The 228091-nt window shown below is 63.8% G+C and carries 205 protein-coding genes, 10 tRNA genes, 1 other RNA gene and 6 pseudogenes (1 of these 222 cut by a window edge); 100 read left to right on the forward strand and 122 right to left on the reverse strand.

Features of this window, described 5'->3' with window-relative positions; translation table 11 throughout:
- Window positions 1-53: 53 nt before the first annotated feature.
- The 5 genes from EP867_RS01135 (at window position 54) to EP867_RS01155 (ending at window position 5692) form a co-directional block, all read left to right on the forward strand.
- Window positions 54-524, forward strand: coding sequence for a glycosyltransferase (locus tag EP867_RS01135; RefSeq protein ID WP_128486383.1), 471 nt, complete (start codon window positions 54-56; stop codon window positions 522-524).
- 29 nt (window positions 525-553) lie between these two features.
- Window positions 554-1582 carry a polysaccharide biosynthesis protein gene (locus tag EP867_RS01140; RefSeq protein ID WP_128486384.1) on the forward strand — a complete coding sequence of 343 codons (1029 nt, stop codon included), beginning with the start codon at window positions 554-556 and terminating at the stop codon, window positions 1580-1582.
- Between the two features lie 194 nt (window positions 1583-1776).
- Window positions 1777-2874: an ABC transporter ATP-binding protein gene (locus EP867_RS01145; protein ID WP_128486385.1), complete on the forward strand. Its 1098-nt coding sequence runs from the start codon at window positions 1777-1779 to the stop codon at window positions 2872-2874.
- Window positions 2875-2955: 81 nt separating this feature from the next.
- On the forward strand, window positions 2956-3981 hold the full coding sequence (locus EP867_RS01150; protein ID WP_128486386.1) for a Fe(3+) ABC transporter substrate-binding protein: 1026 nt from the start codon (window positions 2956-2958) through the stop codon (window positions 3979-3981).
- Window positions 3982-4066: 85 nt separating this feature from the next.
- Window positions 4067-5692 carry an ABC transporter permease gene (locus EP867_RS01155; protein WP_241656782.1) on the forward strand — a complete coding sequence of 542 codons (1626 nt, stop codon included), beginning with the start codon at window positions 4067-4069 and terminating at the stop codon, window positions 5690-5692.
- On the opposite strand, the gene EP867_RS01160 is transcribed toward EP867_RS01155, so the two are convergent.
- A complete protein-coding gene (locus EP867_RS01160) occupies window positions 5677-6867 on the reverse strand; it encodes an MFS transporter (protein ID WP_128486387.1) in 1191 nt (396 codons plus the stop codon). The genes EP867_RS01155 and EP867_RS01160 overlap by 16 nt on opposite strands.
- A 186-nt stretch (window positions 6868-7053) precedes the next feature.
- Window positions 7054-7746 (reverse strand): spermidine synthase, encoded by a 693-nt coding sequence (locus tag EP867_RS01165; protein ID WP_128486388.1) that lies wholly within the window; start codon window positions 7744-7746, stop codon window positions 7054-7056.
- 637 nt (window positions 7747-8383) lie between these two features.
- Here EP867_RS01165 and EP867_RS01170 point away from each other — a divergent pair.
- Window positions 8384-9805 carry an alanine/glycine:cation symporter family protein gene (locus EP867_RS01170; RefSeq protein ID WP_128486389.1) on the forward strand — a complete coding sequence of 474 codons (1422 nt, stop codon included), beginning with the start codon at window positions 8384-8386 and terminating at the stop codon, window positions 9803-9805.
- Between the two features lie 6 nt (window positions 9806-9811).
- Here the strand turns inward: EP867_RS01170 and EP867_RS01175 are convergent, their stop codons facing one another.
- Window positions 9812-10417 (reverse strand): ImuA family protein, encoded by a 606-nt coding sequence (locus EP867_RS01175; protein WP_128486390.1) that lies wholly within the window; start codon window positions 10415-10417, stop codon window positions 9812-9814.
- A 293-nt stretch (window positions 10418-10710) separates the two neighbouring features.
- Here EP867_RS01175 and EP867_RS01180 point away from each other — a divergent pair, with 293 nt between their 5' ends.
- Window positions 10711-12324 carry an ABC1 kinase family protein gene (locus EP867_RS01180; protein WP_164888731.1) on the forward strand — a complete coding sequence of 538 codons (1614 nt, stop codon included), beginning with the start codon at window positions 10711-10713 and terminating at the stop codon, window positions 12322-12324.
- A 120-nt stretch (window positions 12325-12444) separates the two neighbouring features.
- Complete coding sequence (locus EP867_RS01185; RefSeq protein WP_128486392.1) at window positions 12445-12882, forward strand: PACE efflux transporter; 438 nt, start codon at window positions 12445-12447, stop codon at window positions 12880-12882.
- A 41-nt stretch (window positions 12883-12923) separates the two neighbouring features.
- Here EP867_RS01185 and EP867_RS01190 read toward each other — a convergent pair whose 3' ends face one another.
- Window positions 12924-13364: a hypothetical protein gene (locus EP867_RS01190; RefSeq protein ID WP_128486393.1), complete on the reverse strand. Its 441-nt coding sequence runs from the start codon at window positions 13362-13364 to the stop codon at window positions 12924-12926.
- Window positions 13365-13506: 142 nt separating this feature from the next.
- Here EP867_RS01190 and EP867_RS01195 point away from each other — a divergent pair, with 142 nt between their 5' ends.
- Window positions 13507-14817, forward strand: a complete 1311-nt coding sequence (locus EP867_RS01195; protein WP_128486394.1) for an ATP-binding protein — start codon at window positions 13507-13509, stop codon at window positions 14815-14817.
- 362 nt (window positions 14818-15179) lie between these two features.
- On the opposite strand, the gene EP867_RS01200 is transcribed toward EP867_RS01195, so the two are convergent.
- A complete protein-coding gene (locus tag EP867_RS01200; RefSeq protein ID WP_128486395.1) occupies window positions 15180-16994 on the reverse strand; it encodes an aminopeptidase P family protein in 1815 nt (604 codons plus the stop codon).
- Between the two features lie 112 nt (window positions 16995-17106).
- Here EP867_RS01200 and EP867_RS01205 point away from each other — a divergent pair, with 112 nt between their 5' ends.
- Window positions 17107-17535, forward strand: coding sequence for a tellurite resistance TerB family protein (locus tag EP867_RS01205; RefSeq protein WP_164888732.1), 429 nt, complete (start codon window positions 17107-17109; stop codon window positions 17533-17535).
- 81 nt (window positions 17536-17616) lie between these two features.
- Here the strand turns inward: EP867_RS01205 and cobT are convergent, their stop codons facing one another.
- Window positions 17617-19497, reverse strand: a complete 1881-nt coding sequence (gene cobT, locus EP867_RS01210; RefSeq protein WP_128486397.1) for a cobaltochelatase subunit CobT — start codon at window positions 19495-19497, stop codon at window positions 17617-17619.
- A 241-nt stretch (window positions 19498-19738) separates the two neighbouring features.
- Between cobT and EP867_RS01215 the strand changes: the two genes are divergently transcribed.
- On the forward strand, window positions 19739-20323 hold the full coding sequence (locus EP867_RS01215; RefSeq protein ID WP_128486398.1) for an NADPH-dependent FMN reductase: 585 nt from the start codon (window positions 19739-19741) through the stop codon (window positions 20321-20323).
- A gap of 198 nt (window positions 20324-20521) precedes the next feature.
- On the opposite strand, the gene cobS is transcribed toward EP867_RS01215, so the two are convergent.
- From cobS to EP867_RS01230, 3 genes are all read right to left on the reverse strand, one after another.
- Window positions 20522-21496, reverse strand: coding sequence for a cobaltochelatase subunit CobS (gene cobS, locus EP867_RS01220; protein ID WP_380049891.1), 975 nt, complete (start codon window positions 21494-21496; stop codon window positions 20522-20524).
- Between the two features lie 97 nt (window positions 21497-21593).
- The gene (gene pssA, locus EP867_RS01225) at window positions 21594-22313 is read right to left on the reverse strand and encodes a CDP-diacylglycerol--serine O-phosphatidyltransferase (protein ID WP_128486400.1); all 720 of its coding nucleotides are present in this window, start codon (window positions 22311-22313) and stop codon (window positions 21594-21596) included.
- A gap of 3 nt (window positions 22314-22316) precedes the next feature.
- On the reverse strand, window positions 22317-23021 hold the full coding sequence (locus EP867_RS01230; protein WP_380049887.1) for a phosphatidylserine decarboxylase: 705 nt from the start codon (window positions 23019-23021) through the stop codon (window positions 22317-22319).
- 405 nt (window positions 23022-23426) lie between these two features.
- Here EP867_RS01230 and EP867_RS01235 point away from each other — a divergent pair, with 405 nt between their 5' ends.
- From EP867_RS01235 to EP867_RS01270, 8 genes are all read left to right on the forward strand, one after another.
- Window positions 23427-24818 (forward strand): circularly permuted type 2 ATP-grasp protein, encoded by a 1392-nt coding sequence (locus EP867_RS01235; protein ID WP_164888740.1) that lies wholly within the window; start codon window positions 23427-23429, stop codon window positions 24816-24818.
- A gap of 100 nt (window positions 24819-24918) precedes the next feature.
- On the forward strand, window positions 24919-25872 hold the full coding sequence (locus EP867_RS01240) for an alpha-E domain-containing protein (RefSeq protein ID WP_128486402.1): 954 nt from the start codon (window positions 24919-24921) through the stop codon (window positions 25870-25872).
- Window positions 25869-26675 carry a transglutaminase family protein gene (locus tag EP867_RS01245; RefSeq protein WP_128486403.1) on the forward strand — a complete coding sequence of 269 codons (807 nt, stop codon included), beginning with the start codon at window positions 25869-25871 and terminating at the stop codon, window positions 26673-26675. The genes EP867_RS01240 and EP867_RS01245 overlap by 4 nt, the downstream gene beginning before the upstream one ends.
- A 108-nt stretch (window positions 26676-26783) precedes the next feature.
- Window positions 26784-27509 carry a peptidase gene (locus tag EP867_RS01250; protein WP_128486404.1) on the forward strand — a complete coding sequence of 242 codons (726 nt, stop codon included), beginning with the start codon at window positions 26784-26786 and terminating at the stop codon, window positions 27507-27509.
- 41 nt (window positions 27510-27550) lie between these two features.
- Window positions 27551-28201, forward strand: a complete 651-nt coding sequence (locus tag EP867_RS01255; protein ID WP_128486405.1) for a DUF1194 domain-containing protein — start codon at window positions 27551-27553, stop codon at window positions 28199-28201.
- A 97-nt stretch (window positions 28202-28298) separates the two neighbouring features.
- The gene (locus tag EP867_RS01260; RefSeq protein ID WP_128486406.1) at window positions 28299-28775 is read left to right on the forward strand and encodes an SspB family protein; all 477 of its coding nucleotides are present in this window, start codon (window positions 28299-28301) and stop codon (window positions 28773-28775) included.
- A gap of 121 nt (window positions 28776-28896) precedes the next feature.
- On the forward strand, window positions 28897-30291 hold the full coding sequence (gene fumC, locus EP867_RS01265) for a class II fumarate hydratase (RefSeq protein ID WP_128486407.1): 1395 nt from the start codon (window positions 28897-28899) through the stop codon (window positions 30289-30291).
- 7 nt (window positions 30292-30298) lie between these two features.
- Window positions 30299-30475 carry a DUF4169 family protein gene (locus EP867_RS01270; RefSeq protein ID WP_128486408.1) on the forward strand — a complete coding sequence of 59 codons (177 nt, stop codon included), beginning with the start codon at window positions 30299-30301 and terminating at the stop codon, window positions 30473-30475.
- Here EP867_RS01270 and EP867_RS01275 read toward each other — a convergent pair.
- Window positions 30472-31029: a hypothetical protein gene (locus EP867_RS01275; protein ID WP_128486409.1), complete on the reverse strand. Its 558-nt coding sequence runs from the start codon at window positions 31027-31029 to the stop codon at window positions 30472-30474. The genes EP867_RS01270 and EP867_RS01275 overlap by 4 nt on opposite strands.
- A gap of 81 nt (window positions 31030-31110) precedes the next feature.
- On the opposite strand from EP867_RS01275, the gene EP867_RS01280 reads away from it, so the two are divergent.
- The 10 genes and pseudogenes from EP867_RS01280 to EP867_RS01325 all read left to right on the forward strand — a co-directional run bounded on the left by EP867_RS01280 (window position 31111) and on the right by EP867_RS01325 (window position 40430).
- A complete protein-coding gene (locus EP867_RS01280) occupies window positions 31111-31356 on the forward strand; it encodes a ribbon-helix-helix domain-containing protein (RefSeq protein ID WP_128486410.1) in 246 nt (81 codons plus the stop codon).
- 154 nt (window positions 31357-31510) lie between these two features.
- Window positions 31511-32893 carry a type II and III secretion system protein family protein gene (locus EP867_RS01285; protein ID WP_128486411.1) on the forward strand — a complete coding sequence of 461 codons (1383 nt, stop codon included), beginning with the start codon at window positions 31511-31513 and terminating at the stop codon, window positions 32891-32893.
- A 4-nt stretch (window positions 32894-32897) separates the two neighbouring features.
- Window positions 32898-33530: an OmpA family protein gene (locus EP867_RS01290; RefSeq protein WP_128486412.1), complete on the forward strand. Its 633-nt coding sequence runs from the start codon at window positions 32898-32900 to the stop codon at window positions 33528-33530.
- 235 nt (window positions 33531-33765) lie between these two features.
- The gene (locus tag EP867_RS01295; RefSeq protein ID WP_128486413.1) at window positions 33766-35031 is read left to right on the forward strand and encodes an AAA family ATPase; all 1266 of its coding nucleotides are present in this window, start codon (window positions 33766-33768) and stop codon (window positions 35029-35031) included.
- An 11-nt stretch (window positions 35032-35042) separates the two neighbouring features.
- Window positions 35043-36518, forward strand: a pseudogene (locus EP867_RS01300) (CpaF family protein).
- A gap of 14 nt (window positions 36519-36532) precedes the next feature.
- Complete coding sequence (locus EP867_RS01305; protein ID WP_128486414.1) at window positions 36533-37501, forward strand: type II secretion system F family protein; 969 nt, start codon at window positions 36533-36535, stop codon at window positions 37499-37501.
- 4 nt (window positions 37502-37505) lie between these two features.
- On the forward strand, window positions 37506-38483 hold the full coding sequence (locus EP867_RS01310; RefSeq protein ID WP_128486415.1) for a type II secretion system F family protein: 978 nt from the start codon (window positions 37506-37508) through the stop codon (window positions 38481-38483).
- A 7-nt stretch (window positions 38484-38490) separates the two neighbouring features.
- Window positions 38491-39042 carry a tetratricopeptide repeat protein gene (locus EP867_RS01315; RefSeq protein WP_128486573.1) on the forward strand — a complete coding sequence of 184 codons (552 nt, stop codon included), beginning with the start codon at window positions 38491-38493 and terminating at the stop codon, window positions 39040-39042.
- Between the two features lie 42 nt (window positions 39043-39084).
- Window positions 39085-39939: a tetratricopeptide repeat protein gene (locus EP867_RS01320; RefSeq protein ID WP_128486416.1), complete on the forward strand. Its 855-nt coding sequence runs from the start codon at window positions 39085-39087 to the stop codon at window positions 39937-39939.
- Entirely contained in the window at window positions 39936-40430 is a 495-nt protein-coding gene (locus tag EP867_RS01325; protein WP_128486417.1) for a prepilin peptidase, read from the forward strand. Before EP867_RS01320 ends, EP867_RS01325 begins: the two co-directional genes overlap by 4 nt.
- A gap of 30 nt (window positions 40431-40460) precedes the next feature.
- On the opposite strand, the gene EP867_RS01330 is transcribed toward EP867_RS01325, so the two are convergent.
- The 3 genes from EP867_RS01330 to EP867_RS01340 all read right to left on the reverse strand — a co-directional run bounded on the left by EP867_RS01330 (window position 40461) and on the right by EP867_RS01340 (window position 43693).
- Window positions 40461-41462, reverse strand: a complete 1002-nt coding sequence (locus EP867_RS01330) for an HNH endonuclease (protein ID WP_128486418.1) — start codon at window positions 41460-41462, stop codon at window positions 40461-40463.
- A 2-nt stretch (window positions 41463-41464) separates the two neighbouring features.
- Entirely contained in the window at window positions 41465-43300 is a 1836-nt protein-coding gene (locus EP867_RS01335) for a M3 family oligoendopeptidase (protein WP_128486419.1), read from the reverse strand.
- Window positions 43301-43390: 90 nt separating this feature from the next.
- Complete coding sequence (locus tag EP867_RS01340; protein ID WP_128486420.1) at window positions 43391-43693, reverse strand: FtsB family cell division protein; 303 nt, start codon at window positions 43691-43693, stop codon at window positions 43391-43393.
- A 154-nt stretch (window positions 43694-43847) separates the two neighbouring features.
- On the opposite strand from EP867_RS01340, the gene EP867_RS01345 reads away from it, so the two are divergent.
- From EP867_RS01345 to EP867_RS01360, 4 genes are all read left to right on the forward strand, one after another.
- Window positions 43848-45464 carry an acyl-CoA dehydrogenase family protein gene (locus EP867_RS01345; protein ID WP_128486421.1) on the forward strand — a complete coding sequence of 539 codons (1617 nt, stop codon included), beginning with the start codon at window positions 43848-43850 and terminating at the stop codon, window positions 45462-45464.
- 191 nt (window positions 45465-45655) lie between these two features.
- Window positions 45656-46942: an O-acetylhomoserine aminocarboxypropyltransferase/cysteine synthase family protein gene (locus tag EP867_RS01350; RefSeq protein ID WP_128486422.1), complete on the forward strand. Its 1287-nt coding sequence runs from the start codon at window positions 45656-45658 to the stop codon at window positions 46940-46942.
- Window positions 46943-47107: 165 nt separating this feature from the next.
- A tRNA-Thr gene (locus tag EP867_RS01355) sits at window positions 47108-47182 on the forward strand.
- Window positions 47183-47198: 16 nt separating this feature from the next.
- A tRNA-Thr gene (locus EP867_RS01360) sits at window positions 47199-47273 on the forward strand.
- A 180-nt stretch (window positions 47274-47453) separates the two neighbouring features.
- Here the strand turns inward: EP867_RS01360 and rlmF are convergent.
- The 14 genes from rlmF to EP867_RS01430 all read right to left on the reverse strand — a co-directional run bounded on the left by rlmF (window position 47454) and on the right by EP867_RS01430 (window position 63629).
- Window positions 47454-48359, reverse strand: a complete 906-nt coding sequence (gene rlmF / locus EP867_RS01365; RefSeq protein WP_128486423.1) for a 23S rRNA (adenine(1618)-N(6))-methyltransferase RlmF — start codon at window positions 48357-48359, stop codon at window positions 47454-47456.
- 268 nt (window positions 48360-48627) lie between these two features.
- Window positions 48628-49662: a peptidoglycan-binding domain-containing protein gene (locus EP867_RS01370; RefSeq protein WP_128486424.1), complete on the reverse strand. Its 1035-nt coding sequence runs from the start codon at window positions 49660-49662 to the stop codon at window positions 48628-48630.
- Between the two features lie 110 nt (window positions 49663-49772).
- Entirely contained in the window at window positions 49773-50654 is an 882-nt protein-coding gene (locus EP867_RS01375) for a LysR family transcriptional regulator (protein ID WP_164888733.1), read from the reverse strand.
- A 207-nt stretch (window positions 50655-50861) separates the two neighbouring features.
- Window positions 50862-51089, reverse strand: a complete 228-nt coding sequence (locus EP867_RS01380) for a hypothetical protein (RefSeq protein WP_128486426.1) — start codon at window positions 51087-51089, stop codon at window positions 50862-50864.
- Window positions 51090-51277: 188 nt separating this feature from the next.
- Window positions 51278-52492 (reverse strand): OpgC family protein, encoded by a 1215-nt coding sequence (locus tag EP867_RS01385; RefSeq protein ID WP_277749352.1) that lies wholly within the window; start codon window positions 52490-52492, stop codon window positions 51278-51280.
- A gap of 256 nt (window positions 52493-52748) precedes the next feature.
- The gene (locus EP867_RS01390) at window positions 52749-53711 is read right to left on the reverse strand and encodes an ABC transporter ATP-binding protein (protein ID WP_128486428.1); all 963 of its coding nucleotides are present in this window, start codon (window positions 53709-53711) and stop codon (window positions 52749-52751) included.
- On the reverse strand, window positions 53708-54622 hold the full coding sequence (locus tag EP867_RS01395; protein WP_128486429.1) for an ABC transporter ATP-binding protein: 915 nt from the start codon (window positions 54620-54622) through the stop codon (window positions 53708-53710). The genes EP867_RS01390 and EP867_RS01395 overlap by 4 nt, the downstream gene beginning before the upstream one ends.
- Window positions 54619-55440 (reverse strand): ABC transporter permease, encoded by an 822-nt coding sequence (locus EP867_RS01400; protein ID WP_128486430.1) that lies wholly within the window; start codon window positions 55438-55440, stop codon window positions 54619-54621. The genes EP867_RS01395 and EP867_RS01400 overlap by 4 nt, the downstream gene beginning before the upstream one ends.
- Window positions 55441-55445: 5 nt before the next feature.
- Entirely contained in the window at window positions 55446-56381 is a 936-nt protein-coding gene (locus EP867_RS01405; protein WP_128486431.1) for an ABC transporter permease, read from the reverse strand.
- 138 nt (window positions 56382-56519) lie between these two features.
- Window positions 56520-58112: an ABC transporter substrate-binding protein gene (locus EP867_RS01410; RefSeq protein WP_128486432.1), complete on the reverse strand. Its 1593-nt coding sequence runs from the start codon at window positions 58110-58112 to the stop codon at window positions 56520-56522.
- 98 nt (window positions 58113-58210) lie between these two features.
- Entirely contained in the window at window positions 58211-59830 is a 1620-nt protein-coding gene (locus EP867_RS01415) for an amidohydrolase (RefSeq protein ID WP_128486433.1), read from the reverse strand.
- A 386-nt stretch (window positions 59831-60216) separates the two neighbouring features.
- Window positions 60217-61017: a M55 family metallopeptidase gene (locus tag EP867_RS01420; RefSeq protein ID WP_128486434.1), complete on the reverse strand. Its 801-nt coding sequence runs from the start codon at window positions 61015-61017 to the stop codon at window positions 60217-60219.
- Window positions 61014-62057 carry a DmpA family aminopeptidase gene (locus tag EP867_RS01425; protein WP_128486435.1) on the reverse strand — a complete coding sequence of 348 codons (1044 nt, stop codon included), beginning with the start codon at window positions 62055-62057 and terminating at the stop codon, window positions 61014-61016. Before EP867_RS01425 ends, EP867_RS01420 begins: the two co-directional genes overlap by 4 nt.
- 12 nt (window positions 62058-62069) lie before the next feature.
- Window positions 62070-63629 (reverse strand): D-aminopeptidase, encoded by a 1560-nt coding sequence (locus EP867_RS01430; protein WP_241656783.1) that lies wholly within the window; start codon window positions 63627-63629, stop codon window positions 62070-62072.
- 94 nt (window positions 63630-63723) lie between these two features.
- Here EP867_RS01430 and EP867_RS01435 point away from each other — a divergent pair, with 94 nt between their 5' ends.
- Window positions 63724-64083, forward strand: a complete 360-nt coding sequence (locus EP867_RS01435; RefSeq protein ID WP_128486574.1) for a YigZ family protein — start codon at window positions 63724-63726, stop codon at window positions 64081-64083.
- Between the two features lie 129 nt (window positions 64084-64212).
- Here the strand turns inward: EP867_RS01435 and EP867_RS01440 are convergent, their stop codons facing one another.
- Together EP867_RS01440 and EP867_RS01445 are read right to left on the reverse strand one after the other, a co-directional pair.
- Window positions 64213-68328, reverse strand: a complete 4116-nt coding sequence (locus EP867_RS01440) for a glycosyltransferase family 2 protein (RefSeq protein ID WP_128486437.1) — start codon at window positions 68326-68328, stop codon at window positions 64213-64215.
- A gap of 115 nt (window positions 68329-68443) precedes the next feature.
- Window positions 68444-69349, reverse strand: coding sequence for a LysR family transcriptional regulator ArgP (locus tag EP867_RS01445; RefSeq protein WP_128486438.1), 906 nt, complete (start codon window positions 69347-69349; stop codon window positions 68444-68446).
- An 84-nt stretch (window positions 69350-69433) separates the two neighbouring features.
- Here EP867_RS01445 and EP867_RS01450 point away from each other — a divergent pair, with 84 nt between their 5' ends.
- From EP867_RS01450 to EP867_RS01465, 4 genes are read left to right on the forward strand one after another with little or no spacing between them, the layout of a single operon-like run.
- On the forward strand, window positions 69434-70042 hold the full coding sequence (locus EP867_RS01450; protein WP_128486439.1) for a LysE/ArgO family amino acid transporter: 609 nt from the start codon (window positions 69434-69436) through the stop codon (window positions 70040-70042).
- A gap of 59 nt (window positions 70043-70101) precedes the next feature.
- Window positions 70102-70440 (forward strand): DUF952 domain-containing protein, encoded by a 339-nt coding sequence (locus tag EP867_RS01455; RefSeq protein ID WP_128486440.1) that lies wholly within the window; start codon window positions 70102-70104, stop codon window positions 70438-70440.
- Between the two features lie 5 nt (window positions 70441-70445).
- Entirely contained in the window at window positions 70446-71501 is a 1056-nt protein-coding gene (locus EP867_RS01460) for a quinone-dependent dihydroorotate dehydrogenase (protein WP_128486575.1), read from the forward strand.
- Complete coding sequence (locus EP867_RS01465; RefSeq protein WP_322098988.1) at window positions 71492-71809, forward strand: ArsC/Spx/MgsR family protein; 318 nt, start codon at window positions 71492-71494, stop codon at window positions 71807-71809. The genes EP867_RS01460 and EP867_RS01465 overlap by 10 nt, the downstream gene beginning before the upstream one ends.
- A gap of 207 nt (window positions 71810-72016) precedes the next feature.
- Here EP867_RS01465 and ychF read toward each other — a convergent pair whose 3' ends face one another.
- A complete protein-coding gene (gene ychF / locus EP867_RS01470; RefSeq protein ID WP_128486441.1) occupies window positions 72017-73114 on the reverse strand; it encodes a redox-regulated ATPase YchF in 1098 nt (365 codons plus the stop codon).
- A gap of 200 nt (window positions 73115-73314) precedes the next feature.
- Between ychF and trpA the strand changes: the two genes are divergently transcribed.
- Both trpA and EP867_RS01480 read left to right on the forward strand, forming a co-directional pair.
- Window positions 73315-74106, forward strand: coding sequence for a tryptophan synthase subunit alpha (gene trpA / locus EP867_RS01475; RefSeq protein ID WP_128486442.1), 792 nt, complete (start codon window positions 73315-73317; stop codon window positions 74104-74106).
- Window positions 74107-74222: 116 nt separating this feature from the next.
- Entirely contained in the window at window positions 74223-74588 is a 366-nt protein-coding gene (locus EP867_RS01480) for a hypothetical protein (protein ID WP_128486443.1), read from the forward strand.
- 223 nt (window positions 74589-74811) lie between these two features.
- Here the strand turns inward: EP867_RS01480 and EP867_RS01485 are convergent.
- The 3 genes and pseudogenes from EP867_RS01485 to EP867_RS20605 all read right to left on the reverse strand — a co-directional run.
- Window positions 74812-75537: pseudogene (locus tag EP867_RS01485) on the reverse strand (4Fe-4S dicluster-binding protein); the annotation flags it as partial.
- Window positions 75538-75635: 98 nt separating this feature from the next.
- Complete coding sequence (locus tag EP867_RS01490) at window positions 75636-76175, reverse strand: DedA family protein (RefSeq protein ID WP_128486444.1); 540 nt, start codon at window positions 76173-76175, stop codon at window positions 75636-75638.
- Between the two features lie 243 nt (window positions 76176-76418).
- Window positions 76419-77067, reverse strand: a pseudogene (locus EP867_RS20605) (dihydropyrimidine dehydrogenase); the annotation flags it as partial.
- A gap of 299 nt (window positions 77068-77366) precedes the next feature.
- Here EP867_RS20605 and accB point away from each other — a divergent pair.
- The 3 genes from accB to aat are packed head-to-tail and all read left to right on the forward strand — an operon-like array spanning window position 77367 to window position 79826.
- Window positions 77367-77861: an acetyl-CoA carboxylase biotin carboxyl carrier protein gene (accB, locus tag EP867_RS01500; protein WP_128486445.1), complete on the forward strand. Its 495-nt coding sequence runs from the start codon at window positions 77367-77369 to the stop codon at window positions 77859-77861.
- Between the two features lie 10 nt (window positions 77862-77871).
- Window positions 77872-79218, forward strand: a complete 1347-nt coding sequence (gene accC, locus EP867_RS01505; RefSeq protein ID WP_128486446.1) for an acetyl-CoA carboxylase biotin carboxylase subunit — start codon at window positions 77872-77874, stop codon at window positions 79216-79218.
- Window positions 79209-79826, forward strand: a complete 618-nt coding sequence (aat, locus tag EP867_RS01510) for a leucyl/phenylalanyl-tRNA--protein transferase (protein WP_128486577.1) — start codon at window positions 79209-79211, stop codon at window positions 79824-79826. The genes accC and aat overlap by 10 nt, the downstream gene beginning before the upstream one ends.
- A 155-nt stretch (window positions 79827-79981) precedes the next feature.
- On the opposite strand, the gene EP867_RS01515 is transcribed toward aat, so the two are convergent.
- From EP867_RS01515 to EP867_RS01530, 4 genes are all read right to left on the reverse strand, one after another.
- Window positions 79982-80524 (reverse strand): GNAT family N-acetyltransferase, encoded by a 543-nt coding sequence (locus EP867_RS01515; RefSeq protein ID WP_128486447.1) that lies wholly within the window; start codon window positions 80522-80524, stop codon window positions 79982-79984.
- Window positions 80525-80679: 155 nt separating this feature from the next.
- Window positions 80680-80949 (reverse strand): 50S ribosomal protein L27, encoded by a 270-nt coding sequence (gene rpmA, locus EP867_RS01520; protein ID WP_128486448.1) that lies wholly within the window; start codon window positions 80947-80949, stop codon window positions 80680-80682.
- A gap of 13 nt (window positions 80950-80962) precedes the next feature.
- Window positions 80963-81349 carry a 50S ribosomal protein L21 gene (gene rplU / locus EP867_RS01525; protein ID WP_128486449.1) on the reverse strand — a complete coding sequence of 129 codons (387 nt, stop codon included), beginning with the start codon at window positions 81347-81349 and terminating at the stop codon, window positions 80963-80965.
- 225 nt (window positions 81350-81574) lie between these two features.
- Window positions 81575-82399 carry a hypothetical protein gene (locus tag EP867_RS01530; protein ID WP_128486450.1) on the reverse strand — a complete coding sequence of 275 codons (825 nt, stop codon included), beginning with the start codon at window positions 82397-82399 and terminating at the stop codon, window positions 81575-81577.
- A 153-nt stretch (window positions 82400-82552) separates the two neighbouring features.
- Here EP867_RS01530 and EP867_RS01535 point away from each other — a divergent pair.
- The 3 genes from EP867_RS01535 (at window position 82553) to EP867_RS01545 (ending at window position 86192) form a co-directional block, all read left to right on the forward strand.
- Window positions 82553-82642: transfer RNA gene (locus EP867_RS01535), tRNA-Ser, on the forward strand.
- 292 nt (window positions 82643-82934) lie between these two features.
- Window positions 82935-83024 (forward strand) — tRNA-Ser (locus EP867_RS01540).
- Window positions 83025-83162: 138 nt separating this feature from the next.
- Window positions 83163-86192: a bifunctional RecB family nuclease/DEAD/DEAH box helicase gene (locus EP867_RS01545; protein ID WP_164888734.1), complete on the forward strand. Its 3030-nt coding sequence runs from the start codon at window positions 83163-83165 to the stop codon at window positions 86190-86192.
- A 336-nt stretch (window positions 86193-86528) separates the two neighbouring features.
- On the opposite strand, the gene hslU is transcribed toward EP867_RS01545, so the two are convergent.
- The 4 genes from hslU to EP867_RS01565 form a co-directional block, all read right to left on the reverse strand.
- Entirely contained in the window at window positions 86529-87833 is a 1305-nt protein-coding gene (gene hslU / locus EP867_RS01550; protein ID WP_128486452.1) for an ATP-dependent protease ATPase subunit HslU, read from the reverse strand.
- Complete coding sequence (locus EP867_RS01555) at window positions 87830-88879, reverse strand: hypothetical protein (RefSeq protein WP_128486453.1); 1050 nt, start codon at window positions 88877-88879, stop codon at window positions 87830-87832. The genes hslU and EP867_RS01555 overlap by 4 nt, the downstream gene beginning before the upstream one ends.
- Entirely contained in the window at window positions 88876-89436 is a 561-nt protein-coding gene (gene hslV, locus EP867_RS01560) for an ATP-dependent protease subunit HslV (protein WP_128486454.1), read from the reverse strand. Before hslV ends, EP867_RS01555 begins: the two co-directional genes overlap by 4 nt.
- Window positions 89437-89505: 69 nt before the next feature.
- A complete protein-coding gene (locus tag EP867_RS01565) occupies window positions 89506-89982 on the reverse strand; it encodes an Lrp/AsnC family transcriptional regulator (protein ID WP_128486455.1) in 477 nt (158 codons plus the stop codon).
- A 293-nt stretch (window positions 89983-90275) separates the two neighbouring features.
- Between EP867_RS01565 and EP867_RS01570 the strand changes: the two genes are divergently transcribed.
- The 5 genes from EP867_RS01570 to EP867_RS01590 all read left to right on the forward strand — a co-directional run bounded on the left by EP867_RS01570 (window position 90276) and on the right by EP867_RS01590 (window position 94866).
- A complete protein-coding gene (locus EP867_RS01570) occupies window positions 90276-91094 on the forward strand; it encodes a ferredoxin--NADP reductase (protein WP_128486456.1) in 819 nt (272 codons plus the stop codon).
- A 610-nt stretch (window positions 91095-91704) separates the two neighbouring features.
- Window positions 91705-92043, forward strand: a complete 339-nt coding sequence (locus EP867_RS01575; RefSeq protein ID WP_128486457.1) for a P-II family nitrogen regulator — start codon at window positions 91705-91707, stop codon at window positions 92041-92043.
- 48 nt (window positions 92044-92091) lie between these two features.
- Complete coding sequence (gene glnA / locus EP867_RS01580) at window positions 92092-93501, forward strand: type I glutamate--ammonia ligase (RefSeq protein WP_128486458.1); 1410 nt, start codon at window positions 92092-92094, stop codon at window positions 93499-93501.
- A 119-nt stretch (window positions 93502-93620) separates the two neighbouring features.
- The gene (locus EP867_RS01585; RefSeq protein WP_128486459.1) at window positions 93621-94316 is read left to right on the forward strand and encodes a glutathione S-transferase N-terminal domain-containing protein; all 696 of its coding nucleotides are present in this window, start codon (window positions 93621-93623) and stop codon (window positions 94314-94316) included.
- A gap of 94 nt (window positions 94317-94410) precedes the next feature.
- Window positions 94411-94866, forward strand: a complete 456-nt coding sequence (locus tag EP867_RS01590; RefSeq protein ID WP_128486460.1) for a universal stress protein — start codon at window positions 94411-94413, stop codon at window positions 94864-94866.
- A 3-nt stretch (window positions 94867-94869) separates the two neighbouring features.
- Here the strand turns inward: EP867_RS01590 and EP867_RS01595 are convergent, their stop codons facing one another.
- The 6 genes from EP867_RS01595 to EP867_RS01620 form a co-directional block, all read right to left on the reverse strand.
- Entirely contained in the window at window positions 94870-95634 is a 765-nt protein-coding gene (locus EP867_RS01595; RefSeq protein WP_128486461.1) for a TIGR02186 family protein, read from the reverse strand.
- Window positions 95631-96548 carry a sulfite exporter TauE/SafE family protein gene (locus tag EP867_RS01600; RefSeq protein WP_128486462.1) on the reverse strand — a complete coding sequence of 306 codons (918 nt, stop codon included), beginning with the start codon at window positions 96546-96548 and terminating at the stop codon, window positions 95631-95633. The genes EP867_RS01595 and EP867_RS01600 overlap by 4 nt, the downstream gene beginning before the upstream one ends.
- A 105-nt stretch (window positions 96549-96653) precedes the next feature.
- A complete protein-coding gene (locus EP867_RS01605) occupies window positions 96654-97070 on the reverse strand; it encodes a GNAT family N-acetyltransferase (protein ID WP_128486463.1) in 417 nt (138 codons plus the stop codon).
- Entirely contained in the window at window positions 97063-97785 is a 723-nt protein-coding gene (gene tsaB, locus EP867_RS01610; RefSeq protein WP_128486464.1) for a tRNA (adenosine(37)-N6)-threonylcarbamoyltransferase complex dimerization subunit type 1 TsaB, read from the reverse strand. Before tsaB ends, EP867_RS01605 begins: the two co-directional genes overlap by 8 nt.
- 1 nt (window position 97786) lies before the next feature.
- A complete protein-coding gene (locus tag EP867_RS01615; RefSeq protein ID WP_128486465.1) occupies window positions 97787-98344 on the reverse strand; it encodes a NifU family protein in 558 nt (185 codons plus the stop codon).
- A gap of 81 nt (window positions 98345-98425) precedes the next feature.
- Window positions 98426-98989, reverse strand: coding sequence for a 5-formyltetrahydrofolate cyclo-ligase (locus tag EP867_RS01620; RefSeq protein ID WP_128486466.1), 564 nt, complete (start codon window positions 98987-98989; stop codon window positions 98426-98428).
- Window positions 98990-99073: 84 nt separating this feature from the next.
- Between EP867_RS01620 and EP867_RS01625 the strand changes: the two genes are divergently transcribed.
- Window positions 99074-99370 (forward strand): hypothetical protein, encoded by a 297-nt coding sequence (locus EP867_RS01625; RefSeq protein ID WP_128486467.1) that lies wholly within the window; start codon window positions 99074-99076, stop codon window positions 99368-99370.
- Between the two features lie 6 nt (window positions 99371-99376).
- Here EP867_RS01625 and mgtE read toward each other — a convergent pair whose 3' ends face one another.
- On the reverse strand, window positions 99377-100747 hold the full coding sequence (gene mgtE / locus EP867_RS01630) for a magnesium transporter (RefSeq protein ID WP_128486468.1): 1371 nt from the start codon (window positions 100745-100747) through the stop codon (window positions 99377-99379).
- 129 nt (window positions 100748-100876) lie between these two features.
- On the opposite strand from mgtE, the gene guaD reads away from it, so the two are divergent.
- From guaD to EP867_RS01645, 3 genes are all read left to right on the forward strand, one after another.
- Window positions 100877-102160 carry a guanine deaminase gene (gene guaD / locus EP867_RS01635; RefSeq protein WP_128486469.1) on the forward strand — a complete coding sequence of 428 codons (1284 nt, stop codon included), beginning with the start codon at window positions 100877-100879 and terminating at the stop codon, window positions 102158-102160.
- Window positions 102153-103379 (forward strand): MFS transporter, encoded by a 1227-nt coding sequence (locus EP867_RS01640; RefSeq protein ID WP_206616302.1) that lies wholly within the window; start codon window positions 102153-102155, stop codon window positions 103377-103379. The genes guaD and EP867_RS01640 overlap by 8 nt, the downstream gene beginning before the upstream one ends.
- Window positions 103380-103523: 144 nt before the next feature.
- The gene (locus EP867_RS01645) at window positions 103524-105572 is read left to right on the forward strand and encodes a catalase (protein WP_128486470.1); all 2049 of its coding nucleotides are present in this window, start codon (window positions 103524-103526) and stop codon (window positions 105570-105572) included.
- Window positions 105573-105608: 36 nt separating this feature from the next.
- Here EP867_RS01645 and EP867_RS01650 read toward each other — a convergent pair whose 3' ends face one another.
- Window positions 105609-106583 (reverse strand): TerC family protein, encoded by a 975-nt coding sequence (locus EP867_RS01650; protein ID WP_164888735.1) that lies wholly within the window; start codon window positions 106581-106583, stop codon window positions 105609-105611.
- Between the two features lie 282 nt (window positions 106584-106865).
- Here EP867_RS01650 and EP867_RS01655 point away from each other — a divergent pair.
- From EP867_RS01655 to pdeM, 9 genes are all read left to right on the forward strand, one after another.
- Window positions 106866-106940: transfer RNA gene (locus tag EP867_RS01655), tRNA-Gly, on the forward strand.
- Window positions 106941-107086: 146 nt separating this feature from the next.
- Window positions 107087-107161 (forward strand) — tRNA-Gly (locus EP867_RS01660).
- Window positions 107162-107307: 146 nt separating this feature from the next.
- Window positions 107308-107382, forward strand: a tRNA-Gly gene (locus EP867_RS01665).
- A gap of 146 nt (window positions 107383-107528) precedes the next feature.
- Window positions 107529-107603, forward strand: a tRNA-Gly gene (locus EP867_RS01670).
- Between the two features lie 146 nt (window positions 107604-107749).
- A tRNA-Gly gene (locus EP867_RS01675) sits at window positions 107750-107824 on the forward strand.
- A 96-nt stretch (window positions 107825-107920) separates the two neighbouring features.
- Window positions 107921-108925, forward strand: coding sequence for a ligase-associated DNA damage response exonuclease (locus EP867_RS01680; protein ID WP_128486580.1), 1005 nt, complete (start codon window positions 107921-107923; stop codon window positions 108923-108925).
- Complete coding sequence (locus EP867_RS01685) at window positions 108922-110466, forward strand: cisplatin damage response ATP-dependent DNA ligase (RefSeq protein ID WP_128486471.1); 1545 nt, start codon at window positions 108922-108924, stop codon at window positions 110464-110466. The genes EP867_RS01680 and EP867_RS01685 overlap by 4 nt, the downstream gene beginning before the upstream one ends.
- Window positions 110463-112910 (forward strand): ligase-associated DNA damage response DEXH box helicase, encoded by a 2448-nt coding sequence (locus EP867_RS01690; protein WP_128486472.1) that lies wholly within the window; start codon window positions 110463-110465, stop codon window positions 112908-112910. The genes EP867_RS01685 and EP867_RS01690 overlap by 4 nt, the downstream gene beginning before the upstream one ends.
- The gene (pdeM, locus tag EP867_RS01695; protein WP_128486473.1) at window positions 112907-113560 is read left to right on the forward strand and encodes a ligase-associated DNA damage response endonuclease PdeM; all 654 of its coding nucleotides are present in this window, start codon (window positions 112907-112909) and stop codon (window positions 113558-113560) included. Before EP867_RS01690 ends, pdeM begins: the two co-directional genes overlap by 4 nt.
- Before the next feature lie 3 nt (window positions 113561-113563).
- On the opposite strand, the gene EP867_RS01700 is transcribed toward pdeM, so the two are convergent.
- The 5 genes from EP867_RS01700 to EP867_RS01720 form a co-directional block, all read right to left on the reverse strand.
- A complete protein-coding gene (locus EP867_RS01700) occupies window positions 113564-114055 on the reverse strand; it encodes a copper chaperone PCu(A)C (protein WP_128486474.1) in 492 nt (163 codons plus the stop codon).
- Window positions 114056-114112: 57 nt separating this feature from the next.
- Window positions 114113-114478 carry a hypothetical protein gene (locus tag EP867_RS01705; protein WP_128486475.1) on the reverse strand — a complete coding sequence of 122 codons (366 nt, stop codon included), beginning with the start codon at window positions 114476-114478 and terminating at the stop codon, window positions 114113-114115.
- A gap of 81 nt (window positions 114479-114559) precedes the next feature.
- Entirely contained in the window at window positions 114560-115012 is a 453-nt protein-coding gene (locus EP867_RS01710; RefSeq protein ID WP_128486476.1) for an RrF2 family transcriptional regulator, read from the reverse strand.
- A gap of 139 nt (window positions 115013-115151) precedes the next feature.
- Entirely contained in the window at window positions 115152-116306 is a 1155-nt protein-coding gene (locus tag EP867_RS01715; protein WP_128486477.1) for an acyl-CoA dehydrogenase family protein, read from the reverse strand.
- Window positions 116307-116364: 58 nt separating this feature from the next.
- Window positions 116365-116877, reverse strand: coding sequence for a methylated-DNA--[protein]-cysteine S-methyltransferase (locus tag EP867_RS01720; RefSeq protein ID WP_128486478.1), 513 nt, complete (start codon window positions 116875-116877; stop codon window positions 116365-116367).
- 99 nt (window positions 116878-116976) lie between these two features.
- Here EP867_RS01720 and EP867_RS01725 point away from each other — a divergent pair, with 99 nt between their 5' ends.
- Entirely contained in the window at window positions 116977-118038 is a 1062-nt protein-coding gene (locus EP867_RS01725) for a hypothetical protein (RefSeq protein WP_128486479.1), read from the forward strand.
- A gap of 37 nt (window positions 118039-118075) precedes the next feature.
- Here the strand turns inward: EP867_RS01725 and ispG are convergent, their stop codons facing one another.
- The 4 genes from ispG to EP867_RS01745 form a co-directional block, all read right to left on the reverse strand.
- A complete protein-coding gene (gene ispG, locus EP867_RS01730; RefSeq protein ID WP_128486480.1) occupies window positions 118076-119206 on the reverse strand; it encodes a flavodoxin-dependent (E)-4-hydroxy-3-methylbut-2-enyl-diphosphate synthase in 1131 nt (376 codons plus the stop codon).
- Between the two features lie 102 nt (window positions 119207-119308).
- Complete coding sequence (locus tag EP867_RS01735) at window positions 119309-120505, reverse strand: helix-turn-helix domain-containing protein (RefSeq protein ID WP_128486481.1); 1197 nt, start codon at window positions 120503-120505, stop codon at window positions 119309-119311.
- 121 nt (window positions 120506-120626) lie between these two features.
- Window positions 120627-121856: a 5-aminolevulinate synthase gene (gene hemA / locus EP867_RS01740; RefSeq protein ID WP_128486482.1), complete on the reverse strand. Its 1230-nt coding sequence runs from the start codon at window positions 121854-121856 to the stop codon at window positions 120627-120629.
- A 154-nt stretch (window positions 121857-122010) separates the two neighbouring features.
- Window positions 122011-122409, reverse strand: coding sequence for a hypothetical protein (locus tag EP867_RS01745; RefSeq protein ID WP_128486483.1), 399 nt, complete (start codon window positions 122407-122409; stop codon window positions 122011-122013).
- A 119-nt stretch (window positions 122410-122528) separates the two neighbouring features.
- On the opposite strand from EP867_RS01745, the gene EP867_RS01750 reads away from it, so the two are divergent.
- Window positions 122529-123911 carry a dipeptidase gene (locus tag EP867_RS01750; protein ID WP_128486484.1) on the forward strand — a complete coding sequence of 461 codons (1383 nt, stop codon included), beginning with the start codon at window positions 122529-122531 and terminating at the stop codon, window positions 123909-123911.
- A 29-nt stretch (window positions 123912-123940) separates the two neighbouring features.
- Here EP867_RS01750 and EP867_RS01755 read toward each other — a convergent pair whose 3' ends face one another.
- The 26 genes and pseudogenes from EP867_RS01755 to EP867_RS01870 all read right to left on the reverse strand — a co-directional run bounded on the left by EP867_RS01755 (window position 123941) and on the right by EP867_RS01870 (window position 144545).
- Window positions 123941-124669, reverse strand: a complete 729-nt coding sequence (locus tag EP867_RS01755; RefSeq protein WP_128486485.1) for a hypothetical protein — start codon at window positions 124667-124669, stop codon at window positions 123941-123943.
- Window positions 124670-125193: 524 nt separating this feature from the next.
- A complete protein-coding gene (gene rpmG, locus EP867_RS01760; RefSeq protein ID WP_101752137.1) occupies window positions 125194-125361 on the reverse strand; it encodes a 50S ribosomal protein L33 in 168 nt (55 codons plus the stop codon).
- Between the two features lie 114 nt (window positions 125362-125475).
- Window positions 125476-126111: a DUF533 domain-containing protein gene (locus EP867_RS01765; protein WP_128486486.1), complete on the reverse strand. Its 636-nt coding sequence runs from the start codon at window positions 126109-126111 to the stop codon at window positions 125476-125478.
- A 238-nt stretch (window positions 126112-126349) separates the two neighbouring features.
- Window positions 126350-126766: RNase P RNA component class A (rnpB, locus tag EP867_RS01770), an RNA gene on the reverse strand.
- A gap of 160 nt (window positions 126767-126926) precedes the next feature.
- Entirely contained in the window at window positions 126927-127736 is an 810-nt protein-coding gene (gene cysE / locus EP867_RS01775) for a serine O-acetyltransferase (RefSeq protein ID WP_128486487.1), read from the reverse strand.
- Between the two features lie 147 nt (window positions 127737-127883).
- Window positions 127884-131779: pseudogene (locus tag EP867_RS01780) on the reverse strand (baseplate multidomain protein megatron).
- A gap of 24 nt (window positions 131780-131803) precedes the next feature.
- Entirely contained in the window at window positions 131804-132235 is a 432-nt protein-coding gene (locus EP867_RS01785; protein ID WP_128486488.1) for a C40 family peptidase, read from the reverse strand.
- Window positions 132232-133080: a DUF2163 domain-containing protein gene (locus tag EP867_RS01790; protein WP_128486489.1), complete on the reverse strand. Its 849-nt coding sequence runs from the start codon at window positions 133078-133080 to the stop codon at window positions 132232-132234. The genes EP867_RS01785 and EP867_RS01790 overlap by 4 nt, the downstream gene beginning before the upstream one ends.
- Complete coding sequence (locus EP867_RS01795) at window positions 133077-133721, reverse strand: DUF2460 domain-containing protein (RefSeq protein ID WP_128486490.1); 645 nt, start codon at window positions 133719-133721, stop codon at window positions 133077-133079. Before EP867_RS01795 ends, EP867_RS01790 begins: the two co-directional genes overlap by 4 nt.
- Window positions 133722-133726: 5 nt before the next feature.
- Window positions 133727-134386 carry a phage tail tape measure protein gene (locus tag EP867_RS01800; protein WP_128486491.1) on the reverse strand — a complete coding sequence of 220 codons (660 nt, stop codon included), beginning with the start codon at window positions 134384-134386 and terminating at the stop codon, window positions 133727-133729.
- Complete coding sequence (locus EP867_RS01805; RefSeq protein ID WP_128486492.1) at window positions 134361-134600, reverse strand: rcc01693 family protein; 240 nt, start codon at window positions 134598-134600, stop codon at window positions 134361-134363. The genes EP867_RS01800 and EP867_RS01805 overlap by 26 nt, the downstream gene beginning before the upstream one ends.
- The gene (locus EP867_RS01810) at window positions 134581-134910 is read right to left on the reverse strand and encodes a gene transfer agent family protein (protein ID WP_128486493.1); all 330 of its coding nucleotides are present in this window, start codon (window positions 134908-134910) and stop codon (window positions 134581-134583) included. Before EP867_RS01810 ends, EP867_RS01805 begins: the two co-directional genes overlap by 20 nt.
- Entirely contained in the window at window positions 134910-135323 is a 414-nt protein-coding gene (locus EP867_RS01815; protein ID WP_128486494.1) for a phage major tail protein, TP901-1 family, read from the reverse strand. Before EP867_RS01815 ends, EP867_RS01810 begins: the two co-directional genes overlap by 1 nt.
- Before the next feature lie 9 nt (window positions 135324-135332).
- Entirely contained in the window at window positions 135333-135740 is a 408-nt protein-coding gene (locus EP867_RS01820; protein WP_128486495.1) for a DUF3168 domain-containing protein, read from the reverse strand.
- Window positions 135737-136075 (reverse strand): head-tail adaptor protein, encoded by a 339-nt coding sequence (locus tag EP867_RS01825; RefSeq protein WP_128486496.1) that lies wholly within the window; start codon window positions 136073-136075, stop codon window positions 135737-135739. Before EP867_RS01825 ends, EP867_RS01820 begins: the two co-directional genes overlap by 4 nt.
- Window positions 136072-136335: a head-tail connector protein gene (locus tag EP867_RS20495; RefSeq protein ID WP_322098991.1), complete on the reverse strand. Its 264-nt coding sequence runs from the start codon at window positions 136333-136335 to the stop codon at window positions 136072-136074. The genes EP867_RS01825 and EP867_RS20495 overlap by 4 nt, the downstream gene beginning before the upstream one ends.
- Window positions 136313-136735: a head-tail connector protein gene (locus tag EP867_RS20500; RefSeq protein WP_322098992.1), complete on the reverse strand. Its 423-nt coding sequence runs from the start codon at window positions 136733-136735 to the stop codon at window positions 136313-136315. Before EP867_RS20500 ends, EP867_RS20495 begins: the two co-directional genes overlap by 23 nt.
- Before the next feature lie 46 nt (window positions 136736-136781).
- Window positions 136782-137929: pseudogene (locus tag EP867_RS01835) on the reverse strand (phage major capsid protein).
- Window positions 137930-137953: 24 nt separating this feature from the next.
- Window positions 137954-138517: pseudogene (locus EP867_RS01840) on the reverse strand (HK97 family phage prohead protease).
- A 14-nt stretch (window positions 138518-138531) separates the two neighbouring features.
- On the reverse strand, window positions 138532-138759 hold the full coding sequence (locus tag EP867_RS01845) for a GTA head formation protein, RCAP_rcc01685 family (protein WP_128486497.1): 228 nt from the start codon (window positions 138757-138759) through the stop codon (window positions 138532-138534).
- Between the two features lies 1 nt (window position 138760).
- Window positions 138761-139948 (reverse strand): phage portal protein, encoded by a 1188-nt coding sequence (locus tag EP867_RS01850; protein ID WP_128486498.1) that lies wholly within the window; start codon window positions 139946-139948, stop codon window positions 138761-138763.
- 22 nt (window positions 139949-139970) lie between these two features.
- The gene (locus EP867_RS01855) at window positions 139971-141314 is read right to left on the reverse strand and encodes a DNA-packaging protein (RefSeq protein WP_164888736.1); all 1344 of its coding nucleotides are present in this window, start codon (window positions 141312-141314) and stop codon (window positions 139971-139973) included.
- Window positions 141265-141594, reverse strand: coding sequence for a hypothetical protein (locus tag EP867_RS01860; RefSeq protein WP_128486499.1), 330 nt, complete (start codon window positions 141592-141594; stop codon window positions 141265-141267). Before EP867_RS01860 ends, EP867_RS01855 begins: the two co-directional genes overlap by 50 nt.
- A gap of 251 nt (window positions 141595-141845) precedes the next feature.
- On the reverse strand, window positions 141846-143030 hold the full coding sequence (locus EP867_RS01865) for a vWA domain-containing protein (protein WP_128486500.1): 1185 nt from the start codon (window positions 143028-143030) through the stop codon (window positions 141846-141848).
- 13 nt (window positions 143031-143043) lie between these two features.
- Window positions 143044-143208, reverse strand: a complete 165-nt coding sequence (locus EP867_RS19740) for a hypothetical protein (protein ID WP_164888737.1) — start codon at window positions 143206-143208, stop codon at window positions 143044-143046.
- Between the two features lie 20 nt (window positions 143209-143228).
- Window positions 143229-144545: a DUF2927 domain-containing protein gene (locus EP867_RS01870; RefSeq protein ID WP_128486501.1), complete on the reverse strand. Its 1317-nt coding sequence runs from the start codon at window positions 144543-144545 to the stop codon at window positions 143229-143231.
- A 160-nt stretch (window positions 144546-144705) separates the two neighbouring features.
- On the opposite strand from EP867_RS01870, the gene xth reads away from it, so the two are divergent.
- Window positions 144706-145488 (forward strand): exodeoxyribonuclease III, encoded by a 783-nt coding sequence (xth, locus tag EP867_RS01875; protein ID WP_128486502.1) that lies wholly within the window; start codon window positions 144706-144708, stop codon window positions 145486-145488.
- A 39-nt stretch (window positions 145489-145527) separates the two neighbouring features.
- On the opposite strand, the gene EP867_RS01880 is transcribed toward xth, so the two are convergent.
- From EP867_RS01880 to EP867_RS01900, 5 genes are all read right to left on the reverse strand, one after another.
- Window positions 145528-146451, reverse strand: a complete 924-nt coding sequence (locus tag EP867_RS01880; protein ID WP_128486503.1) for a homoserine O-succinyltransferase — start codon at window positions 146449-146451, stop codon at window positions 145528-145530.
- A gap of 86 nt (window positions 146452-146537) precedes the next feature.
- On the reverse strand, window positions 146538-147398 hold the full coding sequence (locus EP867_RS01885; RefSeq protein ID WP_128486582.1) for an ATPase: 861 nt from the start codon (window positions 147396-147398) through the stop codon (window positions 146538-146540).
- Between the two features lie 43 nt (window positions 147399-147441).
- Window positions 147442-148356, reverse strand: coding sequence for a DMT family transporter (locus EP867_RS01890; RefSeq protein ID WP_128486504.1), 915 nt, complete (start codon window positions 148354-148356; stop codon window positions 147442-147444).
- Window positions 148357-148615: 259 nt separating this feature from the next.
- Entirely contained in the window at window positions 148616-149377 is a 762-nt protein-coding gene (locus EP867_RS01895; RefSeq protein WP_128486505.1) for an EcsC family protein, read from the reverse strand.
- A gap of 81 nt (window positions 149378-149458) precedes the next feature.
- Window positions 149459-149977 (reverse strand): GNAT family N-acetyltransferase, encoded by a 519-nt coding sequence (locus EP867_RS01900; protein ID WP_128486506.1) that lies wholly within the window; start codon window positions 149975-149977, stop codon window positions 149459-149461.
- Between the two features lie 211 nt (window positions 149978-150188).
- Here EP867_RS01900 and EP867_RS01905 point away from each other — a divergent pair, with 211 nt between their 5' ends.
- From EP867_RS01905 to ptsP, 3 genes are all read left to right on the forward strand, one after another.
- On the forward strand, window positions 150189-151448 hold the full coding sequence (locus EP867_RS01905; RefSeq protein ID WP_128486507.1) for an aspartate kinase: 1260 nt from the start codon (window positions 150189-150191) through the stop codon (window positions 151446-151448).
- Between the two features lie 111 nt (window positions 151449-151559).
- A complete protein-coding gene (locus EP867_RS01910) occupies window positions 151560-153170 on the forward strand; it encodes a glucan biosynthesis protein (RefSeq protein WP_128486508.1) in 1611 nt (536 codons plus the stop codon).
- A gap of 128 nt (window positions 153171-153298) precedes the next feature.
- Window positions 153299-155536, forward strand: a complete 2238-nt coding sequence (gene ptsP / locus EP867_RS01915; protein ID WP_128486509.1) for a phosphoenolpyruvate--protein phosphotransferase — start codon at window positions 153299-153301, stop codon at window positions 155534-155536.
- Between the two features lie 3 nt (window positions 155537-155539).
- Here the strand turns inward: ptsP and hisI are convergent, their stop codons facing one another.
- Window positions 155540-155899, reverse strand: a complete 360-nt coding sequence (hisI, locus tag EP867_RS01920; RefSeq protein WP_128486510.1) for a phosphoribosyl-AMP cyclohydrolase — start codon at window positions 155897-155899, stop codon at window positions 155540-155542.
- Between the two features lie 81 nt (window positions 155900-155980).
- On the opposite strand from hisI, the gene EP867_RS01925 reads away from it, so the two are divergent.
- Window positions 155981-156421 (forward strand): iron-sulfur cluster assembly scaffold protein, encoded by a 441-nt coding sequence (locus EP867_RS01925; RefSeq protein ID WP_128486511.1) that lies wholly within the window; start codon window positions 155981-155983, stop codon window positions 156419-156421.
- A 488-nt stretch (window positions 156422-156909) separates the two neighbouring features.
- Here the strand turns inward: EP867_RS01925 and EP867_RS01930 are convergent, their stop codons facing one another.
- From EP867_RS01930 to EP867_RS01940, 3 genes are all read right to left on the reverse strand, one after another.
- Window positions 156910-157176 carry a sulfurtransferase TusA family protein gene (locus EP867_RS01930; protein WP_241656786.1) on the reverse strand — a complete coding sequence of 89 codons (267 nt, stop codon included), beginning with the start codon at window positions 157174-157176 and terminating at the stop codon, window positions 156910-156912.
- Between the two features lie 45 nt (window positions 157177-157221).
- Complete coding sequence (gene argF, locus EP867_RS01935; RefSeq protein WP_128486512.1) at window positions 157222-158148, reverse strand: ornithine carbamoyltransferase; 927 nt, start codon at window positions 158146-158148, stop codon at window positions 157222-157224.
- A gap of 79 nt (window positions 158149-158227) precedes the next feature.
- Complete coding sequence (locus EP867_RS01940) at window positions 158228-159400, reverse strand: aspartate aminotransferase family protein (protein WP_128486513.1); 1173 nt, start codon at window positions 159398-159400, stop codon at window positions 158228-158230.
- Between the two features lie 384 nt (window positions 159401-159784).
- On the opposite strand from EP867_RS01940, the gene EP867_RS01945 reads away from it, so the two are divergent.
- Window positions 159785-160426 (forward strand): GcrA family cell cycle regulator, encoded by a 642-nt coding sequence (locus EP867_RS01945; protein WP_128486514.1) that lies wholly within the window; start codon window positions 159785-159787, stop codon window positions 160424-160426.
- 165 nt (window positions 160427-160591) lie between these two features.
- Here EP867_RS01945 and EP867_RS01950 read toward each other — a convergent pair whose 3' ends face one another.
- Genes EP867_RS01950 through EP867_RS01970 form a run of 5 tightly spaced genes read right to left on the reverse strand, consistent with a single transcriptional unit; the run spans window position 160592 to window position 165823 of the window.
- Entirely contained in the window at window positions 160592-161347 is a 756-nt protein-coding gene (locus tag EP867_RS01950) for an ABC transporter ATP-binding protein (RefSeq protein ID WP_128486515.1), read from the reverse strand.
- 2 nt (window positions 161348-161349) lie between these two features.
- Window positions 161350-162183, reverse strand: coding sequence for an ABC transporter ATP-binding protein (locus tag EP867_RS01955; RefSeq protein WP_128486516.1), 834 nt, complete (start codon window positions 162181-162183; stop codon window positions 161350-161352).
- The gene (gene nikC, locus EP867_RS01960) at window positions 162180-163085 is read right to left on the reverse strand and encodes a nickel transporter permease (protein WP_128486517.1); all 906 of its coding nucleotides are present in this window, start codon (window positions 163083-163085) and stop codon (window positions 162180-162182) included. Before nikC ends, EP867_RS01955 begins: the two co-directional genes overlap by 4 nt.
- A gap of 12 nt (window positions 163086-163097) precedes the next feature.
- Window positions 163098-164165 carry an ABC transporter permease gene (locus tag EP867_RS01965; RefSeq protein WP_128486518.1) on the reverse strand — a complete coding sequence of 356 codons (1068 nt, stop codon included), beginning with the start codon at window positions 164163-164165 and terminating at the stop codon, window positions 163098-163100.
- A gap of 50 nt (window positions 164166-164215) precedes the next feature.
- Entirely contained in the window at window positions 164216-165823 is a 1608-nt protein-coding gene (locus tag EP867_RS01970; protein ID WP_128486519.1) for an ABC transporter substrate-binding protein, read from the reverse strand.
- Window positions 165824-166004: 181 nt separating this feature from the next.
- On the opposite strand from EP867_RS01970, the gene EP867_RS01975 reads away from it, so the two are divergent.
- Window positions 166005-167024, forward strand: a complete 1020-nt coding sequence (locus EP867_RS01975; RefSeq protein ID WP_128486520.1) for a dipeptidase — start codon at window positions 166005-166007, stop codon at window positions 167022-167024.
- Window positions 167025-167248: 224 nt separating this feature from the next.
- On the opposite strand, the gene hemP is transcribed toward EP867_RS01975, so the two are convergent.
- Window positions 167249-167401, reverse strand: a complete 153-nt coding sequence (hemP, locus tag EP867_RS01980) for a hemin uptake protein HemP (RefSeq protein WP_128486584.1) — start codon at window positions 167399-167401, stop codon at window positions 167249-167251.
- A 172-nt stretch (window positions 167402-167573) separates the two neighbouring features.
- Window positions 167574-168278: an SIMPL domain-containing protein gene (locus EP867_RS01985; RefSeq protein ID WP_164888738.1), complete on the reverse strand. Its 705-nt coding sequence runs from the start codon at window positions 168276-168278 to the stop codon at window positions 167574-167576.
- Window positions 168279-168434: 156 nt separating this feature from the next.
- Here EP867_RS01985 and EP867_RS01990 point away from each other — a divergent pair, with 156 nt between their 5' ends.
- Window positions 168435-171506 carry a hypothetical protein gene (locus EP867_RS01990; RefSeq protein WP_128486522.1) on the forward strand — a complete coding sequence of 1024 codons (3072 nt, stop codon included), beginning with the start codon at window positions 168435-168437 and terminating at the stop codon, window positions 171504-171506.
- A gap of 62 nt (window positions 171507-171568) precedes the next feature.
- Here the strand turns inward: EP867_RS01990 and EP867_RS01995 are convergent, their stop codons facing one another.
- From EP867_RS01995 to EP867_RS02060, 14 genes are all read right to left on the reverse strand, one after another.
- Window positions 171569-172282, reverse strand: a complete 714-nt coding sequence (locus EP867_RS01995) for an alpha/beta fold hydrolase (protein WP_128486523.1) — start codon at window positions 172280-172282, stop codon at window positions 171569-171571.
- A gap of 59 nt (window positions 172283-172341) precedes the next feature.
- The gene (gene pcaD, locus EP867_RS02000) at window positions 172342-173268 is read right to left on the reverse strand and encodes a 3-oxoadipate enol-lactonase (RefSeq protein ID WP_128486524.1); all 927 of its coding nucleotides are present in this window, start codon (window positions 173266-173268) and stop codon (window positions 172342-172344) included.
- Complete coding sequence (locus EP867_RS02005; RefSeq protein WP_128486525.1) at window positions 173268-174245, reverse strand: threonine ammonia-lyase; 978 nt, start codon at window positions 174243-174245, stop codon at window positions 173268-173270. Before EP867_RS02005 ends, pcaD begins: the two co-directional genes overlap by 1 nt.
- Window positions 174246-174306: 61 nt before the next feature.
- Window positions 174307-175968, reverse strand: coding sequence for a DNA repair protein RecN (gene recN / locus EP867_RS02010; protein ID WP_128486526.1), 1662 nt, complete (start codon window positions 175966-175968; stop codon window positions 174307-174309).
- Between the two features lie 65 nt (window positions 175969-176033).
- Window positions 176034-176876 (reverse strand): outer membrane protein assembly factor BamD, encoded by an 843-nt coding sequence (locus EP867_RS02015; protein ID WP_128486527.1) that lies wholly within the window; start codon window positions 176874-176876, stop codon window positions 176034-176036.
- Between the two features lie 134 nt (window positions 176877-177010).
- Window positions 177011-177946: a UDP-3-O-acyl-N-acetylglucosamine deacetylase gene (gene lpxC, locus EP867_RS02020; RefSeq protein ID WP_128486528.1), complete on the reverse strand. Its 936-nt coding sequence runs from the start codon at window positions 177944-177946 to the stop codon at window positions 177011-177013.
- 251 nt (window positions 177947-178197) lie between these two features.
- Window positions 178198-179928, reverse strand: coding sequence for a cell division protein FtsZ (gene ftsZ / locus EP867_RS02025; RefSeq protein WP_128486529.1), 1731 nt, complete (start codon window positions 179926-179928; stop codon window positions 178198-178200).
- Window positions 179929-180106: 178 nt separating this feature from the next.
- Complete coding sequence (ftsA, locus tag EP867_RS02030) at window positions 180107-181441, reverse strand: cell division protein FtsA (protein WP_128486530.1); 1335 nt, start codon at window positions 181439-181441, stop codon at window positions 180107-180109.
- Between the two features lie 5 nt (window positions 181442-181446).
- Window positions 181447-182337 carry a cell division protein FtsQ/DivIB gene (locus EP867_RS02035; protein WP_128486531.1) on the reverse strand — a complete coding sequence of 297 codons (891 nt, stop codon included), beginning with the start codon at window positions 182335-182337 and terminating at the stop codon, window positions 181447-181449.
- Complete coding sequence (locus EP867_RS02040) at window positions 182325-183248, reverse strand: D-alanine--D-alanine ligase (RefSeq protein ID WP_174722285.1); 924 nt, start codon at window positions 183246-183248, stop codon at window positions 182325-182327. Before EP867_RS02040 ends, EP867_RS02035 begins: the two co-directional genes overlap by 13 nt.
- 127 nt (window positions 183249-183375) lie before the next feature.
- Window positions 183376-184314 (reverse strand): UDP-N-acetylmuramate dehydrogenase, encoded by a 939-nt coding sequence (gene murB / locus EP867_RS02045; RefSeq protein ID WP_128486532.1) that lies wholly within the window; start codon window positions 184312-184314, stop codon window positions 183376-183378.
- Window positions 184315-184405: 91 nt separating this feature from the next.
- On the reverse strand, window positions 184406-185182 hold the full coding sequence (locus tag EP867_RS02050) for an enoyl-CoA hydratase-related protein (protein ID WP_128486533.1): 777 nt from the start codon (window positions 185180-185182) through the stop codon (window positions 184406-184408).
- 67 nt (window positions 185183-185249) lie between these two features.
- Window positions 185250-185750 (reverse strand): cytochrome c-type biogenesis protein, encoded by a 501-nt coding sequence (locus EP867_RS02055; RefSeq protein ID WP_128486534.1) that lies wholly within the window; start codon window positions 185748-185750, stop codon window positions 185250-185252.
- Window positions 185747-187717 carry a heme lyase CcmF/NrfE family subunit gene (locus EP867_RS02060; protein WP_128486535.1) on the reverse strand — a complete coding sequence of 657 codons (1971 nt, stop codon included), beginning with the start codon at window positions 187715-187717 and terminating at the stop codon, window positions 185747-185749. Before EP867_RS02060 ends, EP867_RS02055 begins: the two co-directional genes overlap by 4 nt.
- A gap of 212 nt (window positions 187718-187929) precedes the next feature.
- Here EP867_RS02060 and EP867_RS02065 point away from each other — a divergent pair, with 212 nt between their 5' ends.
- Window positions 187930-189261 carry an amidase gene (locus tag EP867_RS02065; protein WP_128486536.1) on the forward strand — a complete coding sequence of 444 codons (1332 nt, stop codon included), beginning with the start codon at window positions 187930-187932 and terminating at the stop codon, window positions 189259-189261.
- Window positions 189262-189354: 93 nt separating this feature from the next.
- Here EP867_RS02065 and EP867_RS02070 read toward each other — a convergent pair whose 3' ends face one another.
- Window positions 189355-189807 carry a hypothetical protein gene (locus EP867_RS02070; RefSeq protein ID WP_128486537.1) on the reverse strand — a complete coding sequence of 151 codons (453 nt, stop codon included), beginning with the start codon at window positions 189805-189807 and terminating at the stop codon, window positions 189355-189357.
- A gap of 112 nt (window positions 189808-189919) precedes the next feature.
- Between EP867_RS02070 and moaA the strand changes: the two genes are divergently transcribed.
- Genes moaA through EP867_RS02090 form a run of 4 tightly spaced genes read left to right on the forward strand, consistent with a single transcriptional unit; the run spans window position 189920 to window position 194430 of the window.
- Window positions 189920-190924 (forward strand): GTP 3',8-cyclase MoaA, encoded by a 1005-nt coding sequence (gene moaA / locus EP867_RS02075; protein WP_128486538.1) that lies wholly within the window; start codon window positions 189920-189922, stop codon window positions 190922-190924.
- Between the two features lie 28 nt (window positions 190925-190952).
- A complete protein-coding gene (locus EP867_RS02080) occupies window positions 190953-192479 on the forward strand; it encodes a class I adenylate-forming enzyme family protein (protein WP_380049880.1) in 1527 nt (508 codons plus the stop codon).
- Window positions 192479-193120 (forward strand): DsbA family oxidoreductase, encoded by a 642-nt coding sequence (locus EP867_RS02085; RefSeq protein WP_128486539.1) that lies wholly within the window; start codon window positions 192479-192481, stop codon window positions 193118-193120. Before EP867_RS02080 ends, EP867_RS02085 begins: the two co-directional genes overlap by 1 nt.
- 47 nt (window positions 193121-193167) lie before the next feature.
- On the forward strand, window positions 193168-194430 hold the full coding sequence (locus EP867_RS02090) for a multidrug effflux MFS transporter (RefSeq protein WP_277749353.1): 1263 nt from the start codon (window positions 193168-193170) through the stop codon (window positions 194428-194430).
- A gap of 176 nt (window positions 194431-194606) precedes the next feature.
- On the opposite strand, the gene rpmB is transcribed toward EP867_RS02090, so the two are convergent.
- From rpmB to EP867_RS02110, 4 genes are all read right to left on the reverse strand, one after another.
- Window positions 194607-194894, reverse strand: coding sequence for a 50S ribosomal protein L28 (gene rpmB / locus EP867_RS02095; RefSeq protein WP_128486541.1), 288 nt, complete (start codon window positions 194892-194894; stop codon window positions 194607-194609).
- A gap of 338 nt (window positions 194895-195232) precedes the next feature.
- Window positions 195233-196000, reverse strand: coding sequence for a gamma-glutamyl-gamma-aminobutyrate hydrolase family protein (locus EP867_RS02100; RefSeq protein ID WP_128486542.1), 768 nt, complete (start codon window positions 195998-196000; stop codon window positions 195233-195235).
- A gap of 411 nt (window positions 196001-196411) precedes the next feature.
- Window positions 196412-198559 (reverse strand): malate synthase G, encoded by a 2148-nt coding sequence (locus EP867_RS02105; protein WP_128486543.1) that lies wholly within the window; start codon window positions 198557-198559, stop codon window positions 196412-196414.
- Window positions 198560-198683: 124 nt separating this feature from the next.
- On the reverse strand, window positions 198684-199997 hold the full coding sequence (locus tag EP867_RS02110; RefSeq protein WP_128486544.1) for an FAD-binding domain-containing protein: 1314 nt from the start codon (window positions 199995-199997) through the stop codon (window positions 198684-198686).
- A gap of 154 nt (window positions 199998-200151) precedes the next feature.
- Here EP867_RS02110 and EP867_RS02115 point away from each other — a divergent pair, with 154 nt between their 5' ends.
- Window positions 200152-200559 carry a DUF4177 domain-containing protein gene (locus EP867_RS02115; protein ID WP_128486545.1) on the forward strand — a complete coding sequence of 136 codons (408 nt, stop codon included), beginning with the start codon at window positions 200152-200154 and terminating at the stop codon, window positions 200557-200559.
- A 182-nt stretch (window positions 200560-200741) separates the two neighbouring features.
- On the opposite strand, the gene EP867_RS02120 is transcribed toward EP867_RS02115, so the two are convergent.
- Window positions 200742-200999, reverse strand: a complete 258-nt coding sequence (locus EP867_RS02120) for a BolA family protein (RefSeq protein WP_128486546.1) — start codon at window positions 200997-200999, stop codon at window positions 200742-200744.
- A gap of 87 nt (window positions 201000-201086) precedes the next feature.
- Between EP867_RS02120 and EP867_RS02125 the strand changes: the two genes are divergently transcribed.
- The 17 genes from EP867_RS02125 (at window position 201087) to EP867_RS02205 (ending at window position 222295) form a co-directional block, all read left to right on the forward strand.
- Window positions 201087-201722 (forward strand): J domain-containing protein, encoded by a 636-nt coding sequence (locus EP867_RS02125; RefSeq protein ID WP_128486547.1) that lies wholly within the window; start codon window positions 201087-201089, stop codon window positions 201720-201722.
- Window positions 201723-202020: 298 nt separating this feature from the next.
- On the forward strand, window positions 202021-203265 hold the full coding sequence (locus EP867_RS02130; protein WP_128486548.1) for an aminotransferase class V-fold PLP-dependent enzyme: 1245 nt from the start codon (window positions 202021-202023) through the stop codon (window positions 203263-203265).
- A 73-nt stretch (window positions 203266-203338) separates the two neighbouring features.
- Window positions 203339-203779 carry a TrgA family protein gene (locus EP867_RS02135; protein WP_128486549.1) on the forward strand — a complete coding sequence of 147 codons (441 nt, stop codon included), beginning with the start codon at window positions 203339-203341 and terminating at the stop codon, window positions 203777-203779.
- A 24-nt stretch (window positions 203780-203803) separates the two neighbouring features.
- On the forward strand, window positions 203804-204886 hold the full coding sequence (locus EP867_RS02140) for an NUDIX domain-containing protein (RefSeq protein ID WP_128486550.1): 1083 nt from the start codon (window positions 203804-203806) through the stop codon (window positions 204884-204886).
- 70 nt (window positions 204887-204956) lie between these two features.
- The gene (locus EP867_RS02145) at window positions 204957-205988 is read left to right on the forward strand and encodes a cysteine synthase A (protein ID WP_128486551.1); all 1032 of its coding nucleotides are present in this window, start codon (window positions 204957-204959) and stop codon (window positions 205986-205988) included.
- An 8-nt stretch (window positions 205989-205996) separates the two neighbouring features.
- Window positions 205997-208384, forward strand: coding sequence for a DUF3772 domain-containing protein (locus tag EP867_RS02150; protein ID WP_164888739.1), 2388 nt, complete (start codon window positions 205997-205999; stop codon window positions 208382-208384).
- Window positions 208385-208559: 175 nt separating this feature from the next.
- The gene (locus EP867_RS02155) at window positions 208560-209294 is read left to right on the forward strand and encodes an alanyl-tRNA editing protein (protein WP_128486553.1); all 735 of its coding nucleotides are present in this window, start codon (window positions 208560-208562) and stop codon (window positions 209292-209294) included.
- Window positions 209295-209519: 225 nt separating this feature from the next.
- Window positions 209520-212066, forward strand: a complete 2547-nt coding sequence (locus tag EP867_RS02160) for a putative PEP-binding protein (RefSeq protein ID WP_128486554.1) — start codon at window positions 209520-209522, stop codon at window positions 212064-212066.
- 258 nt (window positions 212067-212324) lie between these two features.
- On the forward strand, window positions 212325-213029 hold the full coding sequence (locus tag EP867_RS02165) for a cell wall hydrolase (protein ID WP_241656788.1): 705 nt from the start codon (window positions 212325-212327) through the stop codon (window positions 213027-213029).
- Between the two features lie 97 nt (window positions 213030-213126).
- Window positions 213127-214020, forward strand: coding sequence for a dihydroneopterin aldolase (locus tag EP867_RS02170; RefSeq protein ID WP_128486556.1), 894 nt, complete (start codon window positions 213127-213129; stop codon window positions 214018-214020).
- A 9-nt stretch (window positions 214021-214029) separates the two neighbouring features.
- Window positions 214030-215037: a dihydropteroate synthase gene (gene folP / locus EP867_RS02175; protein ID WP_128486557.1), complete on the forward strand. Its 1008-nt coding sequence runs from the start codon at window positions 214030-214032 to the stop codon at window positions 215035-215037.
- 308 nt (window positions 215038-215345) lie between these two features.
- Window positions 215346-217004, forward strand: a complete 1659-nt coding sequence (gene ettA / locus EP867_RS02180) for an energy-dependent translational throttle protein EttA (protein WP_128486558.1) — start codon at window positions 215346-215348, stop codon at window positions 217002-217004.
- 410 nt (window positions 217005-217414) lie between these two features.
- Complete coding sequence (folE2, locus tag EP867_RS02185; protein ID WP_128486559.1) at window positions 217415-218503, forward strand: GTP cyclohydrolase FolE2; 1089 nt, start codon at window positions 217415-217417, stop codon at window positions 218501-218503.
- Window positions 218504-218739: 236 nt separating this feature from the next.
- Window positions 218740-219702 carry a class II fructose-bisphosphatase gene (gene glpX, locus EP867_RS02190; RefSeq protein ID WP_128486560.1) on the forward strand — a complete coding sequence of 321 codons (963 nt, stop codon included), beginning with the start codon at window positions 218740-218742 and terminating at the stop codon, window positions 219700-219702.
- A gap of 88 nt (window positions 219703-219790) precedes the next feature.
- Window positions 219791-221524 (forward strand): single-stranded-DNA-specific exonuclease RecJ, encoded by a 1734-nt coding sequence (recJ, locus tag EP867_RS02195; RefSeq protein WP_128486561.1) that lies wholly within the window; start codon window positions 219791-219793, stop codon window positions 221522-221524.
- Window positions 221525-221668: 144 nt separating this feature from the next.
- A tRNA-Glu gene (locus tag EP867_RS02200) sits at window positions 221669-221743 on the forward strand.
- Between the two features lie 123 nt (window positions 221744-221866).
- Entirely contained in the window at window positions 221867-222295 is a 429-nt protein-coding gene (locus tag EP867_RS02205) for a DUF1489 family protein (protein ID WP_128486562.1), read from the forward strand.
- Here the strand turns inward: EP867_RS02205 and EP867_RS02210 are convergent.
- Entirely contained in the window at window positions 222292-223278 is a 987-nt protein-coding gene (locus EP867_RS02210) for a YcjF family protein (protein ID WP_128486563.1), read from the reverse strand. The genes EP867_RS02205 and EP867_RS02210 overlap by 4 nt on opposite strands.
- Before the next feature lie 243 nt (window positions 223279-223521).
- Between EP867_RS02210 and ileS the strand changes: the two genes are divergently transcribed.
- Complete coding sequence (gene ileS, locus EP867_RS02215) at window positions 223522-226440, forward strand: isoleucine--tRNA ligase (protein ID WP_128486564.1); 2919 nt, start codon at window positions 223522-223524, stop codon at window positions 226438-226440.
- Between the two features lie 69 nt (window positions 226441-226509).
- On the opposite strand, the gene EP867_RS02220 is transcribed toward ileS, so the two are convergent.
- The gene (locus tag EP867_RS02220) at window positions 226510-227133 is read right to left on the reverse strand and encodes an NAD(P)-dependent oxidoreductase (protein WP_206616303.1); all 624 of its coding nucleotides are present in this window, start codon (window positions 227131-227133) and stop codon (window positions 226510-226512) included.
- A gap of 103 nt (window positions 227134-227236) precedes the next feature.
- Here EP867_RS02220 and EP867_RS02225 point away from each other — a divergent pair, with 103 nt between their 5' ends.
- Together EP867_RS02225 and EP867_RS02230 are read left to right on the forward strand one after the other, a co-directional pair.
- The gene (locus EP867_RS02225; RefSeq protein WP_128486566.1) at window positions 227237-227608 is read left to right on the forward strand and encodes a winged helix-turn-helix transcriptional regulator; all 372 of its coding nucleotides are present in this window, start codon (window positions 227237-227239) and stop codon (window positions 227606-227608) included.
- A gap of 122 nt (window positions 227609-227730) precedes the next feature.
- Window positions 227731-228091 carry the 5' portion of a (2Fe-2S)-binding protein gene (locus EP867_RS02230; RefSeq protein WP_128486567.1) on the forward strand. 98 nt of this gene lie beyond the right edge of the window, so 361 of the gene's 459 nt are visible here — the first part of the coding sequence; its start codon is at window positions 227731-227733; the stop codon falls past the right edge of the window.

Here is a 228091-nt window from a genome sequence, read left to right on the forward strand (position 1 = left end):
TCTAGCGCTCGGATACACGCGATCTTCACCTCAAACGACACGCCACTTGGGGAATGCAGGTCAATATCTATGGCCCCGTTGAATCTGAGGCTTATTGGAACCGGTGCCGTGCGCTCATTGCCAGACTGCCGACACATATCCGCGCCACTTATCACGGCCCGCTCCGGCCGGATCAGGTCTCAGCGACCTTTGCACGGCATGATCTGTTTGTTTTACCCACTCAGAGTGAGAACTTCGGTCACATTATTTTTGAGGCGCTGCGCGCAGGCACGCCCGTTCTGATCAGTTCCAATACACCCTGGAAATCCTCAGAAGGGGATGGCATCACTGTGCTCCCGCTTGAGGATATGCAGGCCTGGTGCGACCGGATCGACTCTATGGCGGATATGTCTCAGGCGCAGCGATTGTCGATGAGAGAAGATGCCCGGGCAGCAGCCCGAGAGGCCATTGCACTGAGTGACAATGGTCGGGCGACGCTGGCCATGTTTGAGGCCGTCGTCGCGCGCGGCGGCAGTTCTTTTTGATCTGATCCCTATGGTAAATGGTGAGTCACATGTTCAGAGACAGGACGCTTTTGATTACAGGCGGGACCGGATCCTTCGGCAATGCGATCATGCGTCGCTTTCTCAATTCGGATCTGAAAGAAATCCGCATCTTCAGCCGAGATGAGAAAAAACAGGAGGATATGCGGCGAAGATACGGCAATCCGAAACTGAAATTTTTCATCGGCGATGTGCGCGACATTCAGTCTGTCAGGACGGCCGTCCGGGGTGTCGATTACATCTATCACGCCGCCGCGCTCAAGCAGGTGCCCTCCTGTGAATTTCACCCGATGGAAGCCGTTAAGACGAATATCGCAGGCACTGAAAATGTGCTGGAAGAAGCCGTTCAGGCCGGGGTGAAGAAGGTTATCTGCCTGAGCACTGACAAAGCCGTCTATCCCATCAACGCCATGGGGATCAGCAAGGCGATGATGGAAAAGGTTGCTATTGCCAAGTCCCGCTCCGCCGGGGACACAATCATCTGCACAACACGCTATGGCAATGTCATGGCCTCGCGCGGCTCTGTGATCCCTTTGTTTTGTGATCAGATCACCTCCGGTCTTCCCCTGACCATTACCGATGGCGCCATGACGCGGTTTATGATGACCTTGGAGGACGCAGTTGATCTTGTGCTTTACGCCTTTGAGCATGGGAAAGCGGGTGAGATTTTCGTGCAGAAATCCCCTGCGGTGACGATCCGGACCCTGGCCCTTGCCCTGACCAGAGTCTTGGGCAGGCCCGACCATCGGATCAATGTGATCGGCACGCGGCACGGCGAGAAGCTTTTTGAAACGGTTCTGAGCCAGGAGGAACTGGATGCCGCAGAAGATCTCGGCCTCTATTACCGTGTCCCTGCCGATGCCCGGGATATGAATTATGCCAGCTATGTAGATCAGGGGTTGCGGAAAAGATCGAAATCCGCCGGATACAACTCTCACAACGCTCCCCGGCTGAGCGTTGCTGAGATGCAGGACCTTCTGATGAGCCTCAGTTTCATCCGGAAAGCCGCGCGCGGCTCTCACGCTGAGGCGGTGATTTAGTGGTCAGCCCCCTGACTGTGCCGGAGGGTCGCCGGGCGCAGGGGGCTCCGCCATAAAGCGCGGGGCATGATGCCCCACGCCTTCAGCAGTGAACAAAAGCCGCCGCCCTCTCTTGCGACAGAGTAACAGATCTGGCCCTGAGGCACGCTTCACCTTAGGAGTGGGGCGTTCTGTGACGAGATTGAGAGGGCGCCATGTCTGCCGCTTCCCGCATTGCCCTGCGCCTCGACGGGGTTTCGCATGCCTTTTCGGGCACTCAGGTGCTGTCGGATATCTCGCTTGAGATCCCGGCGGGGCAGATCACCTGCCTGCTCGGGCAATCGGGCTGCGGGAAGTCGACGCTCCTGCGGCTGATCTCGGGGATTGAGCGTCCGCAGGCCGGGCGCATCTCGGGGGCCTCGGGGCTCTTGTCAGGCCCGGGCCTTTTTGTGGAGCCGGAGGAGCGCAGCATCGGCTTTATGTTTCAGGACTATGCGCTCTTTCCGCATCTGACTGTCTTTGACAATATCGCCTTCGGTCTGCGCCGCCTGCCGCGTGCAGACCGCGCCACTCGGATTGAAGAGACCGCTGCGCTCATCGGCATCACCCATCTGCTGCCGCGCTATCCGGATGCGCTGTCGGGCGGAGAGCAGCAGCGTGTGGCGCTGGCCCGGGCGCTGGCCCCCCGGCCCCAGCTGATCCTGATGGATGAGCCCTTCTCAAACCTCGATCAGGGGCTGCGCGAGAAGGTCCGAAGCCAGACCCTGGCAATCCTGCGCGACTTTGAGGCGACAGCCATTGTCGTTACCCATGACCCGCAGGAAGCCCTCGCCATGGGGGATCAGATCGTTCTGATGCGCGCGGGCCGGATTGAGCAGAGCGGCACGCCCTTTGACATTTACGACCACCCGGTCTCGCCCTATGCGGCGGAATTTATCGGGCCCTGCAACAGGCTGACCGGCCTCTGGCAGGACGGCCATCTGGAGACGCCGATCGGGCGATTCCCTGCTGCGCTTGATCTGCCCGAGGGCAGTCTGGCGCTTGCCTGCATCAGGCCCCAGGCGCTCACACTGGGGGAAGCGGGCGAGGGCATTCCTGCAAGGGTGCTGTCAAAGACCTTCGTGGGGGAAAGCGAGCAGATTGAACTGCTGGTGCACCCGCTCGGAGAGCCGTTGCGGATGCACAGCCACCGCCGGATCCCGGCCCCTGTCGGCGCGCAGGTGAGCCTGCTGACCAACAATGCCGAGGTGCATATCTTCCCCCGCGAGGAAGAGGACACCACGGCCCCCGCCGCTCTCTCAGGTCACAATTGAGTATACCCGACAAAATCGCTTAACAAACCATCGAAAGCCTGTATGGTCTGCGCCGGACCGGACCTGAGGGTGGAGCGTTTCATGTCACGTAAGATTTCCGTAAAAACCCTGCTGCTGGCAGGCTCTTTTGCTGCGCTGAGTGCAGCAGGCAGCTTTGCGCAGGAACTTAATCTTTACACCTCACGCGAGCCCGGGCTGGTGGCGCCGCTGCTCGAGGCCTTTACGGCGGAGAGCGGTATTCAGGTCAACACCGTCTTTCTGAAAGACGGCCTGGTTGAGCGCGTGGTCTCCGAGGGCGCAAGCTCTCCGGCGGATGTGTTGATGGCCGTGGATGCCGGCAACCTCGTGGATCTGGTCGAGCGCGGGCTGACCCAGCCGGTGACTTCTGAGGCTCTGACCTCCGCCATCCCGGCCAATCTGCGCGATGCGGGCAATGAATGGTTTGCTTTGTCGATGCGGGCGCGGGTGGTTTATGCCGCGAAGGATCTGGGGCTGACGGAGATCAACTATGACGATCTGGCCGACCCGAAGTGGAAAGGCAAAATCTGCATCCGCTCCGGGCAGCATCCCTATAACACCGGGCTGATCGCGGCCTATCTGACCCACAACGGGCCCGAAGCGACGAAGACCTGGCTTGAGGGGCTGAAGGCCAATCTGGCACGCAAAGCCGGGGGCGGTGACCGCGACGGCGCGAAAGACATTCTGGGCGGCATCTGCGATCTGGCCGTGGCCAATTCCTATTACGTGGGCCTCATGCGCTCGGGCAAAAGCGGGGATGAACAGAAGGCCTGGGCTGACGGCATCGATGTGCTGCTCCCCACCTTCAAAGACGGTGGCACCCATGTGAACGTCAGTGGTGCGGCTGTGGCAAAACATGCCCCGAACAAAGAAAACGCCGTCAGACTTCTGGAATTCCTCGTCTCTGATGAGGCGCAGAAGATTTACGGCGAAGCCAATTACGAATATCCGGTGAAGCCGGGTGTGGCGCTCGATCCGATCGTGGCCTCGTTCGGGGAACTGAAGGTCGACAGCCTGCCGCTGGCCGATTTCGTGAAGAACCGCAAAGCGGCAAGTGAACTGGTTGATAATGTCGGATTCGACAACTGAGAACTGCAGGCACCCGAGCGGGGCCACCCGCCCGGCCCGGGTGCTCCGCCAGGTCCTGACACTGCCCCTCCGGCCCGCCGGGGGGGTGTGGTTTTTTGTGATCCTCGGGATTGCCGCGCTGGTCATGGCGCCGGTTCTGGCGCTCCTGTGGCAGGCCTCTCAGGGGTCAGCCATGCTCTGGTCGCATCTGATGGGCTCTGTGCTGCCCCATGCCTTCGGGCAGACGCTGATCCTGATGACGGGGGTCGGGGTTCTGGTTGCCTTTACCGGCACGCTGCTGGCCTGGACGGTGACGGCTTATGACTTTCGCGGGCGCAGGCTTCTGGAATGGGGGCTTTTGCTGCCCCTGGCGGTGCCGACCTATATCGTCGCCTATGCCTATCTCGATCTGCTGCATCCCATTGGCCCGGTTCAGGATTTCCTGCGCCAGATGCTGGGCTACAGCAGCCCGCGCCAGTTCCGCCTGCCCGATCTGCGCTCAATGCCCGGCGCAATTCTGCTGCTGAGCCTTGTGCTCTTTCCCTATGTCTATCTGCCGGTCCGGGCGATGTTCACCACCCAGGCTGCCAATCTTCTTGAGGTCTCGCGCACTCTCGGGCTGTCGCGCCGGGCGGCCTTCTGGCGGGTTGCAGTCCCCTCAGCCAGACCGGCCATTGCCGTCGGGGTCAGCCTTGCCCTGATGGAGGTTCTCAATGACATCGGCGCGTCAGAGTTTCTCGGGGTCCGCTCGCTGACGATCTCGGTCTATACCACCTGGGTCACCCGCTCTGATCTGCCGGGGGCGGCACAGATCGCGCTGGCGATGCTGGTGCTGGTGGTGGCGCTGGTCTCGCTTGAGCGCTGGGCCAGGCGCAATCAGCGCTACAACATCAATGCGCAGCGCGCGCGGATGATGGCGCCCCTGCGGATCCGCGGCCCGCGCGCTGCGGGGCTTTTTGCACTGGCCGCCCTGCCGATGGTCTTTGGCTTCGTGATCCCCGCAGGCTATCTGGCGATTGAGGCCGCAGAGCGGTTTCACAGCGCCGGCCTTTCGGCACAGCTTCTGCGTGAGGCGGGCAATTCCTTTATGATCTCAGCGCTTGCGACGCTTGCCGTCCTGATCTGCGGCGTGATCATTGCCTGTGGCGAGCGGCTGTTTCCCTCGCGCCCGCTGCAGATCGCACAAAGGATCTCGGGGCTGGGCTATGCGATGCCGGGGACGGTTCTCGCCATCGGCATTCTGACGGTCTCTGCCGGATTTGACCGCCGGCTTGATGCGCTGATGCAAAGCTGGTTCGGGCTCTCAACGGGCCTTTTGCTGATCGGCTCGGGCATGGCGCTCGGCTATGCCTATCTGGTGCGGTTCCTGGGGATCGCCTCCGGATCGACCGAGGCGGGACTGACGCGCTTTCCGCGCAGCTATGACCACGCGGCCCGAAGCCTTGGGCGCAGCGCGGCGGGGACGGTGTTCAGCCTGCACCTGCCGCTCTCGCGCTCAGCCATTGCCGCAGGCGGGTTGCTGGTTTTTGTCGATTGCATGAAAGAGCTCTCGGCCACGCTGCTCCTGCGCCCGCTGAATTTTGAGACTCTCGCCACCCATCTTTACGGCGAGGCCGCGCGCGGCACCTATGAAGAGGCCTCGATCGCAGCACTTGCCATTGTGGCGGTAGGGATCCTGCCGGTGATCCTTCTGGCCCGGGTCGGCCGTCAGGGGCGTCAGCGCGCCGCCTGATCCCCCCGCCCCTCGCGCAGGGCCAGCAGCCCCAGCGCCGGACCAAGGCTGAGGATCAGCGCCGTCTGCAGCCCCAGCCCCCCCGCCACCCCGGTGGTCAGCGCGATTGAGACCATGGTGATCGCAAAGCCGATCGCATTCATCATCGACAACGCCGAGCCGACCAGAGCGGGCGGACAGGCCGTGGCGCAGATCGCAGAAAACTGCGGGGAATCGGAGACCACCATCGCCCCCCAGATCAGAAAGACCGCCCCGAACATCCAGATCGGCAGGACACCCCCCGCAAGGCCGATCACCAGGCAGCATGCCCCGGATATCCGCAGCGAAGCCCGAGCCACCTGGTGGCCGGAACTGCGCCGCGCCAGGAGACCGCCGAAGAGACAGCCCGCCGCACCGACAGCGATCACCGCAAAGGAGAAAAGCGACAGATCGCCCTCAGTCCCAAGCCGCATGGCCAGCAGAAGCGGCACCAGCGTCCAGAAGGCGTAAAGTTCCCACATATGTCCGAAATAGCCGAGCGCCGCCGCCCGAAAGGCAGGCACCCGAAAAGCCGCCGCCAGCCCCGACAGCGTCTCCCGCAGCCGCGGTGGCCGCGCAGCGCTGGCAGGGCCGCCCGGCTCTCCGAGGCACAGCACCAGCCCCGCGGCCAGCACCGCAAGACCGGAGGCCCCCAGAACCACGCCCTGCCAGGGCAGACCGCCCGCCGCCGCCCGCATCCCATGCGGCAGCGCCGTGCCCAGCGTCAGCATCGCCACCAGCACCGACAGCCCCCAGCCCGCCTTCTGCGGCGCCCAGCGCACCATGAGCTTCATGCCGATCGGATAGATGCCCGCAAGGCTCAGCCCAACCAGAAAGCGCAGCACCAGCCCCTCGGTCAGCCCCGGTGCCCAAAGCGCGAAGGCCGCATTCAGCGCCGCCCCAAGGCAGGCGCAGAGCGCAAAGATCTGCGAGGCGCGGTAGCGATCCGCCAGCCCGGTCAGGGCCAGACCCAGCGTGCCTGCGATAAAGCCCGCCTGCACCGCCGCCGTCAGCCAGCCGATCCCCGCCGCATCCAGTTGCCACAGGGCTGAGAGGTCCCGGGTGACGGCATTTGAGCTGAACCACAGCGAAGTGCCAAAGAGCTGTGCCAGCGAGATGACGGCCACGGGGCTGCGCCGGAAACTATGCAGGATCATGAAACGGCGCGCTTTCCTCAGAGGGTCTTCCCGCGCAGTGAGGCGCAAAGCCGCGCCGCCGTCAACGCAGGACAGCCGCAATCTTTGCGGCTTTCCCCCGTCAGACCGGTCCTCTGCCACAGAAATCCGCGCCGGGGGGGGGGAATCACGGGCACATAATCTCCCCCCGGTGTCTTCCGATGCAGATCAGACCGCTTTCTTCAGCTGCACCCGGTCGTTTTGCAGCGAGTAAAGGTGGTGCATGGCATCCACCCGCCCCGGCACCAGAGCGATATCATCGCGCATCCAGGGCAGACCGCGCTGCGCGAGCCGCGCCTCAAAGGCCTCAGAGGCCGTGGCCGACCAGAAACAGGCAAGGCCCCCCGGCGCGAGGGCCGCTTCCGTCAGGGCCATGCCATCGATTTCATAAAGCGGGGTATTTTCAGGGCGGATGATGAAATCCGGCCCGTTGTCGGTATCGAGCAAAATCAGATCATAGACCCCTGGCCGCCGGGCCATATGCGCCTGCACATCGCCGATATGCAGATGCGTGCGCGGGTCTTTCAGCGGATGACCTGCAAGATGGCCAAAGACATCGCGGTTCCAGGCCGCGATCTCAGGGATCAGTTCGCAGATATGCACCTCAGCATCGGGCAGCGCCAGATCCAGCACCGCCCGCGCGGTATAGCCAAGCCCCAGCCCGCCGATCAGAATGCGGCGCGGCGCGAAAGCCATCCGCCGCATGGCCCGCAGCGCCAGCTGATCCTCGGACTGATGGTTGAACGAGGACATCAGCTCGATGCCATTGTAGCGGATTTCATAGGTCTCACCGCGCTGGCGCAGATGAATGTCGTCGCCCGTCGCCGTGGCGGCGCGGGACAATGTGGTCCAGAGTGTCATGTCAAATCCCGTGAACGGTCAGGCCCCGGCCTGTGGCAGGCGGAGCAGGAAGGGGTTCGTCGGATTACGGGTTGCCTTTCGCGCTAAACGCTCCGGCAACCCTCAGACATTGTTTGCCCTGAGACCAACCAGAAGGGGAAAGACAGCCGGGAGATTGGAGAAAGAATGCATCTTCTGACCAGTCTGACGCTGAGGCACATCTGTGTGCGCCTCCGTTATGCCCCCCTCCCCCCCGGAAGGCAAGCAAGGCCAGGGCCTTCCTGCGGCAAAGCGCACGCTGAGGACTGTCCTGCCGGCCCGCCGGGCGAATACGTCTGGCCTGTCGGCGTAAAGCCCAAGGCCCCTGCCGATCCCGCGATGAAGGGGCGGTCAGCCAGCCTGAGACGAGGATCCGATGGTCGCCCTCCCATGACACCCTCCCCGCCTCCGCAGGCAGCCGCAGGAGGCTCCCCCGTCCTGCGGGTGGCCTCAGCCGGGTCTGAGGGGCAAAGCCCGGCCCTGAACGGCCCGCCACGGGCGCCGCGACGATTTCGGCCCTGCTCTTTGAGCCTCATTGTCTGTAAAGAAGGCACTCCCGGCCCGGTCAGGCCTGAGCAGCCGGGCGTAACAGTCGCCGCAGCGGCCCGGGAGTATCAGTTTGGACAGAGTCGTCGATTTCATCAATTCAGTGCTCTGGGGCTATGTGCTGGTCTATGGGCTGATCGCGGTCGGGATCTGGTTCTCGATCCGGCTGCGGCTTCAGCAGGTGCTGCGCTTTGGCGAGATGCTGCGCTGCACCCTGGCGCGCCCTGCCCCCGACGGCACCGGAATCTCGCCCTTTCAGGCGCTTTGCACCAGCCTCGCCTCACGGGTGGGCACCGGCAATATCGCCGGGGTGGCCGTGGCCCTGGTGCTCGGCGGCCCGGGGGCGATCTTCTGGATGTGGGTGGTGGCCTTTGTCGGCATGGCGACGGCCTATGCCGAATCCGCTCTCGCTCAGCTTTATAAGGTCCGCGAGCCCGGAGACGCTCAGGCCGTCTATCGCGGCGGTCCGGCCTATTACATTGCCCGTGGCCTTGGCCTGCCCTGGCTTGGCACGCTTTTTTCCATCAGCCTGGTGCTTGCGGTGGGGCTGGTGGTCAATGCGCTGCAGTCGAACTCGATCGCTGAGGCGATGGAGGGCGCTTTCGGGCTGTCACGTCCGGGCACCGGGATTGCCCTGGCGGCACTGACGGCCCTGGTGATCTTTGGCGGCATCCGCAAAATCGCGGCGGTGGCGGAATATGTCGTGCCCTTCATGGCCGGGGTCTATCTGCTGGTCACGCTTTACGTTATGGCGGTGAATATCACCGAGATCCCCGGCGTCTTTGCGCAGATCTTCACTCATGCCTTCGGCCTGCAGGAAGCGGCGGGCGGCGTGGCGGGGGGCATGGCTGCGGCCATGCTGAACGGCGTCAAACGCGGGCTCTTCTCCAATGAGGCGGGCATGGGCTCGGCCCCGAATATTGCCGCCGCTGCAACGCCCAGCCCGCATCACCCCTCGAGCCAGGGCTTTGTGCAGGCCTTTGCGGTCTTTATTGACACCATCGTCGTCTGCACCTGCACGGCGATGATTATTCTGTTGTCGGGCATCTATACCCCCGGCGCAGAGCTGACCGGCACCCAGCTGACCCAGGCCGCCCTGGCCGAGCACATCGGCAGCTTCGGCCCGACCTTCATCGCCATCGCGATCTTCTTTTTCGCCTTTACGACCATCATCGGCTGCTATGCCTATTCTGAGATGGCCATGGCCTATCTGGGGCTGGCCTCGCAACGCTGGCTTGTCGTGCTGCGCTGTCTGGTGCTGGTCATGGTGGCCTGGGGCGCGGTGCAAAGTATTGCGACGGTCTTTAACCTTGCAGATGCCACTCTGGGGCTGATGGCGGTGATCAATCTGATTGCCATTGTGGCCCTGACCGGAACGGTGACGCGGCTGACGAAAGACTACTTCGCCCAGCGCAAAGCCGGACATCAGCCGCGCTTTATCGCGGCCGATCACCCCGGGCTGGGGGCAGGCATTGATCGCGACATCTGGCGCTGAGCGCCGTCACCCCGGCCGGTAAGAGTAAGACGGATAGGGGTAAGAGGGATAAGCGCAAGGGTCAGGGGCCGGCTTCTGCTGCGGGCTCTGCAGATCCTCCGGCTTCAGCGGCGCTCTGCCATCCCAGGACAGGGTCCAGCTGCGGCAGGGCCCTCTTTTGTTGCGCAGCATCTCCCAGTGATGAAGGCTCTGGTCAGGGCCGCCCGGCACAGGTTTGCAGTGCCAGCGTGTCTCGGCCACATTGCTGCCCTGCCCCTCGCGGATCAGCAAAAGTCCGGTGGTCTGACCCGCTTCGGCGGCAAGCTGCAGCCGCCGCGCGGCATTGAGATGCAAAGCCCGGTCCGGCTCAGCAATCACCAGACCGGGTGCCGGATCGCGCAGCACCTCCTCCGTCGCCCAGAGCAGATCCTCAGTGCTGCGTGTCCTGACCAGGCAAAGCCGCCCGGCCAGGCCCTCTGGCAAAGCACTGCACATCAGCCTTTCGCGCTCCTGCTGCAGGGTGATGTAGAAGACCGGGCCGGAATGATGCTGTGCCTGACAAAGCGCAAAGCTGCGCCGTCCGCGCCCCTCCGCTTCATGCACACGCGCGCCCCCCAGTTCAAAGGGAAACATCGCCCGCCGCCCCGCTGCGCTCAGTCACCACCTCTGTTGCGGCAGAACGGCGATCCGCCCTCGCCGGCCACAGCGCCCTTTTCACAGATCGCGCGCAGGCAGAGGGAGTTTTGCTTTGAGAAGAGGGCTGCCACATCACAGAGACCACATGGGAACATAATAAGAACATAACGGAACGAAAGCCCCCCTGACAAGCCGGTGCGGCTTTGCCTTGCGCAAAACCCGGAGCCGTCGGGCACCTGCGACGTTGGCTCTGCAAAGCCGCACCGGCGGCACGAAAAATGGGGTATCGGGTGGCTCTTCCTTTGCGGGACGCACGCAGGCTGGCGGAAATTGTTGCAACCTTCACCCGCTTCGGCGGCGGCTGGCTGCTGGAGCGGGCGGGTCTGGGGGCCGGCCTGTCCAATTCCGGGGGAGACCTGACGCCGGTCAAACTGCGCGAGGCGCTCGAGGCTCTGGGACCGGTCTTCGTTAAACTGGGACAGATCCTGTCGACCCGGCGCGATCTGATTGATGACCTCTGGGCCGATGCGCTGAGCCAGCTGCGCGCCCAGGTCACCGCCCTGCCCTGGAGCGAGATGGAAGCCCGCGCCGAAGCGGCCCTGGGCCGACCCTGGCGCGAGGTCTTTTCTGAGATCCTGCCCGAGCCCATCGGTTCTGCCTCCATCGGACAGGTTTATGCGGCAAAGCTCATCGACGGCACCGATGTGGTCATCAAGATCACCCGCCCCGATCAGGAAGAGCGTATTCAGGCCGATCTGCGCCTGCTGGAATATGCCGCCGCCCGCGCCGCCGCACTCTCTCCCGGCGTGGCGCGCTATCAGCCCGCCGCCATGGTGCGCGAACTGGCCCGCGCCATCCGCGCCGAGTTTGATCTGACCGAAGAGGCTGAAAACACCGAAGAAATGGCCGCCAATTTCGCGGGCTTTCCCAAGGTCCGGGTGCCGAAGGTCTGGAGCGACTATTCCTCCCGCGACCTCATGGTACAGGAACGTATCTTCGGCACCCCGCCCTCAGATACGGCCGCCCTGGCAGCGGCGGGTCTGGACGGCCCGGCCCTGGCGGCCGTGGGTGCAGAGGCCTTCATGCATTCCCTGCTGGTTGAGCGGGTCTTTCATGCCGATCCGCATCCGGGCAATCTTTTTGCCCTGCCGGACAACCATATGGCCTTCATCGACTTTGGCATGGTGGGGCGGCTGACGAGCGCAAGGCAACGCGAGCTGATGTCCTTTCTCAAGGCCATTGTCACCGCAGACCCCCGCGCTTTCGCCAAGCTGCTGCTGCGCTGGAGCGGCGCGGAAAACACTCTCGCGCCCCCGGCCTCGCTGGAGGCCGCAGCCGGGCGCTTTATCGCGCGCCACAGCCGCAAGGGGCTCGATCTCTCGCGGGCGATCACCGACATTATGGAGATGGTGCGCGAAGAAGACCTCGCCCTGCCCCCTGATCTGGTGCTTTTGTTCAAAGCCATGGCGACGGCAGATGGCACGATGAAGCTGCTTGATCCGCAGTTTGACAGCATCTCTGCCGCCAAACCCTTTGTGGCCCGCGACCTTCTGGCCCTCCCCAAACCCGAAGAACTCGCGGCGCGGCTGAGTGACTTTGCCGGCGCCGCCACCGCCTTTGGCGAAGAAGCGCCAGAGCTTTTGCGCGCGGGCCTCACCCGGCTCAGCGAAGGCAAACTGCGCGCCGAAGTCAGCCTGGCCAGCGGCGGCGACATCGCCCGGGCGCTGGAGCAGGCGGCGCGGCGGATTGCCGGGGGCCTCGTGCTGGCGGCGCTTTTGCTGACCATGGGGCCGGTTCTGGCCATGGCCGGGCCGCAGGTGGCGGGGCTTCCGCTCGGATCCTGGGTGGGTATTTTCGGGCTGATCGGCGGAGTGTGGCACATCTCGCGGCGCTGGAAGCTTTAGGCGCGGCTTGAAACTTTGCGAAAAATCCCTATATTTCCCCCTGAGATGAGCGGAAACCGTGGCTCATTCTGACCTGTATCTGCCCGGGACGGTCCGGGCGTTTCAGACCGGAGACACGGCATGTTCCGCCTGCCCGCCACCCAGCGCCGCCTGATCTATGTTGCCCTCTTTGAGAGTCTGGCGATCGTGCTTTCGACGATTCTTCTCAATATGATGAGCAAGGGCGACGGCCATTCCTCGCTGCCCGTGGCGGTGGCAGTCTCAGTCATCGCCGTGGTGTGGAACTTCATCTTTAACACCGGCTTTGAAGCCGCAGAGCGCCGCTTTGGCATCGTAAAGCGCAGCCTGCCTTTGCGTGCGGGCCATGCCATCGGGTTTGAAGGCGGGCTGGTACTCTTTACCGTGCCGCTCTTTATGGTCTGGTATCAGGTGGGCTTTCTGGACGCGCTGATGATGGAAGCGGCCATCCTGATTTTCTTTCTGGTCTTCACCTTCTTCTTTACCCTGGCCTTCGACCGCATTTTCCCGCTGCCGCATCAGCAGATGCAGGACGCCTGAGCCGATGCAGAGGCCCCGGACCACCGGCCCGGGGCTTTTTCTCAGCTGCGGGTGCGGTCTTCGAGTTTGACCAATGTCCAGCAGGGCTGACGCCGGAAGGTATAGGTGATGTCCACCCCAAGACCGCCTTTGGTCTGAAGCTTCACCTGATCCGCATCCACCTCGGTATAGATCATCTTATGGCCCATCCGGACGGCCGCGACATCCGGCAGGATCGGCCAGCCCAGTTCTTCATGGTCATGGGGGCTTTGAACCAGCACCGGGCCGTCTTTGGCCTCCATCTCCATAAACCCGGCATCAAGCGGGTTGACCGTGGCGGAGCGCTGATTTTCAGCCGAGCCGCCGAACCAGGCGACAAACTCCTCAATCTTTTCGAAATCGCAGGCGGTTTTGCCCGGCGTGATGACCGGAGAGGCCCCCGCCACCGACCCCGCCCCTGACGCCAGGGCCAGCACCCCGACTGCCGCAAAAAGCGCTTTCATCCCAAGTCCTTCCACAAAACCCTGTCGGGCAATCCTGCGGCGCGGCCCGGGGCGCTGTCAACGGCAGGTTGCGCCGATCCCGCTGAGCCGGAGGGCACAGCAGATGATTGCCACAGAGCCCCTCGCGGCCTATGTCTGATCCATGGCCCTGCGCATCCGCTCTTATCTGCCCCGCAGCCTTTATGGTCGTGCCGCCCTGATCCTGGTGGCACCGATTGTGATCATCCAGCTTCTGGTCTCGGTCGCCTTCATCCAGCGCCACTATGAAGGCGTGACCGAGCAGATGACCGAGAGCCTCGTCTATGAGCTTCAACTCGTGCGTGAGCTGCATCTCTCAGGCCAGCGCGACAGGGCGCAGCAGGTGGCAGACCGGCTCGGGCTGAAGATGTCCCCCGCCGGCTCTCAGACGCTGGATGAAAGCCCGGCGTTTCTGGATTTCTCGGGCCGTGTCATCCAGCGCATCCTGAAAGAGGGCCTGCCCGATGTGGTGGGCGTTGATGTGAACAGCCGCCACCGCGCGGTGCTTTTGCGCGCAGGCCCGCCCGGCGATCAGATCGACATTCTGATTGAGCGCCGCAGGCTTTCAGCCTCAAACCCGCACCAGCTGCTGGTGCTGATGGTCTTTGCCGGGCTTTTGCTCGGCATCATCGCCTATGTCTTTCTGCGCAATCAGCTGCGCCCGATCAAAAAGCTGGCCGATGCCTCAGAGGCTTTTGGCCGGGGCCAGATTCTGCCCTATCGCCCGCGCGGGGCCGAAGAGGTCCGCGCGGCAGGGGCCGCCTTTTTGCAGATGCGCGCCCGCATTGAGCGCCAGATTGAGCAGCGCACTCTGATGCTCTCAGGCGTCAGCCATGATCTGCGCACCCCCCTGACCCGGCTGCGGCTGGAGCTGTCGATGCTCGACCCCGGCCCGGAAGTGGAGGCCATGGAGGCCGATCTCGCAGAGATGGACCGCATGATCAGCGGCTTTCTTGACTATGCCCGCGGTGATGCGGCGGAGGAGGCCGTCCTGACCAATCCGCTGACGCTTTTGCAGGAAATCACCACCCGCGCCCGGCGCATGGGGCTGAAAGTCGAGCTGCTGCCGCTCTCCGTTGCAGGTGCCGTCCCTGAGGTCTGGCTGCGCCCCGATGCGATCACCCGCGCGGTTGAGAACCTGATGAACAATGCCGCGCGCTACGGCGATCTGATCGAGATTTCACTCAGCTGGACCACCCGCAAGCTGATCATCTCGATCCAGGATGACGGCCCCGGCATTCCGCCCGAGCAGCATGAACTGGCGATGAAGCCCTTTGCCCGCCTCGACCCCTCCCGCAATGCCAATGACGGCTCCAACACCGGGCTGGGTCTGGCCATTGTGGCCGAAATCGCAATCAGCCACGGCGGCGCGCTGCAACTGGGCAAAAGCCTGCGCCTGGGCGGGCTGAGGGCTGATATCACCCTGGCGCGATAAGCAGATTATCCCAGGGTTCCGAGAAATATCCCACATAGTTATCCACAGGTGGATCGGGGATTTCTCCGGGCTGATTGCGGAAACTCAACGCAATGCACCAGGCAGTCCGCGGTGTAATTCGCGCGGAGGCGACCGAGTTATTATCTGAAAAATAAGGGGTTTTCAGGAAAATCCGGCGGCCCTCCTGAGGCAACCTCCGAAAGCGCCTTACCTGCGGGCTCCGACCGCGAGGCAAAAGCCATCGCGCCCGGCGTTTCCCTGCACCGAAGGTTATTCACAGGCAGAGGTGACGGATGGCCGCAGCAAACGGCCTTCCGAAGCCCCCCGCGCCACAGATATCGCGGCGCGAGGGGGAATTGTCTTCAAAGCGGCGCGCAGGCCCTCTCAAGCCAGGCGCGGACCTCTGCACTGACCCTCGGGCCAATCTTTGCAAGAACCTCAGCGTGATAGGCATCAAGCCAGTCGCGCTCAGCCCGGGACAATTCCTCCACAAGGATCAGACGGCGATCAAAGGGCGCCCAGGTCAGGGTCTCAAAGTCATACATCCGGCGCTGCGCATCCCCGCCCGCCAGGGGCGCGGCCTCGCGCACGACGATCAGATTCTCAAGGCGGATGCCATAAGCCCCCTCACGGTAATAACCCGGCTCATTCGAGAGGATCATCCCCGGCAGGAAGGGCACATCCGAGACACGGGACAGCCGCTGCGGCCCCTCATGGACGCAGAGAAAGGCCCCCACGCCATGACCGGTGCCATGGTCATAATCGCAATGCAGCGTCCAGAGCGGTGCACGCGCCAGCGCATCAAGATGGCAGCCTGCCACCCCCGCCGGAAAGCGCGCCCGCGAGACGGCGATCATCCCCTGCAACACGGCCGTAAAAGCCCGCGCGGCCCCCTCGGGCGGTGTCCCGATCGCCATGGTGCGGGTGATATCGGTGGTGCCGTCTTTATACTGCCCGCCGCTGTCGACCAGCATCAGCGAGTTCGGCTCAAGCCGGCGGTTGCTGTCCTCAGAGACCCGGTAATGGATCACTGCGCCATTGGGGCCTGCGCCTGAGATGGTCTCAAAGCTCAGATCATGGAGCTGATTGGTGGCGCGGCGGAAGCCTTCGAGCGCCGTCACCACACCGATTTCGGTCTCAACCGCGCCGCCGCAGACCGCTTCGGCCCGGCCGTCAAACCAGCAGAGGAACTCAGCAATGGCCGCGCCGTCGCGCAGATGCGCCTCACGGGTTGCGGCAATCTCAGCGGCGTTTTTGCAGGCTTTGGGAAGGCGGCAGGGATCATCGCCCCAGACGAAAGACACACCCGCATGGCTCAGCAGATCCTGAACCGCCCAGGGCGCGGTGCCGCGATCGACCCGCACCGGACCTTTCAGCTGCGTCAGCGCGACCGCGAAATCTTCCTCGGGCGCAAGGCGCACCTCTGCGCCAAGGCTCTGCAGCAAAGCGTCAGAAAACTTGGCGGCATGGGCAAAAAGATCGACCGAGCCATCCGCATGAAGCAGCGCAAAGCTTTGCACCAGCGGGTTGCGCGGCAGATCCGCGCCGCGAATGTTCAAAAGCCAGCAGATGCTGTCGGGCAGCGTCAGAACGGCCGTCGCCTGCCCCGCGGCCGCAAGAGCGGCCCCCAGACGCGCTCGCTTGGCGGCTGAGCTTTCGCCCGCCAGTTCCTCAGGATGGGCGAAGGCCGGACGGATCGCCGGCCCGGGCTGATCGTGCCAGACCGCATCGACGAAGTTCTCCGTCGGCTGCAGCCGGACGGGATGGCCCTGAAGCGCCTTTTCGATGGCCGCGATCTCGGCTGCGGTATGCAGCCAGGGATCGAAAGCGACCACGCCTTCGCTCAGATGATCGCGCAGCCAGTCTCCCGCGCTGACCTCGGGCCAGTCCACCGGGGTGAAGACCGGGGCCACCTGCTGGCGCACCTGCAGCCGGTAACGACCATCCACAAAGACCCCCGCAATCCCGGGCAGCACGATACAAAAGCCCGCCGAACCGCTGAAGCCCGTCAGCCAGGCCAGACGCGCATCACGGGGGGCGACATATTCCCCCTGCCAGGCATCCGCACGCGGCACCAGAAAGCCCTGAACTCCGGCATCCGCAAGCGCCCGGCGCAGCGCGATCAGACGCGGCGGGCCCTGCTCGGGAGAGTTCTCGGCGGTAAAAGTTTGAAACATAACGGCCTCATCGAGGAACGGGAATCTGTTCTGCAGGGTTACACCCACAGGATGTCAGGGCAATGCAGCGAAGATGCGGCCCCCTGCATCCGGGCTAAAAGCGGAGGCGACGATGATCAACAGAATTCTGGGCTTTCTCAGCAGCGCCCCCCCGCCGCGCCCCCTGCCGGAGGTTGATGCGGCGCATCTGATCGGGGCGATGATGCTGCGGCTGGCGCGGGCGGATAACCGGATGAACCTGCCTGAACTTCAGGCGATCGACCGGCTGTTCATCCGCCGCCTTGGCATGAAGGCGGTCGAGGCCGCAAAGATGCGCGCCGATTGCGAGCGTCTTGAAGAGGTGCTGCCGCCGACCGAAGAACTTGGTGCGCTTCTGGCCGCGAAAATTCCGCCGGAGCAGCGCTTTGCCCTGCGCGAAGGACTGATCGAGGTGGCGGAGGCCGATGGCCGGATCGACGCCCGCGAGTCGGAGATGATCGAAAAGATCCGCAATCTGCTACAGCGGGCTCCGGATGAGATCGCCGCGCATAATCTGGCGTGATTGATCACTACGTGAAGGTTTAAAAGGAAAAAATCAAAGCCGCGCCCTTTCGCAAAGGCGCGGCTTTTCCTGTCTGCGACCTCAGCGCCAGCCGGCGGCTTTATTTGACAAAATACGGTCGCGTTTGCGGGGATCAGACTCAAAAAGCCCCGCGAGTTGTTCCGTCATGGCCCCGGCCAGCTGCTCGACATCCGTGATCGTTACAGCATGCTGGTAATAGCGCGTCACGTCATGGCCGATGCCAATGGCGATCAGCTCGACCTGGCGGCGCTTTTCGACCATGGCGATCACATCGCGCAGGTGCTTTTCCAGGAAGCTGGCCGCATTGACCGAAAGCGTGCTGTCATCAACCGGCGCGCCGTCAGAAATCACCATCAGAATCTTACGCTGCTCGCGCCGCGCCATGATGCGGCGGTGCGCCCATTCCAGCGCCTCACCGTCGATGTTTTCCTTCAGCAGACCCTCTTTCATCATCAGGCCCAGGTTATCGCGGGTCCGGCGCATCGGCGCATCGGCCGATTTATAGATGATATGGCGCAGATCATTCAGCCTCCCCGGAGCCTGCGGTCGCCCGTCAGCCAGCCATTTCTCACGGCTTTGGCCGCCCTTCCAGGCCCGCGTCGTGAAGCCGAGGATCTCAACCTTCACCGAGCAGCGCTCCAGCGTGCGGGCCAGAACATCGGCACAGATGGCCGCGATGGAAATCGGCCTGCCCCGCATCGAGCCGGAGTTATCCAGAAGCAGCGTCACCACGGTGTCGCGGAATTCGGTGTCTTTTTCCCATTTGAACGACAGCGGCGTCGTCGGGTTTGCCACCACCCGCGCAAGGCGGCCCGCATCCAGAATCCCTTCCTCGAGGTCAAAGAGCCAGGAGCGGTTCTGTTGTGCCTGCAGCCGACGCTGCAGCTTATTGGCCAGCCGCGAAACCGCCCCTTTCAGCGGCTCAAGCTGCTGGTCCAGATAGGCGCGCAGACGCTCAAGCTCAGCCGGTTCAGCCAGGTCTTCAGCGCGGATCTCTTCGTCAAAAGCCGTTGAAAAAACTTTATAATTCGGATCTGCATCCGAATGGGCGGCGGGTGCAGGCGGCTCGGGCGGAGCGTCAGGAGAGGGCATTTCGGCCTCTTCGAGCTCTTCCATCTCGTCGCTGTCCTCAGACGAGGCCTGAGCCTCTGCCTGCTCCTGCTGCTCCTCCTGGGACTGCTCGGTATCGGCCTCGGAATCCTGCTCGTCGTCTTCCTCGGTGCCGGTGCTTTCCGGATCGTCCTGATCCTCTTCCTCGGCCTCCTCGGGGGCATCGTCGCTCTGATCCTGCTGGTCCGGGTCGTCGCCCAGCTGATCGCCATAGCCCAGTTCAGTGATCACCTGACGGGCAAAGCGCGCGAAAGCCGCCTGATCGGAAAGCACATCGCCCACATCCGCGAGCGTGCCGCCCGCCTGGGCCTCGATGAACCCACGCCAGAGATCGGTCACATTGCGCGCGCCGGGCGGCAGTTCGCGCCCGGTCGCCATCTGGCGCACCAGATAGCCCGCGGCCACGGCCAGGGGCACATCCTCAGAGCGGGTGATCTGGCTGTAGCCCTTGCGCTCCGCCTCATGGGCGATTTTCGCATCAATGTTCACCGCAGTGCCGGGCATGGCGCGGGCACCGATCGCTTCGCAGCGCGCAGATTCCATCGCCTCATAGATATCGCGGGCCATCTGACCCTGCGGCAGATAGCGCGCAGCGGTGCCTTCATCATGATAGCGGCGGCGCAGCGCCAGGGCGTCGGCGGTCCCGCGCGCCAGCATCACCTCATCGCGGGTCATGCGCCGCGAGATCTGCGGCAGGCGCATGGTGTCATTGCTGAGGCCCGCCGGATCGACGGAATAGGTCACCGTCAGATCCGCATCATCCGCCATCACGCGCGTCGCTTCCGCCAGCGCCTTTTTGAACGGATCGGCCGGATTATCACTGGGTTTCAAGGCGCTGTTCCTTCCCGACTAAACCCGCCCCTGGCAGGCGGGCCGCTTTGCCCTGACCATGCCACCGCAACAGCGGCACTGCAAGCAAAGCGCCAGTGAATTAAGGCCGCCCTGCCCCACAGGCCGGGCGATTGCGCAAAGATGCACAGCCTGCCGGGCTGCAATGCAGATTGCTTTTAATTCCGGCGGAGCCATGCTCGGTGCCAGTGGTTTGCCTCTTATCATAGTTAAAGGATCTAACATGACGAAGCTTCGCATTGCGCTTGTGATCGGCACGACCCGCGCCACCCGTTTTGCCGATATCCCGGCAGACTGGCTGTTGGAGCAGCTGAAAGATCACCCTGAGCTGTCGGTGGAAAAGGTCGATCTGCGCGATTTCAATCTGCCGCTTTTCGATGAGCCGGCCTCAAACCTCTGGATGCCCTCGTCGGATCCGGCGGCCATCGCCTGGCAGAAAAAGATCGGCGAATTTGACGGCTATATTTTCACCGTGGCCGAATACAACCGCTCGATCTCAGGTGCGCTGAAAAACGCGCTCGATCAGGCCTATAACGAGTGGAACAAAAAACCCATGAGCGCGATCGCCTATGGCGGCACCGGCGCGGCCCGCGCGCTGGAGCATCTGCGCAATATGGCGGTTGAACTGCAGATGGTGCCGACCCGCAACGCCGTTCATATCGCCGCGGGCGACTTCTTTAAGGTGCATCCCGGCATGGGGGGCAGCGGCAATATGGCGGATATCGAAGAGAACCTCAAAGGCTCGGTCAAAGCCATGGCGGAGGATCTGGTCTGGTGGGGCAAGGCCACCAAAGCGGCCCGCGGCTGAACCAGTGCTTTGAATTGCAAAGCGGTCCTCCGCGGCCGCTTTTTTATGATCCGCCCCACGACTGATCTGCAAAATTGTTATTTTATGCATCTCCCACAAATATGGGCATAGAAAATCCGCCCTGAGGCGGTGACAGCGACATCGCGGCGATGTCGCCTGTTCTGAAGAAAAAGGCCGGCGTTTCCGCCGGCCTTTTCGTTATTGCATCGCCATCGAGGCTGCGCTTTCCGGAAGTTCCTCGCCAAAACAGCGCTGATAGAACTCCGCCACGGTCTGACGCTCCAGCTCATCGCATTTGTTGAGGAAGGTCAGGCGGAAGGCATAGCCCACGTTGCGGAAGATCTCGGCGTTTTGTGCCCAGGCCAGAACGGTCCGCGGGCTCATCACGGTCGAGAGGTTCCCGGCCATGAAGGCCTTGCGGGTCAGATCGGCCACGGTGACCATCTGATTGATTTTCTTACGCCCGCTCTCGGTGTTGTAATGGGGGTTCTTCGCCAGAACGATGGCAGCTTCTGCATCATGGCTGAGGTAGTTCAGCGTGGCCACCAGCGACCAGCGGTCCATCTGGGCCTGGTTGATCTGCTGGGTGCCGTGGTAAAGCCCGGTGGTATCGCCCAGACCCACGGTGTTCGCGGTTGCAAACAGACGGAAGTAAGGGTTCGGCGTGATGACTTCGTTCTGATCAAGAAGCGTCAGTTTGCCGTCGGTCTCCAGAACGCGCTGGATCACGAACATCACGTCTGCGCGGCCCGCATCATATTCGTCAAAGACGATGGCGCAGGGGTTGCGCAGAGCCCAGGGCAGGATGCCTTCGTGGAATTCCGTGACCTGAACGCCGTCTTTCAGTTTGATGGCGTCCTTGCCGATCAGATCGATCCGGCTGATGTGGCTGTCGAGGTTGACCCGCACACAGGGCCAGTTCAGACGCGCGGCCACCTGCTCAATATGCGAGGATTTACCGGTGCCGTGATAGCCCTGGATCATCACGCGGCGGTTATAGGCAAAGCCGGCCAGGATCGCGAGCGTGGTATCGGGATCGAATTTATAGGTCGGATCGATCACCGGAACGCGGTCAGAGGCCTCTGCAAAAGCCTTTACCTTCATATCCGTGTCGATGCCGAATACCTCGCGTACCGAGATTTCTTCGGTCGGTTTCAGTCCCGTCTCTGCCATAGGATCCGCCATTTGTTCCGCTCACGCGCGACTGACGCGCCGTTCGCAGACAGTTGTGGAACATATAACCGGGGGCTGCAAGGCCCGAGGGCCCGGATCAGAAGCGGCGGTGACGAACCGCCTGGAAAAGCACCACCGCCAGATAAATCAGGCAGACCAGCGTCATGAAAAGCCAGAACCGCGTCACCATCAGCCCGACGCAGATCGCAACGCCGATCAGCAGGAAGCGTGCCTTATCCCGGGCGATCTTCAGCCCTTTGGCCGAGGGCGTGGGAATGCGCGAGATCATCAGGAAGCCCACAAAGCCGAGCCACAGCCCGACCATCAGCGGCATCTCCCGAAAATTGACAAGGCCTGCAAAAGTGGCAAAGACCGGCAGCAGCCCCAGACCCGCACCCGCCGGGGCCGGAACGCCCAGGAAGTGGCGCGGTGCGTCGGGCTGGTCGCGCATGGTGTTGAACCGCGCCAGCCGCAGACAGCAGCAGATCGCGAAGGTCAGCGCCAGCACCCAGCCCAGACCTTGGTCCGGGAAAAGCGCAAAGCGGTAGGTCAGAAGCGCCGGGGCCACACCAAAGCAGACGAAATCCGACAGGCTGTCGAGTTCCGCGCCCATTTCTGAGGTGGCGCGCAGACGCCGCGCCACCAGGCCGTCAAGTCCGTCAATGGCTGCGGCAAAGACGATCAGGGCCGCCGCATAGATGTAAAGCCCGTCAAAGGTGAGCCGCATGGCCGTCAGGCCACAGCACAGCCCCAAAATGGTGATCAGATTGGGAACAAGGTGCACGAAAGGCAGGTTCTCACGCATACGACGGGCCATGGTTTATACCTTTGCGGTCACGATGGGGGTCTGCGGGCCGTTCATCCGGGCCAGAACGCTTTCGCCCGACACCATTTTCTGCCCCACGGCAACCAGCGGCTCCACACCATCGGGCAGATAGACGTCGACCCGCGAGCCAAAGCGGATCAGGCCGAAGCGCTCACCGGTGGCAAGCGGCGTGCCGTTATCGACAAAGCACAAAATGCGCCGCGCCACGAGGCCCGCGATCTGCACCACGCCGACTTCCCGGCCATCGGGGGTGGTGACGACCATGGAATTGCGCTCATTGTCGAGCGAGGCTTTGTCGAGCGAGGCGTTGAGGAATTTGCCCTCGGTATAGACGATATGCTTGACGGTGCCGGCAACCGGGGTGCGGTTCACATGGCAGTCAAAGACATCCATGAAAACCGAGATGCGGGTCAGCTCGCGGGCCTCCATGTGCAGCTCCGGCGGCACCGCCACGCGCTCAATCATCGAGACCACGCCATCGGCGGGGCTGACGACGATGCCCGCTTCCTGGGGCACGGTCCGGATCGGGTCACGGAAGAAGGCCAGACACCAGACGGTCGCAATCAGCCCGATCCAGCCGAGCGGCTGCCAGACAAAGAAAAAGACCAGCGTCACCGCGGCAAAGATCGCCACGAATTTGCGCCCTTCGGGGTGCAGGCGCACCTTCATCCGATCAAATGCTGAGCCACCACCGGCCATGTGTCATCCTTTCAGGTTAAGATTGCGTTCAATAGCGGCGGAACGCCCTCAGGATCAAGCGCGGCTGTCGCCGCAGAGGGGATTTTTGCGTCTCTCCGCCACTTTAAGGGGGCATTTCCCTCTGATCGGCCCTGTTCCCTTCTGTCACCGGGGAAAACGATTGCACGAGGGGCGGCGGAACCCGGCGCATTGATCTGCGTAATTTTCATGCAGCCGCGCCTGGCGCAGAGCGGGAGAGAGAGATTTGATGCTTTTTAAGGCAATCTCTGCGCAGAGTGCAGGCAGCGTCCTGCGCAGCCTTGCGAGGCCGGGGCCCGCGTTCAAGAGTGATCCGACCGGCAGCCTTTCAGGGCAGCACCCCTGCCCGAAGCGAATGGGGAAATTGTGACCGATTATTTTAACGAGATGTTTCACGCGGGTCAGGTGCGCGCGCCCTATGGGCGGCTGCAGGACTGGATGGCGGCCATGCCTGCTGAACTGCGCCAGATGAAACAGGCCGAGGCGGAAGAGCTTTTCCGCCGCATCGGCATCACCTTCGCCGTCTATGGTGAGGGCGGCGATCCGGACCGGCTGATCCCCTTTGACATGTTCCCGCGGGTCTTTACCGCCCAGGAATGGGCACGGCTTGACCGTGGCATCCGGCAGCGGGCGCGGGCGCTCAATGCCTTTCTCGCCGATGTCTACGGGCGCGGTGAGATCGTGCGCGCGGGCCGCATTCCGGCGGATCTGGTTTACAAAAACGCGGCCTATGAGAAATCCGTGGCGGGCTTCGTGCCGCCCAAGGGGGTCTATTCGCATATCGTCGGCATCGATCTGGTGCGCACGGGGCCGGAAGATTTTTATGTGCTGGAGGACAATTGCCGCACGCCGTCCGGGGTCAGCTATATGCTGGAGAACCGCGAGATCATGATGCGGATGTTCCCGGATATCTTCCGCGAGAACCGGATTGAACCGGTGGACCGCTACCCCGATCTTCTGCGCCGCACGCTGGCTTCCGTTGCGCCCGCGAAATGTAACCGCGATCCCAATATCGTCATTCTGACCCCGGGCCATTTTAACTCGGCCTATTATGAGCACAGCTTTCTGGCAGATCTGATGGGGGTTGAGCTGGTTGAGGGGCAGGATCTCTTTGTTGAGGGCGAATTTGTCTGGATGCGCACCACGGAAGGCCCGCGGCGCGTCGATGTGATTTACCGCCGGATTGATGATGATTTCATCGATCCTTTGTGTTTCCGACCAGATTCCATGCTGGGGGTGCCGGGGCTGATGGATGTCTACCGCTCGGGCGGGGTGTCGATCTGCTCTGCCCCCGGCGCGGGGGTGGCCGATGACAAGGCGGTCTATACCTATGTGCCCGAGATGATCCGGTTTTACTTAGGCGAAGAGCCGATTTTGCAGAACGTTCCGACCTGGCAGTGCGCGAAGGGCGATGATCTGAAATATGTGCTGGAGAACCTGGGCGAGCTGGTGGTGAAAGAGGTTCACGGCTCGGGCGGCTATGGCATGCTGGTGGGGCCGAAATCGACCCGCGATCAGATTGAAAGCTTCCGCGCGCGCGTCGCGGCCAATCCCGGAAATTACATCGCTCAGCCGACGCTTGCGCTGTCGGCCTCACCGACTTTCGTGGAGGAAGGTGTCGCGCCGCGGCATGTGGATCTGCGGCCCTATTGTCTGGTGGGTGAGCGGATTGAACTGGTGCCGGGGGGGCTGACGCGGGTGGCGCTCACAGAGGGGTCTTTGGTGGTGAACTCGTCTCAGGGGGGCGGGGTAAAAGACACCTGGGTGCTGGCAGAATGAGGGGCCGGCTGCATGTGGCAGGTGCCGGGGACGCTGTCCCCGGACCCCTGGAGTATTTTGAAAAAACCAAAGATGCAGTCTGTCTGAGGGGGGATCTGCCATGCTGAGCCGGACGGCGGATAATCTTTACTGGCTGGCGCGCTATATGGAGCGTGCCGATACGGCAGCACGGGCGCTGGAGGTGGGGGCGCGGATTGCGCTGATGCCGAGTGCGGGACATGGCTACCGCAATGAATGGGACGCGCTGTTGCAGGCCAGTGGCACGGCGGAAATTTTCCGGCGGAAATATGGCGATGCCGTGCAGCGCAATCTCGAGAGCCATTTTTTCTTTGATGTGGATAATCCCTCTTCCGTGGCGGCCTGTATCACAAGGGCGCGGGAGAACGGGCGGATTGTGCGCACCGCGCTGACGGCCCAGGTCTGGGATGCGCTGAATTCGGCCTTTCAGGAGTTGCGCCAGCTGGAGCGGGCGCCGAGGTCCGATCTGTCGCTCTTTCGTCTGACGGAATGGACGCTGAAGCAGGCGGCTTTGGTGCGCGGGGCGATTGATGCGACGCTTCTGCGCAATGACGGCAGCCAGTTTCTGAATATCGGCTATCATCTGGAGCGGGCGGATAACACCGCGCGGCTTTTGGATGTGAAATATTATGTGCTGCTGCCGAAAGCGGACTTCGTAGGCTCGGGTCTTGATAATTACCAGTGGTCAACGCTTTTGCGCGCCATGTCGGTGCACCGGGCCTTTCATTGGGCTTACGGCGGCGAGATCACGGCGCCGAAGATCGCCGATTTTCTGATCCTGAACAATCAATGCCCCCGGGCGCTGATCACCTGTGCCGAGGGGCTGCATCAGAATCTTGCCAAGCTTGCGAAATTCTATCATCGCGAGAGTGCGGCCCAGGATGCGGCGAGCGCTTTGCTGCACCGGCTGCAGCAGACTTCGGTGGAGGAGATTTTTGATGAGGGGATGCATGAGTTTCTGACCCGCTTTATCCGTGAAGTGGCAGAGATCGGGCGGATTGTTCATGAGGTTTATCTGAGCGGAGACAACCGATGAAGCTGACGGTGGAACATGTCACCCGCTACTCCTGGGACAGGCCGGTGCGCGGCGTGGTGCAGAGCCATCGGTTGACGCCTGCGCTCTTTGACGGCCAGAGGGTTCTGGACTGGGAGGTGAGCGTCTCGGACGGCATCCGGGGTGGTCGGTTTCGGGACGGATCGGGCACGCAGATCCAGTCCTGGTCGGTGCAGGGTCCGGTCTCGGAGGTGGTGGTGACGGTGCGCGGCCGGGTGGAGACCGAAGATCTGGCCGGGGTGTTGCGGGGCCATCGGGAGAGCCTGTCGCCTTTGGTCTGGCTGCGCGAGACGGCGCCGACGCGGGCGGATGTGGCTTTGCATAAGCTTGCCCATAGTGTCGAGGCGCCCGATGCGCTGACGCTTGCCCATGGTCTGGCGGGGGCTGTGGCAGAGGCCATTGCCTATCAGCCCGGGGTCACCAGCGCGCGCACCACGGCGGCAGAGGCTCTGGCGCTGGGGGCCGGGGTTTGCCAGGACCATGCCCATGCGCTGATCTCGGTTGCGCGGCTGCGCGATCTTCCGGCGCGCTACGTCAACGGCTATCTGCACGCCACCGAAGATGGCAGCCCCCATGAGGCCATGCATGCCTGGGCGGAAATCTGGATCGAGACCCTGGGCTGGGTAGGCTTTGATGCGGCCAACCGCTGCTGTCCGGATGACCGCTATATCCGCCTTGGCTGCGGGTTTGATGCGCCCGATGCCGCGCCGATCCGCGGGACTGCGCGCGGAACCGGTACCGAGGGGATGGATGTCCGCGTTCAGGTTGGCGCTGCCCAACAATAAGGCATCCGCCCGATTTTCATGCCCTGAAAGCCGGCTGCGACCGCGCAGCCGGTTTTCCCGCCCCTGTCGGGGGCGTAGGCTGGGCCTCTGCGAATCGGGAAACTCGTGATGACCTACTGCGTTGGACTGCTTTTGAAGGCCGGGATGGTCTTGCTGTCGGACACCCGCACCAATGCGGGGCTCGATAATATTGCCACCTATCGCAAGATGTTCACCTTTGAGGAGGCGGGCGAGCGGGTGATCACCATTATGACCGCCGGATCGCTTTCGGTCAGCCAGACCACGCTGTCGCGGCTGCGCGATGCGATCCGTGCCACCGATTCCGATGGTGAGACCTCAATCATGAAGGCGCCGACCATGCTGAAGGTCGCCGAGATCGTCGGAAATATGCTGGCAAGCGTGCGGATGGATGTGGAAGAAAAGCTGCATTCCATGCGTCAGAGCGCCTCGGCCAGCATGATCGTCGCCGGGCAGCGCAGGGGCGGTAACCCGCGGATGTTCCTGATCTATCCGGAGGGGAATTTCATCGAGGCCACCGATGACACGCCGTTTCTGCAGATCGGTGAGCATAAATACGGCAAGCCGATCCTTGACCGGGTGGTGAATATGGAAACCTCGCTGGAGGATGCCCAGAAGGCGGTGCTTTTGTCGATGGATTCGACCCTGCGCTCGAACCTGTCCGTCGGCATGCCGCTCGATCTGCAGGTTATTGCCCGCGATGCGTGTGAGGTGACCATGAGCCGCCGGATTGAGGCTGGCGATGCCGATTTCCGGGCCATGTCCGAGGCCTGGTCGGTGGCGCTGCGCGACGGATTCCAGCAGATCTCGCTTTAAAAAGGCTCGCCTGAACGCCGGTTTCGCGCCAGTCTGTTGCGATGAGCGGCAGGCTGGCGTTTTTCTTTGCGCTGATCTTTCCCCAGGGCGCCCTGCCCTGCGAAACTGCTTTGCTCCTGGCCATGGATGTCTCGGGCTCGGTCGATGCCTCGGAATATCATTTGCAGACTGCGGGGCTGGCGGCGGCGCTGCGCGACGATGCTTTGCGCGATCTGATGCTGCACCGCCGGGTGGCGGTCAGTGTGATGCAATGGTCCGGCCCGGGCCAGCAGCGCGTCATGATCGACTGGACTGCGGCTGAGAGCGCCGCAGCCATCGCAGATCTCGCCACCAAAGCAGCCGCCATGCCCCGCGCCTTTGAAGGGGGTGGCACGGCGATCGGCGAGGCTCTTTTTGCCGCGGCAGCGCAGATCGAGCGGGCCCCGCCCTGTCGCTATCAGGTGGTCGATGTGTCCGGCGACGGAGATGAGAACGCAGGCTCTCATCTGAGCCTCGCGCGGCAGAGGCTGGAGCGGAGCGGCGTGCAGATCAACGGCCTTGCGATTGAGCAGATCGGACGGGCGGTCTCGGGCTATTACCGGGCGCGGGTGATCACCCGGGACGGATTTGTTGAGACTGCCGCGGGGCATACGGATTTTGCCCGTGCCATGCGGCGCAAGCTTTTGCGCGAACTGACGAAGCCTGCAACCTGAGGGCCGCAACCTGAGGCAGGGGCGAAAAATCCCCGCTCCCTCTTCCATCGTCCGGCAAATCCCCTATGCTGTTGAACCGTGACGACATGAGGGATCTATGGTGCGCAGCATTGAATATGGAAATCTGATGCATCAGGCGATGCGCGGACTGATCCGCCAGGTCCTGACGGATGTGCGCCAGCATGGTCTGCCCGGTGAGCATCACTTCTTCATCACCTTTGACACCACCCATCCGGATGTGCAGCTCGCAGACTGGCTGCGTGCGCGCTATCCCGATGAGATGACCATCGTCATTCAGCACTGGTTTGAGAACCTGGAGGTGGATGAAGAGGGCTTCACCATCACGCTGAACTTCGGCAACCAGCCTGAGCCCATGCGCATTCCCTTTGATGCGCTGCGCACCTTCGTGGACCCTTCGGTTGAATTTGGCCTGCGCTTTGAAGCGCATGAGGATGAATTCGACGAGGAAGAGGAAAGCGAAGAGGACGGCGATGATGAGCCGACCCCGCCGCCTGCCGCCCCCTCTCCGGGTGGCGCTGAGGTGGTTCAGCTGAACCGCTTCCGGAAAAACTGAGCGTGACAGAGGCCCGGGTTTCCCCCGGGCTTTATGTTAGCGCCGGTATCCCGCCGCATACCAATTGCCATCGCAGCCCCCCGGCGCTATGGCAGTTCCCGAGTATTCGCAGGAGGAACGCATGACCGCGACCCGCACCGAAACCGACAGCTTCGGCCCGCTCGAAGTCCCCGCAGACAAATACTGGGGCGCACAGACCCAGCGGTCGATCATTAACTTCCCGATCGGCTGGGAACGTCAGCCGGTTCCGGTGATCCGTGCGCTTGGCGTCATCAAGAAAGCCACTGCGCTGGTCAACAAAGCCCAGGGCGATCTGGATGCCACGCTGGCCGATGCCATTGTGGCGGCTGCTGACGAAGTGATCGCCGGCAAATTCGACGACAACTTCCCGCTGGTCGTCTGGCAGACCGGTTCGGGCACCCAGTCGAATATGAACGCCAACGAGGTCATCTCGAACCGCGCGATCGAAATTCTGGGCGGCGAAAAAGGCTCGAAAAAGCCGGTTCACCCGAATGACCACGTAAACATGGGTCAGTCGTCGAACGACACCTTCCCGACCGCGATGCATGTCGCCATCGGCACCCACACCCGTGACGTGCTGCTGCCGGGTCTTGAGAAGCTTTCGAAAGCGCTCTGGGCGAAGTCGGAAGAGTTCAAAGACATCATCAAGATCGGCCGCACCCATACTCAGGATGCAACGCCCCTGACCCTTGGTCAGGAGTTCTCGGGCTATGCGACGCAAGTTGACCGCGGCATCGAGCGCGTGAAACTGGCGCTGCCGCATATCTATGAGCTGGCTCAGGGCGGCACCGCCGTCGGCACCGGTCTGAACACCCGCGTGGGCTTTGACGCCCGTGTGGCGGCGGAGATCGCGAAAGAGACCGGCCTGCCCTTCATCACCGCGCCCAACAAATTCGAAGCTCTGGCGGCTCATGACGCCATGGTCTTCTTCTCGGGTGCGCTGAAAACTGTGGCCGGTTCGCTCTTCAAGATCGCCAACGACCTGCGTCTGCTGGGTTCGGGCCCGCGTTCGGGTCTGGGTGAGCTGATCCTGCCGGAAAACGAGCCGGGCTCGTCGATCATGCCGGGTAAAGTGAACCCGACCCAGGCCGAAGCGCTGACCATGGTCTGCGCCCATGTCATGGGCAATGACGCAGCCGTCGGCTTTGCCGGCTCGCAGGGCCACTTTGAGCTGAACGTCTACAACCCGATGATGTCCTACAACGTCATCCAGTCGATCCAGCTTCTGGGTGATGCGGCCTCGTCCTTCACCGACAACATGGTTGTGGGCACTCAGGCCAACACCACCCGCATCGAAAAGCTGATGAAAGAATCGCTGATGCTGGTGACGGCTCTGGCGCCGACCATCGGTTACGATGCTGCGACCAAAGTGGCCAAGACCGCCCATAAAAACGGCACCACCCTGCGCGAAGAGGCAATCAACCTCGGCTATGTCGATGGCGAGACCTTTGACCGCGTCGTGCGTCCGGAAGACATGATCAGCCCGAAAGGCTGAGATTTCCATGGCAGAGGTGATCAACCTTCGGCAGTTCAAAAAGCAGGCGGCCCGTCGGGCCGCCCGCGCTGAAGCGGATGCCAATGCCGTGAAATTCGGCCGCACCATGGCCATGAAAAAACGCGAGGCGGAAGACGCCTCGCGTGCGAAAGCCGCGCTCGACGGCCATAAGCTCGAAGATTAAGCCACGCCGCTGAAAAACCGCTCTGCCGGGATGGTCGCGGCCAGCCTGCCCGCCGCGGTCCAGTCGCGCTCCCAGGGCGCGTCAGAGGCGATCAGAACCACACCGTCCCCCGGCCTTTTGTCCAGCACGGCACGAAGACGCGCCGCGACGCTGCCAAAGCCCTCCATCGGAAGAGGGGCCGTGCCTGCGCCGTCCAGCACATCGCCATTGGCCTGCAGCAGCTGATCCGCCGCCATGCTCTGCGCCAGGGCCAGCCGCTCTGCCCCTGTCACCGCCATCAGCCGCGCATGCTCTCGTGCAGGGACGCGCAGCGCCTTTTCCAGCCGCAGAGCGTTTGAGGAGAACAGAAAGGCAATGATATCGCGCCCCGTGGTCGCCCGCACCCCGGCATAGGTTTTGTAATCGAGCCCGAGATCCTGCGCGCGCTTCACCCGCATCCGCACAACTTCCACCGGCAGCACCGGCAAAAGCCGCGCCCGCGCCGCCGTCCAGCAGTGCCTGCGCCATTCAAAGCCCGCCATTTCCGGCCCGCCGTTATGTCCGATCCCCGCCATGCTGCCGATCCCCGCTGCCCTGTCATTTGCGCCCTTGCCCCGGCACTGCGGGACTGGCACCCATAGACAAAGGAGAGTGCCATGTCCGACCGCCCTGTCAAACGATCCCTGACGCTTCACGGCCACCGCACCAGCGTTTCGCTGGAAACGCCCTTTTGGGAGGCACTTCAGGAGATCGCCGCAGAGCGGAAAATCTCACTCGCGAAACTTGCAGCTGAAATTGATGACACACGCGGGACGGGTGCCGGACTGGCCACGGCTTTGCGGATTTTTATTCTGGAGCACTATCGCGCCCTCGCGGCCCAAGCTGCGGAAAAGGCTGAATAAACCCGTCTGATTATGTCGCATTTCGGGAACAATGCGCAAAGCCCGTTCTGCGTTGCAATAATTTCGCCACTGCGTCACAGTAGCAGGATGTAAGGGATGGGTTCCAGGCGGACAAAAGAGCCGCGGGGCAGTGGTGATCGGAGAGGCAGGTCACATGAGTTTCAGATTCTCGGGCCCTGCGGGCCTGCTGGGGATTTTGCTGGCTTTTGCCACGCTTGCAGCTCCGGCCGTTGTTAAGGCAGACAGCATCCGCGTGATGCGCGGTGCATCCTCCTCGGCGCTTCAGGTGCCGATGAACCGGGCTGTTGTTGTGGAAAGCGACGCCCCTTTTGCCGAACTTTCGATCGCCAACCCGGGGATTGCGGATATCTCCACGCTCTCGGATCGCTCGATCTATGTGCTGGGCAAAACGCCCGGACGCACGAGCCTGACGCTTCTGACCGCCGAGGGACGGCTGATCTCCAATGTTGAGGTCCATGTCACCCCCGATATCGCCGAGTTCAAAGAGCGCCTGCGCCAGATCCTGCCCTCTGAGAAGATCGAAGTGCGCACCGCCAATGACGGCATCGTGCTCTCGGGCACGGTAACTTCGACCGCGCGGCTCGACCGCGCCCTTGATCTGGCAGAGCGTTACGCACCTGGCCGGGTGTCCAACCTGATGAACGTCGGCGGCACGCAGCAAGTCATGCTGAAGGTGCGCTTTGCAGAGATGCAGCGCTCGGTCTCAAAATCGCTCTCCGCGCAGCTGGGGGCCAATGGCACCATCGGCGGCGGCAGCGGCACCACCAGCGTCAATGGCGCGGGCGGAGCGCTTGCAGGCGGCGGCATCGGCACCCTGGGCCTTGGCTTCACAGCAGGCTCGATGCAGTTCTCGGTGATGCTTGAGGCGCTGGAAAACAAAGGCGTTGTCCGCACCCTGGCAGAGCCGAACCTGACCGCGCTTTCGGGCCAGCAGGCGAAATTCCTGGCGGGTGGGGAATATCCGATCCCGGTGCGCAATGATGACGGTGTGGACGTTCAGTATAAACCCTTTGGGGTTGAGCTGAACTTCACGCCCCGCGTCGTCGACGGGGATGTGATCAACCTTGAGATCAACGCGGCTGTCTCCTCGATCGACAGTTCGGTTGCGGTTCAGACCTCCGGGATCACCGTCAACGGCTTCAAACGGCGTGAGACCTCAACCACGGTTGAGATGCGGGACGGCGAAAGCTTTGCGATTGCAGGTCTGCTGCAGGATGACTTCCGCAACCTGAAGGGCCAGGTGCCCTGGCTTGGGGATATCCCGATCCTTGGCGCGCTCTTCCGCTCGGCCGATTACATGCGCCAGCAATCCGAACTGGTCATCATCGTCACCCCCCATCTCGTCAGCCCGACGCGTGGCGAGGCGCTGGCCCTGCCCACCGACCGGGTGCGGCTGCCCACCGAGAATGAATTTTTCCTTCACGGCAAAAACGTCGGCGGCGTGCGCGCCACCGGGGCTGCCGGAGAGATCGCACGACAGGACTTCAGCTCGCCCTATGGCTATGTGATGGAGTAAGGGCATGACCGTGAGATCTCTCTCCAAAGCCCTTCCCCTCGTTATGGCTCTCTCACTTGCGGCCTGCGGTCACTCTGAGCTTGGCTCAGAGCTGCCGGCGGCTGACTTTGGCAATGCGACGATGAACAACGGGCTGATCCAGTCGGGTGAGCTGAACTACGTCATGGCGCTTGGCACCCGCTTTGCCCAGGAAGTGCCGAGCACCATCACCTTCGCCTTCAATTCGGCTGAGCTTGACGGCGCGGCACGTGCGGTTCTGGCCCGCCAGGCGCATTGGATCCGGCAGTTCCCCGAGGTGCGCTTCAAGGTCTACGGCCATACCGATGCGGTCGGGTCGGGCGCTTACAACTATCGGCTGGGCCTGCGCCGGGCTCAGGCTGTGGTCGCCTTCCTGGCCAGCCAGGGCGTCAGCCGTGAGCGGCTGGAGGCCGTCGTCAGCCACGGCAAAACGCAGCCCGTGATCCCGGTTCCCGGCCCGGAGCGCGCGAATCGCCGCACGGTGACCGAGGTCACCGGCTTTGTGGCCCGCCACCCGACCGTGCTGAACGGCAAATATGCCGAGGTAATCTTCCGCGATTACGTCCGTTCAGCCGGGGGCGCGACGACGACTCCGGCCACCAGTGTTTCCGGTGGATAAACAGTCACCGCCTGAATATGGCCACATTTGACCCTGAAAAGAGGCGCGACAGGTCAGTTTGTCGCGCCCCTTTGCGTCTAAAATACCGAACATTTAGGTTTTTTTAGCCAAATTCTCGCCACCATTGCAGGCGAGTTTTGCAACATGAGCAGCGGGACACAGTGAGTCGTCCCGACACGACTGTGGAGCGGGAGCGGACCCAATCAGCCCCGCCTCAGGTACGAGGACCGATGTGATGGCAAGTGTGGCACAACTTTATCCCGAACCGGCACCGATCGTGGCCTGCACTGTCTCACGCAATGTGCAGAATTTTGATCTTCTGATTGAGGATATGGAGGCCGCCTTAGGCGAACGCTGGGGCGATCTGTCCTTCCGCGAGGCGCTGGCCTTCTTCGATCAGCCCAATGCCGAACATCTCGAATTCGTCGCCCTCGCCGTCGACGGGGAGGATGAGGAGACCTTGTCTGAGATCGCCGCCGTGATCACTGCGGCGCAGAAACACGGCATCAAGGTGATCCTCGTGGCCGATCAGGTCGGCCCGGCCGGGCTGCACCAGCTTCTTCGCATGGGCGCGGAAGATTTCGTGCCCTACCCGTTGCCCGAAGGCGCGCTCGATGAGGCGATTGAACGGATCCGCCGCCCCGCCGCGCCACCCGCCGAACTCGCAGCCCCTCAGGTTGCGCCCTCTCCCGAAGCTCCGGCGTTTCGCGCCGGGGGCGATCGTGACGGCGTGGTGCTGCCGGTCCATGGCCTTGCAGGCGGCGTGGGGGGCACCACCTTCGCCGTCAATCTGGCCTGGGAGCTGGCGAACCTGTCGAAAACCAATCCGCCGCGCGTGGCGCTGATTGATCTCGATCTGCAGTTCGGTTCGGTGGCGACCAGCCTTGATCTGCCGCGCCGCGATCAGATCTTTGACGTGCTCTCGGATGTCTCCTCGATCGACAGCGACAGCTTTGTGCAGTCGATGCTGACCTTCAATGACCGGCTGCATGTCTTCACCTCGCCCCCCGATATGCTGCCGCTGGACTTCATCACATCAGAAGATGTGGCAAAGCTCATCACCATGGCGCGGGCGAATTTCGACTATGTCGTGATCGATCTGCCGAAAACCATCGTGCAATGGACCGAGACGGTGCTGAACCAGGCCCATGTCTATTTCGTGCTGATCGAACTCGACATGCGCTCGGCGCAAAATGCGCTGCGCCTGGTGCGCGCGCTGAAGGCCGAAAACCTGCCCTGGGAAAAGCTGCGCTTCGCGCTGAACCGTGCGCCTGGCTTTACCGATCTTTCGGGCAAATCCCGCGCCCGCCGTCTGGCCGAAAGCCTGGCCATTGATATCGAAATCATGCTGCCCGATGGCACGCGTCAGGTGACCCAGGCCAATGACCACGGTGTGCCCCTGGCGGTCAGCGCGGCCAAGAACCCGCTGCGCAAAGAAATTCAGAAAATCGCCCGGCAGATCAGCGAAACCAACGCGGCTGCCGAAGCCGCCCGCCTCTGAGGGGTCTGCCGATGTTTTCACGCTACCGCAAAGCCGCCGCTGACCGCAAAGCCGAAAGCCCGGCGCAAAGCCCGCAGACGCCGGCGCCGGCAACCGCTGCGGCCCCCGCCCCGGCGGAGCCTCAGCGCGCTCCCGTTCTGCCCGGCGGCATGCTGAAATCCTCGCCGCGCCCTGCGGTTCAGCCCGCCCAGATCGCCGCCGCCGACAAAGAGCGCAAGCGCAAGGACCGCCTTGGCGAGCTGAAGTCAGAGCTGCACAAACGCCTGCTGGAGCAGCTGAACCTCGGCGCGCTGGAACATGCCTCTGAGGCCGATCTGCGCGCCGAAATCGCCAGCATCTCGACCGAGGTGCTGAGCGAGATGTCGGTCGTTCTCAGCAAGGAAGACCGCTCTCAGCTCTTCCAGGAGCTTTATGACGAGGTCATGGGCCTTGGCCCGATTGAGCCGCTGCTGAAAGACGACAGCGTCAACGACATCCTGATAAACGGGCCGCATCAGGTCTTTGTTGAGCGCGCAGGCAAGCTGCAACTCTCTGATATTACGTTCAAAGATGAAAAGCACCTGCTGCGGATCATCGATAAGATCGTCTCGGCGGTAGGCCGCCGGGTGGACGAGTCGAACCCCTATGTTGACGCCCGCCTGCTGGACGGCTAGCGTTTCAACGCCATGATCCCGCCGGTGGCGGTGGATGGCTCGCTGGTCTCGATCCGGAAGTTTAAAAAGGAAAAGCTGAAGGTCGAAGACCTGGTGCGCTTTGGTGCCTTCACCGAAGAAATGGCCGCTTATCTTGAGGCCGCGGTCTCAACGCGGCTCAATATCATCGTCTCGGGCGGGACCGGTTCGGGGAAAACCACGACGCTGAACGCCCTGTCCTCGTTTATCGCCGATGATGAGCGCATTCTGACGATTGAAGACACCGCCGAACTTCAGCTGCAACAGACCCACGTCGGCCGAATGGAAAGCCGCCCGCCAAACGTTGAAGGCAAAGGCGCGGTGACGCAGCGCGACTGTCTGCGCAACGCCCTGCGGATGCGTCCCGACCGCATCATCGTCGGCGAGACCCGTGGCGAAGAGGTCATCGACATGCTGCAGGCCATGAACACCGGCCACGACGGCTCGATGACCACGATCCACGCCAACAACGCCCGCGATGCGGTCAGCCGTCTGGAAAACATGGTTGCCATGTCGGGGATTGAAATGCCGCTCAAGGCGATGCGCAGCCAGATTGCCAGCGCTGTGAACCTGATCGTACAGGCCTCTCGTCTGCAGGATGGCTCGCGGCGGATGACCTCGATCACCGAGATCACCGGCATGGAAGGCGAAGTGATTTCCATGCAGGAAATCTTCCGCTATGAGCGCCGGGGCACCTCTCCCGACGGCAAAATCATCGGGCGCTTCAATGCCACCGGCGTGCGTTCGGCCTATTCTGAGCGTTTCAAGCAGTGGGGCTACGATCTGCCCGCCGCGATCTATGAGCCGCTGCCGTGAGGAGCCTGTAAACAATGGAATTTTCCAGCGCCCCGCTGATCTATGGCCTTGTTGCCCTTGCCGTCTTTGTCTTGGTTGAAGGGCTTTATCTGACGATCTTTGGCAAGTCGATCAGCCTGGACCGCAAGGTCAACCGCCGTCTCGCCCTTCTCGAGAAGGGCGGCTCGCGCGAGCAGGTGCTGGAACAGCTGCGCAAGGAGATGAACCAGCATCTCAAGGCGCGTGGCATTCCGCTTTATTCCATGCTGGCGGCCAAGGCGCAGAAGGCCAATATTGCCTTTTCGCCCGGCGCGCTGGTGCTGATCATGTTTGGCATGACGGCGGTTGCCTATGTTGGCCTGACGATCGGCACTGAGGCTGAGACGGCAGTGCGCATCGGTGTTGCCTTTCTGATCGGCTTTGGCGGCATTTATATCTGGGTGGCGCGTAAAGCCTCAAAACGGATCGCTTTATTTGAAGAACAGCTCCCGGATGCGGTTGAGCTGATGGTGCGCTCGCTGCGCGTGGGCCATCCCTTCAACTCTTCGGTTCAGATCGTTGCCAAAGAGATCCCCGACCCGCTTGGCACCGAATTTGGCCTGATCGCCGATGAGGCAACCTATGGACGGGATGTCTCGGAAAGCCTGCGGGCCCTGGCTGAGCGGCTGGATCTTCAGGATCTGCGCTTTCTGGCCGTGGCGGTGTCGATCCAGCAGCAGTCGGGCGGCAACCTGGCCGAAGTGCTTGACGGGCTGTCGAAAGTGATCCGCTCGCGCTTCAAGCTTTTTCGCCGTGTGCGCGCGATTACGGCTGAGGCGAAATGGTCGGGGATGTTCCTCTCGGGCTTTCCCATCGTGGCCATGGTGATGATTCAGATCGTCAAGCCCGACTATTACGACGATGTGAAAGACACGCCGATTTTCATTCCCGTAGCGATGGTGGTGGCGCTCTTTCTGGTCGTCAACGTGATCTATATGAAAATTATGGTCAATATTAAGGTCTGACGCCATGGATGCGCCCTCCTCACTGATGGCTGCGCTTCAGGGCGCATTCGGACCTGCGGGGCCGGTTCTGCTGGCGGGCCTTCTGGGTCTTGCGCTGATTGCCATTGCCCTGCCCGGCATGCTGAAACGGCGCGAAGATCCGCTCGACAAACTGAAGCGCGAAAGCAGCACCCGCGCGCCGCGCACGGACCAGAGCAAGGCGCTGCGCACCTCAGATTACAGTGACAAGCTGCAGCGTTTCGCCCAGTTCCTCGAGCCTGCCAAGGCAGAGGAGATGTCGGCCGCGCGGCTGAAGATGATGCAGGCGGGCTATCGTGGCCGCAATGCCGTGCGCAGCTATCACGCGGCGCAATTCGTGCTGGGTCTGTCGCTTCTTGTCATCGGGGTTCTGTGGGTTCTTCTGACCTCTGAGGGCGAGATGGACACCCAGGAGTTGCTGCTCAAGGGGATGCTGCCGGGGGTTCTGGGCTATTACGCCCCGGTTTATTGGGTGCAGCGCCGGATTCAGATGCGCCGCGAGGAGATGATCAACGGCTTTCCCGACAGTCTCGACATGATGCTTGTCTGCGTTGAGGCGGGGCAATCGCTCGATCAGTCGATCATCCGCGTCGCCAAAGAGATCCGCGCCGGATATCCGGCCCTGGGCGAAGAATTTGAAATCGTGGCCCAGGAAATCAAGGCCGGCAAAGAGCGTGCGCAGGTGATGCGCGATCTGGGTGAGCGTTCGGGCGTCCCCGATATCGCCTCTTTCGTCACCACCATGGTGCAATCGGCGACCTTCGGGACATCCATCGCTGAGGCACTGCGGATCTATGCCGCCGAGATGCGCGACAAGCGCGTCATGCGTGCCGAAGAAAAGGCCAACGTTCTGCCGACCAAGCTCACCCTTGGCACCATGCTCTTTACCGTGCCGCCTTTGATGATCATTCTGATCGGGCCGTCGATCTATGGCATTGTGACCACGCTTGGCTCTCTCAGGTGATTTCTTGATCCGTAAGACCTTTCTGCCGCTCCTCGCCCTCAGCCTTGCTCTTTCGGGATGCGGGCTGATCGGGAGCAGCCCCACAGACAGCGCGCCGGGCCTTGATACCAAAGGCCGGGCCGTCGACGGTCTGACGGTCGGGCACCGCCTTCAGGAAGCCGGTGAGCATGAACTGGCGCTGCGGGCATATTACCGCGCAGCCGCCCGGCAAGGGGCAACGGCGGATGTGCTTTCGGCCATCGGCTCGGCCAATCTTTCGCTCGGACGGCTGGGCCAGGCGGAGCAGATCCTGCGCCGCGCCCTGGAGCAGGAACCGGATTTTGTCCCGGCCCTCAACAACCTCGGCGTCGTTTTGATGGAGAAGGGTGAAACCGGAGAGGCTGCCCGCAATTTCCAGAAAGCCTTTGCCCTCGACAGTGGCAAAACGGACGCCATCCGCGAAAACCTGCGCTTGGCCCTCGCCCGATCGGACTCAGGCAGCTATTCTGCCGGCGAAGAGGCAGAGGGCTTCGCGCTGCTGCGGCAGGGACAGGGGAATTATCTCCTCGTCACCCGATAAAACCGATGCGCGCAGCCCGGTGAGCAGGATAAGGGACGCAAAATGCGCCAGTCGTCAGTGGTGATCGCGCTCTGCGTGGCAGGGCTCGCGCTTTCAGGATGTGGCCGGGGCGGCAATGATGTGGACCGCGCGCTCAAAGATATGACGGCGGTGGATGAGAACAATCTCTCCGATGTCATGCTGAGCGTCGCGGATCCGAAAGAGGCGGTCAGCTATTTCACCCGCGCCCTTGCTGAAAACCCCGGTCGCGTCGACATCCGCCGCAATCTGGCAAAGGCGCATCTGCGTGCAGGTCAGGCGGATCAGGCGGCGAAACTCTTTGAAGCGCTGGCCAATTCCCCCGATGGCCAAGCCGATGACCGGGTGAGCCTGGCTGAAGCCCATATCCGCGCCAATGACTGGAAGCGCGCGGAAGCGGTGCTCAACACCATCCCCCCCACCCATGAAACTTTCCAGCGCTACCGCCTGGAGGCCATGGTCGCGGATGCCAATAAAAACTGGAAGAAAGCCGACAGTTTCTATGAGATTGCCTCCGGCCTGACGGATCGCCCGGCGGGGGTTCTGAACAACTGGGGTTACTCAAAATTGACGCGTGGCGATTACAAGGGGGCGGAAAAGCTCTTTGTGGATGCGCTGCGCTATGACCCGAAGCTCTTTACCGCGAAAAACAACCTCGTCATGGCGCGCGGCGCACAGCGCAAATATGACCTGCCGGTGGTTGAGATGACCCAGACCGAGCGGGCGGAGCTGCTGCACACCATGGCGCTGACGGCGATTAAAGCGGGCGATGTGCGCACCGGGCGCGGGCTTTTGCAGGAAGCGGTTGAGACCCATCCTCAGCATTTCGACGCCGCCGCCCGCGCTCTGCGCGCCCTCGAAGGAAACGTCAAACAATGACCTTCGACACCACCGCCGCTCAGGCCCTGTGGTTTTTGCCCTTCGTCACCCCGGTCGCGCTTTATGTCGCCTGGAGCGACATGGCCGCGATGCGTATTCCGAACAAAGCGGTGCTGGCCCTTCTGGTGGTCTATGCCGTCGTCGGGCTGATCGCCCTGCCCTTCGTCGATTACGCATGGCGCTGGACGCATTTCGCAGTGGTGCTGGTCGCAGGCTTTGTGCTGACCATGATCGGGGCCATGGGCGGGGGGGATGCGAAATTCGGGGCTGCCATGGCGCCTTTTCTGGCGCTCGGGGATCTGCAGATCTTTCTGCTGATCTTTTCGGCCTCGCTGCTCGCGGCCTTTGCCGCGCATCGGCTGGCGCGTGCGATCCCGGCGCTGCGCGGCCTCGCACCCCACTGGGAGTCCTGGAGCAATCCGAAATTCCCCATGGGGCTCGCGCTCTCAGCCTCGCTTCTGATCTATCTGGCGCTTGCCGCTGCCCGATAAGCGGCAAAAAATAAGGGCCCTTCGGGGCCCTTATTTCGTCTCTTTACGGGTGATCATCGCCTGAAGTTCTGAGAGCGACAGCGCCGTTTCGCCGCGGTGGATCATCGCATGGCAGTTCGGGCAGACCGGCACCAGATCGCGCGGCGGCTCCACCCCGCTCTGATGGTGGAAATGCATGAAACCTTCGCCGCGCGGCCCATAGGTTTTGCCAAAATCGATGCCACAGCCCTGACAGACCAGCCGCCCCTCGGCCGCCGCCCGCCAGGCTTTTTCCGAGGCTGCACGCGCCACCGGATCGCGCTCGCGCATATTGCGGGTGATCTGGCGCTCTGCCCCTTCCAGGGCTGCGGGCAGCTGATCCACGCTTTCGGGGCTTTCGGCCAGATCAGCCGCGCCCTGATCGGGGCCGGGGACGGTAAAGCCTGCGCGGCGCAGACGGTCGCGGGCAAAGGCCGCGCTGAAGCCGCCGCCATGGCTGGCCTCAACCGCCACGCCCCAGACCGCCTTTACGGGGATCAGTTCCGGCGCTTCCGGGTGGCGGACAAACCAGTGCCGCTCCCCCTGAAAGCCCTCGGGCACGCCCTCTTTCAGGATGCGGTCCATAGCCTCGCGCAGCTTTGCAGCGTCAGGCTCGGGCGGGCGCGGCTTCAGACCGTCTTCGCCATCGGGCGCAAGCCAGAAGACCAGATCCTCTTCGCGCTCAGCCTCCAGCCGGATGCGGCGGCGGCTGCATTGGGCCGAGAGCGCGCTGAGGATCAGATCAAAGCCCTCCTCGCCATGGCCAATGCGCATCCAGCCCGCCTCGATCAGTTCTTCCGGCAGGGTCGGTGCGGCGCTTTCTTCTTCCGCCTCAGCCTCAACATCGCCGCCGCGTGCCAGAAGCATCGACCAGCCCAGAGGCTCAATCAGCAGGCCATTGGCATCGGCGAGGCAGGCAAATTCCACCGCCCCCGCCAGATGCGCATTATAGCCCCGCACATCGCGGCGCCCGAATGCCCGGTGCTCTCGAATGCCCCGGGCAAGGTCGATCATATTCACGCTTCCATCGCCTCCAGCTCGTCGATGAAGCCCGCAATCATGCTCAGGCCCTTATCCCAGAAAGCCGGGTCCGAGAGATCAAGGCCGAAGGGGGCGAGCAGTTCTTTGTGGTGCTTCGAGCCACCGGCTTTCAGCATCTCAAAGTACTTATCCTCAAAGCCCGGCAGACCGTCGGCATAGGCTGCATAAAGCGCATTCACCAGGCCATCGCCGAAGGCATAGGCATAGACGTAGAAGGGCGAATGCACGAAATGCGGTACATAGGACCAGAAGGTCTCATAGCCGTCCATAAAGACGAAAGCATCGCCAAGGCTTTCGGCCTGGACCGACATCCAGAGCGCATTGATGCCATCGGGCGTCAGTTCGCCATCAGCACGGGCCGCGTGGAGTTTGCACTCAAAGTCATAAAAGGCGATCTGGCGGACCACCGTGTTGATCATATCCTCAACCTTGCCCGCGAGCAGGGTCTTGCGTTCCGCCGGGGTTTTGGCGGCATCAAGGAGCTTGCGGAAGGTCAGCATCTCGCCAAAGACCGAGGCGGTCTCAGCCAGCGTCAGCGGGGTTGAAGACAGCATCTCGCCCTGCCCGGCCGCCAGCACCTGGTGGACGCCATGGCCCAGTTCATGGGCCAGCGTCATCACATCGCGCGGTTTGCCAAGGTAGTTCAGCATGACATAGGGGTGCACGGTGGTGACCGTCGGATGCGCAAAAGCGCCCGGCGCTTTCCCGGCTTTCACGCCTGCATCAATCCAGCCCTTCTTGAAGAAAGGCTCGGCGATTTCGGCCATGCGCGGATCAAACGCCGCATAGGCCTCCATCACCGTCTTTTCCGCCTCTTCCCAGGAGACTACTTTCGGGGTCTCGCTCGGCAGAGGCGCGTTGCGGTCCCAGACCTGCAGCTTATCAAGCCCCATCCATTTCGCCTTCAGGCGGTAATACCGGTGCGAGAGTTTGGGATAGGCCGCGACCACCGCATTGCGCAGCGCCTCAACCACTTCGGGCTCAACGTGGTTTGAGAGGTGGCGCGCATGCTGCGGCGTGGGCATTTTGCGCCAGCGGTCGTCGATTTCTTTCTCTTTCGCCAGCGTGTTGTGAATACGGGCGAAGAGTTTGATGTTTTTGTCGAACACCGCCGCCAGAGCCTTTGCCGCCGCTTCGCGTTTGCTGCGGTCGGGGTCGGTCAGAAGGTTCAGCGTGGCTTCAAGGTTCAGCTCATCTTCTTCAAACGGCAGTTTGAAGGTGAGGCCCACCATGGTCTCATCAAAAAGCTTGTTCCAGGCCGAAGCGCCCACGACCGAGGCGTCATGCAGAAACTTCTCCAGCTCATCCGAGAGCTGGTGCGGGCGCATGGCGCGCATGCGGTCAAAGACCGGCTTATAGCGGGCCAGATCGGCATTTTCCGCCAGACGGGCGGCCAGCGCCTCATCTTCCAGGCGGTTGAATTCCAGCGAGAAGAACACCAGCGGCGTGGTGGCATCGGTAATGCGCTCCTGCACGGCCGAGATGAACTGCGCGCGCTCCGAATCCATGGTGTTCTGATAGTAACGCAGCCCCGCAAAGGACATCAGACGGCCTGCGATGACATCAATCTCTTCATAGCGCTGCACGCAGGCCAGCAGGCCCGCCGCATCAAGCGTGTGAAGTTTGCCCTCATAGTCCGCAGCAAAGGCCGCAGCCTCTTCGTCGAGCCAGTCGAGATCGCGGATCAGTTCCGGCGCATCTTCCGAGGTGTAGAGATCGCTCAGGTCCCATTCAGGCAGATTGCCGAAGCCGCCGCCCCCCTTCGCTCCGGTCGTGGCATCAAAGACGGGGCGCGGGAAAGAACGGATCATGGAAGCCTCTCAAGCGTTGCACCCCGAATACATAAGAGGACCGCCCCCGGGGTGCAACGGCGGGCTCTGCCGGTTCGCCGGAACGGCGGTTTACTGAACAACGACCTCATCGGCGCGCAGATAGCCCAACACGACCCGCGCCCGCTCATCCAGCAGGTCGAGATCAAGGTGGGTATCCGAAAGCCGTTCGGTCAGGTTCTGCATCCGCGCCAGCTCTGCCTCAAGTTCGGCCTTGCGAACCTCAAGTTTTGCGATGTCGGCGGAAATCTGAACCCTGCGGAAGATCCCGTGATCCCCCTGCATCGCTGCGAAGGCGAAGTAACCCGAAATGGCCACAGCACACATTAACCAGAGTGCTGTGGCCACGGGTGGGCTGGAATGAGTGCCTGTCATGGTCTGCCTCACAGGGGTCTTTTCGCCCCTTGTGCTGATGTTATGGCACAGGTGATTCGCAATGTGAATCCCCCTGATTCGCCGCTGGGTAGTTTTTTTCGCCTATTTGCAGAATCACACCCGTGGAGGATGCTTTTCTGCGGGAGGACTGTTCATGTTTTACGCAGGAAGAAGCCGCCAGACCACTCACGAGGTGTTCAACCAGCCCGAAGCCTGCGCCCGTGACCTCTGGGCCACAGACGCGCCCCTGCGGCACTGGGTCAGCGTCATCGGCGCCGATGCCGCGCATCTGACTGATTTTGGGGCAAAAGCCGGATCCGCAGAGATGCGGGAGGCCGGGTTTGAGGCCAATCGCCACCCGCCTGAACTGCGGCTTTTTGATCGCGGCGGCCGCAGGCTCGATGAGGTGGCTTTTCATCCCGCTTATCACAGGCTGATGGATCTGGGCCTCTCCGCCGGCATCGCGGCCCTTCCCTGGGAGGGTGCGGCCATGGGCCACAGCACCCATGCCGCCATGCTTTATATGCTGAGCCAGGTTGAACCGGGCGTCTGTTGTCCGATGACGATGACCTATGCCGCCCCGGCAGCGCTCTCGGCCACACCCGCGATTGCCGCCGGTTGGGTGCCAAAGCTGACCACTCGCGGCTATGATCCCACCCCCGGCCCCGTCGCGCAGAAACGCGCCGCCACCATGGGCATGGCAATGACCGAGAAACAGGGCGGATCGGATGTGCGCACCAATACCACCCGCGCACTGCGGGATGGCGATGACTGGCGCCTGACGGGGCATAAGTGGTTCTGCTCTGCCCCGATGTGCGACGGTTTTCTGACCTTGGCGCAGACCGATGGGGGGCTCAGCTGCTTTCTGGTCCCGCGCCACACCCCGGATGGGGCGCGCAATGCCCTGCAGATCCAGCGGTTGAAGGACAAACTCGGCAACCGCGCCAATGCAAGCTCCGAGATCGAATATCACAACGCCTGGGCCCAGATGGTCGGCGCGGAAGGCGCGGGCGTGAAGACCATCATTGAGATGGTGCAGCACACCCGGCTTGATACGGCTGTAGCCCCTGCGGGGCTGATGCAGGCCGCGCTGTCTGAGGCCTTCTGGTGGGTTGAGGGGCGATCGGCCTTTCAGCGCCGGCTGATTGACCAGCCGCTGATGCGCTCGGTCCTTGCCGATCTCTCGCTTGAGGCTGAGGGGGCGCTCGCACTCTCAATGCGGGTGGCGCGGGCCTTTGACACCCCCGCTGAGCGGGCTTTCGCGCGGATCGCTGTGGCGGTGGCGAAATTCTGGTCCAACAAACGCGCCCCTTGGCTGATTGTTGAGGCGATGGAATGCCTGGGCGGCATGGGCTACGTCGAAGAGACACCCCTGCCGCTTCTCTACCGCGAAGCGCCGCTGAACGGGATCTGGGAGGGTTCGGGCAATGTGATCTGCCTCGACATCCTGCGGGCGCTGGCACGGGAGCCCGACAGCGCCGGGGCCCTGCGGGCAGAGCTTCTCGCCGCAAAAGGCGCGGACCGCCGCTATGACGCCGCCCTTAAGGCGCATCTTGAGCGCTGGCCCGCCCTGCCCCCGGAGGCTGAGGCCCGCTGGTTTGCCGAGCGGCTGGCGGTTCTTCTTGCAGGCTCAATCCTGCTGCGCGAGGGGGACAGCGCCACCGCCGACGGCTGGATCGCCACCCGGATTGAGGGCACGCGCGGCCATGTCCCGGGGGCTGTCAGCGGGCTTGACAGCGACGCAATCCTGCGCCGCAGACAAAGCGCGTAAACACGGCACGAAACCCGCATCCGTCCGGCCCCGCGCCGGGCGGAACGGGGACATCCTGCCGCAGGCAGGATCGAAACATTCACCCGCGTGAACGGGCTGCAGGCGAAAGGCGTTCTTAGTTTCAGGCCCCGATTGCCCGTTTTTGCACGGACCGTTAGCCTCTCGCCATACAGTGGCGGAGGAAACAGCCCATGACCCGGACCCCCGGTTTTGAAACCCTGCAAATTCACGCCGGCGCAAAGCCCGATCCGGCCACCGGCGCGCGCCAGGTGCCGATCTATCAGACCACAGCCTATGTGTTCCGCGATGCCGATCATGCCGCGAAGCTCTTTAACCTTCAGGAGGTGGGCTATATCTACTCGCGCCTGACCAACCCGACCGTTTCGGCCCTGGCCGAGCGGATCACCGCGCTGGAAGGCGGTATGGGCGGGATCTGCTGCTCCTCGGGTCACGCGGCCCAGATCATGGCGCTTTTCCCGCTGATGGGACCGGGCACCAATGTGGTTGCCTCAAACCGCCTTTATGGCGGCACGATCACCCAGCTGACGCAGACCATCAAACGCTTCGGCTGGTCGGCGAAATTCGTGGACTTCGACGATCCCGCCGCCATGGAAGCGGCCGTGGATGAGAACACCCGCGCTTTCTTCTGCGAGTCCATCGCCAACCCGGCGGGCTATCTGATCGACATCGCCGCCGCCGCAAAGGTCGCCGATAAGGTCGGGCTGCCGCTCATTGTCGATAACACCTCCGCCACCCCCTATCTGTGCAATCCGATCAAACATGGCGCGACCCTGGTGGTGCATTCGACCACCAAATATCTGACCGGCAATGGCACGGTGACCGGCGGCGCGGTGATTGATTCCGGCAAATTTGACTGGGGCAAATCAGGCAAATTCCCCTCGCTTGCAGCCCCCGAGCCCGCCTATCACGGGTTGAACTTCTATGAAGCGCTCGGCGGCATGGCCTTTACCTTCCACTCCATCGCCGTGGGCCTGCGCGATCTGGGCATGACGATGAACCCGCAGGCGGCGCATTACACGCTGATGGGCATTGAGACGCTGTCGCTGCGGATGGAGCGTCACGTTGAGAACGCCCGCAAAGTCGCCGCTTGGCTGGAGGCCGATCCGCGCATCGAAAAAGTCACCTATGGCGGTCTTGAAAGCGCCCCCTGCTTTGAACGCACCAAGACCATCTACACCAAAGGTGCAGGGGCGCTGTTCACCTTCGCGGTGAAGGGCGGCTATGAGGCCTGCGTGAAACTGGTGGAAAGCCTGGAGCTTTTCTCCCATGTCGCCAACCTTGGCGATACCCGCAGCCTGATTATCCACCCCGCCTCAACCACCCACCGCCAGCTCACGGAAGAGCAGCAGGTGGCCGCAGGGGCCGCGCCGAATATGGTGCGCGTCTCGATCGGGATTGAGACGGCGGAAGATATCATCGCCGATCTGGACCAGGCGCTGAGCAAAGCAACCGCCTGATTTCCGGCGAAGTTCTGAACGGGCCTCCCTTCTCTGCGAGGGGAGGCCTTTTCAGTGCCAAGTCCGGGAAGTTTCGGGAAAAAATCACGAGAGAGCACAAATTCTTTGCGCCCCCCTCTTGCACCACCCGGCAGGGACGGCTATTCACCCCCTCACCGAAAGGACGCTGCAGTAGCTCAGTGGTAGAGCACTCCCTTGGTAAGGGAGAGGTCGAGAGTTCAATCCTCTCCTGCAGCACCATCCCTTCGCCTTTAGTGCTGCAGTAGCTCAGTGGCAGAGCACTCCCTTGGTAAGGGAGAGGTCGAGAGTTCAATCCTCTCTTGCAGCACCATAATCTCCCCTTAAAACACCAAAGACAGCGCCTGATTTCAGAGCGGACGTCACACGGGCTGCCCGTTGGTTTCAGACCTGTGAGAAACCATCCTCCAGGATGACACGCAGACTCTGCGCAGAAAAACCATCTGGCCTTTCGGGGCGCGACGGCCCCGCCTGAAGCGCCATGAGGGACTGCTCAGAGACGCCGGAGCCGTTTGGGGTAATAGGTCCAGGCCAGGAAGCGGCTTTCCTTCTGCCCCTGCGCCATATCGACAACCCGCGTCTCTGCCACAGCCGCTTTGTCCAGCACACGCGACAAAGGTCTGAGGTTGTCCTTCTTCGAGATCAGGCAGGTAAACCACAGACACTGCTCGGAAAATTCGGCGCTTTGCTCAATCATGCGGGCCACGAAGCCCACCTCACCACCCGGGCACCAAAGCTCGGCATTCTGGCCGCCAAAGTTCAGCGCCCCGCTGTTGCCCCGGCCCAGATTGCGCCACTTGCGACGGCTGCCGCTTTCGGCCGCCTCCGGCGAGGCGTGGAAGGGCGGGTTGCACAGGGTCACATGAAACAGATCGTCACGCCGGATCACACCCCGGAAGATGTCTTCGGGGTTGCTCTGCAGCCTCAGGTCAATCGACAGATCATTCTGCCGACAGATCTCCCGCGCGGAAGCGATTGAGACCGGATCGATGTCAACGGCGGTGAAGCGCCAGCCATATTCATGCTGCCCGGTCAGCGGATAGACCAGGCTCGCGCCGGTCCCGATGTCGAGCGCGGAGATCTGCGCCCCCCGCGGGGGGCGGCCCCCGTTTTCCCCGGCCAGAAGGTCGGCGAGGTAATGGATATAATCAACGCGCCCCGGGATCGGCGGGCACAGATATCCGGGCGGTATCTCCCAGAACTCAAGATCGTAATGGGCGCGCAGCAGAGCGCCGTTTAGACTGCGCACGGCCTGGGCATCGGCGAAATCAATCGTTCTCTGCCCCCGTGGGTTCAGGGTGACATAGGCCGCCAAATCGGGAGATTTCGCCATAAGACGATCAAAATCATAGCCCTCGCGGTGTTGGTTGCGGGGGTGGAGCATGGGTTTGACAGCCATGGGAAACCTGAATGTTACGTGGCACCTGGCGCGCCGGACAGGAGGCGGAACTTAAAGCCTCAGAGCGGGCGGCGGAATAGCTGAAACCGGAAAGAGGGGCGGTATGATGCAGCAGCCCCGCCCGGCTTTTCTTCCGGCGGACTAAGATAGAGCCGGATGCGGCGGCCCTCAGCGCCGACCATTCTGCGAGGCATGTCGCAGCCAGGCGACCGGATGTGCGAAAGCCCGCCACAGTCCACTGCGGCGGGCTTTGACAAATGCCGCGCGATCAGCCGCCGGTCTGGCGTTGCAGGGCGCGCAGCTGGTCGCTGTTCAGATAGCCGCTCTCCGTGCTGCCCTGACTGCGCTGCCAGGCCCGCAGAGCCTGACGGGTGCGCCGGTCAAAAGTGCCCGCCGTGCTCTGGGTGTCGTGTCCCAGTAGCGTCAGGCGCAGCTGAACTTCCCGCCGCTCGCTGACGGAAAGGCCAAGGGCGCGTTCCGCCGCCTCGTCGGCACCGCTGGTGACAGGGGGCGGCGTCGCTCCGGGGCGGCGCAGATCGCCGTATTGCCGCGAGAGCAGCGCCACATCCTGAGCGGTGACATAGCCGGTCTCCGAGAGCCGGTTCGCCCGCTGCCACGAGCGGATCGCGATGCGGGTGTTGTTGCCCCAGGCCCCGTCGGCCCCGCGGGTGTCATGGCCAAGCGCGGTCAGCTGTTGCTGAATCTCAAGCCGCTGGCTGCGCGTCAGCCCCAGAGCGGCCTCCTGCGCGGCCGGTGTGGTGACCGAAGGGGGCGGCGTCACGGGGGCGCGGCCAAGGTCACGGTACTGACTTGCGATCAACGCCAGATCCTGAGCGCTGACATAGCCGGTCTCGGCAAAGCGGTTGGCGCGCTGCCAGGAGCGGATGGCGGACCGGGTGTTATTGCCCCAGGCACCATCGGCGCCATAGGTGTTAAAGCCAAGCGCCGTCAGCTGCTGCTGCACCTCAACCCGGCGCGCCGCACTCAGCCCGAGCGCGGCTTCAGCGCTGGCTGCCGCATTCACGGAAGGCACCGGCTGCGGCGGCAGCGGCTGCACAGAGCCGGGGCGCAGCGCATTGATCGCGGCGATGGCATCCTGACGGAAAGCGCCCTGCGGGAAGCTGCTGAGATAATTTTCATAGGCCGCAATGCTGTTGCGCCCCTGGGCCTGCACGAAGGCATTCCGGTCAAGCTCCTGGGTGATCATCGCGCGGGCAACCCCGCCGATCCCGTCCTGAGCCGCAGCGCCCATGGGGGCGGAAAGCCCGGCCAGGATCAGCAGCGGCAAAGTGACCTTTTTCATCTCGCTCTCCTTCTTGGCGGATGCAGGAACAGGCCGTCATCCGGCCCGCCCACTCAAGGCAAAACGCCCTGCTCTGCAAACGGTTGCAGCCTCGCAGGCCGTTGCAGCGCTCAGGCGAATTTACGCCGGGTGAGAAAATCGATGAAGGCTTTCAGCGCCGCCGTAGCGTGGCGCGCATCCGCATAGACCAGCTGGATGACCACGTCCTGGATCGGGTGATCGACCAGCACCTGCACCAGACGCCCTGCCGCCAGATCCTCAGCGATCAGGCTTTCAGGCAGCACCGAAATCCCCTGCCCGCTGAGAGCGGCCGCGCGCAGCATTTCCCAGTTATTGGCCTGGAGAACGGCGTTGACGCGCTGCCAGGTGACCTCTCCCTTGCGCATCAGCGGCCAGACAGTGGTCTCTGAGATGAGAGAGTGATGCAGGCAGCGCCGCTCGGCCAGATCCTCAGGCGCTGCGGGCGCACCGGCCTCAGCCAGATAGGCAGGAGAGGCCACCATCATGGCAGAGACCGTATGAAGCCTGCGCGCAAATAGCGTCGAATCCGGCAGACGCCCGCCCATGATGGCCGCATCAAGCCCGTCCTGATGCAGATCAGACCGCCCCTCGGTCAGCACCAGATCGAGCGTCACCTCCGGAAACTCGAGCATGAAGTCGGACACGACGGGCTGAAGCGTGCTCATCATATAGATCTTCGGCACACCGATGCGCAGACGACCCGCCACTTTCGATGAGGCCTCACGTATATCTTCATTGGCGCAGCGCAGATCCTCCAGGATGCGGCGCACGCGGTCATAATACCGCTGGCCCAGATCCGTCATCCGCAGGGAACGGGTCGAGCGCTGCAAAAGCCGCGTGCCAAGATCGGCTTCCAGATCGGCGATATATTTGCTCGCCTGGCTGCGGGAAATGCCCATGCGACGCGCGGCCGCCGCAAAGCTGCCCTCTTCGACCACGTGAACGTAGGTCTGTAAAATATTCGTATCCAAAACCGGCCCTGGCACAAAACTGTCACATCAGAGCGGCTGAAATAGGCAGATCCCCCCCTTCGGGCAAGCAGGGCCGGGGCGGAAAAGACCAGAGGTCTGATCACGAATGCTAATGGCGGGAATTTATACGTCAAGACCCTGTCTGACAGGTTTGCGGGCGCCCTCAGCGGGCGCCCGTGTTGTTTCCGGCCAGGGCCGGAGAGGGCCTCAGCGCGCCGAGGTCACCGGGGCGCCGGCCGAGGTTTCAACGACGGTCACGGCAACGGTATCGCTGTTCACGAAGTCACGGGCAATGGCCACATCGGTCGCCGGAACCTGAACGACTTCGCCGATCAGCTGCGAGGGGCCGCTGTTATCATTTGCGTTGTAATCAGCCGCCGAAGCACCGGTGGCAGCAAGAACGGCAAGGGTCACGATCGAAGCGATTTTTTTCATTTTCTTCATCCATTCAAAGGGAAAGGCGTGGATGCCTTTCGATGATGGAGAGGTAAGCCTGCGCTCTGAAAAGGATTAGATGTCATTCATCGCGCTCTGTGTTCGACAGGATCGGACAATCACGGAGGCGTGACAGCACAAAGCCCGGACCTTCCGGACCGGGCTTTGTGCTTGAAACTACAGGCGGATCAGATCTGCGCGGGACGGCTGCGCGGGACCGCAACCTGACCGGGCTCTTCGGTAACAATGGGCGGGCGCGGCGCACCCAGAGCCGCGCGCGACAGCTCTTTGACCCAGGCGAGGAGCACCAGCGCCAGAAGACCGCCAAGGATCACCACATCCTCCACAATCGTCAGGGTCGGGTCGAAGTAATGCAGCGCCGCACGGGCGGCAAAGGAGAGAACCGTCCCCACCGCAAAGACCGGCAGCGCCTGACGCCCCATGACCACCAGGGGCCAGGCCCAGCGAGAGGCCGAGAAGGCCCGCACATGGGTGCTCACGCTGATCAGATAGGCCAGCGACAGAACATGCAGAAGCCGCGGCAGCTGCAGATAGCCCTTGTTGAAATCGACCAGCAGATAGGGCACCCCGGCTTCGCGCAGGGTCTTCATCACCACGTAGAAGCCCTGATCGACCAGCGGCACCTGTTTGACCAGAAAGGCCAGCGAGGCATAAACCGCCGCCGCAAGGATCAGCCCGCGTCTGACCGGCACAAAGCGACGCTTCCCGCGCAGCGCAAGTCCGGTGAGCACGCCGAGCACAAAGATCAGCTGCCAGGAAAAGGGATTCAGAAACCAGCCGCCCTGGTTGGGATAATTCGGCAGGTTCTGCCAGGTGATCCCTGCCGCCGCCCAGACGGCAAGCGAGCCGATCAGCAGCCAGCCCGGCCGCCGCTGCCCCGCCCAGATCAGCAAAGGCGCCACCAGCATCAGCAGGATATAAAGCGGCAGAATATTCACATAGCCGAACTGATGCAGCAAAAGCGGCAGCCCGATCAGCACGCCAACAGGGTCTTCGACAAAGCGGTTGAAGTTGTCCCGTGAGATCAGTTCAGGCACTTCGCCAAAGCGCAGCATCGCCGCCACAAGGCCCAGCACCGTGACCGAAATCACGATATGGACCATGTAAAGAACCCAGGCGCGATGCCAGGGTCCGGCAATCCCGGCCCACCAGCGCTTCGCCTCAAAGTGTTTGGCATAGGCCAGGGCCGCCGAAACGCCCGCCAGCAGAACAAAAGCTTCGGCCGCATCCGAGAAGCCGAAGTTCTTCGAGGTCAGCACCTCATAGTGATTGCCCGGCACGTGGTTGATGAAAATCATCGCAAGCGCGAGGCCCCGGATCATATCGATCCGGCCATCACGGGGCGGTGCAGAGACCGCTGGAGGGGAGCTTATGTGTTTCACACTTCGGCATCTGCCGCCTCTCTTCGGTAAAGGCAAGTGAGGTAACAGATTTATGTAAAAATGTGGCGAACTCCCGCCCGTCGTCGTCCCACCATGCGCGAAGGCCTGCGCGTGCGAAACTCAGGGTGGAACCACCCGGGCAATCAGCGGGTTATTGCGCCCAGCACCATCCGTCTGGCCGTCCCGGGGAGGTGCGCGGCAACAAAAAGCCCCGGCTGCGGCATAGCCGCAACCGGGGCTTTAAAAGGGTCAGCGTTCAGGCGCGCAGGTAGCGCACCAGATGCCCGCCGCCGATGTCGATCAGCTCTGACGCCTCCGGCGGCTCAAAGACATTCGGCGGCACCGAGCCGTCGCCCATGTGACGGTAACCCGCAGGCGCAGGCGGCAGCACTTTGACCAGCGCCTCGGTGTCTTCCTTCAGGAAGGTATCCGGGTCCGGAATCGCGGCAATCAGACGGCGGGTATAGGGGTGCTGCGGGTTCTCAAAGATCGCCTGCCAGGGCCCCTGCTCAACGATCTGACCGAAGAACATCACGACCACACGGTCGGACATATGCTCAACCACGCTCAGGTCGTGCGAGATCATCACGTAAGACAGCTGGAATTTTTCCTGCAGATCGAGCAGCAGGTTGATGATCTGCGCCCGGATCGACACATCAAGCGCCGAGACCGGCTCATCGAGCACCACGATCTCCGGCTCAAGGATCAGCGCACGGGCAATGCCGATGCGCTGGCGCTGACCGCCTGAGAACTCATGCGGATAGCGTTTACCCTGCTCGGGCGTGAGCCCCACGTTTTTCAGCATGGCGCTGATGCGGCGTTCAATCTCGGCCTTGTCTTTGACGCCATGGAGCCTGAGCGGCTGTTCAAGCGACTGCCAGACGGTCTGACGCGGATTGAGTGAGGCATAGGGGTCCTGAAACACCATCTGCGCCGCGCGCGCCCGCGCCATGCGGCCCGGGGCCTGGGGTCCGGTCATCGGTTTGCCGTGAAAGCGGATGCTGCCCTCAGTCGGCTCCTGCAGCCCCATGATCGCCAGAGCCGTGGTGGATTTGCCGCAGCCCGATTCCCCCACGACCGAGAGGCACTCGCCCCGTGCCAGATCAAAGCTCAAGCCGTTGACGGCATGCAGATAGCGTTTGCCGCCCCCCAGCAGGCCCCCCGAAGTGATCGGGAAACGCACATGCAGGTCTTTGACTTCAAGGATCGGTGCCGTCATTGCGCCGCCCCTCCTTCCGTAATGCGGGGCGCGATATAGCGCTCCTGCGTCAGCACCGAGCGGTCCGCGATGATGCTGTCGATATCCACCAGACGGTTGCGGCTGTCTGCGGTGCGCGAGCCCAGACGCGGCAGCGCCCCCAGAAGCCCCTTGGTGTAGGTATGCTGCGGGTTTGAGAAGAGCGCACGGGTGTCGTTTTCTTCCACCAGAACGCCCGAATACATCACCCCCACCCGCTGACAGACCGAGGCAATCACGCCAAGGTCGTGGCTGATGAACAAAACCGCCGTGCCGCGCTCGGCGCAAAGCTCGCGGATCAGTTTCAGCACTTCGGCCTGAACGGTCACATCGAGTGCCGTGGTCGGCTCATCGGCGATCAGCAGATCGGGGTTGCAGGCCAGCGCCATGGCGATCATCACCCGCTGGCGCAGACCACCCGACATCTGATGCGGATAGTTCCCGGCACGACGCTCCGGGCTGGGAACTTTGACCGCAGCCAGGGCTTCGACGGCCAGTTTCTGCCCTTCAGCCCAGGACTTGCCCTGATGCAGCACGAACATCTCTGCAATCTGGCGGCCCACCGTCTGCAGCGGGTTCAGTGCCGTCATCGGCTCCTGAAAAATCATGGCAATGCGGTTGCCCCGCAGATTGCGCATGGTCTTTTTCGAGGCCGTCAGAAGATCCTCACCCCGGTAAAGGATCTGCCCGCCCGTGGCTTTCAGCGGCTTTTTCAAAAGCCCCATGATCGCCAGAGAGGTGACGGATTTACCCGAGCCGGATTCGCCGACCAGACCGAAAGTCTCGCCCGGCATGATCTGCAGCGAGACCCCTTTCAGGATCGGCACGGCCTTGCCACCCTTCAGCGGCACATCGACCTTCAGGTCTTTAATCTCGATCAGCGGAGCACTCATAGTTTGCGCGTCCTCATATGCGGGTCGAGGCTGTCACGCAGTCCGTCGCCAAGAAGGTTAAAGCCGAGCACGGCAAGGAAGATCGCAAGGCCGGGGAAAATCGCGGCCCAGGGCGCAAGCTGCATCATCTCACGCGCATCCGTCAGCATGGACCCCCAGGAGGGGAACGGCGGCTGAATGCCAAGCCCGAGGAAGGACAGCGAGGCCTCTGCGAGAACCGCACCGCCCATGCCAAGGGTCGCCATCACAAGGATCGGCCCCAGCATATTGGGCAGGATCTGGGTGAACATGATCCGCAGATCAGAATAGCCCAGGGTCTGCGCGGCCTGAATATAGCCCTGCGACTTCAGCGAAAGGGTTGAGGAGCGGGCAATGCGGCAGGTCCAGGACCAGTTCGTAAAGCCAAGCGCGATCAGAAGCGACGGAAGCCCCGGCCCCAGCACCGCCATCACGGCCAGCGCGAAGATCAGCGAGGGAATGGCGAGCATAACGTTGGTCAGGCCGTTCACAAGGTCATCCCACCAGCCGCCCCAATAGCCTGCGGTCATGCCCAGCGTGACACCGATCACCGAGTTGATGATCTGCGAGACGATCCCCACGGTCAGCGAAATCTGCGCGCCGTAAAGGATACGGGTGTAGATGTCGCGGCCCTGACTGTCGGTCCCGAACCAGAATTCCCCATCCGGCGGCAGTTCCGAGTTCATCAGGTTGGCGTCAAGCACCGGATCAAAGGGCGCAAGCCAGGGCGCGAAAAGCCCGGCGAAGATCACCAGGACGGTCAGAAAACCGCCAAACCAGAGGTTAAATCCAAGGCGCATAAGCGTCACTCCTGCTTGATGCGCGGATCGATCGCTGCATAGAGCAGATCGACGGCAGTATTGATGACAAGAAACCACAGCACGATCACCAGGATCGCGCCCTGCACGACGGGGATGTCCCGGATCGCCACCGAATCGACCAGCAGCGAGCCGATGCCCGGCCAGGCAAAAAGCTTTTCAATCACAACCGCCTGCCCGATCAGCGAGCCGAACTGCAGACCCACGGTGGTCACGATCAGCACCAGGGCGTTGCGCGCCACATGGCGGCGCACCACGGCGCTCTCGCTCATACCCTTGGCATGAGCAGTGCGGATGAAGTCTGAGTTGATGACATCAAGAACCCCGGCCCGGGTCGTGCGTGCCAGCAGCGCCAGCGGCGTCACGCCCAGTGCCATTGCGGGCAGAATCAGGTTGCGGATCGAGCCGTCACCATAGCCAAAGCTCGGCAGCCAGTTCAGCTGAAGCGCAAAAAGCATCATCAGCAGCAGGCCCAGCCAGAACTGCGGCAGCGACAGCCCCGAGACCGCGCCGATCATCGTCACACTGTCAAAAAGCGAGCCCGGACGCAGCGCCGCCATAAAGCCCAGCGGCACACCGATCACCACGGCAAAGACCATGGCCGCAATGGCCAGCTTCAGCGAGGGCCACATCCGCTCGCCGAGCATATCCAGCACCGGCAGGCGGGTGCGGAAGGAAGTGCCAAGGTCAAAGCGTGCAAGATCCCAGATATAGGTGGTAAAGCGCTCCAGCAGCGGACGATCCAGCCCGAACTCGCGGTTCAGACGCTCAATCAGCTGCGGATCGGCATTGGTGCGGCCATCGGAAAACAGCGCCGTGGCGAAACTTCCGGGCACCACCGAGAAGATCACAAAGATCAGCAGCGCCACGACAAAAAGTGTCGGGATCATCTGCAGGATCCGTCGGAGGGTAAATTTAAGCATGGTCCGGTCCCCTGTCCGGCCCCGGAGCGGAAGCGCTGCGGGGATCAGGTCTCAGTCAGCTCTGCGCTTCTGGTCTGGCGCAGATGCCGGTCAGTGAGGGGCGGGGATTTCTCCCCGCCCGAAAGATCAGCGCGCAGATTACTTGCGCGAGGCCGGTGCGCTGTCGTCGATCCAGATCGAATCGTAGTCCTGCAGCGCCAGTTCGGTCGCATTGGGCGCGAGGCCATGGACCCAGGGCTGATAGGCCATGACAGCTTTGTTGTAGTTGAAGAACCAGACCGGAGCTTCTTCCTGCAGCAGGTTGTTGGCCTGCTTCAGAAGCTCCATCTGCTTGGCTTCATCGGTCTCAGCACGAGCGGCTTCATAAAGCTTGTCGAATTCAGCATTCGAGAACTTCGTGTAGTTACAGGCCGCCTGTGCGGTCTGCGACCAGAAGCAGCGCAGCGAGGTCAGCGGGTCCGGACCGGTCAGGTTCGACCACATATAGGCCTGGAAGTCACCCGACTGAACGGTCGAGCCGAGGGCCGCCGATTCAATCGGCTTCGGCTTCACGGTGATGCCAACCTGCTTCAGCATCGGCAGGATGGCTTCGATGATCGGGACGCCCCAGGATTCGTTCGGGGTTGCGGTCACTTCAAATTCAAAGCCGTTCTCATAGCCTGCTTCTTTCAGCAGGGCTTTGGCCTTCTCCGGGTCATAGGCATAGGGCTGCGCGCTCTCATCATAAGCCGGCGAGCCTTTGGGCAGCCAGGAGACGGCACGAACGGCTTTGCCCTTCACCAGACGCTCAATGATGAGGTCCGAGTTGATGGCATGGTTGATCGCCTGACGCACGCGCTTGTCTGCCAGGGCAGGCACCGCTTCGGTGTTGAAGCCCACGTTGCGGGTGAAGGTTTCCGCGACCTCAAGGATATGGTCTTTCAGCGCGGCATCCTGCTGATAGGCCTGATACTGCACCGGGCCGAGAACCGAGACATCCACCTCTTTGTTGCGGAAGGCCACGTCACGGGCCGAGCCTTCCGGCATGACGATGATGTTCACGCGGTCGAGGTAGGGTTTGCCCTCTTCGTAGTATTTGTCAAAGCGCTCGACCACGACCTGGCTGCCCGGCACATGCTCTTTGAACTGGAAAGCACCAAGGCCGACCGGTTTGATCGCCTGCTGATCGAGCGGGTAATCCGACGGATAGATCGAGGTGGTCGATTCCATCAGGTTGAAGCCCGGGTTGCCTGCGGCGTTCAGGGTCACTTCCAGGGTGTGATCGTCGATCTTTTTCAGACCTTCGATCTCAGTGGCTTCGCCTTTGCCGAATTCAGCCACACCTTTGATGATGTTGATATAGCTCGCACCCGGCAGCGCGTTTTTGGCATCGGCCAGACGCTTATAGGTGAAGATCACGTCATCGGCGGTCAGCGGCTTGCCGTGGTGGAAAACGGCGTTCTTTTTCAGATGGAAGGTATAGACCGAGCCGTCTTCCGAGACGTCAACCTTTTCAGCCAGTTCCGGAACCGGCTTGTTGTTGTTCGAATCCCACGAGTAAAGCGAGCGGTGGATCGCATAGGTGACGAAATGCTCCTGGATATTCGGGCTGCCGTGGATATCCAGCGTCGAGAAAGCCGAGCCATAGGGCGCGGTGAAATTAAAAGTGCCGCCCTTGCGCGGGGTCTCGGCAAATGCAGTCGCCGCAGTGCCCAGAGCAAGCAGGGCTGCGAGAGAAAGTGAACGCATCATTCTGTGGTGCTCCCATGTGAAAATCAGATGTCCGGGTTGGTCCCGGTTATTCCCCGGCCCCCCGGCCTGTTCGCCTGAACAGGCCCGGGGGCTTTCTCTCAGCGTGCGTCGTAAACAACGCGCCCTTCAAGCAGCGTCAGCACGCATTTCGTATCGTTGAGGATAACTTCCGGAGTGTCCTCCAGCAGGTTGCCCGAAAAAACGGCGATATCTGCAAGCTGACCGGGGACCAGACGGCCCTTCACCCCTTCGGCCTTCTGCGAATAAGCGCCATATTCCGTCAGCACCTGCAGCGCGGTGTCGCGGGCAAGGACTTCGGTCTCATCCATCACCGTGCCCTTCCAGGTCTTACGGGTGATCAGCGCGTAGAGATTCGGGAAAGGGTTGGGCAGGCAGACCGGGCTGTCCGAGCCGGTCGAGGGGTTCATCCCCATCCGCTCCCAGGTGCCGATCGGGAAGGCTTTCAGCCCGCGCTCTTCGCCCAGCACGCTGACATAGGCGTCGCCGAAGTCATAGATGAAGGCCTGCTGCGGGGCGGGCAGAATGCCTGCGGCCTTCATTCGGTCGTTCTGATCGCCCCTGGGGAAGCCGCAATGCTCAATCCGGTGACGACGGTCGGCATCCGGGGTCTTTTCCAGCGCTTTTTCATAGGCCGTGATCAGCTGCTCAATCGCTTTGTCGCCGATGGCATGGCAGGCCAGCGCATAGCCTTTGTCATGCAGATCCTGCACGCGCTCGTAAACATAGTCATCGGGCAGCATCTGCACGCCGAAGTTATCGGGCTGGCCCTGATAGGCTTCGGACATCCAGGCGGTGCGACCACCGGCCGAGCCGTCGAGGAAGAGCTTGACCGCGCCCACGCGCAGAAGATCATCCCCTGCCCCGCTCACCAGACCCATGCGGTAGCAGTCTTCGACAATGCTTTTCGACGGATCGCCCAGCAGGGTCAGCCAGACCCGCACCGGCAGACGGCCTGCGAGTTTCGCAAACTCATAGGCGCGCATCTCTTCCAGACCCGCGATCTGACCCACAGCCGCATCCATGCAACTGGTGATGCCCAGCGACAAAAGGTAATTGCCGCCCGCCTCAATCGCACCGATCAGCTGTTCGGTCGTTGGCGTCGGCACAACGGAATAGACCAGATCCATGGCGTTTTCCGCCAGAAGCCCGTTCAGACGCCCGTTCGAGCGGCCAATGACGCCGCCATCGGGATCGGGGGTCTCATCGGTGATGCCGCCCAGTTCCAGCGCCTTAGAGTTGGCGATGGTGATATGGCCGCAGGCACGGGTGACCAGAACCGGATGATCGGGGGCCGCAAGGTCCAGATCATCGCGGGTCGGATGGGCGCCGGTCGGATATTTCGTCTGATCATAGCCACGCGCCCGGATCCACTGACCCTTCGGCGTGGTTTTCGCGCGCTCAGCAATCGCTTTGATGAGATCTTCAACGGTCGGCGCAAAGGCGGGGGTCGCATTGACCATGCCCATGACAAAGCCGGTGCCCAGCAGATGCAGATGGTTGTCGATCAGACCGGGGCTCGCAAAGCGGCCCTCAAGATCGATCACCTCGGTGGCAGCGCCCTTCAGGGCCATGATCTCATCCGGGCTGCCGGTGGCCAGCACCCGCCCCTGCCAGACCGCCAGGGCCTCGCAATAGCCTTCCGCTTTGCCGCGCCAGATGCGGCCATTGTGAAGGATCAGATCTGCAACTGCTGTCATTCTCGTCTCAGGCTCCGGTCAGGCGCAGTGTTCGAAAGCCCCACGGGCTTCCCTCTCCGATGCGCATCCGCCTGATCTCTGCGCGCCGGACTGAAGTCTGAAAAACAGGCTGACAGTTCGCAGCGCGGCTCTGACAGCAGCGGACCCGCTTTCGCAGCCCCTGCCGTGCCCCCCGCACCCTCGCACCTCAGCCTCTCCCCAAGCCTCACTGTGCGAATTTGCCTCACTGTGCGCCAGTGCGCAATGGGCACAATCTCATGCCCGCACCGCATAACCCTTCGAAAAACAAAAAAAATCGCGGCACCCCATCCAGGTGCCGCGAAAATCATCCCAGGAAACGCCAAATCTTTATGCAAATTCAGGGCTTCCGCCCTTCGCATAAATTTTCAGCCTTTGATAAAGCGCAGCGCCCGAAGGATTTCGAAGAAATCATCCGCCGCATAGGTGATGGTGCGGGGCCCTGCGGTTTTCACGCCCGGATACCAGCTCGACTGATAGGCCGTGACCGGATTGGTGAACTCAATCTTCACCTCAAAGGGGCCTTTGACGTCGGGCATGCGGGTTTTGTTGTCCTGGCGCAGAGCGCGCTCAACGCCCTCGCGGATCAGCTTTTGCGCCCGCTGCGGCGCGATCGAGTTTGAGCCATTGCCATAGCCCTTCAGCGTCTCAACCGTGACGATACCCGGCACTTCGCCCGCCACTTCCGCGCAGATCCCCTCATCGCCCGAAAGGAAAACCGAAGGCACCCCGTAGCGCGCCGCACAAAGCGCGTTGATGGTGAATTCTGAAGCGGGTTTGCCGTTCAGATACATGCAGGAGATCTTCTGGTTCGAAGTATGCGCCAGCGGGTTATCTTCGGTGCCTGCCCGCGAGTGATGCCCGGTAAAGACCGCCGCATCAAAGGTCTCGTCGATGCCGAACATCATCTGATCGGGATGCCCCGACCAGGAGCGCACCACCCGCACATAATCGGGCAGACGACCGACAAGGATGTTGCGGCCGCTGTCATGGGCATCCTTGACCACCACTTCGGTGGCCCCTGCCGCGCGGGCGCCTTCGCAGGCGGCCAGAACTTCCAGCGTCATCAGCTCGCGGAACTCCTCCCAGCCGCGTTCGCCGCGGATGGTTTCTTCCCAGTCGACGATCCCGGCGGTGCCTTCGATATCGGCGCAGATAAAGACTTTCATTGCTGGTTTTCCTTCAGCCAGTCGGCGAGTGAGGGGTAATAGCGGCTGTGGCCCCGGGTGCCCGGTGCGTGGCAAAGCGCGTTCAGCACGGCCTCCTGAGTGGCCTCAGCCGCCGCGCGGAAGGCCAGATCGATCAGATCATCCGAGAGGCGGCGCTGCGGCGCAAAGGGCGTGGCGGGATCGTGCTCCACCCGGTCTGCGGTGGTAAACATCACCGTCAGATCTCCCGAGCCATGACCGTAAAACGCCCCGAGCCGCGCCAGACCTGCGCCCGCGCGCTTCGCAACCCGCTGCAGCTGACGATCGGCCATCGGCAGATCGGTGCCCAGGATCACGATGACCGAGCCCTGCTCACGCTCTGCCAGGTCTTTGGGATGCGGGCGGCGGCCATCGGGCAGCATCAACTGCCCCGCGGGTCCAAAATTCGCCAGCACCAACGCGCCGAGGGTGAACCTCTCCTCACCGATCTCCAGCAGGCGCGAGGCGGAACCGATCCCGGCCTTAAAGCCGAAAGCCGTCATGCCGGTGCCTGCGCCCACCGCCCCTTGCGCAAAAGCGCCCGGCGCAGCCGCCTTCAGCGCTTCCGCCGCATGGTCCTGCGTCACGCCCAGCGCGCGGATATCGCTGATGGAGCCGTCATTGCATTCACAGACCAGCGCATTGACCGTCCCGGTCGTGCGGCCGATATCGTCGTTTTCCGCCAGCGCCCGGCGCACCAGGGCCTCGGTGCAGGTGCCGACGTTGAGGGTGTTGGTCAGCAGGATCGGCGTCTCGATGGTGCCAAGTTCCGCCAGCTGCATAAGACCCGCGGATTTGCCAAAACCGTTGATGACATCCACCGCCCCGCGCAGCTTGCTGCGAAAGAGATTGCCCTCTGCCGGAATGATCGCGGTGACCCCGGTGGCAAGGCCATCGCCCTGCAAAGTGACATGGCCGAGTTTTACCCCCGCCACATCGGTCAGCGCGTTCAGCGGCCCGGTCGGCAGATGCCCCTCAAAGCGGAGGCCGAGATCGCGGGCGGAGGCCTGATTGGTGCTCATATCGTCTCTCCCTCAGGCTTTGCGCCAGATCAGATTGCGCGCGAGCCAGACGCTCAGGCGAATGGCCTCCGGCGCGCCCTTCGCGTCGCGGATCAGCTTCATCGTCCAGTCCCCCGGCGCAGGCGCATCCAGCGAGCGGCGGGTGATCAGCTGCCAGTGATCTTTTGCGGCAGGCCGGATCAACTCCGGCCGCCCGATTCCCAGCGGACCTTTAAAGACCGCATAGCCCATGCCGCCCTGGGTGGTGATCTCCATCTCAGAGCCGATCTCTTCGCAGATCCAGCGCCCGGCCAGATCCTCGGGCGAGGTGTTGAGATCGCGCGGCAGCAGCGTCAGACGGGCGGCGTAGTTTTCCAAGCCCCCCGCCATGACCAGATCGGCCCCGTCGCGGGCAACCTTCACAAGACCGCCCCCCAGACTGCCATCCGCCTGTCCGGCCAGATCATCAGCTCCGGTGCCGAAATGCAGCCGCGCCCGGGTCCCCTGCGGCTCAAGACGCGCGATCAGACCGGTCTCTTCGCAATACCACTGACCCGCCATCTCTGCGGCCACAGGCTGCGCCTCAGCAGGTGTCACACCCAGCGCGGCGCGGGCGATGGCATGGGCGGCACCATGGGCATCGCCATGATGGTTCAGCAAAACCACAACCGAGAAGCGGCTCTCGCGCCCCGCCATGCGGAAGGCCCGGAACCCGCGCAGCGCGCCGCCGTGACCGGTGAAAAGATCGCCTGCGACCTGATGATGCTGCAGACCAAAGCCGTAATGCGCGGGCGTGCCGTCGCGGAACTGCTGCGGGGTAGCGGCGCGGTTATAAAGCGAGGCCGGATCATCGCGGGTGGCATCAATCCAGGCCTCATAGCTGCACATGTCGCGCAGCGAAGCCGCCATGCCCGCATCGCCCATCCACCAGACACCGTTTTCCGCCGGAAGATAGCCGGTCTCTTCGGTCCCCTCATAGCCTGCCAGACCATCGGGCGGGCTGCGGGTGTCAGAGGCGAGAAAAGCCCCCTCCATCCCCGCCGGCACCAGCACATGGCGCGAGAGGAGGTCGGCGAAATTCTCCCCCGTCTTTGCCTCAATCAGATCGGCGATCAGGCGGAAGTTGCCGTTGTTATAGCTGTAGCGCGTGCCGGGTGCGAAATGGCTGCTCTGCAGGTATGCGAAGGTTCTGGTCGCATCCTCAGGGGCAAAGAACTGCTCGGCTTTCGCCCCCATCAGCACGGTCTGCGCCCAGTAATCGCGCAGGCCCGACTGATTGTTCGCCAGGTCGCGGACTTTCGGCAGCTCGCCTTTGAAATTCGGCAGATGGGCGGGCAGCAGATCGTCCAGCGCCTCGGGACTGTCGCAGGCGGCCAGCATCACCATGCAGGTGAACTGCTTGGAGATCGAGCAGAGCGGGATCCGCGTCGCAGCCGTCATCGGCTGGCCCGTCTCAAGGTTGGCATACCCCCAGACCCGCTCGGCCACCACCCGGCCTTCATGCAGAATAGCGGCAGCGCCCCCCGGTCCGCGCAGGCTTTGCGGCAGGGCATTCAGCGCGGCCTCTGCCGCACTCAGGGAAAGTCTCGTCACGTCGGGTCTCCGGCTCATGCGGGGCTAACATGCCGAAGTGCAACCGAAAGGGGAAGAGCTTGACGCAGCCCCGGAGGCCGGTCATCTGAACGCCATGCAGACGCTTGACAACATCATCTCCGACCGCGGCTCGCGCTATGCCGTCAGCTTCGGCCCCTGCAGGGATGCGGCTGAGGCCAAAGCCTTTCTGAGCACGCTGAAAAAGGACCGCAAATTCGCCAAAGCCACCCATAACACCTGGGCGGCCTGGACCGATGAAGGGCCCTTGCGCAATGATGACGGCGAACGCGGCGCGGCAGCGATCATCCTGCGGATGCTCGAGCGCGAGGGGGTCCGCGATCAGATCTTCGTCGTCACCCGCTGGTATGGCGGCAAGCACCTGGGCGGTGACCGTTTCCGCCACGTCCAGGAGGCCGTGCGCCAGGGCCTTGCGGCGCTGCGGGCTGCGCAATGAGCCGGTGCAGGCCCCCTCTCCGCGGCATCCGCAGAGTAGCGAATTTCCGCAGTTCAGATGCCGGGCATCCCGGAGCACGAAGGTCCGCCTGTGTCAGCCTGGCCAGAGCGAGCGCCCCCAAACAGGGCGTCAGCTCTCTGTCGGTCCGAGCACCTCGCAAGCCAGATCACATTGCCGCCAGGGCACAGAGACAGTGTCATCATAAAGTACATCCCGCGCTTCCGACAGAAGCGCCAGATAGCGTTTATACTCCTGCGCCCCGTTGAAATACTGACCCCGCTTAGCTTCCCGTCTGGCGCGGTCAAAGAATTCCGAATGATATTTAAAATGGGCGAAAAGCAGCGGCCCGGGCGCGGGATTAATCTCCGTTGCGTAATGCAGCCCCACGGAGAGCCGCATCCAGGGCTGGTAGCGCAGCAGAGCGATTTTCTCGGCCACAAAATATCCCGGGGGCGAGCCGGGCAGAATTCGGTGCCGCAGCGCAGAGGTCGGCGCACTGCCCCTTCCGAAATTCCCGCTGAGCGTCGGGGTCTGCCGGAAGGCGCAGCGGTCGGCGAACGCTATTTGAGAAAACGGTTCAGACTGGCTGAGATCGGCATCCTGAAGCCGCCCTTTCGGATAAAGATCCAGCATCCCGATCCGGAACGCGTCATATCCGCTAAGGTCCCCGCGTTTCAGAAAATCCACAATGCCGGTCTGTTCATAGCCCGGATAAAGCAGCATCTCATCCGCATCGGCCACTAGGCTCCACTTCCCGGGCCGAAGCTGCGCCATCAGTGCGATTTTCCACTCTGTCCCCTGAGCCGTCGACCTGTAGGGTGCCTCGGCCGAGAAAACGAGCGTATCGGGCTGGTCCAGCAGGAACTCGAGCGTGCCGTCATCGGACATATTATCTGCGAAAATGAAGCTGCTGACGCCCAGGCTGCGGTAGTGGTTCAGAAAATGGCCAAGGATGAACTTTTCATTGCGCACAGTGGCAATAACCGAGATTTCGGCTGTCAGCGCCGCCTGCACCCGATCATCAGGGCTCACCTGAATCAGATGGGGGGAAGAGGTCTCCAACCCGACACTCCGATTGGCAGGCCAGATCATTGAAGGCCTGAGCCGCCCGCTGCGGAAGTCCCCGCGTATCCGGTGAAATCCGTCAAAGACGTCCAGATGCGCAACCTTTGTCACAGACATCTCTGAGGGGAAGAAACCCGGGCTCCATCTGACGACCGGCACACCATCCGGATGAACCCGGCGCATCTGGATTGTCGCACAATCGGTCTGCTGCGGAGTAATTCCGGCAAGCGCCAGCAGATCGCCGGCGAGTTTATCTTCCGAATAAGAGACACTGCAGAGCCGCTGTCCCTGATACGTCCCGACCTGCGCCGTAACGGCGAAACAACTCCGGCGGCTGAGTGCGTAGGCGGAGCCGCCATCCGCATAGGCCGAGGGCTCCGGCGATTTATCCAGCTCCATGCGTGCACGCAGGCTTGCGCTGCGGCCCATATGCCAGGCGGGGGGTTTATCGCCCGGATTCCTGCGGATGATACGGCCGTGATAGTCATGAAACCGGTGTGACAGGCTGAAGAAGTAACTTTCAACGTCAAGATAGCAGTCATCATCGATCTTCAGGATGTGACTGAAGGGCGTATTCCGGGCCGCCCATTGCAGCATGGACAGGGTCTTGCGCGGCAGAAACTCATAGCTGTCGTCGACATTCAGGCGGAGAATATCCCCCTCAGTGCTGTCATCTCCCTCTCCCGTCACCACCAGCCAGGGGATGCCAAGGGCATCGAGATCCTTTGCCCAGGTCTCGCGTATCCTTGCCACCCGGCTGTCCAGATTCGCTTTGCAGGAATAAATCAACACCAGGGTGTCAAAGAGCGCCGGTGACTGCAGCCATTTCTTCCTCGATTCCGCCGAACAGTCTCCTTCCTGCTTCGTTCCTGTCCTGACAATCTGACGCAGCCTGGAGAGGATCGCTCTGCAAGCCGGCTCTCCCTGCGCCGTCGGTGCGCACTCTGCAAGTCGGCGTGCCACGGCGAGCAGGACCGGATCATCTGCCGACAGGGGCGGATTTTCAGCCAGAAAAGCACTGATCAGCGCCTCCAGAGCTTTCCGCAGCGCCTGATGGCCGACGCGCAGCGCATCGCAATAGATCAGCAGGGCCATCCGCAACCGCAGCCCGGGACTTTGAGCCTCCGGCAAAGACAGCAAACGGCTGCGGAATTCCGCAAGCATGCCCCTCCCCTCATCCGGGTCATCCCCGGAGGATTTCAGGAGCTGCAGGCTCAGCCGCGTCAGGGCGATCCGCTGATCATGGCTTTCTGATCGGTGCTCATGGCAGCAAAGACCGGCGAGGGCCTCTTTCGCCGGAAGGCGCAGTGCCTCTGGCAGGGGCGGCGCGTTCGGGAAAGCGGCAGCGCGAAGGAGATCGCCGGCGAAATCCGGAGAAAGGCTGTCTCCCGCCGGACCGTGTTCGTCTGCCACCCCAAGGGCTGCAGCGCCGAAAACCTCCACCCGCATCCGCGACAGCCCGAAGGCGCCTGTCCGCTCAAAAGCGCGGAAAGCCTGGCGCAGAGCCATAAGATCCCTCCTGTCCCCACGCGCGCGCGCCAAGGCCGAGTCCTGCAGCACGGCAAAGGCGGCCTGCCCCTCTGCAAGAACCGCAGAGCGGGGGAGGATGTCCACGGGCATCTGCGACAGCTTCTGCCAGAAGGTCGGCGAAAAAGCGTGGCAACGCAGCACAGAGGCTTCGATCCTGTGGCGCAGGCCGCCGTGGAATGCCGTCGCAGCCGCCAGCAGTTCTGCCGCTGCGGCGATCATACGCACACAGGCGCCCCGCCCCCAGTAGGGCTCCGACATCTTCTCAGCCAGAGCGAGGAAAGCGTAAATGACGCCTTCTTTCTGGTGCATCTTCAGCGCCGGCTGAGTGCTTTTCAGCACCGCATGCAGCGTCCAGGCAATCGCGGAAGTGTTCAGCCAGTCGTTCGTGCGCGTGGCGAGTGACTGCAGCACCTCAGCGGCGGCGTCATATTTCTGCGCAATGACAAGCCAGGGCAGCATTGCGCTGGCGGTCCAGCCATCCCCCCTGCGCACGCCGGCCTGTACGTCCGTTCCCGTGCATGTCGCAAGTTCGGCAAGTGCCTCAAAGCGGTCTGTGGCACAAAAATGCTCTGTCAAAGCCACCAGTTGCCCCCGCCGCACGTTTTCAGCCAAGTCCGCAAAAGAGGAGCCCAGATCGCGCAGGACGGCTGGATGCTCTTCGGGCGCTGTCGCGCCAAGCCGTGCAAGAAGCGCCTCACGCCATTCTGCACCGAGGGCCTGATCAACAGAATCTGCTTTCGGCTGCACGTCCTCCGGCTCGGGCACCGCATCCGGAAGAGGAAGTTCCATAAATTCTTCCAGCTTGTAAGCCAGGGTCGCACAGCGGATAAACCCGGCGGCTTCCGGCGACAGGTCCGGCCAAAGCCTGGCGTATTTCACGTGCTCCAGCGCCGTAAGCGCCTCAAAACGTGCCTGCAGCGGGTCGGGGCAGCGCCGCACGAAAGCTTCGATTGCGGCCAGCATATCGCTGCGGTGTAAGTCCAGCCCCGGGAGGTCGGCCCCAGTCCCCGCCTGCGGCAGATTCAGCCTCAGACAGTCTGCCATGCCGGGCAACGTCCAGAGAAACCCTGGGAAAACAACCTGTAGACCGGAGAGGCCGGGACGGTCCTCTGAAGCAGGCAGAAGCGCGGCAGGAAGGCTGACGTCGCTGCCCGCCACCCCCAGGCAGGGCGCGGAGGGCAGCGCTCCGGGTGGCAGATCGAGACCATAGATCATCAGATCTTCACCGAGCTTCAGCTCCGGCGCAATCAGCGGCGGCGGCTTGCCACCGTTCATGGTCAGACTGTCGAGGGAGATATCGGGTGAAAGCTCCAGCCCGATAATGCCGTCCTGATCCGCAGGCAGACCCGGCAGACCGGTCACGCGCCGGCCGTTAATCTGCAAAGAGCCCCCGTCCGGTCCGAGTTGCAGCGACACCTCCATTGGCGATGCCGCATCCACAAGGAGCGGCGCAGCACGGGGGGCGGTCCAGACGCCGTTATGCAGCGAACTGATCAGCGCCACCTTCTCCGCAGCCCGTAGGGAGACATGAAGCGGGATGTCTGCCTCACCCAGGCGGCGGAAGTTCAGCTGATGCCACTTCTGTTGCGGCGGCGTGAGAGAAAAGCCGAGGACGACGGGCTCAGCCGCAGGACAGGGGAGCAGTTTCACGGTAACCTCACACTCTTGACTGGGACGGCCGGCCGGAGAGCCGGCTGCGGGACAGATGCTCAATTCAATCAAAGGTTGAATCGATCACATCCTTTGTCAAGAAATTCGAAAGAGGTCAGGGCGGGCTCCCGGAGGTGTCAGATCTCAGGGGCAGCAGGCAGCCGGCTGCAGCGTGGCGCATGGCGCGGGTCAGCGGCCTGAGAAGCCCGGCGGCCTGCCGCGTGTATTGCCAGTAGAGCGGCACATCGAGAGCCTGACCGGGGATCAGTTCACAAAGCCGCCCCGCGCGGAGGTGATCGCGCACCAGCACCTCCGGGTTCATGCCCCAGCCCAGCCCCGCCAGCGCCCCGTCGATAAACCCCTGGGACGAGGCAAGGCGATGGGTGCGGTAGGCCAGCGCCTGCCCGGTGACCTGCTCAACCCAATCCGACTGCAGGCGATCTTTTTCAGAAAACGTAATCCCCGGGGCGCGGGACAGCGTTTGCACCGTCACCCCCGCGCCGAACCACCGCGACACGAAAGCCGGACTGGCGGTGGCCACGTAGCGCAAAGCGCCCAGCGCCTCGGTCTCGCAGCCCTGCAGGGGCCCGGGATGCGAGGTCACGGCCCCCGCCACATCCCCGCGCTTCAGCCAGTCCTGAGAAAAGCTCTGATCGTCGATCTCAAGATCAAACAGAACCCCCTCAACCTCTGCCAGCGCGGGGATCACCCAGGTGGCCAGGCTGTCGGCATTGACCGCCAGACGCAGCGTGACCGGCCCCTGGCCCTCCAGATCCAGATCCCGCGCCAGACCCGCCTCCAGAAGCGACAGTTCTTCAAAATGCCGGATCAGCCGCAGCCCGGTGGCGGTGGCCTGCGCGGGGCTGCCACGACGGATCAGCAGACAGCCGATCCGCTCCTCCAGCGCCTTCAGCCGCAGTGAGACCGCAGGCGGCGTAACCCCCAGCTGTGCCGCCGCCGCCTCAAAACTGCCACGGCGGTGAATGGCGGCAAGGGCTGCAAGCTGGCCGGGATCGATCATAAGCAAACCTTATCTGGCGAAAGGATCTTTAATTTGCCTTATCCTGCACCTTCCGTCAGGAGAAAGGCAACGAAAGGATTTCCCATGCTTCAGGCCCTTCTGGCGGGTTTCGCCACCAGCTTCGGATTGATCGCCGCCATCGGCGCGCAAAATGCCTTCGTGCTGCGCCAGGGGCTGCGGCGCGAACATGTCGGGCCTGTGGTCGCCATCTGTGCCCTCTCGGATGCGGTGCTGATTGCGGCCGGGGTCGGCGGCTTTGGCGCTTTGGTGCGCGCGACACCCTGGCTTGGGCCGCTGATGATGTGGATGGGGGCGGCGTTTCTGTTTTATTACGGCGCCTTGCGCTTTCGGGCCGCGCTGCGCGGCGGGGCGGCCCTGATGCCCGCAGAGGGGCAGTCGGTGCCGCTTGGCCGGACCATTCTGACCTGCCTGCTCTTCACCTGGGCGAACCCGCATGTTTACCTCGATACCGTGGTGCTGCTGGGGGGCATCTCCGCGCAATATGAACCGCATCAATGGGCCTTTGGCCTGGCCGGGGCTGCGGCCTCGCTGACCTTCTTTTCCCTGCTCGGCTTTGGCGCAAGGCTGATGGCACCGCTTTTTGCAAAGCCGAAAGCCTGGGTGGTGCTGGAGACGCTGGTGGGCTGCACCATGTGGCTGATCGCAGGCTCGCTGCTGCTGCGCGGGCTGTGAGGCCAAAGAGGCAGCGGGCGGGGAATTGACCGCCCCGCCGCTTCGGGGCAAAAGGCCTTATGCTGATATATAAGATCTTCCGCCGCCCTGAATATGAGGCTTTCGCCAGCGCCGGACGCACCTCCGGCGCGCCGGTTGATCTGGCCGATGGCTATATTCATTTCTCCACCGCCGCCCAGGCCCGCGAAACGGCTGCAAAGCACTTCCGCGGTGAGGATGATCTGATCCTGCTCGCGCTTGAGGCCGATACCTTAGGCGAGGCGCTGAAATGGGAGCCTTCGCGCGGCGGCGCGCTCTTTCCCCATCTCTACCGCGATCTGACCAGCGAAGATGTTCTCTGGCAGGCGCCTTTGCCGCTCTCGGATGAGGGGCATGTCTTCCCGGAAGGTGTATTGTGAAGCAAATGATCGAAACCCTCGGGCTGAAGGCGCTGCATAAGCTCGACCCCGAGCAGGCCCATCACCTCTCGATCCGTGCCCTGAAAACCGGTCTGGTGCCGATGTCGGGGCTGATCACCTCGGCGCGGCTGAAGACCACGCTGGCGGGGCTTGAGCTGCCCAACCCCGTGGGTCTGGCGGCCGGTTACGACAAAAACGCCGAAGTCGTGGGCCCGCTGAGCCGCGCAGGCTTTGGCTTTGTCGAAGTGGGAGCGGCCACCCCGCGCGCGCAGCCCGGCAATCCGAAACCGCGTCTCTTCCGGCTGACAGAAGACCGCGCGGTCATCAACCGCTTTGGCTTCAACAATGAAGGCGCTGATGTGATCGCCGCGCGTCTGCGGGCGCGCACGCTGGGGGCTGTTCCGGTTGGCCTGAACCTTGGCGCCAACAAAGACAGCGCCGATCGTGCGGGCGATTTCGCCCAGGTGCTGCGGATCTGCGGGCCGTTCATTGATTTTGCCACCGTGAACGTCTCTTCTCCCAATACCGAAAAGCTGCGCGATCTTCAGGGCGCAGCCGCGCTCTCGGCGCTCCTTGCCGGTGTGATGGAGGCCCGCGCAGGCCTCAGCCGCCGCATTCCGGTTTTCCTGAAAATCGCCCCCGATCTCAACAGCGATGAGATCGCCGAGATCGGCGAAGTGGCTCTGGCCTCGGGGCTGGATGCGGTGATCACCACCAATACCACTCTCTCGCGCGAGGGCCTGAGCTCTGCGCACAAAGGCGAGACAGGCGGTCTGTCGGGCGCGCCGCTCTTTGAGAAATCGACCCGCGTGCTGGCGCAGCTTTCCAAAGCCACAGAGGGGAAAATCCCGCTGATCGGCGTGGGCGGCATCGCAACCCCCGAGCAGGCGATCGCGAAGCTTCAGGCCGGCGCCAGCGCGGTGCAGGTCTATTCAGCGCTGGTCTACCAGGGGCTGTCGCTGGTGCCGCGCATCGTTCAGGGCATTGAGAGCCACCTTCAGGCCACGGGCCTTGCCAATGTCCAGGCCCTGACCGGCACGGGCCGCGATCAGTGGCTCTGACGCTCTGGCATAACCCGCGCTGCTCCACCTCGCGCCGCGCGGTGGAGGTTTTGCAGGCGGCAGGGGCGGAGTTTGACATCCGCCTCTACCTCCAGGACGCGCCCTCGCGGGCCGAGCTGACCGCGCTTGGCCTGCCCGCAGCGCAGCTTCTGCGCCGCAAAGACGCGCCGGAGGCTGCCACCTTCAGCGCAGATCAGATCTTCGATCTGCTGGCCGCCGATCCGCGCCTGATTGAGCGCCCGATCCTGATCGCCCCCGCAGGCGCTGCCGTCGGCCGCCCGCCGGAAGCCCTGCTGGCGCTGCTGTAAACACCTCTCCCGGATCTCTCCGCTGCAGCCGCCTGCCCGCCGAGGCCACCTTCAGAGCCCCTGCAGGGCCATGGCCGTCCCACCACCGCGCTGCTGCCCGCAACACCTGGCCACGCAAAAGGCCGCAGCTTTCGCCACGGCCTGAGGGTCACCCCGAAACGGGTGGGGCGCGGGGAGGGTGGTAAACCCTCCCCGCACTTCGCTGTCTTATGCGTTGAAGAGGAAGTGCAGAACGTCGCCGTCCTTCACCTCATAGGTCTTGCCTTCCAGACGGAATTTGCCGTTCTCACGCGCGCCCGCCTCGCCGTTTCCGGCGATGTAATCGTCATAGGCGATCGTTTCGGCGCGGATGAATCCGCGCTCAAAATCGCCGTGGATCACGCCTGCGGCGCCCGGTGCAAGGGTGCCTTTGGTGATCGTCCAGGCGCGGGCCTCTTTCGGGCCGACGGTGAAATAGGTCTGAAGGCCCAGAAGCGCATAGCCCGCACGGATCAGGCGGTCCAGACCGGCTTCTTCCAGCCCCATCTCGCCCAGGAATTCCGCCGCATCTTCCGCCGGCATCTGCGCGAGTTCTTCCTCAATACGCGCCGAGATCACCACGGTGCCTGCGCCCTGCTTTGCGGCCATTTCGGCCACGCGCGCGGACTGGCTGTTGCCGGTTGCGGCTTTCTCTTCCTCGACGTTGCACACAAAAAGAACCGGCTTGGCGGTCAGAAGCTGCAGCATATCCCAGGCCTTGCGGTCCTCGTCAGAGACCTCAACGGTGCGGGCGGGCCGGCCGTCTTCCAGCGCCTTCTGAGCAGCGGCGAGCAGACGGTCCTGATCGGCGGCCTCTTTGTCCCCGCCGCGCAGCTTGCGCACGAGGTTGGCACGGCGGCGCTCAATGCTGTCGAGATCAGCCAGCATCAGCTCGGTCTCGATGGTCTCAGCATCGGCCACCGGATCAATGCGGCCTTCGACATGGGTGATGTCGCCGTCTTCAAAGCAGCGCAGCACATGGGCGATCGCATCGCATTCACGAATATTGGCCAGGAACTGGTTGCCCAGGCCCTCACCACGCGAGGCACCGCGCACGAGGCCTGCGATATCCACAAAGGTCATGCGTGCCGGCAGGATCTGCTTTGAGCCCGCAATCGCTGCCAGTTTATCAAGGCGCGAATCCGGCACCGAGACTTCCCCCACGTTCGGCTCAATCGTGCAGAAGGGGAAGTTCGCAGCCTGAGCCGCAGCCGTGCGCGTCAGCGCGTTGAAAAGTGTGGATTTGCCAACATTCGGCAGACCCACGATGCCCATTTTAAAACCCATGGTTCCCTCCGGAGGCTGGTGTCGGTGCTGCTTCTAGGGCCTGACCCCATTGGGATCAAGCGGCCAGACCCTGCGCGTCGCTGCGACAGCTGCGACAGGGGTGCCCTGCAGTCGCGGGGCAGCCTGACATTTTGACGCGCCGCTTGCCTTTTCCGCCCCGCTGCCCCATCACCGGAACGGAATTACCGGAGGCCTGACCCGTGACCCGTATTGATCAGACATTCGCCCGCCTGCGTGCCGAAGGGCGCAAGGCTTTTGTCACCTATATCATGGGCGGCGATCCGACCTTTGAGACCTCGCTTGAGGTGATGAAGGGCCTTCCCGCAGCGGGGGTCGATATTATCGAACTCGGCATGTGCTTCACCGATCCCATGGCGGACGGGCCGACGATTCAGGCTGCGGGCCAGCGCGCGCTCGATCACGGCATGAACACTGACCGTGTTTTTGAAATGGTCCGCGCCTTCCGGACTGCTGATGACAGCACGCCGATCGTTCTGATGGGCTATTACAATCCCGTCTATGCCCGCGGCGTCGACCGCTTCCTTGCTGAGGCCAAAGAGGCCGGGATCGACGGCCTGATCATCGTCGACCTGCCGCCCGAGGAAGACAGCGAGCTTTGCCTGCCCGCGCAGGCTGCGGGGCTGAACTTCATCCGCCTTGCCACGCCCACCACCGATGCTGCGCGCCTGCCGCAGGTGCTGCAAAACACCTCCGGCTTTGTCTATTACGTCTCGATCAACGGGATCACCGGCTCGGCAGCGCCGACGGCGGACAGCGTTGGCCCGGAAGTGGCGCGCATCAAAGCGGCCACCGATCTGCCGGTCGTCGTGGGCTTTGGGATCTCCACCCCTGAGGCGGCAGAGGTCATGGCGGGCGTCGGTGACGGCTGCGTGGTCGGCTCTGCCATCGTGAAGCTGATCGGCGAGGGCCGCCCCGCGGCCGAAGTTCTTGCCCGTGTCGCAGAGCTTGCCGAAGGGGCACACCGCGGCTGAAGCCGTGATTGCAATCCTGCTCAGCCCCGTCCGGTCGCCCGGGCGGGGCTTTCTCGTCTTCAGCCTTTCTTAACGCCCGGATGTGACACTGAGCGACAAAGAGACAGGAGACTGACGTGCGAAGGATAGCTGCTCCCGGTATCGTGGGAGAAACCGTCACAGAAGCCGGTGAGCTGATCATCGTGCGCTGGACCTGGACCGGCGGCGCAAGGTCCGAGGCGGTCACCCTGCCCTTCCCCCGCCTTGTCGCGATCCAGAGCGGCGCCTTTACCCTGCCCCCCCCTGAAGGGGAGCGCCACCTTTGCGCCAGCGACAGTGTCAGCATCCCGAAAGGCGCGCCGCATCAACTCTACTGCCACAGCGCCGGTGTGACCCTGGATGAGGTGGTCGCTCTGCCCCCGCCGCTCTCTGCCCCGCTGCCGGACATGCCGCGCAAACCCCGCCGCCGCCGCAGGGCGGAGCATCGGCGCTCCTCCTCCTGAAGCGGCGCAATACCCGGCCTTTTGGACGGGTTCAGCCCGTCTTTCTCAGGCATTCACGCAGATCAGTGGTGTAGTGTCACCCCCGCCGGCCAGCCCCCCGCTCTGCGGTCCTTCTGTCCAGGCAGGAAAACTCCCGCGCCGCGCCCGTCTTACCCAAGGCAGGACTGCGAATGTGAAAGCCCCCCGCATGGGGTCCCTCGCTGTCATGCGACACAGAAGGCCACTCAGCTGCGGTGGCGGCGGGGTTGTCGGGGTCCCCGTCCAGTTGTCACGGGGCACGACTTTGCGGCCCCTGCGCGGGTCCGGCGCCCCGGCGGCAGTTCTTCCATGGTGATGCAGTTTCACACCGGGCAAACGTTGAGCAAAGATTGCAGGCCACGCATACGGCGTCATTCACCTCCAAGACCCGACCCGGCTTCATCGCAATCGCCTGATGTCTGGTGTCTTCACAGGCGACATAACAGCGGCCGCATTTGATGCAGTCCTCCTGGCTGATCCGCGCCCTGGTCACGTAGGTCAGGCTCAGCTGCTGCCATTCGACAAACTTCGGAACCGCGCGACCCACCAGATCCGACAGCGACATTTCCCTTTCATCAAGGTATTGCGACAGGCCCGAGATCATATTCTGCATCACCTTGAAGCCATAGGTCATGGCCGCGGTGCAGACCTGCACATTGCCCGCACCGATGCCGGAAACTCTGCCGCATCGCGCCAGGTGGTGACCCCGCCGATGCCCGGGATCCGCAGATCGCAGGGGTCTTCCTGGCGGGCAATCTCACCCACCATATTCAGCGCCATGGGCTTCACCGCCGGGCCGCAGAGGCCGCAAAGGCCGCCATAGCTGCCCTTGCTGTCGATCATCGGGGGAGAAGTTATCGAGATCGACATTGGCAATCGATTTCACGGTGTTAATCAGGCTGACCGCATCGGCCCCGCCGCGATGGGCCGCTCAACGTTATATTTCTTATCCGTCGGCGGCGCCGGGGCCAGCCAGAAGGGATTGGGGGATTTGATCCCGATGAAATTCGGTGGATGTATGGCGCCCGCTCAGCGGCCTGTCAGCTGTTCCCAGATCCACCAGGCCGCATTGCCGCCGAGCTCTCCTGATTTCGGCACGAAAAAGGCCCAGGCGATGCAGCCGATGATATTGACCACCAGAAAGAGCGGCAGCTTCATCCGCGCGATCCCGGCCATCAGGAAGACCACCGCGCGCAGCGGGCCGAAGAAATGCCCGATCAGCACGGTGATGATGCCGTATTTTGCGAAGACTTCTGAGGCTTTGGTGACCAGATGCGGATAGCGGTTCATTGGCCACCAGCCCATGATCGTCGGACCAAACCGCCATCCCAGCAGATAAGAGATGGTCGAGCCGAGGATCGCGCCGATGGCCCCGCCGATCCAGATCGGCGTGAAGTCGAGCGCACCGGTTGCCACCACAGCCCCGACACCGATCAGAATCGCGGTCGAAGGGATCAGAATGGAGGCAAGCGCCAAGGTCTCGGCGAAGGCGAAGAAGAAGGCAATCGGGCCGGCCCAGTCGCGGTTGTCGCGCACGAACTGGATGGCAGTCTCGACAAGGGCTTCCAAGGGCGGGTCTCCGGGTAAAACACAGGGGCCGCGCCGGAGCGCCGCCTCTGTCCTCTACAAATCCGAAAGCCCTGCCGCAAGTCATAGGGATCAGGCGCCGGTCAGTTCGGCGTGAATGGCCTCAGCGGCGTCACGCCCTTCGGCGACAGCGGTGACGTTCAGATCTTCGCCGCCTGCGACGCAATCGCCCCCTGCCCGGAGCCGCGCCATGGGACGCGGTGCCATTTTCACGTCTTCGGCCCGGATGCCCGGAAACACAGCGTCATATTGCGCCTGAAAGTCAGCAAGGGTGACGTCTTCCCCGAGAGTCTGACCGGTGCGGATCTCAATCCCGCCAATCTGCAAAAGCCGGTCGACCTCAGCCCGGGCAAAGCCATGCGTCGCTTTGTAAGCGGCGATGCCGTAATCACTCAGGCCCCCCGCCTACGCGCGGCGCTCAAAGATCACAACATCGTGGCCTCTCATCGCCAGGCGATGCGCGGGGGCGCGGGCATGGGGTGGGGCTTCTCCATCGGCACGGCGGTCGCATAGCGCTGAAGCCGCCCGATCTCGACGGCTTTGCCGTCGGCCACCTCGCGCAGGATGCCTCTTCGCACAGCGTCCCGTTGGGGCAGACCCGGGCGCAGATACCGCCGAGGATAGTATGATCCCAGATCGTTTTTGCCGCCGCTTCCGGGATTCCGGTGGCAATCTGGCGAGTAAAAAGCGGAATATCGAGCGTGGTCGGACAGGCCGTCATGCAGGGCGCATCCTGGCAGAAATAGCAGCGATCCGCCGCCAGACGCGCCTCACGCGCGTCAAACGGCGGATCGATGTCGTCGAAATTCGTCGCGATCTGATCGGCGGGCAGACGCCCCGGAACGATACCGGGGGGGGGCTGGCCGAGAGACAAGCGGGGCTCTCTCAGGCGGTCTTCTCAATGTCACTCGACAGACTCAGGCTGCAACGGGGCCTTATTTTATCAGGGGGTAAATTTTATAAAGTCCCGCTTTTCAGCCCGATCGCCCCCGGGGCAGCCGCTTCTGCCCGAAGCAAAGGCATTGCAGCGCTTTTCCTTGCGGCCCTGAGAGCGTATATAGTCCCGCAGGCCCGGTTGACGGGCAGAAGAATGAACCGGGGCGCGAGCCCCCGACTGGCTCCCCCGCGCGCAGGCGCGACGCCGGTCTGGCGCGGAACCTGATCGAGGACGGCATGAGCAAAAACAACCACGAAGCCGATGTGGCTTTCATCCAGGCACTCGCAGAGCTGCTGAACCGCAACGAGCTGACCGAGCTTTCGGTGAAGCGCGAATATGGCGAAGACGACAGCCTTGACGTGCGCGTCGTGAAGCAGTCGACCGTCGTGCAGGCCGCACCGGTGACCTATGCCGCCGCTCCGGCCGCAGCAGCCCCCGCCGCAGCAGCCGCTGCCGCTCCGGCCACTGCTGCGATCCCGGAAGATCCGGCACAGCATCCGGGCGCGGTCACCTCGCCCATGGTCGGCACCGCCTATCTGGCCGCAGAGCCGGGTGCCGCGCCCTTCGTTTCGGTCGGCGCGCAGGTCTCGGAAGGCCAGACCCTGCTGATCATCGAAGCGATGAAAACCATGAACCACATCCCGGCGCCGAAATCGGGCACCGTGAAGCGCATCGTGGTCGCAGACGGCACGCCGGTTGAATTCGGCGCACCGCTGATGATCATCGAGTGAGGTCAAAGGCATGTTCGACAAGATCCTGATCGCCAACCGGGGGGAGATCGCGCTGCGCGTGATCCGCGCCGCCCGTGAAATGGGGATCAAATCGGTCGCCGTGCATTCGACCGCAGATTCGGACGCCATGCATGTGCGCATGGCCGACGAGTCGGTCTGCATCGGCCCGCCGTCCTCAACCGACAGCTATCTGAAAAAGTCGGCCATCATCTCGGCCTGCGAGATCACCGGCGCACAGGCTGTGCACCCGGGCTATGGCTTCCTGTCGGAAAACGCCTCTTTTGCGCAGGCGCTGGAAGATCACGGCCTCGTCTTTATCGGCCCGACCGCGGATCACATCCGCATCATGGGCGATAAAATCACCGCCAAAGAGACCGCGAAAGAACTGGGTATCCCGGTTGTTCCCGGCTCGGCTGGTGGGGTTGCGGATTTTGAAACGGCGCTGAAAGTCGCGGAAGAGATCGGCTATCCGGTCATCATCAAAGCAACCGCCGGTGGTGGTGGCCGGGGCATGAAAGTGGCCCGCGACGCATCCGAGCTGGAGGTGTCCTTCCGCACCGCGCGTTCGGAAGCCAAGGCCGCTTTCGGCAACGACGAAGTCTATATCGAGAAATATCTTCAAAAGCCGCGCCACATTGAGGTGCAGGTTTTCGGCGATGGCAAAGGCAATGCGGTTCATCTTGGTGAGCGCGACTGCTCGCTGCAGCGCCGTCACCAGAAGGTCTTTGAAGAGGCCCCCGGCCCCTCGATCACCCCGAAACTCCGCTCGGAGATCGGTGAGGTCTGTGCCGCAGCGATGCGCAAGCTGAAGTATATCGGCGCGGGCACCATCGAGTTCCTTTACGAAGACGGTAAGTTCTATTTCATCGAAATGAACACCCGCCTTCAGGTGGAGCATCCGGTGACGGAAGCGATCTTCGGTGTCGACCTCGTGCGCGAACAGATCCGCGTGGCCGCAGGCCTGCCGCTGTCCTTCACCCAGGATGAGCTGGAAATCAACGGTCACGCCATTGAAGTCCGGATCAACGCTGAGCGTCTGCCGAACTTCGCGCCCTGCCCCGGCACCGTGACCCAGTATCACGCCCCCGGCGGTCTGGGTGTGCGGATGGACTCGGCGCTTTATGACGGCTACCGCATCCCGCCCTACTACGACAGCCTGATCGGCAAGCTGATCGTGCATGGCCGCGACCGTCCCGAAGCTCTGGCCCGTCTGCGCCGCGCACTGGGCGAGCTGATCGTGGACGGCGTCGACACCACGGTGCCGCTGTTTAACGCGCTGCTGGCAGAGCCGGACATTCAGAACGGCGAATACTCCATCCACTGGCTTGAAAAGTGGCTGGACAAGCAATTCGGCTAAGCCCCGAGCTGCTGCTTCGTGCCTATGCCATGGGGATCTTCCCCATGGCAGAAGGCCGCGATGATCCGGAAATTCACTGGATCGACCCGCGACGACGCGGGATTTTCCCTCTCGATCAGTTTCATATCTCCCGCTCACTGGCCCGCCGCATCCGACGGGGCGGCTATGAAGCGGTGGTCAACGAAGATTTCCGTGAGACCGTCCGCGCCTGCGCTGCGCGTGAAGAGACCTGGATCAATGAGGAGATCTTTGATCTTTACGGCCAGCTTCACGACATGGGCTTCGCCCACAGCCAGGAAATCCGCATCAATGGCGACCTGGTCGGCGGCGTTTACGGCGTGGTGCTGGGCGGGGCCTTCTTCGGCGAGAGCATGTTTTCGCGCGTGACCGACGGCTCAAAACTGGCGCTGGCGCATCTGATGGCGCGGCTGCGCGCCGGGGGATTCACGCTTTTTGACACCCAGTTTCTGACCCCGCATCTCGCCTCGCTCGGCGCGATTGAAATTCCCCGCGCAGACTACCGCAAACGGCTTGCCGCCGCTCTGGAGGGTGAGGCAGATTTCTTCCGCAGCCCGGGCGAGTGGCCTGTTCGCCGCGACGGGCCATGAGACCGCCTGATGGGCGGCCTCAAGCAGATGCTGACCCGGGGCGCACTCCGGCTGGCGCATTATGGCTTTGACCGGACGCCCGGCTGCGGGCTGAACTCCCCGGAGGGATCTCAGCAGAGGCATCCGGGGCGGAGCGGCCGCCCCGGGACTGAGCCTCAGTCGAGCTTTTTCATATAGGTCCAGGTCGGCACACGGGCGTTGCGCGCCACACTGAAGGTCTCGGCATCGCCCAGATAGTCAAAACCGGCCTGGGTCAGAACCCGGGCAGAGCCGGGGTTGTCCTGATGCACCGCCGCACAGATCGTGCGGTCATTGAGCGGATTGGCCGCGATCAGCGCCTTCACCGCCTCAGAGGCGATGCCGGTGTTCCAGAAGGCCGGCGCGACCCAATAGCCAATCTCAGACTGACCACGGATCACATGCTTGAGGCTGATCACACCGATCACTTCCGGCCAGCCTGAGCGGGTGCCGTCAATGATCCAGGCATCTTCTTCACGACCGGGTTTTGAGACGCGCTCAACCCAGGCCTCAATGGCGCCAGGCGGCAGGGGATGCGGGATAGAGGAGGTCATCCGCGCAACGCGGGCATCGCCGGCATGAAAGGCAAGAAGGCCGGCATCCGATTTGCGCACGGCGCGCAGTTCAAAGCGCTCAGCTATGATGGCGGGGACCTGATCGGCCAGATGTTCCATCTTCATCGCTTTCCTCCCTGAAAAGCGTGAGGGTGTCTTTAAGCCCCGTCCCGGCCGCCCGACCGGATCTGCGGGGCCAAATTCACGGTTTCCCCGAAAAGGGTCGGGGGACCGGCGTTTCCGCCGATCCCCCGTTTACATTCCGAATGTAAAGGTTCGGCTTATTCTGCAGCTTCTGCGGTCTGGACGACCGAAATGAAGGTGCGGCCTTTCAGGCCTTTGCGGAACTCAACGCGGCCATCGGTGGTCGCGAAGATGGTGTGGTCGCGGCCCATGCCAACGTTCTCGCCCGGGAACCATTTGGTGCCGCGCTGACGAACGATGATGTTACCGGCGACGCAGACCTGGCCACCGTAGAGTTTTACGCCAAGGCGGCGACCAGCTGAGTCGCGGCCGTTGCGGGAGGAACCGCCAGCTTTTTTATGTGCCATGGGAGGTTACTCCTTATTTCGATTCGTGTGCTGCACGACGCGCGTCGGCAGTACCGGTTGCTGCAGCAACGCCCGAAGCTTCTGCGCCCGAAGCGAGAATGTCGGTGACGCGGACCAGGGTCAGCTTCTGACGGTGGCCTTTGGTGCGCTGCGACGAGTGCTTACGACGACGCTTGACGAAGTTGATGACTTTGTCAGCTTTGATCTGGTCGATAACTTCAGCCTGAACAGCTGCACCGGCAACCAGCGGAGCGCCAACGGTCAGGGTCTCGCCGCCAACCATCAGGATCTCGTTGAACTGGATCTTGTCACCAGCCGAAGCTGCAAGCTTTTCAACGCGCAGGACGTCACCGGCCTGAACTTTGTATTGCTTGCCGCCAGTCTTGAGGACCGCAAACATGGTCTTTCCTTCCTACAGTTTCCGCGTCCTGCGGCCCCGGAGTTTCCCCCGATGTTGATGCCTTCGGACTGCGCGCCCCGGAACGGGTGGACCCCGGCGGAGCGTCAAAAAAGAACTCCGGCCCCGAGTCGCCCCGGTCCGGATGGACGCTTCTCGCAATAACGCCCCCCCTAAGTCAAGCCTTATGGCAGCCCGGAGAGGCGGTTTCGCCTTTTAAAATAAGGCTCAGATGTCGCGGCCGGTCAGCATCCCGGCCGCCGCCGTGCCAAGGTCGCGCGAGACCACCGCAAAGACCTTATCAAAGGTCGCAAAAAGCGCGCGGTTGAGAAGCTGCCCCTCAGGGGATTGGGAAAATTCAACATAGGCTGTCAGCTCAGCATCGCTCAGCGGACGGTAAGCCATGGCGAGGTAAGGCAAAAGCCAGGAGGCGGTCTCCTCACGGATCGCATCCTCCTGCGACCACAGATCCGCCATCATATCAGGATCAGGCACATCTTCGTCAAAAGCCCCTGCCGCGCGCATGCCCTGATAGAAGGCCAGATTGGCATTCATGCCGCCCGCAACGTTCTGCTCGATCAGATCATTGGTCTCGATCAGCCGCTCAATCAAAACAACGCGACCAGGAAGATCGACGCCGAAGTTGCCCCAGGCCCGCTCTGCCGCCGCTTTGACCTGATCGTCGAGATAGGCGCGACGGGCCTGCACCTCAAGATCGCTGATCCTCTGGCCTGTGGGGCTGTCGAAAAAGGCCCGCATCTTCGCCACCGCTTCCGGCTGGTCTTCAAGACGCGCTTCCAGATCGGCTTCCGCCATCTCCTGCATCACAGCCGGGGCATGGATCCGGGTGACCTCACGGGTCCAGCGCGCCCCGCCCTCTCCGGGAAAGAGATCCGCTTCAAGGCCTTCGCCAAAGCGCAGCCCCTCATCGCTCAGCACTTCAAAAAGTTCGGTGAAGCGCAGTGAGGCCGCCAGCTCGCGCACCGGACCCGCAAGCCCGGGGCCGGACATCAGCAAAACCAGCAGGACCGGCGAGAAGAGGCGCGCAAACATTCAGGGAAACTCCGACAGGGTCCGTCACTTTAGCCTGCCCTGCGCCCCGCGCGAAGGCCAGTGAAAAAAATGTGTGTTTTTCCCGACTTTTCCCCCTTGCGGCCAGGCACAGCCCTCAGTAGAAACCGCCCCAGACGACCCCCAGATGTTCACGGAGAGGTGGCGGAGTGGTCGATCGCGCCGGTCTCGAAAACCGGAGTGCCTGCAAGGGTACCGTGGGTTCGAATCCCACCCTCTCCGCCACATCCCTCTGATGTGGCATTTTTCCCCCCGGACTAAATCGACAGGCTCTCAAAGCGCGCTTTGATATGTTCTGGCCCTCCTGCGGATCTCGCATCAAGGCAGACCCGCGGTGCGCAGCCTGATGCCGGCCCTTTTCCACAAGCCTCTGACCTTAAAGTCTTTCCTGTAATCCCCCGGCTCCCTAACGCTGAGAACAGCCGCGCGAAAAACTTCGCTGCGATGCGCGTTTCCCCTCTTGCGGCCCTCTGCGGCCCCGGCTAAACACCGCCTCAGACGACCCCCAGATGTTCACGGAGAGGTGGCGGAGTGGTCGATCGCGCCGGTCTCGAAAACCGGAGTGCCTGCAAGGGTACCGTGGGTTCGAATCCCACCCTCTCCGCCACATCCCCACGGGATGCGGCACTCCGGCTCAGGCCGGATTTTTTATTTTCCATCACAGACTTGCGGGCAAAGTCCGATCTGCGGCATTCAGGTCTGCGGCTGCGTCTTTGCGCAAACCCCTGCGACAGGTGAGGTGAGCATGCGTGCTCTCGGGCAAAAAACCCTGATTTCAGCGGCAGATCTGCTGCGCTTTTCAGCCTGCGCCCATGCCCGCCGGCTTGATCTGCAGCACGCGCCTCAGCCTGCCTCCGCCGCACTTGTGCAGGCGGCAGCAGCGACGCTTGAGGCCATGCGCCGGGGCGATGACCTCATCAGCCCTGCGGTTTTTCTGACAGGAGACACTCTCGCGCAGGCCGATTTTCTGCGCCGCGTTCCCCGCCCGTCAAAGCGCGGCACGCAAAGCTATGAGCCCGGTCTGATCACCACCGAAGCGCCCGGCCCCGCCGGGGTCATTGCCCTCGCCCTTTGTGCCGATCTGATGGCGGACGTCCAGGGAGAGGTGCCGCAGGCGGCGCATTTCGGGCCGGACAGTCAGACGACCACCCCGCTGCCGCTGCGCGATTACATTCACTACACCCGCAGTCTTCATGCCCGGCTGAAAGCCTTCAGCGCAGACCCTCCGCAGACCCGCCCGCAGCCCTGCGCGGGGTGTGGCGACTGCCGCTGGCAGCCGCAGTGCCGGGCGCGCTGGCAGGCTGAGGACAGTCTTTATCAGCTCGCCGGGCTAAAACGCGGCCAGGCAAAAGCGCTGATCGCTGCGGGGGTAGAAACCCTCACCGCGCTGTCAGACCTGAGCGCCCCGCCCCGGGGGCTGACGGAGGGCACCACCGCCCGCCTTGCGGCGCGGGCACGGCTGCATCTTTCAGGGGATAAGGGGGCCACCCGCTTTGAGCCGCGCCCCGCCAGCCCCGGTCAGGGCTTTGATCTTCTGCCTGCGCCGCAGGAGGGGGATGTTTTTTACGCGCTCAGCGGCGAAAACCATGCTCTCGGCAGCGGTGAGACCCTCATGCTTTACGGGCCGGGCGCGGCGGAGCTCACCCGCCTGCCCGACGATCTGAAACGCCATTTTGAGCGCTTCCCCACCGCGCAGATCTGCCATTTCGGCCCTGAGCCCTCAAACGCGCTGAAGCGGCTGACGACCACCCTGGGCTCCGGCGAAGCCTTCCTCGACCGGCTGCTGCGCGAGCGGCGTCTGACCGATCTTGCCGCCGTGCTGCGGGGGGCTTTCCTCTGCGCAAAGCCCCCTGCCCGGATCGCGGATCTGGCGGAATTTCTCGGCCTGCCGCCCCTCACAACCGAGCCTTCGGCTGATCTGGCCTGCCGGCTGACCGAAGACCTCCGCGCCTGGCTTTTGCAAAATCGCCCCGAGCGTCCCTGGCCGCAACCCGCCCCCCAGGCCGCCGAAAAGGAAAGCCTGGAGGACAGCGAAAGCGCGGAACTGCGCGCCCTCCTGGCTGCCTCAGATCTGAGTGCAGAGCGTCAGGCGATGCTCTTTGATCTGGGGATGTTTCACCGCCGCGAAGTGAAGCCCGCGCAATGGGCGGTCTTTTCCTCTCTCAGCAAAGAGGAGGAGGAACTTCTTGAGGATCTCGATGCGCTTGGCGGTCTGATCGCAGTCAGCCCGGTTGAGCCGGTGAAACGCTCGTTCCGGCGCAGCTACCGCTTTCCGCCGCAGGAGACGAAACTGCGGGCGGGCAAGCGCGTCACCCTGCCGGTCGAAGACGGCCCGCCTGCTTCGGTCACCATCGAGGAAATGGACCGCCGCGCCGGGCACATTACGCTCAAAGCCGGGCCGGGCAAGGCCGCGCTGCTGGGCGAGCGGCTGAACCTGCACCCCGACTGGCCGCTCGACACCAAAGTCCTCGCAGCGGCGCTGCGCGATGTCATTGAGGATCAATGCGGCCCCCGTCAGTACCGCGCGGTGGAGGATCTGCTCTCCCGCAGCCCCCCGCGGCTGAGCAGCGGCCCGCTGAGCGCAATGGACGATCCGGTCAGCGCCGTTGTGGCGGCGACCAGCGCTCTCGATCACAGCCTTTTGCCGATCCAGGGACCGCCCGGCACCGGGAAAACCTATGTCACCGCCCGCGCGATCCTTGCGCTGCTGCGCCAGGGGGCGCGGGTGGGCGTGACGTCGAACAGCCATGAGGCCATCCGCAATGTGCTGACCGGCTGCCTTGCGGCCGCAGAGAGCGATGATCTGCCCTTCACCCTTGATCTTGTGCACAAAACCTCCGGCCCGGAGGATGGCTACCCCGAAGACAGCCCCGTGCGGCGCACCACCAGCAACGAAGAAGCGGCGGGCGGGCGGCATATCGTCGGTGCCACGGCCTGGTTCTTCTGCCGGGATGAGAATATCCAGGCCTTTGACTGGCTCTTTGTCGATGAGGCCGGACAGGTGGGCCTCGCCAATATGACCGCCATGGGGCGCGCGGCTAAAAACATCGTTCTGGTGGGTGATCCGCAGCAGCTGCCTCAGGTGGTTCAGGGCCTGCATCCGGAACCGGCGGGACGCTCCTGCCTGGAGTGGGTGATCGGCGGCGATGGCACGGTGACGCCAGATCGCGGGATCTTTTTGTCGGTGTCGCGGCGGATGCACCCGGAGGTCTGCAGCTATATCTCAGATCAGATCTATGCCGGGCGGCTGACGAGCCATCCGGAGACCGCATTGCAGGGCGTGACGGGCTGTCGCTATCCGGCAGCAGGCGCCTTCTTTGTGCCCCTCGATCATGAAGGCAACAGCCAGACCGCCCCGGAAGAGGCCGCAGCCATCCGCGAAGCGGTGAGCGAACTGCTCAAGGGCTGCTGGCAGGGCAAAACCGGTGCGCCCCGTCCCATGAGGCCACAGGATATCATTGTGGTCGCGCCCTATAATGCCCAGGTCAATGCGCTGCGCGAGATCATGCCGCCGGGGATCCGGGTCGGCACGGTTGACACCTTTCAGGGCCAGGAGGCCCCGGTCTGCCTCGTGTCGATGACGGCCTCATCGGCGGAAGAAAGCGCGCGGGGGATGGAGTTTCTGCTCTCGCTCAACCGGATCAATGTGGCGGTCTCACGGGCCAAAGCCCTGGCGCTGGTCTTTGGCGCGCGCCGCCTGCGCGAGGCGGCCTGCAGCAGCATCAACGAAATCCGCCTCGTGAACACCCTCTGCGCGCTGCCGGTCTGCTCCTGATCGGCCCTGCGGGAGCCGCAATGGTGACAGAGCCTCACCGGGACTGATGACGGGGGGCTCATGCCCAGCGGCTTACTCCAAAGCGTGACCCGACCTCCCTTCGGCTCTCCCCTGGTGAGCAATGTCACCCGGGGCGGGCCGAAAGGCTAATACCGCAGACAAGCGCGCGCCAAAGCAGATCGCAGCCGGACCGATCACCGGCCGGGCGGGCAATGGCGCTTTCGCGTGGTGCCCGGCGCGGATCTGCCGCAGCAAAAACGATAAGGGCCAGCCTGCCCGCGCAGCGCTGGCCCCTCCTGCGGGCAGAGATCTGTCCGCGGCCGCCTGAGCCCCGTCTTAAAGGACGTAGCGTCCCAGATCGGCCGACCGCGCCAGCTCACCCAGCTGCGCTTCGACATAAGCCGCATCGATCACCACAGCCTCGCCGCCGCGATCGGGAGCCGCGAAGGACAGCTCTTCAAAGACCCGCTCCATCACAGTGTAAAGCCGCCGTGCACCGATGTTTTCCACCGTGCGGTTCACCTCTGCCGCAATGCGGGCCAGCGCGTCGATGCCATCTTCTGCAAAGGTGACAGTGACACCCTCAGTCGCCATCAGCGCGGTGTACTGACGGGTCAGCGCATTGTCGGTCTCCGTCAGGATGCGGCGGAAATCGCCCTCCGTCAGCGCCTTCAGCTCCACCCGGATCGGCAGACGGCCCTGAAGCTCCGGCAGCAGGTCCGAGGGTTTGGCCACATGGAAGGCCCCCGAGCAGATGAAGAGGATATGATCGGTCTTCACCGCACCGAGCTTGGTTGAAACCGTCGTGCCCTCAATCAGCGGCAGCAGATCGCGCTGCACGCCTTCGCGGCTGACATCCGCGCCCCGGGTCTCGGCCCGCGCAGCAACCTTGTCGATCTCATCAATGAAGACGATGCCCGATTCCTGCACGGCTTCGAGGGCTGCGGCCTTGACCGCATCATCATCGAGCAGCTTGTCCGCCTCTTCCGAGATCAGAACCTCATAGCTTTCCGCCACGGTCATCCGCTTGCGGGTTTTGCGCCCGCCAAAGGCTTTACCCAGCAGATCCTGCAGACCCTGCATCTGATCCATGCCGCCGCCGGGCAGACCCGGCATCATCTGCAGCGCGGGCGCCGCTTCCGAGACCTCAATCTCAATCATGGTCTCATCAAGCTCACCGCGCTTGAGTTTGGCGCGGAACATCTCGCGGGTCTGCTCGCGGGCATCGGCACCGGCGATGGCGGCGACGACGCGGTCTTCCGCCGCCTGATGGGCGCGGGCCTTCACCTCTTCGCGCATACGGGCGCGGGTGTCATGCATGGCCACATCCGCCAGATCGCGGATGATGCTGTCGACGTCACGGCCGACATAGCCCACTTCGGTGAACTTCGTGGCCTCCACCTTCAGGAAGGGGGCCTGAGCGAGCTTGGCCAGACGGCGCGAAATCTCGGTTTTACCCACACCGGTCGGGCCGATCATCAGGATGTTTTTCGGCTGCACCTCTTCGCGCAGACCACCCTCAAGCTGGCGGCGACGCCAGCGGTTGCGCAAAGCCACGGCGACTGCGCGTTTCGCATCGGACTGGCCGATGATGAAACGGTCAAGCTCGGAGACGATTTCGCGTGGGGTCAGATCAGTCATATCCGTTGTCCATAGGGAGGAAGGCGGGTCTTGCCGGGAAACTCCGGCAGCGCCCGCAAAAGCGCCCCGCGCAGCCGGTCCCACTGCGCGCCAAGGAACACGAGGCCAAGGCCCAGTCCCAGGATCACCAGCATCGGGCTGTCAAACAGGGCAAAGACGATCCCGACGGCATAGGCCGCGCCGGAAACAAGGAAAGAACGCCGGTCAATCACCAGAGCCACCAGCGCCAGCAGGCACAGGATCGCCAGCAAAGGCAGGCTGTGGTCATAGCTCAGCAGCCGCAGCGCCAGCGGGTTGATGATCGCAGGAGCGGCAAGAACATGCAGCCAGAAACCGGTCGCCGCCCGGGTCGAGATCCGCCGCGGATCGCTGAGATCAAAGCGCATGGCCAGCGCAAAGCAGCCCAGACCAAAGCCCATCGACAAAAGCGCAGGAAGTCCCGAGGAGGAGAAATGCAGCAGCGCAAAGGCGTCATCCGGCACCATGTTGCGATGCGCCAGCCAGGTCCAGACCGTGGTGAAGACCGCCCCGCCGATCAAAAGCGCATCAAAGGGCACGCGGAAGATGCGGTAATGCACCATCATCCCCACAGCCGCCGTGGCGAAGGTCAGCGGCTTGAGCAGGCCGAAAGGCAGATCCAGCGCCTCGCCCAGAATACCGCCAAGCGTCAGAAAGCTCAGGCCAAACATCACCGCCAGCGCGATGGAGGGGGCCACCATCCGCCGCGTCAGAGTGAAATAGCGCTGCACGCCGTAAAGTCCCGCCAACGTCAGCGCCACCCCCGCCAGCGAGGACAAAGTGCCCGGCAGGCCCTCTGCCGTCAGAATGGCCGCCAGAACCCCGGTCCAGCCCGCAAAAAGGATGCTCAGCCCGATGACGATGAAGATCTCATTGAAACCGCGAAAAAGCTGAAAGGGCTCTTCCGAGGGGGCAAGGCCCGCAGCTTCCTGCATCCGCTGGTCCGCCAGCGCCGTCAGCCCCGTGGCCTGAGCCTCAGAGATCAGGCCGGAGCGGACCGCGGTCTTGAGATCCTCAGAGGTGATCATGGGGCGGGCACGCGCTCAACGGTCAGATTGCCGTTGGTATAGACGCAGATCGAAGCCGCGATGGCCATGGCTTTGCGCGCCACATCTTCGGCAGAAAGATCGGTCTCCATCAGACCGCGCGCCGCCGCCAGGGCGAAGTTGCCGCCCGAGCCGATGGCCGCCACGTCATGTTCCGGCTCCAGCACATCGCCCGCACCGGTGATGACGTAAAGCCCCGCCCCGTCGGTCACGATCAGCATGGCCTCAAGATTGCGGAGGTATTTATCCATCCGCCAGTCTTTCGCCAGATCCACGCAGGCGCGCAGAAGCTGGCCCGGCGCGGCTTCAAGCTTGCGCTCAAGACGTTCAAGAAGCGTGAAGGCATCCGCAGTCGATCCGGCAAAGCCCACCACCACATCACGGCCGCCCGGCGAAAGCCTCCGCACTTTGCGTGCGGTGCCCTTAATCACCGTCTGACCAAGGCTCACCTGGCCATCGCCTGCGATCACCACTTCACCGCCCCGGCGCACACCAAGAATCGTCGTCCCGTGCCAGCCGGGGAATTTATCGTCAGCCATCGTGCCGCGCTCCGTCATAGTCCTGATCCGATATGGCGGCAGGACCGCTGAGGCGCAAGACCGGCGGGATTAATCGGCTGCGAGCGCCAGCGGCAAAATCGTGGTGGATTTAATCTCTTCCATGCTCAGAAGCGCGGTGACGTTGTAAATCCGAACCTCAGAGATCAGCGCCTGATAGAAGGTGTCATAGGCGCGGGCGTTTTTCACCCGGACCTTCAGGATATAATCGATATCCCCCGCAAGGCGATGCGCCTCCAGCACTTCGGGGCGGCTTTGCAGAACCTGCAAAAACTTACCCTGCCAGCCCGCATCATGCTCTGACGTCCGCACCAGGACGAAGAAACAGGCCTCAAGCCCGAGCGCCTCGGCATCCAGCAGCGCCGTGGTGCGCAGGATGACGCCACTTTCTTTCATCCGCCGGATACGGTTCCAGACCGGCGTTTTGGAGCTGCTGACCCGCCGCGCGATCTCATCAAGAGAGAGCGAGGCATCTTCCTGGAGTGCAGCAAGGATTTTCCGATCCATCTCATCCAGACGGGCAGCCATACCATAGATCTCCTGATGACCGGGACAGAAGGGCCCCATTTGCCTATATATCCGGGAATTTATCCCAAAGCTCAAGGGCGGAACCGCAGATCAGAGGGGCGATCTTCCTGCTGCCTGCCCCGTGACGATCCGCCACCCCTGCCCGCAGTGCGCCGCGGCCGCATCACCCTCTCGCGCGGCTTTCCCTTTGCCTGAGTTTTCGTTAAGGGAAAAGCCGTTCTGAGTGCGGCCCGCAGATCGGGTCGCGACCTCGCTGTTGCGGTGCCTGACACCCTGAACCGGACCCGAGACGCATGACCGATACGCCCGCCTCTACCCGCCCTGCCACGCTGCTGCCCGACGCGCAAACCGTGACGGAGGTGAAACACTGGACCGACCGTCTGTTTTCCTTCCGCGTGACGCGGCCGCAAAGCCTGCGCTTCCGCTCGGGCGAATTTGTGATGATCGGCCTGATGGGCGAGAACGGCCGCCCGCTGCTGCGCGCCTATTCCATCGCCTCACCGGCCTGGGATGATGAGCTTGAGTTCTATTCGATCAAAGTGCCGGATGGTCCGCTGACCTCAAAGCTGCAGCACATTCAGCCCGGCGATCAGATCATTCTGCGGCCCAAACCCGTGGGCACCCTGGTGCATGACGCGCTGCTTCCGGGCAAACGGCTGTGGCTTCTGGCCACAGGCACCGGCTTTGCGCCCTTCGCCTCGCTGCTGCGCGAGCCGGAGACCTGGGAGAAATACGACCAGGTCGTCATGATGCACACCTGCCGTGAGGTGGCGGAACTGGCTTACGGTCAGGAACTGGTGGCAAAGCTGCGCGAAGATGAGCTGATCGGCGAGCTGATCGGGGACAAGCTCTTCTATTACCCCACCACCACCCGCGAAGACTTCAGCCACATGGGCCGCGTCACCGACAACCTGACCTCCGGCAAAGTCTTCCGCGACCTTGGCCTCGAAGAGGGCCTGACGGCAGAGCGCGACCGCGCCATGATCTGCGGCAGCCTGGCCTTTAACGTCGATGTCAAAGCGATCCTTGAGGCGGCCGGTCTGCGCGAGGGGGCCAATTCGGACCCCGGGCATTTTGTGGTCGAAAAGGCCTTCGTCGGCGACGGCATCTGAGCCTGCCACAGCGCGAGAGACCAAAGGGCCGGGACTTCCCGGCCTTTTTTCATGCGGCGCGAAATTGCGCAGTTCCGCGCTGAAGGCGCTGGCGCAAATCCGGCGCTCTCTGATCCGCGTCCGGCCTTATCGGGCGGTCGGCAGGGCGACGGGGGAGCAAAATCCCTGCGGGATCATCAGGCTCAGCGCTTCAGGCCATGGCCACAGACCACCGGCAGAGAAGATATTTCCAAAACGCCGCCAAAGGCTTGACAGGAAAATCCAGGTTTGCGATCTGCTCCCTCCCGGCAAAAGGCCGCCTTCTGCCCCCCGCGATGCCGCGTCAGAATCACCCGCTGTGACACTCTGCCGCTGACCCGCGCATGAGCGAAAAAACCGCCCGGAAATGGGGCAAAACCGGCGGCGCAGAATTGAGCAATTGTCGGAAGTTCAGCCGCCTTCCGATCCGCCCCATTCTTCGATTGCCGCTATTTACGCCGCTTTGCATATTTTTTATGCAACAGACAGGATTCCCCTTCCGGGTTCTGACTGCGCAACGCCCTTCCCTTGTTCCCGCCCTCCGAACATGGTCAGGAGGTCACAGGAGAGGGCAACGAAGGAGATCCGGGCCATGAAGAAGATCGAAGCGATCATCAAACCCTTCAAGCTCGATGAAGTCAAAGAGGCGCTCCAGGACGTTGGCATCCAGGGCCTCAGCGTGATCGAAGTCAAAGGCTTCGGACGCCAGAAAGGTCACACCGAACTTTACCGTGGCGCAGAATATGTCGTCGACTTTCTGCCCAAGGTGAAAATCGAAGTCATCCTCCCGGATGACATGGTGGATGCCGCCGTGGAAGCGATCATCTCCGCTGCCCGCACGGATAAAATCGGCGATGGCAAGATTTTCGTCTCGCCCGTCGAACAGGTCATCCGCATCCGCACCGGCGAAACCGGCGAGGACGCGATTTAATTCCGGGCCAAGGCCCGAACCCGAAACCGAAAACGGAAGGAACCAGGTATGAGCAAGGTTCAGGACGTCCTTAAGCTTCTCAAGGACGAAGATGTCGCTTACGTCGACGTGCGCTTCACCGACCCGAAAGGCAAACTCCAGCACGTGACGCTGGATGTGGACCTGGTCGACGAAGACTTCTTTGAAGAAGGCTTCATGTTCGACGGCTCCTCGATTGCCGGCTGGAAGTCGATCGATCAGTCCGACATGAAACTGATGCCCGATGCAGGCTCGGCCTATATCGACCCCTTCTACGCGGAAAAAACCCTCTGCGTGCACTGCGACGTGGTGGAACCGGACACCGGTGAATCCTATGACCGCTGCCCGCGCCAGATCGCGAAGAAAGCAGAAGCCTACCTGAAGTCGACCGGTATCGGTGATGCCGCTTACTTCGGCCCGGAAGCTGAATTCTTCATTTTCGACGACGTCCGTTACTCGGTCTCGCCGCAGAAAGTCTCCTACTCGATCGACGCTGCAGGCGCTGCCTGGAACACCGATGCAGAGTTTGAATCGGGCAACCTCGCACATCGTGCAGGCTTCAAGGGCGGCTATTTCCCGGTCAACCCGATCGACGAAGCGCAGGACCTGCGTTCGGAAATGCTCTCGACCATGAAGCGCATGGGCATGAAGGTCGACAAGCACCACCACGAAGTGGCGACCTGCCAGCACGAACTCGGCCTGATCTTCGGTGGTCTGGTTGAGCAGGCTGACAACATCCAGAAATACAAATACGTGATCCACAACGTGGCCCACGCCTACGGCAAAACCGTGACCTTCATGCCGAAACCCATGAAGGGCGACAACGGCTCGGGCATGCACGTGAACATGTCGATCTGGAAAGACGGCAAGCCGCTGTTCTCGGGCGACAAATACGCTGACCTCAGCCAGGAAGCTCTGTGGTTCATCGGTGGTATCCTGAAGCACGCGAAAGCGCTGAACGCGATCACCAACCCCTCGACCAACTCCTACAAGCGTCTGATCCCGGGCTTTGAAGCTCCGGTTCTGCGCGCCTTCTCGGCACGCAACCGCTCGGGCTGCGTTCGTATTCCGTGGACCGAATCGCCGAAAGCCAAGCGCGTTGAAGCCCGCTTCCCCGATCCTTCGGCAAACCCCTACCTGGCGTTTGCAGCGCTCATGATGGCCGGCCTTGACGGCATCAAGAACAAGATCGATCCGGGCCCGGCTTCGGACAAAGACCTCTACGATCTGCCGCCGGAAGAACTGGCAGCAATCCCGACCGTCTGCGGCTCGCTGCGTGAAGCGCTTGAAGAGCTGAGCAAAGACATGGACTTCCTGCTGGCGGGCGACGTCTTCACCCGCGACCAGCTGGAATCCTACATCGCGCTGAAGTGGGAAGAAGTGTATGCCTATGAGCACACCCCCCACCCGGTCGAGTACCAGATGTACTACTCCTGCTGATCCCTTCGGGACCGGCGAAAGGGCGCCCTTCGGGGCGCCCTTTTTCTTTGCAAAGGCGCAGGGGGTGGTCGCAGGCAGACCGTGCACCTACCTTTGAAGAGACCTCAAGGGAGAGCTCCATGACCGCTGCCCCGCAAAGCCCCGCCGCCGCCCGCTGGCCTGCTCAGACACCCGGCGCGATCCAGCTTTATTCCTACCCCACGCCCAATGGCGTCAAAGTCTCGCTGATGCTGGAGGAGAGCGGCCTGGCCTATGACGCCCATCTGGTCGATTTTGCCAAAGGCGATCAGAAAACGCCGGAATTTCTGGCGGTAAACCCCAATGGCAAAATCCCGGCGATCTTTGATCCGCAAGGGCCGGAGGGCCGGCCGGTGACGCTGTTCGAAAGCGGTGCGATTCTTCTTTATCTGGCGGAGAAATCAGGAAAATTCCTGCCCGCCGATAAGAAATGGCAGATCACCCAATGGCTGATGTTCCAGATGGCGGGCATCGGGCCGATGTTCGGGCAGTTCGGCTTTTTCCATCACTACGCCGGAAAAGCTGTCGAAGCCCCCCTCCCGCGGGAGCGGTACCGCGCAGAGGCGGCGCGACTGCTGCAGGTCCTGGATCAGGCGCTCGAAGGCCAGAACTGGATCGCGGGGGAGTATTCCATCGCGGATATGGCCATCGGCCCCTGGCTGCATGGCATGATGCATCACTACAAAGGCGCAGAGGCCGTGGGCTGGTCGGATCTGAAAAATGTCCCCGCCTATTTCGACCGCTTCATGGCGCGTCCCGCCGTTCAGCGCGCTCTGAACATCCCCGCCGTTCCTTAAGCGGCGGTTTGCGGCGGGGCCTTCCCCGCTGCATCACGACTGGACAAGTCGGGATTATGAGAGCAGTCTGGCAGCGCAGAGCCGGGGGGAAATGATGCGTAAGTTCATGGTGGTGCTCGACGACAGCCGCGAATGCCTGAATGCAATGCGCTATGCCACGCTGCGCGCGTCGCATACCGATGCGGCCGTGGTGATCCTGTCAGTTATCCCGCCCGAGGAATTTCAGCACTGGATGGGCGTCGCGGATCTGATGCGGGCCGAGGCGCGGGAGCGGATCGAGGCGCATTTTGAGGTTTTCGCCAAGTGGATGCGCTCAAAGCACAATGTCCACCCGACCCTTGTGATCCGTGAGGGTGAAGTGGCCGCAGAGGTTCTGGCGCAGCTTCGCGAAGATCCGGAGATCGGTGTGCTGGTCCTGGGCGCGGGCTCCGATAAATCCGGCCCCGGTCCGCTGGTGACGCTGCTTTCCAAAGGATCGGCCAATCTGCCCTGCCCGGTCACCATCGTGCCGGGCGAGATGTCGAAAGAACGCCTTGAGGCGATTACCTGACCCTCAGGTCCGGAAGCGGTTGAAGGCGGCAGAGGCCAGCCAGCCCGCCGCAATGGCCAGCGCCAGCGACAGGATGCCATAGATCAGCGGCTGATCGAGGGCGAGGCGGTGCAAAAACCGCTCAATCCCCTGTTTATGCACGTCAATCAGCTGCTCTTCCTCAGCAATGACCCGGCCCTCGCGCAGCAGAAAGACCCGCGTGCGGAAGATACCCTCCGTCAGATTGGCGGGCAGGACGACATCGGCGCGGATCAGCACATCACGCTCCAGCACCACACCGCCGTCCTGACGGCTGAAAGCCCCGCTCTGGGTGCGAAGCCGCATCAGGGCCTCTGTGAAAAGCCCGGTGTCTTCCGCCTGATGGGCCACGCCGATCGTGCGCACCATCTGCGGCAGCGTGATGCGGTGGCGCAGATCATCGGTCGCCGAAAGGATCTCTTCCAGCGGACGGGTAGAGGCGACGGCGTAATAGACCGGGGCCGAAGTCACCTCCACCGCATCGGTGTTGACCCAGATCCCGAAGACCCGCTCTTTGCGGCGCACCGTGACCGGACCCGACGGGCCTTCGATGGTGACGATGACATCGAGCGGGCCCTCAGGCGCAGGCGCATCACGCGCGACCGCACCAAAGACCACGATCTCTGAGCCGTCAAAGTTGACGGTAATACCGACGCGACTTTGCGACAGCCCCGTCACCACCTCTTCGGTGGCCGCAGCGGGTGTGCAAAGCGCAAAAAGGCTGAGGAGCAATCCGCGCAGAAGCTTCATGGCAGCCGCCCCGGTGTCAGGACATAAAGCTCTCCTGGCGTGACCAGCAGATCCAGCGCGATCTTCACCGACATCGCCAGCACCAAAAGCGCCAGCAGCAGCCGCAGGCGTTCTGCCTTGAGTTTCAGCCCGATCCGCGTGCCGATCTGTGCGCCGATCACACCGCCCACGATCAGCATGACCGCCAGCAGAATATCGACCGAATAGGCCGTCACCGCATGCATCAGCGTGGTGAAAGCCGTGACAAAGATGATCTGAAACAGCGAGGTGCCCACGACCACTTTCGTCGGCATCCCCAGCAGATAGATCATCGCCGGCACCATAATGAAGCCGCCGCCAACCCCCATGATCGCCGCCAGAAACCCGACCGCCGCGCCCACCAGAACGGGGGGGATCGCGCTGATATAAAGCCCTGAGGCGCGGAATTTCATCTTCAGCGGCAGACGGTGCACCATGCGGTGCTGATGTGCGCGGCGCGGCGCGGTGCCGGTCTGGGCGCGGCGGATGGCGCGCAGGCTTTCCTGCAGCATCATCAGGCCGATGAGGCCCAGAAACAGCACATAGGAAAGCTGCACCATCAGCTCAACCTGGCCCATCCGGCGCAGGATCGAAAAGACCCAGATCCCAAGCGCTGAGCCGACCATACCCCCGCCCAGAAGCACCAGCCCCATGCGAAAATCGACCGTGCGCCGCTTCACATGCGCCAGCACGCCCGAAACCGAAGAGGCCACCACCTGGTTTGCCCCGGTCGCCACCGCCACGCCGGGCGGCACGCCGATCAGCATCAGCAAAGGGGTGATCAGAAAGCCGCCGCCGACGCCGAACATGCCCGACAGCACCCCCACCACTCCGCCAAGCCCGAGCAGAGTCAATGCATTGACCGAGACCTCAGCGATGGGAAGATAAAGCTGCATGAAGACCTGACGCGCAAAGAGGCGGTTTAACCCTCACAGTCGCACCCCGGGGCGGCATTGTCAAAGCGACGTCAAAGCCCCGGGGCGTGCCAGGGTCTCAGGGGGTCAGGACAGTGGTCGGGTCATCACCACGGCATCGACGGGCACGCCCTCAGGACTGCGGTAATAGCCTTTGCGCCGCCCCGCCGTCTGCCAGCCCTCTGCCTCATAAAGTGCGCGGGCAGCGGGGTTGTCGGCCGCAACCTCCAGATAAGCGGTCACAGCCCCAAGATCGGCGCAGCCCCTGTAGAAAGCCGCCATCAGGCGACGGCCCAGGCCCTGGCGACGGGCTGCGGGGTCAACGGCGATGGTCAGAAGCTCTGCCTCATCAAGGGTCACCCGGCCCAGCACGAAGCCACCTGGCAGAGCCCGCAGCACCGCGCCGGGGGCGGCTGCCAGATCGCGCAGTTCCGCCTCACTCCAGGGGCGGGGATGGGTGAAAGAGCCTGCGTGGATCGCCGCGAGGGTCGCAAAATCAGGCATCGAGAATAGCCGGCGGCGGATCGGACGGCGGGGCGGCATCTGCCGGGCGCACATAAAGCGGCGCCGGACGCGGCAGAGCCTTACCCGTGGCCAGACGGCGCAGGGCGATGCGGTTCATGACCTGCGGCAGATCAAACCCCTCAATCGCGCTCCAATGCGGCTGGTCGCACAGAGAAAGCCCAAGGCCCGCCGCAACCTCAGCGGCAGCATATCCGCAGACCTCTGCCCCCGACTGCGGGAGAGCGTCATCTCTCTCTCCAGGGGTCAGCAGATGCGGTGCCGCCACCGCAACACCGTCCCGGATATGCTGAAGATAGACACGGCCCTGTGGCGCGGGCAGTGAAACCAGCAGATCGCCGTCCCCGGCCCCCTCTGCCTGGATCTCAAACTGCGAGACGCCCACCACCGGGATTTTCAGCGCAAGGCCAAGGCCCCGGGCCGCCGCCACGGCGATCCGGATCCCGGTGAAATTGCCCGGACCCGTGCCGACCGCCAGCGCAGAAAGGTCTTGATAGCCAAGGCCCGCTGCGGCCAGAAGCCCGCTCAGCAGGGGCATCAGCCGCTCTGCCTGGCCTTTGGCCATCTCCTCGCGCAACAAAGGGCGCCCCGAGAGGCCCGCCATAATCCACGGCCCCGAAGTGTCAAAAGCCAGAACCGGCCCTTTCGGGGCCGGCTCGCAGGACTGCGCCGGGGCGCTTTGCAGATCAGACGTCATCTCAGGCAGCGACCGGGCGAACCTCGGTGACTTCCGGGATGTAATGGCGCAGCAGGTTCTCGATGCCCATCTTCAGAGTGAGCGTCGAAGAGGGGCAACCCGCGCAGGCGCCCTTCATGTGCAGATAGACGACGCCGCGATCAAAACCGTGGAAGGTGATGTCGCCGCCGTCCTGGGCCACAGCCGGACGCACACGGGTGTCGAGCAGATCTTTGATCTGACGCACGATCTCACCGTCTTCGCCCTCATGCGCCATGTGGGCGGCAGCTGCCTCACCCTCGATGACCGGAGCGCCGGACTGGAAATGCTCCATGATGGCGCCGAGGATCGCGGGCTTCACATGCTCCCAGGCGACATCCGCGGCTTTGGTCACCGTGACGAAATCATGGCCAAGGAAAACCCCGGTCACACCACCGGTCGCAAAGATCCGGCGCGCGAGCGGCGATTTCTGCGCCGCCTCCAGCGAGGGGAAATCAGCGGTGCCAAGATCCATGACCTCACGGCCAGGCAGGAACTTCAGCGTTGCGGGGTTCGGGGTGGTTTCGGTCTGAATGAACATGGCGGTCCCTCCGGGGCGTTAGACTGGATATGCGACCGGGGGGCGGGCCTGTCAAGGCAAGCCCCCCGGGGGCGTTGCGCCTCAGGTGGCCATGGGCCAGATCAGCCGCGTGGGCGTGACGATCAGATCAAGCGGCTGATCGGTCGGCTCAACAGGCACCAGATCGGCCTCCTGGGCGTCAAAGGCAAAGCCGATCGCGGTGACTTTGCCCCTGGCCCGCAAAGCCTCAAGGGTGCGGTCGTAAAAGCCCCCGCCATAGCCCAGGCGATAGCCCCGCGCGTCAAAGGCCAGCATCGGCACGATCAGCACCTGCGGCACCAGCTCCGGCGCGCTCTGCGGCGGCTCATGCGTGCCGAATGCGCCGGGAACCAGCGCCTCGCCGGGCTTCCAGGCCCGAAAGATCAGCGGCGCGGCTTTGCGCGCAACCACGGGAAGACAGCAGTCCCCCGAATGCGCCGCCATGGCCAGCGCCGGATCGGCTTCGCTGCGCATGGCGAGATAGCCCGCGAGCACCTGCCCCTGAAAATCGCCCAGAGCGGCAGAGAGCCGCAGATTGGCCGCCGTCAGGTTTTCGCGCTCAAAAGCCTCCGCCCGCAGATCGGCGGCGCGGCGGCGCAGATCGGCCTTAAACTGCGCTGCCGACACCGCGCGCTCCCTTAACCAAATTCACACCTCTTTTGCAGATGATCCCTCTGCCGGCTCCGTTCAGGGCCTTATTCGGGGGCTATTATGCAAAGCGGACACAATCATCTGCAAGAGCTTCGCCACAGTCTGGATCTGGCACGGGCGCGGGCTATGGCCGCAGGGCAACGGGCTGAGGCGGCAAGGCGCGGTTTCGCCGCAGCCCTCCCCGGCGCGGAGACCCCGCTGACCCCATCGGCGCGCAGCCTCGCCGCACCCGCCATCGCGCTGCTGCGCGAGAGATACCGCCGCGATCACATCCGCCACTGCGCCGCGCTTTCCGATCTGGCAGAGGCGCAGATGGCTGTGTCTGACGCCACCCGAGCCGGGGATCCGCCCGATTAAACCCGATTAAAGCAGCACCAGCGTGGCCAGCCCAAGGAAGCTGAAAAAGCCGATCACATCGGTCAGCGTCATCACAAAGGTGCCGGAAGCCAGCGCCGGATCGAGTTTCAGACGGTTCAGCACCAGAGGGACCACCACCCCGGCCAGGGCCGCCACCGCAAGGTTGATGATCATGGCCGAGCCGATGACCGCACCCAGCCAGATATCCCTGCCATAAAAGGCCCAGGCCATCATCCCCATGCAGAGCGCGAAGATCAGCCCGCTGATCAGGCCCACGGTCAGTTCCCGCCAGACCACCCGCGTCGCGTTTGACGAGGTCAGATCCCGCGTCGCAAGCGCGCGCACCGCCACCGTCAGACTTTGCGTCCCCGCGATTCCGCCCATAGAGGCCACGATGGGCATCAGCGCCGCCAGCGCCACAATGGCCGCGATCGTGCCGTCAAAGAGCGAAATCACCAGGGCCGAGACATTGGCCGTCAGAAGGTTGATCCCAAGCCAGGGCAGACGCTGCTTCAGCGTCTCACCGACACCGTCCGAGATCGAGCTTTCCTCGCCCACACCCGCCATGCGCAGCATGTCTTCTTCATGCTCTTCGTCGAGCACGTTGAGCGCGTCATCAATCGTGATCGCCCCCGCCAGCCGCCCGGCCGCATCAACGACCGGCAACGAGATCAGGTGATACTGCTTAAAGAGATAAGCGACATCCGCCTCGGGCATCTCGCCCTCAACGGTCCGGAAGCTGTCCTCCGCCAGATCCGCGAGCCGCGCATTGCGCCGCGCCGACAGCATCCGCCCAAGGGTCACATAGCCCTGAGGCCGCATCCGCGGATCCACCAGGATCACATGATAGAACTGATCGGGCAGCCCGTCATGTTCGCGCAGGTAATCAATGGCTTCGCCCACGGTCCAATGCAGGGGCGCCGTCACCACTTCGCGCTGCATCAGACGGCCGGCGGAATATTCCGGATAGGCCATCGACTGCTCAACCGCGGCGCGGTCATCCGCCTCAAGCGCCTCAAGGATCAGCTCCTGAGCGGGCTCTTCCAGGTCTTCAAGGATGTCGACCACATCGTCGGTATCAAGCTCGCGCACCGCCCCCGCCAGAACCGCGGGTTCCAGCTGTCCGATGACCTCCTCGCGCAGGCTTTCATCCAGCTCGGAAAGCACCTCGCCGTCGATCTCACCGCCCCAGAGCGCCAGCAGATCGCTTCGCTCCTGCGGGCGGATCTGTTCAAGAACGTCCGCGATATCGGCGGGGTGCAGCGGCTCGAGCAGTGCGGTCAGCTGTGCCGCATCCCCGGCTTCGACCGCTGCGCGGATCTGGTCGATCAGTATCCGCTCTGCGCCGCCCCGTGTGGTGTCATTTTCCGTACTCATCACACATCTCCTGGTCGGCGGCCATTCGGGGGGACCATACCCAAAGGCTGTTTGCGCGAACAGAGCCCCCTCGTCAATTTTCTCCCGCGCTGGTAATGTTGAACGCAGAAATCAGGTAAGGGGTTCAATATGGCCGAAATTCTGACCGGGCAGGTGTTACAGTTCACCGCCGACCCCTTTCTGGCGGGTCCGGATGCGGCCCGGGTGGAAACCGATGGCGCACTTCTGATTGAAGGCGGCGTGATCCGCGCCGTGGGTCCGCGCGCGCAGATCCTGGCGGAACACCCCGGCGTTCCGGTGACCAGCTACGGCAACCACCTGATTTCTGCGGGCTTTGTCGACAGCCATGTGCATTACCCGCAGACCGCGATCATCGCCTCCTGGGGCAAGCGGCTGATCGACTGGCTGAACGATTACACCTTCCCCGAAGAGACCCGCTTCGCCGATCAGGCCTATGCCGATGAGATTGCGAACCGCTATCTCGATCTGGTGCTGGCGCGGGGCACGACCACGGTCTGCTCTTATGCGACGATCCACCCCGAAAGCGTGGATGCGATTTTCAGCGCGGCACAAAAGCGCGGCATGCGGATTGCGGCGGGCAAAACCTGTATGGATGTGAACGCGCCCGACGGGCTGCGCGACACGGCGCAGTCCGCCCATGACGACAGCGCAAAGCTTCTCAACAAATGGCATCAGCTCGACCGGCTGAGCTATGTGATCACCCCGCGCTTTGCCCCGACCTCAACGCCCGAACAGCTTGAGGCGCTCGGCTCGCTCTGGGCGGCCAATCCCTCCTGCCTCATGCAGACGCATCTCTCTGAGCAGACCGATGAGATCGAATGGGTGAAAACGCTCTACCCAGAGGCGCGGGATTATCTTGATATCTATGAGCGCTTTGGCCTTGTCGGGCCGGGCGCCCTCTTTGGTCATTCGATCTGGCTCGAAGAGCGCGAGAAGGCCAAACTTCTCGATATGGACTGCAGCCTGATCCATTGCCCGACGTCGAACACCTTTATCGGCTCGGGGCTTTTTGATCTGAGCGGGCTGAAAGCGGCAGGCCACCGCGTCGGCCTGGCCACCGACATCGGCGGCGGGTCGAACTTCTCGATGCTGCGCACCATGGCCTCGGCCTATGAGGTCGCGCAGCTGCGCCGCCACTCGATCCACCCGGCACAGCTTTGGTGGCTGGCCACCCAGGGCTCGGCCCGCGCGATGCGGATGGATGACCGTATCGGCAATATCGCCCCCGGCATGGAGGCCGATCTGGTGGTGATCGATCTGGCCTCGACCCCCGCCATCGCCCAGGCGACCGCGCGGGCTGAGACGATCTGGCAGTCGGTTTTCCCAACGCAGATCATGGGCGATGACCGCGCTGTGGTTGCGACCTATGTGAACGGAGCGCGCCTTGTCTGATCATCCGTCATCTGATTACCGGTCATCAGATCCCACGGGCGGCGCTCATGCAGCGCGTCTGACCATGCTGCTCTGCTGGATCGCGGTCGTGCTCGACGGCTTTGATCTGGTGGTGCTCGGCGCGCTGATCCCGCCCCTCACCGGCGGCGCTTCGCCCTTTATGAGCACGGCAGAGGCCACCGCTGTCTCGACCCTCAGCCTTGTGGGGATGACCCTCGGGGCCATCAGCACCGGCACGCTGACGGCGCGTCTGGGCCGTCGCCGGGTGATGCTGGCCACAGTGTTTTCCTTCTCGCTTTTCACCCTTGCCTGCGCCTTTGCGCAAAGCTGGATCAGCCTTGCGGCTTTCCGCTTTCTGGCCGGGATGGGGCTGGGCGCCTGCCTTCCGACCGCGATGTCGCTGGTGACAAGCGCCGCAAAGGGCCGCTCGGGTGCGGCCACCACCACGCTGATGACGGGCTATCACGTCGGCGCAGTCAGCACCGCGCTGCTGGCGCTGATCTTCCTGCCGGAACCCGGCTGGCGGGCGATGTTCGTGGCTGGCGCGGTGCCGGGCTTTGTGCTGACCCTGGCGCTTTATCTGTGGCTGCCGCAGGACAGCCTGTTGCATGAGGGCCCGAAAGCGGCCCCCCGCACCGGTGCGGCGGAACTGCTCAGCCCGGCGCGGCGGGTGCAGACCCTGGCCATCTGCGTGACCTCATTCATGGGGCTGATCCTGGTTTACGGGCTGAACACCTGGCTGCCGCAGCTGATGATCTCGGCGGGCTATGATCTGGCGGGCGGGCTGTGGCTTCTTTTGCTGATGAACGCCGGGGCCATCGTCGGCCTGCTGGTCTCCGGGCGGATCGGGGACCGGATCGGGCTGAAGGCGGCGACCGTTTTGTGGTTCGCTCTGGGCGGGCTGCTGCTGGCGTCTTTGTCGGTGAAAATGGCGCCCTGGCTGCTGAATCCGGTGGTTTTCCTGACGGGGAGCATCGTCTTTTCCGCGCAGGTTCTCGTCTATGCCTATACCGCTGCAGCCCATCCGGATGGTCTGCGCGCGGCAGCCCTGGGCTGGGCGGCAGGCATCGGTCGTATCGGCGCGATCATGGGTCCGCTGATCGGCGGCACGCTGGTCACCTTTGGCATCGGCCACCCCTGGGGCTTTTACGTCTTCGCGGCTGTGGGCGCGCTCGCCGCAACGGCAGCACTTCTGTGGCGCCCCGCACCAAAGGGTTGAGACCGGAACTCGCGGCTCCCTGAGCGGGTTATCCCCCTGCTCAGGGGCCTCACAGCGCCGGACCCGTCCGGCGCGTCACATTTTCTGCCGATGTCCCCGGGCGCGAGTGCTTGATCCGGTAACATTTTTATAAAGGCAGCTGATATGACGCGAGCCCCCTATGAGACTCGGACCGGCCATGCCGGTGAAACCCAGCAGATCGGGGGAGAGCCCCTGACCAGCAATCACGGTATCCCCTTTTCGGACAATCAGAACAGCCTCAAAGCCGGAGCCCGCGGGCCAACGCTTCTTGAAGATTTCCTGCTGCGCGAGAAGATCTTTCACTTTGACCATGAGCGCATCCCTGAGCGGATCGTTCATGCCCGCGGCTCGGTCGCCCATGGCGAATTTGAATGCACCGATCCGATCCCGGACCTCAGCCGCGCAAAGCTTTTCTCAAAAAAGGGTAAAAAGACCCCGCTGATCGCGCGGTTTTCCACCGTTGCCGGCGGTGCAGGCTCGGTCGATACGCCGCGCGACGTGCGCGGCTTTGCGGTGAAATTCTACACCGAAGAGGGCAACTGGGATCTGGTGGGCAATAACATCCCCGTCTTCTTCATTCAGGATGCGATCAAATTCCCCGATCTGATCCATGCCGTGAAGATGGAGGCCGATCGCGGCTATCCGCAGGCGGCCTCTGCCCATGACACCTTCTGGGATTTCGTCTCCCTGATGCCCGAGACCATGCACACGCTGATCTGGGCCATGTCAGACCGCGCCATTCCGCGCAGCCTGCGGATGATGGAGGGCTTTGGCGTTCACACCTTTAAGCTGGTGAACGACCAGGGGGTTGAGCATTTCGTGAAATTCCACTGGCGCCCGCGTCTTGGCACGCAAAGCCTGGTCTGGGACGAAAGCGCGAAGCTGCAGGGCGCGGATAATGACTTCCACCGCCGTGATCTTTTTGAAGCGATCGCCGCGGGCGACTTCCCCGAGTGGGATCTGGCAGTCCAGGTCTTTGACCAGGAGCTCGCGGACAGCCTGCCCTATGATGTGCTCGATGCCACCAAAATCATCCCCGAAGAGGTGGTGCCGCTGCGGGTGATCGGGAAAATGACCCTCAACCGCAATCCCGACAACCATTTCGCCGAGAATGAGCAGCTGGCCTTCCTGCCCTCGAATGTGGTGCCGGGGATCGATTTCTCGGATGATCCGCTGCTGCACGGGCGGCTCTTTTCCTATCTCGACACGCAGAAATCGCGGCTTGGCACGACGAATTTTCACCAGATCCCGGTGAATGCGCCGAAGTGCCCCTATGCCAATATGATGCGCGACGGCATGATGCAGACCCATGTCCATAAGGGCCGCGCCAATTATGAGCCGAATTCGCTCGATCAGGCGGGGGAAGATCCGGGGCCGCGCGCACAGACCAGCGGCTTTGCCACCGCCCGTCAGCAGGTCAGCGGCGAGAAGACCCGCGACCGCTCGGAGACCTTTGGTGACACCTACAGCCAGCCTCGGATGTATTGGAACTCGCTGACCCCGAATGAGCAGGCTCATACCGCTTCGGCCTATGTCTTTGAGCTTTCCAAGGTCAGCCTGCCCCATGTGGTTGAGCGCACGCTGAGCCATCTCTCGGCCATCCACCCCGATCTCGGCAAGCGCGTGGCCGATGGCCTCGGGGTGCCGCCCGCCAAACCGGCCGAGACGAAGTTCCCGGCCCGCAATCTGGGCACCTCTGACGCGCTGTCGATTCAGAAGAAATGGCCCGCCACGCTGAAGGGGCGCAAAGTGGGGCTTTTGTTTGCCGAAGGCTCTGACAAAGCGTCTATCGACAAGCTGAAGGCTGAGATTGAGGCAGAGGGTGGCACCGTCTTCACCGTGGCCCCCAAAGTCGGACCGCTGAAACTGAAGGGTGGCGAGATGAAGGCCGATGGTCAGCTTGCAGGCAGCCCCTCGGTGCTTTTTGACGCCATCGCGATGATTATGATGCCCGATCAGGCCGATAAGCTGATGAAGGATGCCGCCTGCATCGCCTGGGTCTCAGACGCCTGGGCGCATCTGAAGGCGATTGGCCATTGCCCCGGCAGCAAGCGCATTCTCGACAAAGCGGGGATTGAGCCCGATGAGGGCGTCGGCCCCAATGAGGGCCTGGCGGAACGGGCAAAGCTTCGCTACTGGGACCGCGAGCCGAAACTGCGCGATCTGGCATAACGAAAAAGGCCCCCCGATCCGGGGGGCCTTTCTTCTTCAGACCTTTTCAGGCGCTTTGGTTTTCACCAGCGAGACGATCACACCGGCGGCCAGGATCGAGAAGGTAATCCCCAGCGACCACATCGGCGGAAACTTCTCCCATCCCATCAGATCGGCGATGAAGAGTTTTGATCCGATGAATATCAGCAGAACTGAGAGCGCATATTTCAGATAGGCAAAGCGGTGCAGGATCGCCGAGAGCGCGAAGTAAAGGGCGCGCAGACCAAGAATCGCAAAGATATTCGAGGAATAGACGATGAAAGGATCAGTGGTGATCGTAAACACCGCCGGAACCGAGTCGACCGCGAAGATCAGATCGGCAAATTCAATCATCACCAGCGCCAGCAGCAGGGGCGTGGCATGGGTCACAACCTTACCCGCAGCATCCGGCAGCTTCACCAGAAAGCGGTTGCCATGCAGCTCTTCCGTCACCCGCAGCTTTGACTTCGCAAAACGCAGGATCGGATTTTTGCTCAGATCCGGCTCTTCGTCGTCTTTGGCAAAGAGCATCTTAATGCCGGTAAAGATCAGGAAGAGCGCGAAGATATAGAGCACCCAGTGATAATTCGCGACAATCCCCGCCCCAAGGCCGATCATAATGCCGCGCAGCACGATCACACCAAGGATGCCCCAGAACAGCACCCGGTGCTGGTATTTCCGCGGGATCGCAAAGAAGCTGAAGATCAGCGCGATGACGAAGATATTGTCGAGCGCGAGGGTTTTCTCGATCACAAAGGCCGTCAGATAGGCCGCCGTCGCCTCAGGCGTCATCTGCCACCAGACGAAGCCCGAGAAGGCAAGACCAATCGAGATATAAAAGGCCGACATCTTCAGGCTCGCGCCGATTTCGATCTCGCGGTCTTCTTTGTTGAAGACACCCAGATCCAGCGCCAGCAGCGTCAGAACCGCGCCCATGAACACCAGCCACATCCAGACCGGCGTTCCCATAAAAATGCTGGTTAAGAAGTCCAAAGCTTACCCCTGTTTACACCATTTATCCGGTGTCAGGTCGGGATCGCAGGGATCGGCCCGACTCCGGCTTTGCCAGAGTGGTCCGACATCACAGCCGATCGGCTGCCAGAGGGGCCCGGTCCACTCCTGCCAGATGGGAAGGCTGCGAAAAGGTTCAAGGGGCGGGCCGCGAAAAAATCGCAAAGGAGTTCCGGATGGAGGTCGTTTTAAAGACCGGGCGGCTGAGCTGAATTTTCCTCTTGCACCCGCCTGCGCGGCAGCCTAAACACCCCCTCACAGAGAGCGGGCGTAGCTCAGGGGTAGAGCATAACCTTGCCAAGGTTAGGGTCGGGCGTTCGAATCGCCTCGCCCGCTCCAGTTTAAAAAAGCCATCCTTCGGGATGGCTTTTTTAATTTCCGCCCACCCTGTTCCTTCTGTCAGAAAAATCGCCAAGCCCGCGTTATCGGTGCATTTTTCCTCTTGCACCCACCCGCGTCGCCGCCTAAATACCGCCTCACAGAGAGCGGGCGTAGCTCAGGGGTAGAGCATAACCTTGCCAAGGTTAGGGTCGGGCGTTCGAATCGCCTCGCCCGCTCCAGTTTAAAAAAGCCATCCTTCGGGATGGCTTTTTTAATTTCCGCCCACCCTGTTCCTTCTGTCAGAAAAATCGCCAAGCCCGCGTTATCGGTGCATTTTTCCTCTTGCACCCACCCGCGTCGCCGCCTAAATACCGCCTCACAGAGAGCGGGCGTAGCTCAGGGGTAGAGCATAACCTTGCCAAGGTTAGGGTCGGGCGTTCGAATCGCCTCGCCCGCTCCAGTTTAAAAAAGCCATCCTTCGGGATGGCTTTTTTAATTTCCGCCCACCCTGTTCCTCCTGTCAGAAAAATCGCCAAGTCCGTGTTATCGGTGCATTTTTCCTCTTGCACGCTCCCGCGCGCAGGCCTAAATACCCCCTCACAGAGAGCGGGCGTAGCTCAGGGGTAGAGCATAACCTTGCCAAGGTTAGGGTCGGGCGTTCGAATCGCCTCGCCCGCTCCAGTTTAAAAAAGCCATCCTTCGGGATGGCTTTTTTAATTTCCGCCCACCCTGTTCCTCCTGTCAGAAAAATCGCCAAGTCCGTGTTATCGGTGCATTTTTCCTCTTGCACGCTCCCGCGCGCAGGCCTAAATACCCCCTCACAGAGAGCGGGCGTAGCTCAGGGGTAGAGCATAACCTTGCCAAGGTTAGGGTCGGGCGTTCGAATCGCCTCGCCCGCTCCAGTTTAAAAAAGCCATCCTTCGGGATGGCTTTTTTAATTTCCGGGAACGCCCTGCCCCGCCTGGCGTTATCGCCCCATCAGGGGGGCAAGCGTGGCACTGAATACCGCAGATCTGCTGGAGCCGCACCCGGAGGGGATCTACTGCCCTGCGGGGGATTTCTGGATCGATCCGATGCGACCCAAGCCCCGCGCGCTGATCACCCATGGTCATGCCGATCACGCCCGTGCGGGCCACGGCGCGGTGCTGGCCTCTCGCGAAACCCTTGAGATTATGGCGATCCGCTATGACGAAGATTTCACCCAACACCGCCAGGTGGCTGAGGGTGAGATCAGGATCGGCGGGGTCAATGTCAGCTTTCATCCGGCGGGCCATATTCTCGGCTCCTGCCAGATCCGCATCCGGCCCGACAAAGGCCCTGTGATCGTGGCATCGGGGGATTATTCGCGCCGCGCCAATCCGGTCTGCGCCCCCTTTGAGCCGCTCGACTGCGATATCTTCATCACCGAGGCGACCTTCGGCCTGCCGGTCTTCCGCCATCCCGACCCGCTGGGAGAGGCTGCGAAGCTCTTGAAAAGCATGGCGGATTTTCCGGACCGGCCACATATCATCGGGGGCTACGCTTTGGGCAAAACCCAGCGGCTGATCGCCCTGCTGCGCCAGGCGGGCTATGAGGCCCCGATCGGGCTGCACGGCGCGCTGATGCGGCTCAGCCGTTATCACCAGGAAAAGGGCATTCCGCTTGGCGATCTGGTCGCCGCAGCTGACGCGCCGCAACTGATTATCGCGCCGCCTTCAGCGCTTGGCTCGCCCTGGGCGCAAAGATTTCCCGACCCGGTGCTGGGCTATGCCTCAGGCTGGATGGGGGTGCGCTCGCGGGCCAAGGCGCGACGGGTGGAACTGCCGCTGGTGATCTCGGATCACGTCGACTGGCCGGAGGTCACTGCCACGCTGAGGGAGATTGCCCCTGAGGAGGTCTGGATCACCCATGGTGCCGAAGATGGCCTTTTGCGCTGGTGCGCGTTGCAGGGTATGACGGCGCGGCCGCTGCACCTTGAAGGCTATGGAGACAGCGACAATGAGCCTGCGGAGCCGGAGGCATGAGGTCCTTTGCCGCCCTGCTCGAACGTCTGGCCTTCACGCCGGGGCGCAATGCCAGCCTGACCCTGATGCGCAATTATCTCACCGCCACGCCCGATCCGGACCGCGGCTGGGCGCTTGCCGTTCTGACCGGTGGCCTGGAGTTGCGGCACCTGCGTCCGCAGCTTCTGCGCCGTCTGGCGGCCGAGCGTGTGGATGAGCAGCTCTTCGCGATTTCTTATGAATTTGTCGGCGATCTGGCGGAAACGATTGCGCTCCTTTGGCCCGAACCGGCGGAATATCACGATGTGCATCTGTCTCAGGCGGTGGCTCTGCTGGCCGCAGATGACCGTGCGGGCAGCAATCTGGTCGCCCTGCTCAACCAACTGCCCAAAGAAGAGCGCTTTGCGCTTCTGAAACTCGCCACCGGCAATCTGCGGGTCGGCGTCTCAGGGCGCCTGGCGCGCACCGCACTGGCGGGCATCGGCACGCGCAGCCTGTCAGAGATCGAAGAGATCTGGCACGGCCTGGCCCCGCCCTACCCCGGGCTTTTCGACTGGCTGGCCGGGGGACCGCTGCCTGAGGTCTCGGCCACGGCCCGGTTCCGGCCGGTCATGCTGTCGACCCCGGTCACGGAAGAGACGCTGCCGGGATTTGATCCGGCAGATTATGCCGCCGAATGGAAATGGGACGGCATCCGGGTGCAGCTGGTCTGCGAGGAGGGACAGCGCCGGATCTATGCCCGCTCGGGCGATGAAATCTCCGGCAGCTTTCCCGATCTGCTCGAGGGGCTGGACTTTGAAGGCGCGGTGGACGGGGAACTTCTTGTGGCGCGGGGCGGCGTGATCGCTCCCTTTGCGGATCTGCAAAAGCGGCTTGGCCGCAAGACGGTCAGCCGCGCCACCATGGCCGAATTCCCGGCCCATCTCAGGCTCTATGATCTGCTGCAACTGGGCCGCGAAGATCTGCGCCCGCTGCCGTTTCGGGAACGTCGTCAGCGGCTTGAGGCGCTGCCCCCCCTCAGCCCGCGGGTCGATCTGTCACCGCTGCTGCCCTTTGAGGACTGGCAGGCGCTGGCCGCTCTGCGCGCCGATCCCCCGGAGGTGGTGATTGAGCGGGTCATGCTGAAGGCCTGGGACAGCCCCTATCTTGGCGGGCGGCCGCGCGGCCCCTGGCTGAAGTGGAAGCGCGCGCCGATGCAGATTGATGCGGTGCTGCTTTACGCCCAGGCGGGTCATGGCAAACGCGCGGGCTATTACAGTGATCTGACCTTCGGCCTCTGGCATCAGGGGGCGCTGGTGCCGGTGGGCAAGGCTTATTCCGGCTTTACCGATGAGGAACTCAAGCGCCTTGACCGCTTCATCCGCAAAGAGACCCGCGACCGTTTTGGCCCGGTGCGGCAGGTCACGCCCAGCCTGGTGCTTGAGGTGGCTTTTGAGGGGGTGAACCGCTCTGCCCGGCATAAATCGGGGGTGGCGCTGCGCTTTCCCCGCGTCTCGCGCATCCGCTGGGACAAACCCGCCGCCGAGGCCGATCAGCTGAGCGCGCTTGAGGCTTTGTTGTGAGCGCACTTCCCCCCCGGTTTCAGGCCTGGTTTGAGGCACGGGGCTGGCAGCCCCATCCGCATCAGATCGCGCTTTTGCAGGCCAAGGGTGACAGCCTGCTGATCGCGCCCACAGGGGGCGGCAAGACCCTGGCGGGCTTTCTGCCGACGCTGATTGAACTGGCGGAAAGTGATTTCAAGGGCTTACACACGATCTATGTCTCGCCGCTGAAGGCGCTGACGGCGGATATCGCGCGCAACCTTGCCAGCCCGATCGCGGAAATCGGCCTCCGGATCCGGGTTGAGGACCGCACCGGTGACACCCCGGCCTCAAAGCGCAGCCGCCAGCGGGTGGACCCGCCGCAGATCCTGCTGACCACGCCGGAAAGCCTGGCGCTGATGCTGTCATGGCCGCAGGCGGCGAAGATCTTTGCGGGCCTCAGGCGGGTGCTGCTGGATGAGTTACACACCATGGAGGAAAGCCGGCGCGGCGATCTTTTGATGCTGGGTCTGGCGCGTCTGCGCAGCCTGTCGCCGGGGCTGCAGGTCACCGGGCTGTCGGCCACGGTGGATGATCCGGAGCGGCTTGCGGCTTATATGGGAGGGGCCGAGGTGCTGCGTGCGGGCGGCGGGCTCGCCCCCGACCTCGGGCTTCTGCCCACCACCGCGCCGCCGCCCTGGGCCGGGGCGGGCGGGCGCTATGCGGCTGCGGATGTGATCCGGGCGGTCTCAGAGGCGAAATCGACGCTGATCTTTCACCACTCCCGCGCCCAGGCAGAGCTTTTTTTTCAGGCGCTGTGGCTGGCCAATTCAGAGGGGTTGCCCATCGCGCTGCATCACGGCTCGCTCTCGCGCGAGGCGCGGGGCAAGGTTGAGGCGGCCATGGCGACGGGGGCTTTGCGCGCTGTGGTCGCCACCTCAAGCCTTGATCTGGGGATCGACTGGGGGGATGTGGATCTGGTGATCCAGGTCGGCTCTCCGCGCAAAATCCGCCAGTTGGTTCAACGGATTGGCCGATCCAATCACCGCTACGACAGCCCGTCGAAGGCACGTCTTCTGCCGGTGAACCGCTTTGATGTGATCGAATGCCTGGCCGCCATTGAGGCCGTGCGCAGCGGCGATCTGGACGGGCCTGAACACCACCCCGGCGCGCCGGAGGTGCTGTGCCAGCATATCCTGAACACGGCCTGCGCCGGGCCGTTTGCAGCTGATGCGCTGTTTGCGGAGGTGCGCAGCGCCGGTCCCTACGGCGCGCTGAGCCGAGCGGAATTTGATGACTGCCTGCAGTTTGCCGCCACGGGGGGCTATGCGCTGAAGGCCTATGACCGCTGGCAGCGGCTGATGGAGCGCGACGGATTGTGGCGGCTGCGTGATCCCAGGGCCGCGCGGGTGATCCGTATGAACATCGGCACCATCGTGCAGCGAGAAATGGTCCGCGTGCGGCGGCGTGGCGGTGGTGAGGGCGGATTGATCGGAGAGATCGAAGAGCGTTTCGCCGCCACCCTGCGCCCGGGTGACAGCTTTCTGCTCGGCGGTCAGGTCCTGCGGGTGGACCGCTTCAAAGAACTGACCCTGGAAGTGACCCCCCGCCCGAAGGGAGAGCCGAAGATCCCGGCCTTCAACGGCGATGCGCCCGGTGCCTCGCCGGAACTCTCGGCCCGCGTTGCGCGGCTGGTGAGGGCGGGCGGCACGGGTCTGCCCGCCCCGGTGCAGGACTGGCTGGCGCTGCAGGCCGAACGCTCGCGCCTGCCGCGCGAGGGGCGGCTTTTGTGCGAGATCTTCCCCCATCAGGGGGCTCACAACCTGGCACTCTATCCCTTTGCCGGAAAGCGGGCGCATCAGACCCTCGGTCTGATCCTGAGCCACCATATGGAACTGGCGGGTCTGGCCCCTTTGGGCTTTATCGCAACAGATCACGCGCTTCTGATCCGCTCGGCCCTGCCCGTCACCGATCCGGATGCGCTTTTTGACCCTGCGGCAGCGGCAGAGGGCTTTGAGGACTGGCGGGCGGGCACCTCGCTTCTCAAGCGGGTCTTTCGCGATGTGGCCACCGTGGCGGGGCTTTTGCACCGCCAGCTTCCCGGTGCGCGGAAAACCGGGCGGCAGGCCAGCTTTTCATCTGACATCATCTTTGAAGTGCTGCGCCGCCATGAGCCTGACCACCTGCTGCTGCGCGCCACGGAAGCGGAATTGCGCCACAGCCTGCTCGATCTGGACCGCCTGGGCGATCTTGCGCAAAGCCTGCCGCAGCTTGATCCGGTCTTCACCGATCGCGTCACGCCACTGGCGGCCCCGCTGCTGCTGGAGATGGGCCGGGTGCGCCTGGCCGGAGCCGGACAGGAACGCGCCGCCGCCCGCATGGCCGAGGCGCTGATGGATCAATCCGGTCTCTCCAGCCTGCGCGAGCCTGAACCCGCGCCTTTAAATCCCGGCGGCGGAGCGCTGGGGCCGGGGATTGCCCGATGAGCGATTTTTCCTTTCGCTTCCATGGCCTGCGGCTGGTTGCACGGCCCTCCGGCGCGCTCTGGCAGCCCGAGACCCGCTGTCTGACGGTGAGTGATCTGCATCTGGGACGCTCGACCCGGATGGCGCGGCTGCGCCACCAGCTGCTGCCGCCCTATGAGACCTCCGAGACGCTGCGGCGTCTGGGCGCCGAGATTGCGGCGCTGAACCCGCTGCGGGTCATCAGCCTTGGCGACAGTTTTGATGATGCTGCGGCCATGACGGAACTCTCGCCCCCCGATCTGGAGGCGTTACAGCGCCTGATCGCGGGGCGGGACTGGGTCTGGATCAGCGGCAACCACGACCCGAGCCCGCAAAACCCGCCCTTTGGCGGTGGCTTTGCGCAAAGCCACCGTGACAGCCCCGACAGTCCGATCCTGCGCCACATCCGCGCGGAGCCGGGACCGGATATTTCAGGGCATCTGCATCCGGTGGTGCCTTTGGGCGGGCGGCGCTGGCGGGCTTTTCTGGTCAGCCGCAACCATCTGATTCTGCCCGCTTTTGGCACCTATACCGGCGGGCTGGAGATCTCGGACCCGGCCTTTGACGGCTGGCTGCGACCCGGCCATGCGCTTTTATGCGCCAGCCGGATCATGGAAGTACCGCTGCCCTGAGGCTCAGTGATGGGCGTGACCGCCCTTCCCCTTCGCCTCACCTGCGGGCTTTTTGACGGCTTCAACGGCGAATTCCACCTCAAGACGGCCCGCTTTATCAAAGATCAGCACGCCGGGCAGACGGCTGCCCGCTTCAAGGCCCGATTTCAGCCCCATGAACATGACGTGATACCCGCCGCGCTCAAAGGCCACCGTCTCACCGGCGGGAAGGTCAATCGCCTCAACATGCACCATTTTCGCCGAACCATCGCTGCCGTGCTCGGTGATATGCACCTCAGCGCGTTCGGCAAAATCCACCTCAACGCCGATCAGACGATCCGCCTCAGTGCCGGTATTGGTGACAGCGAAAAAGCCACCCGCCGTCATGGCGCGGGTCATGGGCTGCGGGATCGCCGGATGGGCGACGGAAAGGTCACCGATTTTATAGTCATGCGCAAAGGCCGGAACGGCAAAGGAAACGGCCAGCAGAAGGCCACGGGTCAGATTGGAAAACATTGACTTCATCCATAGGGGCTGCGCGCGGCGCGGGGCGCACGCGATTTCAGGGAAAGATCAGACCAGTCGTTTCCCTGAGGGCGGATCGCGGATCGCCCCCGGCCCTGACATACGCGGCTGCACCGGCGTGACGGCAACCCGCGTCGCAAGCGCGCCAAGAAGCCTCGGCAGGGGGGCGGCCCCGGCCTGCGCCGGACCCGCCAGATCCCAGGCCGTCTGCGGCAGGCAGGCGTGGCAGGGCGCGGCGCTGCCGTCTTCCATGCCGCACAGATCGTCAGGCGTGGCCCCCATCATGATCGCTTCCGCGATCTGCGCCTCCATCAGCGAGGGCGCAATATGGCGCGGCCCCGCCATAAGCGCCAGGAACAGCGCCGGAAGGGCAAGCAGCGGCAAAAACCGCAGAAGGCGCAGTGCGGGCGTCATAGCCTCTGTCTGCGCCGGTCGGCGTTCAAAAGCAAGAGGCGGCTCCATCGCGCCGGGGTGCCAGGGGACAGTGGCGGCCCTTTACGGCCCCATCACCTGCGCCGCGACCCGGGGAGAGGCTGCCATATCTTCGAGCGTCAGGGATTCGATGATCAGAAGATAAGACCAGAAAACTTCGGCAAAGACCTTGCGGATGCGGCAGGCGGCTTCATCGGCGCAGTCTTCGCAGCGCTGATAATAATTGCGCGACAGGCAGGGCAGCGGCGCGATGGGCCCGTCAATCAGGCGCAGAAGTTCGGTAATCTGAATCTCAACCGGGCGCTTGAGCAGCAGATAGCCCCCCGACCGGCCCCGGATGGAGGTGATAATCCCGGCATTTCGCACCTCAAGCAGGATATGCTCAAGAAAGCGTTTCGGCGTGGCCGAACGGCGGGCGATTTCTTCGATGGTCAGAGGCTCCGGGCGCTCGCGCGCGGCCTCATCGGCCAGCACCAGCAGCGCCTTCAGTGCATATTTCATCTTCTGCGTAATCATCGCGCCGCCCGTGCTCTGCGTGCCCCTTTCCGGTCACGCCTCCCCGTTCCGAATGCCCGCTTTCCCCCCGGCTGACCAGCCCCTTTGGCAAAAAGGGTGAAGCGGTGACCGCCGGGCCGCAGGCCCGGCGGCGCCAGGATCAGACCCCGGCGCGCAAAGCGCGGGCGATGACGATGTTCTGCACCTCTCCGGTGCCGTCCATACATTCCGTGACCCGCACGCCGTTGAGCTGGCGCGGCAGATGGTTCTCGCGCTTGAGCGCATTGGCCCCCATGGCACGCATGGCCTGGCTGATCCCCTCAAAGGCGGTGCGGCAGGCGTATTTCTTGGCATGAGCCGTAAGTGCGGCAACCGGGCTTCCTGCCTCAAAGGGACGGGCGGCCTGAAAGGTCAGCGCGCGGCTGGCCTCAAGCCCGGTGGCCACCTCTGCGAGAGTGAAGGCCATGGCCTGATGATCGATCACCGCACGGCCAAAGGTCTGCCGCTCTGCCGCATAGCCAAGCGCGACATCCAAAGCCCCCGCCAGCGCGCCGTTGCACATCGCGGCCACACCAAGGCGGGCGACATCAATGCCATACATCGCCGCGCGAAAGGCCGTTCCGGTGGCGAAGGCGACATCGGCCTCTGTCAGCTCAATGCCGTCGAAGGCCGCGTCGGTGGTGCCCATGGCCATATTGCCGGTCAGATCCAGCGCGTCTGAGGTCGATAGCCCCGCCATATCGCGGCGCAGGATCACGGCATTGATCCCCTTTGCCCCGCTGCCCGGCGCCGTCTGGCAGAAGGTCGCAAAGACATCGGCCCAGCGGCCGTTGGTCACCCAGGCCTTCGCCCCGCTCACACGGTAGCCGCCCTCAACCGGGGTGGCCGCGCAGGTGATGGCGGTGGCATCGGTTCCGGTCTGCGGCTCGGTCAGAAGGAAGGCCCCGATGCTTTCACCGCTCATCAGCCCGGGCAAAGTGCGATCGCGCAGCGCCGCATTGGGGCTGAGAGAGGTTGCGATGGTCACCGCCGTATGCACCGCCAGCGCGCAGGTGAAGCCCACATCCCGCCGCGCCAGCTCCTCATAACAGCGCAGCAGCGTTGCCACGCTCTCGCCATGCCCGCCGAGGTCCTTCGGCACCAGAATGGGCGCGACCAGCGGGATGATCCGGCGCAAAGCCGCCTCCGGCGAGGCCATCCCGCGATCCCAGGCCTCTGCGTTCAGGCGCAGCTCCCTTTCGGCGAAATCCCGTGCGTCCTGCACGCGGTCTTCATTCACCACCCCCTCCGGATGGCACAGCAACTGATAGCTCATATCCCCTCCCTGCCCCTCGCAGTGGGGTCAGTTTCACTGAGGCGGCAGAGGGATGCAATCAGCCCTTAGGCGGTTCCCCCAGCGGAAGATCCTCGCTTAAGACCCCTTCAAGCACCAGAAGCTGCCGCTTGACCGCAAGCCCCCCGGCAAAGCCGGTCAGGCTGCCATTGCCGCCGATCACCCGATGGCAGGGCACCAGAATCGGCAAAGGGTTCCGCCCGTTCGCCGCCCCCACCGCCCGCGACGCGCCCGGAGTGCCCAGATCGCGGGCCAGATCGCTGTAGCTGCGGGTCTGCCCCCAGGGGATCTGGCGCAAAAGCCCCCAGACCCGGTGCTGAAAGTCGGTGCCCTGCGGGGCGAGGGGCAGATCAAAGCTGCGCAGGTCGCCTGCGAAATAAGCGCGAAGCTGCGCTTTCAGCCCCGTAAAACGCGAAGGATCCTCGCGCCAGCCGGGCTGCGGGCCACGGGCGGTTTTGCCGCTGGCGAATTGCAGCTCGCAAAGCCCCTCTTCGGTTGCCGCCGCCAGAAGTGCTCCGACGGGTGTTTCAATGCGCGTCCAGTGAACCTGCATAGCCGGGCCTTTCGCAGAACTCTGCCCGCAGACTGTCAAAGCCCGCGCCCCCGCGCAATCGGGCTTGTCCTGCCCGGCCCGCTCAGGATCTATGAGGCCATGCGACAGGCACTCTATCTTGGCTCACGGCTGGCCCTCTTTGGCGCGACCCTCGGGGCGGCGCTCTGGGGCTGGTCGCAACAGCCCTTCACCGCCGCTCTTGTTGAGCGCAGCGCCGAAAGCGCCGCCCGCGCCATCGAGGCGCAGTTTCGGCGCAGCTTCACCCCCGAGGCCGCAGCAGACCGCATCCGGACGGCGCTTGAGACCGGGGATGACTTCCGCGCCCTCTGGCTGGCGGACCTGGCCGATGAGGAAGCACTGCCCCTGCCCCCCGATCTGAACCTTGAGATCGAGGCGCTGCGGGCCTCACGCGAGGGGGTGATGGCGGGCGCGATGGATTGCGCCGCCTGCGCCTGGGACATCCGCAGCTGTGCCAGCCTCTCGGAGATCGCCTTCTGCGCCGTGCCCGTTGAGATGACGCCTCTGGGCGATCTCAATGCGCTGCGCCGTCAGGGCACGGCGGCGCTGGCCGGTGAAGAGGTGGACAGACTGGAAACCGGGCTGGCGCTGGTCGGGCTTGCCGCCACCTCAGCCATTCTGGTGACGGGGGGCGGCTCTGCGCTGGTAAAGGCGGGGGCCACGGCTTTGCGGGGGGCAAAGCGGCTGGACAGTCTGACGCCCGGGGTGGCACGGATAATCGGCAGCCTTGGCGATCTGCCGATCCGCTGGCCGGCGGTGCTGCGCGGCGCGCCGCTGGAGGAGATCACCGATGCGGCGCGGCTGACACGGGTGACCGATATGGCCAAAGACATCGGCCGCATCGCGGCCAATACCTCTGCGTCCGAGACGCTGCTGGTGCTGCGCCACATCGACAGCGCGGAGGATGCCGCACGGCTGGCGCGGGTGTCGGATGTGGCGAAGGCAAAAACCGCCTCCCGTCTGGAAGTGCTTGGGAAATCGCGGATCTTTCGCGCAACTCTGCGGCTGTCGGATACCGCTGTTGCGGCTTTTGCCGCGCTTTGGGCCGGGATCACCGGGCTTTTCAGCCTGATTGCGGGCTGGCTGATGCAGGGTGTTCTGCGTCTGCTGAAGCCCCCGCCACAGCGGCGCGGCTGGCGGTAAAGAAAAAGCCCGCAGGCGGACTGCGGGCTTTAGCGGATTATTCGGCAGCTTCTTCGGCGGCTTTCGCAGCCTCAATTTCAGCGGCCTTTTTCTCAACCTGTTCGACGATGTGATCGATCATCTGATCGTTCGAGAGCTTGTGGCTTTGACGGCCCGCCAGATAGACCATGCCGGACCCTGCCCCGCCGCCGGTGAAGCCGATATCGGTCATCAGCGCCTCGCCGGGGCCGTTCACCACGCAACCGATGATCGAGAGGCTCATCGAGGTGGTGACATGGGCCAGACGCTCTTCGAGCATCGAGACGGTCTTGATCACATCAAACCCCTGCCGCGCGCAGGAGGGGCAGGAGATGATCGTCACGCCGCGGTGGCGCAGGCCGAGCGATTTCAGGATCTCAAAGCCGACCTTCACCTCTTCGACCGGATCGGCCGAGAGCGAGACGCGGATCGTATCGCCGATCCCCATCCAGAGCAGATTGCCCAGACCGATCGCCGATTTCACGGTGCCCGACACGAGGCCCCCGGCCTCGGTGATCCCGAGGTGGATGGGCGCATCCGTTGCATCTGCGAGCTGCTGATAGGCCGCCGCTGCCATGAAGACATCCGAGGCTTTGACCGAGATTTTATACTCGAGAAAGTCGTTGTCTTCGAGCAGACGGATATGCTCAAGCCCGGATTCAACCATCGCATTCGGGCAGGGCTCGCCATATTTATCAAGAAGATGCTTTTCGAGCGACCCGGCGTTTACGCCGATCCGGATCGAGCAGCCATGATCCTTGGCCGCCTGAACCACCTCACGCACGCGGGCGGCATCGCCGATATTGCCGGGGTTGATCCGCAGACAGGCGGCACCGGCCTCTGCGGCTTCAATGGCGCGTTTGTAGTGGAAGTGGATATCCGCCACGATCGGCACCGGGCTTTCGGCGCAGATTTCACGCAGAGCCTTGGTTGAGGCCACATCGGGGGTCGAGACCCGCACGATATCCGCGCCCGCAATCGCTGCGCGCTGGATCTGCTCAATCGTCGCCTTCACGTCAGAGGTGATGGTATTTGTCATCGTCTGGACGGAAATCGGCGCATCGCCTCCGACCAGAACTTTACCCACCCGGATCTGACGGGATTTGCGGCGCTCAATATTGCGCCAGGGGCGGACGGGGTTGAGAGACATCGGCGGCTCCGTTGCAGGCTGCGCCTGAGACATAGCCCCCTGCGCCCTGGCAGACAAGGCCGCAGCCGGTCACAGCAAAGCTATCCTCAGCCCCACCGGGCCTTACTGCGCGGGTTCCTCACCCTCACCGCTGGTCAGATAACGTTCCTGCACCAGTTCAACCACGCGGGCCACCTCCGGCTCGGCGGTCAGATCGACTTCAGCGAAGCTGCCCTCAAGCTTTTCGGGCGAGAGTGCGAGATTGCTGACCACCTGAGCCCCGGCGGCGGCAGGGCCATAGGCCTTGCCCTTCACCATGAAATAGACCGCACCGGAATTGCCCGCCCGCAGGGTCGGCGGCGCATCAGACTGCGGCACGACATAGCTTTTGCCGGCGTCAAGAATCTGCTCAAACAACACGGTGCCATCCGCCGCTTTCACGCGCATCCAGGCGGGCTTGACGGCGATGATTTCAACCGCAGGGGCGGCTTCGGCCAGAACGCGAACCGGCGTGGCCTCTGCCTCAGCCACCGGGGCCTCCGGTGCGGCGGTCTGCGCCTCTGCCAGACGCTCCGTGATGATCGCGGCGATGGGCCCGTCACGCGAGACAAGCTGCGGCACGTCCAGCGCCTGAGGGCGATAGAGCCGGCCGAGCGCCTCTGCCGTGGGGGCTTCGGTAACAGGATCCGAATCAGCCACCTGCAGCATCGCGCCGGGCGCCACGTCGCGCAGCGGATCGACCGAGACCACGACCTGGGGGGCCTGCTCGACCGGGGCCACATGGACGCGCTGCACTTCGTGCAGCACCGACCAGCCGCCGTAGCCAATGCCGCCGATCAGCGCCAGAAGCACCAGAACCGAGCCCGCAGCGCCCGGCTCAATCCGGCTGGTCCAGCTGGGACCACGCGGCACAAAAAGCGCATCGGGATGGCCAAGCGCCTCAAGACCCGTCGGACGGGGCCGGGCCTGACGCGGACGCGCCGCCGGGCTGCTTCCACCTAAGGTTTTGGGAATGGGGCTGAAATTCGCCTCAGCGCAGAACTGACGATAGGCCGCATCGGGATCCATCCCCAGATAACGGGCATAAGAGCGCACATAGCCTGCCACAAAACCGGGGGTCTCAAAGACCGAGACATCGGCGTTTTCAATGGCGGCAATAACGGTGGCTTTAATCTTCAGTTCACGTTGAACATCGAGCAGCGATTTCCCCAATGTAGCGCGCTCTCCGCGCATCAGGTCGCCCAGCCGAAGGTCATAGGCATCAAAGCCCTTCGGCTGCTGCTCAGGTTGCGAAGAAGGTTTCACCTTCCGCCAGATCATACGGCCTGCCCCATCCGGTAGTCGGCCGCCCGCGATCATAGTGTCGCCGCGAGTCGGCTTTCGTGAATATGTGAGGCTTTTCTAACACAGCCCTGGAAAGACTGCACTCGAAGAATTGATCTCAGGCCGAAGCTTCGGCGCGATTCAGCGCACAATGTGCCCAGAGGGAATCCATGGCACGAATCAGAGAATCGATCTCTTTGGGGCCATGCACCGGCGAGGGCGTGAAGCGCAGACGCTCGGTCCCGCGGGGCACCGTCGGATAGTTAATCGGCTGGACGTAAACGCCAAAACGCTCCAGCAGCATATCCGAGAGCATCTTGCAGTGCACCGGATCGCCGACGTGAACCGGCACGATATGGCTGCCGTGGTCGATGATCGGCAGACCCAGACCGCGCAGACGCATCTTCAGAATCTTCGCCTGAGTCTGATGCTCTTCACGAAGCTTCACGCCGCCGTCACCTTTCAGGAAGGCAATCGAAGCCGCAGCCCCTGCTGCCACGACCGGCGGCAGCGAGGTGGTGAAGATAAAGCCCGGCGCATAAGAGCGGATCGCATCCACCATTTTCGCCGAAGCCGCGATATAGCCACCGAAGACGCCGAAGGCTTTGCCGAGCGTCGCGTTGATCATATCAACGCGGTGCATCTGGTTGTCGCGCTCCGCCACACCGGCACCGCGCGGGCCATACATGCCAACGGCATGCACTTCGTCGAGATAGGTCAGCGCGTTAAACTCTTCCGCCAGATCGCAGACCTCTTTGATCGGGCCGAAATCGCCATCCATCGAATAGACCGACTCAAAGGCGATCAGCTTCGGTGCGGCCGGATCATCGGCCTCCAGAAGCTGGCGCAGATGTGCGAGGTCATTGTGACGCCAGATACGCTTTTCACCGCCACCGCGGCGAACGCCCTCGATCATCGACGCATGGTTCAGCGCGTCGGAATAAATGATCAGCCCCGGGAACAGCACCCGCAGGGTCGAAAGCGTCGCGTCATTGGCAATATAGGCCGAAGAGAAGACCAGCGCCGCTTCTTTGCGGTGCAGATCGGCGATCTCTACCTCAAGGCGCTTGTGATAAACCGTGGTGCCCGAGATGTTGCGCGTGCCTCCCGAGCCTGCGCCGGTAGCATCAAGCGCCTCATGCATGGCATCCAGGACCACCGGATGCTGGCCCATGCCAAGGTAGTCGTTGCCACACCAGACGGTTACATCCTGCTCAGACCCATCGGGACGGCGCCATACGGCGTGCGGATAGTGACCCTTCCGGCGCTCCAGATCGATGAAAGTGCGATAGCGGCCCTCTTCGTGCAGACGGTTGAGGGCGGTATCGAGAGCGCTGTTGTAGTCCATCTATCGACTCCGTGGCTTCCTGCTACACGGACTCAATGCCGTGATCGCCGGGCTTCGGCCTTGACCTTAATCAAATTCATTCATTCGGGACCTGGACATATTGCCACCCCGCCCTTCCCGCTAGTCCGCTTTGACCTGGGGGTCAACCAGGCCCTTAGGATGAAGGTGCCACTTCCAGCACCAGAAGACAGTCTTTTTTGCCCTTGCGGGCGGCATTACAGTCTTTCAGCACCGCAGCCCGGGCGGCATCGCGGCTCTCCAGATCCGAAAGCGCAATCGCCGAAGGCACGGGCTGACCGCCACGGATAAAGCCGTCATCGGGCGAGACCGCCATAGCCGAGTAGCGACCCGGCTTGGTCACGAACAACGCCAGCGCCTGCTCATTGGTTGCCACAAGGTCCAGCGTCGCCTTTTCCTCTGCATTCAGAAAGGCATGATCATAGACCGTCACCGCCTGCGCGCCGAGGCGATAGGTCTTGCCGCGCACTTCCTGCGCCTGCAGAGGGGAAAGGGTCATCAGGCCAAGCGCCAGGGCAGCAACAAAAGGTTTCATCTCGGCGAAGCTCCGGGAAAAGAAAACAGACTGCAATCTTAACGTCTTCGCCGCCGCATGGACAGCCCCCGCGCGGGGGGCTAGCCTGCCCTCATCCAAGACCCCCGAAGGAGGCTGAGATGACCCTCGCACCCGTCCTCGACCGGATTGACGCCGATCTGCCCCAGGCCCTTGAGCGGCTGAAAGATCTGCTGCGCATCCCCTCAATTTCCACTGACCCCGCCTTTAAGGCCGACTGCGACCGCACCGCCGACTGGCTGGTGGCTGATCTCGCCTCCATGGGCTTTGAAGCCTCCAAACGCCCGACCCCGGGGCATCCGATGGTGGTGGCGAAATACAAAGGCCCCGAGGGCGCGCCGCATCTGCTGTTTTACGGCCATTATGACGTGCAGCCGGTCGATCCGCTGGAGCTGTGGGACAACGACCCCTTTGATCCGCAGATCGAAGACCTGGGCGATAAAAAAGTGATCCGTGGTCGCGGCACGGCCGATGACAAAGGCCAGCTCATGACCTTTGTCGAGGCGTTCCGCGCCTGGATCGCAGAACACGGAAGCCTTCCCCTGAGCGTGACGGTCTTTCTCGAAGGTGAAGAAGAATCAGGCTCTCCCTCGCTGATCCCCTTCCTGCAGGAGAATGCAGACGAGCTGAAAGCCGATCTGGCGGTGATCTGCGACACCGGGCTTTATGATGGCCGCGTACCCTCAATCACCACCATGCTGCGCGGCCTTCTGGGCGAAGAGCTGACGATCAAAGCCGCCAGCCGCGATCTGCACTCGGGCTCTTACGGGGGGGCCGCCATCAACCCGATCCGGGTGCTGGCCGATATCATCGACAGCCTGCACGACGATCAGGGCCGCATCACCATTGAGGGCTTTTACGACGATGTGCCCGAACTGCCCGAAGAACTTCGCCAGCAATGGCAGGGGCTTGGGTTTGATCACTCGCGTTTCTTAGGCGATGTCGGCCTCTCACGCCCGGCGGGAGAGCAGGACCGCACACCGCTCGAGATGATCTGGTCGCGCCCGACCTGCGAGGTGAACGGCATCTGGGGCGGCTATACCGGCGCGGGCTTCAAAACCGTTCTGCCGGCGGAAGCCCATGCCAAGATCAGCTTCCGGCTGGTCGGTCAGCAGGACCCGCTGAAACTGCGCGAGGCCTTCCGCGCCCATGTCCGCGCCCGTCTGCCCGAGGATGTCGAGGTGGAATTCCACGGCCACGGCAACAGCCCGGCTTCCGTGATGACCATCACCGACCCCGCCTTTGAGAAATCGCTTCAGGCGCTGACGGAAGAATGGCAGATCCCCGCCGCCTATACCGGCGCAGGCGGCTCGATCCCGATCGCGGGCTACTTCAAAACCTACCTCGGCATGGATGCCATGCTGATCGGCTTTGGCCGCGACGACGACCAGATCCACTCGCCGAATGAGAAATATGACCTCGAGAGCTTCCACAAAGGCACCCGCTCCTGGGCGCGGATCCTCGACAAGCTCGCCACGAAATAAGAAAAAGCCCCGCGTAAGCGGGGCTTTTTTCATTCTGCGGCGTGATCCGGCAGCACCGGAGCCTCCGGCACCAGCACTGCCGGATCCTGATGGCTCAAGGCCTCTTCGGCCTCTTCCTCCCCCTGCACCGCCGCAAGGGTCGCTTCCGACAAGCGCGAAGGCGCCCGCTTCTTTAACTCAAAGCCCATCATCGAGCGGAAGCTCTGTGCGGACCGGCGCTCCCGCGCATCGGCCCGGAGCGTACCCTCAATCACAAAGCGCCGCTGGGATTTCGCATCCTGAACATTATAGAGGTCGGGATTTACATGGAGAGCCTGGCCGATCAACTGGTATTCCGCATCCGCGATCGTTTTATAAACCACCGTGCCGTTACCACTGGCCGGCTTCACCTGCCGCCCCGCATCTGTCACCATGGGAAACAGATAGATAAAGGGCCGCGCCCGCTCATATTCCTGCAGGATCGCTGAATATTTTCCGGGCTTATCCGTCTGCTGAAACAGCCGCCGGTACAGCGGCTGACGACTCGCACGGCCGACATAATAGGGCCAGGTGCGCGGGCTGCCAGAGGGGGAAAGTCCGAAGACGTAAAGACCGACAGCACTGAAGATATCGCGAAGTCCGACCGCTTCGGCATCCGCCTCCGCCTGGGCAAAAACGTCATCCCGCGCGGCCAGGCAGTTAAGCGTCCGCCGCCCGTCTGCATCTCGGAAAGTCTGAAAAAAATACGGGCCCAGACAGCGAAACCGATAACCGGTCATAGTCACTTCCATTCCTGCTTAATACGCAACAATAATGAACCTGAGATTGCATTTATTCAATGAAAATCAATCAAAAGGAGATCCACCTGTGAGGATCATTCCGACGACCGCCTCTCCCGCTTCGGTGCCGAGCGCTCGTGCAGCCGCACGGCCACATAGCCTACCGCCACCAGAAAGACGGGCATGATGACAAATCCGCTCATCTCAACCCTCCAGGGACGCGTCCTGCCAGATAATTCAGGGCAAAACAGGCGATACACCAACCCAAAGCTGCGATGAACATCAGCCAGACCGAGAGGTTCTCCCGCAGATTGAGATATTATAGATATATCCCGCCAGCGGCGTGGCGATTCCCACAGTGAAACAGGCCGTTGATGCCCGATCAAGCGCATTGGCCAGAAGCTTTGTCCGCTCGTTGTGAATCATAACGCCTCCCCGCCTCAGCCTGCCCCGCACAGCGGCCTGCGGAAATGCAAAAAGCCGCCCCTGCGGACGGCTTTCGCTCAAAATCTGCAAGCCTCAGCTTACTTGATTTTGCCTTCTTTGTACTCGACGTGCTTACGCACAACCGGGTCGTACTTGTTGACCGTCATTTTCTCAGTCATCGTACGTGCGTTTTTCTTGGTCACATAGAAGTGGCCGGTGCCCGCCGAAGAGTTGAGGCGGATTTTGATCGTGGTCGGCTTCGCCATGGTCGTGTCTCCTTCAAGCGGTCAGCCGCCGCTCAAGGCGCGCGATACCCGCAAATTCTGAACCCTGCGTTTGCCCTTTCGACAGGACAGAGTCAAGCGGGCTCTGTGGATAAATCAGGCTTTCGGTGCGGCTTTTCCCAAAGAAAGATGGATGCCGGCCACGGTTGCGGCATCCAGTCCCATGCCACGCGCCAGCGCAGCCAGAAACTGAGTCTCTGCCGGACCATCGGTGCGCACGGTCATGGCAGCTGCCGAATAAACCTGCGCCTTCACCGCATCCGAGGCATCCCGCGCCAGCGCGAGGGCATCCACCGGCGCAGACATCTGCTCCTCCACAAAGGCGCGCTCTTCGGCCGAGGCCTCTTTCAGGTGATCCATGATCACCGCGCGTTCCTCATGGTCGATCACGCCATCGGCACGCGCCGCCTGAATCATCGCACGGATCATCAGACGGGCATTGGCCTCTGCTGTCTCCGTCGCGACTGAAGTGCCGGTGATCTGATCGATCATCCCCGTCACCCCCGAGGCCGCCGCAGCCCCCATCCCCGTCAATGTGCCGACGATGCCTCCGGCCCCCGCCCCCAGGCGACCCAGAACCTGTTCAGCCTGCTCAGCCAGACCGGCGGTCTGCGGGTTTTTCTTCAGAGCATCCTGAACCGCGCCCAGGCCCCCGGCCTGTTTGACTTTGCCGTAGCCTTTGACGGCTGCGACCCCCAGAGCCAGCGTGGCAAGCGTGCGGACGAAACTCATAACGGCAATCCTCTCAAAAGATCCGGCGCGACCGGGTTGCAATCGCCTGATAACCGGCAAGGCCCGTCACAGGTTCCCTCTCACGCCAGACGGAGCGGATGCGCGAAACCTGTCATCTGCCGTCCGATCATCATGCCCCCCCCCGCAGCAACGCCCTGGCAGATGCGGTCCGCCGGATGGCATCGCATGCACAAATAAACAGGCCGCCTCGCAGCCATGGGCCTCGGTGAACAGGAATTTGCGCGGAAGGCCTGTAAGCCGGATTCTGTCCAAGGGGTTGCCCCCTCTGGATGACCATTCCTCTTGTCCCGCCATTACTGACGGGCTTTAGCTGCCAACCCGGACCTCTCGGGCTGAAGTGTCCCTGCGGCGGTCTCGGTTGCCCGACCCTGGCCCGCGCGAGGTCCCTATTCGGCATTGCTCCGGGTGGGGCTTGCCGTGCCGTCCCGGTTACCCGGTCCGCGGTGGGCTCTTACCCCACCGTTTCACCCTTACCCTGCACGCAGGGCGGTCTCGTTCTCTGTGGCGCTTTCCCTGGGGTTACCCCCGCCGGGCGTTACCCGGCACCCTTACTTCATGGAGTCCGGACTTTCCTCGCATGACGCAGTTTCCCTTGTGGGGACCCGACACCACACGCGGTCATCCGGCCTTCCGCGCGAGAGGGGGCATACGCGCCCCGCGCCGCGAGGTCAACCACAGCCCCGCCTGCCCTTTGGCTTTTTCAAAATACTCCCGGGCGGGGTCCGGGGAGGGCAGGCAGCCCTCCCCGGCGCTCTCCCCCGAAAGGCCGGTCCGCCCTGAAAGAGAGCCGCCCCTCAGACGGCAGGCTTCAACAGCTGATCCATCATGGCTGAGGGCTGCGCACAGCCCGCCTCCCCCACGACCCGCGCGGGAACCCCGGCCACCGTGGTGCAGGGCGGCACATCCGCCAGCACCACCGATCCTGCCGCAACGCGGGAGCAATGCCCGACCGAAATATTCCCCAGCACGCTCGCGCCCGCCCCCAGAAGCACGCCATCCGCAATCTTCGGATGGCGATCGCCGTCGGACTTTCCGGTGCCGCCAAGGGTCACCGAATGCAGCATCGAGACGTTATCTCCCACCACGGCCGTCTCACCGATCACGATGGAATGGGCGTGATCGATCATAATCCCGCGCCCCACCCGGGCCGCCGGATGGATATCAACGCCAAAGACCTCAGAGACACGCATCTGCACAAAATAGGCCAGATCCACCCGCCCCTGCTGCCAGAGCCAATGCGCCACGCGGTAGCACTGCAGCGCCTGAAATCCCTTAAAAAACATCAGCGGTTCCAGGAACCGGTGGCAGGCCGGATCGCGCTCGTAAACCGCCACCAGATCGGCCCGCGCCGCCTGAGCGAGTTCGCGATCGGCGGCATGGGCCTCATCCGCCACCTCACGCAGGATCTGCTCGCTCATCTCGCCCGAGGCCAGTTTCAGCGCAAAGCGATAAGCCAGGGCCCCCTGAAAACTGCCGTGATGCAAAATCCCGCCATGGATCAGCCCGCCCAGCCGCGGCTCCTGCCGGACAGCCTCCCGCGCCTCGTCACAAAGGCGATCCCAGACCGGGTCAAGAGTGGCAAGACGGACCTTGGTCTCAGGCATGGCAGACTCCTTTGGATGGCTCTGTCTAACAGATCCCGCCCGAGGAAAGAAACCGCCCTCCCGCGGGATGCGGCAATCTTTCTTCTGCGGATACCCTAGAAAAGCCTTTCCCTGATGTAAAACAAGGTGCTTTGGCGAAAATTTTCCCTATATCGACAGGATCAGGCGACTTTCCTCTCCGCGCCCCGCCAGATCGGAGAGCTGCGCCACGCCGAAGCTCCAGGGCGCGCTCAGCGCCAGCCCGTCAGCCATGGCATCGCTCAGATCAAAAACCGCAGCCTCAGTGCGGACCTCATAGCGCAGGCCGCCCGCGTCCTGAATGCGGATCTCATAGGCCTCGCGCTGCTCGCCCAGCGGGATCTCCCCCTCCCAGGCGTCCGCCCCGATCCGGCCACGGCGGATCCAGGTAAAGCGCCGCCCCTCCGGCCCGCGCGTCATCCGCAGGTGCACCGGCGCAGGCGGCTTCAGCCCGATCCCCTCAAAGCGCTGCAGGCTGTGGCGGGCCACGGCGCTGCCATAGCCCGCCGCCAGCGGCGCGAAACGGTAATGCCGCAGCGCAGCCGCCCCCCCGGCGAGAGGCTCACCTGCTCCACCGCCTGGTTCAGCAGCACCACCACAGAGCCCTCGGGCCAGACTTCAGGCATCCGCGCCTCACTGCCCGCCTGCCCGCGCAAAAGCTGCGAGATCTGCCACTCGCCGCCGCCCAGCGGCTCGGCATGAACGAATTGCAAAACTTCCCAGCCGCCCGATGAGCCATCCCCGATGGCCAGCGCATTGGCCCCATTGAGAACCCGCGCGACGCTTTGCGAACTCAGCTCCCCCCGCGTCAGCCGCAACCGCAGCCCCGACCCGCGCTGCCACAGACCCGAGGCCGCCCGCCCCAGCGGTGTCAGCGTCACCCCCATCGTGGCAGGAACCCTCACGACATGGCGCAGACCGTAGCCCTCATCGTGATCGCTGTCCCACAGACCGGCCGGGCCGCTCCAGGGGCTGGCAGTCACCGCCACATGCGGCAGATGCGGCTCCTCATCCCCCCGCAAAAGCGGCAGATCCAGAAAGACACCCCAGACCGGAAGCTCCGGCAGCGCCGCCGGCAGCCGCCGCAAAGGCTCGGCGAAATCAGAGGGCAGATAGAGACCGGGATCCACCCGCACCGCCTCAACCGAGAGGGCCCCTGCATAGTCGGCCCGGTCAATGCGAAACCGCCCGGCCCCGCCAAAACCGATCACATCCCCCGGCCCCAGATGCAGCATTGACGGCGGCAGCGTCAGGCGCAGCAGATCCTGCGACACCTCCGCTTCCGACAGCCAGCGCTCTGCCACCGCCCGCGCCTCTGCCCGCGTCAGGGCGAGGGGCACTTCATAAAAGGCCCCGCCCGCCAGGGACCGGTCCGGCCGGGTCGCCGTCTCAGAGGCCATGGCGAAATCGCTGTCGCCGCCAAGGTAGCTCAGACGCATCTCAGCGGGCAGATCGGCATCGGGCTGTCGCACCAATTCCGGCCCTGCGCCGGTTTCCGGATCAAGGGCGATGATCTCCGGCGCGATCTCCTCCGTCAGCCGCCCGTCGCGGGGCAAAAAGACCAGACCGCCCTCCCGCTCCACGGCATCAAAGCCATAGATGAGCATCAGATCCTGCAGCGCCGCCCGCCCGCTTGCGCCCTCACTCAGCACAAAGCCCTGAACCACCTGATAAAGCCGCGAGACATCCGCCGCCACGCCCGCCCCCGCGCAGATCTCAGCCACGACAGCGGCCAGCGGCTGATGCGAGGCGCGCCCGTTCAGCCAGTGGCCGCGCGCATAGTTGTCACCATCGCTCCAGATATCACTGCGGCCCGGAAACCAGGGCCAGGGCCGCGCGTCCCAGGCCCAGACAAAGGCCCGCGACAGATCCACCATCCGCCCCGGATAGGCGCTGGCCAGCGGATTATGCGCCGGATTTCCCCAATGCGCCGCCATGGCCCGCAGATAAGCGGTCTGCATCGCCTCCTCACGCCGCCCGCCGGAAAACCGCGGCAATGCGGATTCTGAGGATTTGGGATCGAGAAAAAGGTTCGGCTGATTGCCGCCGCGATCAATCGCGGCCACGCCAAGTTCGGTGAACCAGAAGGGCTTTGAGCCCGGCACCCAGGGCGTGGGATCTGCGTTGCGCAGCCCGCCCGGTCGATCGAAATGGCGATTTTCCCACCAGGATTTCAGATCCTTACAGCGCCAGATCCAGGGCTCCCCCTCGCCATCGGTGATCGGGCTGCGCCGCCCGGCTGCGGCATCCGCTTCGCTGGCGTAATACCAGTCAAACCCTTCGCCCCCCGCCACATTCGCCGCCAGATAGGCCGGGTTCAGCGCCGAGCCCCAATGCGCATCGGCATGATCCTCCCCATCGCGCCAGTCCGAGAGCGGCATATAATTGTCGATACCGATGAAATCGCACTCCGGATCTGCCCAAAGGGGATCGAGGTGGAAATATCGCCCGCCATCGGGCGCGGTGTAGCCGCTGTATTCCGACCAGTCCGCCGCATAGGACAGCTTACAGCTGGCCCCCAGGATGGCGCGCACCTCCCCCAGAAGCACCCGCAGCGCCGCAACCATGGGAAAGCTGCCGCCCGCGCCGCGGATCTGCGTCAGCCCGCGCAGCTCAGAGCCGATGCAGAAGGCTTCAACCCCGCCCGCCGTCTGGCACAGACAGGCATAATGCAGCACAAAGCGGCGATAACCGCGATCCGCCGGATCTCCGGTGTAAATTACCCGCCCGCCGCTGATGGTGAAATCTGAGGGCTGCGCAGCGCCCATAAAGGCCGCGACCTCTGCCTCAGCCGCGCCGGTGCCGTCAGGACTGCCCTCGCGTCCCGGCGCAACCGACAGCGTGATGCGTCCGCGCCATGGCATCACCGGCTGGTCCGGCGCCCCGCTCCAGGGATCGCTCAGACCATTACCCTCCTGCTGCTCCATCAGGAGGAAGGGATAAAACATCACCGCCTGACCACGGGCGCGCAGCGCCGCAATCGCCTCGCGCACCGAGCGGTCCGAGGGTGTGCCGCCATAGACCGGACGGCCGTCTTTCAGCGCGATCCGCGCGGCTGTGCGGCGGTTGCGCCCCCCCGCCTCCCAGGGGGCACCTGCGCCATCCCAGGCATTCTGCTCGACTTTCGGCTCAATCCCGCAGTGCCCGCAGCGCAGATCCGAGCCGAACCAGCTGACCACCAGCGAGACCGCCCGACACTGCGGCAACTCCTCGCCCAGCTGCTCCAGCGAAACGGTCAGATCGCTGCGCCCGCCGGGGCTGTGCACATTGGCGGTGCCCGAACTGCCATAGCCATAGTCGTAATGCACCGGCGTGGTGGAAAGCGCATATTCTCCGCAGCCTGGAATCAGCGCCACAGCCCGCGTCAGATCTTGCACGCCCTCAGGCCCCGCTGCGGCCCTGCGCACCACCTCAAAAGAGAACTGCGGCACGCGGTTGCCAAAGGGCGCAAGATCGAGGTCTTCGATCACCACATAGGCCAGCCCGCGAAAGGCCGGAACGGCCCCTGCCCCCTCAACCGCCTCAATCTTCGGATCCGGCATCTGCGTCTCAGACCCGGTATAAACCCTCAGCGCAATGCGGTCCGGACCGATCTCTTCGCCATCTGCCCAGACCCGGCCCACGCGTAAAATCTCACCCTCGCACAGCCCCAGCGCCAGTGAGACACGATAGCTGTAGCTGTCGATCCGTGTCTGCGTCCGGCCACCGCCCCCCTTGCCGCCGCGCTGCACTTCGGTGCTGACGATCTCTTCAAAGGGCGAGGACCAGATCACATGCCCCCCCAGACGGACGCGCCCCCAGATGCGCGCCATGCTCCGGCCCTCGCCCGCCCCCGTCAGCCGGAAGCGCTCCACCCGCCCGCGCTCGACCAGCTGAGAGCCGCGCCCCGCCAGCCGCGTGTCGATCACGCGGCCCAGAACAGCCCCCGCGGCGCGCCCGATCACCGCGCCCGAAAGCCCCAGCACCGTTCCTCCAAAGCCCGAGCCGATCGCCGCCCCCGCGGCCGAGAGTACCAGCGTCGCCATTCCCGTTCCTTTCGGTAAATCCAGTCAGATCAGGCGGTAACGCCCGGTAATGCGCCGCGCCCAGGGCGCGGTCAGCGCCGATTCCACCACGCCGTGTCCGCTGTAGGCATGGATAAAACTGCCCTGCGGCCCGGCTGAGGCGCGAAAGCCAAGATGCTTGGCGATCGATCCCTCAAACATCCGAAACAAGAGCACCTCCCCCGGCAGCTCCGGGGCTTCGGGCGGCAGCGGGGTCAGATAAAGCTCCGCCGCCTCCCGCAGCACTTCGCGCCGGCCCGCTTCGGCCCAGTCGGCGCTATAGGGCGGCACAGCGCAGGGCTCCGGCCCCCGCAGGCTCCGCCAGACACCGCGCAAAAGCCCAAGACAGTCGCAGCCCACGCCGCGCTTTGACGCCTGATGCAGATAGGGCGTGCCCAGCCAGAGCCGCAGTTCCGCCAGAACCACATCGCCGCTCATATCCGCCGCCCCGGCACCGCCGTCAGCCAGTCCTCAGAGGGCAGATGCGGAAAGCCACGGTAATTCACATGATTGGCGAATTTTGCCCGGCATGTTGCAATCTGGCGGTCACAGCCCGCCGTCAGCTCCAGCAGATCGCCAGGTGAAATGTCTGCCGCCAGACGATCCCACAATTCCACTTCCCGCCCGCTGCCTGACTGACGGTCATTGCGGATCATCCCCGACAGCCCTTCGCCCGCCCCGCTGAGCACCCTCAGCCGCCCGCGCTCAAACCAGCGGTCCTCATAGCCCTGCAGCGGAAAGACGAAGATCCGCCCCTCGCGGATGTCTCCGGCAGGCAGTTCCAGACGGTACGCCGGAGTATTCAGATCCACACGACACAGGGCATCTCCCAAAACAGCCGTGCAACTGCGCTGATAGATGCGGTCCCGAACCTGCGCCAGAGCTTCACTCAACCCGCGCAGTTCTGCCCGAAAAGCCCCGTCGGCACGGGAAATCTCTCCCAAACTTCCCGCGAAAAGCACCTGCCGCTCTGCCACATCGCGCCAGTTAACCAGCAAAACCTCAACCTCTGCGCCGTCATAGCGGCCCGCCCGCAGATCGCTTTCGCACAGCGCCGCCGACTGCAGCGCCCCCAGCGCCTCGCTGTTATCCGCCGAAAGCCCCGTCGTGCGGCTCAGCGCCCGCGCGGTCATCCCCGAAGCCGCCTCATAGCGGCAGCCATCGAACTCCAGATCGCGGTCATGATCGGTGAAGCCCAGCACCCGCCCGTCGCGCCGCGTGATCCGCCAGCAGCGCGACAGCGTGGTGCAGCCCCCCTCCAGATGCGCCCTCAGCCCGCTCATAACCGGATCTCCACCACCGGCACCATCGGCAGATCGCCCGCCTGGAACGAGGCCACCGAGACCTGAATCACATCGGTGTCAAAGCGCACCGGCACGTCAAATTCAAAGCCCGCCCGCACCTCCGCCCCTTCCGGCACGGGATCGGCAAAGGTGAGGACACCGCGCTCGTAATCCGCTTCCCAGTCGATCCCCTCGCGCAGCGGCTTTGCGGCCAGCGCGACCTGCAGACTGCCGCGCACCGGCTTGGCAATCGCGCGCCAATGGGCCTGCCCCCCCGAGGCATAGACCTTGCGCAGGGCAAAATCGCGCGCCGCCCCGTCGCCCTGCCCCAAAAGCTGATCGAGCGGCGTCACACTCGCAGAAGGCGCACAGGATTTGAAATCCGCCCAGTCCTTCCAGCGAAAGCCGTAAAGCTGCCCCGCCCGCGCTTCAAAAAACGCCACCAGCTCCGCCACATCATCCAGCGAGCGCAGTCCCAGCCCCGCATCATAGCGGCGGCGTGACTGCGCCCAGGGCGAATTGCGCTCCTCATAGCCATTGGCAAGCGTGACAATTTCCGCCCGCCGCTCCGGCCCGCCGACCGACCCGAAGCTGAGATCGGCGGGAAATCTGACCTCGTGAAAATTCCGCTGCTCTGACATGGCACCTATCCGTTGCGCTGCCCCAGCGCGAGCATCCGCCCCATGCGGGCGGCAAGCTGGCTCTGAGAGCGTTGAAAAGACGGCAGATCGGGCGTGCTGACATTCATCACCACCTGCACCGGACGCGCTCCGCCACCGCCGGCCTGAACGCCCAGCCGCCCGTCCGGGCCACGCGCCAGCGGCAAAATCGCCTCAGGGCCGGCCTCCCCCATCAGCCCGGTCACGCCACCGCGCATGGGAAAGCGCACCGGCCCGCTGACGATGCCGCCTTCGGCAAAGGGCATCACCCGCCCCTGGCTGAAAGGGGCCCCGTCGGCAAAGGGCATGATCCCCGACATCACGCCGTTGAGCATGGCCCCCAGCCCCTGCCCCGCCGCCTGAGTGACCGGACGCATGGCGGTGTTATAGACCGCCTGCGAAACCGCACTCCCCAGACCGCGCAGCACATCGCTGAGTTTGGCCCCGTCAAAAACCAGCCCCTCAAAGGCCCGCCTGAGCCCGGAGCCCAGCCCTGCGGACAATTGCGCCGCCTCACGGCCGCTGAAGACCATGCCCTCATTGAGCCGCTTGAGATCCCCCTCAAAGCCCGCCGTCGCGCCACGCGCTTCACCCAGCGCGATCTCCAGCCGCCCGAGTTCCTCACTCAGGCTCTCCCGGTCCTGCATCGCCTCTCTCCTTTGTGTCGGGATAATCCGCCATCAGCGCCGCAAGCCCCGCCCGAGTCAGCGCCGAAGGCCCGGCCCCGCGGCCCAGCATCAGGCGCAGCTCCAGCGGCGTCAGCCGCCAGAACTCCTCAGGCCGCAGACCGGCGCCGCCCTGGGCAAGCGGCGCAAGCCCCGCGCGCAAAAGCCCCGCCCAGTCAAAACGCGCCCCGCTCATCAGCCCCCTCCGGCAGGCTGAAAGCACGCGCCAGCAAAAGCCCCGCGACGCGCAAAGCCTCGCGCAGCCCGCCTTTAATTTCCGCCGCGCCAAGATCATCTGCCGAGCCGCGCCAGCCGCCCCCGCGCAGCCCCGCCAGCAGAACCGCCAGCACATCCCCCGCGCCAAAGCGGCCCTCTTCAAACCGCGCGATGAGCGCAATCAGCCCCTCGCCCCGGTCCAGCCCCTGGAGGCTGCCCAGCGTCAGACGGCAGGCGATCTCCTCCCCATTGACGACCAGCGTCACCTCTCCGGCAAAGGGATTGGCCATCAGAGCGCCGTGAAACTCAAAGCCCCCGCCGAGGCGAGCGCGATCTGCCAGGTGGCCTCTCCGTTGTGAGTGCCGGAATATTCCAGCGAGGTGATCAGAAACCGCCCCGCAATCAGCCCGAAATCCGGGATCACCACCTGAAAATCCGGGGTCTCTCCCGCAAAGAAGATCCCGCGCACACGCTCATCCGTGGCCGCATCGCGAAAAACACCCGAGCCGGAGACCGAGGCCGATTTCACCCCCGCCCCGCCCAGAAGCTCGCGCCAGCCGCCCTCTGAGGCAAGGCTCGTCACATCCACGCTTTCCGCGTTAAAGCTGATCCGCGTGGCGCGAAGCCCCGCCACGGTCTCAAACTGACCGTCATCTGACAGATCCACCTTCAGCAACAGATCTTTGCCGTTCTGCACCGCCATTCTTGCCCCCTATGCCGTGACCGGGTCCAGCCGGACCCGAAATGTCAGATCAATGCGCCGGAGCGCGCCGCCCTGCTGGCGGCTGGCTCTGGCGCGGTGAAACCAGACACCGCAGACCCGATGTCCCGCCACGCTCAGACCGCCCGCGCCCAGCGCCTCCGCGATTTCGCCCGCGATGGTCTTAGGCGTATGAAAGCCCGCCGCCCGGCTCAGAACCGAAAGCTCCAGCCGGTGTTCTGCGCCAGCGCCGCTGACGTCAGAGGCATCGCGCACCTCTTCCGCGCCGATCAGCACCCAGGTCTCCGGCGCAGCCCCCGCCGGCAGGGCATCTGCAATCAGAACATCCTCAAGTCCCGGCCAGGCGGTCAGACAGCCGTAAACCCCCGCCTGCAGGGCAGCCCCTGCCTGATAACTCACAGCGGCACCTCCTCTTTGACATGCGAGATGAGATAGCGCGCATCGCCGTCTGCCTCGGCGACAGCCAGGACCTGCCAGACCCGCCCGCCCTCACGAAAGCGCTGCCCCGGCGCGGGGCGCTGCGGACTGCCGGGCAGAGCCGCGCGGGTCAGAATGCGGGCAAGGATTTCCCCCCGCGCTGCCCCCTCTCCCGGCTCCAGCCGCCCGCTTCCCGGCGTGATCTCTGCCCAGAGATATCCCAGCCCCTCCCAGACCTTCGTCAGCCCCCCCGCCCCGTCCGGGGCAAGCTGCAACTCCTCCAGGGCCAGACGGCGGCTCAGCCGCGGCGCCCTCATCTGCGGCCCCCGAAGCTGCGCACCACCCGCCACGGCTCCAGAAGCGCTGCCACGCCAAAGGGCATGGCGCTGACCGGGGCCAGACCTTCATGCCGGTGATCGTGATAAAGTGCCGCCAGCATCAGAACCGCCTGGCGCAGATCCGGCGGCAGCTGCGCAAAACTGCCAAAGCCCGCCGTCAGCGTGATCTCAACCCGCCCGCCTTTGGGCAGCACCGGCAGCGTCAGATGCTGCCCCTCAAGCCGGGGACGGGTGGGCATCGGCCACCAGCCGCCAGCGCGCGCCATCCAGCACCGACGAGGCCCCGCCCGCATCAAACAGCTTCACCTCGGTGATGGCGCTGACCGGCGCGATCGGCAGCACCTGGGCCTCAGCGTCACTCCAGCCCGGCAGATCCAGGATAAAACTGCGCGAAATCAGCGCCTTATCCAACCGCCGCTCTACAGCCGCCAGCGCCGCTCGCAGCCAGCCGCGCAGCACGGCATCCTGCCCCCCCTCATCGGCAAATCCGCTGCCCAGCCGCAACTGGTCTTTCAGCGCCGCCAGCGGCAGATCGCCGTCGGCCACTGGCGCAACCTCTCTCAGCCGCATATCGGCCCCTCCCCCTTTGATCCGCTGATCCGCGCGACCGACAGCAAGGGCCCCACCCGTGGCACCCATGCTGAACCGACCCTCCCTGCCGGCCGCGCGCCCCTCGCCGCCCCCCTTAAGAGGCTGCGAATTTCATCAGCTTGATGGCGCCGAAATCGCTCACATCCCCACCGACACGGCGGCTGGCGTAAAAGAGGACATGCGGCTTGGCCGAGAAGGGATCGCGCAGCACCCGCAGATCCGGGCGCTCTGCAATCGTATAGCCCGCGTGGAAATCCCCGAAGGCGATCGAATAGGAATTGGCCGCGATATCGGGCATGTCCTCGGCGATCAGCACCGGATAGCCCATCAGCCGCGCAGGCTCTCCGGCGGCCAGACTGTCAGACCACAGGAACCGCCCGTCGCTGTCCTTCATCTTGCGCACGGCCCCGGCGGTCTTTGAGTTCATCACGAAGGTCGCATTGGCGCGGTAAGCGGCGTTCAGCGCATAGACCAGATCGACAATCGCATTGGCCGGTGCGGTCGCGTTGAAATCCCCTGCCGTGCCGGTCGCCACATAGCCCAGCTTGCCCCATTCCCAGCTGGCCTGCGCCACTTTGGTATGCGCCAGAAACCCCTTCGGCTTGCCCGAGCCGTCACCGCTGACAAAGGCCAGCGCTTCCGCCCGCGAAAAGCGCTCAGCAATACGGTCGGCAAGCCAGGTCTCGAGATCAAAGGCGCTGTCATCAAGCAGCCGCTGGCTGGCCTTGGGCATTGCGGTCAGCTCGTGCAGCGGAATGGCGATGCGCTCAATCGAGGCCGTGCCCGTGGCGGTAATCTCAGAGGCTTCCGTGACCCAGCCCGAACCCACATCCCCGGTATCAACCAGCACCTCAAAGCTGCCCGCCTCTATCTGCACCACATTGGCCACACGGCGCAGCGACGACGTCGCCCGCAGCACCGAGCGGATGGTGTCAGAGGTCTGCGGATCGACCAGATAACCGCCCTCGGCATTGACGGCGGCGTTCAGCCCCTTGCCCTCCAGCACCAGCCCGCGCAGCCCCTCATCATCGCCGCCGCGCAGATAGGCATCAAAGGCCTTGCGGCCTGAGACAGGATCGGGCGCTGCGGCGCCACGGCGGATTTGCGTTCTGCCTGCATCATTCGGGTATCCGTCCTTTTCAGAATGTCTTTGACATCGGCCTGAAAGCCTTTGAGTTCAGTCACAAAACCATTGAGCGCAGAGGCAAACTCTGCACTTTCGCCTGCACCGGTCGCGGTCATGGCGGCTCCTTCCTGAGGGTTAAGTTAAACGGTCTGCTGCCCGCCAAGCTGCTGACGGGCACCGGCCAGAAGCCCCGTCAGCCGTGCCAGATAAGGGATCAGATCCCCGGTCTTGGCCTCAATTCGGGCCTCACGCTGCATAGGAAAGGTCACCAGCGAGATCTCCCACAGATCGACCTCTGCCAGCAGGCGGCGGCCTTCGGAATCGCGCGAAGATTTCACCGTGCGGTAGCCGATCGACAGCCCGTCCAGCGCCCCCGCCGCGATCAGCGCCCGGGCCTCGCGCGCCCGTGCCACCTCCGGCAGCAGACGGCCTGAGACGCGCAGCCCGCGGGCATCCTCCGCGATCTCCTCTCAGATCCCCACGGGCTGCGCCGGATCGTGCTGCCAGAGCATCTTCACGCGACCGCCCGACCGCTCCATGGCGGCAAGCGAGGCCGCGTAGGCCCCCGGCAGCACAATATCGCCGCCCTGATCGGCCCGGCCGAAAAGTGAGGCATAGCCGCTGATGCGCCCCTCCTCACCAACGGCCAGCCCGCCGCCCCCGGTCATGAACTTGCGTTCAAGCCGCAGATCATCCCCATCCATACCGTGATCCTCCCTCATGGCAGCGCGGCCCGCAAAAGGGTCTCTGCGCCCTGGGCCAAAAGAAAAGCCGCCACCCCGCAAACCCCCAGCCAGATGCGTTTTTCCAGACGCTCCAGCGCGGCATCAATCTGCAAAAGCCGCCGCTCCAGGGCGCTCCAGCGCTCCTGCAAAACCCGCTCATTGGCCTCTATGCGCGCACTGGCGGCATCAAAACTGTCGTAAAGAAACCGCGAGCCCGCCATCTCAGCCCCCGTCCGGCAAAGGCGGCAGACCAAGGGCCGCACGCTTTTCCGCCAGCGTCAGAAACTCCGCCGCCGAGACCCGCTCCCATTGCGCATCCCGCTCCGCAGAGAGTGCCGGAACCTGATCCAGATCGGGCCGCAGGCTGACCACCTCCCCACTGTGCGAGGACAAAAACTGCGCCAGTTCCGTCAGCACCCGCGTCGCCAGCGGCAGAACCGTCAGCCGGAAGAAGGCGCGGTTCGCCTCCTGATAATTGGCGTAGGTTGCATCCCCCGGGATGCCCAGCAACATCGGCGGCACCCCGAAGGCCATGGCGATATCGCGCGCCGCCGCCTCGCGGGTCTGGTGAAATTCCATATCTGAGGGCGAAAACCCCATCGGCTTCCAGTCCAGCCCGCCTTCCAGCAGCATGGGCCGCCCGGCGTTACGCGCCCCCATGTGATGCGATTCGATCTCGCCCGTCAGACGGTCATATTGCTCTGCCGTCAGCACCCCGTTGCCATCCGCCCCGCGATAGATGATCGCGCCTGAGGGCCGCGCCGCATTGTCCAGCAGCGCCTTGGACCAGCGACTTGCCGCGCCATGCACATCCATGGCCACCGCTGCCGCACCAAGTGCAGAGTATCCGTAATGATCATCCAGAGGATGAAATGCGCGGATGTGGCAGACAGGCTTCACATCAGCGCTCAGATCAAAGCGATGGCTGCGGCCGCCGACATTATAATCGCAGGCCACCGGCCAGCCATCCTCTCCGGGCACCAGCGACATTCGCTCCGGGCGCAGCGCGTAAAGTTCCCGCACCTCGCCACTGTGCGGATCGCAGACCGCCTCCACCCAGGCATTCCCGCTCAACAGCAAATGACCGCAGACCGCCTCCAGAAATTCAGCGCGGCCCTGAAAGGCATTGGGCCGATCCAGAAGAGCGAGGATCGGATGGGTTTCATAGCGCTGCCCCTCATCCTGAAGGATCAGGGGCAGATTTCCGGCCGATTCTGCAATCATACGTATTGCTCGAAAGACAACAGGATTGCTCATATAGCCGTTACGAATCAAAGATCCCGTGTCCCGCGGGCTCCAGACCACCCTGCCACTTCCCGCCGCCCGCGCCGCCACCCGCCCTGCGGCTGAGGCTTTGACCTCAGGGCATGCGGTATCGGGCGGAGCCTTCCGCCTGCGAAATCCAAACATGGATCACCTCCTTTGAGTAAGTTCAGAGCCCGCGAATGCCAGGACGCCCCTGCCCCGTGCCGGGACGGATCATCAGCTCATGCAGAGCCCAGACCAGCGCATCCACCCGATCCGGCGAGCCGCGCCCCTGAAAACCCTGCAGGCTCATACGGCACATCTGATCTTCCAGGCCCTGCAGCCCGCGCAGATGCTGCACCCGGCCCTGTTCGTAAAGCGCGGCCACCGGCTCTGCCCGGGCAACCTTGCCCCGGCTGGCCCGGACCGCCCTGACCATGATCGACCCGTCAAGCGAGCGGATGAGATCCGTCACAAGATCGCCGCCCTGATTAACCTCTGCCACCAGGGCATCGGCATTGTGGCGCCTGAAAGCCGCAATGGCCGCCTGCGCCCAGCCCTCAGGGCTGGCCCCCGCAACGCTGGCATCCTCCAGCACCACGGCCCGCCAGGACTGCGGCGGCCCCTGCATCACCACGCCCGCCACCACGATCCCGCATTCGTCCGACGACCGCCCACCGGTCACCGGCGGATCCACGGCCACCACCACCCGGTCAAAGGCCGGTGCGGCATCAATCCGCGCGGCCTCCAGCCCCGCAGAGGTCCAGAGCGCACCTTCCGCATCCTCGAGGAGTTCGCCGTCAAGCTCCTGCCGCCCGAGCCGTGTGCCGGCATAACGCGCCCGCACTTCGGCCAGGAAAGACCCCGCCAGATGGGCGCGGTTTGCCTCGGTAGGCGCATGGGTGAGCACGGTTGAGGGGTTTCGCAGCACCGCCTTCAGCACCGCGACATTCTGCGGCGTGGTTGTCACCACCTGCTGCGGCAGATCCCCCAGGCGCAGCGCAAACTGCACCATATCCCAGGCCTGCTCGCCCTTTTTCCACTTCGCCAGCTCGTCTGACCAGGCGGCATCGAACTGCGGACCGCGCAGGCTCTCCGGCTCATGCGCGGAAAATACTTCCGCCACCGCGCCGTTCGGCCACTCCAGACGCCGCCGCCCGGCCTGCCATTCCGGCCTGCGGTCGGGCGGAGAGCAGGCGAGAATCCCGCTCTCGCCAAAGATCATCACCTCGCGCACCTGGTCGAGCGTCTCGCCCACCAGCGCCACACGCCGCGCGCGGCCCTTATCACCCGGCCGCGCCCCTTCCACCTGGGCGCGCACCCATTCGGCCCCGGCGCGGGTCTTCCCCGCACCACGGCCACCCATAATCACCCAGGTCCGCCAGTCCCCCTCAGGGGGCAACTGATGCGGCAGGGCCCAGAACTCAAAAACCCAAGGGAGCGCCGCCAGCGCAGTATCGCTCAGGCCGTTTAAAAATTCGTCAATCATCTCCGGCGTGGCGGAGGCGAGCCAGGCGGCGCCCGATTTCATCGCGCGCTGCGCCAAGATCGAGGGCCCCGGCGCAAAGTCCGCCGGACTGCTCGCGGGCAAGTTTTTCGACATTCTGCCGCTCCGTAACCAGAAGTTTCAGGGCCTGAGAGACGTCTTTGGTATAGGTAGCCAGCTCCTTCGCGCTCTCAGCGGGCGTTTCTGCGCGGATCTCTTCGAGGAGACGGCGCAAAATGGTGCTGGCCAGATCGAACAGTTCAAGCGCCTCCGCCGCCTCGCGGCGGGGATCCGGAGGCGGTGTCACCGGCATATGCAATGTCATCAGATGGCATCCTGCGGCTTGAGAAACCGCACGGGTCGGAAACGGAAAAAGCGGCGAGGGGCGTTACCCCGGCCGCTTCAACTATTCATCCAGCATGCACTTTTTATGCCATGGACCGGGCGCAGGGTCAAAGGGAATACACGTAAATGTTGAATCAAACTGAATAATACACTCAACCCATTGTCCGCACACCGCTTTTCCCCTCCGCATTAAGCGCGGAGGGTGCGAAGTCTGCCGGAATCACGCCCGAATCAGCGGCTGAGTTCCTTGATTCCCCGCGTCAGCCCCTCCAGCGTCATCGGGACCATCCGGTCCTCAAAGATGCGCTTCACGATGCCGATCGACTGCGTGCCGCCCCAGAACCGCTCTGGCGTGGGGTTGATCCAGACGTGCGAGGGCCATTGCTCCCTGGCCCGTTGCAACCAGACCTCACCCGCCTCCTGGTTCCAATGCTCATTGGCCCCGCCGGGATGCAAGATCTCATAGGGCGACATCGAGGCATCGCCCACGAAAATGCACTTCCAGTCCGGGCCATAGGTGCGCAGCACCTCAGCAGTCGGGGTCTGCTCTTCCCAGCGACGGCGGTTGTCGCGCCAGACCCCCTCATAGAGGCAGTTATGGAAGTAGAAATACTCAAGATGTTTAAATTCGGCCCGCGCCGCCGAAAACAGCTCTTCCACCACTTTGATATGCGGATCCATTGAGCCGCCGACGTCAAAAAACATCAGCACTTTCACGGCATTACGCCGTTCCGGCCTGACCTTCACATCCAGCCAGCCCTGCTCGGCGGTGGAGCGGATCGTGCCATCCAGGTCCAGCTCATCCTGCGCGCCGTCCCGCGCCCAGCGCCGCAGCCGCTTCATCGCAACTTTGATATTGCGGGTGCCAAGCTCCACCTGATCGTCGAGGTTTTTGAACTCGCGCTTATCCCAGACCTTCACCGCGCGGCCGTGGCGGCCCTCTTTCTGGCCAATCCGCACGCCTTCGGGGTTATAGCCATAAGCGCCAAAGGGCGAGGTGCCGGCGGTGCCCACCCATTTGCTGCCGCCCTGATGACGCTCTTTCTGCTCTGCCAGACGCTGGCGCAGCGTTTCCATCAGCTTCTCAAAGCCGCCGAGGGCTTTGATCTGCTCCATTTCTTCCGGGGAAAGATGCTTCTCCGCCAGCTTCTCCAGCCAGTCGCCCGGCAGGTCCAGCGCTTCCAGAACCTGCTCAGGCGTAATCGCATCCAGGCCGGCAAAAGAGGCGGCAAAGGCGCGGTCAAAGCGGTCGATGTGGCGCTCGTCTTTCACCAGGGTCACGCGGGCAAGGTAGTAAAACCCCTCGCTGTCCCAGGTGACCAGGCCGGCCTGAAGCCCTTCGAGAAAGGCCAGAAACTCGCGCAGGCTGACCGGCACGGCATGTTTGCGAAGCTGTTCGAAGAAGGGCAGAAACATCACCGCCCCCCGATCAGATCAGACGATCAAGGATCAGCGTGGCAAAGAGCCCGAGAATCCCGAAAAAGATACCAAGCCCGGCCGCATATTGCGCGATGTCAAAGCCTGCGCCGCCCTTGCGGCGGGCAAACCAGGCCCCGCCCAAAGCTCCGAACATCAGTCCCGCAATCACCAGCATCCGCCTGCCCCCGTCCTGTCTTACCGCGCCTGCCCTGCGTCCCGCAGAAGCTCCGGCAGGGCGGCTTCGTTGGAAAAGCCATAGCCTGCAAGGGAGAGGCTGTCGAGACGAAGTGCCGCAGCTTCGTCCGGACGACCGAGACGCTCCAGCGCCTCAGCACGCAGAAGATAGCTCACCGCAAGACTGGCGCGATCATCCGCCGTCTTCAGCGCCTCTGCCGCCTGTTCGGCCAGAAAGAGCGTAGCCTCCGGCTCTGCCGCGGCAAGAAAGACCCCCGCCATCTGCAGATCGACGAGGGCGATATGCAGATCCGCATCCGGCAGATCGGCATAAAGCCTGCGGCTTTGCGCAAAATGCGCCACCGCGCGATCCGGGTTCACCGCAAGGCTATGATAACCCGCAAGAAAATGCGCAAAGGCCCGGCGATTGTCCTGCCAGCCCCGGCTGTCGGCAAAGGCTGCCGCACGCTCTGCTGCCGCCAGACGAACGGCGGCTCCTGCCGAGGGCGTCAGGACCTTCTGCATCTCCTCCGCCCACCAGCGCGGCGGCAGCCGCGAGGGCAGCGGCAGAACCGCCCCGCCCTCAGGGTTCAGTCGCGCCAGAAGAGCGGGCAAAAGCGCCGCCACCTCATCCCGGCTCATGCCGCTTTTCAACTCGGGCTGATAGGCCAGCCGCAGCATCAGCATGTCAAACCCGGTCAGCCGCCCGTGCACATTGTCATCGTTGAACACCGAATCCGACAGGTGCCAGAGATCATTCACCGGCCCCAGCGCCTGGGCCAGTTCCTCATGCAGACAATCGCGGATTTCCTGCAAAGCGCTGTCCGAAGGGATCACCAGCAGCGCTCTGCCACGGGTCTGCAGATCCGCCCATGAGGTGATCTTCGCGCCGTCCCGGACATATTCAGCGAAAGAGGCCTGCTCCGGCACCACAAAGCAGGCGATATCCGGCACGAAGGCCCGCAGCTCTGCACGCGGCACAAATTCCACCACCAGATCGGCCTTTGCGCGGTGCCGCGTCCGGCTGATGGGCACGCCCCCCTCCCGGCGCAGACGCCGCAGCAGCGGATCGATTTCGGCCCAGGCCGCTTTCGGCACCGCTCCGGTCACCACCAGCTTCACCGGATGCTCATAGCGGGTGAAGCGCTCAAGCTCGCGCCCGCTTTCCAGCCGGAAAAACAGATCCAGAAAATCCGCAGCCGTCTGACTGTTCGTGCGCGTCAGCACCCCCTGCGGCCCGGCGGTCTCAGGCTCAAAACCGGTCGGCGCACAGGCAGAAAGCAGAGCCAGAGCAGCGGGCAGCACGAGGCCCCGCAAAGCAGAGATCAACGAAGTCATAGCGCACCAGACAGCGCCCGCAGAACCAGGCGGGCCTTTGCTCTTTACGCCTCCTCCTGCCGAAGAAAAGGCCAAAGCGCAGCCCGTGACGGAATGTTTGCTTGGCCGCTGGCCGCGCCTTCGCTAAAACCCTGTGAACCCCAGACATCCGGAGCCTGCCGTGAAAATTTACACCTTCAATATCAACGGCATTAAGGCGCGCTTTGAGACCTTCACCCGCTGGCTCGAAGAGACAAAGCCCGATGTGGTGGTGCTGCAGGAAATCAAATCCGTCGATGAAAATTTCCCGCGCGAGCATTTTGAGGATATGGGCTACCGGGTTGAGACCCATGGCCAGAAAGGCTTTAACGGCGTGGCGATCTTCTCGCGCCTGCCGCTGGAAGATGTGGTGCGCGGCCTGCCGGGCGACGACGAAGACCAGCAGTCGCGCTGGATTGAGGCCACGGTGATCGGCGACAAAGGGGCGGTGCGTCTGGCGGGGCTTTATCTGCCCAACGGCAACCCCGCCCCGGGGCCGAAATATGACTATAAGCTCGCCTGGATGGCCCGGATGGAGACGCACGCCCGCAGCCTTCTGGCGCTGGAGATGCCGGTTATTATGGCCGGCGATTACAACGTCATCCCCCAGCGCGAAGATGCCGCCAAACCCGATGCCTGGACGGAAGACGCGCTCTTCCTGCCCCAGACGCGCGAGGCCTTCCGCCGCATCCTGAACCCGGGCTTTGCCGATGCCTTCCGCCTGCGCGTTCAGGGCCCCGGTCATTACAGCTTCTGGGACTATCAGGCCGTCGCCTGGGAGCGGAACAACGGCATCCGCATCGATCATCTGCTGCTCAGCCCCCAGGCTCAGGACCTGCTGATCGAGGTTGGCATCCAGCGCGAAGAGCGTGGCCGCGAAAAGCCCTCAGATCACGTCCCGGCCTGGGTTGAGCTGGATCTTTAACGAAAAACGCCGCTGCCCTCAGGGTCAGCGGCGTTTCTTTTATTTACCGATATCAGCCATGTCGTAAGGCGTGGTCTGATAAATCTGGTTGATCCAGTTGCCATAAAGCAGATGCGCATGGCTGCGCCAGCGGTTCAGCGGCGGGCGTGAGGGATCGTTTTCCGGATAATAGTTCAGCGGCACATTGATCGGCGTGCCCGAGGCCACATCGCGGTCGTATTCTTTCTTCAGCGTCTCGCTGTCGTATTCGAAGTGGTTGAAGATCCACAGCGCCCGATGCGCCGCATCCTCGACCAGACAGGGCCCGGTCTCGGGCGAGGCGATCAGCACCTTCAGCCCCTCCGCCTTCGCCATGTCTTCTTCGCGCATCTCGGTCCAGCGGCTGACCGGGATCAGCACATCATCCGAGAACCCCGTCAGGAAGGGTGACGAGGGCTGCAACACACGCTGGCGGAAGCAGCCGAAGGCCTTATGGTCCAGGATATGCTTGGGGATCTTATGGAAATGCCAGGCCATGGCCATGGCCCCCCAGCAGACACCAAAAGTCGAATGGACATGACTTCGCGTCCAGTCAAAGATGCGCTGCAACTCGTCCCAATACGTCACCTCCTCGAAATCGAGGGTCTCAACCGGGGCCCCGGTGATGATGAGACCGTCGAATTTCTCACCCGTGGCCTCCACTTCCGCGAAGGTGCGATAGAAGGCTTCCATATGCTCCGGCGCGGTGTGGCGCGACTGATGCTCGCTCATGCGGATCAGATGAAAATCGATCTGCAGCGGCGTCGCCCCGATCAGGCGGGCAAACTGCGTCTCGGTGGTGATTTTCATCGGCATCAGGTTCAAAAGCCCGATGCGCAAAGGCCGGATATCCTGCCGCGCTGCACGGGCCGCGCCCATGACCATGACGCCTTCGGACTGAAGGATGTCATAGGCGGGCAGGCTTTCGGGCAGTTTAATCGGCATTGTCTCGGTTCCATTTACTCAGGCCACAGGGGGCAAACCGCCCCGCGGACATTGGGATATGCGCCCCGTCAGCCCGGGGCACAAGGTCAGTTACGCGCAATCGCCTGCGCGATCAGAGCGTCGAAATCCTGCACATCGCGCAAAGCCGCCACCTCATCGGCGCTCACTTTGATGCCCCAGTTCGCAGCCATTGCCGCATAGCGCGGCTGGCGATGCGCAAGCGCGCGGGCATAGGTCCAGCGCACGAAGGCATCGGGATCAACGGTGCTTTCCGTGCAGCCGGTCTCAGCCAGATAGCTCTCCCAGGCCTCGGTCAGAAAGCCCGGCTGGTAATACATTGGCTTCGGCGCGCGATCAAAGCGGCGAACCAACTCACCCGTATGGGCCTCTGATCCCTCAATCCAGACCATCAGCAGGTTGGACGACAGAGCCTTCATCACCCGGTCATTGCCGTCCTCGGGATCCACCACCTCACAGATCGAGCCGCCGGTGTCGCAGATGAAATTCGGATAGCCGTAGATATCCTCGGCACGCCCAATGAAATGCGGCGTATCGAGCAGCGCGGAAATCTCTGCCGTGCGGTGCTGATCCTGGCGCTTGCGGTATTCGGCGAAGGCGAGCCCGCCTTTCGCCGGATCACCGGGTTTCCCCAGATAGGTCGAGAGCGGCGCCAGATTATCAAAGGTGATGTTGGAGGCGATATAGACCGAATCCGTCATCAGCAGCTCGCGCAGAAACGGCACTTTCATGGCTTCGCGTTTGAAGTTATCGGCGATCAGCTCGCCCATATAGCGGGTGCCGATGCGGTAATCGACCGAGTAGTGAAACCAGCTGCCCGCGCCGCGCAGCGTGCTTGCGACATGGGTTTTCCCAAGGCCCGACATGCCGAAAAGCAGCACCCTTTTGCGGGCGCTCGCGGCCCAGTCTGCCGCAGTCGGATAGATCAGAGAGGCGTGACGCATGAGGATATTCCGGCAGGCAGAGAAGGGGTTACCCGGCGCTCCGGGGCCGCTTTGCCCCGTAGCGAATGTTGATCCAGTTGCCAAGCAGGATCAGCGCGGCACCAAGAAAGACCGCAAGCTCGATCTGCTCGGCGTAAATCAGAAAGCCCGCGATCACCCCCAGCGGCAACCGGACATAATCAAGCGGATAGACAAAGCTGGCCGGAGCCACCATCAGCGCCTTGGCGATACAGAAATGCGCGCCCAGACCGCCTAAGCCCATGACGACCATCCAAAGCCAGCCGATGCCCTGCGGCAGCGCGATCTGCAGATCATGCCCCGCCACGATCAGCCCCAGCGGCACCTGCATCGCCACCTGCCAGAAGACCAGCGACTGGGCCGTATCCGTGCGCGTCATGGCCCGGGTCATCAGCGCATAAATGGCAAAGAAGATCGCGCAGACCGAGCCTGCGACCACCCCATAGCTCAGATCCGAAAAATCCGGTCGCGCCACCACCAGAACGCCCGTAAACCCCACCAGAGCCGCCAGGATCTGCGCCGCATTCAGCCGCTCGCCCAGGAAGGCGAAAGACAGCAGCAAAACCCAGATCGGCGTGGTGAACTCCAGCGCATAAAGCTGCGCAATGGGGATCAGCACCAGCGCCTGATACCAGAGCAGCTGGCCAATATAATGGATCGAATTGCGCAACACATGCCGCCCGATCGCGCGGGTGCGCAGCGTGGCCAGCCGGCGTGACAGCAGCACCGCGCCCCCCAGCACCACAACACCCACAAGCGCGCGGTAGAGCAGCAGCTCGCTCACATCGAGCTGCCCGCTGAGTTCACGCGCCGAGATGGTTACGGCAAGAAAGGAAAGGACGGTTCCCGCCATCCAGGCCACGGCAACAAGCGGGCGGCTTTGCGGATATTCAGGGGTCTGCGGGGGAGAGGCGCTCGGCGGCATCGCGGGTCCGGTCAGGAAGAGATGCGCGCACCATGACGATGCGCCCCCGCCTTGTCCAGCGCCGCCCCACAGCACCCGCCGCCGCCCGAAGGGCCAGGGCTTCGGGGCGGATCAGAGACCCCGCGGCCGCGCTGCTCTTACGGCGCCCAGGACAGCCAGAAACTTCCCTTCACGGATCGGGGCGGAAACCTCGGGCGCCGTCTTTCCGGAATTGCCGAAAACCAGGCCGCGCTCAGAGAGAGCGCGGCTCTGCCGCTTCTCAGCGACGCAGCTTCAGCGGCTGGCGCAGATGGCTGTTGAAGGCGGCGGTCACCGCCTCGGGGCCATGGGCCTGCGCCAGGCGCAGCAGCGAAAAGCGGATCTGCGCCATCTCGCGGTAATAGCGCAGAAAGGCGATGTTCAGCCCCGCCCCGGCCACCGCACCCAGGATCGGCACCGACTGCGCGGCCAGTTTCGGCCCCAGAGCGGCCGCGATGCGCGGCGCAAGCGTGGCAATGACACGCTGCACTGCAGGCCCGGTCAGGGTCAGCCGCGCCCCGATGAAGGCGGAATTGACCCCGTCATCGGCCTCGCCCGGCCCGCCTGAGGCGAAAATATGCAAAGCCTCGCGGCGCACCTCATCCGAGGCGGGATCAAACCCATGGTCTTCGGCCACAGACTGAATGGCGCGCAGGATCAGCGTCACGGTGACCGACACCTCTGCCACGGCAGAGGCAAGCCCCGCCGCACCGCCCGCAGCCCCCGTCAGGGCCGAAAGCGCGATCTGACCGCCGCCCGCTTTGGGCGTCACCCCGGAGGATTTCGCCGCCAGTCCATAGGCGGACTGCAAAGCCCCCTCGGTCAGCTTCAAAACCCCGGCGCGCGCGGGGCCGGGCAGCTTTTCCAGCCAGCCCTCGGCCTTGCCGCCCAGCTTGTTCAACGCAGCCATCAGCCCGCCTGAGGCCCGGTCGTGACGCCTGGCCAGCGCCCGGATCTCAGCTTCGGGAAAGGTCATCGCAGAAAGGGTCAGAGTGTTTTCCATGCCCTTCAGATGGGAAGCCCCGGGGCCGCTGTCAATCACCGCCGCGAGGGCCGCAGGCGGGCACCGCAGCCAGGGGCGCGCTCAGGTCGCAGGTTGCGGCGGATAATCGAGCCCCTTGGGGAACTTCGTCACTTCACCGCTCACGCCCTCCCAGGCGCCGGGCTGAAGCGGAATGCCCAGGACCCGCTCGGGGTTGGTCGGCGGCGGCATGATCACGCCCTCGCGCTTTTCAAACCCAAAGCGGCGGTAATAGGGGTAATCCCCGACGAGGAGCACCCGCTCCCAGCCCAGACGCCGTGCCTCTGCCAGGCTCTCGCGCATCAAAAGCGCGCCCAGACCCTCTCCCTGACGGGTGGGGTGCACGGCAACAGGGCCAAGAAGCAGCGTCGGCACACCGCCGACCAGCACCGGCCAGTAGCGGATCACCGCGGCCAGAGCATCGTCGTGATCGCGCAGCACGAGGCACAGTCCCGCAACTTTCGGCACGTCATCACGCAGCCGGTAAGACGACAGCGCCTCACGACCCGGCGCGAAACACAGGTCATAAAGTGCCTCCACCTCATGAAAATCTGCCGGAGTTTCCTCTCTCAGCTGATACATGGCCGCGCTGCCCCGATCCTGACGTCCCAATCCATCCGCCCGCTATCACGCGACGCGGGGCAGGAAAACAGCCCCGCCGCGCTTTTTTCGAGCCCTGAGCCGCTTTGCGCAACTTTCGCAAAATTCCCGACATTCGGGCAACATATCTTGCAACTCCCCCCCGGATCGCATAGCAAACGCCCGATTTTTGCTGGCAGCGCGGAGGGTGCCCATGCCGGTCCTGGTGATGAAATTCGGTGGCACTTCGGTGGCCGATCTTGACCGCATCGCGAATGCGGCGGCCAAGGTACAAAAGGAAGTAGACCGCGGCTATGACGTGATCGTCATCGTCTCGGCCATGTCCGGGAAGACCAATGAACTGGTCAAATGGGTGAATGACACATCGCCCTTCTATGACGCGCGCGAATATGACGCCGTCGTGGCTTCGGGCGAGAATGTCACCGCCGGTCTGATGGCGCTGCGCCTGCAGGAAATGGGCATCCCCGCCCGCTCCTGGCAGGGCTGGCAGGTTCCGATCCGGACCACCTCGCAGCATGGCGCGGCGCGCTTCCTTGAGATCCCGCGCGAAAACATCGACCGCAAATTTGCCGAAGGCATGAAAGTGGCGGTGGTCGCAGGCTTCCAGGGCGTGACGGCAGAAGACCGCATCACCACGCTGGGCCGCGGCGGCTCGGACACCACGGCGGTGGCTTTTGCGGCCGCTTTCGGTGCAGAGCGCTGCGACATTTATACCGATGTGGACGGCGTTTACACGACCGACCCGCGCATCGCCAAAAAGGCACGCAAACTCGATAAAATCTCTTACGAAGAGATGCTCGAGCTGGCTTCGCTGGGTGCGAAAGTGCTGCAAACCCGCTCGGTTGAGCTTGCGATGCGCTACAAAGTGCGTCTGCGCGTTGTCTCCTCCTTCGAGGATATCGACGAAAACTCCGGAACTCTTGTCTGCGACGAGGACGAAATCATGGAATCCAAAGCCGTTGCCGGTGTCGCCTATTCGCGTGAAGAGGCAAAGATCACCCTGTTTACGATCGAGGATCGTCCCGGCATCGCAGCCGCGATCTTCGGCCCGCTGGCGGATGCCGGTGTGAACGTCGATATGATCGTGCAGAACATCTCGGAAAAAGACTACGACGAAGCCCACCCGGGCGCCGTCACCGATATGACCTTCTCCTGCCCGATCGACCAGGTCGCCCGCGCGAAAAAAGCGCTGGAAGAGGCGATGGAAAAAGGCCTTATCAAATATGACGAACTGATCATTGATGATGACGTCGCAAAAGTCTCGGTCGTGGGCATCGGCATGCGTTCGCACACCGGTGTGGCTGCAAAGATGTTCCAGGCGCTGCGCGATGAGAACGTCAACATCAAGGTCATCAGCACCTCGGAGATCAAGATCTCGGTGCTGATCGATCGACGCTACATGGAGCTTGCCGTGCAGGCGCTCCACGACGCCTTTGAGCTTGAAAAGGCCTGAGCCACAGGCTCTGCGGCGGGACCAGATCGCCCCGCCCCCTGAAAAGAAGGCGTCGGACCCCAAAGGGCCCGGCGCCTTTTGCGGTCCAACCCCTTTGCCTTTGAGCATTCCATGACCCCAGTCGTCTCTGACCGTCGCACTTTCCTTGGCAGCCTTCTGGCAGGGGGCGGGTTCTTCCTGCTTCCCGGTCTGGCAGCCGCCACCGCCAAAGGCCCTGCCCTCGGGCAGCCGGAGGCTTTCTCTTTTGATCTGCTCAAAGAGATGGCCCGCAGCCTTGCGCAGACGGCCTATGTGCCCCCCGCCCTGCCCGATGCCCCCGTGCTGGAGCGGATCTCCTATGATTACCACAATCAGATCCGCTACCGCGACGATCAGACCCTCTGGGCGGATCAGGGCAAAACCTCGCCGGTGCAGCCCTTCTTTCCGGGCACCTATTTCCGCCAGCCCGTCCGGCTTTATGCGGTAGAAGACGGTCAGGCGCGGGAACTGGGCTTCGATCTGAACCTCTTTGAGATCCCCGAGGGCAACCCCGCGCGGGAGTTGAAGCACACCGAGGGGTTCGCGGGCTTCCGGGTCAAAGACGCAGAGACCGGCCTCGACTGGATGGCCTTTCTGGGGGCCTCTTACTGGCGCACCTCAGGCTATTCGGGCCAGTTTGGCCTGTCGGTGCGCGGACTTGCCCTCGACAGCGGGATGGAGACGCCGGAGGAATTTCCGATGTTCACCCGCTTCTGGCTGGAACCTTCCGAGAGCGGCGACATCACGGCCTATGCGCTGCTGGAAAGCCCCCGCGCGACCGGGGCCTACCGCATCACCTCGGCCCGCAATGTCGACGGCCGCCCCGGCATCGTCCAGGAGGTCAGCGCCGCGCTTTTCCTGCGGGGCGATATCGGGCGTCTGGGCATTGCGCCGCTGACCTCGATGTATTGGTTTGGCAAAAACAACGCCTTTATCGCGCCGGACTGGCGCCCCGAGGTGCATGACAGCGACGGCCTGGAGATTCACGCCGCCAATGGCGAGCGGATCTGGCGCCCGCTGAACAACCCGCCGCGCACCATGGCCAATACCTTCCTGTCGCCCGGCGTCAAAGGCTTTGGCCTGATGCAGCGCGAGCGGAGCTTTGAGCAGTATCAGGATGACGGCGTGTTTTATGAAAAACGCGCCTCTGTCTTTGTGGAGCCCGCAGGGGACTGGGGGGACGGCGCGGTGACGCTGATCGAGCTGCGCACCGATGATGAGATCCACGACAATATCGGTGCCTTCTGGACGCCTTCGGCGCCCGCGAAGGCCGGTCAGGAATATGATCTTCACTACCGCTTAAGCTGGCTGGAGGACGCCCCCGCCGCGCCGCAGGGCGCGCGCTTCGTCGCCACGCGCCTTGGCGCAGGTGGCATCCCGGGCCATCCGCGCCCGCCGAAATGCGTGAAGGTCACCTGTGATCTGGAAAACCTCGGGCTTGAGATGTTTGACCGCACCTCCGGCGTGACGGTGGATGTCTCGGCCTCGCGGGGGGTGACCTCAAACACCGTGGCCTATCCGGTGGTCGGCACCAACCGCTGGCGGGCCATGGTCGATGTCGATTACGCCGCCCTGGATGAAGGGGAGGATGAGCCGATTGATCTGCGCATCTGCCTGCGCCGCAATGAGGCCGCGCTGAGCGAAACGCTGCTCTTGCAGCTTTTCCCCTCTCAGTTGAACCGGCTGCTCTCCGCCCGGGCCTGAGCCAAAGCCGCCGCGACCGGCGGATTATCCCGCAGTGACGCCGAAATCCCCGGCGTCACTGCACTTTCTGTTTCCGCACGCCCCCCTTTCCCTTCTATAGAGAGAGGGAAGCGAGGTCAGGAGCCGCCATGGCAAACCGCAGCGAAACCGACAGCCGCACCCTTTTGCGCAGCCTGCGCGACACCCTTGCTTCTGAAGCTGAGGGGCAGGCGCGGCTGAACCGCGTGGTGGGTCTCATCGCGCAGTCGATGAAGACAGAGGTCTGCTCGATCTATTTGTTCCGCGACCGCGACACGCTGGAACTCTGGGCCTCTCACGGGCTGAAGGCGGAGGCGGTCCATAAATCGCGGCTGCGTCTGGGCGAGGGGCTTGTGGGCCGCGTTGCGCAGAACTCAAAGCCGATCAACACGGCGGATGCCCCCTCGGAAAAGGGCTTTCGCTATATGCCCGAAACGGGCGAAGAGTTGTTTTCCTCATTTCTCGGGGTGCCGATCCAGCGGGTCGGTGAGAAGACCGGGGTGCTGGTGGTTCAGACCCGCGCCCGACGGCAGTTCTCGGATGATGAGATTGATGCGTTGGAAGTGGTGGCCATGGTTCTGGCCGAAATGAATGAGCTTGATGCTCTTGCGGGTGAGCCGCAGAACGGCCTGGCGCTGCACCGCCAGCCGCTGATGTTCCGCGGCGGCACAGGCCAGGAAGGCACGGCTGAGGGCCATGTCTGGCTCCATGAGCCGCGGGTGGTCATCACCAACCCCGTGGCCGAAGACCCCGAGGCTGAGACCCTGCGCCTGCGCGAGGCCGTGGCACAGCTGCGCGTCTCGGTCGATGATCTGCTGGCGGCGGAAAGCCTTGATAAGGACCAGAAGCAGGTTCTTGAGGCCTACCGGATGTTCGCCCAAAGCCGCGGCTGGGTGCGGCGGATGGAGGAAGACATCGCCCGCGGCCTCTCGGCTGAGGCGGCGGTGGAGAAGGAACAATCCACTGCCCGCGCGCGCCTTGAGATGGTGCCTGACGCCTATCTGCGCGAGCGGCTGCATGATCTTGACGATCTCTCCAACCGGCTGTTGCGCATTCTGACCGGTCAGGGCCAGGCCAATGGGGAAATGCCCGCCGATCCGGTGCTGGTCGCGCGCAATATCGGCCCCGCAGAGCTTCTGGAATATGGCCGCCGCCTGAAAGGCGTGGTGCTGGAGGAAGGCTCTGTCGGCTCTCACGCGGCCATCGTGGCGCGGGCCCTGGCCATCCCGCTGGTCATCCATGCCGAGCGCATCACCACCGAGGCGCTGAACGGCGACCGCATCCTCGTCGACGGCGATATGGGCGTGGTGCATCTGCGCCCCGAAGAGACCATCTCTGCGGCCTTCCGCGACAAGACCGCCATGCAGGCCAAAGCGCAGGAGCAATATGCCTCGCTGCGCGGCCTGCCCGCTGAGGCGCTGTGCGGCACGCGGATCGCGCTTCACATGAACGCAGGTCTGATGGCGGATCTGCCGAGCCTTGAAGGATCGGGCGCGGAAGGGGTGGGCCTCTTCCGGACCGAGCTTCAGTTCCTCGTCCGCAGTCAGGTCCCCAAACGCGATGAACTGGCCGCGCTTTATGCCCGCGTCATGGAGGCCGCCCGCGGCCGCCGCGTGGCCTTCCGGACCCTCGATATCGGCTCTGACAAAGTGCTGCCCTATATGAAGCCCCAGGATGAGCCGAACCCCGCAATGGGCTGGCGCGCGATCCGGGTGGGCCTTGAAAAGCCCGGCGTGCTCAGGATGCAGCTTCAGGCGCTGATCCGGGCCGCCAATGGCGGGCCGCTGACGGTGATGTTCCCCTTTGTCACCCAGCCCTCGGAGTTTGACGCCGCGAAGGTGCAGCTCTCGCAGGCCCTGGCGCATGAGGAGAAGATGGGCCGCGCCCTGCCTTCTTCGCTGGAAGTGGGCGTGATGCTGGAAACCCCGAGTCTGGCCTTTGCACCGCAAAGCTTCTTTGAGCGCACCGATTTCGTCTCCATCGGCGGCAACGACCTCAAGCAGTTCTTCTTCGCGGCAGACCGCGAGAATGAACGGGTGCGGCGGCGCTATGACACGCTTTCGGCCGCCTTCCTGGGCTTCCTTGAGCTGATCGTGCAGCGCTGTAATGCCGCCGGGACGCAGCTGTCGTTTTGCGGCGAAGATGCCGGCCGCCCGCTGGAGGCCCTGGCCTTTGCGGCCATGGGCCTGCGCAGCCTGTCCATGCGACCGGCCTCAATCGGGCCGGTGAAGGCGCTGCTGCGGCGCGCCGATCTGCGCGAGGTGCGGGAAATCATCGACGGCTGCATTGCGCGGGGCGAAGAAAACCTGCGCCCCGCGCTTGCCGCCTATCTGGAGAAACTGGCTTAAGGCTTATTCCATCGGCTGGGTGAGGATCTCTTCCTCACCACCCCGCAAAGCCGTGTAAAAGCACGAGCGGCGGTTGGTGTGGCAGGCCGGACCCGTCTGATCCACGAGCAGCAGCAGGCAGTCGCGGTCGCAGTCGATGCGCAGATCCGTCAGCCGCTGGATATGGCCCGAGGTTTCCCCCTTGGCCCAGAAGGCTTGGCGCGAGCGCGACCAGTAAGTCACCACTCCGGTCTCAAGCGTGCGGGCAAGCGATTCGGCGTTCATCCAGGCCATCATCAGCACCTCGCCGCTGGCATGGTCCTGGGCGATGGCCGGGATCAGCCCCCGGTCGTCATATTTCAGGCTCGCAGGATCGAAGGCCATGGGGCGTCCTTTGCATTGGCTGACATCCCGGCCTATCTAGAACCTGCTGCCCCCGGGGGAAAGTCCAAGCGTGAGGATGAGATGAGCGACCAGGATCTGATGAAGCTGTATTCGGGAAAAATTCTCGACCTGACGACGCGCATTCCCCACCTCGGCACCCTGAGCGACCCGCAGGCCGAGGCCAGACGCCGCTCACCGCTCTGTGGCTCTTCGGTGAAGGCCGGGGTGGTTCTGCGCGACGGACGCGTTGCTGAATTTGCCCAGGAAGTCCGCGCCTGTGCACTTGGCCAGGCCGCAGCCGCCATCACCGGGGGTGCTGTCATCGGCCGCAGCCCGGCTGAGCTGCGCGCCGCCGCTGAGGCCCTGGCCGCGATGCTGGAGGGCGGTCCGGTCCCCCCCGCGCCCTTTGACGGGTTCGAAGTGCTGACCCCGGCGCGGGAGTTCAAAAACCGCCACACCTCCATCCGTCTCGCCCTTGAGGCGGCCGCCGAAGCCGCAGAGGCCGCTGCCGCGCAGGTCTGAAGCGACAGAGCGGCAAAAGTGCCGCTGCGCATTTGCAGCGCCCCCCGGCCGGATCCGGCCGGAGGCCGGCGCGAGCTCAATGTGATTGGTAAAAAAACCGCCGGGCCCGGCAGGGAACCCGGCGGTCAGTGCTCTCTGTCAGGCAGGCACGGCGGGACAGGCCGTACGGAACACAGAGAAGAACGGGGACCCCTGCCCTCAGCCGGCGAGGGAAAGCGTCCCGATAAGCGTGGCGAAAAGCACCGCCACACCGGCAGCGTCTTTCACAAGCTCGTGCCGCGATCGGCTGAAGATGGCGAAAAATTCCGAGAACATCCTGGCCTCCATCATGGTGTTGCCTGAATGTTCTCACTTTGCCGCGTGAGTCGTCAAGAACTTTAGGTGAACAAATGTGAACATTTCGTTAATGAGAACAAACCTGCATCGCGCATAAAAAAACCGCGGCCAGTCAGAGACTTAGCCGCGGCTCTGTTCTCAGGCTGTTCCGTTCAGGCGCCGCGACGCAAAAGATAGGCGGTCACGCCCCCGCCCAGGTCTTCCGCGCCAAGGTAGTCATGCCCGCCCTCCCGGGCGAAATGCGGCACATCAATCACCGCTGCAGGGTCGGTGGCCAGCAGCCGCAGAAGCGCTCCGGGGGCCAGGCTGAGAATCACCTTGCGCGCCCGCAGCACCGGCAGCGGACATAAAAGCCCGCAGGCATCGACTTCGCGCACCACGTCCTGCGCCGCCTCACTGGCCATCACTTGTCTTTCCATCGGAGCAAACCCGTTTGCCGGGGGCAAAGCGCCCCCGGCCTGATCTTAAAGGCCAAGGCACCAGCGCATGACGGCCTTTTGCGCGTGCAGTCGGTTTTCCGCCTCATCAAAGATCACCGAGGCCGGGCCGTCCATCACCTCACTCGTCACCTCATCGTTGCGGTGTGCGGGCAGGCAGTGCATGAAGAGCGCGCCCGGATTGGCTCGCTTCATCAGCTCTTCGGTGACCTGATAGGGACGCAGCTGGTTGTGGCGGCGCTCTTTCGCGGATTCCGGGTCATGCATCGAAACCCAGGTATCGGTAACGATCAGATCCGCCCCCTCAACGGCTTTGAAGGGATCGCGCTCAATGGTGACTGCCGAGCCTTTTTCACGGGCGAATTTCACCCAGACCTCTTCGGGGTCGAGCGGCTGCGGGCCGGTGAAGGTGAAGTCAAAACCGAACTGCCCGGCGGCATGCAGGAAGCTGGCGCAGACGTTGTTGCCGTCGCCGGCCCAGACCACCTTTTTGCCTTTGATCGGGCCGCGGTGTTCTTCATAGGTCATGATATCTGCCATGATCTGGCAGGGGTGGGTGCGGTTGGTCAGGCCGTTGATGACCGGAACGCTGGCGTAATCCGACATCTCTTTGAGGGTGTCTTCCTCAAAGGTGCGGATCATGATGAGATCCACATAGCGCGAGAGCACCCGGGCGGTATCAGCGATGGTTTCGCCATGGCCAAGCTGCATCTCTTTGCCCGAGAGCACCATGGTCTGGCCCCCCATCTGGCGCACGCCCACGTCAAAGGAGACGCGGGTTCGGGTCGAAGGCTTCTCAAAAATCAGCGCCACCATGCGGCCGGCCAGGGGCTGGTCTGCATCGGGCGTGCCGCGCGGAAGCCCGGCGCGGGCCTCTTTCATGGCGCGGGCATTGTCGATCATCGCGCGCAGATCGGCAGGCGAGGTGGTGTGAAGGTCAAGGAAGCTGGGCATCGGGTTTTGCTTTCGGCTGAGGGCCGGGGGCTTCACGCCCCCGCACCCCCGTGGAGTATTTTTAAAAAAGCCAAAGTCCTCAGGCTTTGAGGCTGGTGGCGGCCTGATCAAGACGGGTGAGCGCTTCGGTGATGTCCGTGTCGGCAATGTTCAGCGCTGGCAGCAGCCGCACCACATTGTCAGCACCCGGCACGGTCAGCAGATGCTGTGCATAGCCGGCCTGAACCACATCGCTGTTGGGCAGTTTGCACTTCAGACCGAGGATCAGACCAACACCGCGCACTTCTTCAAAAACCTCCGGGTGGCGCGCCACGAGGCTTTCCAGCCCCTGACGGAAGAGTGCCGATTTGCGGTTCACCTCGCCGAGGAAGGCGGGATCGGCGATGGTCTCAACCACCGCGCAGCCGACCGCGCAGCCCAGCGGGTTGCCACCATAGGTGGACCCGTGGCTGCCAGCAGCCATGCCCGAAGCCGCATGTTCCGTCGCAAGCACCGCGCCCAGCGGGAAGCCGCCGCCGATGCCCTTGGCCACCATCATGATATCCGGGGTCACACCCGCAAGCTCATGGGCGAAGAGCCGGCCCGTCCGGCCCATGCCGCATTGCACCTCATCGAGGATCAGAAGCGCACCGGCCTCATCGCAAATGGCGCGAAGCTCTTTCAGCTGCGCATCCGTCACCGGGCGGATGCCGCCTTCGCCCTGAATGGGCTCAATGATGACGGCAGCGACATCGGCGCCCATTTCCGCGCGCAGCGCCGCCATATCGCCAAAGGCAAGCGTCGTGAAGCCAGGCATCAGAGGACCAAAGCCCTTCACCATCTTTTCCGAGCCTGCCATGGCAATCGCGCCCGTCGAACGGCCGTGGAACGCGCCATCAAATGAGATGATGCGGATGCGGTCCTTCTCGCCCTTCTCATAGAAGTGCTTGCGGGCCATCTTGATCGCGAGTTCCGCCGCCTCGGTGCCGGAGTTGGTGAAGAAGACCGTATCGGCGAACGTATTTGCCACCAGGAGATCTGCCAGCTTCTGCTGGTTCGGCACCTCATAGAGGTTCGAGGTATGCCAGAGCTTCCCGGCCTGGTCCGACAGAACGGAGACCAGTTTCGGATGCGCATGGCCAAGGGCATTCACCGCAATCCCGGCCCCGAGGTCGAGATATCGCTCGCCCGTGGTGGTGGTCAGCCAGCTGCCTTCGCCGCGCTCAAAAGCCAGCGGTGCACGATTATAGGTGGGCAATACGGAAGCGATCATGGAAGTTCCCTGAATAGTACCACGAAGGGCTGTCCCAAGGGGTCGCAAGCGCCACCGGGACTGTCAACATCAGATGAGGGAGAGGACCCGATATACCGGGCAAAGCACGACCTGAGGGGCGCGAAACGCATCAGCGTCGGCGTCGGAGCAGTTCAGTAAGGGCGGCTGCATGGGTCATGACATTTTCTTAGACCCGCGCAGGACGGCGCGCAAGGAAATTTGCCGCATGCCCTAGGAAATGCCGCGCAGGGGTGCCATATCTCTCCCTCAGCCGGACCTGCGTGCCCTGCCGGGGCGCTTGCGCTTGAACCCGGGCGCACGGTCTTGTATCCGTATCCGTCACCGCTAAAATGCGGGCAATCAGCCGAAACACGAGGTGTCCCGATGACCTGGACCGACGAGCGCGTCGAAACGCTCAAGCGCATGTGGGGCGAAGGCCAGTCGGCCAGCCAGATCGCCAAGGAACTTGGCGGGGTCACCCGCAATGCGGTGATCGGCAAGGTACACCGCCTCGGCCTGTCGAACCGCAACGCAGCCTCCGATGAGACGGCAGCTCCTGCAGCCGCCCCCGGGACGGCAGGCCCGCCACCCGCCCCGGAGCCGGCCGCAGCCCCCGCGCCGGCCGCGCCGGCCGCGCCTGAGCCTGTGGCGGCCCCGCCGCGCCCGACCACCCCGGCCCCCGCCGCCGCAGCCCCTGTGCAGCCGCAGCCCGCAGCCGCCAGCCCGGCCCCGGCGCCGGCTCTGCGCAAAACCATCGTGCCTGCGGGTCAGCCGCTGCCGCCGCAGCCTGCGCTCAATGAAATCTCCCCTGAGGCTCTTGCTTCCGTGCGCGAAGTTGAGAAACGCGCCCGCCGCATCCCGCTGATGGAACTCACCGAGCGGACCTGCAAATGGCCGATCGGCGATCCGGCAACGGATGACTTCTGGTTCTGCGGTCTGCCGTCACAATCCGGAAAGCCCTATTGTGAGGCCCATGTCGGCGTGGCCTTCCAGCCGATGAGCGCCCGCCGCGACCGCCGCCGCTGATACCACGCCAAAAGCCGCCCGCCCGGGGCGGCTTTTCTTTCAGGCGGACACATCAACAGGGGCAGCCCATAGGACCGCCCCTGACTTTGGCTTTTCTGAAATACTCCCGGGCGGGGTCCGGGGAGGGCAGGCAGCCCTCCCCGGCGCTCTCCGCGGGGGCGCAGATTACCCCAGCATACGGTCGGCCGAAGCCTCGTAAAGCATTCGCGCGTAGTCGGTTTTCATCGAAGCATTGGCCAGGGCCCCATGCTCCATTTCTTCCACTGCGCGGCCATGCTGCATAACCAGCACCCGCTCACACATGTGATCCACGACCGCCAGATCGTGGCTCACCATCAGAAAGGTCAGCCCCCGCTCTTCGCGCAGACGGTTCAGCAGGTTCAGCGTCTCTGCCTGCACACTGGCATCAAGCGCTGAGGTCGGCTCATCCAAAAGCAGGATCTCCGGCTCCAGCATCAGGGCGCGGGCGATCGCCACACGCTGGCGCTGACCACCCGACAACTGATGCGGATAGCGGAAACGGAAGCTCTCCGGCAGGCCCACATCCTTCAGCGCCTGAACCACCCGCGCATCCGTATTACCGATGCCGTGAATGGCGAGAGGCTCACTCAGCGTGCGGTCGATTGTGTGGCGGGGATGGATCGAGGCATAGGGGTCCTGAAAAACCATCTGCACACGGCGGGTGAAGGCCCTGCCGCGCGGAGTTTCCAGCGGTTTACCGTCAATCAGGATCTCGCCGCGCGAAATCGGCGCCAGACCGCAGATCGCGCGCAGAATGGTGGATTTACCCGACCCCGATTCCCCCACCAGACCGTAGCTTTCTTTCGCATCCACGCTCAGCGAAACGTCTTTCACCGCCTGAACGATACGGTCCCCGGCCTCAAAGAAAACCGAGAGGTTTTTGACTTCAATCAGCGCCATGATTACGCCTCCGCCCAGGATGCAGACCGGTCAAGCGAGGGCAGCGGTCCGCGACCACCACCGATGCGCGGCAGGCAGTTCAGCAGCCCCTGGGTATAGGGATGCTTCGCCTCCATGAGCTTTGAGGCCTCAACCTCTTCCACCACACGGCCCTTATACATCACCAGCACCCGGTCGCAGAACTGCGAGACCAGACGCAGATCGTGGCTGACAAAGATCAGCCCCATGCCGCGCTCTTTCACCAGATCATCGAGGATTTTCAGAACTTCCGCCTGAACCGTCACATCGAGAGCCGAAGTCGGCTCATCCGCGATCAGAAGATCCGGGTTCGGGATCAGCATCATGGCGATCATGACGCGCTGGCCCATGCCCCCCGACAGCTCATGCGGCCAGGCTTCCATCACCCGCTCAGGGTCTCGGATCTTCACCGCCTCAAGCGCCGCGATGGCTTTCGCCCGCGCCTCTTTGTCCGAGATCTTCTCGCGCAGGCGCAGACCCTCGGTCAGCTGACGGCCGATCTTCATCACCGGGTTCAGCGAATACTTCGGGTCCTGCATCACCATAGCGATGCGCGGACCGCGCAAAGCGCGCATCTGCCGCTCAGAGGCCTTCATCAGATCGATGCCGTCGAAGGTCATCTCATCGGCCTCAATCCGGCCCGGCTTGCGCACCAGACGCAGGATCGAGCGCCCCGTCATGGTCTTGCCCGAACCCGATTCGCCAACGATCCCCAGACGCTCCCGGCCGAGGGTGAAATTGACGCCGCGCACGGCCTCAACCCGACCCGCCTCAGTATCAAAGGTGACGCGGAGGTTTTTAACTGTCAGCAGACTCATTTACCGGCACTCCGCGGATCAAGAACATCCCGCAGACCATCGCCCAGCAGGTTAAAGCCCAGCGACACCACAAAAATCGCCAGACCCGGCATGGTCGCAACCCACCAGAAATCGGTCAGGAATTTGCGCCCCGAAGAGATCATCATGCCCCATTCCGGCAGCGGCGGCTGAACGCCCAGACCCAGGAAGCCCAGGCCGGCTGCGGTCAGAATGACCCCCGCCATATCCAGCGTCACCCGGATCACCACCGAGGACATACACATCGGCATGACGTGGCCCCAGATGATCCGTACCGGGCCTGCGCCCTGCAGACGCACGGCGGCGATGTAATCGGCATTGCGCACGGTCAGGGTTTCGGCCCGCGACATCCGCGCATAGGGCGGCCAGGAGGTCAGCGCGATGGCCAGAACCGCGTTTTCAATCCCCGGCCCCAGAACCGCCACCAGCGCCAGCGCGAGGATCAGCTTCGGGAAAGCGAGGAAAATATCGGTGATACGCATCAGAACCTGGTCGACCCAGCCACCGGCATAGCCCGCCACCGTCCCGATCAGCAGCCCGAACAGCGGCGCCGTCACCGCGACCATGGCCACGATATAAAGCGTCACCCGCGAGCCATAGATGATCCGCGACAGGATATCGCGGCCAAATTCATCGGTCCCCATCAGATAGCCCGGGGTGCCCGGCGGCAGCAGACGCTGGCTCAGGTCCTGGGCGATCGGGTCATGCGGCGCGATCAGCGGCGCAAAAGCCGCCAGCACCACCAGCGCCAGAACGATCAGCGCACCGGCCATGGCCAGCGGGTTGCGCCGGAAGCGCAGCCAGCCCAGATAGCTCTGCCCGACGCGGGCCTGCAGACGCGATTTCGGCGAGGGGTCGCGCAGCCATTCTGTCAAAGTCGTCATCTCGCGCCCCCCTTATTTCGCACGCGGGTCGACGAGGCGGTAAAGCACGTCCGACAGCATATTGATGGCCACAAAGACCAGACCCACCACCACGGTGCCCCCCAGAACGGCCGGCATATCCGCCGAGAAGAGCGCATTGGTGATATACATCCCCAGGCCCGGCCAGGAGAACACGGTCTCGGTCAGAACCGAACCTTCGAGCAGGTTAGCATAAGACAGCGCAATCACGGTAATCAGCGGCACCATCACGTTTTTCAGCGCATGGACCCAGATCACCCGCCATTCCGGCATGCCTTTGACGCGGGCAGTGGTGATATATTCCTGGCTCAGCTCATTAAGCATGAACGAGCGCGTCATGCGGCTGATATAGGCCATCGAGTAATAGCCCAGCACCGCCGAGGGCAGCACCGCATGTTTGACGGCATTGCCAAAAACCGCCCATTCGCCCGCCAGCGCAGAATCGATCAGCACGATCCCGGTCACCCGCACGATGTCAAACTCAAGGGCATCGACAAATTCATTGCTCACCCGGCCACCGCCGCCAACCCAGCCAAGGGTGCCGTAAAAGAGCAAAAGCCCCATCAGCCCCAGCCAGAAGACCGGCGTCGAATAACCCGCAAGACCGATGATCCGCACGATCTGGTCGATCCAGGTGCCAGGGCGCGTTGCTGCCAGAACGCCTGCGGGAATCCCCGTCAGAACGCCGAAAATCGTCGCAATCGTGGCAAGTTCCAGTGTCGCCGGGAAGACATTTTTGATGTCCTCAAGCACCGGACGACGGGTCAGCAGCGAGGTGCCAAGGTCGCCCTGAAACACATTGACCACATAGATGTAGAACTGCTCCCACATCGGCCGGTCAAGGCCCAGCGCCGTGCGCGCAGCCTCAATCTGGGCCTGCGAGGCACGCTCACCGACCACGGCCAGAACGGGATCAATCGGGACCACCCGACCGATGATGAAGGTAACAAAAAGCAGACCAAGGAATGTCGCGGCCAGAGCCAGCACGACACTCAGGACCGTTTTCGTGCGCCGCCACAATTTGGACGGCGATCGCGGAGCGGGGGTCTCGGTAATCGTCATGATATCCAGATGTTATGCCCCCGGGTTTTCGTCCGGGGGCATGGGTTTGCTTAGTTTTTCTCGGTGTACCAGTAGGTTGCCGAGTCGATGGTGCCGCCGGTATGGAAGCCGCTCACATTGGCGCGCAGCGCCGTCTGAGCGATTTCCTGGAACATCGGAACAAAGCCCGAGTCGTCGCGGAATTTGCGCTGCATGTCTTCATACATCGCTTTGCGCTTCTCGGTGTCGCGTTCCACCACAGCCGCATCGACGGCCGCAGTCAGTTCACCCGGATCCCAGGCGTTGCGCCAGGCCAGAACACCGGTCAGCTTTGCTTCATCGGCGTTATCAGGGTTCCATGCAAAGGTCGAGGCATTGGTATGGGGATCGGGATAGTCCGGGCCCCAGGACTGCAGCGTCAGCTCATGGTTACGGGCGCGGTAATCGCCCAGAACTTCCGCACCGGCCCCCGGCTTCAGCGTCACTTTGATGCCCGCCTGACCCAGAGTGTTCTGGATCGCCTGCGCCATCTCCATCCGCAGCTGATCGTTGCGCACGGTCATGGTGACTTCAAAGCCATCCGGATAGCCCGCAGCCGCCAGCAGTTCTTTGGCTTTAGCCACGTCGAGGCTGTAGGGAGTCTCATCCAGCGAGCCGAGATAGCCGGCCGGCAGGAAGCCCTGCTGCACCATCATCTGACCTTTGAGGACGGTCTCGGTGATGCCCTTGTAGTCCACCGCCCAGCGCAGGGCATCCATGACTTCCGGCTTCTTCAGAATCTCATTCTTCTGGTTGGCCGCGATGTAATAGATGTAGCCCTTCGGCGCGGTCTCGATCTTCACATCGGCTGCGCCTTCCAGACCGGCCACATCGGTGTTCGACAGGCCGCGGGCGATGTCGATGTCACCCTTTTCCAGCTGCAGACGCTGGGTTGCGGACTCGGGGATATGGTTGACGCGGACGCGCTTGAGCTTCGCGTCACCGCGCCAGTAGCCCTCACGACGGTCCAGCACATAGCTGTCCTGCGGCTTGAACGAGCGCAGCACATAAGCCCCGGTGCCGGCCGAATTGTTCTTCAGCCACTCATTGCCCATGTCGCCGTTGACCTCATTGGCCATGACGGTCTCTTTGTCGACAATGGCGGCCAGACCTGCGGTCAGGCAGTTGTAGAACATCGAGGGCGCGAAGGGTTTGGCGAGTTTGATGGTGACGGTATTGCCGTCCGCCTTAATCATCTCTTCGACATTTTCCGGGGTGAAGCCGAACTGCGCCAGCACGAAGGCCGGGGTTTTGTTCAGCTTGATCACGCGCTGCAGTGACCAGGCCGCATCTTCCGCCCGCACCGGATTACCCGAAGCAAAGGTAATGCCTTCCTTCATTTTGAAGGTGAAGGTCAGACCATCTTCCGAGACATCCCAGCTTTCCGCCAGACCCGGAATCAGCTCACCCGGTTTGTTCGGGTCCAGCTCAATCAGCGAGTCATAGGTGTTGTTAACGATGTTAACGCCGGAAAACTCAAAGGCTTCTGCCGGGTCGAGCGAAACGATATCGTCGATCTTATCCGCAATCACCAGCGTATCTGCCGGCGTGGCCGCCATGAGAGCCGAAGGCGCAGCCCCCAGCGTAAGCACGGCTGCCAGCGCGAGCCCTGCCGGTCCGAACCGATGATCCAACTTCATATGACTACTCCCTATACGCTCCGCGCCTGGCGCGTTATTCGATCGGCAGACGGGCCGCCTGAGATTTGACCCTCTGATCAGGAAAGCGTGGTCAGAACGCCCCGGTTGTCAAGCAGGCTCACCCGGCAGAATGCCTGCCGTCCCCAGGCATTTAGCGCGATTTTGAATAAAGGCGGAAAAAATGACCCCCGATTTCACTTTCTTCGACGGCCACAATGACCTGCTCTGGCACCTGCACAACCAGAGCGATCTGACGGGCGCCTCCTTCTTCGCAGGCCGCGACGGCGCTCTTGACGTGGCAAAGTGCCGCACAGGCGGTTTCGGCGGCGGCTTTTTCGCTCTCTTCGTGGCCGGAGATGATCTGCCCGGCGCGGATGCGAAACGCCCGGTCGACATAGATAAAGCCCGGCGCGTCACCTTTGAGATGGCCGCCATCCTCGTGCGGATGACCCGTGCCAATCCGGCAAAACTGCGCCTCTGCACCACCGCCGCCCAGATCGAAGAGGCCCGCAGCGCCGGCGCCATTGCCGCCGTCATGCACCTCGAAGGCGCAGAGGCCATCGGCCCGGACTTTGGCGAACTCGAGATGCTCCACGCCGCTGGCCTGCGCTCGCTCGGGCCGGTCTGGAGCCGCTCCAACCGCTTCGGCCATGGCGTCCCCTTCGCCTATCCCTCCACCGGCGACATCGGCCCCGGCCTCACCCCTGAGGGGCTGCGCCTCATCGCGGAATGCGAACGCCTGCGCATCCTGATCGACCTCAGCCACCTCAATGAGGCCGGCTTCAACGATGTCGCAAAACTCTCCTCGCGCCCGCTGGTCGCCACCCATTCCAACGCCCATGGCCTCTGCCCCCATTCGCGCAATTTGACCGACCGCCAGCTGTCGATGATCGCAGAATCAGGCGGCCTTGTGGGGGTGAATTTCGGCACCCGCTTCCTGCGCGCCGATGGGCAGGTCGATCCCGAAACGCCGGTTACCCTGATCGTCGAGCATCTGAAATATCTCATCGACCGCCTGGGCGAGGGCGGTGTGGCCTTCGGCTCCGATTACGACGGCACCCGCGTACCGGCAGAGTTAGAAACCGCCGCCGGCCTGCCAGAACTCATCACCGCCATGCAGCAGGCAGGCTTTGGCGCCTCGCTCATCGAGCGGATCTGCTGGGGCAACTGGATCGGCCTGATCCGCCGCGTGGTGGGCTAAGCCCTGAGCCGCCCCCTTCGGCTTTGGCTTTTTCCAAATACTCTGCAGGGGGTCCGGGGGCCGCACAGGCCCCCGGCGTCTCCCCCCCGCCACCGCGCTCTGCACGCGGCCCTGCTCTGCACGAGGCCCGAATGAAAACGGGGGCGCTCAGGCGCCCCCGTTACGGCAGTGACAGTGAGGGAGACCGCCGCTGCCAGACCCGCCCTGCATGCGGGGATCACAGCTCACTTCGTCAGGATCAGCTTGCCCTGCCGCGTAATGCGCAGCGTGTAGATCTGCCCCTGAAGGTGAATATGCGCGAGATTGCCGCCCGCGGTCAGGCTTTCGGCTGCGTGAACCGGCATCGCGACAGGGGATGCGGGAACGGCGGGGATCATGCGGTCATGCCAGCTCATGGCGAACTCCTGCGGAAGGTTGCGGTCTGTCCGGGGCTGGCCGAGGTGGCGTGGCTGGGGATGGCCTAATCCTGATTGATTCACTAGGTATTGTCAAATCCGGATTGCACCCTGCCCGAAAAAGCATGGGACAGGGCCTCCGACTTCCGCCGGATCAGGGCTGTAACAGCTCCCATGTCACGGTAACTGAGGCGGAATATTCCATCTCCCCCGCCTCAATCGGTGCCGGCGACATGAGCGCCGCCGCCGCCGCCATCCGCATCATCGGAATCGGACCCGGCGCAGCGCCTTCGCGGATCTCCAGCACGCGGCCGAGCTTCACACCTTCAGCCTCTGCCATCATTTCTGCGCGGCGGCGTGCGTCTTTGACGGCGGCAACCCGCGCCTCATCCAGCGCTTTGGCGCTTTCCTGCAGACCAAAGCTCAGGCCACCGATGTCATTTGCACCATCTCTCGTCACCTGATCCAGAATACCGCCGAGCTTTTCCAGATCGCGCACCTGTACGTTCAGCCCGTTGCTCGCCTCATAGCCCTGCAAAACCCGCTCACCCTTTTCCGGATAGCTGTATTCCGGCTGGACCGAGAGACCGCTGGTCTGCAGATCCCGATCCTTCAGCCCTGCGGCGCGCAAAGCCTCCTGCACGCGGCGCATCTGCGCGCTGTTTTTCTCCATCGCCTCTGCCGCCGTCGCTTCCAGGGTCTCAACCCCGATGCGGAGCGTGGCCATATCGGGGGCAACCTTCACCCCCGCTTGTCCGGTTACGGTAATCACGGGCTTCACCTCCGATGCCAGCAGCGGCGCTGCGGCCAGCTGAGAAATCACGACAGCGGCAAGGACCGCTGAGAACATCCTGCGCATCGTTTCACTCCTTTGATGCATCGATGAGAGTATGACGCAGCAGGTTGATGAATTCCTGGCAGATTTTCTTTTACTTGGCAAAATCCTGCTATACGTAACAGGAGACCCCTCACGTCCCAGTGGTAAGCCCGCGCGCACCGGTACATAGTAAGACGCATGAAGCCTTCATTCGCCCTTCTTTTCAGCCAGGACAGCGTCGGTCTTTTGCACCGCCTTTCCCACGGCTGGACCTCTCTCGGATCTGTCCGCTTTGACGATCCCGATCTTATGGATTCGCTGGGCGCCCTGCGCGGCCAGGCGCAGGATCTCGCGCCCGAGGGGTTCAGCACGCTGCTGATCCTTCCCAACAGCGAAGTTCTCTATACCGCGATTGAAGCCGGTGACACCGAGCCTGAGGGTCGCGAGGCCCGGGTGATTGAGGCCCTTGAGGGCCGTACCCCCTATGCCATCGAAGACCTGGTCTATGACTGGGCCGACAGCAACGGCGTGATCCGCATCGCCGCCGCCGCCCGTGAGACCCTGGCAGAGGCCGAGGGCTTTGGCCGCGATTATCGCTTCAACCCCGCCGCCTTCGCCGCCCATCCTGAGGGCGATGCCTTCATCGGTCTTGCCTGGTTTGGCCTGACCGACGCCAGCGCCGCTCTGCCGGAGACTGAGCGCCCGTCGCGCGAAACCGGCCCGCTGGTGATCCTGCCCCCCGGGGACAGCCCGGATGCGCTGCCCCCCGCGGCTGCCCTGGCCGGGGCTGCGGTAGTGGCCGCTGCCACCGGACTGAGCGATGACGCGCCTGCTGCCGAAGACGCGGACCTGCCCGAGGCTGAGGCTGAGGCTGAGGCTGAGGCTGAGGCTGAGGCATCGGTTGCAGACCCTGTTGTGGAAGCCGAGCCCGTCGCCGAACCGGAAATCACGCCGGAACCCGAAACCGGACCCGCGCCTGAGCCTGAGCCTGAGCCTGAGCCTGAGCCTGAGCCTGAGCCTGAGCCGGTCTGGCCTGCCGCGCCCACGGCGGAAAGCGTTTTCGCAGATGCTGCCGAGGCTGAGCCGCTCTGGCAGCCGGGATCGCTCTCTGAAGAACTCGCCTCGGACGCTGAATTTGAAACCGACGGCGCGCCGGAGGATGAGCCGGAGCTGCCCGCTGCCGCACATATCATCGACGCGCCCCCCGCTGACGCGCCGCTTTATGAGCATTCGGACTGGGCCCCCGCCCCCAGCGATGTCTCGCCCGCAGCCCGCCTGCTGGCAGAACTGGCCTCGCGGCCGCAGACCGCCACCCCGGCCCCTGCGACCCTCGCCGAACGCCTTGCTGCCGCAGCCGCCGCAGAGGCGCCGGAGGAGGCTTCCGCAGAACCGGCGGAGACCTCTGCACGGCCTGACAGTGAAGATATCAGCATCTCTGAGGCGATTGCCGCTGAAAGCGATCCGGCAGAGCTGACCGAATCCTGGCCCGGCGACACCGAAGAGATCCTCGCCGCGACGAAAGACGCTCTGGCCGCCTCGCTTACGCCCGGCCCGATGGCCACTCCGGCTGCCCCGCGGGCACCGCGCCTCAGCCCGAAAGTGCCGCCTGCGCCCGCCGCACCTGAGCGTCTGCGCAAGGCCCTCGATCAGCCCCCGCCGCGCCGTCGTGGCGATAAACCCGCAGCGACCCGCCCCGCAGCCGCCGCCGTGCCGCCACAGATCACTGCCACCGGCCCGCGTGCCAAAGTCAAACCCGCCGCCAGTGAGGCGGAGGCCATGACCGTCTACGGGCGCCGCAGCCGCGAGGTCGGCGGCAAGCCGCGTTATCTCGGCCTTGCAATGACCGGCGTGCTGCTTGCGCTTTTGCTGGCCGTGGCGATCTGGGCCGCGATTTTCCTTGAAAGCCCCGCCGATCAGGGGGCTGCAGGGGAGACAGCCCCGCTTACTCTGGCGCAGGACGGCGATTATCTGACCGAGGCGGATCTGCTGCCCGCAGCCCCCCCCGCAGACGGGGAAGCGGAACCCGCGGCCCTGCCTGAGACCGCAGCTTTGCCGGAAGCAGCAACCGAGACCCCGGCCCCCGCCCTCCCTGAGACGGCGGAAGCCCAGCCCCTGCCCGTCCCTGTGGACGAAACTGCAGCCGAGGCGCCGGTCACGGCGGCTCTGCCCGAGACGGCCCCGCAAAGCACTGCGGGGCTGAGTGTGGATGAGCTGACCCTGCCCGGCGCTGATACGCCGCTGGCAGGCCTGCCCGCACCGCAGCCGGTGCAAAGCGCCTCCGTTTCGACCGCCAATCACGACCCGGCCCCCGCGCCGGTCGGCGCGCTGCCGGCCCTGGGCGCGCTTTATCAGTTTGACAGCGAAGGCCGCATTCTGCCCACGGCAGAGGGCGTCATCACCCCCGATGGCATCCTTCTGGTCGCTGCCCGCCCCGCAAAGGTGCCTCCGGCCCGCCCCGCCTCCGCCGAGGCGAGCCCTGCCGCCCCGGCGGAGGCCACCGCACCGGAAAGCACCGCCGAAGCCTCCGGCAGCTTTGAGCCCGATAACAGCCTCACCCGCTTTCGCCCGAAATTTCGCCCCGAAACCGGCGCCCCGTCCGATCAGGGCGCCGTTCAGGGCACGGTCGCGACCGAGCCGGAGACCACGACCGCTGAGGTCCTGATCCCCGGCGCGCCAACCCGGCGTCCTGCGGCGCGCAACGCCGCTGCCGAGACCGCCGCCCGCCGCCTGAGCGAGAGCGAAAAAGCGCAAAGCCTGGCTGAGGCCGCGGCGGCTGCGGCCAGCGCGGCCTCTCTCGTTTCGGCGGACAGCGCGCTTCCGGCCACACGCCGCCCGGCGGCCCGCCCGGGTGCGCTGGCCTCCGTGGTCCCTGCCGCGGCGATCGCGGCCCCGCCGCAACTGCGTCAGGCCGCAGCCGCTCCGGCTGCGCCGCGCCGCAACAGCGCTCCGCCGAATGCAAACGAAAGCAGCCCCGAAGACGATGATGGCGAACCGGAGATCACCCGCGCCGCGCCTCGCATTCCGACCCAGGCCTCGGTCGCACGCCAGGCAACGCTGACCCGCGCGATCAATCTGTCTCAGGTCAATCTGATCGGCGTCTTCGGCACCGCCTCGCAACGCTACGCCCTGGTGCGCGAAGGCGGTGGCCGCGTGGTTCGCGTCAAAGTGGGCGACCGGGTGGACGGTGGCCGCGTCACCGCCATCGGCGCCAGCAATCTCAGCTATCAAAAGGGCAGCTCGGTCCGGCAGCTGGCTTTGCCGCGCGGCTGATCAGACCCCGGACCGGATCTTCAGAACCGGCCCCCGCCTTACGGCGCGGGCCGTTTTTTATATCAGCCGTCAAGCTCTGCGGCGATTTCAGACAGATGCTGCGCCAGAACGGCGGGCATCGAGAGAAAGGGCGAATGCGAGGCGGGCAACACGCGATGCCGCCCCGGGGGCAGATCGGCGGCCATCTGCGCCTGATACTCCGGCGGGATCGTCTGATCCTGCGCACAGCGCAGATAGAACTGCGGCAGGCTGCGCGAGCGCTCGGTTACGCTCAGCGGCTCTTCCTGCGGGCGGATCGGCTGGGGCGTGAGCGAGGCGATCTGCCAGGCCTGGATCTCTTCAGAGCAATCCTGCGCCAGCAGTTTCGCCGCACGGTCGGCTTTGAACAGGAAGCTCTCTCCCAGGATATCAAGCGCCCCCTGAAGCGGCTGGCGCGGCGCAAGCCGGCGCATCTGCGCCAGCGAAAGCCCCGAGACCGGACGATAGGCGCAGAGATAGACGAGCGCCCGGATCTGCGAGGGGTCGGCCTCAGCCGCGGCCGTGATCGGATAGCCGCCCATCGAATGCCCCACGAGAATGGCCGGCTCGCGCAGCGCCGCGAGCACCGCCTGTGCATAGAGATCCAGCGTTACCTCCGCCCGGTCGGTCGGATCTGCGCCCGCGCCCGGCAGATCGATGGCCTGCACGCTGTGGCCCAGGCGTTCCAGCTCAGGCCGCAGATAGTCCCAGCACCAGGCTCCGTGGCAGGAGCCGTGGATCAACAGAAAATGCGCCATGTATCCCTCCCTCTGGCGCGGTCAGCTTTTGCCAAACCGGGCTGAGGTGCAAGGCGCGATCAATGGCTGTGGCCGCATCCGGCGTGAGGAGCGTGGTGATTGTGATTGTGATTGTGATCGTGATCGTGATCGTGGTCAGAGCCACAGCCACAGCCCTCGCCGCAACCACCCATCGGATCGCGGGGCGCGGGCTCATGAAACGCATGGCCGATTCGGTCCAGGAATGCGCCGAGTTCCCGGGCGAAATCCTCCGGCCGGTCGAGCGATGCGAGATGGCCCGCCCCGCGCAGCAGCACAAAATCGGCTCCCGCCATCAGGTCAGACGTCTCGCGCAGCATATCGGGCGGGGTTGCCCCGTCATTCGCGCCCGCGAGCACCAGCGCAGGCAGCGTCAGCCGCGCGGTGGTGGCATAGAAATCGGTCCCGGCAATGGCCCCGCAGGCGGCCAGATAGCTCTCATCCTTCATCGACAGCAGCATGTCCCGCGCAACCTCAGCCGGCCTGGACTTTTGCGCGAATCGCGGAAACCACCGCTGAAGTTCAGCCGCAGCCACTGCCTCCATGCCGCCTGCGCGGGTCAGTTCGGCCCGCGCGGCCCAGGTCTCCGCCGTGCCGATCTTGGTGGCTGTGCCGCAGAGCACCAGCGCCCGCACCAGATCGAGCCGCTTGACCGCCAGGGCCTGGGCGATCATGCCGCCCAGCGAGTGGCCGACAAAGACACAGTCGCGCAGGGCGAGATGATCCATCAGCGCCTCAGCATCGCGCACCAGCGCCCCCATCGACCAGGGCGCAGGCGGACCCTCCGATCCGCCGTGACCGCGCAGGTCAAAGCGGATCAGCCGGAACTTCTGCGGCAGAGCGGCCACCACCTCCTCCCAAAGCTCAAGGCGGGTGCCGAGGCCATGGGCAAAGACCACCGGTGCGCCCCGGGGATCCCCCTCTTCGCACCAGTGGAGACGATGGTCGGGCAGGTCGAGAAAGGGCATCAGCTCTCCGGCAGGTGCAGCGCGCGCAGGAAGACCTCGGTGTCGACATTGCCGCCCGAGGCGATGCAGATGACCGCATCCCCTTCGATCTCTGCGCTGTGGAACAAAGCCGCTGCAAGGCCCACGGCCCCGCCCGGCTCGATGGTGATTTTCAGCCGCTGAAAGGCCAGCGCCATGGCGCGGAGCACTTCTTCTTCGGTGACGACAATGCCGGGGCCGGAGAGGCGCTGCTGAATCGGGAAGGTCAGCACCCCCGGCGTCGGCGTGACGATGGCATCGCAAAGCGAGCTGGCCCTGCTGGCATTCGACAGCCGCTCACCGGCTTTCACCGAGCGGGCGGTGTCGTCATAGCCCTCGGGCTCGCAGGGGCGGGCGCGCAGGCCGGGGGCCGTGGCCTCAAGGGCAAGGGCCACGCCTGCGGTCAGACCACCGCCGCCGCAGGGGATCAGCACATCGGCTGTGGTCACGCCCAGCTCTGCCGCCTGTTCCGCGATCTCGAGGCCGGAGGTGCCCTGCCCCGCAATCACCATCGGCTCATCATAGGGTTTGATCAGCGTCAGCCCGCGCTCAGAGGCGATGGCCTGACCGATGGCATCACGGTCCTCCGTGGCGCGGTCGTAAAGCACCACTTCGGCGCCATAGGCGCGGGTATTGGCGATTTTCAGCGCGGGCGCGTCTTTCGGCATCACGATCACCGCAGAGGTGCCATGCAGCTTTGCCGCAAGGGCGACGCCCTGGGCGTGGTTGCCGCTGGAATAAGCGATCACCCCACGGGCGCGCACCTCCGGCGCAAGGGCCGAGAGTGCCGACCAGGCCCCGCGAAACTTAAAAGATCCGGTCTGCTGCAGGCATTCCGCCTTTACCAGCACCCGCCGCCCCGCGATCTCATCAAGGAAGGGCGAGGACAGAAGCGGCGTGCGGCGCAGATGGCCTGCCCCACGGGCGGCGGCGGCGCGGATCTCGGTGATATCGGTCATGAAAGCTCTCCCGGCTGGCATGGCGCGAGGCTACACCCGGCGCGGACGCAAAGACCAGTGGTCAGGCCTCAATGAGGGCGCGGGCGGCTTCGCGTGCCGCATCGGTGATCTGATCGCCCGAAATCATGCGCGCCACTTCATCGACGCGCTCTGCCGCATCGAGGCCCGTGATGGTTGAGAGGGTTTTCTCATCAATCACCCGCTTTTCCACCCGCCAGTGATGCGCCCCAAGGGCCGCGACCTGCGGGCTGTGGGTGACGACCAGGACCTGCGCCTCTTCGGCCAGACGACGCAGACGGCGGCCCACGGCATCAGCGGTCGCCCCGCCGACACCGCGGTCGATTTCGTCAAAGATCATCGTGAGGCCCGAGGTGCCCTCAGTGAGGCAGACCTTCAGCGCCAGCAGGAAGCGCGACAATTCCCCGCCCGAGGCGATGCGGTTGAGCGGACCGGAAGGCGCGCCGGGGTTGGTCGCCACGGTGAAGGCCACGGCATCCGCGCCCTCCTGGCCCGGCGTATCGGGGCGCACTTCGGTGCGAAAGACCGCACGCTCCATTTTCAGCGGCGCAAGTTCTGCCGCCATGGCCTGGTCGAGGCGGGCCGCAGCTTCCGTGCGCAGCGCGGTCAGCTTTGCGCAAAGCGCCAGATGCGCGGCGCGGGCGGTGCTTTCGGCCTTCTCCAGCGCGGCCATATCGCGGTCAGCGCCGTCGAGCGCATCCAGACGGCGGCGCAGATCCTGAGTCAGGAGCCCCAGATCATCGGGCGTCACCGAATGTTTGCGGGCCATGGCGCGGATGGCAAAGAGCCGCTCTTCCACGCGCTCAAGCTCTGACGGATCGGCGTCGAGCACATCAAGCGCGTGATCGATCCCGGCCTGCGCCTCGGAGAGTTCGGCCATGGCGCGGGTCAGCGCGGCCAGCGGCGCATCAAGACGGCCCTCAAAGACGGCAGCGCCCCGCTCTGCCGCGCCTTCCAGCCAGCGCTGCGCATCGCGCAGCACGCCTTCCGCGCCCTGGGGCGAGAGCGCCTGAACGGCGCGGGCCATATCTTCACGGACTTTCTCGGCCTGCTGCAGCGCGCGGCGGCGCACATCAAGGACCGCATCCTCACCCGGTTCGGGGGCAAGCTTGTCGAGTTCACCCACGGCATGGCGCAGGAAATCTTCTTCGGCCTTCAACTGCTGAAGATGGCTTTCCGCCGTCTCACGGTCGCGACGCGCGCGGCTGAGGGCGCTAAAGGCAGAGCGCACCTCCGCCAGCAGCGGCGCTGAGCCTGCGAAGTCGTCCAGCAGCGCCCGGTGGCCCTTTGGGTCCAGCAGGCCACGGTCATCATGCTGGCCATGCAGTTCGACCAGATGATCTGAGAGATTGCGCAGAAGTTCGGCGCCGACGCGGCGGTCATTGGCCCAGGCCTGACGACGCCCCTCAGGGGTGACGGTGCGGCGCAGAATCAGGGTGTCTTCGGCTTCAATCCCGGCCTCACGCAGCACGGCTTCCGCGCCATGCCCGGCAGGCAGATCAAATTCGGCAATCACTTCGCCCAGATCCGCGCCCTGACGCACCAGATCCGCACGCCCGCGCCAGCCCAGCACAAAGCCCAGACAGTCGAGCAGAATCGACTTCCCCGCCCCGGTCTCACCGGTCAGCACATTCAGGCCCGGCCGCAGATCAAGCTCCAGCCGGTCAATGAGCAGCATATCGCGAATGGTCAGACTGCGCAGCATCGGGTTCTTCCGGGGTCGTCGTCGTCTTGGTCGTCAGCAGGGCGAAGCGGCAGTCGGGGAATGGCTCAGAGCCATTTCCCCTGGATCGTGCGCCGATAGACGGTCTGCAGCCAGCCCTGACCTTCGGCCACCGGGCTCAGACCGCGACCGGTCAGCAGGCGGTAGCTGTCGTCATAGAAGGGCGAGCCACGGAAGTTGTGACCCAGAATGGCCCCTGCCGTCTGCGCCTCACCAGTCAGGCCAAGCGCGAGATAGCTTTCCACCAGACGGTGAAGCGCTTCGGGCGTGTGGCTGGTGGTCTGGAACTGCTCAACCACCACGCGGAACCGGTTGATCGCAGCTGTGTAATGGCCGCGGCGCAGGTAATAGCGCCCGATCTCCATCTCTTTTCCGGCCAGATGGTCGAAAGCGAGATCGAATTTCAGCGTCGCCGAGCGGGCATATTCGCTGTCGGGGTATTCTTCGATCACAACGCGCAGGGCCTGAAGCGCCTGGAAGGTCAGGCCCTGGTCTTTGCCGATGTCATCAATCTGATCGTAATAAGAGATCGCCAGCAGATACTGCGCCCAAGCCGAATCTTCCTCGCCCGGATACTGGTCGAGATAGCGCTGTGCCGCGCTGCGGGCCTCTTCGTATTTCTTTTGCTGATGGAAGGCATAGGCCTGCATCACCAGCGCGCGTTTGGACCATTCAGAATAGGGGTAAAGACGCTCAACTTCGGCAAAATATTTACCGCCGTCGCCCTTGCGGGGATCGCGCTTCATCTCGCGCTCACCCAGAGCGAAGATTTCACTGGCCTGCATCGCTTCGAGATTAAGTGACTCGTCGCTTTTCGATGCACAGCCCGCAGCCAGCCCGATCGCCAGCACTGCCGCCACATATCTGGCGCCTTTGGCCCAACCCGTCATTGTTACGTCTGCTCCTGCGGCCTGAACGTACAGTCAGCCCGGGGCGGTTCCTCCCCGGCCTTCCGCTGCCTCTGTTCTGACACCTAGCACAGAAAAATTCAGTGCGCAAAACGCCTTTCACGCCTGGAGCGTGTTCAGGCCGGCATCAGTTCGGACCCGGTGGGCAGATCCGCCATGGTGACGCCTGCGCCGGGCAGTTTCCGACCCGAACGCGCGGTGACTTCCGTCCAGATCCAGGCCCCCGGAGTGGCAAAAAGCTGCCGAAGCAGGCGGTTGGTCATGGCGTGACCCGCACGAATCCCGGTGTAGCGACCCTGAATTGGGCCACCGGCAAGCGCCAGATCCCCGAGCGCGTCGAGCATCTTGTGACGCACCGGCTCATCGCGGTAGCGCAGACCACCGGGGCTGAGGACGCGGTCACCGTCAACCACGACCGCATTTTCCAGCGTGCCGCCGAGCGCCAGACCATGGGTCTGCATGAAATCCACATCCGCCTGACGGCAGAAGGTGCGGCTGTCCGACAGCTCACGCACGAAGGTGCCATTGGTCAGATTGAGCTGTTTTTCCTGATGACCGATCGCGGCATCTGCGAAATCGATCTCAAAATTCATTTCCATCGAATCGGCGGGCTCAAGGCGGGCCACGGCCTCGCCATCGCGCACTTCAACCGCTTTGAGGATCTTGAGCACACGCACCGGAACCTGCGAGGCGATCAGACCCACGCGCAGAAACTCCCGCACGAAGGGGGCCGAGGAGCCGTCAAGGATTGGAACTTCCGGGCCGGTGACTTCGATGCGGGCATTGTGCACGCCACAGCCGGTAAGCGCCGCCATGATATGCTCAACGGTGGAAAGGGTCGCGCCCGATGCGTTCGACAGCAGGGTGCAGAGTTTGGACGGCACCACCTGGTCCCATTTGGCCGGCAGACGCTGTTCGGCCTCAGGCAGGTCGGTGCGGAAAAACACGATGCCATAGTTCGCCGGTGCCGGATGCACGGTCATGCGAACAGGAGCCCCCGAATGGAGACCAACACCGTCAAACACAACTGACGTTCCGAGAGTGCTTTGCACGTTCAACTCCGTCTGCTCATTTTCGCTTGCGCGATGTGGGACATCCCACGGGCAATCCCTGCCGTATTTTTCACTGCGGTCTGCGCCGCGTTACGGATTATTAGCTATGCGAGTGCAGCATGAACGGCAACTCACACATTCCTTCGCCCTGTAACGGGGCTGAAACATTTGAAACAATCACGTTAAGTCGCTGAAAAATAACAAAAAGCCGGGGTTTCCCCCCGGCTTTCGATCACGCAATGTTACAGGGATTAATTGGCCTGACGACGCAGGAACGCCGGAATCTCGATGCGATCGCTGTCGTGATCCTGCTCATCCTCATAGCTGCCATGGGCCGGAGCCTGCGGCTGAACGCGCATCTGCGGCTGCGCCTGGGGCTGCGGCGCGGGGGCCGGAGCGGGCTCGGGCGCGTGACCCGCCATACGGCCGATCAGCGAACCCAGACCAAAGCGCGAGCGCACCGGCTCTTCCTGGCGGGGGGCTGCGGGCTGCGGCGCGGCGGCGCGCTGCTGCATCGGCTGCGAAGGCGTGCGAGACACCGCATCGCGCAGACGGGCGAGAGCTTCCGGCGAGGGGGTGCCTGCCGGGGCACGGCGCGGCGCCATGAATTCGCCGGCGTCCCCCTCGATGGCCGAAGGGGCCTGACGGTGCATCGGCTGCTGAACCGGCTGCTGGATCGGCGCCGGGGCGCGGGTCTGCGGCTGGTAGGCAGGCGGCGGCAGATCCGGCTCGGCTGCGGGCTGGTGATGCTGAACCGGGGCCTCATAGGCCTGACGCTCGTAGCTCTCCTGCGGCTGCGGTGCAGCGGCGGCGGGCTGCTGCCAGCTTTGCTGCGGTGCAGGCTGCTCGACCGGAGCGGCGGGCTGGTGATGCTGCGCGGCGGGTTGATAGCCCGGCTGGAAGGCGGCGCGCTGCTGCGGTGCCGGTGCCATCTGCTGCATCGGTGCCGGAGCGGCTTGCGGAGCCGGTGCGGCTGCAGCGGCCTGACGCGCTGCGGCTTCCATCTGACGGGCCGCGGCGTCGATGCCGGTTGCAACAACCGACACGCGGATGCGGCCATCCATCGACGGATCCATGGTAGAACCCACGATGATATTGGCGTCCGGATCCACTTTCTCACGGATCAGGCCTGCAGCCTCATCCAGCTCAAACAGGGTCAGATCATAGCCGCCGGTGATGTTGATCAGCACGCCCTTCGCACCGTTGAGCGAGATCTCATCAAGGAGCGGGTTGGCGATGGCTTTCTCAGCCGCCTCAATGGCGCGGTTCTGGCCCTCGGCCTCACCGGCGCCCATCATGGCTTTGCCCATCTCATCCATCACCGAGCGGACGTCGGCGAAGTCGAGGTTGATGAGGCCCGGCCGGACCATCAGGTCGGTCACGCCTTTGACGCCCTGATAGAGCACATCATCGGCCATGGCGAAGGCTTCGGTGAAGGTGGTCTTTTCATTCGCCAGACGGAAGAGGTTCTGGTTCGGAATGATGATCAGCGTATCGACGACCTTCTGCAGCGCCTCAACGCCGTCATCGGCCTGACGCATGCGCTTGGCCCCTTCAAAGGCGAAGGGCTTGGTCACGACGCCAACGGTCAGAACGCCGAGTTCACGCGCAGCCTGAGCGATGATCGGGGCCGCACCGGTGCCGGTGCCGCCGCCCATACCGGCGGTGATGAAGCACATGTGCACGCCGGCCAGGTGATCGACGATCTGTTCAATCGACTCTTCGGCAGCGGCTGCACCGATCTGCGGCTTAGCCCCTGCGCCCAGGCCTTCGGTAACCCGCGCGCCCAGTTGCACGCGATGCGAGGCGCGGCTTTGCGCCAGCGCCTGCGCGTCGGTATTCGCCACGACGAACTCAACGCCCTCAAGCTGCTGGTCGATCATATTGTTGACCGCATTCCCACCAGCGCCGCCGACGCCGAATACCGTGATCCGGGGTTTCAGTTCGGCCCCGTCGTCCGCCATGAGAAGATTCAACGCCATACTCGCCGCCTGCCTTGTTGACTGTGCCGCCACCAACCCCGTGACCGAGGCCTTTTATCTGGTTTGATTCTACCCGCAGCAGACCGGAACGTCACCTGGAAAACCGACTTCCAGTCCAAATATTGACGCATTTCCGCCATCGGGAGCGGGATTTCGCTCAATTCCCTGGGTCTGGTGGTCACCAGTTGTCGCGGAACCAGCGAAGCGCGCGGCGCAGAGAGCGGGCGGGGTAGCGATCTGAGGGGATCTCGAAGTCCCACCACTCGTCCTGAGGATGCGCGGCAAAGAGGCAAAGCCCCACCGCACTTGCAAAACCCGCGCCCGCCGCCCCCTGCGGCAGCCCCTGCACACGCAGCGGGCGACCAAGGCGCACGCGCTGCCCGAGGATGCGCGCCGCCAGCATATCGACGCCCGGAATAAGCGATCCGCCGCCGGTCAGAACGATCTGCTGCGAGGGCAGATGTTCAAAGCCCGCCGCATCCAGATGCTGACGCGCATCCTCGAGAATCTCTTCAACCCTGGGGCGCATGATGCCGATCAGCTCGGTGCGCGAGACTTTGCGGCTGTCCTTCTCCCAGTCGCCGGTATCGGCGGTCAGGGGGATCATCTCGCGGTCATCCATGCCGGTGGCGTGAACGCCGCCGTGGAAGGTCTTGATCCGCTCAGCCTGGGGCAGCGGGATCTGCAGACCCATGGCGATATCGCGGGTGACCAGATCACCGCCCATCCGCACGGTATCGGCGTAAATCATATGCTTGCGCATGAAGATCGAGATACCGGTGGCCCCTGCCCCCATGTCGATACAGGCAGAACCGAGTTCCTGCTCATCTTCCACCAGCGCGGCGAGACCGGCGACATAGGCCGAAGAGGCGATCCCCGCGACCTCCAGGTCACAGCGCTTCAGGCAGTGCAGCAGACATTCCACCGCTGAGCGGTTGACCGTCAGAAGGTGCATATCGACCGAGAGATGATGCCCGATCTGCCCGCGCGGGTCCGACAGCCCCGAGCGGTTGTCGAGCGCGAAGTTCACCGGCTGCGCGTGCAGCACCTCTCGCCCCTCGCCGATATCGGGCATCTCGCAGGCGGCCAGAACGCGGGCAATGTCCTGTTCGGTCACGACGTTATCGGTCAGCGGGATATCCCCGGCAAGCCCATAGCTGCGCGGGCTGGCGCCCGACATACAGGCGATGACGTGATCGACGCGCTGTCCGGCCGCTTTCTGCGCCGATTGCACCACGGTGCGGATGGCGCGTTCGGCCTCCTGCAGCCCCTCAACCTCCCCAAAGCGGATCCCGCGCGAGCGGGTGGTGGCCGCGCCGATCACCCGGAACTGCGACTGCCCGGCCAGGGGGCCGACCCCATCCTCAGAGCGGTTGCGGTCGGGGCCGTCAAAGCGCAGCACCATGCAGGCAATCTTGGAGCTGCCCACATCCAGAACGGCCACAACGCCGCGCTGCATGGCCGCTTTGCGCATCTGCCGCATGGCACGCTGCGAGTGATAGAGGTCTGTCACGTCTCTTATCCTCCGGTCTGAGCAAGTCGGATTTTACGAAGATTTTCTGCACCTTCCGGCGAAATCCGGATGGTCAGACGGCGGTCAGAGCGCAGATCGGCCGCAAGAACATCACGGCTGAAAAGCCCCGTGGCCTGGTCCTGCGCCAGAATGCGCTCAAGCGCGCGAACCGGGTTCGCCTCGGGCAGAAGAATGCGCTGGTCACGGTCAAGAACCACATCCCAGCGGCGCTCTCCCATCCGCACAAGGCCCCGCAGCCGGTCGGTCAGCGGCTTTGCCGCCGAGATCAGCTCCAGCGCCTCCGCCACCGCCTGATCCGCCCCCTCACCGGCGATCAGCGGCAGATCCCCGCGCAATGACCGCGCCCCGATCTGTGCCACGCGGTGCCCGCCCTCATCAATCAGCCAGAGCCCGTCGGGCGCCCGCCAGACAAGGGCCGGAACCCGTTCCGTCACGGAAACCTGCAGCACGCCGCCGGGCAGGATGCGCAGCTCAGCGCGACGCACGGCGTCAAAGCTTTCCACCCGCTTGCGCGCGCCCTCCAGATCAATTCGGAAAGACGACTGCGGCAAAGGCAACGCCAGACCCACCCGGATCGCCTCAGCCAGAACCGGCGAGGCGCCCTCGATGGAGACCAGGTTCACCATAAACTCAGGGCGTTCCTGAAACTGATCGCGCAGGCTTTCATAGGTGGAGATCAGCGCCGCACGGCGGGTCTCAGAGGCCAGCCAGCCACCGGCGATCATCGCGGTCACCGCGATCGGCAGGCCCACGCGGACCAGGGTGCGAAACCCCGGCGTCAGCCAGAGGCGCGACCAACGATACGCCCAGCGGGAGGGAGCCGGATCGCGCCGGCCCGGGGGAGAGGACTTCGGTGCACCGCTCAGCGGTCGCATGAAGCATCCTCCACCAGCCATTTACAGAGGTCCGGGAAGCTGATCCCGCAATGCGCCGCCTGTTCGGGCGCAAGCGAGGTCGGCGTCATACCGGGCTGGGTATTGGTCTCCAGTAGGATCAGACCATCCAGGCCACGGCTTTCATCCCAGCGGAAATCCGTGCGCGAAAGCCCGCGGCAGCCAAGCGCCTGATGGGCGCGCAGGGCGTAATCCATGATGGCGGCAGTGATCTCAGAGGGAAGCTCTGCCGGGATCACATGACGTGAGCCGCCCACCGAATATTTCGCGGTATAGTCGTACCAGCCCTCGGTGATGATATCGGTCACCGCCAGAGCCCGGTCGCCGAGAACCGCACAGGTCAGTTCACGCCCCGGGGCAAAGGCCTCAACCATGACCCGCGCGGGCATCTCATCAGAGAGTTGCGGCGGCTGATTGGAGCCTTCATTGACGATGTAAACGCCGACCGAAGAGCCTTCATTGAAGGGTTTGACCACATAGGGCGGTGCCATGACATGGCGCGCCCGCACCTCATCGCGATCCGCCACCAGGCTTGGCACCACCGGCAGACCGGCGGCGCGATAGACCTGTTTGGAGCGCTCCTTATCCATCGCAATGGAAGAGGCGAGCACCCCGGAATGGGTATAGGGAATCCCGAGCCACTCGAGCAGGCCCTGAACGGTGCCATCCTCGCCGTAACGGCCGTGAAGCGCGTTGAAAACCACATCGGGAGCGAGGTCCTGCAGACGCGCTGCCAGATCGCGGTCCGCATCGACCTCGACAACCTCATATCCCGCCGCACGCAGAGCGGTGGCGCATTCGCGCCCACTGGACAGAGAAACTTCCCGCTCTGCGGAACGTCCCCCCATCAGAACTGCCACTCTGGCGGCTGCTCTGTCCGAACTGCCCGCCATTTACTCACTGCCTCATAGCCTTACGGCCTGTTATTGCCGGGGAAATTCCCGGGTCTTCTGTGCGGGCCGCTTTGCGCGGCTCCGGCCTGTCACCCAAAGTCCGGGGTGTTCGGGGGATGCGATCCCGTTACTGCGCCTCAGATGCGCCCGAAGGCTCACCCACGCGCATGATTTCCCACTCTAGCCATATTCCGGCCGTATCGAAAACCCTTTTTCGCACCTGCTCGCCCAGGCCCTCAAGCTCTGCGGCGGTGGCACCACCGGTATTGGTCAGGAAGTTGGCGTGTTTTTCCGACATCTGCGCTCCGCCGAGGCTTACGCCCTTCATGCCCGCGTCCTGGATCAGCTTCCAGGCTTTCAGATCATGGGTGTCATCCGCCCTTCCGGTGCTGGAAAAACCTGCCGGATTGCGGAAGGTCGAGCCTGCGGTGCGGTCCTTCACCGGCTGGGTCGCATCGCGCTTTGCCAGCTGATCGGCCATGCGGGCTTCCAGATTTGCAGGCGCGCCTGCCTGCGTGCGGAAAACCGCCGAGAGGATCACCGCACCCTCCGGCAGGTCCGACTGACGGTAGCGCAGGTTCAGATCCGCAGCCGACAGCGTGACGATTTCGCCCGAGCGCAGTGCCACCCGCACCTCAACCAGGTGATCGGCCACATAGGTGCCATAGCAGCCCGCGTTCATCCGCACCGCCCCGCCGATTGAGCCGGGGATGGTGCGCAGGAAAGTCAGATCACGCCCCGCCTGAGCCGCCGTCTGCGCGACCCGCGCATCTAAGGCCGCCGCCCCGGCAATGACCAGATCGCCCTCAACTGAGACATCCATAAAGGCGCGGCCAAGCTTGATGACCACGGCCCGCAGGCCACCATCGCGCACGATCAGGTTCGACCCGGCCCCCAGCGGAAAGACCGCCACATCGGCCGGAAGGGCTGCGAGAAACTGCGCCAGATCAGCCTCATCTGCGGGGAGCACCACCGCATCGGCGGGGCCGCCCACGCGCAGCCAGGTCAGATCGCTGAGCGCTTTGCCCGCCATCACAGAGCCGCGCAGGGCGGGAAGTCCGGTCATCATCTTTACTCCTGAGCCGCCCCGAAATCTCCGGAGCGGTTCCTGCCAATTCTGCCACAGACCTAATCCGGGCCTGCCCCGGCAGCAAGCCTCAGCGCCCCTGAAAGACCGCTTTGCGCTTTTCAAGGAAAGCCGCAACACCTTCGGCGAAATCGGCGCTCGCCCCGCAGCGGGCCTGAATTTCGGCCTCAAGCGCGAGCTGCGCCTCAAGATCATTGCCCTGCGACGCCCGCATCGCCTGTTTGATCCCCGAGAAGGCCAGACCCGGGCCTGAAGCCAGATGCTGCGCCCGGGCCTGCCAGCGCGCGGCGAAGTCCTCATCCGCCACGGCCTCCCAGATCAGCCCCATGGCTTCCGCATCCCGTGCCTTCACCGGCTCGGCAAAAAGCGCCATGCCCATGGCGCGGGCCAGACCCACCTGACGCGGCAGAGTATAGGTGCCGCCCGCATCCGGGATCAGACCGATTTTTGAGAAGGCCTGAAGGAACACCGCACTCTCAGTGGCGATTACCACGTCACAGGCCAGCGCCAGACTGGCCCCGGCGCCTGCCGCCACGCCGTTTACGGCGGCGATCACCGGCAGGGGGCTTTCGGTAATGGCTTTGAGGACGGGATCATATTCCTCACGCAGCAGCGGTCCGAGATCGACGCCTTCGAGACTGCCCCCCAGATCGGCCAGATCCTGGCCCGCGCAGAACCCGCGCCCCGCGCCGGTCAAAACGATGGCGCGGGCCTCTTTTTCAGCCCGGGCAAAGGCTGCGACCAGCTGGCGGCGCATAGTCCCGGTCAGCGCATTCATCACCGCCGGACGGTTCAGCGTCAGGACCGCAAGGCCCCCGCTTTGCTGATAAAGAACTTCCTCTGACATCCTGCCCTCCCTGACTGACCGGCTTTTTAGGCCATATCAGGTCAGGAAAGGCGAGATGAACCCTGCGTCAGGACAGCTTGTCCTCAGCGAGGATCTTTGCCAGGCGCTCTTCTTCCTCAGCGCTCAACCCGTCCTGACCGGGCGCTTTCGGCTTGTCGCGGCGCCCGCGCAGATAGATCAGCGCGCCCCCGAAGGCCAGAAGGAAGACCACCGGCCCCGCCGCCCAGAGGATCACATTGACCCCGCCGGTCAGCGGACGCAGCAGCACATATTCGCCAAAGCGCTCCACCAGATAGTCGATCACTTCGCTGTCGGAATCGCCCGCCAGGAGCCGCTCCCGCACCAGAAGGCGCAGGTCGCGGGCCAGATCAGAGGTCGATTCGTCGATGCTTTCATTGCGGCAGACGAGGCAGCGCAGATCCTTCGACAACTCGCGAGCGCGCTTTTCGAGCAGCGGATCTTTCAGCACCTCATCGGGCTGCACCGCATAAGCCGGCACCGGCGCGGCCAGGGGCAGCGCCAGTGCCACCGCAAAAGCCAGCGCAAGGGGGCGAAGCAGCCGGATCATTCGGCGGCCACGGGCTTTGCCGCCTCCCGCCCTGCCCCGGCCGCCACGCGGTAGCGCCGGTCGGTCAGGCTGATCAGCCCGCCAAAGGACATCAGCAGGATCCCTGCCCAGAGCCAGTTGGCCAGCGGTTTGACATAGCTGCGCACCGTCCAGGCCCCATTGGCCTGCGGATCGCCGAGCACCAGATAGACGTCGCGCATGAAGCCGTAGTCGATCCCAGCCTCCGTCGTGGGCATGCCCGCCGCCGGATAGAACCGCCGCTCGGGGTTCAGCGCGAAGCGGCGATTGCCATCCACAACTTCCAGCCAGCCCATGGTCGAGCGGTAGTTCGGGCCCTGCTCTTCGGTCACCTGCTTCAGGGTGATTTGATAGCCGCCCACGTCAAAAGGCTCATTGAGCTGCGCAACGCGGATGTCTTCGACCTGCCAGGAGAGCATGGCCGCGACCGAAAGGATCGTCACACCAAGCCCGCCATGGGCCACCGCTTTGCCCCAGTCCGCACGCGGCAGGCGGCTCACCCGGCCAAGGCGCGACAGGAGCGTGCCGCGCCCGCTGCGCTGCCACAGATCCGCCACCGCCCCGAGGATCACCCAAAGGCCAAGCGCCAGCCCTACCGGACCCAGGGCCGAGCGTCCGCTTTGCAGCGAAAAGGCCAGCGCACCGGCAGCAACCGAGAGGAAAAGCACCACCCGCAGCGAGACAAATGCGCGATCCGCTTTGGCCCGCTTCCAGGACAGGATGGCCCCGAAGGGCAGAATGACCGCCAGCGCCACCACAAAGGGCGTGAAGGCTGCGTTAAAGAAGGGCGGGCCGACCGAGACTGTGCGACCCCAGACCAGCTCAGAGATCAGCGGCCAGATGGTGCCGATAAAGACCACAAAGCTCGCCACCGCCAGCAGCACATTGTTCAGCACCAGCGCCGATTCGCGGCTGACCGAGGAGAAGACGCCCTTGGCCTCCATGATGCCCGCACGGGCGGCGTAGAGCATCAGGGCCCCGCCGACAAAAAAGGCAAAGAGCGCAAGGATATAGATGCCGCGCTCAGGATCATTGGCGAAGGCATGGACCGAGGTGATGACGCCCGAACGCACGATGAAGGTGCCGATCAACGAGAAGCCGAAGGCGATGATCGCCAGCAGCACCGTCCAGGCCTTCAGCGCCTCGCGCTTTTCAACGACGATCGCCGAATGCAGCAGCGCCGCCGAGATCAGCCAGGGCATGAACGAAGCGTTTTCGACCGGATCCCAGAACCAGAAGCCGCCCCAGCCCAGCTCATAATAGGCCCACCAGGACCCAAGGCCGATGCCGATGGTCAGCGAGACCCAGGCCGCCAGCGTCCAGGGCCGCACCCAGCGGCCCCAGGCGGCATCAACGCGGCCTTCCAGCAGCGCCGCAATGGCGAAGGAATAGGTGATCGAAAGGCCGACATAGCCGAGGTAGAGGAAGGGCGGATGGAAGGCGAGGCCCGGGTCCTGCAGCAGCGGGTTCAGGTCGCGCCCGTCCATGGGCGGAATTTCGAAACGCTCAAAGGGGTTGGAGGTGAAGATCATGAAGGTCAGGAAGGCGACCCCGATCAGACCCTGCACCCCGATCACCCGCGCTTTCAGCGAGGGCGGCAGATTGCCCCCGAACCAGCTGGCACAGGCGGCAAAGAAGGCCAGAATCAGCACCCAGAGCAGCAGTGAGCCCTCATGGTTGCCCCAGGTTCCGGCAATCTTATAAATCAGCGGCTTCAGCGTATGCGAGTTCGACACCACCAGTTCGACTGAGAAGTCCGAGGTGATGAAGGCATGCATCAGGGCCGCAAAGGAAAAGCCCAGCAGCAAAAACTGCGTGACGGCCGCCGGATCGGCCACCGCCATCCAGCCCGACCAGCCTTTATGTGCGCCGATCAGCGGCACGATGGTCTGGACCAGCGCAACCGCGAGCGCAAGACAGACCGCGAAATGTCCGAGTTCTGTTATCATGCCTGCTCTCTTACTCTCTGCAACCCGATACGCCAATGGGCGTAACGCCTGGCCCCCGGCAGGCCGCGCCTGCGGCATACGGCAGTATACGCCCCTTTGCGCCCGCTTGCAGGTCACGGCTTTTGCGATAACCTGCGCCCCGACGTCGCAGGCGGAAGCTCCGCCCGACCCCGGAAGACCCGCCCCGGACTGAGCGGCCCAGGAGAGATCTCATGAGTGCAGACTGGCTGAAAACGAGCGCCGCAGAGCTTGGCCGCGGTATTGCGGCGGGCCGCATCGACCCGGTTGCGCTGACGGAGGCCTTTCTTGAGGCGGCGGAACATCATGCGGAAACCGGGCGCATCTATGCCCGGCTGACCCCGGAGCGGGCGCGGGCGGAGGCCCTGTCTGCCCGCGATCGTGCGACATCGGGGACCAGATGCTCGGCGCTCGACGGGGTGCCGGTGAGCTGGAAAGATCTCTTTGACAGCGCCGGTGTGGCGACGGAGGCCGGATCCGCGCTGCTGAAAGACCGGGTGCCGCAGGAGGATGCGCCGGTTCTGGCGCAGGGCTCCGCCTCGGGACTGGTCTGCCTTGGCAAGACCCATATGTCGGAGCTGGCCTTCTCGGGTCTGGGGCTGAACCCGGTGACCGCGACATCGCCCAATATCAATGACCCCAAAGCGGTGCCGGGGGGCTCGTCTTCGGGGGCGGCTGCCTCGGTGGCTTTCGGGCTGGCGGCAGCCTCAATCGGCTCGGATACCGGGGGCTCGGTGCGCATTCCCGCAGCCTGGAATGATCTTGTGGGCTATAAGCCGGTCCTGGGGCGGGTGGATACGCGCGGCACGGTGCCGCTTTGTGAGCGCTTTGACACTGTGGGGCCGATCTGCCGCACAGTCGAGGACTGCGCGCTGACCTTCGCGGCCTTTCAGGGCGAAGAGCCGGCGGATCTTTCGGGGCCGGAACTCGGCAACCGCCGCATCGCGGTTCTGGAGAGTGTGGCGCTTGAGGATCTGCGCGAGGCCCCGGCGCGGGCTTTTGAGGACGGGCTGAAGCGGCTCTCGGCGGGCGGCGCGGGGATCGTGCATATCCGCCTGCCCGAGATCGCAGAGGCGCTGCAGCTGGCCGGTATTCTCTTTACCGCTGAGGCCTGGGGCATCTGGCGCGAGGTGATTGAGGCCAATCCCGCCGCCATGTTCCCGCGGATTTATGAGCGCTTCCGCTCAGGCGCGGGGGTGGCGGCGGCGGATTACGTGGCGGCCTGGCGGCGGCTGGAAGAGATCCGCCGGATCTGGGCGAAGGCCACGGCGGGCTTTGACGCGGTGGCTTTGCCCACCTCTCCGATCCTGCCGCCCGATGCCGGGCGGCTGATGAGCGACAGTGACTATTATGTGACCGAGAACCTGCTGGCTTTGCGCAATACCCGCATCGGCAATCTGATGGATGCCCCGGCGGTGAGCCTGCCGACGCGGGAGGCATCCTGCGGCTTTATGCTGATGGCGCCGGGCCGGACGGATGCGCCGCTTCTGCGGCTGGCGGCTGCGGCGGAGAAAGTGCTGCGCTGAAGCGGTTGAGACACAATCCCCCGCCTGCTTTCGGGCGGGCGGGGGAGATTTTGAGTATTTTTAAAAAGCCAAAATCAAGCGGTGTGACGGGCCTCAGCGGGCGAGAACGGTGACCTGGGGCAGATCCGTCAGGCCAAGACCGAGGGCGCGGTAGGCAGCCAGAGAAAGCTGCGGGCCGCCGCCGGTGAGTGGCAGCAGATCAACCTGAGCGGTTTTGCCGGAGGCCAGTTTCACCACGCCGGGGCGTTTGTCTTTCACGAGGGCTGAGCGCAGCCAGAAGCCCTGTTCGGCGGGATTTCCAAGGCTGACCGTGACCTGACCCAGCGCCGTGCCCGAGGCGGGTGCCGCGAGGGCGGCCGCTTTTTCCGCAGCACTCGTGCGGTCGAAGGCGGCGGCCGTGCGCGAGCCTGCGGGCGGCGCGATGCGCTGCGGCACGGCGGGGGCCGCGCTTTGTGCAGGCGGCGGCGCCACGGCAGAAACAGGAGAGGTGTCGCAGCCGGAGAGCGCGAGTGTGATCGGAGCCAGGACCAGGGCAACGCGTGACATCTTCATGCCCGCAAGAGTGCCGCAAGTTTTCGGAGCCGTCCATTAAATTCCCCGTGCGGCCTGCCCTTCGGGACCCTTGCCGAGGCGGGTCGCGGAGCCTAGACTCCGGGGCATGTATACTCCGCTCATCGATCCCTTTGCCCGCGCGGTCACTTATCTGCGTGTCTCCGTCACCGACCGGTGCGATTTCCGCTGCAAATATTGCATGGCGGAGCATATGACCTTTCTGCCCAAGGCCGATCTTCTGACTTTGGAAGAGCTTGACCGGCTGTGCAGCAATTTCGTCGAACTGGGCGTGCGCAAGCTGCGCATCACCGGGGGCGAGCCTCTGGTACGCCGCGGCATCATGGAATTTTTCCGCGCCATGTCGCGGCATCTGACTTCTGGTGCGCTGGAAGAGCTGACGCTGACCACCAATGGCAGCCAGTTGAAGCGCTTTGCGGGCGAACTGGCGGACTGTGGTGTCCGGCGGGTTAATGTCAGCCTTGATACGCTCGATCCGGCGAAATTTGCCGATGTGACCCGCTGGGGGCGTCTGCCGCAGGTGCTGGACGGCATCGCGGCTGCGAAAGCGGCGGGGCTTCGGGTCAAGATCAATGCCGTGGCGCTGAAGGGCTTTAATGAGGATGAGCAGTTCAGCCTGACCGAATGGTGTGCGGCTGAGGGGCATGATCTGACCTGGATTGAGGTCATGCCCATGGGCGAGATGGGCGAAGAAAACCGTCTGGATCAGTATTGGGCACTGTCGGATCTGCGGGCGCGTTATGCTGAGCGCTACAGCGTGACCGATCTTGCGGAGCGCACCGGCGGGCCGGCGCGCTATGTGCGGCTTGAGGAGACCGGGCAGAAGATCGGCTTTATCACGCCTTTGACGCATAATTTTTGCGAAAGCTGCAACCGGGTCCGGCTGACCTGCACGGGGGAGCTTTATATGTGCCTCGGTCAGGAGGATATGGCCGATCTGCGCGCGCCGCTGCGTCAGAGCGGTGATGATGCCGATGTGAAGGCCGCGATCCGCGCGGCGATCAGCCATAAGCCCAAGGGGCATGATTTCGACTATTCCCGCCGCACTGTCGAAGGTCAGATGCGCCGTCATATGAGCCATACCGGCGGCTGAGCCCGCCTTTTCAGTTCCGGAGCCGCGCTTGGATTCGCTCTTTCGTCAGACCCCGCCGCAGGCTCCGGCCGCCTTCAATATGGCTGCTCATGTCCTGGCGGCGGCGGAGCGCATGCCTGAGAAGAATGCGCTGCAGATCCTGAAGCTCTCCGGCGCGGAGCGCTGGTCTTACGGCAAACTGGCAGCCGCGGTGCGCGGGACCGGCACCGGGCTTTTGCAGGCCGGTCTGAAGCCCGGCGACCGGCTGCTGATGCGGCTTGGCAATACGGTGGATTTTGCCTTGGCCTATCTGGGGGCGATTGCGGTGGGGGTTGTACCGGTTCCCACCTCGTCGCAGCTGACCGGGGCTGAGATCACGAAGATGTCGGCGCAGATCACGCCTGCGGCTGTTGTGGCCGCTCCGGGGGTGGCTCTGCCGGGCGGGGCAGAGCTTCCGGTGATCGATCTGGAAAGGCTGCAGAGTTTTCGCGATCTGCCGCCCTGTGACTGGGAGACGGGCGATCCGGACCGGCTGGCCTATCTGATTTTCACCTCCGGCACCTCGGGGCGCGCGCGGGCGGTGATGCATGCGCATCGCGCGATCCTGGCGCGCGGCATGATGTATGAGGGCTGGTACGGGCTGACAGAGGCGGACCGGCTGCTGCATGCAGGGGCCTTTAACTGGACCTATACGCTGGGCACCGGGCTGATGGACCCCTGGGTCTGCGGGGCCACGGCGCTGATCCCCTCGGAGGGGATTACGGCGGCGCAGCTGCCGCTGCTGCTCAGGCGGTTTGATGCCACGATTTTTGCTGCAGCGCCGGGGGTTTACCGCCAGATGCTGCGCGCCCCCCTGCCCGCGCTGCCGCGCCTTCGCCACGGGCTTTCAGCCGGCGAAAAGCTCTCGCCGGAGATCCGGCGGGCCTGGGAAGAGGCCAGCGGCACGAAGATCTATGAAGCGCTTGGCATGTCGGAATGCTCAACCTTTGTCTCAGGCAGCCCCGCGCGGCCCGCGCCTGAGGGGGCCTCAGGCTATCCGCAGCCGGGGCGGCAGATTGCCGTTCTGAATGAGGCGGGAGATCCGGTGCCCCGCGGCACGCCCGGAACGCTTGCGGTGCACCGCAGTGATCCGGGGCTGTTTCTCGGCTATTACGGCCAGCCGGAGGAGACCGCCGCGAAATTCGCGGGCGAGTGGTTTGTCACCGGCGACAGCGTGGCCATGGCTGAGGATGATGCCATCACCTATCTGGGCCGCGATGATGACATGCTGAACGCCGGGGGCTTTCGGGTCTCGCCCCTGGAGGTGGAGGAGGCGTTGAACGCCCATCCGGCGGTGAGCGAATCGGCCGCCATTGAGGTGGAGGTCTCGCCCGGGACCCGCGTCATCGCCCTGATCTACAGCGGCAGCGAAACCGATGAGGGCGAACTTGCCGCCTTTGCCGCCACCCGGCTTGCCCGCTATAAGCAGCCGCGCCTTTATCGCCATATCCCGGTGCTGCCAAAGGGCGCGAATAACAAACTTGCCCGACGGGCCCTGCGTCAGAGCTTTGCCACGACGCCCGCAGGAGACATCTGATGGTCACCCTCGACATTTTTTCCGATCCGGTCTGCCCCTGGTGCATGATCGGCAAAGCCTATCTCGACCGTGCCCTTGAAAAGGTCGGCGATCACCCTTTCCGCATCGAATGGCATCCCTTCATGCTGAACCCGGATCTCCCGGCCGAAGGTGTGGACCGCCGCGATTTTCTGGAAGCCAGATTCGGCGGCCAGATGGAGGCCGCAAAAGCCTATACCCGCGTCATGGAAGCCGCGACCTTTGCCGGGGTTGAGTTCAACCTTGAGAAAATGCGCGTGCAGCCCAATACCCTGAATGCCCATCGCCTGATCCATTGGGCCGGGCTTGAGGGCTGCCAGACCGCCGTGGTCTCGGCGCTTTTCAAAGCCTATTTCCGCGATGGTCTTGATATCGGAAAAGATGAGGTGCTGGCCGATATCGCGGCAGCCCAGGGCATGGACCGCGCGGCGACGCTGCGTCTGCTGGCCTCTGATGCGGATCGGGCGGATATTTTCTCGCGCGCCATGGATGCAAGGCGCAAGGGCGTGCAGTCGGTGCCGAGCTTTCTCATCGCACGTGAATATGTGGTGACCGGGGCGCAGCCGGTGGAGACTTGGGTCGGCATCGCTGAGGAAATCGCCGAAAAGCTGCGCGAAGGCTGAAACCCGCGCCCTCTTTCACCGGTTTATGACTGAAGCGCGGCCCGAGACTGGCCGCGCCGTCGTTTCCGACCTATGGATTCTCTATGACCCAAGGCTCAAGCCCCACCCCCCGCATCGCATTGCCGGAATTCATCGCCCTTCTGGCGATGCTCACGGCCACCATCGCTTTCTCCATCGACGCCATGCTGCCCGCACTGCCCGAGATCGCCCGGGAGCTGACGCCCTCGGATCCGAATAAGGCGCAGCTCATTCTGACCAGCTTCGTTCTGGGCATGGGGGTCGGCACCTTTGTGGCAGGCCCGATGTCAGACGCCTGGGGACGCCGCGCCGTGGTGATGATCGGCGCCGTGCTCTTTTGCGCCGGGGCCCTGTTGGCCTGGGCGGGGTCTTCGCTTGAGACGGTGCTGGCGGGGCGGCTGTTGCAGGGCGTGGGCGCGGCAGGCCCGCGCATCATCGCCATGGCCACAGTGCGCGACATCTATTCGGGCCGTCAGATGGCGCGGATCATGTCCTTCGTGATGATGATCTTTACCATCGTGCCCGCCGCAGCCCCGCTGATCGGGGCGCAGATCATCGCCTTCACCGGCTGGCGCGGGATCTTCATCGCCTTTGTGCTGTTCATGCTGGCCGCTGCGACCTGGTATGGCAGCCGTCTGGGCGAGACCCTGCCGCCGGAGCGGCGACGCCCTTTCCGCCTCGCCACGCTGCTCAGCGGCGCGAAAGAGGTGCTCTCACAGCGCACCGCGCAGCTGTCGATCGGCGTGCAGGCGCTGCAGCTCGCCGCGCTCTTTGGCACCATTTCGCAGATCCAGCCGCTGTTTGAGACCACCTTCGGGCGGGGTGAGACCTTCCCCTTTTGGTTTGCCATGATCGCGCTGATCTCGGGCGGGGCGAGCCTTCTGAACGCCCAGCTGGTGGTGCGCTTTGGCATGCGCCGCCTGGTGCGGCTGGCCCTTGGCGCACAGCTGGCGCTGGCGCTGGTCGTGGCCGCCCTTCTGGCGGGAGAGGTGCTGACGGGCACCGCGGCCTTTGCGCTTTTCCTGGTGTTCATCACCGGGATCTTCTTCATGGTCGGCTTCATCATGGGCAATATCAATGCCATCGCCATGGAGCCTCTGGGCCATCTCGCAGGCATGGCCGCCTCGCTCATGGCGGCGCTGAGCACGGTGATCGGCGTCGCTTTCGCCGCGCCTCTGGGGCTGGCCTTTGACGGCACGGTGATGCCGCTGGCTCTGGGGATCACCGGGCTTTCCGCCACCGCTCTGGTGCTCCAGGCCTTCCTGCCCAAGTCCCCCGCCGCGCCGAAGTAAGCCCGGGCCTCAGGAACCGCAAAAGCCCGCCTCCTTTCTCCGGGGGGCGGGCTTTTCTTTTACCCTCACCGCGGGCGGACGGCGAAAGTCAGGACAAGACGGATGTCAGGGCAAAAAGAAACCCCCGCAACCAGAGGTGCGAGGGGTTCTTAAATCCGGCAAAAGCCGCAATCAGATCAGGCAGCAGCCTGAGCTTTTGCGATCTCGCGCTTGATTTTCAGCGCGCGATCCGACAGCTCTTCGTCGCGCGATTTCGCGAGGAAAGCGTCCAGACCACCACGGTGATCGACCGAGCGCAGAGCATGCGCAGAGATGCGCAGCTTAAACGACTGACCCAGCACGTCCGACTGCAGGGTCACGTCGTTGAGGTTCGGGAGGAACCGACGACGCGTCTTGTTGTTGGCGTGGCTGATGTTGTTGCCCGTCATCGGGCCTTTACCGCTAAGTTCGCAGACGCGCGACATCGTCCTGATCCTTCGTATCCGACAGTGAACCGCGCCGCCCGAAGAGCAGCGCTCAATACCATTGCGAGGCGTTTAGGGGGAAAGCCGTCAAAGGTCAAGCCTTACAGCCTTTCCCCTCTGCCTTCCGACCTTAGGCCGCAACATGATTGAAGGCTTATGGCAGAAGTTATCCCCAGGGGCCAGAGGCGCTTTGGCCCATGGGGCGGGAATCTCGCCTGAATCCAGGGTTTCGCGCCCGCGCGCCCCAGGATGTGGTGCGCTTTACCCGCCAAAGCAGAGTGCATCGGGCAAAAAGAGGGCCTGCGCGATTCGCAAAGCCGCCCCCTTGCCCCCTGCCCTCAGCCGCGGCTGGCCGCAAAGGCGCGCGCCGCCTCGCCGAAAGCGGTAAAGAGCGGGCGCGAGACCGGATCGCCTGCGGCATTATACTCCGGATGCCACTGCACCGAGAGGGTGAAGCCCGGTGCATCCGCGACCCGAATCGCCTCAGGCGTGCCATCGGGGGCATGGCCTTCGATGATGATCCGGCTGCCGGGGCGGTTGATGCCCTGACCATGGAGCGTATTGGTCATCACCTCCGTCGAGCCGAAGAGCTTCGCAAACTCGCCGTCCGGCGTCAGAGTAACGGTGTGGCGCAGGGCGAATTTCTCTTCGATGGTGCCATCGGGCGGCATGCGGTGATTCATCCGCCCCGGCAGGTCGCGGATCTCAGGATAAAGCGTGCCGCCCATGGCGACGTTCACTTCCTGAAAACCGCGGCAGATGCCGAAGAAGGGCTGGCCGCGTTCCACACAGGCGCGGATCAGCGGCAGGGTGATCGCATCACGGTTGCGGTCAAAGGCACCATGGGCCGGCGTTTCCTCTTCGCCATATTCGCTGGGGTGCACATTGGGCCGCCCGCCGGTCAGCAGAAAGGCGTCGCAGCTTTCCAAAAGCTCCTCCACCGTCACGAGGCGCGGATCGGCAGGGATCACCAGCGGCAGGCAGCCCGCCACACCGGCAACCGCCTGACAGTTCATCAACCCCGCCGCATGGACCTGATACGTGTCGTTCAGCACGCTCTCGTTGCTGATGATACCCACGACGGGACGGCGTAAAGCTGGCTGCATTGTCTCTCAACCCGAGGTTCCGGCGCAGCACCCTGCGCCTGTCAGCGCGAGACTAGCCCTGCCTCCGGGAAAGGGAAACCCCTGCCCCCGCACAGAGACTCTGCACATCTGTGCGAGCAGCTTTGGCGGGAAAGAACAGATATCCACTCCGGGGGTCCCCTTCTCTGCGGCCGGCAGCTTCGGGCCTCAGTCTGACCGGGAGAGGTTAAGACATCATGCAAGACCTGCGCTGAACGGCTCCCGAAAGGCTCTGTGCCGATTTCGCGGCAAGGCCCCGCCTGCCGCTGGCAGGGGGAAGAGGGGATGTCTCTTCTTGGCCCCGGCGATCCCTCATAGAAGGCGGGCTTCGGCGGGAGGCCGCAAAAGAAACGGGCCTCTCTGCGCTGTGCAGAGAGGCCCGTTGAAAGCTTATCAGGCCGAGGCTTTGGCCTTCAGGCGCCAGGCGTGCAGCAGCGGCTCAGTATAGCCGGAGGGCTGGGTGGTGCCTTCAAAGATCAGCTCGGCGGCCGCCTTAAAGGCCGGGCCGTCAAAGCCCGGGGCCATGGGGGTATAGCCCGCATCGCCCGCGTTCTGACGGTCGACCACTTCCGCCATGCGTTTCAGGATGGCCTCAACCTCCTGACGGCCGACGATGCCGTGGTGCAGCCAGTTCGCCACATGCTGCGCTGAGATGCGGCAGGTGGCGCGGTCTTCCATCAGGCCCACATCATTGATGTCCGGCACCTTCGAGCAGCCAACACCCTGATCGATCCAGCGCACCACATAGCCCAGAATGCCCTGGCAGTTGTTCTCGACCTCACGGGCGATCTGCTCGGGCGTCCAGCGGCCCCAGGTCGCCAGCGGGATCGAGAGCACCGCATCGACATGAGCACGGCGGCCACCCTTGGCGAGTTTCGCCTGAACCGCTTTCACATCAACCTTATGATAATGCAAAGCATGCAGCGTCGCAGCAGTAGGCGAGGGCACCCAGGCGCAGTTTGCGCCCGATTTCGGGTGGTCGATCTTGGCTTCCAGCATGGCGGCCATCAGATCGGGCATGGCCCACATGCCCTTACCGATCTGCGCCCGGCCCGACAGGCCGCACTCCAGACCGATATCCACGTTCAGCTTTTCATAGGCCGCGATCCAGCCCTTGGCCTTAATGAAATCTTTGCGCGAGAAGGGACCCGCTTCCATCGAGGTGTGGATCTCATCGCCGGTGCGGTCAAGGAAGCCGGTGTTGATAAAGGCCACCCGGTCTTTCGCCGCGCGGATGCACTCCTTCAGGTTCACCGAGGTGCGGCGCTCTTCATCCATGATGCCGATTTTCACGGTATTGGGAGCAAGGCCGAGCGCCTTTTCGACCTTCGTGAAGATCTCATCGGTGAAGGCCACCTCTTCGGGGCCGTGCATCTTCGGCTTCACCACATAGACCGAGCCTTTGTGGCTGTTGCGCAGACCTTCGGGCTTTTTCAGATCGTGGAGCGCGATCATCACCGTGACCATGGCATCCATCAGCCCTTCCGGAATTTCCGAGCCATCGGCCAGCAGGATGGCCGGGTTGGTCATCAGATGGCCCACGTTGCGGATCCACAAAAGCGAGCGGCCCTTCAGCGTCACCGTGCCGCCCTGGGGCGCGGTAAAGCTGAGATCCTCATTCAGGCGGCGGGTGAAGCTTTTGCCACCCTTCGAGACCTCTTCCGCCAGATCGCCCTTCATCAGGCCCAGCCAGTTGGAATAGGCCAGAACCTTGTCTTCCGCATCGACGCAGGCAACGGAATCTTCGCAGTCCATAATGGTCGAGAGCGCCGATTCCAGCCGCACATCGGCCAGACCCGCCGGATCGGTTTTCCCGATCGGGTGGGCGCGGTCAAAGACCAGCTCAACGTGAAGACCGTTGTTTTTCAGCAGGACCGATTTCGGGGCTGCGGCCTCACCGGTGAAGCCTGCAAACTGCTCAGGCTTCTCAAGCGGCAGGCCATTGGCCAGAAGCTGACCGCCCTCAACCTTATATTCGGTGATTTGAACATGGCTTGCGCCTTTCACCGGGAAGGTGTCGTCAAGGAAGCTCTTGGCGCGGGTGACCACACGGCCGCCGCGACCCTGCTCAAAGCCACCGGCAGGCGGATTGGAGCCCATGGCATCGGTGCCGTAGAGCACGTCATAAAGGCTGCCCCAGCGCGCATTGGCGGCGTTCAGCGCATAGCGTGCATTGGTGATCGGCACCACCAGCTGCGGACCTGCGACCTCAGCGATCTCTGGATCCACATTTTCTGTGCCGATTTTGAAGTCGGGGCCTTCCGGGACCAGATAACCGATCTCCTGCAGGAAGGCCTTATAGGCGGGGAAGTCATGGGGCTGACCGCGACGCGCTTTGTGCCACAGGTCAATCTGCTTCTGCAGCGCCTCACGTTTGGCCAGCAGCAGGCGGTTTTTCGGTGCAAGCCCTTCGACAATGGCGGAAAAACCGGACCAGAAGGCCTCGGTGTCAATGCCGGTGCCCGGCAGCGCCTGCTCTTCGATGAAAGCGGCAAGGCGGGTATCGACCTGAAGGCCATGGCGGTCGGTACGGTTGCTCATCGGATCTCTCCCCAATCGGTCGCAGCTTAAGACTTATCTAGCAGAACCGGGGCGATGGCGGCAGTTCATTTTCGCCCAAACCCAAAGCATCACTTTCTGCATTTCACGAAAAATGCACCCATAGTCACAGATCAAGCGTCAGCTGCGCATTGGGCGCAGGCGGCGCGAAAAGGAAGGGGCGCGGATCTTCAATGACCGCGAAATCCGCCTCCTCCCAGCGCTTGGCGCGGTGCAGAGCCGCCGCCGCGCGCAAAGCCCGCTGCGGATCGGCCAGCGGCTCAGGATAGCGCCGCCCCAGAACCGATCCCGCCCCTGACCAGCGCCAGGGCCGGTGCAGATAAGCGCCCGGCACCGCATTGAGTTCGGGGCACCAGCGGCGAAGAAAGCGGCCCTCAGGATCAAAGGTTTCGCCCGCGCGCAGCGGATCGACCGGGCGTGCCGCAGCCACTTTTTGCAGCTGAAACCAGAAGATCGCCGGATCATAATCGGTCAGCAGCCGCGCCAGCATCTGCCCCGACGCGCGAAAGTCCCCGCCCAAGTGATGCAGCGCCACCGAGGCCAGCAGACTGCGCGCATGGGCATTGACCCAGCCGGTCGCCCGCAGATAGCGCATCAGCGCATCCGCAAAGGGCAGACCGGAGCGGCCTTCCGCAAAGGCTGCCAGAGCGGGCGAAAGCGGAGCCGCCTTTTGCACCGCCCCCTCCAGGCCGGCCGCGCGGCGGCGCGCGTTCAGCCTTGCGAGGACGGTTTTTGCGACCTCCGGCGGCAGCGATCCGGGCAAAGCCGCCCGCACCTCAGCCTGCGACAGCAGCCCCCAGGTCAGATAGGCCGAAAGCCTGAGCGAGCTGCGCTCTCCGGCCAGGGGCGACAGCGAGCCGACCGGCGCATTGACCCCGCGCCCGCTGACAAAACTGTCGAGAAGCTGCAGCCCCGCCCGCCGCCCCCCGCCCTGAGCGCAGGGACAGGGATCGTCTTTCAGACCCAGACTGCGCGCCGGCGGGATCAGCCCGGCCACCGCGCCCTCCACGGCTGTCAGCCGCTCCGGGGGCGCAAGACCCGGGGTCTCCTCAGAGATCTCCTCCCAGGTGATGCCCTCTGCCTCCAGCACCCGGCGCAACTCTGCGTCCCGCGGGGCCGTCCAGGCGCGGCGATGGCTGACAATATGCCGGATGCCCCGCGCCCGGCAGAGCCTCGGCAGAACCTCTGCTGCCGCCCCCTGACGCAGGCTGAGCGGCGCGCCCAGCCGGTTCAGATCTTCGCCCAGTTCCGCCAGCGCGGCGGAGACAAAGGCCCAGTGCCGCCCCGCCGCCTCCGGCCCTGCCCAATCCTGCGGATCAGCCACAAAAACCGGCAGCACCGCGCCCAGGGCGGCGGCGCGGCTGAGGGCGGGGTGATCATTCACCCGCAGATCAGATCGGAACCAGACAAGAACATCCATGGAACAAAGCGATACTCCCGCCCCTGAAGGCTGTAAAGATCCTCTCTGCCACAGCCACAGGCAAAGCTTTGCCGAGGGAGGGAAAGGGACTTTTCACCGAGGCGCTTTCTTGGTTTAACCCTCAGGCCTTCAGAAGCTCGTAAAGGACGACGGTATGCAGACCCATGAGTACAAGGTGGTCCCTGCCCCCCGGAAGGGTGACAAAGCCCGCGGGCTGAAGTCCTCTGAGGACCGCTTTGCCTATGCGCTGACCCGGGTGATGAATGAGATGGCGCTCGACGGATGGGAGTATATCCGCACCGACACCCTGCCGGTGGAAGAGCGCACCGGGCTGACCGGGCGGGTCTCAACCAGCTTTCAGTCGCTGATGGTCTTTCGCCGCGCCCTGAAGTCCGCCGCGGAGGCCGGTCCTCAGGCCCTGCGCGCCGAGGTTGCAGCACCGACGGCTGCCCCTGCCCCGCTGACGGCGCCCTCTCCGGCGCCCGTGGCGGCTCCGGCGCCGAAGCTCAGCCTGCAAAGCGGCGAAGGCCCGGCCCCCGCGCTTGGCAGCGCCCGCGACTGAGCCCCCCGCCCGGGAACTAAAGCGCCCGCAGCACCCAGGCTGCGGGCTTTTTCATTGTGGCCTGACTGTGCCCGCCCGACAGACTGCGGCGCAGCCCCCGGGCGATCGCGCCTCAGCGGGTCGGGTCGGGGCGGCTCGGGGCGGGTCACGAAACCCCGCTTTGCCGGGCGGGTGGCAGGCCCTCAGCCTGAGATATCCAGCGCCAGCGCATGGATCCGGGTGGTCAGATCGTCCCCCAGCGCCTTATGCACGGCGCGGTGTCGGGCGATGCGGCTTTGTGCGGCAAAAGCGCCCGCCCGGATCACCACCTGGAAGTGGCTCTCGCCGGTGCCATTGTCGCCCGCATGCCCGGCATGCTTGTAACTTTCGTTAATCACCTCAAGGTGATCGGGATGGAAGGCGGCTTCAAGCCTCTGGCGAATTTCGGCTTCGATGCCCATTTTATCCTCTTCGTCCCTTCAACTGTCTGCGGAATGGTCTATGCTCACCGCCCTGAGTCGGAAAGGCAAGCCCGGAGCCCCAAAGTAATGACCACCAGATCGCCCTTCGAGTTTGATATCCGCGTCTCGAGCGACAAGAAGAAGAAGGCCCGCAGCCGCCGGGGCATGTCGGGGGCTGTGGAGGGGACGGACCGTCCCTGCTCCTATCCTGACTGCAAAGAGCCGGGCCAGTATCGCGCGCCCCGCTCGCCTGAGCAGCTGAACGACTTCGTGTGGTTTTGCAAAGAGCACGTCCGGGAATACAATCTGAAATGGAACTTCTTTCAGGGCCAGACTGAAGAAGAATTCCAGAAATTCATCGACAAAGACCGCGTCTGGGGCCGCGAAACCAAACCCTTCGGCGAGCGTCCGGATGAGGGCAATGCCTGGGTCCGCATGGGCGTGAATGACCCGCTCGAAATCCTGGGCGACAAGGGCACCCGCAATGGCGCGGGCATCCCCAAGGGCAACACCCGCCGCCTGCCGCCGACGGAGCGCAAGGCGCTTGAGATCCTTGATGCGCGGGACACCTGGACGCGGGCCGAGATCCGCAAACAGTATAAGAGCCTCGTGAAGGATCTGCACCCCGACCTCAACGGCGGCGACCGCTCTGATGAGGAGCGTCTGCAGGAGGTTGTCTGGGCTTGGGATCAGGTCAAAGACAGCCGCTCTTTCAAAGACTGACCGCCCCTCACCGCAGATCAGGCCGGCCCCGCAGGGCCGGCTTTTTCATATCCCGAAGCAGGCCAAGGGAGCCGCCCCGCGGCTGCCTCCCAAGGCGGGCAGCGCAGTATTCCGGAGCGCAGGGAACTGCCTTTCTACGCGGTGGCTTCTGCGGTCCTGCAGGCAGCCGGAAAGCCGCTCCCCCGCGCCGGAAAATGAGGCGGGGGCGGGGCTTATCTCCCACCGCAGCGGCGGCGGGGCTTGCATGGCCGCCGGGGGCGCGGCAGGCTGTCGCAGCCGATTTTTCAGGGATTTACCGATGACTGCGCTGCCCCGGTTCGACACCGATTTCACCCGTGCCCAATTTCCTGCCTTTGCTGAGCCTTCCCTTCAGGGTCAGGCATTTTTTGAAAACGCCGGAGGCTCTTATACCTGTGCGCAGGTGATCGCGCGGCTGACGCGCTTTTACCACCAGCGCAAGGTCCAGCCCTACAGCGCCTATGAGGCGAGCCGCCTCGGCGGTGAAGAGATGGATGAGGCCCGCAGCCGTCTGGCCGCCATGATGGGCATTGACGGCGATGAGCTGTCCTTCGGCCCCTCGACCACGGCCAATACCTATGTGCTCTCGCAGGCGTTCCGTCAGAGCCTGAACTCCGGCGATGCGGTGGTGGTGACCAACCAGGATCATGAGGCCAACAGCGGTGCCTGGCGGCGCCTGGCCGAGGCCGGAATTGAGATCCGCGAGTGGCAGATTGACCCTGAGACCGGCCATCTCGATCCGGCGCGGCTCGCCGATCTGCTGGCAGACGGGCGGGTGAAGCTGGTGGCCTTCCCGCATTGCTCGAATGTGGTGGGTGAGATCAATGACGTCGCCTCCATCGCCGCCATGGTACGGGCGGCGGGCGCGGTGAGCTGTGTCGACGGGGTGTCTTATGCGCCCCATGGCCTGCCCGATATTCCCGCCCTCGGGGCCGATATCTATCTCTTTTCCGCCTATAAGACCTATGGGCCCCATCAGGGCATCATGGTGATCCGCCGCGCGGTGGCCGAAGCGCTGCCGAACCAGGCGCATCACTTCAACGGCGATGTGCTTTATAAACGCTTCACCCCCGCCGGTCCCGATCACGCGCAGATTGCGGCCTGCGCGGGCATGGCAGATTACTTTGAGGCACTGCACGATCACCATTTCCCCGCGCAGACCAGCCGCAGCCCGCGGGAGAAAAATGCCGCCGTTCACGCGCTGATGCGCGAGCAGGAACGTGCGCTCTCTGAGCCGCTGCTGGCCTGGCTGAGCGCGCGCAATGATCTGCGCCTGCTTGGTCCGCGCAACGCCGAAGGCCGCGCCCCCACCTTCGCGCTGGATCTTGGCCGCGCGGCGGCTCCGGTCGCGGCAGATCTGGCGCGAAGCGGCATCATGGCGGGGGGCGGGAATTTCTACGCTCAGCGCCCGCTGCAGGCCATGGGGGTGGACCCCGCTCCGGGGGTGCTGCGGCTCTCCTTCACGCATTACACCTCTGAGGCAGAAATCGCGCAGCTGATCTCTGCGCTTGAACGCCACCTCTGAGGAGTGGCAAGGTAAGGCCCGGGGGCGATGGTCGCACATCGCCCCCCGCAGCCGCCCTTCGGAAGGTTCGACCATGCCCACCGCCGCCCGCCTCTTTGCCGCCCTCGCCTTTATGGCCGTGGGCTTTTTTGCGGCAGAGACCTATCGCCTCGGACTGCCGCAGGGCCAGGCCTGGGGGCATTATTCCCTGGTGGCGGCCCTGCTGGGGCTGATCCTCGGCTGGAGCGTGATGGGACGACTGACCGGTCAGGGCATGCCCCACGCCATGGCCGGGGGGCTCAGAACCTCGTTTCTGCTGGCCGTCTCGGCGCTGGGGCTGTTTTCCGTGATCGAGATGGGCAAACGCAGCCTGATGAAGCGCTATGACGGCGTCTTTGATGCGCTTCTGGGCATTGTTGATCTGTTTTTTCGCTATGCGGCCGGGATCTTTCAGCCCCAGCCGATACTTGTTCTGATCCTCGGCGGGATACTCGGTGGTGCCCTGGCCGAATGGAGCGGGCGGCGCTGGTCCTGAGGGGGCGGCGCAGAAAGGAAGTGCATGACATCTCTGTTTCTTCACGGGCCGCTGGCGCGGCTTGAGGGGCTGAGCCTCGTGCTGGGTCACCCGGTGGCGGTGGGCCGGGCGCGGCTGGCAGGGTTTGATGCCCGCGCGCCCCTGCCCGGCCACTGGCCGATGCTGACGGAAGCAGCCGGTGCACAGACCGAAGGGCTGGCCCTGCGCAACCCCGCAGAAGTGGATCTGGCGCGGCTGGACTGGCTGGCCGCCTGCTTCGGCCAGCGCCGCGGCCCCCTGCCCGACGGGCGCGAGGCCTTTTTGCCGCTGTCCCCGCCCTCAGTCCCCGGCGTGCCGCAGCCCTCCGGTCACGAAGAAGTGGTCACAGAGGCGCTGCGCGATCTGATGGCGGATTATCAGCGCCTTGATCTGCCGCTGAGCACGGTGCGCTGGGATATGATGCTGCGCCGCGCCGCCTCCCGCCTGCGGGCCCAGGGGCATGAGGGGGCGAAGCTGCGCCGTGAGGCGACGGGCGGCGATATTAGGCTGCGCGACCGCCGTGTGGTCTATGCCAATTACTTCTCGGTCGAGGAATATGACTTCCGTCACAGCCGCTTTGACGGCGGCACCAGCCCCGAGATCAACCGCGCGGCCTTCATCTCCTCGGATGCGGCGACGGTTCTGCCCTATGACCCCAAACGCGATCTGGTGCTGGTGGTCGAGCAGATCCGCTCCGGCCCGCTGGCGCGCGGCGCAGAAAACCCCTGGCTCCTGGAGCCGATCGCCGGCCGCGTCGATCCCTTTGAGACGCCTGAGGACTGCGCGCGGCGCGAAGCCGGGGAAGAGGCCGGGCTGACGCTCGACCGGCTGATTGAGGCTGCGCGCTATTACCCCAGCCCAGGGGCCAAGGCCGAGTTTCTCTATTCCTATATCGCGCTTTGTGATCTGCCCGATGATCTGCCCCGCCTTGGCGGTCTTGCGTCAGAGGCCGAGGACATCCGCGCCCATCTGCTGCCCTTTGAGGAGCTGATGGCTCTGATCGACACCCCCGAATTTGCCTCCGGCCCGCTGATCCTTTCAGCGCTCTGGCTGGCGGCAAAACGTGACGGGCTGCGCCGTGCCGCCTGAGGCGCTGCCTTGTTTTTCCGCAACTGAGATCCTAAACCTGACTGACAGCCCCTCCGGGAAGGACAAAGCGATGCGCATGAGCCGCGATCTGGCCGATATGGTCGGCAACACCCCCATGATCCGCCTGAAGAAAGCCTCTGAGCTGACGGGCTGTGAAATCTGGGGCAAGGCAGAATTTCTCAACCCCGGCCAGTCGATCAAGGATCGCGCCGCGCTTTATATGATCCGCGATGCGGTGGCGCGCGGCGAACTGGCGCCGGGCGGCACGATTGTGGAAGGCACCGCCGGGAATACCGGGATTGGCCTTGCGCTGGTGGGCTCGTCGCTGGGTTTTAAGACGGTGATCGTGATCCCGGAAACCCAGAGCCAGGAAAAGAAAGACATGCTGCGACTGGCAGGCGCGACCCTCGTGGAAGTGCCGGCCGCGCCCTATTCCAATCCCAATAACTACGCGCGCTACTCCGGCCGTCTGGCCGAGGCGCTGGCAAAGACCGAGCCGGGTGGCGCGGTTTGGGCCAATCAGTTCGACAATATCGCCAACCGTCAGGCCCATATTGAAACCACCGGCCCGGAAATCTGGGAACAGACCGGCGGGAAGGTCGACGGTTTTGTCTGTTCGGTCGGCTCCGGCGGGACGCTGGCGGGCATCGGCATGGCGCTGCAACCCAAGGGCGTGAAGATCGCACTCGCCGATCCCGATGGCGCGGCGCTGCACAGCTTTTACACCACCGGTGTGCTGAAATCGGAAGGCACCTCGATCACCGAGGGCATCGGCCAGGGCCGCATCACCAAAAACCTCGAAGGCTTCACCCCGGATATGAGCTTCAATATCTCTGACCGTGAGGCGCTGCCGGTGGTCTTTGATCTGCTCTCCGAAGAGGGGCTTTGCCTGGGCGGCTCGTCGGGGGTGAACGTCGCGGGGGCGATCCGCATGGCGCGTGAGATGGGTCCGGGCCATACCATCGTGACGGTGCTTTGCGATTATGGTACCCGCTATCAGACGAAACTCTTTAACCCGGAGTTCCTGAAAGCGCGCGATCTGCCGGTGCCGGAATGGCTCAACCGTGCGCCGCGTCAGGTTCCGGACGTAAGCGAAGGCTGATCCTTTCGATGACTGTACTGTTGCGTTCCTGCCTGGTCCTTCTCTTTTTAACCATGGCAGGGGCGCTCAGTCCGGCCCTGCACGCGCAGGAAGCCCCTGCCCCCGCTGCCGCCGCTGAGGCACCGGTTGTCGATGAGCAGACCGCGGCCTGGCTGGCCTTTGCCACCCGCAGCGAAGAGCTGATCGCCGATCCGACCACCCGCTCAGAGCGGCTGGAAGCCCTGCGCAGCGAACTTGCCACCTGGCGCGAAACCTTTCTCGAAGCGCAGACCGCCAACGGGCTGCGCATCACCACTCTGCGGGAGCAGATCGCGGCCCTGGGCGAAGCCCCTGCCGAGCCGGCCACGGAGCCGGCTGAGATCGCGGCCCGCCGGGCGGAGCTGAACGAACAGCTGACCCGCGCCCAGGCCCCCGGCATCGCTGCCGAGGAAGCCTATCGCCGCGCCGATGGTCTGATCCGTGAGGCCGATACCATCCTGCGCCAGCGTCAGGCGAGCGAACTGGTCGCCCGGGGTCCGGCCCCGGCCAATCCCGCCTCCTGGGCTCCGGCGGCAGGGGTCTTTGGCAAATGGGTCACGGATCTCTGGGCAGAGACCGAACGCTCCTGGGCCAATCCGGCGCGTCGCAAGGCGGTGACTGATGCCGCCCCGGTGCTGGTGATCGAGCTTCTGATCGCCATTGCCATGATGTGGCAGGGCCGCCGCCTGATTCAGCGCTGGATCGCGCGGCTGCAGGCGCGGGTGCGCCCGGTCTGGTGGGGGGTGATCGAACTGCCGCTCTCGCTGACCCAGGTGGCGCTGCCGGTGATCGCTGTGGCGGTGCTGATCGCGGCCTTCCAGCGCACGGGCTTTGGCGGCATGCAGATCCGCGCCATCGCCGAAGCTGCGGTCCCCGCCACCTTCGTCTTTGCGCTGACCACCTGGATTGCGGGCCATATCTTCCCCGCGCGCGAGCATCTGACCACCATCCTGCCCCTGCCGCCTGAGCGGCGGCGGGAGGGCCGCATTCTGGTCACGCTTTTCGCCCTGGCGGGCGCCGCCGAGACGCTCTTTGCCGCCGCCCTCAGCTCAGAGCGTTACGGCGAATATGCGCAGCTTCTGCTTTATCCCTTCACGCTGCTGAGCGGGCTTTTCCTTTTCCGTATCGGCCAGCTTCTGCGCCATGCCCTGATCGCCCCGCCGGAAGGAGAGGCGCTGTCGGGCTTTGCCGCGACCGTGGTGACCCTTCTGAGCCGTGCGGCCATGGTGATCGGCATCGCGGGCCCGCTGGCGGGAGCTGCGGGCTTTCTGACGCTGGCGGAATCGACCGTGCGCCCCGCTATGGTCACCCTTGGCGTTCTGGCGCTGGTCACGCTGATCCAGCGGCTGATCTATGATCTTTACGCACTGGTCACCCGGGCGGATGCAAAACTGGCGCGCGATGCGCTTTTCCCGGTCCTCGTCTCTTCGCTGCTGGTCATTGCTGCGGTGCCGGTTCTGGCGCTGGTCTGGGGCGTGCGCCCGGCAGAGCTGACGGAATACTGGAGCACCTTCCAGGACGGCTTCAAACTCGGCGATGCCCGGGTGCGGCCGATGGACTTCATCCTCTTCGTCATCATCTTCGGCATCGGCTATGGCGTCACCCGCCTGATGCAGGGGGCGCTGAAAACCTCGATCCTGCCGAAGACCACGCTGGATACCGGCTCGAAGAACGCCATCGTTTCGGGGCTTGGCTATGTGGGGATCGTGCTGGCGGCGCTGGCGGCCATCACCTCAACGGGGCTTGATCTTTCCAGCCTTGCGATTGTGGCGGGGGCCCTGTCGGTCGGCATCGGTTTTGGTCTGCAGAACATCGTGCAGAACTTCATCTCCGGCGTGATCCTGCTGATCGAGCGCCCGGTCGCTGAGGGCGACTGGGTGGAAGTGGGCGGCGTGCAGGGCATCGTGCGCGGCATCTCGATCCGCTCAACCCGGGTCGAGACCTTTGACCGCAATTCGGTGATCGTGCCGAACGCGAGCCTGATCTCGGGTCAGGTGACCAACTTCACCGCCTTCAACCAGACCGGCCGGGTCATCGTGCCGATCTCGGTGGGCTATGACAGCGACACCCGCAAGGTGCAGAAGATCCTGCAGGAGATTGCGGAAGCCCAGCCCATGGTGGTTCTGACCCCGCCGCCTTCGGTGCTCTTTGTCGGCTTCGGGGCCGATGGTCTGAACTTTGAGATCCGCGCGATTTTGCGCGACATCAATTTCAGCGGCTCGGTGAAGACCGAGATCAACCATCAGATCATGGAGCGCTTCAGTGCCGAAGGCATCTCGATCCCCTTCGCCCAGCGCGAAGTCCGGATCCTGAACCCCGAGGCGCTGCCCGTGCCTGCCCCGGCGACAGAGCCCCCGGCCCCGCCGCTCGCGGGCTGAAAAAGCCCCTGACTTTATAAAAGGCGGCAGTCCCCAAGGGCTGCCGCCTTTTTCGTTCGCCCCCCCCGGGAAGTGCCGCCCGGCTATTTGCTGCACCCGTCTTGCCAGCCCCCTGCGGATCGGGAAAACTCAGCGAAGCTGCGGTCGCTGACCGCCCTGACAGAGAGACCCCGCCGTGACCGCCGATCCGCTTTACCGCTCAGATGCCTATGCCCGTGAAACCATTGCCCGCGTGGTGGCGCAGACCGATGAGGGCGGGCTGATCCTGGAGCCGGAACTTTTCTACCCCCAGGGCGGTGGTCAGCCCGGCGACAGCGGCTGGCTCGACTGGGAGGGCGGGCGCATCACCATCGCCAATACCGTGAAATCCCCTGAGGCCCGCGCGGTTCTGCTGGCCGCAGAGCCCGGTGCCCTGCCCCCTGTGGGCGCTGAGGTGCGCGTCACGCTCGACTGGGAGCGGCGCTATAAACTGATGCGCGTGCATACGGCCCTGCATCTTCTGTCGGTGGTGATCCCGCTGCCGGTGACCGGCGGGCAGATCTCAGAGGGCAAAGGCCGGCTGGATTTCGATATGCCCGAGGTGCCGGCAGATGTGGCGGCGATCGAAGAGGCGCTGAATGCGCTGATCTCGCGCGATCTGCCGGTCTCGACCACCTGGATCACCGATGAGGAGCTCACGGCCAATCCGGGGCTGGTGAAAACCATGTCGGTAAAACCCCCGACCGGACAGGGCCGCGTGCGTCTGGTGCAGATCGGCGAGGGCGAGGAGCGGGTGGATCTGCAGCCCTGCGGCGGCACCCATGTGGCGCGCACCGCCGAAGTGGGCCGTGCCCGGATTGGTAAGATCGAGAAGAAGGGCAAACAGAACCGCCGCGTGAGCCTGGTCCTCGACGATCCCGCCAAAGAGTAAGGAAGCGGGGCAGCCCCGGGTCGCCGCTGCCGCGGCAGGCGCATTCGCGCGGTCACCTTCGGTGACGAGGGCGGCGCTGCGGGGCCGGCTCAGGGTCCCGCGCAAAGCGGCCGGCGATCCGCATAATCCGCCAAACCCGCTGCAGCGCAGCGAAACTGCCTCACGGCTCCTTGCGCCGCCCGCGCAAGGGGCTATGCTTTCCCCGTCTCAGCGACAGGTGCAGCCGTGCAGAAAACCCCGGACCATGCCGTGATCACGCCCACCGAGGCCATTCAGGCCGGCACCCATGGCTGGCGGGCGAAATGTCTGCAGCGCCTGATCCGGCTGGATCTGCCGGTGCCGCGCACCGTTGCCCTGCCCTTCACGGCCGTACGTGCCATCGCCAGCGGCCAGCCGGCCCCTGCGACGGCGATTCTTGAAGCCTTTGAGCCGGGGGTTCTGCTCTCGGTCCGGCCCTCGCCGGAAAACACCGACTGGGGCGGGCCGGGGACGCTTCTGAACATCGGGCTGAATGGCGAAAGCCATGCCCGGCTGGCGCAGACCCATGGTCAGGCGGTGGCTGATGCGCTTTATCTGCGCTTCATCCAAAGCTACGCCATTCACGTCGCCCGGCTCGACCCGGATATGTTTGACGCCTCTGCCGCCACACCCGAGGCGCTGCGCACGGCGCTGCGCGCCTATGAGCAGGAAACCGATGAGCCCTTCCCCGAAGACCCCGCCCGTCAGCTGACCCAAGCGCTGCGCTCGATGTCGCGGGCCTGGGAGGGCACCACGGCGCGGCTTCTGCGCAAGGCCAAGGGCGCGCCGGAAGATGCGGGCCTGGGGCTGGTGGTGCAGGAGATGGCACTGGGCATGGGCCATGGCGTCTCCGGCTCAGGGGTCATTCAGTTCGTCGACAGCACCACCGGACTGCCGCAGATCACCGGGCGCTATCTCAGCCAGAGCCTGGGCCGCGATGCGCTGACCCGCGCGGGTGAGGGCACCATCTATCTGCAGCGCGATCCGCGCGGCCCCTCGCTGGAAGAACTTGCCCCGGAGGTCTTTGAGGATCTGATCCGCTATGGCGCGATCTGCCGCCGCCGGTTGCGCGAAGAGATGCAGATTGAGTTCACGCTGGAGAACGGCCGCATCCGGGTGCTCGACGCCATTCGGGTGACGCGCTCCTCGCGGGCGAAGCTGAAGATCGCGGTGGCCCTCGCGGAAGATGGCGTGATCGGCAAAGATGAGGCCGTGCTGCGGGTCGAGCCGCGGGCCCTGTCTGAACTGCTGCACCCCCAGGTCGATCCGCGCGGCGCGCGCGATGTCTTTGCGCGGGGCATTGCGGCCAGCCCGGGCGCGGCGGTGGGGCGGCTCGTGTTCTCCTCAGCCTCGGCTCAGGCCTCTGCGGCGCGGGGGGAGAGCTGCATTCTGGTGCGGCGCGAAACCAGCCCTGAGGACATCCGCGGCATGCATGCCGCCCAGGGCGTGCTGACCGAGCGCGGCGGCATGACCAGCCATGCGGCGGTGATCGCCCGGGGCCTCGGTCTGCCCTGCGTGGTGGGCGCCTCGGGCCTGCAGCTTGATCCCCGCGAGAAGCGGCTGATCGCGGCGGGCGGGCGCATCCTCAATGAGGGCGATCTGGTCACCCTCGACGGCACGGCGGGCGAGGCGCTGGCCGGAGAGGCCATGATGCTCGCCCCGGCGCTCGATGATGATTTCCGCAAGTTCCTCTCCTGGGCCGATGAGTTCCGCGACATCGGCGTGCGGGCCAATGCCGACACCCCGGAAGATGCCCTGACCGCGCTGAATTTCTCAGCCGAAGGTGTGGGGCTTTGCCGCACCGAGCATATGTTCTTTGAGCAGGATCGTCTGATCGCCATGCGCGAGATGATCTTTGCCGATGACCCCAAGGACCGCGCCTCCTCTCTGACCCGGCTGCTGCCGATGCAGCGCGAAGATTTTATCCATCTTTTCAGCATCATGGAGGGACTTCCGGTCTGCATCCGGCTGTTTGACCCGCCGCTGCATGAATTTCTGCCGCACAGCCGTGAGGGCCTGCGCGAACTGGCCGAAGCGCTTGACCGGCCCCTGTCGGAGATCACCCGCCGCGCCGAAGCCCTGTCGGAATTCAACCCGATGCTCGGCATGCGCGGGGTGCGGCTTGGTGTCACCCTGCCCGAAATCTACGAAATGCAGGCCCAGGCCATCTTTGAGGCCACCATCGCGGTCGGCGCGCGCGGCATCCAGGTGGTGCCGGAGATCATGATCCCCCTGGTCTCGGCCATGCGGGAAGTCGAACTGGTCAAAACCCGGCTCGAGGCGGTGGCCGCTCAGGTCCGGGCGCGACGCGGTGTCGACTTTGCCTATAAGCTCGGCGTCATGGTCGAGACCCCCCGCGCCTGTCTGCGCGCCGGGGACATCGCGCAGCACGCGGGCTTTTTGTCCTTTGGCACCAACGACCTGACGCAGATGACCTATGGCCTGTCGCGCGATGATGCAGGGCGATTCATGTCGGCCTATGTGAACCAGGGTGTCTTTCCCGAAGACCCCTTCCACACCCTCGATATCGACGGGGTCGGCGAACTTCTGCTGATCGGTGCGGAACGGGGTCGCGCCACCCGCCCTGATCTTACATTGTCGATCTGCGGCGAGCATGGCGGCAATCCCGAATCAATCGCCTTCGCGCGGCGTGCAGGCTTCGATTACGTCTCCTGTTCGCCCTATCGCGTGCCACTCGCACGGCTGGCCGCTGCCCATCTGGCGCTGCAGGAGCGAAAGGGGCTGAAAAGTTAACTGCCTCAGGTAGTTAACAGGATATGAAAACCGGGCCGAATCGGCGCCGGGGCTGTGCGTTTTTGCGTCTGAAGCCCCCCCGGATGGACGAAAACGCACAACTGGGCTACATACCGCCGGTCGCCGGTGGCATTTCTTCCCCGCAGGCGATGCCCTGAAACTGACCCGGGAACGGAAACCATGCGCTGTAAAGCGATCATGCTCCGCAGCCTCGTCGTGCTGTGTGCCTTATCTGGAAGTGCCCTCGCCGATGTGACGGTGAGCACCTCGAATTCGCCCTGGACGGGCTATAGCGCCGACCTTGGCCGGCTTTTTGAAAGTGAAAAATCTGCGCTGCATGCCAGCGCACCCGCCCTCGTCCGCTCGGCTGCGCCCGAGACCTCGCTGCGCCCGCGTGAGCGCAGCCGTGAACGCTGGTACGAAGACAGCGCCCTTGCTGCCATGCCGCCTGCCTCCGGGGGGGCAGAATGGAACTGCCTGACCGAGGCGATCTACTTTGAGGCCCGTGGCGAAAGCGTCAAAGGCCAGTTCGCCGTGGCAGAGGTCATCCTCAACCGCGTCGGCGCCAAAGGTTATCCCAATTCCATCTGCGGGGTGGTGAAACAGGGGGCAAATAATCTGAACGCCTGCCAGTTCTCTTACGCCTGCGATGGCAAGCCCGAGGTGGTCAGCGATCGCCGTGCCTGGGAGACCGCCGGTAAAATCGCGCGGCTGACCATGGATCAGCCGGTCTCAGAGCTGACCGACGGGGCCACCCATTTCCACACCCGCGCCGTGCGCCCGGGCTGGAGCCGCAAGTTCCCGAAAACCGCGCAGATCGGCGGACATCTGTTTTACCGCCAGCCCGGCGCGGCTCCGGCCTTCTCGGGCCGCATTGCCAGCGCCGATCAGGCACCGGCGCGGGGGGCCTTGCCGCTTCCGCTGGCCGCCCGGGGGCTCGCACGGCTTGACATGGGCCTCTGAAGACACGACCTCTGGCCGCACGACCGGCCCGGCCCGGTCCCGGGCCTGACAGCGCCCGGGTCCCGCCCGGGCGCTTACCATTTGCGAAAGCCGTTCCATGAGCACCGATCTCACCCGGGCCTTTGGCCATCCCGAAGCCCGTGCCGCGCAGTCGCGCGACCGCATCTCGGTGCGTGATCTGGTGCTGGAAGCCGATATCGGCGCGTTTCAGCTCGAACGCGGCCGCAGCCAGCGGCTACGGTTTAACGTGGTGGTCGAAGTCGCAGGGGCGGGAGAGCCGAAAGACGATGATGTCGACCGGATCCTGTCTTACGACAAAATCACCGAGGCCGTGACCGGCGAACTGGCAGCGCAGCGCTTTAACCTGCTTGAGACCCTGGCCGATGACATCGCCACCCGCATTCTGCGCGAGCCGCAGGCCCAGCGCGTCTTTCTGCGGATCGAAAAGCTCGATCGCGGCCCCGGCGCTCTGGGGGTTGAGATTGAACGCAGCGCCGATGCACCGCTTCCGCCGCAGATGGAAGATCCCCTGCCCCATCCGCTGATCCTGCATCTCGATGAGGCGGCACTGAACGCAGCCGATCTCTCCGCCCGCCTTGACCGGCTGGCCGCGCAGCCCGCCCCGGTGGTGCTGACGGTGGGCTTTGCGCCCGGCCCGCGCCCTCAGGCCGATCAGGCCATGGCGCAGCGCCGGATTGATCTGCTGGCGATTGAGCAGAACGCCTGGCGGCTGGCCGCGCGGGATGCGCGCTGCATGGTGGTGGCCTCGCGCACCGAGATCGACTGGGCGATGCGGCAGGGCAAAATGCTGGTCTGGGCCCCCTCCAAGCTGGTGCTCGACACCCCCGATGCGCCCAAAGGCCCGGTGCAGGACCCGGTGGTTCTTGCGCTCTGGCTTGCAGAGAAGCTGCAGGCCGTGCAGATGCAGATCTGCGGACCGCTGCCCGAAGCCGGCGCTGTGAGCGTGCCGGTGGTGGCAGCTCAGGACTGAGGGGACGACATGAGCAAAATCTACTGGCGCGCCATTCCGCTGAACGATCCCGCCCGCAGTGAGGGCGCCCAAAAGATCGCCGGCGGCTGGCTGTGGTTTGACCGGGTTGAAAAGCTCACCCGCGGCGCGGAGCCCGGGATCGTGCCCCTGAGCGAGGTGCCGGCGGATGTGCTGGCGCAGATCACCGCGCCGCGTCCGGATATGGCGGGGCTGAACCTCTCGGCCCCGCGGGTCATGGCAATCCTGAACACCACGCCCGACAGCTTTTCCGATGGCGGCAAATTCTCAGAGCGCGAGGAGGCCATTTCCCGCGCCCGGGCGCTGGCGGCTGTCTCAGACATCCTCGATATCGGGGGGGAAAGCACCCGCCCCGGCGCGGATCTGATTGCGCGCGGGGAAGAGATTGCCCGCACCAAACCGGTAATCGCGGCCCTGCGCCATGAGGGGCTCACCATCCCGATCTCGATCGACACGCGCAAAAGCCATGTCGCCGATGCTGCCCTCGAAGCAGGGGCGGATCTCATCAATGATGTGACGGCGATGGAGTTTGATCCGGCCATGGTCAGCCTTGCGGCCTCAAGCCAGGCCGCGCTCTGCCTGATGCATATGCGCGGCACGCCGGAGACCATGAACGGCGAAGCGGTCTATGACGATGTACTGCTGGACGTCTATGACTATCTCGAAGCGCGGCGCGATGCGGCCCTTGCAGCCGGGGTGCGACCGGACCGCATTCTGCTCGACCCCGGTATCGGCTTTGCCAAGACCGCTGAGCATAACCTTGCGCTGACCGCGCGGCTGAGCCTTTTTCATACGCTGGGCTGCCCGATCCTTTACGGCGCGTCGCGCAAACGCTTTGTCGGGACCATCGGTCAGGAGCCTGTGGCCGCAGAGCGGCTCGGCGGCTCTCTCGCGGTGCATCTGGCGGCAGTGGCCCAGGGCGCACAGGTCATCCGCGTGCATGATGCGGCGCAGATGACCCAGGCCCTGCGGCTCTGGCAGGCCATCGCAACGGCCTGAACGCAGTCTCAACACGCCGAAGCGTCAGAACACGTCGAAAAGATAGAGAATGATAATAATCGGAATCGGAATTCCAAGCAGCCAGGCACCAATACCCTTCATCCGTCAGCTCCCTTAAGTGTTTTCCGAAGGGTCAACGTGGGGCCGCGCTGCGGGTTCCGGGACCCGTCCGATCTTCTCAGCTGCCCCTTCAGAGGGGCACTCCGCCGCGCCACTGCAGCCTCCCCCCGCGGGACCGCGCCCTTGTGTGACAGGCCCCCAGGCTGTAGGAGGGGTGTCAAATCCCCTATTCTGCACAGAGCGAGCCCATGGCCTCTTATCAGTATGTCTATCACATGGACGGCGTGTCCAAGACCTATCCCGGCGGGAAAAAGGTCTTTGAGAACATCCGTCTGAACTTCCTGCCCGGCGTGAAAATCGGTGTGGTCGGCATCAACGGTGCCGGTAAATCGACCCTGCTGCGCGTGATGGCCGGCTGGGACAAAGACTTCCAGGGCGAAGCCTGGGCCGCCAAAGGCGCCAAAGTGGGCTATCTGCCCCAGGAGCCGGTGCTCGACGAAACCCTGACCGTGCGCGAAAACGTCATGCTGGGCGTTGCGGAAAAGCAGGCCAAGCTTGACCGCTACAACCAGCTCGCGATGGAATATTCGGACGAGACCGCCGATGAAATGGCCGCTCTCCAGGACGAAATCGACGCGCAGAACCTCTGGGATCTCGACAACCAGGTCGACATCGCGATGAACGCGCTCGACTGCCCGCCCGATGACGCGCAGGTCTCCTCGCTGTCGGGCGGTGAGCGTCGCCGCGTGGCGCTGTGCAAACTCCTGCTCGAAGAGCCGGATATGCTGCTCCTCGACGAGCCGACCAACCACCTTGACGCAGAGACGATCGCCTGGCTGCAAAAGCACCTGATCGCCTATAAAGGCACCATCCTGACGGTTACCCACGACCGTTACTTCCTCGACGACATCACCACCTGGATCCTTGAGCTGGAGCGCGGCAAAGGCATCCCGCATGAGGGCAACTACTCCTCCTGGCTGGAAGCCAAAGCCAAGCGCATGGCCCAGGATGCCCGCGAAGACAAAGCCAAGCAGAAGGTTCTGGAGAAAGAACTCGAGTGGATCCGTTCGGGCGCCAAAGCCCGTCAGACCAAATCGAAAGCCCGTATCCAGGCCTATGACAAACTGGTCGAAGAGTCGGTCAAGGAACGCGTGGGCGAAGCCAAGATCGTCATCCCGAACGGTCCCCGTCTGGGCGGCAAGGTCTTTGAGGTCGAAAACCTGTCGAAAACCATGGGCGACAAGGTCCTCATTGAGAACCTTTCGTTCTCGCTGCCGCCGGGCGGCATCATCGGCGTGATCGGCCCGAACGGGGCAGGTAAATCGACGCTGTTCAAAATGCTGGCAGGTCTGGAACAGCCGGATTCGGGCACCATAAAGATTGGTGAAACCGTCAAGCTGTCCTATGTCGACCAGTCGCGTGACGCGCTTGATCCGGAAAAGACCGTCTGGGAAGAAATCTCGGGCGGCGCAGAGGTCATTCACCTCGGCGACATCCAGATCTCGTCGCGCAACTACACCGGTGCGTTCAACTTCAAAGGCACCGACCAGCAGAAGAAAGTCGGCGTGCTGTCGGGTGGTGAGCGCAACCGCGTCCACATGGCAAAACTGCTGAAATCGGGCGGCAACGTGCTGCTCCTTGACGAACCGACCAACGACCTCGACGTGGAAACCCTGCAGGCGCTCGAAGCGGCGATCGAAGATTTTGTCGGCTCCGCCGTCATCATCTCGCACGACCGCTTCTTCCTCGACCGTCTGTGTACCCACATCCTGGCCTTTGAAGGCGAAGGCCACGTCGAATTCTTTGAGGGCAACTTCGAAGAATATGAAGCCGACAAGATCCGCCGCCTCGGCCCGGAAGCTGCGAACCCCAAGCGTTCGAAGCACAAGAAATTCGCCCGCAGCTGATCTGCGAAAGCGATGCGAAAGGGCGGCCTCAGGGCCGCCCTTTTTTGTTCCCGAAGCTGCAAAAGCGGCGCGTGCGTCCCTGAAAGATTTCCTCGCCAAAGGCGCAGGTCGAACCCCAGGATCGCTCTGCCCGGCTACTCCAGCCGCTCCCCCCCGACCGCTCACAGCCGCCCCCTTAACGGAACCGGACAAATTCTCTCCGGCCCCGTCTCTCGACCGGAAGCCTCCCCCCGCTGGTGCCACCCTCCGCAGACCTGCGCCCGCGCACAGAACCCGCAGCCAGGGGCGCGCTGACCGCATCCCTGCTGCCCCAGCATCCGCCCGCCGCTGACCTGAGGCATTCCGCCCCCCTTGGCCCCGCCGCGCCCAGCGCCTATCTGAAAGGTTCCCGCCACCCGAGGAGACCCTTCATGGACAGCCGCGCCCCCCAATCCCCAGCGCAGCCCGACAAAGCTCAGGCCGAAGCCGCACTGGCCACGCTGCGCGTCTGGATGGCCGGCGCCACGGATCAGGATCTGCTCCGGCTCGGGCCCGGCATTGCGGCCATGCTCGGGCATAACTCCCCCGCGCTCAGCCGCGATTACCCTGACGAATTCCGCCCCGATGCGGCCTATAAAGCCTCCATGCCCGATCTGCAGAACGGCCCCTCCAGCCTGATCGTGGGGGCAAAGGCCACCATCCAGCACGTCGGTATCTCCAACTTCCGCCTGCCGATCCGCTACCGCACCCGTTCGGGCGGCGAGATCACGCTTGAGACCTCGGTCACCGGCACCGTCAGCCTCGAGGCCGGAAAAAAAGGCATCAATATGAGCCGCATCATGCGCTCTTTTTATGCCCACTCTGAGCGACAGTTCTCCTTCGGCGTCGCCGAAGCCGCCCTCGAGGACTACAAACGCGACCTCGACAGCTTTGACGCCCGCATTCAGCTGAAACTCTCCTGGCCGCAAAAGGTCGAAAGCCTGCGGTCGGGCCTCTCAGGCTGGCAATATTACGACCTCTCGCTCGAACTGCTCGATCAGGGCGGGCTGCGCCGCCGCGTCATGCACCTCGATTACGTCTATTCCTCCACCTGCCCCTGCTCGCTCGAACTCTCCGAACACGCCCGCGAGGTCCGCGGACAACTCGCCACCCCGCATTCCCAGCGCTCCGTGGCGCGGATCTCCGCCGAAGTCCTCGACGGTGAGAGGCTCTGGTTCGAAGATCTGATCGATCTCGCCCGCCGCGCGGTCGTCACCGAAACCCAGGTCATGGTCAAACGCGAAGACGAACAGGCCTTCGCCGAACTCAATGCCGCCAATCCGATCTTCGTCGAAGATGCCGCCCGCTCCTTCTGCGAGGCGCTGCGCCAGGACCCCCGGATCGGCGATTTCCGCGTCATCGCCAGCCACCAGGAAAGCCTGCACAGCCATGATGCCGTGAGCCTCCTGACCGAGGGCCCGCTCTTCGCCGCCCAAAGCCTCGATCCGACACTCTTCGCCAGCCTCATCCACCGCGGCTGACCGCGTCTTTGGCTTTTTCAAAATACTCCCGGGGGCCCGGGGGCAGGCAGCCCCCGGCCTCTCCGCGCTGGACCCGTCCCGCTTTTCGCGTCACTTCCCCGCGATTTCCGGCGCAGGCCCGCGACAATCACGCAGTCTTGGGCGCTAACATGGCCCCCTGCGCCCTCTCACCGCTTCCCAAGCCGCGGCCACAGCGCTAAACCCGGGCTCAGACTCGCAAAACGTCAGGAAATGCCATGTCGCAGACCGTCGATTTCAATGATCGCATGCTCTCTCTGGGTCTCGCCAGGGTTTCGGAAGCCGCCGCCATCGCCTCAGCAAAGCTGATCGGCCGCGGTGATGAGAAGGCCGCCGACCAGGCCGCCGTGGATGCCATGCGCACCCAGCTGAACCTGCTCGAGATCGCCGGCACCGTGGTGATCGGTGAGGGCGAGCGTGACGAAGCCCCGATGCTCTTCATCGGCGAAGAAGTCGGCACCGGCAAAGGCCCGGCCGTGGACATCGCGCTTGATCCGCTTGAAGGCACCACGCTGACCGCCAAAGACATGCCCAATGCGCTGGCGGTGATCTCCATGGCCCCGCGCGGCACCATGCTCCATGCCCCCGACGTCTATATGGAAAAACTGGCCGTGGGCCCGGGCTATGCCGAAGGCGTCGTCACCCTCGACATGGACCCGGCAGAGCGCGTGCGTCAGCTCGCCAAAGCCAAGGGCGGCACCGCCCAGGACATCACCGTCTGCATCCTTGAGCGTGACCGCCACGCCGATCTGATCAAAGCCGTCCGCTCGACCGGGGCTGCGATCCGCCTCATCACCGATGGCGATGTCGCAGGCGTCATGCACTGCGCCGAGTCCGAGCAGACCGGCATCGATATGTACATGGGCTCGGGCGGCGCGCCAGAGGGCGTGCTGGCAGCCTCGGCGCTGAAATGCATGGGCGGCCAGATCTACGGCAAGCTTCTCTTCCGCAACGACGATGAGCGTGGCCGCGCCGAACGCGCCGGGATCTCGGATTTCAACCGCATCTATGCCCGTGACGATATGGTCACCGCCGATGTGATCTTCGCGGCAACCGGCGTCACCGACGGCTCGCTGCTGCGCGGTCTGAAGCGGGAAGTGGGCTGGATCACCACCGAGACCGTGCTCATGCGCTCGAAAACCGGCTCGGTGCGCCGCATGACCTATCGCACCCCGGTCTGATTGCAGACCCAACAGGTTTGCGCAAAACTCGTCGGGGGGCTCACTGGCCCCCCGATCGCATTTCAGACGACTTCAGAAAGGCCCTGGCATGACGTTTCTCGGTGTGGACACTTCGGTAACCGGACGGCGCTGGCTGGGACTTTCGCCTGAAGAAGACCGCGCGGCGGAAGCCATCCGTCAGGCCACCGCCCTGCCCTTTGCGGTCACGAATGTGCTCGCGCGGCGCGGCGTCTCTCCTGAAGCGGCCCCGGGGTTCCTCGCGCCCACTTTGCGCGATCTGATGCCCGACCCCATGGTGCTGCGCGATATGGAGCCTGCGGCCACCCGCTTTCTCCAGGCGGTGAAGCAGCGCCAGCGCATCGCGGTCTTTGCCGATTATGACGTCGACGGCGGCTCCTCAGCCGCGCTTCTCCTCTGCTGGCTGCGGGAGATGGGGCTGCAGGCCACACTTTATATCCCCGACCGCATTGATGAAGGCTATGGCCCCAATGTTCCGGCCATGCAGGCGCTCGGCGCGAAACATGATCTGATCATCTGCGTCGATTGCGGCACGCTTTCGCATGAGCCGATCGCGGCGGCGGGCTGCGATGTCATCGTGCTGGACCACCACCTCGGCGGCGAAACCCTGCCCGACTGCGTGGCGGTGGTGAACCCCAATCGTCAGGATGAAACCGGCGATCTCTCGCAGCTTTGCGCGGCGGGTGTAGTCTTCATGATGCTGGTCGATGCCAACCGCCGCCTGCGGGCTGAGGGCGTGAAGGGCCCCGATCTGATGGGCTATCTCGACCTTGTGGCGCTGGCCACTGTGGCGGATGTGGCGCCGCTGACCGGGGTGAACCGCGCCCTGGTGCGGACGGGTCTCTCCGTCATGGCTAAGCGCGGACGGCCAGGCCTTGCGGCGCTGGCCGATGTCTCGCGGCTTACCCATGCACCCAACTCCCACACCCTCGGCTTTCTCTTTGGTCCGCGCGTCAACGCCGGGGGCCGCATCGGTCAGGCCGATCTGGGGGCCAGGCTTCTGGCCACCGACAACCCCGCTGAGGCCGCGCTGATCGCCGCCCGCCTGGAAGAGCTGAACGTCGAGCGCCGCGCCATTGAGGCCGCCGTCCGCGCCGAGGCCATCGCCCAGGCCGAAGCCCGCGGCGTTGACGGCCCCCTCGTCTGGGCGGCAGGTGACGGCTGGCATCCCGGCGTCGTCGGTATCGCCGCCGCGCGGCTGAAAGAGGCCTATAACCGCCCCTCCGTCGTCATCGGGATCGAGAACGGCATCGGCAAAGGCTCTGCCCGCTCGGTCACCGGGGTGGATCTGGGCGCGGCCATCCACCGCGTCGCTGCCGAGGGGCTTCTGGAAAAAGGCGGCGGCCACAAAATGGCCGCGGGCCTCACTGTGCGGGTCGAAAAGCTTGATGCTGCCATGGCGCGTCTGGCTGATCTTCTGGCGCGCCAGGGCGCGGGCGAAGGCGGGCCCGCCGATCTGCAGATCGACGGCATGCTGGAGCCTGAGGGGGCAACCCCCGAACTCATCGCCCAGATTGAGGCGGCGGGTCCCTTTGGGGCCTCTGCCCCTGCCCCGCGCTTTGCCTTTGCCAGCCAGCGGGTCAGCGATGTGCGCCAGATCGGTTCGGGCCATCTGAAGATCACCTTCGGCTCGGGGGCCACCAAACTGACCGGCATGGCCTTTGGCGCCTGGGAAGGCCCGCTGGGCCAGGCACTTCAGGCCGGGGTGGGAGAGCGCTTCCATCTGGCAGGCCGGGTCGAGGTGGATACCTGGGGCGGGCGTCAGCGGGTGCAGCTTCGGCTGGAGGATGCGGCAAAGGCCTGATTCCCGGGGCTTTTTCCCGGCCAAAGGATTTTTTGCGGAATTTTTCATTTTCCGCAAGAAACCCCCTTGCAGGCTCTGACACCTCTCTGTAAATACCCCCTCACACGACAGGCGCAGCACACTGCGACGGTCGGAAGAAAGAGTGGCCCGTTCGTCTATCGGTTAGGACGTCAGGTTTTCAACCTGAAAAGAGGGGTTCGACTCCCCTACGGGCTGCCACTTCTTCTTAAAATAGGATGACTGACGGGCGGCAGATTGCCGCCTTTTTGCATTTCCGCCCCCGCCCTTCTTGCATTCCGCCACCTCAATCGGCATCTGCTCTCCCGTGGATGGGGTGTCAGAATGACCAAAGTGGTGAATATCATCAAACTCTGCGTCGGCGCAGAGGATGTCTCGGATTTGCAGCGCTGGCAGGATGCCCAGCGCCACCGCTGGCCCGAGGGCCGCTGCGTGCATGTCACCCGCTCCTGGCCGAAACGCGAAGCAGAGGCGCTGAACGGCTCGCTTTACTGGGTGTTCAAAGGTCAGATCCTGGCGCGTCAGCGCATTCTTGGCTTTGAAGATGCCACCGGAGCCGATGGCATCACCCGCTGCGCCTTCCACCTTGATCCGGAAATCATCCGCACCCAGGCCACGCCGCGCCGCCCCTTTCAGGGCTGGCGCTACCTCGAGGCCAAAGACAGCCCGCCGGATCTGCCGAAAAGCCGCCCCGCCGATGACGTTCTGCCCCCCGCGCTGGAGGCCGCTCTGGCCGAGATCGGCCTGCGTTAATCTTTCAAGCCGAAAAGCCCGGCCAGCGCCCGGCTGAGGAGATTGGCCACTTTGGGGCGCGGCAGCGCCTCAAAGGGCAGCGGGCGGCAGACCTCCATGGCGGCGATGCCGACCCGCGCGGTCAGCGCCCCGTTGATGACCCCCTCGCCAAAGCGGCGCGAGACTTTCGACAGCACCCCGCCCCCGGCGACTGAGGAAATCAGATCATCCCCCACAGCCACCGCGCCGGTGGCGACCAGATGCGAGAAGACCCGCTTCAGCATCCGGATTGACCCCACCTGCCCGGCACGGCCGCCATAGATATCGGCAATCCGCCGGATCATCCGCAGGTTCGACATCAGTGCCACCGCCACATCGACGAGCGCCAGCGGCACCAGAGCAGTGGCCGTGGCGACCTTGCGTGAGGCCGCCTCAATCTCGCGCCGCGCAGCCTGATCGGCGGCGCCCAGAAGCTCCACCTCGGCCAGACGGATCAGGGCATCGGGGTCAAAGAGATCGCCGCCCTGCTCAGTCAGGCGGCGGCGGTTCCAGGCCAGTTCTTCGCGGCCCGCGTAGATGGCGTCGAGGTCCTTCACCAGCCCCCGCGCCTGCTCCAGATCCCCCCGCGCCGTAACGGAACGCTCGCGCAGGTGATCGATGCGCGACAGCCGCATCAGCGCCGCCCATTCGCGCCCGGCCATCCACAGCAGCGACACCGTGGCCACCCCGGCCAGCACCATGGCCAGAAAGCCTAAGACCGGCCAGCGGTTCAGCGTCGAGGCGATAAACTCATAAGTGGCGATCGAGACCGCCAGCGAGAGGAAAAGCCCCCCCGCCCAGTAAAAGAGCCGCCGCGCTACCGAGGATTTCGCCGGTGCCCGCATCATCGCCGCCACAGCGGTCTGCGGCGGCGCCACATCCGCCTCAGGGACGGGAGGCGCATCGGCCACCGAGGCGGCCGGTCCGTCGAGTTCCAGGACAAAGGGCTGGTGCGGGCTGGCCATAGAGATCCTCATCGCGGCGGCATCTCCTTTCAGATGGGGCGAAAGCAGCCTCTGAGCAAGAGGAAGCGCCAGTCAGGCTCTGGACCGCAGCAGGGCGCGGGCCTATAAGCGCGGCATGAAGTTTACGGTCGCCTTTTCCCGTCGAATTAGCGGCCCGGCGCGCTGAGCGGTCTCGCGCGTCGGGTAAAGCCTTTTGACCCTGCCCTGCGCAGGACCCAAGCCCTGACTTCGAAGGACACGCCGATGTGCGCTGACACCCCTGACTATCGCTCCACCGTCTATCTGCCCGAGACCGAATTTCCGATGCGCGCGGGCCTTCCCGCCCGTGAGCCGGCATGGCTGGAACGCTGGGAAACGCTCGGCGTCTATGACCGCCTGCGCGAAAAGGCCAAAGAGGCTGCCGCCAATGGTGCGCCGCGCAAACCCTATGTGCTGCACGACGGCCCGCCCTATGCGAACGGCAATCTGCACATCGGCCATGCGCTGAACAAAACCATTAAAGATATGGTCGTGCGCTCGCATCAGATGATGGGCTTTGATTCGCGCTATGTGCCTGGCTGGGACTGTCACGGCCTGCCGATCGAGTGGAAAATCGAAGAGCAATACCGCGCCAAAGGTCTGAACAAAGACGATGTGGATGTGGTCGCCTTCCGTCAGGAGTGCCGCAAATTCGCCGAAGGCTGGGTCGATATCCAGCGCGAGGAATTCAAGCGCCTTGGCGTCACCGGCAACTGGGCCAATCCCTATCTGACGATGGATTTCCACGCCGAAGCGGTGATCGCGCAGGAATTCATGAAGTTCCTGATGAACGGCACGCTTTATCAGGGCTCAAAACCCGTGATGTGGTCGCCGGTCGAAAAGACCGCGCTGGCCGAAGCTGAGGTCGAATATCACGACCACACCAGCCATACGATCTGGGTGCGCTTCAAGCCGGTCGCAGGTCTTGAAGGCGCGAGCGTGGTCATCTGGACCACCACCCCCTGGACCATCCCGCAGAACCGCGCGGTCGCTTATGGGGAGAAGATTGCCTATGGCCTCTACCGTGTGGATGCGGTGGATGAGAAGTCGACTGCCGTCGCAGGCGAGCTTCTGGTGCTGGCAGATTCGGTGGCCGAGTCGGTGAAAACCGCGGCGAAGATCACCGATTGGACCCGTGTGCGCGATGTCGCGGCCTCGGAATTTGAGGGCGTGATCCTGAAGCACCCCTACAATGGTGTCGAAGGCGGCAATGGCGAGTGGGACTATGACGTTCCCATGCTGCCGGGCGATCACGTCACCGATGATGCGGGCACGGGCTTTGTGCATACCGCGCCGAGCCATGGTGATGACGACTACCAGATGGGCGTGAAGTTCAAGCTGCCGATGACCTATAACGTCACCGAAGACAGCTCTTACCGCAAAGACCTGCCGCTCTTTGGCGGACAGCATATCTTTGACACCAATGGCAAAGAGGGCCCGGCCAACGTCTCGAACATCAAGCAGCTGGCCTATGCGGGCGCGCTGCTGGCCAAGGGCAAGATCAAGCACAGCTATCCGCATTCCTGGCGCTCGAAAGCGCCGGTGATCTTCCGCAACACGCCGCAGTGGTTCGCGGCGATCGATGCGAAGATCGAGGACGGCAAAGGCACCTATGGCGACACCATCCGCGAACGCGCGCTGAAGTCGGTCTCGGAACTGGTGACCTTTACCCCGGCCACCGGGCGCAACCGCCTGCATGCGATGATCGAGCAGCGCCCGGACTGGGTTCTGTCGCGCCAGCGCGCATGGGGCGTGCCGCTGACCTGCTTTACCAAAGTCGGCGCGCTGCCGACCGATGCGGACTTCCTTCTGCGCAATGAAGAGGTCAATGCCCGCATCGCCGCCGCCTTTGAGAAAGACGGCGCGGATGTCTGGTATACTCAGGGCTTCAAAGAGAAGATCCTCGCGGGCATCGTGAACCCGGAAGACTACAACCAGGTCTTCGACGTGCTCGACGTCTGGTTCGACTCCGGCTCGACCCATGCCTTCGTGCTGCGTGACCGCGAAGACGGCGTGCCGGATCAGATTGCCGACGTCTATCTGGAAGGCACCGACCAGCACCGCGGCTGGTTCCACTCCTCGCTGCTGCAGGGCTCGGCCACCATTGGTCGTGCGCCCTATAAGAATGTCATCACCCATGGCTTCACGCTGGACGAAAAGGGCATGAAAATGTCCAAATCGCTCGGCAATACCGTGGCACCGCAGGAAGTCATCAAAGAATATGGCGCAGATATCCTGCGTCTCTGGGTGGCTCAGGCCGATTATTCGACCGACCTGCGCATCGGCAAAGAGATCCTGAAGGGCACCGCCGACAGCTATCGCCGTCTGCGCAACACGCTGCGCTTCCTGATGGGCGCCCTGCCTGCATGGGACGGCAAACATGTGGCCCGCGACGAGATGCCGGAACTCGAGCAGTTTATCCTGCACCGTCTGGCTGAACTCGACGCGCAGGTGCGCCGTGACTATGCCGCCTTTGACTTCCAGGCGGTCTTCCAGGCGATCTTCACCTTTGCGACCTCGGATCTCTCGGCCTTCTACTTCGACATCCGCAAGGATGCGCTTTACTGCGACGCGCCCGACAGCCTGGAGCGCCGCGCCTGCCTGAGCGTGATGGATCACGTCTATCACGCGCTGGTCACCTGGCTGGCGCCGATCCTGCCCTTCACCATGGAAGAGGTCTGGCTGACCCGCTTCCCCGGCGAGGACAGCTCGGTGCATCTGCTGGATTTCGCACCGGTGGAAGCGGGCTGGCTGAACGCCGACCTGGCGGCGCGCTTTGCCAAAACCCGTGCGGCCCGCCGCGTCGTCACCGGCGCGCTGGAAGTCGAGCGGACCGCCAAGACCATCGGCTCCTCGCTCGAAGCGGCACCGACCGTCTATGTCTCGCCGGAACTGGCGGCAGTGATCGGATCGGCTCAGGGTTTTGATACGCTCTGCATCACTTCGGGGCTGAAAATCTCGACTGAGGCTGCTCCGGAAGGCGCTTTCGGCCTGGATGATGTGGCCGGCGTGAAAGTGGTCTTTGAAAAGGCTGCGGGTGAGAAATGCCAGCGCTGCTGGAAGATCCTGCCCGATGTCGGCACCCATGCCCATCCGGCAACCTGCGCCCGCTGCGACGCCGCGCTGAGCGCCGCCGGTCTCTGATCCACGCTGACATGGAAAAAGCCGGCCCTGAACGGGGCCGGCTTTCTTCATTCTTAAAGGCCGGTCAGGTCAGCCGGTGTAACCCACGGTCGCAAGCTTACCCACCAGGGTTTTCATCTCAGCCTCATTGATCACAGCATCGGCGAAATCTTCTGCCGAAATGTGGCTTTTGCCTTTGTTATCCGACAAAAGCGTGGTGCCGCCGATGGTGTAATCGCCGGTCAGTTCGCCCGGCGCGATCTCTGCCGAAGGGGCAAGCACCGTCCATTTCAGATCGCTTTGCGCCAGAAGATCCCAGGCCGCCTTCATCCCGCGGGCTTCCGCCACATATTCCGGCGGCAGCACATCCACCACCGGAGTGCCATCGGGCAGCGAGAGCGAGCCTGCGCCGCCGACCATGATCACCCGCTTCGGTTTTGCCGCGATCAGCGCTTTGGCATAGGCCGTGGCCTCCGCCAGGGCATCGCCGCCATTGCGCGGCGAGACCGCACCGATCACCAGATCCGCCTCTGCCGCGTAAGAAGCAAAGGTCGAAGCATCATGGGCATCGGCTTTCACGGCCGTCACACCCGGAAATTCCGCAATCTTTTCAGGGCTGCGGGCGGCGGCAATCACCTCATGGCCGCGCTCTGCAGCCTCTGCGAGGATGCGCGAGCCGACCATGCCGGAGGCGCCGAGCAGAAGAATTTTCATGATTTACTCCGATCAAAATGGTTACTATTAGTAACTACCCTCTCTGCATAGCCCGCTTCGACTGCGGCGGGAAGGCCCTGGTGGTTACCTGAAAGGAAGCAGGATGCCCGCACCGCGCGCCCGAAGCTACGACTGCCCGATCAGAGATGTCCTCGACCGGATCGGCGATGCCTGGTCGGTTCTGGTTCTGATGGAACTGGGCCGGGGGGACTGCCGCTTCAATGCCCTCTCGCGGGTGGTGCCGGGGATCTCAGCGCGGATGCTCACGGTCACGCTGCGCAATCTCTCGCGCGACGGGCTGGTCACTCAGGCGGGGGCGGGCGGCGCTTACGGGCTGACCCCGCTCGGACGCTCGCTCCTGGGCCGGATCGAGGCGCTGGCCGCTTGGGCTGAGGCCGCACAGCCCGAAGTGCACCGCGCGCGCAAAGCCTGGGACGCAGGGCAAACCCTGCCGCAGGCCGAGCTGGCCGGGTAACTGATGAATAACAAAAACTTGAGAGGCATATTGTCGCGATTTGCCATCCTGCGCGCGCGCATGTCTTGCTCCTCCCCTATGCTGGGCGCATAGCCCCCGCACCCCCCGCTAAGAGGCCAGGTATGACTAAGTTTATTGTGAATGGTCAGGAGCGCGAGCTCAACATCGACCCCGAAACCCCGCTTCTTTGGGCGCTGCGCGACGAGCTGCGGCTGACCGGCACGAAGTTCGGCTGTGGTGCTGCGCAATGTGGCGCCTGCACCGTCTGGGTGGATGGGGTTCCGACCCGCTCCTGCGTGACGCCGATCGAAGACATCGCGGGTGCCACCATCACCACCATCGAAGCCGTCGACACCCCTGAGGCGAAAGCCGTTCAGGCGGCCTGGGCTGCGATTGACGTGCCGCAGTGCGGCTGGTGCCAGTCCGGTCAGATCATGGCCGCGACCGCGCTGCTGGCGGAAAACCCTGCCCCGACCGATGAAG

Origin of the sequence: Falsigemmobacter intermedius, from assembly GCF_004054105.1 — a bacterium.
Classification (GTDB): Bacteria; Pseudomonadota; Alphaproteobacteria; order Rhodobacterales; family Rhodobacteraceae; genus Wagnerdoeblera; species Wagnerdoeblera intermedia.

Coding starts and splice junctions, on each gene's coding strand:
- EP867_RS01975 (WP_128486520.1), top strand. CDS start 166,005: ATGACCCCCGATTTCACTTTCTTCGACGGCCACAATGACCTGCTCTGG.
- EP867_RS01230 (WP_380049887.1), bottom strand. CDS start 23,021: ATGGCCGGTGGTGGCTCAGCATTTGATCGGATGAAGGTGCGCCTGCAC.
- EP867_RS01965 (WP_128486518.1), bottom strand. CDS start 164,165: ATGACGATTACCGAGACCCCCGCTCCGCGATCGCCGTCCAAATTGTGG.
- EP867_RS01390 (WP_128486428.1), bottom strand. CDS start 53,711: ATGACGGCACCGATCCTTGAAGTCAAAGACCTGCATGTGCGTTTCCCG.
- EP867_RS01985 (WP_164888738.1), bottom strand. CDS start 168,278: ATGCGCAGGATGTTCTCAGCGGTCCTTGCCGCTGTCGTGATTTCTCAG.
- EP867_RS01575 (WP_128486457.1), top strand. CDS start 91,705: ATGAAGAAGATCGAAGCGATCATCAAACCCTTCAAGCTCGATGAAGTC.
- EP867_RS01255 (WP_128486405.1), top strand. CDS start 27,551: ATGAGCGGCAGGCTGGCGTTTTTCTTTGCGCTGATCTTTCCCCAGGGC.
- EP867_RS01710 (WP_128486476.1), bottom strand. CDS start 115,012: ATGATTACGCAGAAGATGAAATATGCACTGAAGGCGCTGCTGGTGCTG.
- guaD (WP_128486469.1), top strand. CDS start 100,877: ATGGCCGAAATTCTGACCGGGCAGGTGTTACAGTTCACCGCCGACCCC.
- EP867_RS20500 (WP_322098992.1), bottom strand. CDS start 136,735: ATGGGTGCCACGGGTGGGGCCCTTGCTGTCGGTCGCGCGGATCAGCGG.
- EP867_RS01585 (WP_128486459.1), top strand. CDS start 93,621: ATGACCGCTGCCCCGCAAAGCCCCGCCGCCGCCCGCTGGCCTGCTCAG.
- EP867_RS01145 (WP_128486385.1), top strand. CDS start 1,777: ATGTCTGCCGCTTCCCGCATTGCCCTGCGCCTCGACGGGGTTTCGCAT.
- EP867_RS01195 (WP_128486394.1), top strand. CDS start 13,507: ATGGCCCTGCGCATCCGCTCTTATCTGCCCCGCAGCCTTTATGGTCGT.
- EP867_RS01625 (WP_128486467.1), top strand. CDS start 99,074: ATGCAAAGCGGACACAATCATCTGCAAGAGCTTCGCCACAGTCTGGAT.
- EP867_RS01405 (WP_128486431.1), bottom strand. CDS start 56,381: ATGCTTAAATTTACCCTCCGACGGATCCTGCAGATGATCCCGACACTT.
- EP867_RS01325 (WP_128486417.1), top strand. CDS start 39,936: ATGACCTTCGACACCACCGCCGCTCAGGCCCTGTGGTTTTTGCCCTTC.
- EP867_RS01615 (WP_128486465.1), bottom strand. CDS start 98,344: ATGTTCATTCAGACCGAAACCACCCCGAACCCCGCAACGCTGAAGTTC.
- EP867_RS01930 (WP_241656786.1), bottom strand. CDS start 157,176: ATGGAAAGACAAGTGATGGCCAGTGAGGCGGCGCAGGACGTGGTGCGC.
- EP867_RS01415 (WP_128486433.1), bottom strand. CDS start 59,830: ATGACAGCAGTTGCAGATCTGATCCTTCACAATGGCCGCATCTGGCGC.
- EP867_RS02225 (WP_128486566.1), top strand. CDS start 227,237: ATGCCCGCACCGCGCGCCCGAAGCTACGACTGCCCGATCAGAGATGTC.
- EP867_RS01790 (WP_128486489.1), bottom strand. CDS start 133,080: ATGAGCGGGCTGAGGGCGCATCTGGAGGGGGGCTGCACCACGCTGTCG.
- EP867_RS02135 (WP_128486549.1), top strand. CDS start 203,339: ATGCCCACCGCCGCCCGCCTCTTTGCCGCCCTCGCCTTTATGGCCGTG.
- hemA (WP_128486482.1), bottom strand. CDS start 121,856: ATGGACTACAACAGCGCTCTCGATACCGCCCTCAACCGTCTGCACGAA.
- EP867_RS01805 (WP_128486492.1), bottom strand. CDS start 134,600: ATGAGCGGGGCGCGTTTTGACTGGGCGGGGCTTTTGCGCGCGGGGCTT.
- EP867_RS02145 (WP_128486551.1), top strand. CDS start 204,957: ATGCGCATGAGCCGCGATCTGGCCGATATGGTCGGCAACACCCCCATG.
- EP867_RS01140 (WP_128486384.1), top strand. CDS start 554: ATGTTCAGAGACAGGACGCTTTTGATTACAGGCGGGACCGGATCCTTC.
- EP867_RS01750 (WP_128486484.1), top strand. CDS start 122,529: ATGACCCTCGCACCCGTCCTCGACCGGATTGACGCCGATCTGCCCCAG.
- EP867_RS01350 (WP_128486422.1), top strand. CDS start 45,656: ATGACCCGGACCCCCGGTTTTGAAACCCTGCAAATTCACGCCGGCGCA.
- pdeM (WP_128486473.1), top strand. CDS start 112,907: ATGAGCGATTTTTCCTTTCGCTTCCATGGCCTGCGGCTGGTTGCACGG.
- EP867_RS01685 (WP_128486471.1), top strand. CDS start 108,922: ATGAGGTCCTTTGCCGCCCTGCTCGAACGTCTGGCCTTCACGCCGGGG.
- EP867_RS01865 (WP_128486500.1), bottom strand. CDS start 143,030: ATGTTTCTGCCCTTCTTCGAACAGCTTCGCAAACATGCCGTGCCGGTC.
- EP867_RS01250 (WP_128486404.1), top strand. CDS start 26,784: ATGACCTACTGCGTTGGACTGCTTTTGAAGGCCGGGATGGTCTTGCTG.
- EP867_RS01900 (WP_128486506.1), bottom strand. CDS start 149,977: ATGTATCAGCTGAGAGAGGAAACTCCGGCAGATTTTCATGAGGTGGAG.
- EP867_RS01160 (WP_128486387.1), bottom strand. CDS start 6,867: ATGATCCTGCATAGTTTCCGGCGCAGCCCCGTGGCCGTCATCTCGCTG.
- EP867_RS01455 (WP_128486440.1), top strand. CDS start 70,102: ATGCTGATATATAAGATCTTCCGCCGCCCTGAATATGAGGCTTTCGCC.
- EP867_RS01810 (WP_128486493.1), bottom strand. CDS start 134,910: ATGGCCAATCCCTTTGCCGGAGAGGTGACGCTGGTCGTCAATGGGGAG.
- EP867_RS02040 (WP_174722285.1), bottom strand. CDS start 183,248: ATGGCGGGCAGTTCGGACAGAGCAGCCGCCAGAGTGGCAGTTCTGATG.
- EP867_RS01185 (WP_128486392.1), top strand. CDS start 12,445: ATGTTCCGCCTGCCCGCCACCCAGCGCCGCCTGATCTATGTTGCCCTC.
- folE2 (WP_128486559.1), top strand. CDS start 217,415: ATGGACAGCCGCGCCCCCCAATCCCCAGCGCAGCCCGACAAAGCTCAG.
- EP867_RS01330 (WP_128486418.1), bottom strand. CDS start 41,462: ATGATCGACCTTGCCCGGGGCATTCGAGAGCACCGGGCATTCGGGCGC.
- EP867_RS01435 (WP_128486574.1), top strand. CDS start 63,724: ATGCAGACGCTTGACAACATCATCTCCGACCGCGGCTCGCGCTATGCC.
- rpmA (WP_128486448.1), bottom strand. CDS start 80,949: ATGGCACATAAAAAAGCTGGCGGTTCCTCCCGCAACGGCCGCGACTCA.
- EP867_RS01795 (WP_128486490.1), bottom strand. CDS start 133,721: ATGTCAGAGCAGCGGAATTTTCACGAGGTCAGATTTCCCGCCGATCTC.
- rpmG (WP_101752137.1), bottom strand. CDS start 125,361: ATGGCGAAGCCGACCACGATCAAAATCCGCCTCAACTCTTCGGCGGGC.
- EP867_RS01895 (WP_128486505.1), bottom strand. CDS start 149,377: ATGGAAAACACTCTGACCCTTTCTGCGATGACCTTTCCCGAAGCTGAG.
- folP (WP_128486557.1), top strand. CDS start 214,030: ATGAGCAAAATCTACTGGCGCGCCATTCCGCTGAACGATCCCGCCCGC.
- EP867_RS01600 (WP_128486462.1), bottom strand. CDS start 96,548: ATGCAGCTTTATCTTCCCATCGCTGAGGTCTCGGTCAATGCATTGACT.
- fumC (WP_128486407.1), top strand. CDS start 28,897: ATGACCGCGACCCGCACCGAAACCGACAGCTTCGGCCCGCTCGAAGTC.
- EP867_RS01645 (WP_128486470.1), top strand. CDS start 103,524: ATGACGCGAGCCCCCTATGAGACTCGGACCGGCCATGCCGGTGAAACC.
- EP867_RS01450 (WP_128486439.1), top strand. CDS start 69,434: ATGCTTCAGGCCCTTCTGGCGGGTTTCGCCACCAGCTTCGGATTGATC.
- EP867_RS02015 (WP_128486527.1), bottom strand. CDS start 176,876: ATGACGGGTTGGGCCAAAGGCGCCAGATATGTGGCGGCAGTGCTGGCG.
- EP867_RS01970 (WP_128486519.1), bottom strand. CDS start 165,823: ATGAAGTTGGATCATCGGTTCGGACCGGCAGGGCTCGCGCTGGCAGCC.
- EP867_RS02050 (WP_128486533.1), bottom strand. CDS start 185,182: ATGTCAGAGGAAGTTCTTTATCAGCAAAGCGGGGGCCTTGCGGTCCTG.
- EP867_RS01890 (WP_128486504.1), bottom strand. CDS start 148,356: ATGCCGCCGAGCGCCTCTCCCCCGCAGACCCCTGAATATCCGCAAAGC.
- EP867_RS01755 (WP_128486485.1), bottom strand. CDS start 124,669: ATGACCGGTTATCGGTTTCGCTGTCTGGGCCCGTATTTTTTTCAGACT.
- EP867_RS02210 (WP_128486563.1), bottom strand. CDS start 223,278: ATGGCCAGCCCGCACCAGCCCTTTGTCCTGGAACTCGACGGACCGGCC.
- EP867_RS01720 (WP_128486478.1), bottom strand. CDS start 116,877: ATGCAGGTTCACTGGACGCGCATTGAAACACCCGTCGGAGCACTTCTG.
- EP867_RS01175 (WP_128486390.1), bottom strand. CDS start 10,417: ATGTTTCCCTTTGAACTGGGGGGCGCGCGTGTGCATGAAGCGGAGGGG.
- ptsP (WP_128486509.1), top strand. CDS start 153,299: ATGGCAAACCGCAGCGAAACCGACAGCCGCACCCTTTTGCGCAGCCTG.
- EP867_RS01395 (WP_128486429.1), bottom strand. CDS start 54,622: ATGAGTGCTCCGCTGATCGAGATTAAAGACCTGAAGGTCGATGTGCCG.
- EP867_RS01515 (WP_128486447.1), bottom strand. CDS start 80,524: ATGAAGATGGAACATCTGGCCGATCAGGTCCCCGCCATCATAGCTGAG.
- nikC (WP_128486517.1), bottom strand. CDS start 163,085: ATGACGACTTTGACAGAATGGCTGCGCGACCCCTCGCCGAAATCGCGT.
- EP867_RS01950 (WP_128486515.1), bottom strand. CDS start 161,347: ATGGCGCTGATTGAAGTCAAAAACCTCTCGGTTTTCTTTGAGGCCGGG.
- EP867_RS01815 (WP_128486494.1), bottom strand. CDS start 135,323: ATGGCGGTGCAGAACGGCAAAGATCTGTTGCTGAAGGTGGATCTGTCA.
- EP867_RS01290 (WP_128486412.1), top strand. CDS start 32,898: ATGACCGTGAGATCTCTCTCCAAAGCCCTTCCCCTCGTTATGGCTCTC.
- rlmF (WP_128486423.1), bottom strand. CDS start 48,359: ATGGCTGTCAAACCCATGCTCCACCCCCGCAACCAACACCGCGAGGGC.
- EP867_RS02100 (WP_128486542.1), bottom strand. CDS start 196,000: ATGCAGCCAGCTTTACGCCGTCCCGTCGTGGGTATCATCAGCAACGAG.
- EP867_RS01990 (WP_128486522.1), top strand. CDS start 168,435: ATGAAGCCTTCATTCGCCCTTCTTTTCAGCCAGGACAGCGTCGGTCTT.
- moaA (WP_128486538.1), top strand. CDS start 189,920: ATGTATACTCCGCTCATCGATCCCTTTGCCCGCGCGGTCACTTATCTG.
- accC (WP_128486446.1), top strand. CDS start 77,872: ATGTTCGACAAGATCCTGATCGCCAACCGGGGGGAGATCGCGCTGCGC.
- EP867_RS01880 (WP_128486503.1), bottom strand. CDS start 146,451: ATGCCGATTAAACTGCCCGAAAGCCTGCCCGCCTATGACATCCTTCAG.
- ychF (WP_128486441.1), bottom strand. CDS start 73,114: ATGGGTTTTAAAATGGGCATCGTGGGTCTGCCGAATGTTGGCAAATCC.
- EP867_RS01570 (WP_128486456.1), top strand. CDS start 90,276: ATGACCGATACGCCCGCCTCTACCCGCCCTGCCACGCTGCTGCCCGAC.
- EP867_RS02130 (WP_128486548.1), top strand. CDS start 202,021: ATGACTGCGCTGCCCCGGTTCGACACCGATTTCACCCGTGCCCAATTT.
- EP867_RS01445 (WP_128486438.1), bottom strand. CDS start 69,349: ATGATCGATCCCGGCCAGCTTGCAGCCCTTGCCGCCATTCACCGCCGT.
- EP867_RS02125 (WP_128486547.1), top strand. CDS start 201,087: ATGACCACCAGATCGCCCTTCGAGTTTGATATCCGCGTCTCGAGCGAC.
- EP867_RS01825 (WP_128486496.1), bottom strand. CDS start 136,075: ATGAGGGCGCCGCGGCTGAGCCGCCGTCTGGCCCTGGAGGAGTTGCAG.
- EP867_RS01310 (WP_128486415.1), top strand. CDS start 37,506: ATGGATGCGCCCTCCTCACTGATGGCTGCGCTTCAGGGCGCATTCGGA.
- EP867_RS02055 (WP_128486534.1), bottom strand. CDS start 185,750: ATGATCCGGCTGCTTCGCCCCCTTGCGCTGGCTTTTGCGGTGGCACTG.
- EP867_RS01260 (WP_128486406.1), top strand. CDS start 28,299: ATGGTGCGCAGCATTGAATATGGAAATCTGATGCATCAGGCGATGCGC.
- EP867_RS02120 (WP_128486546.1), bottom strand. CDS start 200,999: ATGGGCATCGAAGCCGAAATTCGCCAGAGGCTTGAAGCCGCCTTCCAT.
- rpmB (WP_128486541.1), bottom strand. CDS start 194,894: ATGTCGCGCGTCTGCGAACTTAGCGGTAAAGGCCCGATGACGGGCAAC.
- EP867_RS01735 (WP_128486481.1), bottom strand. CDS start 120,505: ATGATCTGGCGGAAGGTGAAACCTTCTTCGCAACCTGAGCAGCAGCCG.
- EP867_RS01380 (WP_128486426.1), bottom strand. CDS start 51,089: ATGAAAAAAATCGCTTCGATCGTGACCCTTGCCGTTCTTGCTGCCACC.
- EP867_RS01845 (WP_128486497.1), bottom strand. CDS start 138,759: ATGGCGGGCTCGCGGTTTCTTTACGACAGTTTTGATGCCGCCAGTGCG.
- EP867_RS01420 (WP_128486434.1), bottom strand. CDS start 61,017: ATGAAAGTCTTTATCTGCGCCGATATCGAAGGCACCGCCGGGATCGTC.
- EP867_RS01235 (WP_164888740.1), top strand. CDS start 23,427: ATGTTTCACGCGGGTCAGGTGCGCGCGCCCTATGGGCGGCTGCAGGAC.
- EP867_RS02070 (WP_128486537.1), bottom strand. CDS start 189,807: ATGTCACGCGTTGCCCTGGTCCTGGCTCCGATCACACTCGCGCTCTCC.
- hisI (WP_128486510.1), bottom strand. CDS start 155,899: ATGGCCTTCGATCCTGCGAGCCTGAAATATGACGACCGGGGGCTGATC.
- pcaD (WP_128486524.1), bottom strand. CDS start 173,268: ATGCCCTTTCTCGACCTGCCCGACCATCGTCTCCACTGGTGCGAAGAG.
- EP867_RS01135 (WP_128486383.1), top strand. CDS start 54: ATGCAGGTCAATATCTATGGCCCCGTTGAATCTGAGGCTTATTGGAAC.
- EP867_RS01705 (WP_128486475.1), bottom strand. CDS start 114,478: ATGACGCCCGCACTGCGCCTTCTGCGGTTTTTGCCGCTGCTTGCCCTT.
- EP867_RS01910 (WP_128486508.1), top strand. CDS start 151,560: ATGACCCCAGTCGTCTCTGACCGTCGCACTTTCCTTGGCAGCCTTCTG.
- EP867_RS01850 (WP_128486498.1), bottom strand. CDS start 139,948: ATGTTTGGATTTCGCAGGCGGAAGGCTCCGCCCGATACCGCATGCCCT.
- recN (WP_128486526.1), bottom strand. CDS start 175,968: ATGCTGCGCAGTCTGACCATTCGCGATATGCTGCTCATTGACCGGCTG.
- EP867_RS01400 (WP_128486430.1), bottom strand. CDS start 55,440: ATGCGCCTTGGATTTAACCTCTGGTTTGGCGGTTTTCTGACCGTCCTG.
- EP867_RS01150 (WP_128486386.1), top strand. CDS start 2,956: ATGTCACGTAAGATTTCCGTAAAAACCCTGCTGCTGGCAGGCTCTTTT.
- cobS (WP_380049891.1), bottom strand. CDS start 21,496: ATGGCAGAGACGGGACTGAAACCGACCGAAGAAATCTCGGTACGCGAG.
- EP867_RS02220 (WP_206616303.1), bottom strand. CDS start 227,133: ATGAAAATTCTTCTGCTCGGCGCCTCCGGCATGGTCGGCTCGCGCATC.
- EP867_RS01335 (WP_128486419.1), bottom strand. CDS start 43,300: ATGATCCGTTCTTTCCCGCGCCCCGTCTTTGATGCCACGACCGGAGCG.
- EP867_RS01925 (WP_128486511.1), top strand. CDS start 155,981: ATGAGCGACCAGGATCTGATGAAGCTGTATTCGGGAAAAATTCTCGAC.
- EP867_RS02140 (WP_128486550.1), top strand. CDS start 203,804: ATGACATCTCTGTTTCTTCACGGGCCGCTGGCGCGGCTTGAGGGGCTG.
- EP867_RS01605 (WP_128486463.1), bottom strand. CDS start 97,070: ATGCCTGATTTTGCGACCCTCGCGGCGATCCACGCAGGCTCTTTCACC.
- ispG (WP_128486480.1), bottom strand. CDS start 119,206: ATGTCTCTCAACCCCGTCCGCCCCTGGCGCAATATTGAGCGCCGCAAA.
- pssA (WP_128486400.1), bottom strand. CDS start 22,313: ATGGCCCGTCGTATGCGTGAGAACCTGCCTTTCGTGCACCTTGTTCCC.
- EP867_RS01555 (WP_128486453.1), bottom strand. CDS start 88,879: ATGATCACCTCTGAGGATCTCAAGACCGCGGTCCGCTCCGGCCTGATC.
- glpX (WP_128486560.1), top strand. CDS start 218,740: ATGTCGCAGACCGTCGATTTCAATGATCGCATGCTCTCTCTGGGTCTC.
- EP867_RS01860 (WP_128486499.1), bottom strand. CDS start 141,594: ATGACATTGCATATGCCGGTGACACCGCCTCCGGATCCCCGCCGCGAG.
- hslU (WP_128486452.1), bottom strand. CDS start 87,833: ATGACTGATCTGACCCCACGCGAAATCGTCTCCGAGCTTGACCGTTTC.
- EP867_RS01725 (WP_128486479.1), top strand. CDS start 116,977: ATGCGACAGGCACTCTATCTTGGCTCACGGCTGGCCCTCTTTGGCGCG.
- EP867_RS01240 (WP_128486402.1), top strand. CDS start 24,919: ATGCTGAGCCGGACGGCGGATAATCTTTACTGGCTGGCGCGCTATATG.
- EP867_RS01940 (WP_128486513.1), bottom strand. CDS start 159,400: ATGATCGCTTCCGTATTGCCCACCTATAATCGTGCACCGCTGGCTTTT.
- glnA (WP_128486458.1), top strand. CDS start 92,092: ATGAGCAAGGTTCAGGACGTCCTTAAGCTTCTCAAGGACGAAGATGTC.
- recJ (WP_128486561.1), top strand. CDS start 219,791: ATGACGTTTCTCGGTGTGGACACTTCGGTAACCGGACGGCGCTGGCTG.
- EP867_RS01530 (WP_128486450.1), bottom strand. CDS start 82,399: ATGTTTGCGCGCCTCTTCTCGCCGGTCCTGCTGGTTTTGCTGATGTCC.
- EP867_RS01425 (WP_128486435.1), bottom strand. CDS start 62,057: ATGAGCACCAATCAGGCCTCCGCCCGCGATCTCGGCCTCCGCTTTGAG.
- EP867_RS02005 (WP_128486525.1), bottom strand. CDS start 174,245: ATGACCGATATCACCGAGATCCGCGCCGCCGCCGCCCGTGGGGCAGGC.
- EP867_RS01995 (WP_128486523.1), bottom strand. CDS start 172,282: ATGGCGCATTTTCTGTTGATCCACGGCTCCTGCCACGGAGCCTGGTGC.
- EP867_RS01590 (WP_128486460.1), top strand. CDS start 94,411: ATGCGTAAGTTCATGGTGGTGCTCGACGACAGCCGCGAATGCCTGAAT.
- EP867_RS01595 (WP_128486461.1), bottom strand. CDS start 95,634: ATGAAGCTTCTGCGCGGATTGCTCCTCAGCCTTTTTGCGCTTTGCACA.
- rplU (WP_128486449.1), bottom strand. CDS start 81,349: ATGTTTGCGGTCCTCAAGACTGGCGGCAAGCAATACAAAGTTCAGGCC.
- EP867_RS01245 (WP_128486403.1), top strand. CDS start 25,869: ATGAAGCTGACGGTGGAACATGTCACCCGCTACTCCTGGGACAGGCCG.
- mgtE (WP_128486468.1), bottom strand. CDS start 100,747: ATGAGTACGGAAAATGACACCACACGGGGCGGCGCAGAGCGGATACTG.
- EP867_RS01460 (WP_128486575.1), top strand. CDS start 70,446: ATGATCGAAACCCTCGGGCTGAAGGCGCTGCATAAGCTCGACCCCGAG.
- EP867_RS01295 (WP_128486413.1), top strand. CDS start 33,766: ATGGCAAGTGTGGCACAACTTTATCCCGAACCGGCACCGATCGTGGCC.
- EP867_RS01565 (WP_128486455.1), bottom strand. CDS start 89,982: ATGGCTGCCCGTCTGGATGAGATGGATCGGAAAATCCTTGCTGCACTC.
- cysE (WP_128486487.1), bottom strand. CDS start 127,736: ATGCCTGAGACCAAGGTCCGTCTTGCCACTCTTGACCCGGTCTGGGAT.
- EP867_RS20495 (WP_322098991.1), bottom strand. CDS start 136,335: ATGCCCACCCGTCCCCGGCTTGAGGGGCAGCATCTGACGCTGCCGGTG.
- EP867_RS01765 (WP_128486486.1), bottom strand. CDS start 126,111: ATGAGTTTCGTCCGCACGCTTGCCACGCTGGCTCTGGGGGTCGCAGCC.
- EP867_RS02035 (WP_128486531.1), bottom strand. CDS start 182,337: ATGCGACCGCTGAGCGGTGCACCGAAGTCCTCTCCCCCGGGCCGGCGC.
- EP867_RS19740 (WP_164888737.1), bottom strand. CDS start 143,208: ATGCTGGTGATTGCGGGACTGATGTTCGGAGCTTTGGGCGGGGCCTGG.
- EP867_RS01320 (WP_128486416.1), top strand. CDS start 39,085: ATGCGCCAGTCGTCAGTGGTGATCGCGCTCTGCGTGGCAGGGCTCGCG.
- EP867_RS01945 (WP_128486514.1), top strand. CDS start 159,785: ATGACCTGGACCGACGAGCGCGTCGAAACGCTCAAGCGCATGTGGGGC.
- EP867_RS01905 (WP_128486507.1), top strand. CDS start 150,189: ATGCCGGTCCTGGTGATGAAATTCGGTGGCACTTCGGTGGCCGATCTT.
- EP867_RS02170 (WP_128486556.1), top strand. CDS start 213,127: ATGAGCACCGATCTCACCCGGGCCTTTGGCCATCCCGAAGCCCGTGCC.
- EP867_RS01205 (WP_164888732.1), top strand. CDS start 17,107: ATGATCAACAGAATTCTGGGCTTTCTCAGCAGCGCCCCCCCGCCGCGC.
- EP867_RS02205 (WP_128486562.1), top strand. CDS start 221,867: ATGACCAAAGTGGTGAATATCATCAAACTCTGCGTCGGCGCAGAGGAT.
- EP867_RS02105 (WP_128486543.1), bottom strand. CDS start 198,559: ATGAGCAACCGTACCGACCGCCATGGCCTTCAGGTCGATACCCGCCTT.
- hemP (WP_128486584.1), bottom strand. CDS start 167,401: ATGATCCCCGCCGTTCCCGCATCCCCTGTCGCGATGCCGGTTCACGCA.
- EP867_RS01305 (WP_128486414.1), top strand. CDS start 36,533: ATGGAATTTTCCAGCGCCCCGCTGATCTATGGCCTTGTTGCCCTTGCC.
- EP867_RS01275 (WP_128486409.1), bottom strand. CDS start 31,029: ATGGCGGGGATCGGACATAACGGCGGGCCGGAAATGGCGGGCTTTGAA.
- EP867_RS01270 (WP_128486408.1), top strand. CDS start 30,299: ATGGCAGAGGTGATCAACCTTCGGCAGTTCAAAAAGCAGGCGGCCCGT.
- EP867_RS01370 (WP_128486424.1), bottom strand. CDS start 49,662: ATGAAAAAGGTCACTTTGCCGCTGCTGATCCTGGCCGGGCTTTCCGCC.
- EP867_RS02110 (WP_128486544.1), bottom strand. CDS start 199,997: ATGGATGTTCTTGTCTGGTTCCGATCTGATCTGCGGGTGAATGATCAC.
- hslV (WP_128486454.1), bottom strand. CDS start 89,436: ATGGCTGACGATAAATTCCCCGGCTGGCACGGGACGACGATTCTTGGT.
- EP867_RS02115 (WP_128486545.1), top strand. CDS start 200,152: ATGCAGACCCATGAGTACAAGGTGGTCCCTGCCCCCCGGAAGGGTGAC.
- EP867_RS01200 (WP_128486395.1), bottom strand. CDS start 16,994: ATGTTTCAAACTTTTACCGCCGAGAACTCTCCCGAGCAGGGCCCGCCG.
- EP867_RS01190 (WP_128486393.1), bottom strand. CDS start 13,364: ATGAAAGCGCTTTTTGCGGCAGTCGGGGTGCTGGCCCTGGCGTCAGGG.
- EP867_RS01340 (WP_128486420.1), bottom strand. CDS start 43,693: ATGACAGGCACTCATTCCAGCCCACCCGTGGCCACAGCACTCTGGTTA.
- tsaB (WP_128486464.1), bottom strand. CDS start 97,785: ATGACGTCTGATCTGCAAAGCGCCCCGGCGCAGTCCTGCGAGCCGGCC.
- EP867_RS02085 (WP_128486539.1), top strand. CDS start 192,479: ATGGTCACCCTCGACATTTTTTCCGATCCGGTCTGCCCCTGGTGCATG.
- EP867_RS01800 (WP_128486491.1), bottom strand. CDS start 134,386: ATGCAGGACCGGGAGAGCCTGAGTGAGGAACTCGGGCGGCTGGAGATC.
- EP867_RS01785 (WP_128486488.1), bottom strand. CDS start 132,235: ATGAGCGGCGATGTGGTTCTGGCGGAACTGCGGCTCTGGCTGGGCACG.
- EP867_RS01870 (WP_128486501.1), bottom strand. CDS start 144,545: ATGACTTCGTTGATCTCTGCTTTGCGGGGCCTCGTGCTGCCCGCTGCT.
- EP867_RS01855 (WP_164888736.1), bottom strand. CDS start 141,314: ATGAAATCGGGCGCCGCCTGGCTCGCCTCCGCCACGCCGGAGATGATT.
- ettA (WP_128486558.1), top strand. CDS start 215,346: ATGGCCTCTTATCAGTATGTCTATCACATGGACGGCGTGTCCAAGACC.
- EP867_RS01345 (WP_128486421.1), top strand. CDS start 43,848: ATGTTTTACGCAGGAAGAAGCCGCCAGACCACTCACGAGGTGTTCAAC.
- EP867_RS01285 (WP_128486411.1), top strand. CDS start 31,511: ATGAGTTTCAGATTCTCGGGCCCTGCGGGCCTGCTGGGGATTTTGCTG.
- ftsZ (WP_128486529.1), bottom strand. CDS start 179,928: ATGGCGTTGAATCTTCTCATGGCGGACGACGGGGCCGAACTGAAACCC.
- EP867_RS02065 (WP_128486536.1), top strand. CDS start 187,930: ATGAGTGCAGACTGGCTGAAAACGAGCGCCGCAGAGCTTGGCCGCGGT.
- EP867_RS02060 (WP_128486535.1), bottom strand. CDS start 187,717: ATGATAACAGAACTCGGACATTTCGCGGTCTGTCTTGCGCTCGCGGTT.
- argF (WP_128486512.1), bottom strand. CDS start 158,148: ATGCCCAGCTTCCTTGACCTTCACACCACCTCGCCTGCCGATCTGCGC.
- EP867_RS01165 (WP_128486388.1), bottom strand. CDS start 7,746: ATGACACTCTGGACCACATTGTCCCGCGCCGCCACGGCGACGGGCGAC.
- EP867_RS01280 (WP_128486410.1), top strand. CDS start 31,111: ATGTCCGACCGCCCTGTCAAACGATCCCTGACGCTTCACGGCCACCGC.
- EP867_RS01700 (WP_128486474.1), bottom strand. CDS start 114,055: ATGTTTTCCAATCTGACCCGTGGCCTTCTGCTGGCCGTTTCCTTTGCC.
- EP867_RS01715 (WP_128486477.1), bottom strand. CDS start 116,306: ATGAGCTATCAGTTGCTGTGCCATCCGGAGGGGGTGGTGAATGAAGAC.
- EP867_RS01545 (WP_164888734.1), top strand. CDS start 83,163: ATGCGTGCTCTCGGGCAAAAAACCCTGATTTCAGCGGCAGATCTGCTG.
- EP867_RS01215 (WP_128486398.1), top strand. CDS start 19,739: ATGACGAAGCTTCGCATTGCGCTTGTGATCGGCACGACCCGCGCCACC.
- EP867_RS01410 (WP_128486432.1), bottom strand. CDS start 58,112: ATGATGCGTTCACTTTCTCTCGCAGCCCTGCTTGCTCTGGGCACTGCG.
- murB (WP_128486532.1), bottom strand. CDS start 184,314: ATGACCGGACTTCCCGCCCTGCGCGGCTCTGTGATGGCGGGCAAAGCG.
- accB (WP_128486445.1), top strand. CDS start 77,367: ATGAGCAAAAACAACCACGAAGCCGATGTGGCTTTCATCCAGGCACTC.
- ileS (WP_128486564.1), top strand. CDS start 223,522: ATGTGCGCTGACACCCCTGACTATCGCTCCACCGTCTATCTGCCCGAG.
- EP867_RS01745 (WP_128486483.1), bottom strand. CDS start 122,409: ATGAAACCTTTTGTTGCTGCCCTGGCGCTTGGCCTGATGACCCTTTCC.
- EP867_RS01955 (WP_128486516.1), bottom strand. CDS start 162,183: ATGAGTCTGCTGACAGTTAAAAACCTCCGCGTCACCTTTGATACTGAG.
- EP867_RS02150 (WP_164888739.1), top strand. CDS start 205,997: ATGACTGTACTGTTGCGTTCCTGCCTGGTCCTTCTCTTTTTAACCATG.